The sequence below is a fragment of the Streptomyces sp. NPDC093089 genome, from assembly GCF_044754405.1.
Taxonomy (GTDB): Bacteria; Actinomycetota; Actinomycetes; order Streptomycetales; family Streptomycetaceae; genus Streptomyces.
The window spans coordinates 1-226613 of record NZ_JBIVPA010000002.1 but is presented as its reverse complement, the minus strand read 5'-3'; the positions used below and the strand labels follow the sequence as shown (position 1 = coordinate 226613).

The 226613-nt window shown below is 72.5% G+C and carries 200 protein-coding genes, 1 tRNA gene and 10 pseudogenes (1 of these 211 running past the window's edge); 113 read left to right on the top strand and 98 right to left on the bottom strand.

Translation table 11 applies throughout. The features are described 5' to 3' along the window. The 5 genes from msrA to ACIQFX_RS04570 form a co-directional block, all read right to left on the bottom strand. Positions 1-497: the 5' portion of a peptide-methionine (S)-S-oxide reductase MsrA gene (msrA, locus tag ACIQFX_RS04590; protein WP_402458903.1), read on the bottom strand. It extends 166 nt beyond the left edge of the window; the window shows 497 of its 663 coding nt (coding positions 1-497); the start codon lies at positions 495-497; its stop codon lies beyond the left edge, outside the window. 175 nt (positions 498-672) lie between these two features. Beyond that, on the bottom strand, positions 673-1746 hold the full coding sequence (locus tag ACIQFX_RS04585; RefSeq protein WP_402458902.1) for a hypothetical protein: 1074 nt from the start codon (positions 1744-1746) through the stop codon (positions 673-675). Next, the gene (locus tag ACIQFX_RS04580; RefSeq protein WP_402458900.1) at positions 1743-2861 is read right to left on the bottom strand and encodes a hypothetical protein; all 1119 of its coding nucleotides are present in this window, start codon (positions 2859-2861) and stop codon (positions 1743-1745) included. Before ACIQFX_RS04580 ends, ACIQFX_RS04585 begins: the two co-directional genes overlap by 4 nt. 75 nt (positions 2862-2936) lie before the next feature. Next, a complete protein-coding gene (locus ACIQFX_RS04575) occupies positions 2937-4535 on the bottom strand; it encodes a M48 family metallopeptidase (RefSeq protein WP_402458898.1) in 1599 nt (532 codons plus the stop codon). A gap of 117 nt (positions 4536-4652) precedes the next feature. Then, positions 4653-5762 carry a hypothetical protein gene (locus ACIQFX_RS04570; protein WP_402458896.1) on the bottom strand — a complete coding sequence of 370 codons (1110 nt, stop codon included), beginning with the start codon at positions 5760-5762 and terminating at the stop codon, positions 4653-4655. Between the two features lie 72 nt (positions 5763-5834). On the opposite strand from ACIQFX_RS04570, the gene ACIQFX_RS04565 reads away from it, so the two are divergent. Then, positions 5835-6989: a cystathionine gamma-synthase gene (locus tag ACIQFX_RS04565; RefSeq protein ID WP_402458894.1), complete on the top strand. Its 1155-nt coding sequence runs from the start codon at positions 5835-5837 to the stop codon at positions 6987-6989. Positions 6990-7512: 523 nt separating this feature from the next. Here the strand turns inward: ACIQFX_RS04565 and ACIQFX_RS04560 are convergent. The 3 genes from ACIQFX_RS04560 to ACIQFX_RS04550 all read right to left on the bottom strand — a co-directional run bounded on the left by ACIQFX_RS04560 (position 7513) and on the right by ACIQFX_RS04550 (position 9076). Next, positions 7513-7764, bottom strand: a complete 252-nt coding sequence (locus ACIQFX_RS04560; RefSeq protein ID WP_402458892.1) for a hypothetical protein — start codon at positions 7762-7764, stop codon at positions 7513-7515. Next, positions 7761-8288, bottom strand: a complete 528-nt coding sequence (locus ACIQFX_RS04555) for a sigma factor-like helix-turn-helix DNA-binding protein (RefSeq protein ID WP_402458890.1) — start codon at positions 8286-8288, stop codon at positions 7761-7763. The genes ACIQFX_RS04560 and ACIQFX_RS04555 overlap by 4 nt, the downstream gene beginning before the upstream one ends. Before the next feature lie 188 nt (positions 8289-8476). Next, on the bottom strand, positions 8477-9076 hold the full coding sequence (locus ACIQFX_RS04550; protein WP_402458888.1) for a MarR family winged helix-turn-helix transcriptional regulator: 600 nt from the start codon (positions 9074-9076) through the stop codon (positions 8477-8479). A gap of 148 nt (positions 9077-9224) precedes the next feature. Here ACIQFX_RS04550 and ilvA point away from each other — a divergent pair, with 148 nt between their 5' ends. The 3 genes from ilvA (at position 9225) to ACIQFX_RS04535 (ending at position 12451) form a co-directional block, all read left to right on the top strand. Further along, on the top strand, positions 9225-10454 hold the full coding sequence (ilvA, locus tag ACIQFX_RS04545; protein ID WP_402458886.1) for a threonine ammonia-lyase: 1230 nt from the start codon (positions 9225-9227) through the stop codon (positions 10452-10454). A gap of 123 nt (positions 10455-10577) precedes the next feature. Then, positions 10578-11609 carry an ATP-binding cassette domain-containing protein gene (locus ACIQFX_RS04540; protein WP_402458884.1) on the top strand — a complete coding sequence of 344 codons (1032 nt, stop codon included), beginning with the start codon at positions 10578-10580 and terminating at the stop codon, positions 11607-11609. Then, positions 11606-12451 carry an ABC transporter permease gene (locus ACIQFX_RS04535; RefSeq protein WP_402458882.1) on the top strand — a complete coding sequence of 282 codons (846 nt, stop codon included), beginning with the start codon at positions 11606-11608 and terminating at the stop codon, positions 12449-12451. The genes ACIQFX_RS04540 and ACIQFX_RS04535 overlap by 4 nt, the downstream gene beginning before the upstream one ends. Positions 12452-12479: 28 nt before the next feature. Here the strand turns inward: ACIQFX_RS04535 and ACIQFX_RS04530 are convergent, their stop codons facing one another. The 4 genes from ACIQFX_RS04530 to ACIQFX_RS04515 form a co-directional block, all read right to left on the bottom strand. Continuing rightward, positions 12480-14780 carry a protein kinase gene (locus ACIQFX_RS04530; protein WP_402458880.1) on the bottom strand — a complete coding sequence of 767 codons (2301 nt, stop codon included), beginning with the start codon at positions 14778-14780 and terminating at the stop codon, positions 12480-12482. A gap of 4 nt (positions 14781-14784) precedes the next feature. After that, positions 14785-17340, bottom strand: a complete 2556-nt coding sequence (locus ACIQFX_RS04525) for a PQQ-binding-like beta-propeller repeat protein (protein ID WP_402458878.1) — start codon at positions 17338-17340, stop codon at positions 14785-14787. 121 nt (positions 17341-17461) lie between these two features. Then, positions 17462-17959, bottom strand: a complete 498-nt coding sequence (gene greA / locus ACIQFX_RS04520; RefSeq protein WP_402458876.1) for a transcription elongation factor GreA — start codon at positions 17957-17959, stop codon at positions 17462-17464. Positions 17960-18147: 188 nt separating this feature from the next. Then, positions 18148-18549 (bottom strand): DUF4307 domain-containing protein, encoded by a 402-nt coding sequence (locus ACIQFX_RS04515; RefSeq protein WP_402458874.1) that lies wholly within the window; start codon positions 18547-18549, stop codon positions 18148-18150. Between the two features lie 99 nt (positions 18550-18648). Here ACIQFX_RS04515 and mca point away from each other — a divergent pair, with 99 nt between their 5' ends. After that, positions 18649-19530 carry a mycothiol conjugate amidase Mca gene (mca, locus tag ACIQFX_RS04510; protein WP_402458872.1) on the top strand — a complete coding sequence of 294 codons (882 nt, stop codon included), beginning with the start codon at positions 18649-18651 and terminating at the stop codon, positions 19528-19530. After that, positions 19523-19768, top strand: a complete 246-nt coding sequence (locus ACIQFX_RS04505; protein WP_402458871.1) for a hypothetical protein — start codon at positions 19523-19525, stop codon at positions 19766-19768. The genes mca and ACIQFX_RS04505 overlap by 8 nt, the downstream gene beginning before the upstream one ends. A 238-nt stretch (positions 19769-20006) precedes the next feature. Here ACIQFX_RS04505 and ACIQFX_RS04500 read toward each other — a convergent pair whose 3' ends face one another. Continuing rightward, complete coding sequence (locus ACIQFX_RS04500; RefSeq protein ID WP_402458869.1) at positions 20007-23237, bottom strand: tetratricopeptide repeat protein; 3231 nt, start codon at positions 23235-23237, stop codon at positions 20007-20009. A 116-nt stretch (positions 23238-23353) separates the two neighbouring features. On the opposite strand from ACIQFX_RS04500, the gene ACIQFX_RS04495 reads away from it, so the two are divergent. Further along, positions 23354-23854, top strand: coding sequence for a DUF4365 domain-containing protein (locus ACIQFX_RS04495; protein ID WP_402458867.1), 501 nt, complete (start codon positions 23354-23356; stop codon positions 23852-23854). Here the strand turns inward: ACIQFX_RS04495 and ACIQFX_RS04490 are convergent. Further along, positions 23773-24327 (bottom strand): annotated as a pseudogene (locus tag ACIQFX_RS04490) (Uma2 family endonuclease). The gene ACIQFX_RS04495 and the pseudogene ACIQFX_RS04490 overlap by 82 nt on opposite strands. Positions 24328-24536: 209 nt before the next feature. Here ACIQFX_RS04490 and ACIQFX_RS04485 point away from each other — a divergent pair. From ACIQFX_RS04485 to ACIQFX_RS04475, 3 genes and pseudogenes are all read left to right on the top strand, one after another. Next, positions 24537-24692, top strand: a pseudogene (locus tag ACIQFX_RS04485) (DUF255 domain-containing protein); the annotation flags it as partial. A 244-nt stretch (positions 24693-24936) separates the two neighbouring features. Then, positions 24937-25155: a hypothetical protein gene (locus ACIQFX_RS04480; protein WP_402458866.1), complete on the top strand. Its 219-nt coding sequence runs from the start codon at positions 24937-24939 to the stop codon at positions 25153-25155. Between the two features lie 4 nt (positions 25156-25159). After that, the gene (locus tag ACIQFX_RS04475) at positions 25160-25312 is read left to right on the top strand and encodes a hypothetical protein (RefSeq protein ID WP_402458865.1); all 153 of its coding nucleotides are present in this window, start codon (positions 25160-25162) and stop codon (positions 25310-25312) included. A gap of 501 nt (positions 25313-25813) precedes the next feature. Here ACIQFX_RS04475 and ACIQFX_RS04470 read toward each other — a convergent pair. After that, positions 25814-26086 (bottom strand): hypothetical protein, encoded by a 273-nt coding sequence (locus ACIQFX_RS04470; RefSeq protein ID WP_402458863.1) that lies wholly within the window; start codon positions 26084-26086, stop codon positions 25814-25816. Between the two features lie 872 nt (positions 26087-26958). Further along, entirely contained in the window at positions 26959-28020 is a 1062-nt protein-coding gene (locus tag ACIQFX_RS04465) for an FAD-dependent oxidoreductase (protein WP_402458861.1), read from the bottom strand. 116 nt (positions 28021-28136) lie between these two features. Between ACIQFX_RS04465 and ACIQFX_RS04460 the strand changes: the two genes are divergently transcribed. After that, entirely contained in the window at positions 28137-28718 is a 582-nt protein-coding gene (locus tag ACIQFX_RS04460) for a TetR/AcrR family transcriptional regulator (protein ID WP_402459567.1), read from the top strand. A 30-nt stretch (positions 28719-28748) separates the two neighbouring features. On the opposite strand, the pseudogene ACIQFX_RS04455 reads toward ACIQFX_RS04460, so the two are convergent. Then, positions 28749-29048, bottom strand: a pseudogene (locus tag ACIQFX_RS04455) (Uma2 family endonuclease); the annotation flags it as partial. Between the two features lie 243 nt (positions 29049-29291). Between ACIQFX_RS04455 and ACIQFX_RS04450 the strand changes: the two are divergent. Next, positions 29292-31310 carry a thioredoxin domain-containing protein gene (locus tag ACIQFX_RS04450; protein WP_402458860.1) on the top strand — a complete coding sequence of 673 codons (2019 nt, stop codon included), beginning with the start codon at positions 29292-29294 and terminating at the stop codon, positions 31308-31310. Positions 31311-31389: 79 nt separating this feature from the next. Here the strand turns inward: ACIQFX_RS04450 and ACIQFX_RS04445 are convergent, their stop codons facing one another. Both ACIQFX_RS04445 and ACIQFX_RS04440 read right to left on the bottom strand, forming a co-directional pair. Further along, positions 31390-31797 (bottom strand): rodlin, encoded by a 408-nt coding sequence (locus ACIQFX_RS04445; RefSeq protein WP_376482981.1) that lies wholly within the window; start codon positions 31795-31797, stop codon positions 31390-31392. Positions 31798-31891: 94 nt separating this feature from the next. Next, positions 31892-32935 (bottom strand): LCP family protein, encoded by a 1044-nt coding sequence (locus ACIQFX_RS04440; RefSeq protein ID WP_402458859.1) that lies wholly within the window; start codon positions 32933-32935, stop codon positions 31892-31894. Between the two features lie 118 nt (positions 32936-33053). Here ACIQFX_RS04440 and ACIQFX_RS04435 point away from each other — a divergent pair, with 118 nt between their 5' ends. Next, positions 33054-33260 carry a hypothetical protein gene (locus tag ACIQFX_RS04435; protein ID WP_402458857.1) on the top strand — a complete coding sequence of 69 codons (207 nt, stop codon included), beginning with the start codon at positions 33054-33056 and terminating at the stop codon, positions 33258-33260. Positions 33261-33329: 69 nt separating this feature from the next. On the opposite strand, the gene ACIQFX_RS04430 is transcribed toward ACIQFX_RS04435, so the two are convergent. Next, complete coding sequence (locus ACIQFX_RS04430; RefSeq protein ID WP_376482978.1) at positions 33330-33740, bottom strand: rodlin; 411 nt, start codon at positions 33738-33740, stop codon at positions 33330-33332. Positions 33741-33958: 218 nt separating this feature from the next. Between ACIQFX_RS04430 and ACIQFX_RS04425 the strand changes: the two genes are divergently transcribed. Continuing rightward, complete coding sequence (locus ACIQFX_RS04425; protein ID WP_402458856.1) at positions 33959-34372, top strand: rodlin; 414 nt, start codon at positions 33959-33961, stop codon at positions 34370-34372. Positions 34373-34550: 178 nt separating this feature from the next. Then, positions 34551-34784: a chaplin gene (locus ACIQFX_RS04420; protein ID WP_402458854.1), complete on the top strand. Its 234-nt coding sequence runs from the start codon at positions 34551-34553 to the stop codon at positions 34782-34784. 68 nt (positions 34785-34852) lie between these two features. On the opposite strand, the gene ACIQFX_RS04415 is transcribed toward ACIQFX_RS04420, so the two are convergent. After that, a complete protein-coding gene (locus ACIQFX_RS04415) occupies positions 34853-36157 on the bottom strand; it encodes an ATP-grasp domain-containing protein (protein WP_402458852.1) in 1305 nt (434 codons plus the stop codon). 157 nt (positions 36158-36314) lie between these two features. Here ACIQFX_RS04415 and ACIQFX_RS04410 point away from each other — a divergent pair, with 157 nt between their 5' ends. Then, positions 36315-37874 (top strand): glycoside hydrolase family 26 protein, encoded by a 1560-nt coding sequence (locus tag ACIQFX_RS04410; RefSeq protein ID WP_402458850.1) that lies wholly within the window; start codon positions 36315-36317, stop codon positions 37872-37874. A 25-nt stretch (positions 37875-37899) separates the two neighbouring features. Here ACIQFX_RS04410 and ACIQFX_RS04405 read toward each other — a convergent pair whose 3' ends face one another. The 9 genes from ACIQFX_RS04405 to ACIQFX_RS04365 form a co-directional block, all read right to left on the bottom strand. Then, positions 37900-39045 carry a GNAT family N-acetyltransferase gene (locus tag ACIQFX_RS04405; RefSeq protein WP_402458849.1) on the bottom strand — a complete coding sequence of 382 codons (1146 nt, stop codon included), beginning with the start codon at positions 39043-39045 and terminating at the stop codon, positions 37900-37902. Continuing rightward, positions 39042-39713 (bottom strand): lipopolysaccharide biosynthesis protein, encoded by a 672-nt coding sequence (locus ACIQFX_RS04400; protein WP_402458848.1) that lies wholly within the window; start codon positions 39711-39713, stop codon positions 39042-39044. The genes ACIQFX_RS04405 and ACIQFX_RS04400 overlap by 4 nt, the downstream gene beginning before the upstream one ends. 14 nt (positions 39714-39727) lie before the next feature. After that, positions 39728-40861, bottom strand: coding sequence for a glycosyltransferase (locus ACIQFX_RS04395; protein ID WP_402459565.1), 1134 nt, complete (start codon positions 40859-40861; stop codon positions 39728-39730). Beyond that, positions 40858-41661 (bottom strand): polysaccharide deacetylase family protein, encoded by an 804-nt coding sequence (locus ACIQFX_RS04390; RefSeq protein WP_402458847.1) that lies wholly within the window; start codon positions 41659-41661, stop codon positions 40858-40860. The genes ACIQFX_RS04395 and ACIQFX_RS04390 overlap by 4 nt, the downstream gene beginning before the upstream one ends. Further along, positions 41558-43318: a lipid II flippase MurJ gene (locus ACIQFX_RS04385; RefSeq protein ID WP_402459563.1), complete on the bottom strand. Its 1761-nt coding sequence runs from the start codon at positions 43316-43318 to the stop codon at positions 41558-41560. Before ACIQFX_RS04385 ends, ACIQFX_RS04390 begins: the two co-directional genes overlap by 104 nt. Before the next feature lie 172 nt (positions 43319-43490). Next, positions 43491-44834, bottom strand: coding sequence for an O-antigen ligase family protein (locus tag ACIQFX_RS04380; RefSeq protein WP_402458845.1), 1344 nt, complete (start codon positions 44832-44834; stop codon positions 43491-43493). Positions 44835-44836: 2 nt separating this feature from the next. Beyond that, positions 44837-46288, bottom strand: coding sequence for a sugar transferase (locus ACIQFX_RS04375; RefSeq protein ID WP_402458843.1), 1452 nt, complete (start codon positions 46286-46288; stop codon positions 44837-44839). Continuing rightward, positions 46285-47421 (bottom strand): glycosyltransferase, encoded by a 1137-nt coding sequence (locus ACIQFX_RS04370; RefSeq protein WP_402458841.1) that lies wholly within the window; start codon positions 47419-47421, stop codon positions 46285-46287. The genes ACIQFX_RS04375 and ACIQFX_RS04370 overlap by 4 nt, the downstream gene beginning before the upstream one ends. Before the next feature lies 1 nt (position 47422). Beyond that, entirely contained in the window at positions 47423-47626 is a 204-nt protein-coding gene (locus ACIQFX_RS04365; protein ID WP_402458839.1) for a hypothetical protein, read from the bottom strand. 520 nt (positions 47627-48146) lie between these two features. On the opposite strand from ACIQFX_RS04365, the gene ACIQFX_RS04360 reads away from it, so the two are divergent. The 6 genes from ACIQFX_RS04360 (at position 48147) to ACIQFX_RS04335 (ending at position 52266) form a co-directional block, all read left to right on the top strand. Next, positions 48147-48386: a chaplin gene (locus tag ACIQFX_RS04360; RefSeq protein WP_056551723.1), complete on the top strand. Its 240-nt coding sequence runs from the start codon at positions 48147-48149 to the stop codon at positions 48384-48386. A gap of 276 nt (positions 48387-48662) precedes the next feature. Beyond that, the gene (locus tag ACIQFX_RS04355) at positions 48663-49568 is read left to right on the top strand and encodes a hypothetical protein (RefSeq protein ID WP_402458837.1); all 906 of its coding nucleotides are present in this window, start codon (positions 48663-48665) and stop codon (positions 49566-49568) included. 225 nt (positions 49569-49793) lie between these two features. After that, positions 49794-50075: a hypothetical protein gene (locus ACIQFX_RS04350; RefSeq protein WP_366308516.1), complete on the top strand. Its 282-nt coding sequence runs from the start codon at positions 49794-49796 to the stop codon at positions 50073-50075. Between the two features lie 233 nt (positions 50076-50308). Then, on the top strand, positions 50309-51085 hold the full coding sequence (locus tag ACIQFX_RS04345) for a hypothetical protein (RefSeq protein WP_402458835.1): 777 nt from the start codon (positions 50309-50311) through the stop codon (positions 51083-51085). A gap of 114 nt (positions 51086-51199) precedes the next feature. Next, positions 51200-51712 carry a hypothetical protein gene (locus ACIQFX_RS04340; protein ID WP_402458833.1) on the top strand — a complete coding sequence of 171 codons (513 nt, stop codon included), beginning with the start codon at positions 51200-51202 and terminating at the stop codon, positions 51710-51712. Between the two features lie 275 nt (positions 51713-51987). Further along, positions 51988-52266: a chaplin gene (locus tag ACIQFX_RS04335; RefSeq protein WP_367821431.1), complete on the top strand. Its 279-nt coding sequence runs from the start codon at positions 51988-51990 to the stop codon at positions 52264-52266. A 68-nt stretch (positions 52267-52334) separates the two neighbouring features. On the opposite strand, the gene ACIQFX_RS04330 is transcribed toward ACIQFX_RS04335, so the two are convergent. Both ACIQFX_RS04330 and ACIQFX_RS04325 read right to left on the bottom strand, forming a co-directional pair. Beyond that, positions 52335-53201 carry a tyrosinase family protein gene (locus tag ACIQFX_RS04330; protein ID WP_402458831.1) on the bottom strand — a complete coding sequence of 289 codons (867 nt, stop codon included), beginning with the start codon at positions 53199-53201 and terminating at the stop codon, positions 52335-52337. Next, complete coding sequence (locus ACIQFX_RS04325; RefSeq protein ID WP_402458829.1) at positions 53185-53586, bottom strand: tyrosinase family oxidase copper chaperone; 402 nt, start codon at positions 53584-53586, stop codon at positions 53185-53187. The genes ACIQFX_RS04330 and ACIQFX_RS04325 overlap by 17 nt, the downstream gene beginning before the upstream one ends. A 149-nt stretch (positions 53587-53735) precedes the next feature. Here ACIQFX_RS04325 and ACIQFX_RS04320 point away from each other — a divergent pair, with 149 nt between their 5' ends. The 3 genes from ACIQFX_RS04320 to ACIQFX_RS04310 are packed head-to-tail and all read left to right on the top strand — an operon-like array spanning position 53736 to position 55942. Further along, on the top strand, positions 53736-54239 hold the full coding sequence (locus tag ACIQFX_RS04320; protein WP_402458828.1) for a DUF5949 family protein: 504 nt from the start codon (positions 53736-53738) through the stop codon (positions 54237-54239). A gap of 19 nt (positions 54240-54258) precedes the next feature. Beyond that, complete coding sequence (locus ACIQFX_RS04315) at positions 54259-54909, top strand: vitamin K epoxide reductase family protein (RefSeq protein ID WP_402458826.1); 651 nt, start codon at positions 54259-54261, stop codon at positions 54907-54909. Position 54910: 1 nt separating this feature from the next. Continuing rightward, positions 54911-55942 (top strand): glycoside hydrolase family 26 protein, encoded by a 1032-nt coding sequence (locus ACIQFX_RS04310; RefSeq protein ID WP_402458824.1) that lies wholly within the window; start codon positions 54911-54913, stop codon positions 55940-55942. On the opposite strand, the gene ACIQFX_RS04305 is transcribed toward ACIQFX_RS04310, so the two are convergent. Both ACIQFX_RS04305 and ACIQFX_RS04300 read right to left on the bottom strand, forming a co-directional pair. Then, the gene (locus ACIQFX_RS04305; RefSeq protein WP_402458823.1) at positions 55905-56522 is read right to left on the bottom strand and encodes a TetR family transcriptional regulator; all 618 of its coding nucleotides are present in this window, start codon (positions 56520-56522) and stop codon (positions 55905-55907) included. The genes ACIQFX_RS04310 and ACIQFX_RS04305 overlap by 38 nt on opposite strands. An 18-nt stretch (positions 56523-56540) precedes the next feature. Beyond that, positions 56541-57227: a hemolysin III family protein gene (locus tag ACIQFX_RS04300; protein ID WP_402458822.1), complete on the bottom strand. Its 687-nt coding sequence runs from the start codon at positions 57225-57227 to the stop codon at positions 56541-56543. Between the two features lie 197 nt (positions 57228-57424). Here ACIQFX_RS04300 and ACIQFX_RS04295 point away from each other — a divergent pair, with 197 nt between their 5' ends. Then, positions 57425-59248, top strand: a complete 1824-nt coding sequence (locus ACIQFX_RS04295) for a phosphoenolpyruvate carboxykinase (GTP) (RefSeq protein WP_402458820.1) — start codon at positions 57425-57427, stop codon at positions 59246-59248. A 133-nt stretch (positions 59249-59381) separates the two neighbouring features. Here the strand turns inward: ACIQFX_RS04295 and ACIQFX_RS04290 are convergent, their stop codons facing one another. The 7 genes from ACIQFX_RS04290 to ACIQFX_RS04260 form a co-directional block, all read right to left on the bottom strand. Beyond that, positions 59382-60323, bottom strand: a complete 942-nt coding sequence (locus ACIQFX_RS04290; RefSeq protein WP_402458818.1) for a poly-gamma-glutamate hydrolase family protein — start codon at positions 60321-60323, stop codon at positions 59382-59384. 34 nt (positions 60324-60357) lie between these two features. Continuing rightward, positions 60358-60948, bottom strand: coding sequence for a hypothetical protein (locus ACIQFX_RS04285; protein ID WP_402458816.1), 591 nt, complete (start codon positions 60946-60948; stop codon positions 60358-60360). Beyond that, positions 60935-62608, bottom strand: a complete 1674-nt coding sequence (locus ACIQFX_RS04280; protein WP_402458815.1) for a substrate-binding domain-containing protein — start codon at positions 62606-62608, stop codon at positions 60935-60937. The genes ACIQFX_RS04285 and ACIQFX_RS04280 overlap by 14 nt, the downstream gene beginning before the upstream one ends. After that, entirely contained in the window at positions 62605-63816 is a 1212-nt protein-coding gene (locus tag ACIQFX_RS04275) for a toxic anion resistance protein (RefSeq protein ID WP_402458813.1), read from the bottom strand. Before ACIQFX_RS04275 ends, ACIQFX_RS04280 begins: the two co-directional genes overlap by 4 nt. Further along, complete coding sequence (locus tag ACIQFX_RS04270; protein WP_402458812.1) at positions 63813-64949, bottom strand: hypothetical protein; 1137 nt, start codon at positions 64947-64949, stop codon at positions 63813-63815. The genes ACIQFX_RS04275 and ACIQFX_RS04270 overlap by 4 nt, the downstream gene beginning before the upstream one ends. Positions 64950-65236: 287 nt before the next feature. After that, positions 65237-65626, bottom strand: coding sequence for a hypothetical protein (locus ACIQFX_RS04265; protein WP_402458810.1), 390 nt, complete (start codon positions 65624-65626; stop codon positions 65237-65239). A 98-nt stretch (positions 65627-65724) separates the two neighbouring features. After that, on the bottom strand, positions 65725-66936 hold the full coding sequence (locus tag ACIQFX_RS04260) for a pyridoxal phosphate-dependent aminotransferase (RefSeq protein ID WP_402458808.1): 1212 nt from the start codon (positions 66934-66936) through the stop codon (positions 65725-65727). Positions 66937-67081: 145 nt separating this feature from the next. On the opposite strand from ACIQFX_RS04260, the gene ACIQFX_RS04255 reads away from it, so the two are divergent. From ACIQFX_RS04255 to ACIQFX_RS04240, 4 genes are read left to right on the top strand one after another with little or no spacing between them, the layout of a single operon-like run. Next, positions 67082-67546 (top strand): hypothetical protein, encoded by a 465-nt coding sequence (locus tag ACIQFX_RS04255; protein ID WP_402458807.1) that lies wholly within the window; start codon positions 67082-67084, stop codon positions 67544-67546. Next, positions 67543-70119, top strand: coding sequence for a bifunctional polysaccharide deacetylase/glycosyltransferase family 2 protein (locus tag ACIQFX_RS04250; protein ID WP_402458805.1), 2577 nt, complete (start codon positions 67543-67545; stop codon positions 70117-70119). The genes ACIQFX_RS04255 and ACIQFX_RS04250 overlap by 4 nt, the downstream gene beginning before the upstream one ends. Before the next feature lie 11 nt (positions 70120-70130). Then, positions 70131-71609: a polyprenol phosphomannose-dependent alpha 1,6 mannosyltransferase MptB gene (mptB, locus tag ACIQFX_RS04245; protein WP_402458803.1), complete on the top strand. Its 1479-nt coding sequence runs from the start codon at positions 70131-70133 to the stop codon at positions 71607-71609. 11 nt (positions 71610-71620) lie between these two features. After that, positions 71621-72046 (top strand): glutaredoxin domain-containing protein, encoded by a 426-nt coding sequence (locus tag ACIQFX_RS04240; protein WP_402458801.1) that lies wholly within the window; start codon positions 71621-71623, stop codon positions 72044-72046. A 103-nt stretch (positions 72047-72149) separates the two neighbouring features. On the opposite strand, the gene ACIQFX_RS04235 is transcribed toward ACIQFX_RS04240, so the two are convergent. Further along, positions 72150-73748 (bottom strand): amidohydrolase family protein, encoded by a 1599-nt coding sequence (locus ACIQFX_RS04235; protein ID WP_402458799.1) that lies wholly within the window; start codon positions 73746-73748, stop codon positions 72150-72152. Between the two features lie 17 nt (positions 73749-73765). Next, a complete protein-coding gene (locus ACIQFX_RS04230; protein WP_402458798.1) occupies positions 73766-75139 on the bottom strand; it encodes an amino acid deaminase in 1374 nt (457 codons plus the stop codon). Positions 75140-75259: 120 nt separating this feature from the next. Here ACIQFX_RS04230 and ACIQFX_RS04225 point away from each other — a divergent pair, with 120 nt between their 5' ends. From ACIQFX_RS04225 to ACIQFX_RS04215, 3 genes are read left to right on the top strand one after another with little or no spacing between them, the layout of a single operon-like run. After that, on the top strand, positions 75260-76339 hold the full coding sequence (locus tag ACIQFX_RS04225) for a sugar kinase (protein ID WP_402458796.1): 1080 nt from the start codon (positions 75260-75262) through the stop codon (positions 76337-76339). Then, positions 76336-77109 (top strand): IclR family transcriptional regulator, encoded by a 774-nt coding sequence (locus ACIQFX_RS04220; protein ID WP_402458794.1) that lies wholly within the window; start codon positions 76336-76338, stop codon positions 77107-77109. Before ACIQFX_RS04225 ends, ACIQFX_RS04220 begins: the two co-directional genes overlap by 4 nt. Beyond that, positions 77106-77516: a RidA family protein gene (locus tag ACIQFX_RS04215; RefSeq protein ID WP_402458792.1), complete on the top strand. Its 411-nt coding sequence runs from the start codon at positions 77106-77108 to the stop codon at positions 77514-77516. The genes ACIQFX_RS04220 and ACIQFX_RS04215 overlap by 4 nt, the downstream gene beginning before the upstream one ends. 68 nt (positions 77517-77584) lie before the next feature. Here ACIQFX_RS04215 and ACIQFX_RS04210 read toward each other — a convergent pair whose 3' ends face one another. Beyond that, positions 77585-78940 (bottom strand): M14 family metallopeptidase, encoded by a 1356-nt coding sequence (locus tag ACIQFX_RS04210; RefSeq protein ID WP_402458790.1) that lies wholly within the window; start codon positions 78938-78940, stop codon positions 77585-77587. 117 nt (positions 78941-79057) lie between these two features. Here ACIQFX_RS04210 and ACIQFX_RS04205 point away from each other — a divergent pair, with 117 nt between their 5' ends. After that, positions 79058-80707 (top strand): serine/threonine-protein kinase, encoded by a 1650-nt coding sequence (locus ACIQFX_RS04205; RefSeq protein WP_402458789.1) that lies wholly within the window; start codon positions 79058-79060, stop codon positions 80705-80707. Between the two features lie 84 nt (positions 80708-80791). On the opposite strand, the gene ACIQFX_RS04200 is transcribed toward ACIQFX_RS04205, so the two are convergent. After that, positions 80792-82513, bottom strand: coding sequence for a chitinase (locus ACIQFX_RS04200; RefSeq protein WP_402458787.1), 1722 nt, complete (start codon positions 82511-82513; stop codon positions 80792-80794). A gap of 412 nt (positions 82514-82925) precedes the next feature. Here ACIQFX_RS04200 and ACIQFX_RS04195 point away from each other — a divergent pair, with 412 nt between their 5' ends. The 14 genes from ACIQFX_RS04195 to ACIQFX_RS04130 all read left to right on the top strand — a co-directional run bounded on the left by ACIQFX_RS04195 (position 82926) and on the right by ACIQFX_RS04130 (position 94546). Next, a complete protein-coding gene (locus ACIQFX_RS04195; RefSeq protein WP_402458785.1) occupies positions 82926-83915 on the top strand; it encodes a hypothetical protein in 990 nt (329 codons plus the stop codon). A gap of 91 nt (positions 83916-84006) precedes the next feature. After that, positions 84007-84717: a Flp pilus assembly protein CpaB gene (cpaB, locus tag ACIQFX_RS04190; protein WP_402458784.1), complete on the top strand. Its 711-nt coding sequence runs from the start codon at positions 84007-84009 to the stop codon at positions 84715-84717. Between the two features lie 7 nt (positions 84718-84724). Continuing rightward, positions 84725-85990: a CpaE family protein gene (locus tag ACIQFX_RS04185; RefSeq protein WP_402458782.1), complete on the top strand. Its 1266-nt coding sequence runs from the start codon at positions 84725-84727 to the stop codon at positions 85988-85990. A gap of 3 nt (positions 85991-85993) precedes the next feature. Further along, positions 85994-86377, top strand: a complete 384-nt coding sequence (locus ACIQFX_RS04180; RefSeq protein ID WP_402458780.1) for a TadE/TadG family type IV pilus assembly protein — start codon at positions 85994-85996, stop codon at positions 86375-86377. A gap of 80 nt (positions 86378-86457) precedes the next feature. Next, positions 86458-86841: a TadE/TadG family type IV pilus assembly protein gene (locus ACIQFX_RS04175; protein WP_402458778.1), complete on the top strand. Its 384-nt coding sequence runs from the start codon at positions 86458-86460 to the stop codon at positions 86839-86841. Continuing rightward, the gene (locus ACIQFX_RS04170; protein WP_402458777.1) at positions 86838-88184 is read left to right on the top strand and encodes a CpaF family protein; all 1347 of its coding nucleotides are present in this window, start codon (positions 86838-86840) and stop codon (positions 88182-88184) included. The genes ACIQFX_RS04175 and ACIQFX_RS04170 overlap by 4 nt, the downstream gene beginning before the upstream one ends. Before the next feature lie 154 nt (positions 88185-88338). Beyond that, positions 88339-89280 carry a type II secretion system F family protein gene (locus tag ACIQFX_RS04165; protein ID WP_402458775.1) on the top strand — a complete coding sequence of 314 codons (942 nt, stop codon included), beginning with the start codon at positions 88339-88341 and terminating at the stop codon, positions 89278-89280. Positions 89281-89291: 11 nt separating this feature from the next. Beyond that, complete coding sequence (locus ACIQFX_RS04160; protein WP_402458773.1) at positions 89292-90179, top strand: DUF5936 domain-containing protein; 888 nt, start codon at positions 89292-89294, stop codon at positions 90177-90179. A gap of 196 nt (positions 90180-90375) precedes the next feature. Further along, positions 90376-90582 (top strand): Flp family type IVb pilin, encoded by a 207-nt coding sequence (locus ACIQFX_RS04155; protein WP_402458771.1) that lies wholly within the window; start codon positions 90376-90378, stop codon positions 90580-90582. Then, the gene (locus tag ACIQFX_RS04150) at positions 90570-91241 is read left to right on the top strand and encodes a pilus assembly protein TadG-related protein (RefSeq protein WP_402459562.1); all 672 of its coding nucleotides are present in this window, start codon (positions 90570-90572) and stop codon (positions 91239-91241) included. The genes ACIQFX_RS04155 and ACIQFX_RS04150 overlap by 13 nt, the downstream gene beginning before the upstream one ends. Positions 91242-91255: 14 nt before the next feature. Next, positions 91256-91828 carry a hypothetical protein gene (locus ACIQFX_RS04145; RefSeq protein WP_402458770.1) on the top strand — a complete coding sequence of 191 codons (573 nt, stop codon included), beginning with the start codon at positions 91256-91258 and terminating at the stop codon, positions 91826-91828. A gap of 9 nt (positions 91829-91837) precedes the next feature. Next, entirely contained in the window at positions 91838-92455 is a 618-nt protein-coding gene (locus ACIQFX_RS04140) for an OmpA family protein (protein ID WP_402458768.1), read from the top strand. A gap of 495 nt (positions 92456-92950) precedes the next feature. After that, positions 92951-93361: a hypothetical protein gene (locus ACIQFX_RS04135; RefSeq protein ID WP_402458766.1), complete on the top strand. Its 411-nt coding sequence runs from the start codon at positions 92951-92953 to the stop codon at positions 93359-93361. A gap of 81 nt (positions 93362-93442) precedes the next feature. After that, on the top strand, positions 93443-94546 hold the full coding sequence (locus ACIQFX_RS04130; protein WP_402458764.1) for a glycosyltransferase family 39 protein: 1104 nt from the start codon (positions 93443-93445) through the stop codon (positions 94544-94546). Positions 94547-94741: 195 nt separating this feature from the next. Here the strand turns inward: ACIQFX_RS04130 and ACIQFX_RS04125 are convergent, their stop codons facing one another. Further along, positions 94742-95101 (bottom strand): DUF192 domain-containing protein, encoded by a 360-nt coding sequence (locus tag ACIQFX_RS04125; RefSeq protein ID WP_402458763.1) that lies wholly within the window; start codon positions 95099-95101, stop codon positions 94742-94744. Between the two features lie 40 nt (positions 95102-95141). Between ACIQFX_RS04125 and ACIQFX_RS04120 the strand changes: the two genes are divergently transcribed. After that, entirely contained in the window at positions 95142-95882 is a 741-nt protein-coding gene (locus ACIQFX_RS04120; protein ID WP_402458761.1) for a prepilin peptidase, read from the top strand. Between the two features lie 316 nt (positions 95883-96198). Here the strand turns inward: ACIQFX_RS04120 and mgrA are convergent, their stop codons facing one another. Beyond that, positions 96199-97236, bottom strand: coding sequence for an L-glyceraldehyde 3-phosphate reductase (mgrA, locus tag ACIQFX_RS04115; protein WP_402458760.1), 1038 nt, complete (start codon positions 97234-97236; stop codon positions 96199-96201). A gap of 127 nt (positions 97237-97363) precedes the next feature. On the opposite strand from mgrA, the gene ACIQFX_RS04110 reads away from it, so the two are divergent. The 5 genes from ACIQFX_RS04110 to ACIQFX_RS04090 all read left to right on the top strand — a co-directional run bounded on the left by ACIQFX_RS04110 (position 97364) and on the right by ACIQFX_RS04090 (position 103136). After that, a complete protein-coding gene (locus ACIQFX_RS04110) occupies positions 97364-98125 on the top strand; it encodes an isoprenyl transferase (RefSeq protein WP_367821361.1) in 762 nt (253 codons plus the stop codon). 298 nt (positions 98126-98423) lie between these two features. Beyond that, on the top strand, positions 98424-99749 hold the full coding sequence (locus tag ACIQFX_RS04105) for a PhoH family protein (RefSeq protein ID WP_376487814.1): 1326 nt from the start codon (positions 98424-98426) through the stop codon (positions 99747-99749). A 379-nt stretch (positions 99750-100128) separates the two neighbouring features. Next, positions 100129-100830, top strand: coding sequence for a transglycosylase SLT domain-containing protein (locus tag ACIQFX_RS04100; protein ID WP_402458758.1), 702 nt, complete (start codon positions 100129-100131; stop codon positions 100828-100830). Positions 100831-100983: 153 nt separating this feature from the next. Further along, positions 100984-102468 carry an AI-2E family transporter gene (locus ACIQFX_RS04095; protein ID WP_402458756.1) on the top strand — a complete coding sequence of 495 codons (1485 nt, stop codon included), beginning with the start codon at positions 100984-100986 and terminating at the stop codon, positions 102466-102468. Next, a complete protein-coding gene (locus ACIQFX_RS04090) occupies positions 102465-103136 on the top strand; it encodes a hypothetical protein (protein ID WP_402458755.1) in 672 nt (223 codons plus the stop codon). Before ACIQFX_RS04095 ends, ACIQFX_RS04090 begins: the two co-directional genes overlap by 4 nt. 70 nt (positions 103137-103206) lie before the next feature. Here the strand turns inward: ACIQFX_RS04090 and ACIQFX_RS04085 are convergent, their stop codons facing one another. Together ACIQFX_RS04085 and ACIQFX_RS04080 are read right to left on the bottom strand one after the other, a co-directional pair. Then, a complete protein-coding gene (locus tag ACIQFX_RS04085; protein WP_017239860.1) occupies positions 103207-103740 on the bottom strand; it encodes an alkyl hydroperoxide reductase in 534 nt (177 codons plus the stop codon). A 16-nt stretch (positions 103741-103756) separates the two neighbouring features. Continuing rightward, the gene (locus tag ACIQFX_RS04080) at positions 103757-104311 is read right to left on the bottom strand and encodes a peroxiredoxin (RefSeq protein WP_015035887.1); all 555 of its coding nucleotides are present in this window, start codon (positions 104309-104311) and stop codon (positions 103757-103759) included. A gap of 135 nt (positions 104312-104446) precedes the next feature. Here ACIQFX_RS04080 and ACIQFX_RS04075 point away from each other — a divergent pair, with 135 nt between their 5' ends. Beyond that, the gene (locus tag ACIQFX_RS04075) at positions 104447-105421 is read left to right on the top strand and encodes a hydrogen peroxide-inducible genes activator (protein ID WP_402458753.1); all 975 of its coding nucleotides are present in this window, start codon (positions 104447-104449) and stop codon (positions 105419-105421) included. Positions 105422-105475: 54 nt separating this feature from the next. Here ACIQFX_RS04075 and ACIQFX_RS04070 read toward each other — a convergent pair whose 3' ends face one another. Genes ACIQFX_RS04070 through ACIQFX_RS04060 form a run of 3 tightly spaced genes read right to left on the bottom strand, consistent with a single transcriptional unit; the run spans position 105476 to position 109049 of the window. Continuing rightward, positions 105476-107848: an FtsX-like permease family protein gene (locus ACIQFX_RS04070; RefSeq protein ID WP_402458751.1), complete on the bottom strand. Its 2373-nt coding sequence runs from the start codon at positions 107846-107848 to the stop codon at positions 105476-105478. Then, a complete protein-coding gene (locus ACIQFX_RS04065) occupies positions 107845-108528 on the bottom strand; it encodes an ABC transporter ATP-binding protein (protein WP_402458750.1) in 684 nt (227 codons plus the stop codon). The genes ACIQFX_RS04070 and ACIQFX_RS04065 overlap by 4 nt, the downstream gene beginning before the upstream one ends. Beyond that, positions 108525-109049 carry a PadR family transcriptional regulator gene (locus ACIQFX_RS04060; protein ID WP_402458749.1) on the bottom strand — a complete coding sequence of 175 codons (525 nt, stop codon included), beginning with the start codon at positions 109047-109049 and terminating at the stop codon, positions 108525-108527. The genes ACIQFX_RS04065 and ACIQFX_RS04060 overlap by 4 nt, the downstream gene beginning before the upstream one ends. 277 nt (positions 109050-109326) lie before the next feature. Between ACIQFX_RS04060 and ACIQFX_RS04055 the strand changes: the two genes are divergently transcribed. Continuing rightward, the gene (locus ACIQFX_RS04055; protein ID WP_402458748.1) at positions 109327-111540 is read left to right on the top strand and encodes a transglycosylase domain-containing protein; all 2214 of its coding nucleotides are present in this window, start codon (positions 109327-109329) and stop codon (positions 111538-111540) included. A gap of 78 nt (positions 111541-111618) precedes the next feature. On the opposite strand, the gene ACIQFX_RS04050 is transcribed toward ACIQFX_RS04055, so the two are convergent. The 3 genes from ACIQFX_RS04050 to ACIQFX_RS04040 all read right to left on the bottom strand — a co-directional run bounded on the left by ACIQFX_RS04050 (position 111619) and on the right by ACIQFX_RS04040 (position 116201). Then, a complete protein-coding gene (locus tag ACIQFX_RS04050) occupies positions 111619-113709 on the bottom strand; it encodes a SpoIIE family protein phosphatase (RefSeq protein WP_402458747.1) in 2091 nt (696 codons plus the stop codon). A 311-nt stretch (positions 113710-114020) separates the two neighbouring features. Next, complete coding sequence (locus ACIQFX_RS04045; protein WP_402458746.1) at positions 114021-114686, bottom strand: DUF402 domain-containing protein; 666 nt, start codon at positions 114684-114686, stop codon at positions 114021-114023. A gap of 114 nt (positions 114687-114800) precedes the next feature. Further along, a complete protein-coding gene (locus tag ACIQFX_RS04040) occupies positions 114801-116201 on the bottom strand; it encodes a class II fumarate hydratase (protein WP_402458744.1) in 1401 nt (466 codons plus the stop codon). A gap of 139 nt (positions 116202-116340) precedes the next feature. Between ACIQFX_RS04040 and ACIQFX_RS04035 the strand changes: the two genes are divergently transcribed. Beyond that, positions 116341-117870, top strand: coding sequence for a ricin-type beta-trefoil lectin domain protein (locus tag ACIQFX_RS04035; protein WP_402458742.1), 1530 nt, complete (start codon positions 116341-116343; stop codon positions 117868-117870). 151 nt (positions 117871-118021) lie between these two features. Here ACIQFX_RS04035 and ACIQFX_RS04030 read toward each other — a convergent pair whose 3' ends face one another. Further along, positions 118022-118693, bottom strand: coding sequence for a lipoprotein (locus tag ACIQFX_RS04030; RefSeq protein WP_402458740.1), 672 nt, complete (start codon positions 118691-118693; stop codon positions 118022-118024). Positions 118694-118811: 118 nt separating this feature from the next. Between ACIQFX_RS04030 and ACIQFX_RS04025 the strand changes: the two genes are divergently transcribed. After that, the gene (locus tag ACIQFX_RS04025) at positions 118812-119312 is read left to right on the top strand and encodes a hypothetical protein (protein WP_402458739.1); all 501 of its coding nucleotides are present in this window, start codon (positions 118812-118814) and stop codon (positions 119310-119312) included. 23 nt (positions 119313-119335) lie between these two features. Here the strand turns inward: ACIQFX_RS04025 and ACIQFX_RS04020 are convergent, their stop codons facing one another. Next, positions 119336-119959: an HAD family acid phosphatase gene (locus tag ACIQFX_RS04020; RefSeq protein WP_402458737.1), complete on the bottom strand. Its 624-nt coding sequence runs from the start codon at positions 119957-119959 to the stop codon at positions 119336-119338. 161 nt (positions 119960-120120) lie between these two features. After that, positions 120121-121791 (bottom strand): fumarate hydratase, encoded by a 1671-nt coding sequence (locus ACIQFX_RS04015; RefSeq protein ID WP_376483206.1) that lies wholly within the window; start codon positions 121789-121791, stop codon positions 120121-120123. A gap of 197 nt (positions 121792-121988) precedes the next feature. On the opposite strand from ACIQFX_RS04015, the gene ACIQFX_RS04010 reads away from it, so the two are divergent. Together ACIQFX_RS04010 and ACIQFX_RS04005 are read left to right on the top strand one after the other, a co-directional pair. After that, positions 121989-122708, top strand: coding sequence for a DUF1707 domain-containing protein (locus tag ACIQFX_RS04010; protein WP_402458735.1), 720 nt, complete (start codon positions 121989-121991; stop codon positions 122706-122708). A gap of 161 nt (positions 122709-122869) precedes the next feature. After that, positions 122870-123244 carry a WhiB family transcriptional regulator gene (locus ACIQFX_RS04005; protein ID WP_402458733.1) on the top strand — a complete coding sequence of 125 codons (375 nt, stop codon included), beginning with the start codon at positions 122870-122872 and terminating at the stop codon, positions 123242-123244. Between the two features lie 190 nt (positions 123245-123434). Here the strand turns inward: ACIQFX_RS04005 and glpX are convergent, their stop codons facing one another. Further along, the gene (gene glpX, locus ACIQFX_RS04000) at positions 123435-124469 is read right to left on the bottom strand and encodes a class II fructose-bisphosphatase (RefSeq protein WP_402458731.1); all 1035 of its coding nucleotides are present in this window, start codon (positions 124467-124469) and stop codon (positions 123435-123437) included. Positions 124470-124586: 117 nt separating this feature from the next. Here glpX and ACIQFX_RS03995 point away from each other — a divergent pair, with 117 nt between their 5' ends. Next, the gene (locus tag ACIQFX_RS03995) at positions 124587-125120 is read left to right on the top strand and encodes a DUF4245 domain-containing protein (RefSeq protein ID WP_402458730.1); all 534 of its coding nucleotides are present in this window, start codon (positions 124587-124589) and stop codon (positions 125118-125120) included. A gap of 104 nt (positions 125121-125224) precedes the next feature. On the opposite strand, the gene ACIQFX_RS03990 is transcribed toward ACIQFX_RS03995, so the two are convergent. The 4 genes from ACIQFX_RS03990 to ACIQFX_RS03975 all read right to left on the bottom strand — a co-directional run bounded on the left by ACIQFX_RS03990 (position 125225) and on the right by ACIQFX_RS03975 (position 129119). After that, positions 125225-125815, bottom strand: coding sequence for a malonic semialdehyde reductase (locus tag ACIQFX_RS03990; protein WP_402458728.1), 591 nt, complete (start codon positions 125813-125815; stop codon positions 125225-125227). 252 nt (positions 125816-126067) lie between these two features. Beyond that, on the bottom strand, positions 126068-126322 hold the full coding sequence (locus ACIQFX_RS03985; RefSeq protein ID WP_402458726.1) for an exodeoxyribonuclease VII small subunit: 255 nt from the start codon (positions 126320-126322) through the stop codon (positions 126068-126070). A gap of 160 nt (positions 126323-126482) precedes the next feature. Next, entirely contained in the window at positions 126483-127703 is a 1221-nt protein-coding gene (xseA, locus tag ACIQFX_RS03980) for an exodeoxyribonuclease VII large subunit (RefSeq protein ID WP_402458724.1), read from the bottom strand. A 54-nt stretch (positions 127704-127757) separates the two neighbouring features. Next, positions 127758-129119: an APC family permease gene (locus tag ACIQFX_RS03975; RefSeq protein ID WP_402458722.1), complete on the bottom strand. Its 1362-nt coding sequence runs from the start codon at positions 129117-129119 to the stop codon at positions 127758-127760. Positions 129120-129173: 54 nt separating this feature from the next. Here ACIQFX_RS03975 and ACIQFX_RS03970 point away from each other — a divergent pair, with 54 nt between their 5' ends. Continuing rightward, positions 129174-130193: a 4-hydroxy-3-methylbut-2-enyl diphosphate reductase gene (locus ACIQFX_RS03970; protein WP_376483219.1), complete on the top strand. Its 1020-nt coding sequence runs from the start codon at positions 129174-129176 to the stop codon at positions 130191-130193. Between the two features lie 29 nt (positions 130194-130222). Further along, positions 130223-130966, top strand: a complete 744-nt coding sequence (gene ppgK / locus ACIQFX_RS03965; protein WP_402458721.1) for a polyphosphate--glucose phosphotransferase — start codon at positions 130223-130225, stop codon at positions 130964-130966. 64 nt (positions 130967-131030) lie between these two features. Here the strand turns inward: ppgK and ACIQFX_RS03960 are convergent, their stop codons facing one another. Continuing rightward, positions 131031-131636 carry a DUF6542 domain-containing protein gene (locus ACIQFX_RS03960; protein WP_402458719.1) on the bottom strand — a complete coding sequence of 202 codons (606 nt, stop codon included), beginning with the start codon at positions 131634-131636 and terminating at the stop codon, positions 131031-131033. A 251-nt stretch (positions 131637-131887) separates the two neighbouring features. Here ACIQFX_RS03960 and ychF point away from each other — a divergent pair, with 251 nt between their 5' ends. Further along, a complete protein-coding gene (ychF, locus tag ACIQFX_RS03955; RefSeq protein WP_402458717.1) occupies positions 131888-132976 on the top strand; it encodes a redox-regulated ATPase YchF in 1089 nt (362 codons plus the stop codon). A gap of 117 nt (positions 132977-133093) precedes the next feature. Here the strand turns inward: ychF and ACIQFX_RS03950 are convergent, their stop codons facing one another. From ACIQFX_RS03950 to ACIQFX_RS03925, 6 genes and pseudogenes are all read right to left on the bottom strand, one after another. Continuing rightward, positions 133094-133486 carry a DNA-binding protein gene (locus ACIQFX_RS03950; RefSeq protein WP_402458715.1) on the bottom strand — a complete coding sequence of 131 codons (393 nt, stop codon included), beginning with the start codon at positions 133484-133486 and terminating at the stop codon, positions 133094-133096. Next, positions 133486-133737 carry a hypothetical protein gene (locus ACIQFX_RS03945; RefSeq protein WP_402458713.1) on the bottom strand — a complete coding sequence of 84 codons (252 nt, stop codon included), beginning with the start codon at positions 133735-133737 and terminating at the stop codon, positions 133486-133488. The genes ACIQFX_RS03950 and ACIQFX_RS03945 overlap by 1 nt, the downstream gene beginning before the upstream one ends. A gap of 1472 nt (positions 133738-135209) precedes the next feature. Further along, on the bottom strand, positions 135210-136637 hold the full coding sequence (locus ACIQFX_RS03940) for a hypothetical protein (protein WP_402458712.1): 1428 nt from the start codon (positions 136635-136637) through the stop codon (positions 135210-135212). A 123-nt stretch (positions 136638-136760) separates the two neighbouring features. Then, positions 136761-137305: pseudogene (locus tag ACIQFX_RS03935) on the bottom strand (HAD domain-containing protein). Between the two features lie 36 nt (positions 137306-137341). Next, a pseudogene (locus tag ACIQFX_RS03930) lies at positions 137342-137662 on the bottom strand (SAM-dependent methyltransferase); the annotation flags it as partial. A gap of 28 nt (positions 137663-137690) precedes the next feature. Continuing rightward, positions 137691-138197 (bottom strand): annotated as a pseudogene (locus tag ACIQFX_RS03925) (phosphotransferase); the annotation flags it as partial. 45 nt (positions 138198-138242) lie between these two features. Between ACIQFX_RS03925 and ACIQFX_RS03920 the strand changes: the two are divergent. The 3 genes and pseudogenes from ACIQFX_RS03920 to ACIQFX_RS03910 form a co-directional block, all read left to right on the top strand. Next, a pseudogene (locus ACIQFX_RS03920) lies at positions 138243-138449 on the top strand (helix-turn-helix domain-containing protein); the annotation flags it as partial. A 133-nt stretch (positions 138450-138582) separates the two neighbouring features. Continuing rightward, positions 138583-139218, top strand: coding sequence for a hypothetical protein (locus tag ACIQFX_RS03915; protein ID WP_402458710.1), 636 nt, complete (start codon positions 138583-138585; stop codon positions 139216-139218). 70 nt (positions 139219-139288) lie between these two features. Beyond that, a complete protein-coding gene (locus tag ACIQFX_RS03910; protein WP_402458708.1) occupies positions 139289-142606 on the top strand; it encodes a hypothetical protein in 3318 nt (1105 codons plus the stop codon). Positions 142607-142696: 90 nt separating this feature from the next. On the opposite strand, the gene ACIQFX_RS03905 is transcribed toward ACIQFX_RS03910, so the two are convergent. The 3 genes and pseudogenes from ACIQFX_RS03905 to ACIQFX_RS03895 all read right to left on the bottom strand — a co-directional run. Then, entirely contained in the window at positions 142697-142918 is a 222-nt protein-coding gene (locus tag ACIQFX_RS03905) for a hypothetical protein (protein WP_402458706.1), read from the bottom strand. Between the two features lie 160 nt (positions 142919-143078). Beyond that, positions 143079-143459 carry a CPCC family cysteine-rich protein gene (locus ACIQFX_RS03900; RefSeq protein WP_402458704.1) on the bottom strand — a complete coding sequence of 127 codons (381 nt, stop codon included), beginning with the start codon at positions 143457-143459 and terminating at the stop codon, positions 143079-143081. 61 nt (positions 143460-143520) lie between these two features. Beyond that, a pseudogene (locus tag ACIQFX_RS03895) lies at positions 143521-143670 on the bottom strand (type II toxin-antitoxin system RelE/ParE family toxin); the annotation flags it as partial. 261 nt (positions 143671-143931) lie between these two features. Between ACIQFX_RS03895 and ACIQFX_RS03890 the strand changes: the two are divergent. Next, the gene (locus ACIQFX_RS03890) at positions 143932-144513 is read left to right on the top strand and encodes a hypothetical protein (RefSeq protein ID WP_402458702.1); all 582 of its coding nucleotides are present in this window, start codon (positions 143932-143934) and stop codon (positions 144511-144513) included. 41 nt (positions 144514-144554) lie between these two features. Here the strand turns inward: ACIQFX_RS03890 and ACIQFX_RS03885 are convergent, their stop codons facing one another. Next, complete coding sequence (locus ACIQFX_RS03885) at positions 144555-145316, bottom strand: BTAD domain-containing putative transcriptional regulator (RefSeq protein WP_402458701.1); 762 nt, start codon at positions 145314-145316, stop codon at positions 144555-144557. Between the two features lie 156 nt (positions 145317-145472). Here ACIQFX_RS03885 and ACIQFX_RS03880 point away from each other — a divergent pair, with 156 nt between their 5' ends. Next, positions 145473-148550 carry an AfsR/SARP family transcriptional regulator gene (locus ACIQFX_RS03880; protein WP_402458699.1) on the top strand — a complete coding sequence of 1026 codons (3078 nt, stop codon included), beginning with the start codon at positions 145473-145475 and terminating at the stop codon, positions 148548-148550. 161 nt (positions 148551-148711) lie between these two features. Here ACIQFX_RS03880 and ACIQFX_RS03875 read toward each other — a convergent pair whose 3' ends face one another. The 3 genes from ACIQFX_RS03875 to ACIQFX_RS03865 form a co-directional block, all read right to left on the bottom strand. Continuing rightward, positions 148712-148867, bottom strand: coding sequence for a hypothetical protein (locus ACIQFX_RS03875; protein ID WP_402458697.1), 156 nt, complete (start codon positions 148865-148867; stop codon positions 148712-148714). 271 nt (positions 148868-149138) lie between these two features. After that, the gene (locus ACIQFX_RS03870) at positions 149139-151526 is read right to left on the bottom strand and encodes a proprotein convertase P-domain-containing protein (protein WP_402458695.1); all 2388 of its coding nucleotides are present in this window, start codon (positions 151524-151526) and stop codon (positions 149139-149141) included. 206 nt (positions 151527-151732) lie between these two features. Continuing rightward, positions 151733-153343, bottom strand: a complete 1611-nt coding sequence (locus ACIQFX_RS03865) for a phospholipase A2 (protein ID WP_402458693.1) — start codon at positions 153341-153343, stop codon at positions 151733-151735. A 342-nt stretch (positions 153344-153685) separates the two neighbouring features. Between ACIQFX_RS03865 and ACIQFX_RS03860 the strand changes: the two are divergent. The 3 genes and pseudogenes from ACIQFX_RS03860 to ACIQFX_RS03850 form a co-directional block, all read left to right on the top strand. Then, positions 153686-154198 (top strand): annotated as a pseudogene (locus tag ACIQFX_RS03860) (ATP-dependent helicase); the annotation flags it as partial. A gap of 281 nt (positions 154199-154479) precedes the next feature. Continuing rightward, entirely contained in the window at positions 154480-157125 is a 2646-nt protein-coding gene (locus tag ACIQFX_RS03855; RefSeq protein ID WP_402459560.1) for a BTAD domain-containing putative transcriptional regulator, read from the top strand. 102 nt (positions 157126-157227) lie between these two features. Further along, complete coding sequence (locus ACIQFX_RS03850; RefSeq protein WP_402458691.1) at positions 157228-157968, top strand: DUF4232 domain-containing protein; 741 nt, start codon at positions 157228-157230, stop codon at positions 157966-157968. Between the two features lie 42 nt (positions 157969-158010). Here the strand turns inward: ACIQFX_RS03850 and ACIQFX_RS03845 are convergent, their stop codons facing one another. Further along, positions 158011-159135, bottom strand: coding sequence for a pyridoxal-phosphate dependent enzyme (locus ACIQFX_RS03845; RefSeq protein ID WP_402458690.1), 1125 nt, complete (start codon positions 159133-159135; stop codon positions 158011-158013). 198 nt (positions 159136-159333) lie between these two features. On the opposite strand from ACIQFX_RS03845, the gene ACIQFX_RS03840 reads away from it, so the two are divergent. After that, positions 159334-160908, top strand: coding sequence for a S8 family peptidase (locus ACIQFX_RS03840; protein ID WP_402458689.1), 1575 nt, complete (start codon positions 159334-159336; stop codon positions 160906-160908). Between the two features lie 320 nt (positions 160909-161228). Further along, positions 161229-162302, top strand: a complete 1074-nt coding sequence (locus tag ACIQFX_RS03835; RefSeq protein ID WP_402458687.1) for a DUF4190 domain-containing protein — start codon at positions 161229-161231, stop codon at positions 162300-162302. Between the two features lie 76 nt (positions 162303-162378). On the opposite strand, the gene ACIQFX_RS03830 is transcribed toward ACIQFX_RS03835, so the two are convergent. After that, the gene (locus ACIQFX_RS03830; RefSeq protein ID WP_402458685.1) at positions 162379-163710 is read right to left on the bottom strand and encodes a glycoside hydrolase family 18 protein; all 1332 of its coding nucleotides are present in this window, start codon (positions 163708-163710) and stop codon (positions 162379-162381) included. A gap of 239 nt (positions 163711-163949) precedes the next feature. On the opposite strand from ACIQFX_RS03830, the gene ACIQFX_RS03825 reads away from it, so the two are divergent. The 6 genes from ACIQFX_RS03825 (at position 163950) to ACIQFX_RS03800 (ending at position 170961) form a co-directional block, all read left to right on the top strand. After that, the gene (locus ACIQFX_RS03825) at positions 163950-164702 is read left to right on the top strand and encodes a GntR family transcriptional regulator (protein ID WP_402458683.1); all 753 of its coding nucleotides are present in this window, start codon (positions 163950-163952) and stop codon (positions 164700-164702) included. A 338-nt stretch (positions 164703-165040) separates the two neighbouring features. Next, positions 165041-166753, top strand: coding sequence for a purine-cytosine permease family protein (locus ACIQFX_RS03820; RefSeq protein WP_402458681.1), 1713 nt, complete (start codon positions 165041-165043; stop codon positions 166751-166753). Between the two features lie 169 nt (positions 166754-166922). After that, complete coding sequence (locus ACIQFX_RS03815) at positions 166923-167102, top strand: SPOR domain-containing protein (RefSeq protein ID WP_366308607.1); 180 nt, start codon at positions 166923-166925, stop codon at positions 167100-167102. A 112-nt stretch (positions 167103-167214) separates the two neighbouring features. Continuing rightward, on the top strand, positions 167215-167682 hold the full coding sequence (locus ACIQFX_RS03810; protein WP_402458679.1) for a (deoxy)nucleoside triphosphate pyrophosphohydrolase: 468 nt from the start codon (positions 167215-167217) through the stop codon (positions 167680-167682). 141 nt (positions 167683-167823) lie between these two features. After that, entirely contained in the window at positions 167824-168246 is a 423-nt protein-coding gene (locus ACIQFX_RS03805) for an ATP-binding protein (RefSeq protein ID WP_376483257.1), read from the top strand. A 144-nt stretch (positions 168247-168390) separates the two neighbouring features. Then, positions 168391-170961 carry a SpoIIE family protein phosphatase gene (locus tag ACIQFX_RS03800; RefSeq protein ID WP_402458676.1) on the top strand — a complete coding sequence of 857 codons (2571 nt, stop codon included), beginning with the start codon at positions 168391-168393 and terminating at the stop codon, positions 170959-170961. A 143-nt stretch (positions 170962-171104) separates the two neighbouring features. Here ACIQFX_RS03800 and ACIQFX_RS03795 read toward each other — a convergent pair. Beyond that, positions 171105-171812, bottom strand: a pseudogene (locus tag ACIQFX_RS03795) (PspA/IM30 family protein). A gap of 68 nt (positions 171813-171880) precedes the next feature. Then, positions 171881-174001 (bottom strand): TPM domain-containing protein, encoded by a 2121-nt coding sequence (locus ACIQFX_RS03790; RefSeq protein WP_402458675.1) that lies wholly within the window; start codon positions 173999-174001, stop codon positions 171881-171883. Positions 174002-174106: 105 nt separating this feature from the next. On the opposite strand from ACIQFX_RS03790, the gene ACIQFX_RS03785 reads away from it, so the two are divergent. Then, a complete protein-coding gene (locus ACIQFX_RS03785; RefSeq protein ID WP_402458673.1) occupies positions 174107-175150 on the top strand; it encodes a hypothetical protein in 1044 nt (347 codons plus the stop codon). Between the two features lie 104 nt (positions 175151-175254). Further along, complete coding sequence (locus ACIQFX_RS03780; RefSeq protein WP_402458671.1) at positions 175255-176097, top strand: transglutaminase domain-containing protein; 843 nt, start codon at positions 175255-175257, stop codon at positions 176095-176097. Here the strand turns inward: ACIQFX_RS03780 and ACIQFX_RS03775 are convergent. The 4 genes from ACIQFX_RS03775 to ACIQFX_RS03760 are packed head-to-tail and all read right to left on the bottom strand — an operon-like array spanning position 176078 to position 179814. After that, positions 176078-176848 carry a succinate dehydrogenase/fumarate reductase iron-sulfur subunit gene (locus ACIQFX_RS03775; protein WP_402458669.1) on the bottom strand — a complete coding sequence of 257 codons (771 nt, stop codon included), beginning with the start codon at positions 176846-176848 and terminating at the stop codon, positions 176078-176080. The genes ACIQFX_RS03780 and ACIQFX_RS03775 overlap by 20 nt on opposite strands. Further along, positions 176845-178716, bottom strand: a complete 1872-nt coding sequence (locus tag ACIQFX_RS03770) for a fumarate reductase/succinate dehydrogenase flavoprotein subunit (protein WP_402459559.1) — start codon at positions 178714-178716, stop codon at positions 176845-176847. The genes ACIQFX_RS03775 and ACIQFX_RS03770 overlap by 4 nt, the downstream gene beginning before the upstream one ends. Positions 178717-178726: 10 nt before the next feature. Then, a complete protein-coding gene (locus tag ACIQFX_RS03765; protein ID WP_402458667.1) occupies positions 178727-179557 on the bottom strand; it encodes a hypothetical protein in 831 nt (276 codons plus the stop codon). A gap of 32 nt (positions 179558-179589) precedes the next feature. Continuing rightward, positions 179590-179814 (bottom strand): hypothetical protein, encoded by a 225-nt coding sequence (locus ACIQFX_RS03760; RefSeq protein WP_402458665.1) that lies wholly within the window; start codon positions 179812-179814, stop codon positions 179590-179592. A 247-nt stretch (positions 179815-180061) separates the two neighbouring features. Between ACIQFX_RS03760 and ACIQFX_RS03755 the strand changes: the two genes are divergently transcribed. From ACIQFX_RS03755 to ACIQFX_RS03695, 13 genes are all read left to right on the top strand, one after another. Further along, complete coding sequence (locus tag ACIQFX_RS03755) at positions 180062-182443, top strand: ABC transporter family substrate-binding protein (protein WP_402458663.1); 2382 nt, start codon at positions 180062-180064, stop codon at positions 182441-182443. Between the two features lie 272 nt (positions 182444-182715). Beyond that, positions 182716-184617, top strand: coding sequence for a translational GTPase TypA (typA, locus tag ACIQFX_RS03750; RefSeq protein ID WP_369146313.1), 1902 nt, complete (start codon positions 182716-182718; stop codon positions 184615-184617). Between the two features lie 655 nt (positions 184618-185272). After that, complete coding sequence (locus ACIQFX_RS03745) at positions 185273-186913, top strand: ABC transporter substrate-binding protein (RefSeq protein WP_402458661.1); 1641 nt, start codon at positions 185273-185275, stop codon at positions 186911-186913. Between the two features lie 173 nt (positions 186914-187086). Beyond that, positions 187087-188019: an ABC transporter permease gene (locus ACIQFX_RS03740; protein WP_402459557.1), complete on the top strand. Its 933-nt coding sequence runs from the start codon at positions 187087-187089 to the stop codon at positions 188017-188019. Beyond that, positions 188012-188965: an ABC transporter permease gene (locus ACIQFX_RS03735; protein ID WP_402458660.1), complete on the top strand. Its 954-nt coding sequence runs from the start codon at positions 188012-188014 to the stop codon at positions 188963-188965. Before ACIQFX_RS03740 ends, ACIQFX_RS03735 begins: the two co-directional genes overlap by 8 nt. A gap of 14 nt (positions 188966-188979) precedes the next feature. Next, on the top strand, positions 188980-190038 hold the full coding sequence (locus ACIQFX_RS03730) for an ABC transporter ATP-binding protein (protein ID WP_402458658.1): 1059 nt from the start codon (positions 188980-188982) through the stop codon (positions 190036-190038). Next, positions 190031-191119 (top strand): ABC transporter ATP-binding protein, encoded by a 1089-nt coding sequence (locus tag ACIQFX_RS03725; RefSeq protein ID WP_402458656.1) that lies wholly within the window; start codon positions 190031-190033, stop codon positions 191117-191119. Before ACIQFX_RS03730 ends, ACIQFX_RS03725 begins: the two co-directional genes overlap by 8 nt. 381 nt (positions 191120-191500) lie before the next feature. Beyond that, positions 191501-193129 carry an ABC transporter substrate-binding protein gene (locus ACIQFX_RS03720; RefSeq protein WP_402458654.1) on the top strand — a complete coding sequence of 543 codons (1629 nt, stop codon included), beginning with the start codon at positions 191501-191503 and terminating at the stop codon, positions 193127-193129. 114 nt (positions 193130-193243) lie between these two features. Beyond that, a complete protein-coding gene (locus ACIQFX_RS03715; RefSeq protein WP_402458653.1) occupies positions 193244-194167 on the top strand; it encodes an ABC transporter permease in 924 nt (307 codons plus the stop codon). Next, complete coding sequence (locus ACIQFX_RS03710) at positions 194160-195155, top strand: ABC transporter permease (protein ID WP_402458651.1); 996 nt, start codon at positions 194160-194162, stop codon at positions 195153-195155. The genes ACIQFX_RS03715 and ACIQFX_RS03710 overlap by 8 nt, the downstream gene beginning before the upstream one ends. A 6-nt stretch (positions 195156-195161) precedes the next feature. Continuing rightward, a complete protein-coding gene (locus ACIQFX_RS03705; RefSeq protein ID WP_402458650.1) occupies positions 195162-196145 on the top strand; it encodes an ABC transporter ATP-binding protein in 984 nt (327 codons plus the stop codon). Continuing rightward, a complete protein-coding gene (locus ACIQFX_RS03700) occupies positions 196138-197193 on the top strand; it encodes an ABC transporter ATP-binding protein (protein ID WP_402458648.1) in 1056 nt (351 codons plus the stop codon). The genes ACIQFX_RS03705 and ACIQFX_RS03700 overlap by 8 nt, the downstream gene beginning before the upstream one ends. A 191-nt stretch (positions 197194-197384) precedes the next feature. Further along, positions 197385-198395 (top strand): hypothetical protein, encoded by a 1011-nt coding sequence (locus ACIQFX_RS03695; protein WP_402458646.1) that lies wholly within the window; start codon positions 197385-197387, stop codon positions 198393-198395. 25 nt (positions 198396-198420) lie between these two features. Here the strand turns inward: ACIQFX_RS03695 and ACIQFX_RS03690 are convergent, their stop codons facing one another. Then, positions 198421-200709 carry a prolyl oligopeptidase family serine peptidase gene (locus ACIQFX_RS03690; protein WP_402458645.1) on the bottom strand — a complete coding sequence of 763 codons (2289 nt, stop codon included), beginning with the start codon at positions 200707-200709 and terminating at the stop codon, positions 198421-198423. A 169-nt stretch (positions 200710-200878) separates the two neighbouring features. Here ACIQFX_RS03690 and ACIQFX_RS03685 point away from each other — a divergent pair, with 169 nt between their 5' ends. The 4 genes from ACIQFX_RS03685 (at position 200879) to ACIQFX_RS03670 (ending at position 204941) form a co-directional block, all read left to right on the top strand. Continuing rightward, positions 200879-201073, top strand: a complete 195-nt coding sequence (locus ACIQFX_RS03685) for a hypothetical protein (RefSeq protein WP_367822525.1) — start codon at positions 200879-200881, stop codon at positions 201071-201073. A 72-nt stretch (positions 201074-201145) separates the two neighbouring features. Beyond that, positions 201146-202036 carry an N-acetyl-1-D-myo-inositol-2-amino-2-deoxy-alpha-D-glucopyranoside deacetylase gene (gene mshB, locus ACIQFX_RS03680; protein ID WP_402458643.1) on the top strand — a complete coding sequence of 297 codons (891 nt, stop codon included), beginning with the start codon at positions 201146-201148 and terminating at the stop codon, positions 202034-202036. Then, positions 202033-202560, top strand: coding sequence for a DUF6113 family protein (locus ACIQFX_RS03675; RefSeq protein WP_402458641.1), 528 nt, complete (start codon positions 202033-202035; stop codon positions 202558-202560). Before mshB ends, ACIQFX_RS03675 begins: the two co-directional genes overlap by 4 nt. A gap of 335 nt (positions 202561-202895) precedes the next feature. Beyond that, positions 202896-204941: a hypothetical protein gene (locus tag ACIQFX_RS03670; RefSeq protein WP_402458640.1), complete on the top strand. Its 2046-nt coding sequence runs from the start codon at positions 202896-202898 to the stop codon at positions 204939-204941. A gap of 128 nt (positions 204942-205069) precedes the next feature. On the opposite strand, the gene ACIQFX_RS03665 is transcribed toward ACIQFX_RS03670, so the two are convergent. Then, positions 205070-205294 (bottom strand): hypothetical protein, encoded by a 225-nt coding sequence (locus tag ACIQFX_RS03665; protein WP_402458638.1) that lies wholly within the window; start codon positions 205292-205294, stop codon positions 205070-205072. Continuing rightward, on the bottom strand, positions 205294-205656 hold the full coding sequence (locus tag ACIQFX_RS03660) for a DUF1304 domain-containing protein (RefSeq protein ID WP_402458637.1): 363 nt from the start codon (positions 205654-205656) through the stop codon (positions 205294-205296). Before ACIQFX_RS03660 ends, ACIQFX_RS03665 begins: the two co-directional genes overlap by 1 nt. Positions 205657-205795: 139 nt before the next feature. Between ACIQFX_RS03660 and ACIQFX_RS03655 the strand changes: the two genes are divergently transcribed. Continuing rightward, positions 205796-205870, top strand: a tRNA-Leu gene (locus tag ACIQFX_RS03655). A gap of 18 nt (positions 205871-205888) precedes the next feature. Here ACIQFX_RS03655 and ACIQFX_RS03650 read toward each other — a convergent pair. Then, positions 205889-206770 carry a tetratricopeptide repeat protein gene (locus ACIQFX_RS03650; protein WP_402458635.1) on the bottom strand — a complete coding sequence of 294 codons (882 nt, stop codon included), beginning with the start codon at positions 206768-206770 and terminating at the stop codon, positions 205889-205891. Continuing rightward, the gene (locus tag ACIQFX_RS03645) at positions 206767-207822 is read right to left on the bottom strand and encodes a GNAT family N-acetyltransferase (protein WP_402458633.1); all 1056 of its coding nucleotides are present in this window, start codon (positions 207820-207822) and stop codon (positions 206767-206769) included. Before ACIQFX_RS03645 ends, ACIQFX_RS03650 begins: the two co-directional genes overlap by 4 nt. A gap of 112 nt (positions 207823-207934) precedes the next feature. Here ACIQFX_RS03645 and fdxA point away from each other — a divergent pair, with 112 nt between their 5' ends. Both fdxA and ACIQFX_RS03635 read left to right on the top strand, forming a co-directional pair. Beyond that, positions 207935-208255: a ferredoxin gene (gene fdxA / locus ACIQFX_RS03640; protein ID WP_030207635.1), complete on the top strand. Its 321-nt coding sequence runs from the start codon at positions 207935-207937 to the stop codon at positions 208253-208255. 86 nt (positions 208256-208341) lie between these two features. Beyond that, positions 208342-209436, top strand: coding sequence for a bifunctional succinyldiaminopimelate transaminase/glutamate-prephenate aminotransferase (locus tag ACIQFX_RS03635; protein WP_402458631.1), 1095 nt, complete (start codon positions 208342-208344; stop codon positions 209434-209436). Positions 209437-209554: 118 nt separating this feature from the next. Here ACIQFX_RS03635 and ACIQFX_RS03630 read toward each other — a convergent pair whose 3' ends face one another. Together ACIQFX_RS03630 and ACIQFX_RS03625 are read right to left on the bottom strand one after the other, a co-directional pair. After that, positions 209555-210028: an ATP-binding protein gene (locus ACIQFX_RS03630; RefSeq protein WP_402458630.1), complete on the bottom strand. Its 474-nt coding sequence runs from the start codon at positions 210026-210028 to the stop codon at positions 209555-209557. A 302-nt stretch (positions 210029-210330) separates the two neighbouring features. Further along, complete coding sequence (locus ACIQFX_RS03625; protein WP_402458629.1) at positions 210331-211290, bottom strand: hypothetical protein; 960 nt, start codon at positions 211288-211290, stop codon at positions 210331-210333. A gap of 37 nt (positions 211291-211327) precedes the next feature. Between ACIQFX_RS03625 and dapE the strand changes: the two genes are divergently transcribed. Next, a complete protein-coding gene (gene dapE, locus ACIQFX_RS03620; RefSeq protein WP_402458627.1) occupies positions 211328-212422 on the top strand; it encodes a succinyl-diaminopimelate desuccinylase in 1095 nt (364 codons plus the stop codon). Between the two features lie 109 nt (positions 212423-212531). Further along, a complete protein-coding gene (locus tag ACIQFX_RS03615; RefSeq protein ID WP_362573742.1) occupies positions 212532-213281 on the top strand; it encodes a TIGR00730 family Rossman fold protein in 750 nt (249 codons plus the stop codon). Positions 213282-213323: 42 nt separating this feature from the next. On the opposite strand, the gene folP is transcribed toward ACIQFX_RS03615, so the two are convergent. Continuing rightward, positions 213324-214184 (bottom strand): dihydropteroate synthase, encoded by an 861-nt coding sequence (gene folP, locus ACIQFX_RS03610; protein ID WP_402458625.1) that lies wholly within the window; start codon positions 214182-214184, stop codon positions 213324-213326. Positions 214185-214287: 103 nt separating this feature from the next. Between folP and ACIQFX_RS03605 the strand changes: the two genes are divergently transcribed. Then, on the top strand, positions 214288-214614 hold the full coding sequence (locus ACIQFX_RS03605; protein ID WP_402458623.1) for a hypothetical protein: 327 nt from the start codon (positions 214288-214290) through the stop codon (positions 214612-214614). After that, positions 214611-215219: a DNA-3-methyladenine glycosylase I gene (locus ACIQFX_RS03600; protein WP_402458621.1), complete on the top strand. Its 609-nt coding sequence runs from the start codon at positions 214611-214613 to the stop codon at positions 215217-215219. The genes ACIQFX_RS03605 and ACIQFX_RS03600 overlap by 4 nt, the downstream gene beginning before the upstream one ends. Before the next feature lie 84 nt (positions 215220-215303). On the opposite strand, the gene ACIQFX_RS03595 is transcribed toward ACIQFX_RS03600, so the two are convergent. Beyond that, positions 215304-216107, bottom strand: coding sequence for an enoyl-CoA hydratase/isomerase family protein (locus tag ACIQFX_RS03595; protein WP_402458619.1), 804 nt, complete (start codon positions 216105-216107; stop codon positions 215304-215306). A 312-nt stretch (positions 216108-216419) separates the two neighbouring features. On the opposite strand from ACIQFX_RS03595, the gene ACIQFX_RS03590 reads away from it, so the two are divergent. Then, positions 216420-216587 (top strand): DUF3117 domain-containing protein, encoded by a 168-nt coding sequence (locus tag ACIQFX_RS03590; protein ID WP_017239934.1) that lies wholly within the window; start codon positions 216420-216422, stop codon positions 216585-216587. A gap of 184 nt (positions 216588-216771) precedes the next feature. Here the strand turns inward: ACIQFX_RS03590 and ACIQFX_RS03585 are convergent, their stop codons facing one another. Next, positions 216772-217437, bottom strand: a complete 666-nt coding sequence (locus ACIQFX_RS03585; protein WP_402458617.1) for an O-methyltransferase — start codon at positions 217435-217437, stop codon at positions 216772-216774. A gap of 141 nt (positions 217438-217578) precedes the next feature. On the opposite strand from ACIQFX_RS03585, the gene sigE reads away from it, so the two are divergent. The 5 genes from sigE (at position 217579) to ACIQFX_RS03560 (ending at position 222336) form a co-directional block, all read left to right on the top strand. Then, on the top strand, positions 217579-218337 hold the full coding sequence (sigE, locus tag ACIQFX_RS03580; protein WP_384102658.1) for an RNA polymerase sigma factor SigE: 759 nt from the start codon (positions 217579-217581) through the stop codon (positions 218335-218337). Next, on the top strand, positions 218334-219239 hold the full coding sequence (locus tag ACIQFX_RS03575; RefSeq protein ID WP_402458614.1) for a zf-HC2 domain-containing protein: 906 nt from the start codon (positions 218334-218336) through the stop codon (positions 219237-219239). The genes sigE and ACIQFX_RS03575 overlap by 4 nt, the downstream gene beginning before the upstream one ends. 76 nt (positions 219240-219315) lie before the next feature. Then, a complete protein-coding gene (locus ACIQFX_RS03570; RefSeq protein ID WP_402458612.1) occupies positions 219316-221100 on the top strand; it encodes a trypsin-like peptidase domain-containing protein in 1785 nt (594 codons plus the stop codon). A gap of 91 nt (positions 221101-221191) precedes the next feature. Next, positions 221192-221635: a sec-independent translocase gene (locus ACIQFX_RS03565; protein ID WP_402458611.1), complete on the top strand. Its 444-nt coding sequence runs from the start codon at positions 221192-221194 to the stop codon at positions 221633-221635. A 74-nt stretch (positions 221636-221709) separates the two neighbouring features. Beyond that, positions 221710-222336, top strand: a complete 627-nt coding sequence (locus ACIQFX_RS03560) for a hypothetical protein (RefSeq protein ID WP_402458609.1) — start codon at positions 221710-221712, stop codon at positions 222334-222336. Positions 222337-222432: 96 nt separating this feature from the next. Here ACIQFX_RS03560 and ACIQFX_RS03555 read toward each other — a convergent pair whose 3' ends face one another. The 3 genes from ACIQFX_RS03555 to ACIQFX_RS03545 are packed head-to-tail and all read right to left on the bottom strand — an operon-like array spanning position 222433 to position 225471. Then, entirely contained in the window at positions 222433-223566 is a 1134-nt protein-coding gene (locus ACIQFX_RS03555; protein WP_362573767.1) for an Mrp/NBP35 family ATP-binding protein, read from the bottom strand. Between the two features lie 44 nt (positions 223567-223610). After that, positions 223611-224198: a DUF1003 domain-containing protein gene (locus ACIQFX_RS03550; protein WP_402458608.1), complete on the bottom strand. Its 588-nt coding sequence runs from the start codon at positions 224196-224198 to the stop codon at positions 223611-223613. Next, positions 224188-225471 (bottom strand): magnesium transporter MgtE N-terminal domain-containing protein, encoded by a 1284-nt coding sequence (locus tag ACIQFX_RS03545; RefSeq protein WP_402458606.1) that lies wholly within the window; start codon positions 225469-225471, stop codon positions 224188-224190. The genes ACIQFX_RS03550 and ACIQFX_RS03545 overlap by 11 nt, the downstream gene beginning before the upstream one ends. A gap of 293 nt (positions 225472-225764) precedes the next feature. Here ACIQFX_RS03545 and ACIQFX_RS03540 point away from each other — a divergent pair, with 293 nt between their 5' ends. Beyond that, positions 225765-226523: a hypothetical protein gene (locus ACIQFX_RS03540; RefSeq protein WP_402458604.1), complete on the top strand. Its 759-nt coding sequence runs from the start codon at positions 225765-225767 to the stop codon at positions 226521-226523. Positions 226524-226613: the final 90 nt, after the last annotated feature.

Genomic DNA, 226613 nt, shown 5'->3' with positions numbered 1-226613 from the left:
GAGCCGGTGAGGACGCGCTGGTAGGCGTCGCGGGAGGCGGCGGCCTGCTCGGCCTGGGAGGGGGAGTGGGTGTAGACCGCGGAGCGGTACTGGGTGCCCACGTCGTTGCCCTGGCGGAAGCCCTGGGTGGGGTCGTGGGACTCCCAGAAGAGCTTGAGGAGGCTCTCGTACGAGACCTTCGCGGGGTCGAAGACGACGCGGACGACCTCGGTGTGGCCGGTGAGGCCGGAACAGACCTCCTCGTACACCGGGTTCGGCGTGTGGCCGCCCTGGTAGCCGACGAGCGTCGTCCAGACGCCCTCGGTCTGCCAGAACTTGCGCTCGGCGCCCCAGAAGCAGCCCAGGGCGAAGTCCGCGACCTCCAGGCCCTCCGGGTACGGGCCGAGGAGCGCGTTGCCGAGGACGGTGTGGCGCTCCGGGACGGAGAACTCCGGCTCGGGACGGCCGCGGAGGGCCTGCTCGGGGGTGGGGAGGACGGGGGTGCGGGACAGGAACATGCTGCATCTCTCCTCGACGGTCGGCAGAGGACACAACGCTGCGGACCGAGGAGGGATTCCCTCCCGGCCCGCGACCGGCGCCCGGTGACCGGCCCGCACGCCTCCGTCCGCGTTCGGCCGGCCTGTCCGGTGCGCCTCCGTCCGTGTTCGCCGCGCCCTGTCCCGTACGCCTCCGTCAGCGCCGTCGGCCGCCCCGTACCGCCCTGTCACGCCAGTGGCAGTACACCGCCGCCGGGTCGTCGAAGTACACCCAGGGCGGGGCGCCCACATGGCCGTCGACACGGCGGAACTCGACCGCGGCCTCCGGGTACCGGGCCTGCTGGGTGAGGAAGAACGCCAGGAGGTGGCGGGCGCGGGGGAGGCAGGGGTGGTCGGGGTGGGCGGCGGCGACGTCCGCGAGGGCGGCGTCGACGAGGGCGGTCACCTCGGGCGTGCGGTACCGCGACGGCTTGCCGATGTCGGGCTGGTGCTCGAGCCAGGCGAGCAGCGGCAGCATCGTGAGCAGCGACCCCGCCGGGGCCGCTGCCGCGGCCTCCCGGGCGAAGGACGTCGCCAGCTCCTCGGAGCCGTGCCACTTGGCGCACCAGTACTGGAGGGCGCGGAGGTGCGCCCCGCAGTGGTACGGGTCGAGCGCGGTGATCCGCGCCCACAGGGCCCGCATCTCCTCGTGCGAACGGCCGCGCCCGATTCCCGCCGACACGTCGGCGAGGAGCGGCGTCGGGTCCTCCGGAGCCAGCTCCACGGCGTGCGCGATCACCCCGTGGGAGACGGCGAGCACGCCGTGGAAGTCGCGGAACTGCTCCTGGCTGGTGTCCTCGGCCCAGGCCGAGCCGCGCAGCTTCCAGGCCAGCTCGACCACCGCTGCGGCGCGGACGGCGGCGAGGTCGGGGTCGTCCGGTCCGAGGGCCTGCTCCCAGGCGGTGAGGAAGGCCGCCTCGCCGCCGTCGGGCCGCACGGCGACCGTGGCGAAGGCCCCGACGTACGCGCCGCGGAGCGCCCAGTCCCGCTTCTCGCGGGTGGCGGCGAGCAGCCGCGCGGCCGGTTCCCACCCGCCGCGGGACGCGATGGCCATGGCCGGGTGCAGCGCGGGGTCGGGGCCGGCGAACGTGGTGTTCTGCCGGGGCGGGGGCAGGAACCCGGGCGGCGGCGTGTAGGGCGGGGTGGGGCCGGAGGCGTGGTGCCGGTAGACGGAGAAACAGATGGCGCCGACGGCGATCAGGACGACGACGCGTGCGATGTCCGTGTTCACGAGGCCTCCCGGGCGCCGGGCGTGGCGTACCGCGCGGACTCGTCGCGCATCCGGCAGAACTCCGCCGCCGGGTCCCCCTTGTACCGCCAGGGCACCGCACCGACGTACCCGTCCAGCAGGCGGAACTGCTCCAGCGCCTCGTCCCACCGGTTCTGCAGGTACAGGTAGTACGCGAGCAGGTGCCGTACCTCCGCCAGGCGCGGATGGCCGGGGTCGGCGGCGGCCACGTCGGCGAGGGCCGCGTCGACCGCGGCGAACATCTCGGGGGTGCGGTCCACGTCCGTCGAGTCGGACTCGTCGTGCTCGTAGTGGGCGATCAGCGGGAAGGCCGTCATCAGGCTCCCGGGCGGCGCCCCGGCGGCGGCCCGTACGGCGAAGGCGCGCGCCGACTCGGCCGAACCGCACCACTTGCCGCACCAGTACTGCAGCGCCGAGAACGTGGCCTCGTAGTGGTGCGGGGCCCGGTCGGTGATCTCACGCCAGAGCCGTCGCATCTCGTCGTGCGGCAGCCCGAGGCCGATCGCCGTCCAGATCTCGCCCACATAGGGGGAGGGGTCGTCGACCGGGGCGAGGGCCACGGCTCGCAGGTGCTCCTCGCGGGACCGGGTCAGCGTGCGGTGGAAGCCCTCGAACTGCTCCTCGGTGGTGGCCGCCGCCCGCTTCGCGCCCCGCACCTTCCACGCCAGGAAGACCGTCCCGCGGGCCCGTACCAGCGCCGCGCCGGGGTCGCCCGGCCGTGACTCCTCCCAGGCCCGCAGCCATGTGTCGTCGTCGGCGGCCAGGTCCGCGAGCTGCTCGCAGAGGAACGTGCGGCGCTCCCAGTCGCGGGCCGCCGCGGCCGCGTCGAGCAGGTCGGCGGCCGGCTCCCAGTCACCGGCCGGGGCGGCGGCGAGCGCGACGGCGACCGCGGGCGGCAGCGGGGCGGCCAGCTCGGTGTGCTGTCGTTCGGCGTCGAGCAGGCCGAGCGCGGCGACGGGGGCCGCCGCCCCGGCCGCGTGGGGGTCGGCGCGCGAGCCCTCGATGTAGCCGCGGACGACGGCGTTGAGGAGGAGGAGGCCGAGGGCGAGCAGGCCGAGGGCGAGGGGGGTCAGGACGACCCAGAGCAGGATGATCACGTTGTCTCGTTCGAGGTTCGAGGTTCGAGGTTCGAAGGCGGGGGCGGCCGACGGGTACGGGCCCGGGCCCGGTGGTCAGCCCGCCAGCAGCTTGCGCAGGGGTTCGGTGTCCGGCCGGTCCGTGATCGCCGCGTCCAGGGCGGCGGGGAGCGCGGCGGCATAGCCGTCGGGGAGGTGCAGGGAGGCGGGGTCCGACCAGGAGAGCTGCCAGCGGGCGCGGCCGTCGGCGGCGAGGACGGCCGTCGTGAGGCGGGCGAGTTCGCGCCGGAGGGAGGAGCGGGCGAACTCGCGGGCGGCGCGGCCGGTCGCGGCGGCGGCCTCGTCGGACCGCGGCAGCCGGCCGACGACGTCCCACGCGGTGCCCGCGTCGACGGCGTCGAGGAAGTCGCGGAGGAGGGCGGCCGGTTCGGCGTCCGCGGCCGCCGGTCCCAGCGCCTCGCGCACCGGTTCGGCGTCCTGGACGTACCGCGCGGTCATCGCCTCGTGGACCAGGTCGGGCCAGTCGAGGCGGCGCATCAGCAGCGCCTTCGGGGCCAGGGTGGCCTCCTCGACGTCTATCAGCACCGCCTCGGGCGAGGTGAACAGGCCGAACGCGGGGCGGGCCTCCTCGGCGCCGCGCCCGTCGTCGGTCAGGGCTTCGAGGACGGCGACGCGTTCGGCCGTCGGCGGGTGCGAGTCGTACGGCGAGGCGGGTTCGTCGGGCAACGCCTCCCGCAGCCCGGCCAGTTCCTCGGCGCGGGCGTCGAGGAGCCGGCGCACCCCGCCGAACACCTCCCCGCGCGGCGGCAGCATCCCGAACTCGACGCCGAGCGTCGCGTACGAGCTCAGGTAGAACTCGTGCGCGGAGTCGAGCACGGGGAGCGCGCGGAGGGCCGAGGCGGTCGCGTCGCGGCCGGCGATCCGGGCGGCGCCGAGGTCGGCGGCGAGCTCCTGGCGGCGGGAGCCGCTCTGGGTGGCGCGCATGCAGAAGCGGCCGTAGGCGGTGTAGAGCCGGGCCATCGCGCGGTAGGTGAAGCCGACGCCGGTGGTGTCGACCTCGCGGGCGGACTTGCCCTTGGCGACCCGCTTGGCGGACTTCCGCTCCTGGCGGGCGCGCTCCTTGGCGATCGTCTGCCCGGACTTCTCCTCGAAGCGGTCGACGGTACGGGCGACGTGGGCGCGGCAGCGTTCGGTGATCCCGGTGAGCCGGGTGTCGGAGTTCCCGTAGTGCCCGAGCTCGTGGGCGAGCACGGCCCGCAGCTGGGCGTCGGAGAGGCCGGCGACGAGGGGGAGGCCGAGGTAGAGGCGGCGGGTGCCGCCGATGAGGCCGAGGAGGCGGGCCTCCTCGGTGACGGCCGCGTTCATGTCGGCGGTGAGCCTGATCTCGTCGGGCCCGCGGGTACCGACGCGCTCGGCGAGTTCCCGCACGGCCGCCCAGAGCCTGGGCTCGTCGGCGTCGGTGACGGGGGTGCCGGCGACCTCCTCGTCGCGGGGCGTCCGCAGCAGGAGCATGCCGCGTACGACGGGCACCGCGAGCAGGAAGCTGACGAAATAGATCTTGAGTGCCCAGCCGGCCGGCGCCCACCGGTAGGCGGCCCAGTCCACGGCGCCGAGCGCGCAGAGCAGGACGAGGCCGAGCAGATGGAAGCCGGCGATCAGGACGAGGGCGCGCAGCGCGCGCAGGGTTGCGCCCATCGGGCTGATTCCCCCCACGGGAACGGCGTGATGATCATATGGACGGTGGGCCGGAGTATGACCCACCGCACCGACCACCGTCCACACCGTTCCCGCAGGTGGGCCCCGCCGACAGGGCTACCGCGGCAGCGTCGCCGGGCTCCCGCCGTTCGCCTCGTACCCCGCGACCGCCAGGTTCCGGAAGAGCGTGTACATCTCCGCCGGGTCCGCGCTCAGCGTCCACGGCACCGCGCCCACGTGACCGTCGACCCGGACCAGCTGGTGCATGGCCTCGGCCCAGCGCTCGCCCCGCACCAGGAACCAGACGAGCAGGTGGCGCACGTGCGCGAGCATCGGGTCGTCGTGGCGGGCCGAGTGGACCGCGTACAGCGCGCCGTCGACCGCCTTGGCCACGACCGCCGTACGGAAGAAGTCCTGGACGAGGACGACGTCGGGCACGTGCTCGTGCACCGCGAAGAGTGGCAGCGCGGCGAGCAGCGAGCCGCGCGGGGCGCGGGCGGCGGCCGTCGTCGCGAAGTGGTCGGCCTCCTCGCGGGAGCCGTGCCACTTCTCGCACCAGTAGTGCAGCGCCGCCAGGTGCGCGCCCATGTGCTCCGGCGCCCGGTCGATGACCTTCGCCCACACCTGGTCGAACTGCTCGTGGCTGTCACCGAGTCCGCGGGCCACGGCCAGCTCCACGATGTACGGCACGGGGTCGCCGGGCGCGAGCAGCGCGGCCTCGCCGCACACCTTCCGCGCCTCTTCGAGGATGATCCGGAAGTCGTCGCTCCCGGCCGACGAGGAGCGCCAGGCCTGCTGCACCAGGAACTCGGCGTGCACGGCCGCGCCGCCCGGGTCCTTCGGCGCGTCGGCCCGCCACGCCCGCAGCCACGCGCCGCCGACGCCCGGCTTCTCCTGGAGTTCGAGGGAAGCGGCGCCCGCGAAGGCCTGGACGCGCTGCCAGCGCACCTCGCCCGCCTTGTCGGTGCCGGCGAGCAGCTGCGCCGCCGCCCGCCAGTCCTGGGTGGCCTGGACGACGTGGAGCACGTCGAGCAGGTCGTCGTCCGCGCCCGGGAGCCGGACGTCCTGGTCCTCCTGCCGGATGAACCCGTACGCCGCCGGGTCCGCCGCGTCCGGCGCCCCCGGCGCGACCACCGTGATCCCGCCGCCGCCGCGGCGGCGCAGCACGTAGGGGCCGAGGACGGCGAACAGCAGCCCCAGCGCGATCAGGAACCAGAGAATCTCCATGTGTCCATTGTCCAGGACACCCGATGAGACGATCGCGGCGCAGGGGTGTGCACAGGACTACGCTCCTGACCCATGAGCGACCAGCACACCCATCAGAGCTTCGAGACCCGCGCCATCCACGCGGGCAACACCGCCGACCCGCTGACCGGCGCGGTCGTCCCGCCCATCTACCAGGTGTCCACCTACAAGCAGGACGGCGTGGGCGGGCTGCGCGGCGGATACGAGTACAGCCGCAGCGCCAACCCGACGCGCACCGCGCTGGAGGAGAACCTGGCGGCCCTGGAGGGCGGCCGGCGCGGTCTGGCCTTCGCCTCGGGCCTGGCCGCCGAGGACTGCCTGCTGCGCACGCTCCTCGCGCCCGGCGACCACGTCGTCATCCCGAACGACGCCTACGGCGGCACCTTCCGGCTGTTCGCCAAGGTCGTGCAGCGCTGGGGCGTCGACTTCTCGGTGGCGAACACCTCCGACGTCGAGTCGGTGCGGGACGCCGTCAACGACCGCACGAAGCTGATCTGGGTCGAGACCCCGTCGAACCCGCTCCTCGGCATCACCGACATCGAGGCCGTCGCGGGCGTCGCCCGCCAGGCCGGCGTGAAGCTCGTCGTCGACAACACCTTCGCCTCGCCGTACCTCCAGCAGCCGCTGGCGCTCGGCGCGGACGTCGTCGTGCACTCGCTCACCAAGTACATGGGCGGACACTCCGACGTCGTCGGCGGTGCCCTGGTGACGGCCGACGAGGCCCTCGGCGAGGAGCTCGCGTACCACCAGAACGCGATGGGCGCGGTCGCCGGGCCCTTCGACTCGTGGATCGTGCTCCGCGGCATCAAGACCCTCGCCGTGCGCATGGACCGCCACAGCGAGAACGCGGCGAAGATCGTCGAGATGCTGACCCAGCACCCGAAGGTCACCCAGGTCCTCTACCCGGGCCTCCCGGAGCACCCGGGCCACGAGGTCGCGGCCAAGCAGATGCGCTCCTTCGGCGGCATGATCTCCTTCCGCGTGGAGGGCGGCGAGGAGGCGGCGGTCGAGGTCTGCAACCGTGCCGAGCTCTTCACCCTCGGCGAGTCCCTCGGCGGCGTCGAGTCCCTCATCGAGCACCCGGGCCGCATGACGCACGCGAGCGTCGCCGGCTCCGCCCTCGAGGTCCCGGCCGACCTCGTCCGCCTGTCCGTCGGCATCGAGAACGTCGACGACCTCCTCGCGGACCTCCGCCAGGCACTCGGCTAACCACCCCCGAGGCCCGGGCCCCGAGCGGCGCCCGGGCCTCCGAGCGGCGCCCCTTTCACCGCGCCCCGTCCCTCCGCCGTACCCGGCAGCCCCTGCCCCGCGCCCCCTTCGCCCGTACCCGGCAGCCCTGCGCTGCCCCGCGCCCCCTGCGCCGCGCCCCCTGCGCCCGTACCGGCAGCCCCTGCCCCGCGCCCCCTGCGCCCGTACCCGGCAGCCCTGCGCTGCGCGCCGCCCCCTTCGCCGTACCCGACGCAGCCCCTGCGCCGCCCGCCCCGGACCCGTCGACACCGGGCCCCCCGCGAAGGCGCCCGGGCCGCCGCCCCCGCCCCTCCTCCGTGTGGGCAATCGTCCCGCAGGGCGGGACGGGTGGGCACACGGGACGGCGCCCCTTGCCGGGCCCAGGCTTCCGCGCCCCCACCGTCCGCGCCCCGGGCTTTCGCCCTCAGGTTTCCGCACCCCCACCGGCCCCCTGGCTTCCGCCCCCAGGCTTCCGTCCCCCACCGGCCGCCACCGGCCGGCCGCCTCACCAGCCCTCGACCGCCGGCGTCGTCGACGCGGGCGGGGCCTCCCAGGGCCGGGCCGCCGACGCCCACACCACGAAGGCCAGCGCGGCGACCGCGCACACCGCCCACAGCACCCTGCGCGCGGTACGGGCGCGGCGGCGCATCCGGACGCCGCGCGCGGCGGCCCGCAGCGACAGGTCGCCGGGCACCGGGGGGTGCGGGGTGTCGAGCAGCCGCCGCACGGCCGCCTCCCTGTCCCCGTGGCGGCTCACGCGGCGGCCCCCGCGGACCCGGCCCCGCCCTCGCGGCGAGCGACGGCCCCCGGAGCGCCCGCCGTCCCCGGATCGCGCCGCGCGGCGTCCCGGAGCGTGGTGACGGAGCGGGTGCAGACGGCCCGGACGCGCGCCTCGGAGAGGCCGAGCAGGGCCGCGACCTGCTCCTCGGCCACGCCCTCGTACAGCCGGAGGACGACGACGAGCCGTTCCTGCGGGGTGAGGGCGGAGAGCACCCCGCCGTGCCCGCCGTGGTGGCGCCAGGCGGTGCGCGCGAAGCGGGCGGCGAGGTCGCGGCGGGTGAGGTCGTACGGGTCCTCGTCGCGCAGCCGGCCCCACACCGCGTACGTGTGCGCGAGCGCGGCGGTCAGCAGCCCCTGGGCGTGCGGGTTGCGGGCGCGGGTCTCGGCGGTGAGCAGGGTCGCGGTGTGCAGCAGCCGGCCCGCCGCCCCGGCCACGAACGCGTCGAACTCCCGGGTGCGGTAGGCACGTTCGCGATCACGCCCGCTCGGCTGCTGTCCCACGTCCTCATATGAGGACAGCGGGCGGACGGGGTCAAGGGGTCGGCACCCACTCGGTCCGACCCCCGGGTCCCGCCCGGCGCGGCCGCGGCCTCAGGAGGACGTCGTCCCCCCGCCCCGCCCTGGCCAACGCCTACTCGGCCCGGCCAACGCCTACTCGGCCCGGCCGGCGCCCTCGGCCCGGCCGGCGCCTACTCGGCCCCGCCCTCGGCCTCGGCCTCGTCCTCGCCGCCCGACCCGGCCGCGGTCTCCGCCGTCGGAGCCGTGACCGGCTGACCCGCGGCCCCCGTCTGGCCGGCCGGGCCGTGGACCGTGTGCCCCGACTGCCGTGCGGACAAAGCGGTGTTGAAGCGCGTGAGGAGCGTGCAGAAGGACTCCCGCTCGTCCGGCGTCCAGCCCTCGGTCACCTCGACCATCAGCTGGCGGCGCGAGGAGCGGACCTCCTCCAGGCGGGCGAGGCCGCGCGGCGACAGCTGGAGCACGACCGCGCGCCCGTCCTCCGGGTGCGAGGTGCGCTTGACGAGGCCGGTGTCGACGAGCGGCGCGACCTGCCGGGTGACCGTGGACGAGTCGATCCCCATGCCCGCCGCGAGTGCCTTGACGCCCATCGGGCCTTCCTGGTCCAGCCTGTTGAGCAGCAGGTAGGCGGCCCGGTCCATGGAGTTGCGGAGCTGTCCCGTACCGCCGAGGCGGGTCTGCTCGGCCCGGCGGGCGAAGACGGCCACCTGGTGCTGGAGGGCGTCGAGGAGACCGGGGTCGAACTCAGTCGTCATGTCCTGAGATGTGGGCATGGCTGTGGGTCTCTCTCTGCGGGGGTGGTCGGTCGGTGGGGGACAGAGTACGCGGCCCCGACGGGGTCCGTACCGGGGCTGCGCAAACCCGCTGACGCACCTGTCGCCCGGGCGGCCACCAGGGCCGTGAGCTGCGAGACTTGATGTCATGAGCTTCCGTGCGCGATACCCCTTGCACCATCTGATGCTGGACGACGTGCGCGGTGCGCAGAAGATGCTGTCCGGGGTGTCCCGGGTGACCGCCATGGAGGGCAGCCGCCATCTGACGTCCCTGGTCGGGGCGCCGGTCCAGTTCAAGTGCGAGAACCTCCAGCGGACGGGTTCCTTCAAGCTGCGCGGGGCGTACGTGCGGATCGCCGGCCTGCGCCCGGAGGAGCGGGCGGCCGGGGTCGTCGCCGCCTCGGCGGGCAACCACGCGCAGGGCGTCGCGCTCGCGTCGAAGCTGCTCGGCGTGCACGCGACGGTGTTCATGCCGGTCGGCGCCCCGCTGCCGAAGGTCGCGGCGACCCGGGAGTACGGCGCCGACGTCCGGCTGCACGGCCACGTCGTCGACGAGACGCTCGCGGCGGCGGAGCAGTACGCCCGGGAGACCGGCGCGGTCTTCATCCACCCCTTCGACCACCCCGACGTCATCGCGGGCCAGGGCACCGTCGGCCTGGAGATCCTGGAGCAGTGCCCCGAGGTCAGGACGATCCTGGTGGGCATCGGCGGCGGCGGTCTCGCGGCCGGCATCGGGCTCGCCGTGAAGTCGCTGCGCCCGGACGTGAAGGTGATCGGCGTCCAGGCGGAGGGCGCGGCCGCCTACCCGCCCTCGCTGGCCGCCGGACATCCGGTGGTGATCGAGTCGCCGGTGACGATGGCGGACGGGATCAAGGTGGGGCGGCCGGGCGACGTGCCGTTCTCGCTGGTCCAGGAGTACGTGGACGAGGTCCGCACGGTGTCCGAGGACGCCCTCTCCTCCGCCCTCCTGCTCTGCCTGGAGCGGGCGAAGCTGGTCGTCGAACCGGCCGGCGCCAGCCCGGTGGCGGCCCTGCTCAGCGACCCGAAGGCCTTCCAGGGGCCGGTGGTCGCGGTCCTGTCCGGCGGCAACGTCGACCCGCTGCTCCTCCAGCGCATCCTGCGGCACGGCATGGCCGCCGCCGGCCGCTACCTCAGCCTGCGGCTGCGCGTGACGGACCGGCCGGGCGCGCTCGCGACCCTGCTCGCCGTCCTGAGCGCGGTCGACGCGAACGTCCTGGACGTCAGCCACGTGCGCACCGATCCGCGCCTCGGGCTGACCGAGGCGGAGGTCGACCTGCACCTGGAGACCAAGGGCCCGGAGCACTGCCGGGAGGTCGAGGAGGCGCTCAGGGACGCCGGGTACACGGTCCTCGGCTGACCCGTACCGCTCCCCGCACCCCCCCGGTGATCGTGTGGCGCCGGTCACGAATTCACTGGGCGTGGGGTGCCCCGCCCGCCTAGGATCGGACGGAAACGCCCGAATCTCCCCGGGAGAATTCCTATGCCAGGCGCGATCTACGCCGAGGGTCTGGTGAAGACCTTCGGCGACGTACGAGCACTGGACGGCGTCGACCTCGACGTGCCCGAAGGCACCGTCCTGGGCCTGCTCGGCCCGAACGGCGCGGGAAAGACCACGGCCGTGCGCGTCCTGACGACGCTGCTCCGGCCCGACAGCGGCCGGGCCCTCGTCGCCGGGATCGACGTCCTCAAGCACCCCAACGAGGTCCGCCGCTCGATCGGCCTGTCCGGCCAGTTCGCGGCCGTCGACGAGTACCTCACCGGCCGCGAGAACCTCCAGATGGTCGGTCAGCTCTACCAGATGAGGGCGAAGGCGGCGAAGGAGCGGGCCGGTGAACTCCTGGACCGGTTCCACCTCGCCGACGCCGCCGACCGCCCCGCCAGGACGTACTCCGGCGGCATGCGCCGCCGCCTCGACCTCGCCGCGGCCCTGGTCGTCTCCCCGCCGGTCATGTTCATGGACGAGCCGACCACCGGCCTCGACCCCCGCAACCGGCAGGCCCTCTGGGACGTCATCAAGGAGCTCGTCGCGGGCGGTACGACCCTGCTCCTCACCACCCAGTACCTGGAGGAGGCCGACCACCTCGCCCACGACATCTGCGTCGTCGACCACGGCAAGGTCATCGCGCGCGGCACCGCCGACCAGCTCAAGGCCCAGACGGGCGGCGAGCGCGTCGAGGTCGTCGTCCAGCAGCCCGAGATGATCGGCGGCGCCCGGGAGGTCCTCGCCCGCTACGGCATCGCGGGACCCGGCCACGGCGAGGTGTCCGTGGAGGACCACATCCGCAAGCTCACCGTCCCCGTCGCCGGCGGCGCGAAGCTGCTCGCCGAGGTCATCCGCGACCTGGACGCCGTCGGCGTCGAGATCGACGACATCGGCCTGCGCCGCCCCACCCTCGACGACGTCTTCCTCGCCCTCACCGGCCACGCGGCCGAGCGCGGCGAAGAGGAGGAGGGCGGCGCGGCGGACCCCGCCGGCAGGAGCCGGAAGGACCGGAAGGAGAAGGCCTCGTGACCTCCCTGACCGACACCGCCGCGGCCCCGAAGCCGCGCGGAGGCATCGCCCAGTCGATCAACGACTCGCTGGTCGTCACCAAGCGCAACCTGATCCGGATGACCCGGATCCCGGAGATGGTCATCTTCGGGCTCATCCAGCCCGTGATGTTCGTGGTCCTCTTCAGCTACGTCTTCGGCGGCTCGATGAGCGTCGGCGGCAACACGGACCCCGCGGTCTACCGCGAGTTCCTGATGGCAGGCATCTTCGCCCAGACCGTCACCTTCGCCACCGCCGGAGCGGGCGCCGGGATCGCCGACGACATGCACAAGGGCCTCGTCGACCGCTTCCGCTCCCTGCCGATGGCCCGCGGCGCCGTCCTCACCGGCCGCACCCTCGCCGACCTCGTCCAGACCGCGCTGACCGTCGTGGTCCTCGCGATCGTCGGCCTCCTGGTCGGCTGGCGCATCCACAACGGCATCCCCAAGGCCCTCGGCGCCTTCGCCCTGCTCCTCCTACTCGGCTACGCCTTCTCGTGGATCGGCGCCCTCATCGGGCTCTCGGTCCGCACCCCCGAGGCCGCCACCTCCGGCGGCCTGATCTGGCTCTTCCCGGTCACCTTCGTGTCCAACGCCTTCGTCGACCCCAGCATGATGGCCTCCTGGATCCGCCCGATCGCCGAATGGAACCCCTTCAGCGCCACCGTCCAGGCCTGCCGCGAACTCTTCGGCAACCCGGGCGTCGTCCAGTCCGACGCCTGGCCGATGCAGCACGCGGTCTGGGCGTCGATCATCTGGTCGGTCCTGATCGTCGTGGTCTTCCGCAGCCTGTCGGTGCGGAAGTACCGCTCGGCGACGGTGTGAGCCCCGGCCTCCCCCCGGCCCGAGAGGGTCAGGGGAGGTAGGCGGAGAGGACGAGGCCGTCGGGCAGGGCGAGGAAGACCGCGCCTCCGGCGGCCAGCGCGTCCCCGCCCGACTGCGGAGTGGGGGCGCCGTCCGGGGGGTTGGGGCGGTACTCGCCGATGTCGTCGTCGGTGGCGGGACCGGACACCGGATAGGTCACCACCCGCTCCTCCGACACGGCCACGACCCGGTTCCCGGCGAAGTACACCCGGTCCATCGAGGTCCCCGCCTCCGCCCGCCACCGCTCCCGCCCGGTCCCCAGGTCGTACGTGACCAGGTCCCCGGTGCCGTCGACCAGCGCGACGAGGCCGTCCGCGCGCACGGCCGGCCCGGCCGTGGCCCTGCCCCCGCCGCCGCCCAGGGTGCGCAGCGGCTTCAGCGTGCGGGCGTCGAGGACCGCGACCGACCCGTCCGCGCCGCCCGCGCACAGGACACTGCCGCTCTTCCCGTGCACGGCGAAGGTGTTGCAGTCCGCCCGCACCCGGATCGGGTTCCGTCCCGTGCCGGCGTCGAACGCCACCGACTCGTCCGAGCCGAACGCGACGAGCACCTTCCCCGCGCCCACGACGAGTTCCTCCGGCACCCCGTCGAGCGGCGCGCTCCACAGCCGCGCGCGGTCCTTGAGCCGCACGGCGGTGACGAGCCCGGTGCCCTCCTTCCGGATGCCGAAGTACGTCGAGTACAGGACGCCGTCGACGAGATCGGTGTGCTTGATGCCCCAGTCGCCCTCCGGGCCCGGGATCCGGCCCCTCGCCCTGCCGTCGGCGAGCCCGTAGACGGCGACCCCGTTCATGTCCGTCACGTACACGGCGTCGTCGACGACCGCCGGGTACTTGGGCCCGCTGAGGTCGCTCCCGGCCTGGGCGGGCACCTTCCACACCTCCTTGCCGTCCGCCGCGCCGAGACCGGTCACCGACCCGGCGTTGCCGGGGCACACCAGCACCTTCGGCGAGAGGGCGCAGGCGCCGACCCCCGGATCCACCTCGGCGGTCCAGGGCGCCCAGCCGGCCGGGCGGGAGGCGCGGTCCGTGCCGGCCCCGCCGAAGTCGTTGGTGCGGCCGGCGGAGCCGTACGGCAGGACGAGCCCGCTGAGCGCGGCGGGGGCCGAGGCGCCGGGTCCGGCGCTCGTGCTGCTGCCGGGCGGCGACCCGGCGGCCCCGCCGGTGGTCGTGCCGCCCTCCCCGCCGCCCCGGTTCAGGAGCACCACGCCCACCGTCGCCACCACGGCCACCGCCACCGCGCCCGCCACGACCGCGCCCCAGGGGCGGCGCCGGACCGGAGCGGCCGGTACCACCGGCCGGTCGGTCATGGCCGTGGGGGAGTACGGGACCACCGGGCCGAGCGTCGGCAGGTCCGCCACGCCCGCGCCGGAGGCCGCCGCCTCCCCGACGCTCCGGGCCGCCTCCCCGTACTCGGCGAGCAGCGACAGCACCCCGCCGGGCCAGGGGAAGACCTCGGGCGCCTCCCCGCCGCCGAGGAGCGCGACCAGCTCCGCCGCCGACGGCCGCCCGGCCGGGTCGAGCCGCAGGCAGCGCTCCACCACCGGACGCAACTCGTCGGGCACGCCCGCAAGTTCGGCCTCGGCCCGGCTGATCCGGTAGATCACCGCGGCCATCTCGTCGTCGTGGAACGGCCCTCTGCCGCTCGCCGCGAACGCGAGCACCGCGCCCAGGCAGAACACGTCGGAGGCCGGCACCACCGCCCGGCTCCCCACCAGGTGCTCCGGCGACATGAACCCGGGCGAGCCCACCACCAGACCGGTCGACGTCAGCGCCGTCGCCTCGAAGGCCTGCGCGATGCCGAAGTCGATGAGCTTCGGCCCCGCCGCGCCGAGCAGCACGTTCGCCGGTTTGAGGTCCCGGTGCAGCACCTCCACCCCGTGCACCTCGGCCAGCGCCCCGGCGAGCGCGGCCCCGAGGGCCCGCACGGAGGCCGGGGGCAGCGCCCCGGACCGTACGACGGCCTCCGCGAGCGACGGCCCGGGCACGTACTCCGTCGCCAGCCACGGCGACGGCGCGTCGGCGTCCGCGTCCACGAGCCGCGCCACCCCGGGCCCGTCCACCGTCCGCGCCGCGGCGATCTCCCGCCGGAACCGGGTCCGGAAGTCCGCGTCGACCTCCAGCTCCTCCCGCACGGTCTTCACCGCGACCATCCGGTGCGGGTCGGCCGTCGGCGCGTCCGCCCGGCACGCGAGGTGCACCTCGCCCATGCCGCCCGCGCCGATGCGGGCGAGCAGCCGGTAGGGGCCGACGAGACGCGGGGGCTGCCCGGCGGGCATCGCTTCCAGCACCGGACTACTCCTTCTCGCGGGGGAGTTCGACGGCGGCGACGACGCCCTTGTCGAAGACGACGTACGCGATGCCGCCGACGGGCAGCACCTCCGGCTCCCGGATCTGCTTGGCGACGAACTCGCCGTAGTTCGGGTCGTAGTCCTCCTCCTCGGCCCGCGCACCGGGTGCCCCCGGGACCGGCGTGACCTCGATCCCGCCCGGCTTGCCGTCCGCGCCGAGCCGCACGGTGTAGAGGGACGAGTAGTCGGCGTACACGACCTGATCGCCCGCGAGCAGCGGCGACGACCACGTCTGGGCCAGTCCCGCGGGGGCCGCCTTCAGGGGGAAGGAGGCGAGCGTCTCGCCGGTGCGCGGGTCGAGGATCCGCAGGCCCTTGTCCCAGGCGACGACGGTGTGCGGGCCGATCGCCGTGGGCGCGGCCTTGCCGAGCGGGCCGGGCAGCGTCGCCTTCGACGCGAGGGTGCGGGCGTCGAGCAGGTGCAGCGCGGTGTCCGTGTCGGCGCCGAACCCGTCACCGGCGCAGTAGGCCGAAGCGCCGAGCACCTGCACGGTCTCGCACGCCTTCGTGTCCGGGTCCGCCTGGCCGAGCTGCGTGCCCTTCCTGCCGTCGTAGGCCACGAGCCCGCCCTGGCTGAGGGCGTAGACGACGCCCCGGGCGTAGGCCACGGGTTCGTACGCCTTGCGCTCGGCGTAGGAGATCTGGCCGTTGGTGAGCTCCTTCGACCAGAGCCGTCGCCCGTCGGCCAGGGAGAACGCCGTCAGCGCGGCCCGTACCCAGTCGACGTCCTCCGCCACCTCCGTCGCCGCGAAGACGATCCCGTCCGCGACCACGGGCCGGGTGGCCCAGAACCCCTGCGGGCCCTGGGCCGGCTTCTGCCAGCGCACCGCCCCCGTGCGCGCGTCGCGCACCTGGAGGGTGCGCCCGGCGACCAGGACGACGCTTTCCCCGTGGACGGTGGGGCGGGTGGCGCTGCCGGCCGCGAGGGGGTACCCGTGCGGGCTGACGTACGTCTCGCCCGGCGTGTCCACGGGCCGCCCGACGTCCCACAGCTTCTTCCCGCTCGCCGGGTCCAGCGCCTCGTACCGCCCGTCCGTCGTCCGGCAGACCAGCACCTTCTCGCCGGCCGAGCAGCCGAACGCAGGAGCGGTCAGCTTCGTGTGCCAGGACTTCCAGCCGGCCGGCCGCTGGGCGGCGTTCTGCGGGACGACCCCGGAGGCGTCGGCGAGGCCCCGGTCGTCGACGCCCGGGACGCGGGGTGCGGCGGGCGGGGCGGCCTTGGCGGGGGCCTGCGGCTTCTTCCCCGGCTCCGGCCACAGCAGGTACGTGCCGACGCCGCCGGCCACGACGGCGAGGGCGAGCACGGCGGCGACGACCCGCCCCCGCCGCCGGCGGCGCGGGGGTGCGGCGGGCGGGGCGACGGGCGCCTGGGTCGGTACGGAGTGCAGGCCGGGGAAGGCCGGGGTGACGACGGGCCCGGCCGCGGGCGCCGCCTCCAGGAGCGGCCCGCCCGAGGCCACCAGCTGGGCGAGCTCCCGCCCGTACTCGCCGATGTGCTCGCGTACGCCCTCCGGCCACGGGAAGACCTTCGCCGGGACGCCGGGCGCGAGCAGCTCCGCGAGCCGCTCCGGCGTCGGCCGGGCCTCCGGGTCGCGGGCCAGGCAGGCGGCGACGGTCCCGCGCAGCTCGTCCGGCACCCGGCCCAGGTCGGCCTCGGCCTCCGAGACGCGGTGGAGGACGGCGGCCAGCGGCCCGTCGCCGAACGGGTCCTCGCCGGTCGCCGCGTAGCAGAGGAGCGAGCCGAGGCAGAAGACGTCGGACGCGGCGGTCACGCGCCGGGCCCCGGCCACGTGCTCCGGGGACATGAAGGACGGCGTGCCGACCATCAGCCCGGTGGAGGTCATGGTGGTGGCGGTGCTGCTGCGGGCGATGCCGAAGTCGATGAGGCGGGGGCCGTCGACGGAGAGCATGACGTTGCCCGGCTTCAGGTCCCGGTGCAGGACCCCGGCCCGGTGCAGGTCGGCCAGGGCCCGCGCGACGTCCGCGCCGAGCGCCCGCACGGCGGCGACGGGCAGCCCGCCGCCGCGCCGCACGGCCTGGGCGAGGCTGGGCCCGGGCACGTACGCGGTGGCCAGCCAGGGCACCTCCGCGTCGGCGTCGCCGCCGACGGGCGCGGCCGCGTACGGGCTGTCGACGAGCCCGGCGATCCTGATCTCGCGCCGGAAGCGGTCCCGGAACGCAGGGTCCCCGGCCACGTCGCGCCGGACGGTCTTCACGGCGACGAAGACGCCGGTCACGGGCCGACCGGCACCGGAGCCCCCGGCCCCCGACCCGGCCCCGGCTTCCGACTCGCCCCCGGCCCCCGACCCGGCCCCCGACGCGGACTTCGACCCGGCGTCCGATCCGGCGTCCGGCCCGGTCCCGCCCCCCGTCCCCGCCGGTTCGGCGGCCCGCCCGAGGAACACCTCGCCCATGCCGCCGGCGCCGAGCCGGGCGAGTACCTCGTACGGTCCGATCTGTCGTGGCGCGCCCTCGCGCAGCGGTCCCAGCACCTCGTCCATCCCCCCTGCAGACGTGTGACGTGTGACGTGTGTGACGCGACGTCAGGCGGCATCATTGCATGTGCATGCAGCACGAAGGGCCGGCCCCGGTGGGGCCGGCCCTTCGTGGAAGGAGTGCGGATCAGCCGCTGTACGGCTTGGCGCTGAGGATCTTCACCGTGGCCTTCTTGCCGTTCGGCAGCTCGTACTCCGCGTCGTCGCCGGCCTTCCTGCCGTTGACGCCGACGCCGAGCGGCGACTGCGGCGAGTAGGTCTCGATGTCGCCGCTCGCGTACTCGCGGGAGGCGAGCAGGAAGGTCATCGTGTCGTCCTCGTCGCCGTCGAAGGCGATCGTCACGACCATGCCGGGCTCGACGACACCGTCGTCCGCCGGCGCCTCGCCGACCTTGGCGTGCTGGAGCAGCTGGGTGAGCTGGCGGACCCGGAGCTCCTGCTTGCCCTGCTCCTCCTTGGCCGCGTGGTACCCGCCGTTCTCGCGCAGGTCGCCCTCTTCGCGCGCCGCGGCGATCTTGGTCGCGATCTCGGTACGCGCGGGACCAGACAGGTACTCAAGCTCGTCCTTGAGCTTGTTGTACGCCTCCTGGGTGAGCCAGGTGACGTTGTCGCTGGTCTGGGTCACAGGTGCTCCTCGTAGGTACTGGGAATACAAAGCATCGCCCTACACGGAATGCATGGCGTCCCGGGTGGGCGAAAGCACGAGCCTAACAATGAGTGGCGAAAAGCGGGAGGACATAAAACATCAGGATGGCGTCACCCCAGGTCACGATGGTGACCCGCCGGGACTCGTCACCCGCTCCCTACCCACCGCTACGGCGCCGTACACCCGATCAGCTCGGCGCTGGTCGCGCGGGCGGTGGTGCGGAGCGAGACGACGGTGTCGACGCGGGTGGCGGGATCGTCGATCCGGACGTCCTTGCGGGCCACCTCGGCCCCGTCCTCGGAGCGGGAGCGCAGGGTGCAGACGCCCTCGACGCCCTCGTCCTTGCGGACCTCCAGGTGGACCTGGACCTCGGTGTCGCTCACCACGTCGAACTTGATCATCTCGCCGCTGATCTTGTTGTCGACGACGTAGTGCCAGCCGAACCAGCCCATCAGCGCGAGGAAGAGGACACCGAGCACGGCGCCGACGATCCTGAGCTTGCGGTCGGCCCGCTCGTCCGCGGAGCGCCCGTAGCGCCCCTCGGGCAGCTGCTCTCGCACCGCGCTCATGATCGATCCTCTCGAAGCCGGGGGTGGCGGAATTTTCGCTCCCCCGATTCCGTCACTATAGAGAACCTGGCTCCGCGTCGAATCACTGAGGATCGAGTCTTGACTGAGCAGCTGCGACTGATGGCCGTTCACGCCCACCCCGACGACGAGTCGAGCAAGGGTGCGGCGACGATGGCCAAGTACGTGTCCGAGGGGGTGGACGTCATCGTGGTGACGTGCACGGGCGGCGAGCGCGGCTCGGTCCTGAACCCCCGGCTTCAGGGCGACCCCTACATCGAGGAGAACATCCACGAGGTCCGCCGCAAGGAGATGGACGAGGCCCGCGCGATCCTCGGCGTCTCCCAGGAGTGGCTCGGCTTCGTCGACTCGGGCCTGCCCGAGGGCGACCCGCTGCCCCCGCTGCCGGAGGGCTGCTTCGCCCTGGAGGACGTGGACACCGCCGCCGGCGAGCTGGTCCGCAAGATCCGCTCCTTCCGTCCGCAGGTCGTCACGACCTACGACGAGAACGGCGGCTACCCGCACCCCGACCACATCATGACCCACAAGATCACGATGGTGGCCTTCGACGGCGCGGCCGACGCGGAGAAGTACCCCGAGGACGAGTTCGGCCCGGTCTGGCAGCCCCTGAAGCTCTACTACAACCAGGGCTTCAACCTCCCCCGCACCACCGCCCTCCACGAGGCGCTCATCGGACGCGGCCTGGAGTCCCCCTACGCGGAGTGGATCGACCGCATGAAGGAGTTCGAGCGCAAGCCCCGCACGCTGACCACCTTCGTGCCCTGCGCCGACTTCTTCGAGACCCGCGACAAGGCCCTGCTCGCCCACCGCACCCAGATCGACCCCGACGGCGGCTGGTTCCGGGTCCCGCTGGAGATCCAGAAGGAGGTCTGGCCGACGGAGGAGTACGAGCTCAGCAAGGCGCTGGTCCCGACCTCCCTCCCCGAGGAAGATCTCTTCGCGGGCATCCGCGACAATGCCTGACATGAGCGCACACCTGGCACTGACCCAGCTTGTCCCCTTCGCCGCCGAAGAGCTGGACAAGAACAAGGTGACCCCCGGCGTCCTCGGCTTCGTCGTCTTCGCGGTCCTGGCCCTCGCGGTCTGGATGCTGATGAAGTCGATGAACCGGCACATGGGCAAGGTCTCCTTCGAGGAGGCTCCCGACCCGGACGCCGACGGCACCACCCCGGCCACGCCGACGGGCACCGCCGCCAAGTGACCGCACCGCCCCCGGCCCGTACCCCACCGGTACGGGCCGGGGCGGTTCCGCGCGGACACCCGGGGCACACGCCCCGCCCGACCGGGCCGGGAGCGGCCCGACAAGGCAGCCCTACGCCCCCCGGCACCCGGGGCGAGCCCCCCGACCGGGCCGGGCGCGGCCCTGCAAGGCAGCCCTACGCCCCCCGGCACCCGGCGCACGCCCCCGCCCGACCGGGCACGGCCCGACAAGGCCGGCCCTACGCCCCCGGCACCCCCAGCACCTCGCGGGCGTGCCGGTTCGGCACCATGCCCAGGTCCCAGGCCTGCCACGGCGCCGACGCGGGGACGCCCCGGCCGAGCACGACGGCGTACGCCTCGGCGCAGTCGTCGAGCCGCGGATCACGGGCCGGATGCCGGTCCGCGACCAGCGCGGCCAGCTCCTCGCGCGCCGACGCCGTCCCCGGCTCCGGGGCGCCCGGAGCCGCGTGGGGCAGCAGCGTGCAGCGCAGGAAGCGGGCCCAGTCGGCGCCCCGCAGGTCGCCGTACGTGCCGAACAGGGCGCGCGCCTCGTCGCACAGGCCCAGCGCCTGCGGCACGCGCGCGTTGCCCGCGTCGATGATCGCGAGCTCCAGGCACGTCCAGGCCTCCCCGTGGGCCACCCCGATCCGGTGGAAGTCCGCCCGCGCGTCCACCAGGAGCTGCCGGGCGAACCCCGAGTTGCGCAGCCCGCCCGTGCGGGCCGCGAGCTGGTCCCGGGTGACCCGGCCCGAGTGGTGCCGGGCACTGGCCAGGCCGTACACGTCCCGCATCCGGGAGAACATCGTCCGGGCCCGGCCCAGCTCCCGCACCGCCTCGTCGCGGTCGCCGCGCTCCTCCAGGGCGTGCCCCAGGTGGTAGAGCGTCCACGCCTCGCCCCGCGCGTCCTCCTGCTCGCGGTGCCGGGCGAGCGCCCCGCGCAGCTCCTCGACCGCCGGCTCCGCGTCCCCGGCCGCCAGCCGCGTCCGGGCGAGCTGGGTCAGCGCCCACGCCTCGCCGCGCCCGTCGTGGATGCGCCCGTAGCCGTCGAGGGCACCCCGCAGCTCGCCCTCGGCACCCGCCACGTCGCCCCGCAGCAGCAGCACCTGGCCCCGCTGGAAATGCGCCCAGGCCTCGCCGTGCGGGGACTCGTGCTCCCGGTGCAGGGCCAGCGACCGGTCGAGCAGGACCGCCGCCTCCGCCAGGTTCCCCCGGTCCCGTTCCACGGCGCCGAGCGCGTGCAGCGTCCACCCCCGGTCGGCGGCGAGCGCCGCCGGCTCCTGGAGGACCAGCGCCTCCCGCAGCCGCGCCGCAGCCTCCGCGAGCCGCCCCTGGTGGTGCAGGGTGATGCCGAGCGAGCAGAGCGCGAGCGCCGCCCCCGGGTCCTGCCGGGCCTCCTGGTAGAGCGAGACGACGGACGTGAGCGTCGTCCGCGCCTTGTCGAGCTCGCCGAGCTGCCGGGCCGCGATGCCGGTCCGCCACTGCACGGAGCGGGACAGCTGGCCCTGACCGACGGACTCGGCCAGCTCGTTGATCTCGCCGAGCCGGTAGAGGTCGCCGCGCAGCAGGCAGTAGTCGCACAGCGCGCCCAGCAGCCCGAGGACGGTCTGCTGGTCGACGCCCTCCGCGTGCCGCAGCGCCGCCGTGATGAAACTGGTCTCCTCGTCGAGCCAGCTCAACGCCGCCTCCAGGGACCCGAAACCGTGCCCGTCGAAGCGGTCGGCGCGCGTCGACATCTTGCCGTCGACCATCCGGATCACCGCGTCCGCCAGCTCCGCGTAGTTGCGGACCAGCCGCTCCTGAGCGGCCGCGACCTCCGCCGCGTCCTCCTCGTCCAGGAGCCGGACCGCCGCGAAGGCGCGCACCGCGTCGTGCAGCCGGTACCGCTCGCCCCGCACGTGGTCGAGCAGCCCCGCGTCGGCCAGCTCCCGCAGCAGCCGCGCCCCCTCCGGCCCGTCCGAGCCGAGCAGCGCCCCCGCCGCGGCCGCCCCCAGGGACGCCCGCCCGGCCAGCGCGAGCCGCCGCAGCAGCCGCCGGGCGTCGTCGCCGAGACCTGCGTGGTAGCGGGCGGACAGGGCGCGCCCGACGGGACCGGCCTCCCACCCCGGCCGCGCGAGCAGCTCCGCGAGCTCGTCCATCGCGCGCCGCCCGAGCTGGGAGCCCGTCACCCGCAGCGCCAGCGGAAGCCCGCCGCACAGCTCCCGGATCCGCTCGGCGGCGGCTGCGTCGTACGGGCCCGGGTCGGGCGCCCCCGCCGCCGCCCGCAGCAGCTCCTCCGCCCCGGACGCGTCCAGCGCCGCCACCGGCAGCGCGTGCACCTCGGCCGGCACGTCGGGGCCCAGGTCCAACGGCTCCCGGCAGGTCACCAGGACCAGGCTGTCGGAGCGCTCCGGCAGCAGCGCCCGCACCTGGGCCGCGTCCACGGCGTCGTCCAGGATCACCGCCACCGGCACCCCGGTCAGCTGCCGCTGGTACAACTCGGCGAGCCGGGCCACCTGTTGGTCCGCCGTCGAGCCCTCCCGGAACAGCAGCCGGTCGCGCGGCGCGCCCAGCCGGTTCAGCAGGTGCAGCAGCGCCTCACGGGTCGACACCGGCCGCTCGCCGGTCGCGGCGCCCCGCAGGTCCACCACGCACGCCCCCCGGAACTGGTCCCGCAGCGCGTGCGCCGCCCGCACCGCGAGCGCCGTCCGCCCTGCCCCCGGCTCACCGTGCAGCAGCACCACCGTGGGCCGGGTCACCGCCGAGGCCCGCCCCGCCTGCACCCACCGCGTGATCCGGGCCAGCTCCTCCCGCCGCCCGGCGAACACCCCGCCCGGGTCCGGCAGATGGCCGAACGAACGCTCCAGCACGGCCCGCCGCCGGGCCGCCGCACTCCGGTCGGCCCCCCGCAACCGGTCGCCCCGCACCTGCCGCGGCACCGGCACCGCGACGTCCGGCGCGACGGCCGCCCGCTGCCGCTCCAGGAACGGCCGCACGCCCCGCTTCTCCAGGGCCGTCAACCACTCCGCCCGCAACTCGTCCACAGCCGCGGGCACTTCACCGCCGACGGCCGGCCGGGGCCCGCCCGTCGCCTTCAGCACGGTCGCCGCCGCGCCGGCCACGGCCACCACCGCGCCCGCGCCGAACGCCGTCCCCGCCGCCGTGCCGAGCGCCAGGTCCGCGCCGACGGCCGCGGCCGCCGCGACCCCGGCGACCAGCGCCGGAGCGCCCACCGCCGGCCCGGTGAAACGATCCGCCCACCGCCGCGGCCCGACACCCGGCGTCCCCGTCGGCACCTCCGAGGCCTCCACGGCCGCCAGGAAGGCCGCGTACTCCGCCGCCGCCTCCGCCCCCATCGACTCCAGCGCCGCCCGGCCCCGCACGAGCAGCACCTCGGCGGACGGCAGGGTGCCCCGCCCGCCGGAGCCCCGTACCTCCTCCGCGACGAGCCGCTCCAACAGCCTCTCGGCCACGGCCCGATGACTCTCCCGCATGTGCGTCCCCCTCCGCGCGCGCCGGCGAACCCGGCCCCGAGTCGTCCGGGCCCAGTGTCCTGCGCAGCGCGCGTCGGCGCGAGAGAGCGGAGAAAGGAGGAGACGGCTGCGGCAGGATGGGCACACGCCGAACCGACTGGCCCATGAGGCCTTCCCGTAGTCGGCTTGCCTGTCGGTGCGCTGCCCTAGCCTTGACCGAACAGATCAAGAGGGGGCGAGATGCCCAGGGTTCCCGAGAGCCGGCGTGTCGAACGCATGGCCGTGACGAGGTGCGTTCGTTGCTGGAACGGAACGGCCACATCGTGCAGGAGATCGACGGAGCGAACGATCACGGAGAGGACCTGCACGTCACCTTCGTCCAGGACGGACGGCGAACAGCGGACTCTCTGGCTGTGCAGGTCAAAGGTGGGGTCTCGGCACGCACCCCGCGCGGGTACCGTGTCCGGGTCGGAGACCACGGGGACAATGGGCGCAACGCCGGCCTCCCGGTGCTCTGTGTCGTCCATGACCCTGAGCGGGGCGGCCTCCCTGTTCCTCACACGGCCCCGAGATCGACCGTGAGGGAGAAGGGCACGGTGGCCTTCACCGTGCCGGTGAACATCTCGCCGTCCCTGTAAGCCTCGGTGGCGGGGTCGAGGACGTAGGTGTAGACGATCGGGGCGCCGGTGACTGCCTGCTCGACCCGCCAGTGGAAGGGGATGCCTGCCTTGGCGTACTGGTCCACCTTCACGATCCGGTCGGTGGTCTCCGAACCGGGCGACACGACCTCGACGACCAGGAGTACGTGCTCGGGGCGGGTGGGCGTGAGATCGATGGTCTCCGCCCGGTGGACGGTGACGTCCGGACGGCGGTTGGTGAGCGGCACGTCCTGCAGGCGGACGTCGAAGTCCGTGTCGGCGTTCCAGTCCGGCCCCGCGGCGGCGTCCAGGGCATTGGCCAGGAGCCGAGCCGGCCGGTTGTGCCGCTAGGAGGCGCTCGGGCTCGCGACGACCGTCCCGTCCACGATCTCGACGCCGGCGCACTGCTCCTCGGACCAGGAGTCGTACTGCTCCGCGCTGATCTGCGTGTGCATCCACGCGGGCGCCACCATCTCGGCGGTCCTCGTGTCCCTCCTTCGAGGAGCCTCGGCAGGTCCGGTTCTGCTGCGCCCAGCCTACTGTCCCGAGTTGTCGAACCACCCGACTCGGAGAGGGGCGGAGTCGGGCGCAACGTGACGGCTCACCAGCGCAGTTCAGCCGAGCGAGGCGGGCCCGTGAGGGTTTCGCCGGTCGCGCCGGGCGCTGTGAGAGGTTGGGCCGTATGAACCGGTTGGCTGGTACGACCTCGCCTTATCTGCTTCAGCACGCTGACAATCCGGTCGACTGGTGGCCGTGGGGACCCGAGGCGTTCGAGGAGGCGAAACGGCGCGATGTACCCGTTCTGCTGTCGGTCGGATACTCCGCGTGCCACTGGTGCTAGTGAACTTGCACAACCAGGTAGTCCTGACCTGGGCTGTTGCCAGGGGTAGCCGCGTGAGCACGTATCGCGAGGAGCTGGACACGAGTATCGACGCCTGAGCAAGGGGTCGAATTGGCCGCGTCGCCCGAGTGGGGCCCGAGAGGTAGGCCGCCTCAGCGCTTTGAGGGCGGTGCACCCGCACCCGCTGTCGTGGCTGAGGAGTAGGGGCGGGGCCGTAGGCGGCGATCCACACGACAGAGCCGTGCGCGGTGGACCGGCCGGCCACTGCGCGCGAGAGCGTGCGCAGTGGCAGGGCGAGCGCTACGGCTTCGAGGACGTGCTGCTGATCGCCGAGCTGGTGGCGGTTTCCCCGGCGCGCGAGGAGCGCCACGACTGCACCGCGAAGTACGGCCGCCACGGCATCTCGGGAGGCCCTGCGGCTGCGGGCGGCGGACGTGTTGGTGGCGGGGCGGGACCGTGAGGACGTGGCGGCGCTCGGGGTTTCTCTGAAGGCGGTCGCCGGGTGGTGGGCGAAGTGGCGGGCCGGCGGCCGGGAGACGCTGGTCATGCAGTCGTGGGGCAAGCCGGTCGAGGTGCGCCAAGTGTTCGGGGAGGCCGAGCAGGCCGCGGTGCGATAGGCGGTCCTCGCGCCGGCCCTGTGGCGTGGGGCTGGGCGGGTAGCTGTGGACGCGTCGGCTGGAGGGTGAGCTGATCGCGAAGCTGTATCGGGTACGGCTGGCCGAGTCGGGAGTGGGTAAGTACCTCAATCGGTGGGGCTGGCCTTTCAGCGCCCGGACGAGCGTGCCGTCGAGCAGGACTCCGCGGCGCGAGCAGGGCCTGCCGCGAGGCGGAAGGCATCGCCACTTCGTCCCGGTCTCCCACCGGCTGGCTGTCAGTTGTCCGGCCAGAAACCGCAAGGTGCGGCTGGACAGATCAAGGGGCGACGGGTGGACCGGCACGCGAAGCTCCTGGCGGGCACAGGCGGTTTCGGCAGAGAGCCCGTCCGTCAGGAGCCTTGTCGGTAGGCAGGGCCGTCGAACTCGCCGTCGGCACCGCCAGCTTGGAAGAGGAACGGAAGCTTCTCTTCACCTCGCGGCCGTCTTGCCCCGGATGGCCACCGTAGGCGAGGGCGGGCTCGCTCAGTGAAGCCGGTTCCTGGAGATCGCGGCCAGGGCTTCCTGGATGGTCGTGAAGTCCTCGGTGCCCACCTGCGTCAGGTCGACTAGGGACTCCGATCCGCGGAACGCTTTCACGAACATCAAGCCACGGCCAGGGATGAGCACTCCAGCCCTGTAGTTGCCGGGGGAGTAGTCGCTGGGGATGACCTCACCCACCAACTCGCGGGTCATGGTGTCAGCGGCGAAGTAGCAGCCCATGCCGTCACCGCGGTCCACCGCGATCAGCTGTCCCATTCCGGCCTCCCTCGAGTCGTAACTCCATCTGAGAGCGCGTCGCATCAACGCGCTTTGTGAGTAAGGTGCTTGATGAACCGTGCTGCCGCCCCCGACATCGGTCGATAGCAGTGCCTTCGGCGTAAACTCCCGAAGGATCGCGGCCCCCGGTGCTCCAGTCCCGGATGCCCCCTCGCCGAGGTGCCGGCCACGCCTTGAGGTGCCTGCCGCGACCGGCGGGCGGGTGGCCTTCCTCGACGTCGGCCCCGCGGCCGCTTGGAGGGGGTGTCGGCTTACCCCCGGCTGCACATGGCCAGAAGGAAGAACGCGACGATCAAGATCCCGAACCACGCGCCACACCCCATTCCTCCCTCCCCCGCCGTTCGACGCGACAGCGTGTCCTGCTTGATCCGCTGACCGCCGGCAGGCTCGACACCAGGGTGCCTCGTGCGGTAGTGCTCGATCACGAGCCCCTCCGCTTCGGACTGCCTCCGCCAGCCCGTCCTGTATCCGCACTCACCGCATACGTTCTCGAACAGTGCCATGCTTCCCCTGACTCGACGAGTACTGTCTGGATCCACGCAGGAATTAGAACGAGCTTCTAGTGCTGGGCATGCGTGCGCCGAAGCAAGAACCGGTAGCCGCACCCGAAGGCACCGCGGCGGCGTGTCGAGATCGTTGGTGCCGACGGCGAGGTCCGCTGCCTCGGCGAGCAGATCACGACCCTCAGGGGCTGGCGTCTCCTGGGGGACTCGCCACAGCGCCAACCGAATCACTGATGTCGTGAAGGCGTCCCCGCCCCTCGGCGCCCATCACTGTGAGGTTGGGAAAGGCTCACTGGCCACGCTCAGAACGCTCGGTTGTCGTGGTGGCCGCTTCGTGTGTCGGGCGGTTCAGCCTGGCAGGAGACGGGCCGTCGTGTCGCGGAGCCAGGTGCGTTCGGTGGATGCGAAGCGGTGCAGGCTGCGGGAGGCGAAGGCGACGCGCTGGGCGCTGCGCCGCCGTTCGTGGTCGTATGCGCGCAGGGCGGCCTGGAGGCCGGTACGGCCGTGCCGGGCGACGGCGCGGGCCAGGGCCTCCGCGTCCAGGATGGCTGTTCCGGCACCCTGGCCCAGGTTGGGTGTCATGGCGTGAGCCGCGTCTCCGGTCAGGGCGACCTTCCCGCCGCGTCCGCCGCGTCCGTCCTGCACGAAGGTCGGCAGGGCGGGGAACAGGTGCCGCATCTCGTAACACAGCCAGGAGGCGCGGTCGGTCTCGGTGAGGATGCGGGGGATGGGGGCGTGCCAGTCCTTGAAGAGGTCGGGGAGTTCGGCGGCGGTGGTGCCCTGGGGCACGGCGGCGTACCAGTTGGTGCGACCGGGCTCGACCGGGGTCAGGCCGAAGAAGCGGCCCTTGCCCCAGGTCTCGCCGTGGATGTCGCTCTCGAAGTCCGCGATCCCGATCCAGGCGACCGCACCCACCTTCCGCGGGCCGCTGTCCGCTGCGAAGCAGGCTGCCCGTACGGCGCTGCGCAGGCCGTCGGCGCCGACGAGCAGGTCGTGCTCGGCCGAGAGTGCGGACACGTCGGTGACGTTCTCCCCGAACGCGATGGTGACGCCTCCCAAGGCGTTCAGTTCGGCCGCCAGCGCGTCGATCAGGTGGGGCCTGTAGATCAATAGTTCGGGGCGGCCCGTCTTGCGTTCGACGCGCTCCAGCGGCAGCCGGGCCAAGACTCGCCCGCGGGGCGTGCGCACCTCCGCGCGGCGGTACGGCACAGCGCGGAGGCGTACCGCCGAGCCGACACCGAGACGGTCCAGGGCGTGCTGCGCGGCCGGGTGGAGAGCGAACGCGGCTCCGTACCGCTCCAGTTCGGCGCGACGCTCCAAGACCGACACCTGCCAGCCTGCCCGGCGCAGCCCGATCGCCGTCGCCAGCCCGCCGACTCCGGCCCCCACCACAACAGCCGTTCCCGTCATCACGCGCCCCCTGTCCCCGCGTCCACCGATCCGGACTACCTCACCTGTGGTACCTCATCTGTGGTACCACAGATGAGGTACCCTGGGCAACGGTCGAGGAATGAGGAGAACCGACACTGAGCGAGAACCGCCGGGATCTGCTGGGCGACGCCGCGATCCAGGTACTGGCCGCAGTCGGCGGGCGAGGCCTGACGCATCGGGCAGTCGACGCCGCGGCCGAAGTGCCCCTGGGTACCACGAAGAACTACTTTCCGACCAGGGATGCCCTGCTGTGTGGCGCGGCCGAGCGGTGCGCGGAGCAGTACCACCGGACCGCCGCCGAGCTGGTGGCCGTCGGCGTCGGGCCCGTGGACCGCGAGGGCCTGGCGGCCATGCTTGGCGGACTGCTCAGGAACGTCGCAGGCCCCGGCCGCCCCCGCATGCTCGCCTACCTGGAACTGCAGGCCGAGGCGACCCGCAGGAGCCGGCTCGCCGCCATCCTCGATCCGATCGCGGCCGCCGACTTCGCCGGCTTCGAGCAGGCCCAGCGTGCGGCCGGACTGCCCGTCACCCCTCAGCGGGCCGCCGCCGTCACCCTCGCCCTGCACGCCGCCATCCCCCACCTCCTCACCGGAGGCGGTCGCACGCTGACTCATGCCGGGCTGGACGACCTCGACCGCTTCGTCCGCGACCTCCTGGACACGGTGTACCCGGCGTGACCGACCGGCGCGCACGCCCCTGTACCCCTACGGCGAGTGGGGCGTGAGATCGATGGTCTCCGCCCGGTGGACGGTGACGTCCGGTCGGCGGTTGGTGAGCGGCACGTCCTGCAGGCGGACGTCGAAGTCCGTGTCGGCGTTCCAGTCCGGCCCCGCGGCGGCGTCCAGGGCATTGGCCAGGAGCCGAGCCGGCCGGTTGTGCCGCTAGGAGGCGCTCGGGCTCGCGACGACCGTCCCGTCCACGATCTCGACGCCGGCGCACTGCTCCTCGGACCAGGAGTCGTACTGCTCCGCGCTGATCTGCGTGTGCATCCACGCGGGCGCCACCATCTCGGCGGTCGTGAAGTACCTCCTTCGAGGATGCGGTGCTGCTCGACTCGGCGTACTGCCCGCTTCCAGCCGGGAACCGGCTTCGGGTCGGGGCAGAACCCTCGGCGTCCGCGGGGCGGCCTGGGTGCAAAAGGGGCGATCCGCATTCATCACGTGATGGCGCATGAGTGTAAATCGGCCAAGTGGTGCGGGGGTTTGCGGGCCGAACCGGCAGGGCCGTGTCGGCGTGAGAGGCTGGGCCGTATGAACCGGTTGGCTGGTACGACCTCGCCTTATCTGCTTCAGCACGCTGACAATCCGGTCGACTGGTGGCCGTGGGGACCCGAGGCGTTCGAGGAGGCGAAACGGCGCGATGTACCCGTTCTGCTGTCGGTCGGATACTCCGCGTGCCACTGGTGTCACGTCATGGCGCACGAGTCCTTCGAGGACGACGCCACCGCCGCCCTGGTCAACGAGAACTTCGTCGCCGTCAAGGTCGACCGCGAGGAACGGCCCGACGTCGACGCCGTCTACATGGAGGCCGTCCAGGCAGCCACCGGCCAGGGCGGCTGGCCGATGACCGTCTTCCTCACCCCCGACGCCGCCCCCTTCTACTTCGGTACGTACTTCCCGCCCGAGCCCCGCCACGGCATGCCCTCCTTCCCCGAGGTCCTCGAAGGCGTCCGCGACGCCTGGACCGGCCGCCGCGAGGAGGTCGGCGAGGTCGCCGACCGGATCGTCAAGGACCTCGCGGGCCGCTCCCTCGCCTACGGCGGCGACGGCGTCCCCGGCGAGGAGGAGTTCGCCCAGGCCCTCCTCGGCCTCACCCGCGAGTACGACGCCACCCGCGGCGGCTTCGGCGGCGCCCCCAAGTTCCCGCCGTCGATGGTCCTGGAGTTCCTGCTCCGCCACCACGCCCGTACGGGATCCGCGGGCGCCCTCCAGATGGCCGCCGACACCTGCGAGGCGATGGCCCGCGGCGGCATCTACGACCAGCTCGGCGGCGGCTTCGCCCGCTACGCCGTCGACCGCGCCTGGGTCGTCCCCCACTTCGAGAAGATGCTGTACGACAACGCCCTGCTCTGCCGCGCCTACGCCCACCTGTGGAAGGCCACCGGCAGCGACCTGGCGCGCCGGGTCGCCCTGGAGACCGCCGACTTCCTCGTCCGCGAACTCCGCACCCCCGAGGGCGGCTTCGCCTCGGCACTCGACGCCGACTCCGACGACGGCACCGGCAAGCACGTCGAGGGCGCCTACTACGTGTGGACCCCCGGGCAGCTCGCCGAGGTCCTCGGCGCGGACGACGCCGCCCTTGCCGCCACCCACTACGGCGTCACCGAGGACGGCACCTTCGAACACGGCAGCTCCGTCCTCCAGCTCCCCCAGGAGGCGGGCCCGGCCGACGCCGACCGGATCGCGTCGATCGCGGCCCGGCTCCTCGCCGCCCGCGAGGAGCGACCCCGCCCCGGCCGCGACGACAAGGTCGTCGCCGCCTGGAACGGCCTTGCCGTCGCCGCCCTCGCCGAGACCGGCGCCCTCTTCGACCGCCCCGACCTCGTCGAGCGCGCCACCGAGGCCGCCGACCTGCTCGTCCGGGTCCACATGGACGAGCAGGCCCGGCTCACCCGCACCTCGAAGGACGGCCGGGCCGGCACCAACGCCGGGGTCCTGGAGGACTACGCCGACGTCGCCGAGGGGTTCCTCGCCCTCGCCGCCGTCACCGGCGAAGGCGCCTGGCTGGAGTTCGCCGGCTTCCTCCTGGACCTCGTCCTCGACCTCTTCGTCGCCGAGGGCGGCGCGCTGTACGACACGGCCCACGACGCCGAGGCCCTCATCCGGCGCCCCCAGGACCCCACCGACAACGCCACCCCGTCCGGCTGGACCGCCGCCGCCGGAGCACTGCTCTCCTATGCGGCGCAGACCGGCTCCGAGGCCCACCGCGCCGCCGCCGAAGGAGCGCTCGGCGTCGTCAAGGCCCTCGGCCCGCGCGCGCCCCGCTTCATCGGCTGGGGACTCGCCGTGGCCGAGGCCCTCCTCGACGGGCCCCGCGAGATCGCGGTGGTCGGCGCCCCCGGCGACGAGGCCTTCCAGGAGCTGCGCCGTACCGCGCTCCTGGCCACCGCCCCTGGCGCGGTCCTCGCCACCGGCAGCCCCGACAGCGAGGAGTTCCCGCTCCTGAAGGACCGCCCGCTGGTGGCCGGACGGCCCGCCGCGTACGTCTGCCGCCACTTCACCTGCGAGGCCCCGGTCACCGACCCGGCCGCACTGCGCCGCGCGCTCTGACGCCGGCGCGGAACGGGGACGGCCCCGCCACCCCTCCGAGGAGGGGCGGCGGGGCCGTACCGTCGCCGAGCGGCGTCGCTCAGCTGTTGCCGGCGCCGTTGCCGGACAGCACGGGGATGTCGCTGAGGATGTGCGACAGCGGCTCGTCGCCCTTGGCCTGGGTGGAGTTCTCGGTGCACTGCTGGTTCTGCGGGGAGGACAGGACGTTGACGTCCTGGACCGCGATCGGGATCAGGCCGATCAGCGAACCGGCGTTGACCTTGGCCGGCAGGCCCACGCACGGCTTGTTCAGGGAGCCCTGGACGAGCGCGAACTGCGGGCTCATGTCGCCGTGGGTGCTGGAGTTGCCGAACTCCTGGTGGGCGCCGTTGCCCGACAGCGAGGTGGTGCCGCCGTCGTCGGCGATCGCCAGCGCCTGCCCGGCACCCGCCGCCGTCGCGCCGAGAACGGACGCGGCCACAGCAGCCGTCGCCAAGAGCTTCTTCATTGTTCAGGCCTTTCGGATCCTGGCCCGCTGAGTGGCGAGCCGTGCTGATCAACTGGTCACCGGCCCGGAGGTTCCGGGAAGTCCACCGGACGGACTACGGGCAGATGAGCGAGGAACCCGGCGCGGGCCGGTACGCGGCCACCGGGATCTCGCTCGGCGCCACGGCCCCGGCGGCGGGCAGCGGCCGGTCCTCGCGCAGCCGCCCGAAGACCTCCGCGGCCCCTTCCTCGTCCCACGCGAGCGTCGACCCGACCCCGGCGATGTCAGGGTTGAACCCGCGCACGGGCACGGTCGAGAACTCCGTCCGGTCCGGGGGCAGGTCCTTCAGCCGGGCGGCGAGCGTCAGCAGCTCCGCCGTCGAGACGCCCCGGTCGACGGCGGTGGTGCCGCGCAGGGTCCCGGCGAACGCCTCCAGCGCCGCCGGGTCGTCCAGCACGCCCGCGCGGAGCCGCTCCAGGGTGTTCACCACGAACTGCTGCTGCTTCCGGATCCGCCCGAAGTCCATCTGCCCGTCGGCCCGCCGCGACCGCACGTACTGGAGCGCCTCGCCGCCGGCGACCCGCTTGGTGCCGGGCTGCAGGTCGATGCCGGTGACCGGGTCCTGGAGCGGCTCGACCGTACAGACGGGGACTCCGCCGTCGACGCGGTCGACGGTGTCCATGAAGCGCCGGAAGTCGACCTCCAGGTAGCGGTGGACGGGGAGCCCGGTCATCGACTCGACGGTCTCCACGGTGAAGGCCGGGCCGCCCTCCGCCCAGGCGTTGTTGATCTTCGCGGGATGGGCGGCGTGCAGCTTTCCGGTCCGCCGGTCCCGGTGCTGGTCGGGGAAGGCGGCGAGCGAGTCGCGCGGCAGGCTCACGACGCTGACCCGGTCGTTCGCCGCCGACACGTGCACCAACATGATCACGTCGGTGCAGGCGCACTCCTGCCCGCCCAGGCGGAAGCGTTCCTTCTCCTCCTCGGTGACGCCCTCGCGGCTGTCGACGCCGACGACCAGGAGGTTCAGCCCCTGCTCGGGGGAGGGCAGGTCGGACGACGGGACGACGGCGAGGGCGCCGGGCGCGAGAGCGGCGAGAGCCGTGAGGGCCGCCGAGGAGAGCAGCGCGCGGCGCAGCCCCCGGGAACGCGGGAATTTCATGCCCGCACGCTATTTCGACCCCGCTCGCACACAGGTACGCGACGCGACATGAACAGGTCGAATCACTCTCCTGCGGCGCCTGTGGAATGATGCGGGAATCGCAGCGGAAGGAGCGAAGATGGCGCCGGATCCCGGAAAATGGGAACGGATGGCCTTCATTCCGAAGAGCCGATATGTGAGTGAACCGACCCCTCCCGACCCCACGCCATTCCCGGTGTATTCCGCCCTGGTGGCCCAGTGGACGCAGGCGGGGCGCACGGTCCCCGGCATGCCGGACCGCGAGTGGGAGCGCCTGGTGGCCGCGCCGGTGTGGCCGACCTGGTGACAGCGCGAAAGGGGCCGCCCCGGAGGGCGACCCCTGACGTGTGAACGTCTACGCGCGAGGCGCGGAACGTCAGTTGTTGCCGACGCCGTTGCCCGACAGGACCGGGATGTCGTCCAGGATGTGCGAGAGCGCCTCGTCACCCTTGGCCTGGGTGGAGTTCTCGGTGCACTGCTGGTTCTGCGGGGAGGACAGGACGTTGATGTCCTGGACAGCGATCGGGATGGCACCGATCAGCGAACCGGCGTTGACCTTGGCAGGCAGGCCCACGCACGGCTTGTTCAGGGAGCCCTGGACGAGCGCGAACTGCGGGCTCATGTTGCCGTAGGTGGCGGAGTTGCCGTACTCCTGGTGCGCGCCGTTGCCGCTGAGCGACGTGGTGCCGCCGTCGTTGGCGATGGCGAGCGCAGGGGAGGCCACGGCGGCGGTGGCGCCGACGATGGAGACGGCTGCGGCCGCGGTGGCCATAACCTTCTTGATCACGGGAGTTCCCTTCTAGAACCGGCTCCGTGCAGGGAGCGGCCTGATCAACTGCCTCTGGACGCAAGGGTTCCGCAGTGTCACCCCCTTGGCGGAGCGCACTCGGCAGCGCGAAACGGGGGTCCAGTCGAACGGGTGAAGTGCCGGAACCAAAGCCACCGCACGCAGTTGATCCCGTCGCATCAATCAGGTCGATTGGTGGGAACAGGAACGGAATCACCGTGATCAAGAAGATTATGGCGGCTGCGGCTGTTACGGCCTCTGTTGTCGGCGCTTCTGCTGCGGCGGCCTCCCCGGCGCTCGCCATCGCCGACGACGGCGGCACGACCTCGCTCAGCGGCAACGGCGCGCACCAGTCCTTCGGCAACTCGAAGACCACCGGTGACATGAGCCCGCAGTTCTCGGCCGTCCAGGGTTCGCTGAACAAGCTCTGCCTCGGCGCCCCGGTCAAGGGCAACGTCGGCTCGCTCGTCGGCATCCTCGTCCCGGTCGCGGTCCAGGACGTCAACGTCCTGTCCTCCCCGCAGAACCAGCAGTGCGCCGAGAACTCCACCCAGGCCAAGGGTGACGAGCCGCTGTCGCACATCGTCGAGGACATCCCGGTGCTCTCCGGCAACGGCGCCTACAACGGCTGATCCGCATCGCGCGAAACAGGGTCGGAGGGAACGGTGACGTTCCCCCTCCGGCCCTGTTCTGTGCGGGCAATGGGGTGAAAGAGGAAACTCCCCCGACGTTTCGGTTTCCTTTTCGAGTCGTGTTCGTTGTCTTGTGTGCTGCGGAAATGCATTCCGCCGAGGAAAGGATCCAGACGAAATGAACTGTAAGAAGGCTGCGGCCGTCATCGCCGGAATCGTCATGGCCATGGGTGCGGCGTCGCCGGCCTTCGCGGACGCGGACGCGCACGGTGCGGCGATCGGTTCGCCGGGCGTCCTGTCCGGCAACGTCGTCCAGGTCCCGATCCACGTGCCGATCAACGTCTGCGGCAACAGCGTGAACGTCATCGGCGCGCTGAACCCGGCCGCCGGCAACGTCTGCATCAACGCCTGACCCCACGGCACCGCGCAGTCACGGGGGCCGGTCCCGGAGAGCGTCCGCTCTCCGGGACCGGCCCCCGGTCATGCCGCGACCGGCGCCTTCCCGCCCGTACGCGGCCGGCTCACCGAGCCGCCCGGCGGAGGCGTACGTCTCGCCCCGAGCAGGCCGCGGAGCGAGGTCAGCACCCTGCGCAGCTGGTGGGCGACCCAGGTGCGGCCCATGGAGAGCGCGGGCCCCGGGTCGTCGGCCGCCCACCAGGCGAACTCGGTCCGCTGCCGCACGGCCCCCGGCTCGGCCGCGTACCGGCGGCGCGGCGAGGCCAGGAGCGAGAGCGCCGCGTAGTTCTCGACCAGGAACCGGCGGCCGTACGCGGGGGAATGGGGCGGCACCGGACGCCCGGTGAGGTCGAGGTGCAGCGCCCGGACCACGTCCAGGCCGTCCGGGTCGGCGAACAGCCGGAACTGGGCGCCGGGCCGGGGGTTGAAGTCGAGCAGGTGGTACGCGCCGGTCGCCCGGTCGAGCCGGAAGTCCAGATCGCACACGCCCCGGTAGCCGAGCGCGTCGAGCAGCTCGCGGGCGGTCCGCTCGACGGCCGGGTTCACGGCCCAGCGGCCGACGGCGGTGAGCCCCGCCCCGTCCGGCCAGGACCGCTCCTTGCGGCCCGACGACCCGGTCGTGCAGCGACCCCCGGAGTCCACGTACCCGTGGAAGAACCAGTCCAGGTCCCGGCCCGCCGGGAGGAGTTCCTGGAGCAGCAGCCGGCTGCCCGCCTCCGGGGTGCGGGCGTACAGCTCCCGTACCTCCGCCGGCGACCGCGCGATCGTGGTGCTGCGCAGCCCGCGGCCGGCCGGCAGCAGCCACGGCCTGCTCCACTTGGCGATCACCGGCAGACCGAGCGACCACGCCATGGCGGCGGCCTCGTCGGCGCCGGAGGGCAGTTCGGTCCGCGGGTGCGGCAGCCCCAGGGCCGCGCAGGTCTCGGCGAGCGCCCTCTTGTCCGCGACCCGGAGCAACTGCCGCTCGGTCTGCTCGGGCAGCAGGAAGCGCGGGCCGAGTGCGTCGCGGTGACGGGCCAGCGCGAGGGCGCTGACGTCGTCCAGCGGCACGGGCAGTACGGGATCTGACGAGCTGTCGGTGATCTCGTCGGCCATCCGTGTCAGCAGCCCCGCCAGCTCGTCGGCCGAGGTCGCCACGGGGCGCGCCCGGGCCGAACGGAGATAGCGGGAGCGGGCGACCGGACTGGTGCTCGATTCGATGACGGCGTGCACCGGAATTCCCGCCCGTCCCAGCGAGCGCGTGGCGCCGAGGGTGCCGTGATGAAAGGGATTCCGGTCGAGCCGCACCAGGACGGCGGGTACGCGGGTGTCGAAACTCTGGCTCGGCACGGCATGCCCTTCCTCTCGGGTGCCCCAACTGGGCGATCAAATCCTCTAATGGACTACCGATCAGAGGGAAGCCGAGTTCACGGACGGCTCATTAGGAATACTTTCGGAGCATCGGATTGACGGATCATCAAAAATCGAATGACGCTAAGGAGCGGCCATGGCAGCTGCGTACCGGAGAACATCGAGAGCGTGGCTGGGGGTGTTCACCGCCGGTCTCCTCGCCACGGGCTCAGTCGCCCTCTCGTCCCCCGCCCGCGCCGCCGACCCCGCCACGGCGAAGGACCCCGCGCCGACGCTCGCCGGCGCCATGGGGGCGTTCCTCGACTCGGGCGCGCTCGGGGTCGCCCGCATCGAACAGCTGGAGCGGTGGCTCGGCGGCCGCGAACTCCGCGTCGGCCACACCTACCTTCCCGGCGAGCAGTGGAGCAGCATCGAGGGACCCCCCGGCTTCCTCGAAGCCTGGGCCGACTGGCGCAACGAGAAGGCCGACCGCCTCTTCGTCCTCAACGTGCCCATGCTGGAACGGAACGAGGCCGGCGTCTCCGACCACGAGGTCCGCCGTCAGCTCCAGCTCGGCGCCGCCGGCTACTACGACCACCACTTCAAGACCCTCGCCCAACGGCTCGTCGGACTGAACGCCGCCGACACCGTCCTCGTCCTCGGCTGGGAGATGAACGGCACCACCTACACCCACCGGTGCGCCCCCGACCCCACCGCCTGGAAGAAGTACTGGAACCGGATCGTCACCGCGATGCGGTCCGTACCGGGCCAGGAGTTCCGCTTCGACTTCAACCCGAGCCGCGGCCGCGACGCGATCCCGTGGACCGAGTGCTACCCGGGTGACGACGTCGTCGACATCATCGGCATGGACTCGTACGACCAGCCCCCGGGAATGAGCTTCGACCAGCACGTCAGCGAGCCCTACGGACTCCAGAAGCAGGTCGATTTCGCCGCCGAGCACGGAAAGCAGATCTCCTATCCCGAATGGGGGCTCTTCCGGAACGGCGACAACCCCACGTACATGCGGCGCATGCTGGAATGGATGCGGCAGCACAAACCGCTGTACCACACGATCACCGATTACTGTCCGCACGGCGTCTGGCAATGCGACGACAATCCGCAGTCCTCGCTCGTCTTCCGCCAGATGCTGTACGGAGCGGCCGAACCGGAACTCCCGACCGAGCCGACGGACCCGGTCGACCCGACCGACCCGACCGACCCGACCGATCCGGTGGACCCGACGGATCCGACGGATCCGACGGATCCGACGGATCCCACGGATCCGGTCGACCCGACGGACCCGACGGTGCCTGAGCCGAAGCCGGAACCGAAGCCTGAGCCGAAGCCGGAACCGAAGCCTGAGCCGAAGCCTGAGCCCAAGCCGGAACCGAAGCCTGAGCCGAAGCCCGAGCCGAAGCCTGAGCCCAAGCCGGAACCGAAGCCCGAGCCGAAGCCCGAGCCGAAGCCCGAGCCGAAGCCTGAGCCCAAGCCCGAGCCGAAGCCCGAGCCCAAGCCGGAACCGAAGCCCGAGCCGAAGCCCGAGCCCAAGCCGGAACCGAAGCCCGAGCCGAAGCCCGAGCCCACCTGCTGGACCGTGAACCTCGGTTCGTGGGTGGAGGGTTGGATCGGTGGGCCGGTCTGTGTGTCGACGGACTCGTGGAAGGACGAGGCCGATCTCGACTGGAAGGACGCGCTGAAGGGGGTCTGGCCCTTCTGACCGGAGCGCACGGCGGTGGTGGAACTCATCCGCCGCCGCCGCCGTGCGGCGCACGGCCGGGGAGCCGGTCGAGGGCGCGGCGGATCCAGTCGTGGCGGCGGGCCCGGCCGGCGGCCCAGCGGCGGGCGTCGGCGGCGCCGGCGCGGAGCCAGAGCAGCGGGGCCGTGCCGCGGCCGGTGAGGAGGAGGCGCCGGTTGCGGACCGGCTCGGGGCGCCAGTGCTGCTTGTACGACTCGCTGCCGCGCAGCATGCTGAGGGTCGCGCGGCCGCCGGCGCTCGTCTCGGCGGCCCCGTGCCGGAGGAGCATGGCGGCGACGTCGACCTTGCGGGCGCGCAGGGCAGGGTCGGCGCCGTACAGGTAGCCGCCGGCGAGCCGCGGGGACATGAGGGTCAGGTCGGCGGCGACCACGTCCCCGGCGAGCCGGAACTCGGTGACCATCGCGTCGCCGCGCTCGACCATGGGCCGCACGGCCCGGGTGAGGTGCTGGGCGAACCGGCTGCTGGTGTGCTCGGCGGTCACGCCGCGGCCCTGCCACTGGAGCCGGTGGAGCGCGAGGAGCCGGTCGAGGGCGGCCGGTACCTCCTCCCCGGTGACGATGCGGGTGTCGATGCCGAGCGCGTCCAGCTTGCGGAGCTTGGCGCGGACCCGCTGGGCCTTCCCGGAGGGGATCCGTTCGAGCAGCCCTTCCATGGGGACGGCGGGCAGCTCCAGGCACAGCGAGTCGGGCAGCCGCCGGCGCGGGCCGCGCCAGTGTGCGAAGACGCGTTCGCTGGCCGCCCCGGGCCGCACCTCCCTCAGGTCGATGACCGCGCCGCGGGCGGCCCGGGCGAGCCCGCGGGCCAGGGCCGGCACGGCCTCGGGGCAGTCGTCGTCGAGGAGGACGTCCGTGAAGTCGGTGATGCTGCCGCCGAGCTGGGTGAGGACGGGCAGCGGTCCGCGGGCCCGCATCAGGGGCGCGGCGGCGACGAGTTCGCCGTCGTCCCGTCGTACGAGCACCACCCGCAGCGCGCCGGGACGGCCGTACGAGAGCCACCAGGAGTGCAGCCAGGGGTGGGACTGGAAGGGGGTCGCCGAGGAGCAGCGGCCGTACAGCGCCGTCCACTCGGCCGCGAGGCGGCCGAAGCCCTCCTCGTCGCGGCAGACCTCGGTGCGCAGGGCTCTCGGGGTCACACCGCCTCCGGCTGGTGCGCGGCGACCGCCGGGGCGGGCACCTGGGCGGACGCGACGGGGGCCTGCCGGGAGTGCCGCGCCTCGCCGCGGGCGGCGACCCGCTTCGGGCGGACCAGGAGGACCAGGCCGCCCAGGAGTCCGCCCGCACAGGCGCCGACGAGCGCGGAGAGCGGCGCGGAGGGGGAGACCGGGGCGACGGGCTTGGTGGCGCGGGAGAACTGGACGACCTTCACGCCGGTGCTGCCCGCCACGTGCGTGCTGTTCAGGATCAGCGCCCGGGCCACGCCGTCGGCCATGGACACCGCCTTCGAGGGCTGCTCCGCGCGGGCCGTGATCGAGATCATCGGGGCGTCCGGGGAGGTCGCCGCCTGCACGTTCCTGCGCAGGGTGTCGGCGGTGACCCCCGCCCACACCTGGGCGTCGCCGGTCACCGCGATGTCGGTGGCGACCCGCCCGTACGCCTGGGCGAAGCCGAGCGCCGCCGCCGGGTCCGACTTCTCGGCCGGTACGACGATGACGTAGCTGGTCGCCGCGTACTGCGGGGTCTTCAGGGCCCCGTAACCGCCGCCGAGGGCGGCCCCGGCGAGGACGGCGGCGGGCAGGACCGCCCAGCGGCCGGGGGACCGCAGACCGGCGGCGAGGGAGGAACGGGGTGGGTTGGTCTTCATGGATGCGGGCTCTCTCACTTCGCGGGGGAGGGGGTGCCGTGGACGGACTGGTCGTAGAGGGACATCAACTGCCGGGCGCTGTGCGCGATGTCGTAGTGGCGGGCGGCCGCCGGCGCGGGAAGCCGGGCGAGCCGGGCGTCGCGGATGCCGCGCAGCGCGGAGACCAGCTCGGGCACGGACTCGCCGATCCGGCGCGCGCCCGGTGCCGCGTCCGGCGGCAGGTCGTCGATCGCCGGGCAGGCCACGTACAGCACGGGCAGGCCGGCGGCGAGCGCCTCGACGACGGCGAGCCCGAAGGTCTCGTCGGGGGAGGTCGACACGAAGACGTCCATCGCGGCGAGCAGCCCGGGCAGCGAGGGCCCGGCCGAGGCGGCGGCCGGCGGGTCCGCGCAGGCCCCGGCGAGCAGCACCCGGTCGGCGGCCCCGCACTCGCCCGCCACCCGCAGCAGCTCCGCGCGGTGCTCGCCCTCGCCGACGAGCAGCAGCCGCGCCTCCGGCACCGACGCCACCGCCCGCACCAGCCGGTCGAACCGCTTCCCCGGCGTGAGCCGCCCCACCCCGCCCACCACATGGGCGTCCTCGGGGATGCCGAGGGCGGTCCGGGCGTGTCGGCGGGCGCCCGCGTCGAAGGCGAAGCGGTCCGTCTCGATGCCGTTGGGCACCACCCGGATGCGGTCCCGGGGCACGCCCCAGTCGGTCAGCCGGCGGGCCACGCTCGGCGAGACGGCGACCGTGGACGTGCCGAGCCGCTCCGACGCGAGGTACAGGGCGCGGGTGCCCGCGGAGAGCGGCCGGCCCTCGATCTGCGTCTCGCCGAGCGAGTGCTCGGTGGCGATCACCCTGCGGACCCCGGCGATCCGGGCCGCCGTCCTGCCGTACACGCACGCCCGGTACAGGTGGGTGTGCACGAGGTCGTAGCGGCCCTGGCGGACGATCCGGGCGAGCCGGGGCAGCGCCCCGAGGTCGCGGTTCCCCGCCATGCCCAGATGGGTGACGGGCGTGCCGTCCGCCTCGATGCCCGCGGCGACCGCGCCGGGGTTGGTGAGGGTCACCACCCCGCTGCTGACCGGGAGGTGGCGGAGCAGCAGCCGCAGCTGCTGCTCGGCGCCGCCGATGCCGAGCCCGGTGATGACGTGCAGGACCTTCACCACGCACCGACCGCGGTGGGGTCCTGCCGGGCGGGGGCCAGGTCGGCGGGGTGCCGGCGGCGCAGCGGGTGCAGGGCGCGCTTGGCGGTGAGCCGCCACGAGGTGTCGGCCTCGCCGATGTGGACGCGGGGCAGGGCGTACGTCCCGGTGTGCCGGCCCGGGTCGATCGCGCAGGCGTAGCGGTAACCGGCCTTCCGTACGGCGTGGATCGCGCGCGGGTCGACCTGCCCGTACGGGTAGCAGAAGCCGTCCACCGGCGCGCCGGTCATCTCCTCCAGGAGCTCGCGGCTCCGCCGGGTCTCGGCGGCGAGCACCGCGTCGTCGGCCTCGGTGAGGGAGACGTGCGTCAGGCCGTGCGAGCCGATCTCCATGCCGGCGTCGGCGATCCGCAGGATCTCGTCCTCGGTCAGCAGCGACTTGCGCGGCCCTGCGGTGTCCCAGGCGTTCTCGCCGCCGAGCCGGCCCGGCAGGACGTAGACCGTCGCCGTGAAGCCGTGCCGGCGCAGCAGCGGCAGCGCCGAGTCGAGGAAGTCCGCGTACCCGTCGTCGAAGGTGAGGCCGACGAGGCCCTTGGCGCGCCCGGCGGCGGTGGCGGCGAGCAGCTCCCGCACCGAGACGCCGCGCAGCCCCCGGTCGCCCAGCCAGTGCAGCTGCCGGGCGAAGCGCACGGGGGAGACGGTCACCCGGTACGGGTCGTCACCGGCATCCGTGATCGAGTGGTACATCGCCACCCACAGGGGCGGCTTCACCCACAGGGGCGGCTTCGGCAGCAGACGGCGCAGCGCGGTGGCGGCGGGCATGGGCGGTCCTCCGGGAGGCGGAGCGGGGCAGGGGCGGAATCTCGGGCGCCTTGGCGGCGCAGGCGAGGAAGAGCAGGAGGACGCCGCAGGCGGCCAGGCAGGCGGCGGCGACGGCGAGGGCGGCGGGGCCGATCGCGAGCTGGGCGAGCCAGCCGGCGCCGGTGGCCACCGCGCCCGCGGCGGCCAGCCGCAGGAGGCCCTCGCCGAGCCGGTCGACGCGGACCGGGACGGCCTGCCGGTGGGCGCCGCACAGCAGCAGGACGGCGGTCAGGGTGATCCCGAGGGCGTTGGCGGCGGCGATGCCCACCGCCCCCCAGTAGTGGGCGCCGGGGACGCCCGCGGCGGCGGTCGTGGCGAGGCCCGCGGCCATGGCGGCGGCCGGGTACCAGAGCGGGCGGGCGGCGGAGAAGTAGCAGCGGACGAGGGCGCCGACCATCGTCTGGCCGAGCAGCCCGAGCGCGTAGACCCGCATGACTGCGGCGGTGGAGGTGGTGTCGGCGGCACCGAACTCGCCCCGTTGGAAGAGGAGTTCGACGATCCGGGGGGCGGCGGCGATCACCGTCGAGGCGCCGGCGAGCACCACGACGGCCGCCATCAGCAGATCCCGCTCGACCCGGTGGCGGGCCGCCTCGGTGTCGCCCGCGGCGAGCGCGCGGGCCACCACCGGGAAGCTGACCGTGCACAGCATCAGGGACAGGATCATCGGCATCTGGGCGACCTTCTGCGCGTAGTTCAGGTGCGAGATGGCGCCGGCGGGCAGCGGGGACGCGAGGAAGCGCTCGATCAGGGTCTGGGACTGGCGGCACAGCGAGAACGCGACGACGGGAGCGATCAGGCCGAGGAGCACGATCCGGCCCTCGCCCGAGTCACCGGACGCGGGCGCCTCGGGCTCCCGCACCGGCACCGGACGGGCCCGCAGTTCGCGCAGCAGCGACGGCGCCTGCACGAGCACCATCAGCACGCCGCCGACCGCGACCCCGGCGGCGGCGGAGCGCACCCCCCACGGCTCGCGCAGCAGCAGGATCGTGCCGATGATGCCGACGTTGTACGCCACGTAGACGGTCGCCGGGGGCACGAAGCGGCCGTGCGCGCGCAGCGCGGCCGAGCAGTACCCCACCAGCGCGAACGACAGCACGCACGTCCCGGTGAGCCGCGTGCAGTCGACCGCGAGCCCCGGGTCGGGCAGCCCCGGCGCGAGCGCCGACACCAGCAGCGGCGCGGCCACGACGAGGAGCACGGCGGCCGCCGCCACGGCCAGGGTCAGCCGGGGCAGCGTGCTCCGCACGAGCGCCCGCACCGGGTCGCCGAACGGGCTCCCCGAACGCCGGGCCAGGGCCCGGGAGAACGCCGGCACCAGGATCAGCGCCATCGCGTCCTCGATCAGCAGCGTCGACGCGAACTCCGGCACCGTCCACGCCACCAGGAACGCGTCGGTCGCGGCCCCCGCTCCGAAGTACCCCGCCAGGATCTGGTCCCGTACGAGCCCCAGCAGCGCCCCGAGCGCCGTCAGCGCGGCGGTCACCGCGGCGGCCTTCGCCAGGAACCCGCGTCCCTGCGTCCGGTCGCGGCTCGCGCGGGGCGTCCGCCCCCGGGCGTGCGCCCGCCGTCCCGGAGGGCGGGCCGGCAGCGGTACGAGACCGCGCACGGCCTCGGTCACCGCGCCGGTCGCGGCGCCCGTGGCCCCGGGCAGCAGCGCGGCCTCCGGCCCCCACGGGGAGTCCGTGGGGGCCGGAGGCGCGGTCGGCCAGGGGTCGGTCAGCGGTGCGCCGCAGGGAGGCCGGGGCGCGGGGCGCGGTCCGTCGGGCCACGGCGTGTCCGTGGGTTCCGCTTCACCCGCCCACGGGTCGCGCACGCCCCACCTCCGCCAGTGCCCACCAGGCCGCCAGGCCCAGCACGACCGACATCAGGACGGTCGAGGGGCCGCCGATGTCCGCGTAGAAGAAGTCGATGAGCTGCCAGGCGAGCAGGCCCGTCGCGACCAGCGCGCAGTCCGCGCCGAGCCGCCGCCGGCGCAGCGCGCCCACGAGCAGCGCCAGCCAGCTGCCGGCCAGCGCGAGGAGCCCGACCAGGCCCTGCTCGCTCAGCACCAGGAGGTACATGTTGTGCGGGGACAGCAGCGGCTGGCGGGCGAAGGCGGCGCCCGCGCCGGCCGTGTCGCTGCCGGAGGAGAGCGCCAGCGAGGCGTTCGAGTCGCGGTACGCGGGGAAGCCCTTAAGGCCGACGCCCGTGACCGGCTCCGCCCGCCACATCCGCCCGGCCGCCGCCCACATCGTGTACCGGTCGGTCACCGACTGGTCGGGCGCGGCCGCCACCTGCGTGATGCTGGCGACCCGCTCCTTCACCATCGCCGAGCCGATCCCCAGACCGCCGACGAGGACCACCCCGAGGGCGCCCGCGGCGAGCGCCACCCGGGCCGCCCGCCGCACCCCCGAGAGCAGCAGCTGGATCCCGCAGGCGAGGACGGTCGCGATCCACGCGCCCCGGCTGAACGACAGCACCAGCGGCACGAAGAGGACGCCCGCGCAGACCAGCGCCGCCGTCCGTGTCCGGCCCGGCCCGCTGCCGAGCGCGATCCCCGTGACGACCACCAGCCCGTACGCCACCACCGTCGCCATGCCCATCACGTCGGTCGCCCCGAAGGTGCCGACGGCCCGGACGTCCTCGCCCTGGTACGAGGCGCCCGTCCCCGTCAGGTACTGCACGACCCCGACCGAGCCCTGGAGCAGCGCGAAGGCGACGAGCCCCCAGGCGACCACGGCGAAGTCCCGCCGGTCGCGGATCGTCAGGAGCACGGCCGCCGGGACGAGGACGAAGACCTGCACGTAGCGGGCGACGCCCGGCAGGCTCGCCGCCGGGTCGTTCGAGGTGATCGCCGCCAGGCAGATCCCGAGCACCGGCAGACCGAGGACGACGGCCGCCGCCCGGGTCAGCGGCCGGGCGCCGCCGCGCAGCACCCGGACGAGGCAGATCACGACGAGGAGCCCGGAGGCCGCGTCCGCGACCGTGCCCGTGCCGCCGGTGCCGCCCTGCGCCCCGCCGCCGCCCGGGACGAGCAGCAGCGCGATCACGGCGAGGACCGGGGACATCGCACCGGCCCGGCGCACCCACTCCCGGACGTCCGCCGTCTCCCGCGCCACGGGAACCGCCGGCACCGTCCTCAGGGCCGTGGACATCCTCAGCTCCCCGTGGGTCGGACGAGCCCGGCCGCCGTGCGCAGCAGGATGCAGACGTCCTGCCAGAGCGACCAGTGGTCGATGTAGTGGTTGTCGAAGCGGCAGCGGTCCTCGATCGAGGTGTCGCCGCGCAGACCGTGCACCTGCGCCAGCCCGGTCAGCCCCACCGGCATCCGGTGGCGGGCCGCGTACCCGGCGTGGATCTTGCTGAACTGGGCGACGAAGTAAGGGCGTTCGGGCCGGGGCCCGACCAGGCTCATGTCACCGCGCAGCACGTTCCACAGCTGCGGCAGCTCGTCGAGGGAGCTCTTGCGGAGGAAGCCGCCGGCCGCGCTCATCCGCCGGTCGCCCGCCACGTTCCACCGCGTCGCCGACTCGGTGTCGTCGGAGGGCCGCAGCGTACGGAACTTCAGGAGGGTGAAGTGCCGGCCGTGCTGACCCACCCGCTCCTGCCGGAACAGGACCCCCGGACCGTCCGAGAGGCGCACGGCGAGCGCGCAGAGCAGCAGGACCGGAAGGGCGCACGCGAGCGCCGGAGCGGCGAGCGCGATGTCGAGGGCCCGCTTGGCGGTCGCCCCGCGCCGCTCGGACCGCGGGGCGACCCGGTGCCAGGCGTACCCCCACACGTGCTGGGGCATCGGCCCGTCCTGGTGCCGGCCGCCGACCCGCCAGGTGGCGCAGCCGTAGTGCTGGAACAGCGTCATCAGACCGGGGTCGTCGTCCAGGAACACCGCGTCGCGCACCGCGTTCTGGATGACGGCCCGGTGGATCTCCTCGGTCGTCGTGAGGACCGGCAGCCCGGCCTCCCCGGCCGTCCTGGGAGCGCCGCCCTGCTCCGGCACGCCGACGATCCCCACCGGCCGCACCCCGTACTCGGGATGCTGGGCGACCGCCGCCGCGAACCGCCGCGCGGCCCCCGTGCCGCCGACGACGAGCGCCGACCGCGGATGGGCGCGCGCGATCCGGCGCCGCCGGGCCAGCAGCACGGCGCGGACCAGGCACGCGACGGCGACGTGCGTGCCGTACGCGGCGCAGAGCCGCAGCGGCCCGATCGCGAGGGCCGGGGAGTACGCGGCGGCGCCGGCCGCCGCCAGACACCAGACGAACCCGGCGCGGGAGGCCAGCGCGGGCAGTTCGTCGAGGGCCCGGACGTGCGCGGCCGGCCGGTAGAGCCCCGCGCGGCCGTCGAGGACCAGGACGAGCAGCGCGACCGGCAGCAGCAGCCGGACGTCGCGGTGCGCAGCGCCGAGCAGGGCGGCCGCGGACAGCACGGCCAGGACGTCGACGGCCACGAGCGGCGCCACGCCGGAGCGCGTCCGCACCCTGCGGTGGCGCGGCAGCGAGAGCCGGTCGGTCGTGCCGCGGCGCGGCGCGAGGGAGGCGAGGCCGAAGGCCTGGCCCGCCGTGGGCCAGGGGCCCGGCGAGGAGGGAACGCTGGTACTTTCCGTGGTCACTGCGCAATCGGCTCTCTGTGCTCGGCCCCCCGCACTCCGGCCAGCTCGCGGTAGACGTCCGCGACGGCCGCGCCGGTGCGCCGGACATCGAATCTGCTGAGTACGTGCTCGTGGGCCTCCCGGCCCAGGCGGTGCCGCAGCTCCGGCCGGCCGAGGAGGCGGCCCAGAGCGGTGGCGAGCGCGGCCGGGTCCTCGGGCGGGACCAGGCACTCGGGTGCGTGGGCGGGCGGCAGGCTCTCGCGCGCCCCGTCCACGTCGCTGACGACGACCGGCCGACCGCTCGCCATCGCCTCCAGGGGCGCGAGCGCCATCCCCTCCCAGCGGGACGGCAGGACGACCACGTCCGCCGCCCGGTACCAGGGGACGGTGTCGTCGACGGCCCCGGTGAACCGCACCGAGGGACCGGCCGCGGCGCGCAGCCGCTCGCCGTCCGGGCCGTCGCCGACCAGGACGAGCCGGGCCGTGGGCACCTCCGCGAGGACGGCGGGCCAGGCGGCCAGCAGCACGTCCTGACCCTTCTGGCGGCAGAGCCGGCCCACGCAGACGACCGTGGGGGCGGGATTGCCGGGCGGCCCGTCGGTCGCGAACCTGGCCACGTCCACCCCGTTGTGGACGACCGACCAGTCCGCCCGCACGCCGGCGGCCTCGCCGGTACGCCGCTCGGCCTCGCTCACGCAGACGATCCGGTCCGTCCAGCGCGCGCCGAACCGCTCCCAGCGGCGGGCGAGCGCCGCGGTGGTCCCCTCGACCGCCTCGAACGACCAGGCGTGCGGCTGATACACCGTCGGAACCCGTCCGCGCAGGGCCAGTCGGGCGCAGAGCCCGGCCTTGGCGCTGTGCGCGTGGACGAGTCCGGGCCGGACGGCGCGGATCAGCCGGGCCAAGTCCCTCGTCTCGCGGACCAGTCGGGGACCGGGGTCCCGGCCGGCCCGCCAGTCGTGGGTGTCGGCGCCCTCGGCGCGGACGGCGGCGGACAGGGAGGTGCCGGGCGGGCAGGCGACCGCGACCCGCAGGCCGGCGGCGCGCTGGGCGCGGACCAGGTCGACGACGACCCGGGCGACCCCGCCGTCGCCCGGCTGGACCGCGTGCAGGACGGTGACGGACGCGGGGTCCGTGTCGAATGGTGACAGCACGTCAGCGCCGGACGTCCGCCTGGAGGAAGAGCGCACCGGGCCGGACGGCGTCCTTCTCGCTGCCGAACCGGACCTCGACGCGGTCGCCCCCCTCGCCCGGCGCAGCCCGCAGGCCGAAGACGTCGGAGCCGCACCCCGGGTTGTTCTTACCATCGGGGAAACGGACCGTACGACCGGCGTCGAATTCTGTGGTGCCGGAGTTCATGACGTCTTCCGCGGAATTGGCGGAATAGGAGATCCGGGTGCTCTTCCGGCGGCCCGTGCCCATCAGCACGGCTGCCGGCGCCGCACACGGCCGGGCGTACAACGCGCTGCGACGCACTGCTGGAATCGCAGAATTCCGCATACAGGTTCTCCGCTGTGATGAGAGAAGAGAGGGAAGACCCGAGAAGGCCGGGCGGGAGGAAGGTGTCGTCCGCACGAAATGGGTGAACGCGCGGCCGGCCCGGAAGCAACGCTCGGGAACGTTATAACCCCGACGCGGGGCGATAGTAAGCATTAGATGCCTGGAAACGCTAACTCCCGTATCTCCGTTGCAGGTTCCTCGTTGTGCGTGTTGCGCCATTCCACGCCCAGTCGCTCGAATGGCCCCCCTATGGCCCAAAGATCGGTTGAACGTCACCCGTTCGGGAGAGCAACCGATGAAAACCGGGGCCGTTGTTGTGGGAGCCGGGCCGAACAGTCCGCGCAGTCCGAGTTGAATATCGATCGAGGAGAGCTTCTCCATGTCCCGTATCGCCAAGGCCGTTGTTCTGACCGTGGGTGCCGCCGCCGCCGTCGCCGGTGCCGCCGGTGCCGCCGCCGCCGATGCCGGCGCCGAGGCCGCGGCCGTGAAGTCCCCCGGCGTCGGCTCCGGCAACGTCGTCCAGGTCCCGGTGCACATCCCGGTCAACCTCTGCGGCAACACCGTCAGCGTCATCGGCGCGCTGAACCCGGCCTTCGGCAACACCTGCGTCAACGCCTGATCGGCCACGCCTGATCGGTCCTTCCGAAGCCGGTGTGCCCATCCCTCCGGGGCGGGCACACCGGCTTTTGCCTTGTCGTCACTGGGTCGGTACTCGTTCGGCCGCACGCGGGTGCGCCGTTCGGTGCAACGGCGTACGCCCCTTCGGGGGTCAGGGCGCGGGGGCGGATTCACTCGAACGGAGACGTGGCGCTCAGTAGTTCCGCGGTTGCGTAGCGCTATACCCGCAGGCACGGTGAGAGGGCAGTTGTCCGACGCATAAGGAAAAGGAACACATATGCGTCCCCTCGCTACACCCCGTCTCACCGCCCTGGCGATATCCGCCGTCCTCACCCTCGGCGCGGCGGGACCCGCCGTCGCCGGCGAGCACCACCCGTCCTCCGCGGCCGACCGGGCCGCCCGCGCACCCCTCCCCGAAGCCGCCGCCCTGCTGGCCCAGGCCGAGGCGCTCGGAGGGCTGGGCTCGGTGACGACCCCCGTGATCGAACTCGTCACCGCCGCGCTCAAGGCCGACTCCGGCCAGCTCCCCGCGGCCGACGCCGACGCCCTCAAGGCCAAGATCGCGGCCACCGTCGACCAGGCCAAGGGCACCGCCCCCGCACCGCTGCCGGACACCCCCGCGCCGGACACCCCCGCGCCCGACGTCCCCGCGCCCGACGTCCCCGTCACCCCGCCGGAACTTCCCGTCACCCCGCCGGAGCTCCCCGCCACCCCGCCCGCGGCCGACCTGCCGGTCGCCCCGCCCTCGGTGGACGCTCCCGTGGGTCTGCCCGTGAAGCCGCCGGTGAGCCTGCCCGTCGCGGCCGGTGCGAAGGCCGCTTCCGTGAAGGCCGGGTCCGCGAAGGCCGCTCCGGCGGACGTCGTGGGCGACGCGCTCGCCACGGTCGAGAAGGCGGTCGCGGGGCTGCTCGCCGCCGCCACCTCGGGTGACGCCGCGGGCGTCGTCCCCCAGGTCACCGCCACCCTGACCTCGCTGGTCAACCTGGCCGTCGCCACCGTGCTCGGCAGCGGGCTCCCCGCGCCGGACCTGGCCGGGCTGCCCGCCCTGCCGGCGCTCCCGGCCGGTGTGCCCGAGCTGCCCGTGGACCCGCCGGAGCTGCCCGTCGACCCGCCCGAGCTGCCGGTCGACCCGCCGGTCACCGTGCCCGAGCTGCCGGTCAAGCCCCCGCTGCCGGTCCGCTAGTCACCCGCGCGCCCTGTGCCGGTCCGGCGTCCGCCGGACCGGCACAGGCGTGTGCGATCGGCAAATAGCACCGGTCCGCATCGATCGGGTGCAGTGTCGAGAAATCCTTCCTCCCGGAGTTTCCGGGGAGCGCACTCCTCGTTACAGAAGTGGAACGACGTACAGGATTCGGCCAAGAACCCTGTAAAGAAAGTGACTTGAAAGCACAGAGGAAGGATTCACCCCATGAAGCCCACCAAGGTCGCCGCGGTTGTCGCCGGTTCGCTGATGGCGCTGGGTGCCGCCGCGCCCGCCATGGCCACGGAGGCGCTGACCCCCACCAGCCTGAACGGTGGACTCGAAGCGATCGCCGCCAATGGGCTGAAGACGGACGTGCTGAGCAGCACCACGGACGGCTCCCCGGTCAAGAGCGTCACGGACGCGGCCACCCAGCTGAACGAGACCACCAAGGGCGCCCCGCTGCTCGGCGGCCTCCCGGTCCCCGGTGGCCTCCCGCTCGGCGGCTGACGCCACCTCAGTACCCCTGCCCCCAGGGCGTTTGCGACGGCTCCGGTGCCACGGTCTCCCACGGTCGGCTGATCGAATGATTTTCAGATCAGCTGCCGTGTGGTCCCTGCGGTAGGCCGTATGTCGACCCATACCCTCTGGCCAATCCCACGCGAACGTCGGCGTGGAGCAGGCCGGTCGGAGCGAGGGGGGATCCTCGCCGGTCTCTCCCTTTTCTCCAGAGGAAGAGCGGTATGCGGTCCATCATCAACAGGAAAGTACTCACCGCGGCGGCAGCGACCGGCATCCTGTCGCTGAGCGGCGGATTCGCCCTTGCCGCGGGCTCCCACGCCGGCACGGGCGACGGGTCGGGCCCCGCCGTCGGCCATGCCCAGGCCCCCCTGCCGGCTGACGTCTGCGGCAAGACCATGGAACTCGGCGGCTACGTCGCGGCGGCCGTCGGCGACCTCTGTTCCCACGCGGAGGAACCCGACGGCTACGGCGACGAACCCACCCACCCGCCGACGCATCCGCCGACGACGCCTCCGACGACGCATCCGCCGACGACGCCTCCGACGAAGCCTCCGACGCATCCGCCGACGACGCCTCCGACGACGCATCCGCCGACGACGCCCCCGACGAAGCCTCCGACGCACCCGCCCACGCACCCGCCGACGACGCACCCGCCGACGACGCCCCCGACGAAGCCTCCGACGCATCCGCCGACGACGCCCCCGACGAAGCCTCCGACGCACCCGCCCACGCACCCGCCGACGACGCACCCGCCGACGCATCCGCCGACGAAGCCTCCGACGCACCCGCCCACGCACCCGCCGACGACGCACCCGCCGACGACGCCCCCGACCACTCCGCCCACGACGCCTCCGACGAAGCCGCCCACCGGGCCTCCTGAGCTGCCTGAGACGGGAAGCGGCCCCGCGCTCATGGGTGCGGCCGCGATCAGTGCCGCGCTGATCATCGGGGGCAGCGTCGTCTACCTCCGCGGCGGACGGATCAGCCGGCGCCACTGACCTGACGGCCGGTACGCGTCAACGCGGGCCCTCGCCTTCACCGGTGAGGGCCCGCGCGTTGCTGCACACGGGTTAGTACCGCCACGTTTAGGCCAAGGGGCTCGTTCACCTCACATGACTCTGCGTTCTCACGCGGGCATGGGCCTCCTCATGACCGCACTCGCGTCCGCCGCCCTGGCTTCTCCCGCCGCCGCCGTCGAGGCGCCGGTGATCGTCCCCCTCCAGGGCCTGGAGCCGGTCCTGCCGATGGACGCGCCGACCGTGGCGACCGGTGTTCCCGTCCCGATGCCGGGTGCGCCCACCGGCTTCCAGAAGGGCGTCGGCGCGCTGCCGGACGTCACGCTGCCCAGCGTGCCGCTCGCGGGCACCCTGCCGAACACCGTCGTCGACGCGCCGCTGCCCGAGGTCCTCAAGGACAGCGAGCCCGGTCGGGCGCTGCTCAGCAGCCCGCACTCGGAGATGAGGGCGGCCACCCCCGGCGCCGTCCTCGGCAACCCGCTGGAGGCTCCGCGCGGCAACGGGCTCGGCGGGCTGCCGGACCTGGCGAAGCCTCAGGTCGGTCTCCTCACCCCGGTGCTCAGCGGAGCCCTCGACCCCCAGCTGGGCGTCGCGCCGGCCGGGCACTGACGCCACCGCCCCCCGGGCGGGTGAAGACACGATTCTTCCCCGCCACCCCAGGGGCTCTCGCTCGTTGCAAGAAGAGGCTTGTCGCATGGCCGCGGCCCGCGGACCGAGGCCGTCCCGTCGCATCCGGCGGCGGACGGAATTTCGGCCCGCGGGCCATTCTTTCGATTTTCCTTCCTCCCGTTCGGCCCAATGGCCGTGACCCGGCCCGGATACGGGCGTTGAACGGGAATGACGGCCGTGATTCCTGCGGTCGCTTTCCATCCAAGGAGTTCTTGATGTCTCGCATCGCGAAGGCTGCCGCAGTTCTCGCCGGCACGGGTGCCGTTGCCCTCAGCGGAGCCGGCCTGGCCGTCGCCGACTCGGGCGCCGAGGCCGTCGCCGCCCACTCGCCCGGTGTCGCCTCCGGCAACGTGGTCCAGGTCCCGGTCCACGTCCCCGTGAACCTGTGCGGCAACACGGTCAACGTGATCGGTCTGCTGAACCCGGCGTTCGGCAACACCTGCATCAACGCCGACGGCGGCCACGGCAACGGTGACGGCGGCTACGGCGGCTGATCGCCCGTTCCACGCACGTGTCCCCCCGGCCCCCATCGGGCCGGGGGGACACGTGCGTGCGGAGGGGCTCACGCGTAGCGGTAGATCCTGCTGTGGTCGAACATCTCCGCCGGCGTCACGCCCCAGGGCGCCATCGGCTGGTGGCGGGCCGCGACCTTGCGGTACTGGGCGTCGCCCAGCGGCGGCGGCTCCGCGGGCAGGTAGGCGGCGCCGGGGTTGCGTTGCTGCCAGCGCGACCAGACCAGGTCGACGAAGGAGTGGTGCAGCCAGAAGACCGGGTCGTTCACGGAGCCGCCGCCGAGCATCAGCCCGCCGACCCAGCGGTGCACCCGGTTGTGGATCCGGAACCGCTCGTTGCCCCGGCCCGGCGCCCAGCCCTCCAGGCGGTTGCGGAAGCCGGAGGCGCTCGTCGAGTTCCAGGGCGCCACGTCGTACACCCGCTCCCGCATCACCTCGTCGAGCTGCGCCGCCGTCGGGAGGGCGATCGGGTCGCGGGGGCGGCCGAAGTCCCTGGTCAGGAAGCGGGTCTCGGTCATGGCGTACGTGATGTTCCACCGCCCGCGGGAGTGCGCGAACGGGCCGGTCATCACCTGGAGGTCGGCGCGGCGGCCGTTGCCGCCCATGAAGTCCTCGCCCCAGATCGAGGACGCCGGGCTGTTGTCGCGGGTCCAGTCCCAGTACGGCACGGAGACCGTCGGGTCGACGCGGCGCAGGGCCCGCTCGAACTCCAGCAGGAACCTGCGGTGCCAGGGCAGGAAGCTCGGCGTCATGTGGGCGATCCGGAGCCGGCCCTCCCCGTCGGCCGAGTAGTAGTCGATGTGGGTGCGGACGAAGTCGTCGTACACACCCGTCCGCTTGAGCTCCAGGACGGCGGCGACGAACTTCCGGCGCTCGGCGCCGGTCAGGTCGCGCTGGTTCTTACGCGTGTACACCACGCGGGCTCCCTCCCGTCGGGTCGGTGTGGACGCCGTGGGCGCCGGCGAACCGGGAGAGCCGGGAGGTGCCCAGCTCGTCCACGGCCGCGCGGGTCGCCTCCAGCGGCGTCGGGCAGGACTCGTAGTGGTCGATCGGGGTGACGTAACCGCCGTCGGCGCAGCGCATCAGGTGCAGCGGCCGGCCGTCGACGAGCGCCACGGGTCCGCCGTCCGGGCCGGTGAAGCCGAGCAGGCGGCGGCCGGCGTACATCTCGTCGAAGGCGTGCGGGTCGCGCGTGGCGCCCGACGGCGTGCGGGTCGCGATGCGGCCGAGGGCGCCGCCGGTGAAAGCGGTGACGGCCAGCGTGAAGAGGGACCGCAGTGCGACGCGGCGCGGGACGATCATGAGTGATCTCCTGGTGGTCGGCTAATGCCCTCAGGGCACAACGATGAAAACCCGCGTTCGTTGCGGCGGAAATGCCAGCGGCGTGAATGTCGGCCGTTCGAGTGAAAACGGCGCGGGGAAAGGGTGGTTGGAGCACTAGCATCCGATTCATGACCACTTCCAACGTCGTTTCCTCGGCGCGCAGCGCCTCTCCGCTGGGAACTCTCACGGTGATTCCGTGGTCCAGCGAGCCCTCCGCCGACTCGGCCGGCACGCCGTTCCTCATGGCGTACTCGCTCGGCGACGGCCGGGACGGGCCGGAGGCCGGTCAGCAGGCGATGCGGGCGGCCCTGGAGTCGATGGGCCTGTCCGTCGGCGACCGGCTCTTCGACCTGGAGAAGGACGCCGGGATCCACGCCACGCTGCTCGTCGAGGGCGGCTCGGCCGTCCTCAACATGCCCTTCCTGAAGGTGCAGTGCCCGGTGCCCGCCGAGTGGCAGAAGGCCGCCGGAGAGCGCGGGCAGGTCTACCTCATCTGCTCCGTGCGCCCGTGGCCCGAGGCGGTACCCGGCCGGCCGGTCGACGAGGAGCGGCTGCGGGCCTTCGTCTCCGACGAGGAGATGCTCGCGGACAGCGCCCACGTCCTGATGCCGGTCCGCCGCCTCCAGGGCTGAGCGGGAAGGGGGTCGCGTCATGGCGACGGTCAACGTACGGGGCGGGGTGCCGGGGCAGCGGCAGGACGGGGCCCCGCGGGAGGCGGCGGGGGCGGCGCACGGCGCGGGCCGGGCCTTCGCCTGGATGCTGATGGTCACCGGGGCGGCGGGCGTGCTCGCCGGCTGGGTGATCACGATCGACAAGTTCAAACTCCTGGAGGACCCCGGCTTCCAGCCCGGGTGCAGCCTGAACCCGGTCGTCTCCTGCGGCAACGTCATGAAGAGCGAGCAGGCGGCGGTCTTCGGCTTCCCCAACCCGATGCTCGGGCTCGTCACGTACGCCGTCGTCGTCGCCGTCGGGGCCGGGCTGCTCGCCGGGGCCCGCTACCGGGGCTGGCTGTGGCTCGGCCTGAACGCCGGGATGCTGTTCGGCGTGGGCTTCTGCGGCTGGCTGATGTACCAGTCGCTGTACGAGATCAACGCGCTCTGCCTGTGGTGCTGCCTGGCGTGGGTCGCGACCATCGTCATGTTCTGGTACGTCACCGCGCAGAACGTGCGCAACGGCGTCCTGCCCGCCCCGGCCGGGCTGCGGACCTTCTTCGGCGAGTTCGCCTTCGCCCCGCCCGTCCTGCACATCGGGATCATCGGGATGCTGATCCTGACCCGGTGGTGGGACTTCTGGACGAGCTGACGTGAACCCCTTCCGCTCCTGGCCGCGAGCCGCACCGACCGTGCTGCTCGCGGCCCTTCTCGTGCTCCTGCTCCTGGTCGTGCCCGACCGGCTCGCGCCGGGGGACCGGCACGCCGGCGGCGGGGCCGTGCCGACCCCGGACCCCGGGCCGCTGCCGGGGGTGCCGTCCGGCTTCTTCACCGGCTCCGACGAGGCCGGGGTGCGGCGGATCGCCGGGGTGCAGGCCTGGCTCGGCGGCGACGCGCTGAGCGTCGGGCACACGTACCTGCCGGGCGACCGCTGGTCCAACATCGAGGGACACCCGGCGCTCTTCGGGCCGTGGGCGCGCTGGAAGGCGGAGCGGCCCGGGCGCCTCTTCGTGCTGAACGTGCCGATGCTCGACCGCAACGAGGCGGGGCTGCCGGACGCCGAGGTGCGGGCCGGGCTGCGCCGCGGCGCCGCGGGCGACTTCGACGGGCACTTCCGCGTGCTGGGGGAGCGGCTGGTGGAGCACGGCCTCGGGGACGCGGTCCTGGTCCTGGGCTGGGAGATGAACGGCACCACGTACAGCCATCGCTGCGGGCCCGATCCGACGGCCTGGAAGGCGTACTGGCGGCGGGTGGTGGAGGTGCTGCGGGGGGTGGCGGGGCAGCGGTTCCGGTTCGACTTCACCCCGAGCCGGGGGCTCGACGCCGTGGCGTGGCCGCGCTGCTACCCCGGGGACGACGTCGTCGACATCATCGGCATGGACGCCTACGACCAGCCGGCGGGGCTGTCCTTCGAGGAGCAGGTGACCGAGGAGTACGGGCTGGAGCACCACGTGCGGTTCGCGGCGGCGCACGGGAAGCCGGTCTCCTACCCGGAGTGGGGGCTCTTCCGGAACGGGGACAACCCGGCGTACGTGCGGGGGATGCTCGACTGGTTCGCGGTGCACCGGCCGGTCTACCAGACGGTCACCGACTACTGCCCGCACGGGGTGTGGGGGTGCGCGGACAATCCGGAGTCGGCGCGGATCGTCAGGCGTGCCCTGGGGGCGCCGTCAGACCGCTCCTGAGGGTGTCGACCGTGCGGTTCAGGAGGGCGGGCAGGTCGTCGGCGCGGTCGCGCTCGGCCCAGTAGACGGCCGCCTCGCGCAGCGCTCCGAGGGCCGCCGCCGTGAAGATCCGTACCTCCAGGTCGTCGGCGTCCCGGCCGGTCCGCTCGGCGACGGCGCGGGCGAGGCGCCGGCCGGTCGCGGCGGTGGTCTCGGTGAGCCGGGCGCGTACGGAGGGGATCTCCACCATCAGCCGGGCGCGCAGCCGGGCCGCCTCGGGGTCCTCCGCGAAGGCGGCGCGGACGGCTTCGAGGACGACGGCGCGGAGCGATTCGAGGGGCTCCTCGCCGGCCGGGCGGGCGCGGAGCCGGGCCTCCATGACGGCGTCGTTCTCGTCGGTGAGGACGATGTCCTCGCGGACCGGGAAGTAGCGCACGACGGTGGAGACGGAGACTTCGGCGGCCTCGGCGATCCGTTCGAGGGTGGCGGCGTCCCAGCCCTGCTCGGCGGCGAGCCGGTAGGTGGCCGTCCGGATCGCCGCGCGGGTCTTCGCCTTCTTGCGTTCGCGCAGGCTCGGGAGGGGGCTGGGTTCGGCGGCCATGGATGGCATTGTCCCAGGTCAGGCGTGCTGGTAGGCGACCAGTGAGATGCCGACGTAGTGGACGATGAAGGCCGCGAGGGTCAGCGAGTGGAAGACCTCGTGGAAGCCGAACCAGCGCGGGGACGGGTTCGGGCGCTTCATGCCGTAGATGACGCCGCCCGCGCTGTAGAGCAGTCCGCCGACGACGACGAGGACGAGGACGGCGATGCCGCCCACGCGCATGAAGTCGGGCAGGAAGAAGACCGCGGCCCAGCCCATCGCGATGTAGCAGGGCGTGTACAGCCAGCGGGGCGCGCCGACCCAGAAGACGCGGAAGGCGATGCCGGCGAGGGCCGCCGCCCAGACCGCCCACATGAGCGGCTTCGCCGTGGAGTCGGGGAGCAGCAGCAGGGTGAGCGGGGTGTAGGTGCCCGCGATGATCAGGAAGATGTTGGCGTGGTCGAGGCGTCGGAGGACGGCCTCGCCGCGCGGTCCCCAGTTCCCCCGGTGGTAGAGCGCGCTGATGCCGAAGAGCATGCAGGCGGTGAGGACGTAGATCCCGCAGGCGATCCGGGCGCGGGGCGAGTCGGAGAGGGCGACGAGGACGAGACCCGCGACGATCACGGCGGGGAACATGCCCGCGTGCAGCCATCCCCTGAGCCGGGGCTTCGTCGGGAGCGACGTCGGGCGCTCGGTCGGGGTCACTTCCGGCGTGGCTGCAGTCATGGAAACGAATCGTACCTACGCCCCCGTAGGTGCCGGATGCGAGTGGCGATGCTCACGTGTGCACCCCCCTGGACATATGGGCGGATCCATCGGATGATCAAATGAGTGCGGTCGGCACCGGATGAGCAGCTACGAAGCATCCGGGTCGCGGCCCCCACGGGGCATACATCTAAAAAACCCCTCAACAAGGAGCAATCGTGGCGCGCGACAACGCGGCTCCCACCACCGTCCCCACCCAGCACCAGGAGCTCGTCTCCTGGGTGAACGAGATCGCCGAGATCACCCAGCCGGACGACATCGTCTGGTGCGACGGGTCCGAGGCCGAGTACGAGCGCCTGTGCGAGGAGCTCGTCGCCAAGGGGACCTTCACGAAGCTCGACCCGGTCAAGCGCCCGAACTCGTACTACGCCGCCTCCGACCCGACCGACGTCGCGCGCGTCGAGGACCGGACCTTCATCTGCTCCGAGAAGGAGGAGGACGCGGGCCCGACCAACCACTGGAAGGCCCCGGCCGAGATGAAGGAGCTCTTCGCGGGCTCCGAGGGCATCTTCCGCGGCTCCATGCGCGGCCGCACCATGTACGTCGTGCCCTTCTGCATGGGCCCGGTCGGCTCCCCGCTCTCCGCCATCGGCGTCGAGATCACCGACTCCGCGTACGTCGCCGTCTCGATGCGCACCATGACCCGCATGGGCCAGGCCGTCCTCGACGAGCTGGGCACCGACGGCTTCTTCGTCAAGGCCGTCCACACCCTCGGCGCCCCCCTGGAGGAGGGCCAGGAGGACGTGCCGTGGCCCTGCAACTCCACCAAGTACATCTCGCACTTCCCCGAGACCCGCGAGATCTGGTCGTACGGCTCCGGCTACGGCGGCAACGCCCTGCTCGGCAAGAAGTGCTACGCGCTCCGCATCGCGTCCGTCATGGCGCGTGACGAGGGCTGGCTCGCCGAGCACATGCTGATCCTCAAGCTGACCCCGCCGCAGGGCGAGGCCAAGTACGTCGCCGCCGCGTTCCCGTCGGCCTGCGGCAAGACCAACCTGGCCATGCTGGAGCCGACGATCTCCGGCTGGACCGTCGAGACCATCGGCGACGACATCGCCTGGATGCGCTTCGGCGAGGACGGCCGCCTCTACGCGATCAACCCCGAGGCCGGCTTCTTCGGCGTCGCGCCCGGCACCGGCGAGCACACCAACGCCAACGCCATGAAGACCATGTGGGGCAACTCCGTCTTCACCAACGTCGCCCTCACGGACGACGGCGACGTGTGGTGGGAGGGCATGACCGAAGAGCTGCCCAAGCACCTCACGGACTGGAAGGGCAACGACTGGACGCCGGAGTCCGAGACCCCGGCCGCCCACCCGAACGCCCGCTTCACCGTGCCGGCCGGGCAGTGCCCGATCATCGCGCCGGAGTGGGAGGACCCGAAGGGCGTGCCGATCTCGGCGATCCTCTTCGGCGGCCGCCGCGCCTCCGCCGTCCCGCTGGTCACCGAGTCCTTCGACTGGAACCACGGTGTCTTCCTCGGTGCGAACGTCGCCTCCGAGAAGACCGCCGCCGCCGAGGGCAAGGTCGGCGAGCTGCGCCGCGACCCGTTCGCCATGCTGCCGTTCTGCGGCTACAACATGGGCGACTACATGGCCCACTGGGTCAAGGTGGGTGCGAACGCCGACGCCGCGAAGCTGCCGAAGATCTACTACGTGAACTGGTTCCGCAAGAACGACGCCGGCAAGTTCGTCTGGCCCGGCTTCGGCGAGAACAGCCGCGTCCTGAAGTGGATCGTCGAGCGCCTCGACGGCAAGGCCGAGGGCGTCGAGACCCCGATCGGCATCCTGCCGACCCCGGAGTCCCTCGACACCGAGGGCCTGGACCTGCCGGCCGAGGACCTGGAGTTCCTCCTCAAGGTCGACCGTGACGTGTGGCGCGAAGAGGCCGCCCTCGTCCCCGACCACCTGAACACCTTCGGCGACCACACGCCGAAGGAGCTGTGGGACCAGTACAACGCGCTCGTGGAGCGCCTCGGCTAGTCCCCCCGAGACTCGTGGTGGGTTGCCCCGAAACACCGCCCTGACCAGTGGGGTCACGACGGCCCACCACGACGCAACCGGCCCCCGGAGCCCCCTCAGGCTCCGGGGGCCGGCGCACGTCCGGGGCCGGACGTCACAGGATCCGCTGGTCGCTCCCGGACTCGACGGTGGCGATCGCACGGCGGCAGGCGTCGCGGAAGCCGAGGAAGCGGGGGTTGTTCCAGTTCGCGATGCGGCCGCTCCTCGTCCTGTAGTTCGCCTCGTCGGTGCCGAAGAGGGACACCCGCATGTCCTCGGTGATCTCCAGCTGGGCGCCCTTGCCGAGGAGGGTCCTGTTGCAGATGTTCTTCTCGTACGCGCCGGCGTAGTCGGCCAGCTGGACCTTGTAGTTGTCGGACAGGGCGTCGATCGCGCGGAACCCCGCGGTGTTCAGCTCGTACACCAGGGCGTCCCGGAACACCTTGTTGAGGCCGCCCACGATCACCAGCCTCCGGTCGGCCTGCGCGGGCCAGATCGCCGTCTCGTCCAGGTGCAGGTCGTCGTACGAACAGCCGTGCAGGCTCAGCACGTTGAAGTGGGTCGTGGCGAGCACGTTCGCGACGTGGTCGTTGCAGTTCACCGAGGTGACGTGCAGCTGGCGGTTGTTCTCCGAACGCATCCCCTCGAACATCCAGTAGTCGTGGACCTTGGGAAGCAGCGACGGCTTGAGCGGGTCCGTCACGTCCGAGGGGTCGTATCCCGCGATGGCCAGGCAGAGTTCGGAGGTGCCCCGCTCGATCTGGCCGCCGTGGATGGCCATGACCGCCGTTCTCGCCGTGTACTTGTCCCACTTCGACAGGTAGCCGTCCGACTGGTCGTGGCGACGGTAGCGGCGGCCGTAGTCGACGCCCTCCTCGACGGGGTTGGCCGTGCTCGTGTACAGGTCGATGTAGTCGTCGTACACGTCGTTCTCCCCCGTGGCGAGAGCAGGGGAGGCGGCGGAGAGCTGGCCGAGGAGCGGGGCGCCCGCCGTCGCGGCCGCCGCCAGGGCGGTGAGGACCGTGCGGCGGGACGCGTTGCGCTTCGAGAATGTCATGATCGAAACATAGTTCGCACCCCAACTGCGCACACTAGGAACCCCGCTCCTCCACATACCGGGTGTGGGTCTCCTGGCGGACCGCCTCCGCGTCGCGCAGGGCGGCGGCGATCGCCGCCGCCTCCTCGTGGAGCGCCGCCACCTGGCGTTCCAGGTGGACTTCCGGCGGCTCGGTGCCCGGCGTGAACCGCGACCACCACCGGGTCCGTACGAAGGTGTCGACGGCCTCCGGGAGGTCCTGCCGCACCGCGCGGGCGAGCACGTGCAGGTGCTCCGGATCGCTCACCCAGCCCGGTTCGAGCAAGGCCTCGACCAGGGTGTCGAGCGCGGACACCCGCTCGCGGGTGGACGGCGGCAGCTCCACCTCGACGAGGTACGCCCGGAGGGCGGCGAAGTCGACCCGCAGGGCGTCGAGTTGCTCGTCCGCGTTCGGGAAGTGCGGGGTGTCGGGGCGTTCGGGCGGTGCGATCAGGGCCCCCGCCCCGTACAGGGCCGCGACGACGACCGGCCACAGCGGGCCCGCCGCGCCGGTGAGGGCGAGGGCGAGGCCGGCCAGGCCGCAGGCGCAACCCGTGAGGTTCTTGCGGGACTCGGCGTACCGCAGGAGGCGGTTACTGGTAGCCACGGATCTCCTCGAAGGCGCCGTCGAGCGAGCCCTTGGTGGCGTCGAAGAGCCGTCCGCCGGTCAGGTTCGCGATGTGGTCGAGCTCGCCGCGGTCGGAGTCGCCGAAGAGGATCGGGAAGACCGGGGTGCGCCGCTGCTCGGCCGGGAGGGAGCGGTGGAAGGCGTCGAAGGCGGAGGCCGGGTCGCCGTCGGTGTTCTCGCCGTCCGTCATCAGGACGACGGAGGTGAAGGTGTCGCCCGGGGTCCTGCCGAGGAAGCGGTAGGCCTCCTGGACGCTGGAGTAGATCGCGGTGCCGCCGGAGGCCGTGAGGCCGCGGGCGTCGGACCTGAGGGCGTCGAGCGCGGCCTTCGGCGAGGCCGGGTCGACCGTGTGCGTACGGACCTCGTCCTGCTTCACGGTCGAGCCGAAGGGCATCAGCGTGACCTCCTCCCGGTCCCGGAAGTCACCGGTCAGCTCGGCGAGCGCGGACTTCAGCCGGTCGAGCCGGTCGCCGCTCATGGAACCCGAGGTGTCGAGCACGTACACCGTCCGGGAGGGCCTGCGGAGGGTGTTGTCGTACGCGTCGAGCAGGCCGTCGGCGACCGCCCGGCTGCCGGGGAACGGCAGCTCGCGCCGCTGGTCCCGGGCGAGCGCCGCCGCCGGATCGACCCCGGCGACCACCGGGCGGCGCAGCGTGGACCCGGTGATCCGCTCCTGCACGGCCGGGGTGCGGAGGTGGTCGGTGAGGCGGCGGGCCGCGTCCTTCGCCTCCGGGCGGGCCGAGGCGAGGAGCGTGAACGGGTAGTCCGCGGTGACGACCCCGTCGGTCGGGCGGATCACCGTCAGCCGCTCGGACGGGAACGAGGTCAGGAGCACCGACTCGTAGTTGACGAGCGCGTCGACGTCGGGGCGGCGGCCGTACGCGGTCGCCAGCCAGCCGGAGGAACCCGAGGTCAGCTTCTGCCCGGTGAAGAACTCCTTGAGCTTCGGGGTGGCCCGCCGGACGTCCGCCTGGGTGAGCGCGGACTGCGCGCCGGAAAGACCCGAGGAGACCGAGACGAGCGCGGAGAAACCGGAGTTGGAGCGCTTCGGGTCGGTCATGCCGTACGTCAGCTCGCCGTCGGTGACGGCCTCGTGCAGCTGCGACCAGGTCACCTTCGCCGGGTCCCAGCCGAGCCGGGTCACGGTGGCGGGCCGCACCCCGAGGGCCACCGGGGACGTCATGATCGACGTCTCGCCGGCGATCTTCTTCGCGGTGTCGGGGCGCAGCCGCAGGTAGTCGTTGGAGGAGAGCCAGACGGCGTCGTACGCCTTGTCGGCCTCGCCGGACGCGATCCGCTCGGCGGCGTCGAGCGTGCCCGCGTAGGTCAGGCGGACGGCGACGCCGGTCGACCGGCGGGCCGAGTCCAGGATCGGCTCCATGTCGGCCAGTTCGGACGAGGCGAGGACCCGGAGGGTGCCCGGGGCGAACTCCGTGCCGTGCTCGTCGGGCCGGTCGGTCCCGTCGACGCCGGAGCAGGCGCCGGCGAGGAGCGCGAGCGCGAGGGCGGCGGTCGCGCCGCGGGCGGCACGCGAGGTTCCGGAGCGCCCCCGCCCGCCCGCGATGCGGGCGACGGTGCCGGCCGCGGTGCGGCGCAGGCGGGCGGTGACGCGGCGGGCGGGGCGGGCGGGACGGGTCATCCGAGGCCGCCTTCGAGGGAGCCGGTGCGACGGCTGCGGTCCAAGTGGGCGCTCGCCTCCTTGAGTTCGCCGGTGAGCGATTCGACCGTCGCCGCCATGGACTCCGTCGCCCGGACCTTGTACGTGTCGATGGCGTCGAGCGTCCGGTAGATCTGCTGGAACGCGGTGCGCAGCGTCTCCGCGCCCACCGCCGGGTCGGCGGCGATCCGCTGGATCTCGCCGGCCTGGGTGGCCAGCATCTCGGCGTTGCCCCGGATCAGGTCCTCGGTCGTCGACCGCAGCACGTTCACCTGCTCGGTCACCTTGCGCTGGTTCTCCAGCGCGGAGGCGAGCATCACCGCGATCCGCAGCGCCGACAGGGTGGTCGTCGCCGCCCGGTCCACGCCCTTGATCAGCTCGTCGTTGTTGCGGCGCACCACGTCCATCGCCAGGTATCCCTGGGCGCAGACGGCGAGTTGGGTGAGCAGGTCCTGGTGCTTCTGCCGGACGGGGAAGAGGACGTCGGCGCGGAGCGCGTCCGCCTGGGCCGGGTCCGGGGTGAGGGCGATGCGCTCCTCCACCGCGCCGTCGAGGGCCTCGGTGAGCACCGCGTACTCCTGGAGCTTGCCCATGGTCTCCCACAGCCGGCCCCGCTCGGTCTGCAACGCGGCGTTGTCACGGCGCAGTTCGTCCTGGCCGCCGCGGAGCGACCCGACGATCCGGTTCAGGGTGGCCTGCGAGGAGGCGTACTTGGCGACGTGGTCGCGGAACCTGTTCCCGCCGGGCAGCTTGGCGAGGAGGCGGCGGGCGCCCTTGCCGGGAGCGTCCCGGGGGTCCAGGTCCTCCACCGTGCGGCGGAGTTCGACGAGCGAGGTGCCGACCCTGGCCTGGGCGTCCCCGCCGCCCTGACCGAGCGAGCGGACCGTGCGGTCCAGCATCCGGTTCGACTGCTGGGCGGCGGAGCGCATCTCACCGGCGCCGAGCGCCGCGATCTCGCCGATGCGGCCCGCGAACTCGGGGGAACGCGGGTCGAGTCCGGACAGCGAGCCGACGTACTCGGCGGCCCGGCGGGACATCTCCGTACGGACGGAATCGTCGAGCGGCACGAGGCCGGAGGCCTGCTCGGCGCGGACGACCGGCACGGGCTCGGGCGGCGTGAGGACGAGCGGGACGTCCTGCTCGGGCGGCGTCAGGGCCATCGTTCTTCTCGGGTCCTCGGGCGTGGTCATGCGGTGTCCCCCTGGTCGCGGGCCCGCAGCGCCATCTCGTGCAGCACCACGCTGGTGGGCACGGGCGCCTGGCGGACTCCGCTCAATGTCTGGTTGAGGTAGGTGGAGTGGCTGTTCGTGGCGGTGGTGAACTCGCTCGCCGCGCCCTGCGGCCGGAAGCCGTGACGGACCGCGAGCCTGCGCAACTCGGGGTCGTTGGAGAGGAGTTCGCCGAGCGCCCGGCCGTTCTCGGTGAGCGGGACGAGCGTGTGGTCGCTGTTGACCGTGGTGTCCGGGTAGAGGACGACGAGGTCGCCCATGGGGCGGCCCGCGAGCAGCTGGGCGGCGACCTGGGACTCGTACACGAGGACGAGCGGGTTGCCGACGCCGCTGACGAAGTCCCGGAAGGGCCCGTCCGACGAGGTCTGCTGGGCGCCCTGCACCTGGACCAGCTTGCGCAGCAGGGGCGCGGTGCGGGTGACGGCGGCCTTGTCGCCCGCGACCCGCCCGCCGTCCGCGACGTAGCTCGCGGCGGCGAGGTAGAGGGCGCCGGAGTTGGAGGCGACCGGGTCGGTGGAGGCGATGAAGAGGGTGCCGCTCAGCTCGGCGTGGCCGGCCGAGCCCTTGAGCTGCTGCCAGGTCCGGTCGGCCCGGGCCGCGTCCAGGTAGGCGTTCATCTTCAGGGTGCCGCTCGTCCCGCGCGGGCCGAGGGTCGCCAGGCCGTTGTCGGCGAGGACCCGGGCGGCGGCGCTGTGCGCGACGACGACGAGCGGCGAGTAGAAGGGCCGCAGCGGGGTCGTGGCCGCCTTGTCCTTGGTCTTGGCCGCCGCCTTGGCGCGCAGCTCGTCGGCCGGCCCCTTGGAGGAGGGGAAGGCGAAGTCGTAGCCGTCGAGGGGCAGTTCCTCCATGTCCCAGGACCCGGAGGTCTCGGTGCCCACGGTGAAGCCCTTGTCGGCCAGGGCCTTCACCACGTGGGGGTCGGCGAAGAACTCGGCCTTCTCCGACCCGATGACTCCTCGCACGGTCTTCGTTGCCGTGCCTGTGTCCTTGTCGCCGCCCGTCACGAGGACGGCGGCCACGCCGCCGAGGAGCAGGACGGCCAGGACGATTCCCAGGATGCGTCTCACGCGGGCAGAGTGCTCGCGGAAACCCACATTCCAGGGGGAGTCGGGTGTACGGCGGGTGAAGTGCCGATCCCGGTACCGAACCGGAGCGAGGCGTGCCGTATCCCGGGGGTTCCGGTGGCTCCCGGTGGGGTGGGTGCGCGATGGGGTGGCCGCACGGCCGGGTGGGCGCGCGGCCGGTCGGTCGGACGGCGGCCGGTCGGGTGTGCGGCCGGTCGGTCGGGTGGGCGCCCGGTCGGATGGCGCTCGGTCGGACGGCTCCCCGTCGGGTGGGTGGCTCCCGGTCCGCGCGGTTCGTGCCGCGCGGACCGGGGCCGTCAGGGGGCGGCGACCGGGGTGTCCCCGGTCAGTGCCGCGGTGTGCGCGTCCATGCGCCCGGCGGCGAGGATCGCGGCGGCCGTGTCGGCCCGGGAGGCGGCGACGACCAGTGCGCGGCCCGCGAGGGCGTGCGCCTTGCGGTGCATGTCCGGCGCGGACGAGCCGCTCAGGCCCGCGTGCCGCGCGGGCGGTGCGCCGCGCAGCCGCGCCACCTGCCGGGCGATGAGCTCGCCGGCCTCCGTGTCGCCGAGCTCATCGGTGACGGCGAGCAGGGCGGCGAGGTGTCCGGCGAGCTGGATGTCCAGCTCCTCCTCGCGGGAGCGGTGCGGATACGCGTGGTCGTCGTCGGCCATCCGGTGGACCGACTTGGTGCGGATCGGTTCGTACATGGATGGCCTCCTGATTGCTCGAAAGCCATCCTAGCTTAGATTCGGTCTAAAGTTGAGTGCTGTCCGATTGCTGTCCGGGTGTCGGTCGAGTGTCGGCCCTACGGCTGGCTGTAGCCGTCCAGGAACCGGCCGATGCGTGTCACCGCGTCCGCCAGGTCGGCCGCCGCCGGCAGTGTGACGATCCGGAAGTGGTCCGGCTCGTGCCAGTTGAAGCCCGTCCCGTGCACGACCATGATCTTCTCGGCCCGCAGCAGGTCGAGGACCATCTGCCGGTCGTCCTTGATCTTGTAGACGTTCGGGTCGAGACGCGGGAACAGGTACAGCGCGCCCTTCGGCTTCACGCACGTCACGCCCGGGATCTGCGTCAGCAGCTCGTACGCCGTGTCCCGCTGCTCCAGGAGCCGCCCGCCGGGCTGCACCAGGTCCTCGATCGACTGCCGGCCCTGCAGCGCGGCGGCCACCGCGTGCTGCGCCGGCATGTTCGCGCAGAGGCGCATGTTCGCGAGGATCGTGAGGCCCTCGATGTACGAGGACGCGTGGTGCTTCGGGCCGCAGACCGCGAGCCAGCCGGAGCGGAAGCCCGCCACCCGGTAGTTCTTGCTCATCCCGTTGAAGGTGAGGCAGAGGAGGTCGGGGGCGATCGCGGCGGTCGGGGTGTGCGTGGCGCCGTCGTAGAGGATCTTGTCGTAGATCTCGTCCGAGCAGACCACCAGGCCGTGGCGCCGGGCGATCTCCGTCAGACCGCGCAGCATCTCGTCGTCGTAGACCGCGCCCGTCGGGTTGTTCGGGTTGATGATCACGATCGCCTTGGTGCGGTCGGTGATCTTCCGCTCGATGTCCGCCAGGTCCGGCATCCAGTCCGCCTGCTCGTCGCAGCGGTAGTGCACGGCCGTGCCGCCCGCGAGTGACACCGAGGCCGTCCACAGCGGATAGTCCGGAGCCGGGACGAGGACCTCGTCGCCGTCGTCGAGGAGCGCCTGCATCGCCATCTGGATCAGCTCGGAGACGCCGTTGCCCAGGTAGATGTCCTCGACCGAGAGGGGGATGCCCTTGGTCTCGTAGTGGCTCATGATCGCCCGGCGGGCCGACAGCAGGCCCTTCGCGTCGCCGTAGCCGTGTGCCTCGGAGAGGTTGCGCAGCACGTCCTCGAGGATGGCCGGCGGGCACTCGAAGCCGAAGGCGGCCGGGTTGCCCGTGTTGAGCTTGAGGATGCGATGACCCGCGGCCTCAAGCCGCATCGCCTCTTCGAGCACCGGGCCCCGGATTTCGTAACAGACGTTGGCGAGCTTCGTGGACTGGATCACCTGCATGTCGAGAGCTTACGGCGGGGTGGGCGGGGACGCCTCGTGTTTTGGGACACGTCGGACACCCCGGCATGTCGCCACGACGCCGGAAGCTTGTCCGGAATGTGTGTGGACTCGCACTACGGTGTCGTGCTCCCTACAATGCGCGCACATGAGCCACCAGGACAACAGCGTCTTCGTCGATGCTTCGGGGCGACGTGGCCGCACGGTGCGGTGGGCGACTGCCGGAGTGGGCGTCGCGTGCCTCGGCTTCCTCGCCGTCGTCGTCGCCGGATCCTTCGGTGCCGGCCCCACGGGAGGCCCCCTCCCCTGGGCGGACGACGAGAAGCGGGACGCCCCGGCGCTCATCCAGCCGGAGTCCACGGAGTCCGGGGACCCGGACGGCACGCCGCAGCGCACGGCCACCCCGGGCCCCACCGCCCGGGCCTCCGACGCTCCGGCCGAGGCGACGCCCTCGGCCGAGACGACGACCACGCGCCCGACTCCGACGAGCGGCACCTCCACCACCACGGTGGCCCCCGGGCCGACGGCCACGTCCGGCACGGGCGGGGGCAACTCCGGCGACGGCCCCGGCAAGGCCGACGAGGCGCCCGGCGCCACGAAGCGACCCAAGTGACCGGCGGCGCACACGACGGTCACGGGTACGACGACCACGGACACCACGGACACCACGGCCGCGGACACGGAGGACCGGGTTTCGAAGGGCCCGGGTACACAGGGTCCGGCTACGGCGGCCACGGACAACAGGGCCCCGGGTATCCGGCTCCCCAGGACGGAGAGCAGGCGTACGGGTACGGCGGCCACGGACAACAGGGCCCCGGGCATCCGGCTCCCCAGGACGGAGAGCAGGCGTACGGGTACGGCGACGGCTACGCCTACGCCTACGAGCAGCCGGTTCAGCCGGTCCGCCCCCTCCAGCCCGGACACCTCGTCCACCCGGGGGAGCCCGGCCCGGCGTACACGTACGAGCGGGGTGACGCGTTCGCGGCCCCGGAGCCGTATCCCGCCCCTCACGACGACCCGTACACGGCGCATCCGGTGACGGGCGGACACGAGGCCCACGAGGGCCCCGCCCCGCGGGTCCGTCCCGCCGCGGCGGCCCCCTCCGGCCCGTCCGGCGGCCCCCGCACGCGGCACGCGCTGCGCAAGGACCCCCGCGCCCACTGGGCGATGCTCTGCCTGATCCTGCTCGTGGCCGCCACGGCCCTCGTCTTCGCCGGCTACGGGCGCCACGACATAGCCGCCACCGGCGCGCCGCAGGCGCACTGCCCGACCGCACCCGAGACGCGGGGCGAAGGGCCCGTCGTCCAGGTGGACCGGAACGGCATCGTGCGAAGTGCCACCCCGCCCGACGGCACCGTGGCACTCACCTACGACGGCGGGCCGAGCCCGGAGTGGACCCCGCGCCTCCTCGACGTCCTCGCGGCCGGGCACGCGAAGGCGACGTTCTTCCTGACCGGCTCCGAGGCCGCGGCCCACCCCGACCTCGTCCGGCGCATCGTCACCGAAGGCCACGAGCTCGGCTCGCACACGTACACCGACATCGACCTCGCCCAGGTCTCGGCCACCCGTGCCGACCTGGAGCTGTCCTTCGCCCAGAACGCGCTCGCCGCGAGCACCGGCCTCGGCACCCGTCTGCTGCGGCTGCCCCACACCACCGGGCTCGCCACGCTCTGCGAGGGCCAGTGGGAGGCCGGGCAGCGCGCCGCGCGGGCCGGCTACGTCCTCGTGGCCTCAGACGGGAAGTCCGTCCTCCAGCTCACCGGCTCCCCGCAGGCCGTCGACGAGACCGGGGAACTCCTCGCGCGCGCCGGCGGCACCACCCGCCACACCTCGGTCGGCGAGGCCCTCGGCCTCACCGACACCACGTACCACGTCTCGACGCTCGCCGAATGGAAGGGCGCCGCCTTCGTCCAGGCGCAGAACGGCTCCCGCGCCTTCGCCGACGCCATGAACTGGCTGCTCGTCGTGGCCGGCGTCATCACCGCGGTCCGGCTCGTGCTCCTCCTCGGCGTCGCCCGCGTCCACGTCCGCCGCACCCGCTCCCGGCGCCGCCGCGGCGCACCCCGGCTGCCTCCCGTCACCGAGCCGGTCTCGATCCTCGTGCCCGCGTACAACGAGGAGGCGGGGATCGAGGCGACGGTCCGCTCCCTGCTCGCATCGACGTACGAGGAGATCCAGGTCGTCGTCATCGACGACGGTTCGTCCGACCGCACGTTCGAGATCGCCGAGTCCATCGACGATCCGCGGGTGATGGTGGTGCGACAGCCCAACGCGGGCAAGGCCGCCGCCCTCAACACCGGCCTCGCCTGGGCCCACCACGACGTCATCGTGATGATCGACGGCGACACCGTCTTCGAGCCCGACGCCGTCCGCCGCCTGGTCCAGCCGCTCGCGGACCCCCGCGTCGGCGCCGTCAGCGGCAACACCAAGGTCGGCAACCGGCAGGGCGTCCTGGGCCGGTGGCAGCACCTCGAGTACGTGATCGGCTTCAACCTCGACCGGCGCATGTACGACGTCCTGGAGTGCATGCCCACCGTCCCGGGTGCCATCGGCGCCTTCCGCAGGGACGCGCTGGCCGGTGTCGGCGGGGTCAGCGAGGACACGCTCGCCGAGGACACGGACCTCACGATGGCGCTGTGCCGGGCCGGCTGGCGCGTCGTCTACGAGGAGTCCGCCATCGCCTGGACCGAGGCCCCCGCCACGGTCCGGCAGCTGTGGAAGCAGCGCTACCGGTGGTGCTACGGCACCCTCCAGGCGATGTGGAAGCACCGCAGGGCGGTCGTCGAGGGCGGCCAGTCCGGCAAGCTCGGCCGCCGCGGCCTCCTCTACCTGCTGCTCTTCCAGACCGTGCTGCCCCTGCTCGCCCCGCTGGTCGACGTCTTCGCCGTCTACGGGCTGCTCTTCCAGGAGCCCGGACAGGCCCTGGGCGTGTGGCTCGGCTTCACGGCGGTACAGGTCGGCACGGCCGTGTACGCGCTCCGCCTGGATCGCGAACGGTTCGAGCCGATCTGGACCCTGCCCTTGCAGATCGTGGTCTACCGCCAGCTGATGTACCTGGTCGTCGTCCAGTCCGTGGTCACGGCGCTCCTCGGCAGCCGGCTTCGCTGGCACCGGATGCAGCGCACGGGCACCGCGACCGAGACGCTCGACCGTACGGCCGCCGTGGAGCACTCCACGGCGGGATAGGTTGGCACGTCATGTGGGTTCTCAGTGCCTCCGGATGCCGGTGGCTGGGTGCGGCCGGGTCGCTCGCCGTCGCCGTCGGCGGATACGCGGCCGGCGCGCTTCCCGTGCTCGGCGGCGGCCCGCTGTGGCAGTCGCGCGACACCGCCCTCGCCACGGCCGGCGCCGTCCTCGCCTACCTCGGCCTGACCCTGCTGGTCGCCGCCTGGTGGCGGTACGGGGTGCTGCTCGCCCGGGGCGCACGGGACCGGGTGCTCGCCACCCTCTGCTGCTGGGCCGCACCGCTGCTCCTCGCCCCGCCGCTGCACAGCGCGGACGTGTACAGCTACATCGCCCAGGGCGGGATGGTCCTCGAAGGACACGACGTCTACGGCGCCGGGCCGTCCGTCCTCGCCCCCGGCGACCTCGGCGCCGACGCCGCGGCGAGCGTCGGCGGGAACTGGACCGACACCCCCGCGCCGTACGGGCCCGTCTTCCTCCTCCTCGCCGAGGCCGTGGTCGAGTTGACCGGCGGGGCGATCGTGCCCGCCGTCCTCGGGACGCGGCTCGTCGCGCTCGGCGCGCTCGCGCTGATCGTCTGGGCGGTACGGGGGCTGGCGGACAGGGCTGGTGGGGGCGGCGGGGCTGGTGCGGCTGGCGGTTCCGGTGGGGCCGACGGTTCCGGTGGGGCGTTGTGGCTGGCCGTGCTCAACCCGCTGCTGCTCGTGCACGTCGTCGGTGGCGTGCACAACGACGGCCTGATGATCGGGCTCATGCTGAGCGGAGTGCTGCTCGCCGTGCGCGGGCGGTGGGTGTTCGGCTGCGTCCTGGTCGGCCTCGCGATGATGGTCAAGTCGCCGGCGGCGGTCGCGCTGCTCTTCATCGGCGTCATGATCGCGCGCCGGGACGGGGGCGTACGCGGTGTCGTGAAGGGCCTCGTCCTGCCGGGGCTCGTCGCGGGCGGCGTGGCCGCCGGGGCGACCCTCGCGGCCGGGACCGGGTTCGGCTGGCTCCGCACCCAGAGCGTCGCCGGGGCCATTCACACCCCGCTCTCCCTCACCAGCGACCTCGGCCTCGCCCTCGGCACGCTCCTCGCCGACGACCCCGACCCCGTCAAGGCCGTCGTGCAGAAGCTCGGCCTGCTCGCGGCCCTCGCGATCATCGCCGCGCTCGCCTGGCGGGCCCGGTGCGGCCGGATCGACCCCGTCCTCGGGCTCGGTCTCTCCCTCGTCGCCCTGGTCGCGCTCTCGCCCATGGTCCAGCCCTGGTACCTGCTGTGGGGCACCGTCGTCGTCGCCGCGGTCGCCTGGCACAGCCGGGCGGGGCAGGTCCTCGCCGTCCTCTCCGCGGCGCTCGCGTACGAGACGGCGCCGTCGGGCCACACGCCCTGGTACGGGTTCGTGATCGCCGCCGGCGTGCTCGTGCTCGGGCTGGCGTGGATGCGGCGGGAGCCGTGGCCGGCGGGCGGGGCGGTGGGTGCGGGGGCGTGTCCCGAGGGCGTGCGGTCCCGGTAGCGTCCGGCGGCATGACGCGTGTGTGGATCCTCCCGGTGCTGCTGGTGGTCTGTGGTGTGCTCGTCGCGACCGGGAAGGCCCTCGACGGGAGCCCCGGTGGGGCCGCCGGCTTCTTCCTGCTGTTCGCGCTGCTCGCGTGCGTGGCCTCGCCACTGGTGTTTCCCCGGTCCGTCGGGGCGGCGGAGGCGGCGCTGCGGGCGGCGGTCGACGGGCGGCCGGTCGTCTACTGGCGGCCGGGCTGCGCGTACTGCCTGCGGCTGCGGGTGAGGCTCGGGGTGCGGGGGCGGAGGGCGTACTGGGTGAACATCTGGCGGGATGCGGAGGGGGCGGCGGTGGTGCGGGGGGTCACTGGTGGGGATGAGACGGTGCCGACGGTGGTGGTCGGGTCGGAGGTCCGGGTGAATCCGGATCCTGCTTGGGTGCGGGCGCGGCTTTAGGGGCCGGGGCGCGGACGCCGTTCCGTTGTGACCACCCGTTCCGCCTGGGGGTCCCCCCCCGGACGGAGTCTGGGGGAGGAGCGGTTGCCCGCTACGGGAGGGATCAGGGCGCTGGGGTTCGGCGGATGGCGCGGCCGGCGAGGGTGCTGGTGCGGGTGTGGTCCTCGATGACGAACTGGCCGTCGATGAGGACGTGGGGGATGCCGGTGGGGAGGGTGCGGGGGGAGGCGTAGGTGGCGCGGGAGGCGATGGTGGCGGGGTCGAAGAGGACGAGGTCGGCGCGGTAGTGCTCGCGGACGAGGCCGCGGTCGGGGAGGCGGAGGCGGGCGGCGGGGCGGGAGGTGAGGTGGGCGACGCATTCCTCCAGGGAGAGGACGCCGAGGTCGCGGACGTAGCGGCCGAGGTACTCGGGGAAGGTGCCGTAGGCGCGGGGGTGGGGCTTGAGGCCCTGGAGGATGCCGTCGGAGCCGCCGGTGTGGACGCGGTGGCGCATGATCGCCCGGACGTTCTCCTCGTGGCCGACGTGCTGGAGGATCGTGGTGCCGAGCCGGTCGTCGATCAGGAGGCGGCGGGCGGTGGCCCAGGAGTCGACGCGGCGGCCGACGTGGTCCGCGAGGGCGGGGTCGGCGACGCCGGAGATCTCGACGGTGTCCCAGTCGACCGGCACGCCGTGGCAGCCGTCCGAGCCGAGTTCCTCCAGGTGGTGGCGGATGCGTTCCGCGGCCGTGTCGTCCCCGAGGCGGGCGAGGACGGCCTCGGGGCCGCCTTCGCTCGCCCAGCCGGGGAGGAGGGCGACGAGGGTCGTGCAACCGGGGGTGTACGGGTACGTGTCGAGGCTGATGTCCGCGCCGGCGTCGAGGGCCTCGTCGAGGAGGGCCAGCAGTTCGGGCGCCCGGCCCTCGTTGACGCCGAAGTTCATGGTGGCGTGGGCGAGGTGGAGGGGGCAGCCCGCCTCCCGGGTGAGGGCGACCATCTCCTCGTACGCCCGGAGCGCGCCGGCGCCGTACGAGCGGTGGTGCGGGCAGTAGTAGCCGCCGTACCGGGCCACGACGCGGCAGAGTTCGGTGAGCTCGGAGTCCGGCGCGTACATGCCGGGGGTGTAGGTGAGGCCGGAGGACATGCCGACCGCGCCCTGTTCGAGGCCCTCCGCGACGAGCCCGCGCATCCGGTCGAGCTCGGCCTCGGTCGCGGGGCGGTCCTCCCAGCCCATCGCGTACATCCGGACCGTGCCCTGGGGGACGAGGTACGCGGCGTTGACCGCGATCCCCCGACCCCCGTGGGCCCCGTCGAGGCGGTCCAGGTACTCGCCGACCGTGCGCCAGTCGAGTTCGAGGTCGGACCCGTCGCCGTTCCAGCCGGTGATGGCCCGCCGTACCTCCGCGAGCGTCCGGTCGTCGACGGGGGCGTACGACAGGCCGTCCTGGCCCAGGACCTCGAGGGTGACGCCCTGCGCGGCCTTCGCGCTGTGGTCCGGGTCGCGGAGCAGCGCGAGGTCGCTGTGGGCGTGCATGTCGACGAAGCCGGGGGAGAGGACGAGGCCCTCGGCGTCCAGGACGCGGCGGCCGGTGGGGCGCTGGCAGCCGGCGGCCGCGCCCTCCTTGACGATCGCGGCGATGCGGCCGCGGTCGATCGCCACGTCGGCCCGGTAGGAGGGGCCGCCGCTGCCGTCGACGACCTCCGCGTCGCGGATGACGAGTTCCATGGCTGGGCTCCCGGCTCCTAGAAGTAGGTGCGGACGTAGTCGACGACCGTGCCGTCCGCCTCGACGAGCGGGATGAGCTGCCACTTGTCGAAGGAGGTGCAGGGGTGCGACAGGCCCATGCCCACCCAGTCGCCGACCTCGACGTCCGCCCCGGGTTCGGTGCGGAGCCAGGCGTGCTGGTCGGAGAGCTTCGTGACGGTGATGCCCTCGGCGGGGCGGATCTCGCCCGTGCGGGCGTCGCGGACCACCTGCGCCTCGGGAAGGTGCAGGTCGTGGGCGGCGTCGCGCTTGCCCGCGTTGGTGAAGGCCTGCTCGTCGGTGGGACGGGACACGACCTGCGACCACAGCCGGAACGCGGGCTGGAGCGCGCCCTCCTCGGGGACCCGGTTGAAGGGGGTCAGGTTGCGGTACTGGCCGTCGTCGTGCGAGACGTACGCGCCCGAGCGGAGCAGCTTCAGGGTGGGCAGGGACAGTTCGGGGAGCTCGGCGAAGACGTCGGCGACCGTGTCGAACCAGGCGCTGCCGCCCGCGCTCACGATGATCTCCTCGACGCCGCCGCCGTCCGGTCCGCGGAACCGGCCCGCCTTGTCGAACTCGACGGCGAGCGCGGTCAGCCGGCGCAGCCAGGCGTCGACCCGCTCGGGCGTGGCGTCCGGGACCTCACCCTCGTACCCGGCGACGCCGACCAGGCGGAGCGTGGTGGTGGCGCCGACCGCGTCGGCGACGGCGGCGCACTCGGCCTCCGTGCGGACGCCGGTACGGGCCCCCTCGCCGGCGCCCAGTTCGACGACGACGTCCACCGGGCGGCCGGCGCCGGCGGCGCGCAGGGCCTCGTCCATCAGCTCGACGCCGCGCACGGAGTCGACGTAGCAGACGAAGCGGAGGTCGGGGTCGGCGTCGAGTTCGGCGGCGAGCCAGCGCAGGGCGACGGCGTCCACGAGCTCGTTGGCGAGGAAGATCCGGGAGATGCCGTGGGCGCGGTAGACGCGGGCCTGGTGGGGCACGGCGGCGGTGATGCCCCAGGCGCCGTACTCCATCTGCCGGTCGAAGAGCTGCGGGGCCATGGACGTCTTGCCGTGCGGCGCGAAGGCGAGGCCGTGCCGTTCCGCGTACAGCTCCAGGAGGCGCAGGTTGTGCTCGACGGACTCCGCGGAGAGGGCGAGGACGGGTGTGGTGAAGCCGCCGGTGAACAGGTCGCGCCGCTGGGCGGCGAGCTCGCCCACGGTCAGGCCCTCGGCGTCCGGGGGAAGGCCCTTGAAGCGGTCGTCGACGCGCTCGGCGGACGGGTCGGGCTTCGCCGTCGACTTCGCAGTCGACTTTCCAGCAGTCGCCGCAGTCGCCGCAGTCGCCGTCGCCGGGTCGGGCTTCGTCTCGTTCGCCGCGTCGGGCATGAGGCCTCCTCGTGGTCGTTGCGCAGAATGCAACGCTCATTGCGCACTGTGCTCAAGGCTGTCTAACATCCGGGCCAAGGCCGGGTCAATGGACCCGTAGGAGTCCCAGGGAGCCCGAGAGTGAGCGGACACGCGCCCCCCGAGGTCGTCTGCCTCGGCGAGTCCATGGTCACCTTCCTCCCCTCCAGGCCGGGCCGCCTCGCCGACGTCCCCTCCTTCACCCGCGCGATCGGCGGCGCCGAGTCCAACGTCGCCTGCGCCCTCGCCGCCGCCGGACACCGCACCCGATGGGTCGGCCGGGTCGGCCGCGACGGCTTCGGCGACCACCTCGTCGAGACCATCGCCCGCCACGGCGTCGACGTCACCGCCGTCGGCCGCGACCCGCACCGGCCGACCGGCGTCTACTTCCGCACCGACGCGGACCGCGCCACCGACGCCCACGAGGTCGTCTACTACCGGGCCGGATCGGCCGCCTCGGCCATGTCACCCGCCACCGTCCCGTACGACTCCGTCGCCGGCGCCCACGTCCTCCACCTCACCGGCATCACCGCCGCCCTCTCCGCGGACTGCCTCGCCCTCCTCCGGGACCTCACCGCCCCCCGCCCCGGCCGCCCGCTCGTCTCCTTCGACGTCAACCACCGGCCGGCCCTGTGGCGCGACGGCAGCGCCCCCGAGGTCCTCCTCGAACTCGCCCGCCGCGCCGACCTGGTCTTCGTGGGCGCCGACGAGGCCGAGGCGCTGTGGGGCCTCAAAGGCATCCGGGCCGTCACCGAGCTCATCGACGGACCCGGGACGGTCGTCCTCAAACTCGGCAAGGGCGGCGCCCACGTCTCCGACCGCCGCCCCGGCGCCTGCCCGGACGACGAGGACGCCGACGGCACGGGACACCTCCAGCGCCCGCCCCGCGTCGACGTCGTCTCCACCGTCGGCGCCGGCGACGCCTTCGCCGCCGGCTTCCTCTCCGCCACCCTCCGCGGCCTCGACCTGCCGACCCGGCTCCGGCACGGCCACCTCATGGCCGCCGCCGCCCTCACCGCCCCCGGCGACCTGGCCCCGCCGCCCCGCCGCGCCCACGCCGACCGGCTGGCCGCGCTCGACACCGCCGCCTGGGAGACACTTCACCTCGGCCCCGGCTGGACCGGGGCCGACCAGCAGGGCCCCGGCCGGACGGGGGACGACCAGGAGGTACGCACGCCATGAGCCAGACCGTCGACCGGGCGCTCAGCATCCTGCCGCTGCTCGCCCAGGGCCCCGCCGACCTCGGGCAGGTCGCCGAACGGCTCGGCGTCCACAAGTCCACGGCCCTGCGCCTGCTGCGCACCCTCCACGAGCACGGCCTCGTCCACCGGCAGCAGGACCAGCGCTACCGCCTCGGCGCCCGCCTCTTCGCCCTCGCGCAGGAGGCCGTCGAGAACCTCGACATCCGCGACATCGCCCACCCCTACCTCGCCGCCCTCAACGAGCGCATCGGGCACACCGTCCACCTCGCCGTGTACGAGGAGGGGGAGGTCCTCTACATCGACAAGGTCGAGAGCCGCTACCCGGTCCGCATGTACTCGCGCATCGGCAAGCCCGTCGCGATCACCGTCGCCGCCGTCGCGAAACTGCTCCTCGCCGACCTGCCCGAGGCGGAGCGCCGTGCCGTCGCCGCCAAGCTCGACTACCCCCCGTACACCCCCCGTTCGACCCCGAACGCCGCCGCCTTCCTCAAGGAGCTGGCGACCGTGCGCGAACAGGGCTGGGCCACCGACCTCGGCGGCCACGAGGAGTCCATCAACTGCGTCGGCGCGCCCATCCGCGGCGCCGACGGCCGGGTCGTCGCCGCCATGTCGGTCTCGGCGCCCAACGTGGTCGTCACGGCCGAGGAACTCCTCGCACTCCTCCCGCAGGTGCGCCGCACCGCGGACGCCATCAGCCGCGAGTACTCCGGCACCGCCCCGACGAAGGAAACAGAGGAACCGACCGCATGACCGAGAAGACCGCCCTCACCCCCGCCACCCACACCGCCCCGCCCGCCCGCTTCTCGCACGGCGTCAGGAAGGGGAACATCCTCCAGGTCGCCGGCCAGGTCGGCTTCCTCCCCGCCGTCGAGGGCCAGGCGCCCACCGTCGCCGGCCCGACCCTCCGCGAGCAGACCCTCCAGACCTTCGCCAACGTCAAGGCCATCCTGGAGGAGGGCGGCGCCACCTGGGACGACGTCATGATGATGCGCGTCTACCTCACCGACGTCGACCACTTCGCCGAGATGAACGCGATCTACAACCAGTACTTCGAGGACCAGGCCCTCAAGGCCCCCGCCTCCGCCCGCACCACCGTCTACGTCGGCCTCCCCGCCGGCCTCCTCATCGAGATCGACGCCCTGGCCGTCCTCGGCTGAGGGCTGGGCCCGGCGCGACGGGGCGCCCCGGCGGTGGGTCCGCCGGGGCGCCCGTCGCGCACGGAGTGTCAGGCGGTGCAGTACTGGGACTGCTTGCCGATGGAGCGGTACATGCAATCTGCGTTCTCCAGGAGTTGGAGGACGGCGTCGCGGTTGCGGGAGGTCTCGCGCTCGATGACCTCGTCGGGGGGGTAGAAGCCGCCGCCGGAGGAGGAGGCCGGGTACATCTCGAAGGTGTAGCCGAAGATGCGGTGGACGCCCCAGAGGTAGTCGTCGATCGAGCCGTCGGTGATGTAGAGGTCGCTGGACTGCTCGGGGGTGTAGCCGTTGCTCGCGGCCATCTTGCCGCCGACGGTGGCGAAGGCGTCGCGGTCGTCCTGGGTCATGCCGGTGGTGGTGTTGGCGGTGGTCCAGCCGAAGGGCCAGAGGACCAGTTCGCTGTAGGTGTGGAAGTCGATGGCCGCGGTGATCTGCTGCTTGCCGCCGACCACCCGGGAGCGGACGAAGTCGGCGACGACCTTGACCTCGGGGGCGGACTCGGGGGCGGTTCCGCGGTAGGTCTCGGAGCTCTTGGAACCGGAGGAGCCGCCGCAGCAGCCCCACTTGTAGTTCCAGTTCCGGTTCATGTCCGTACCGATGTACGAGGAGCCGGAGTTGGGCTGGCGGTTCTTGCGCCAGCTGCGGTAGGAGCCGGAGGCGATGTCGTACTCGCCGCCGTCGGGGTTGAGGTCCGGGACGATCCAGATCTCGCGCCCGTTCACCGCGTTGGTGATCCGGGAGTCGGTGCCGTAGCCCGCGCCGAGCTCGCGCAGCAGGTACAGCGCCATCTCGACGGTGAGGTGCTCGCGGGCGTGCTGGTGGTGGGTGAAGAGGACCTCGGGCTCGTTCTCGTCGGTGGCGACGTTGTCGCTGATCTTGATGGCGACGATGTCCCGGCCCTGGTACGACTTCCCGATCACCTGCTTGCGCATGATCGACGGGTAGGCGGCGAGGCGCTGGTCGATCTCCGCGTTCATCTCCGCGAAGTTGTGGTACTTCGCGTCGGCGGAGGGGAAGTCGAGCGGGCCGATCCGCTGGTCCTCGGCGGTCTTCCGGTTCGGCGGCCCGGGCAGGGCGACCGGCTTGTGGCCGAGCGCCTTGAGCCGGGCGAGCTGCTCGGTGTTCGCGCTGACGACGACCGCGCGGGCGTCGACCTCGTCGATCGAGACCCCGGTGGCGGTCAGCGCGGTGCGGGCGGCGACGGTGGAGGGTCCGGCGATCTCGTACTGCCGGATCACCTCCTCGGCGCCCGAGGCGATGCGGGCGGCGGTCGGTGCCGGGTCGGCCCCGGCGGGCGTGGAGAGGGCGGAGAGGGGCGCCGCGAGGGCGAGCGCCACGAGGGCCGCGAGGGTGGCGGACCTTCTGCCGCGGGTGGGACGTCGCATGCTGTCTCCTGGGTGGGGAGTGTGGGGGAGTGCGACAAACTCGTGCGGGTGTCCGGGCACATGGTGAGGCCGTGTCATGGACCGGTCAAGGTGGTGAGTTCGGCCATACTGTCCCGAGTGGGGACCCTCATCGGTAGATACGTCATCGAGCACAAGCTAGGCGAAGGCGGCATGGGCACCGTCTATCTCGCCCGATCGCGCGGCGGGCGCGCCGTCGCCGTCAAGGTCGCGCGGCCGGAACTCGCCTCCGACCCTTCCTTCCGCGCCCGCTTCCGCGCCGAGGTCGCCGCCGCCCGGCAGGTCGGCGGCTTCCACACGGCGCAGGTCGTCGACGCCGACCCGGACGCCGAGGCGCCCTGGCTCGCCACCGCCTACATCCCCGGCCCCACTCTCTCCGGACTCCTCACCGCCGAGGGCCCGATGGGCGAGGACCGGCTGCGCGCGCTCGGCGCCGCGCTCGCCGAGGCCCTGGAGGCCATCCACGCCTGCGGGCTCGTCCACCGCGACCTCAAGCCCGGCAACATCGTGATGGCCCCCGACGGCCCCCGCGTCCTCGACTTCGGCATCGCCCGCGCCCTGGAGTCCACCCGGCTCACCGCCACCGGCAACGCCTTCGGCACCCCCGGCTACCTCGCCCCCGAACAGGCCCTCGGCGAGGAGGTGACGGGCGCCGCCGACGTGTTCGCCCTCGGCGCCGTCCTCGTCGCCGCGACCGGCGGGCGCCCCTTCGGCGACGGCACCCCGATGGGGCTCATGTACCGGTCCGTGCACGAGGCCCCCGACCTCGCCACCGTCCCCGAGGCCCTCCGCGACCTCGTCGGCCGCTGCCTCGCCAAGAACCCGTACGAACGTCCCACCCCGGACGAGATCCTGGACGCGCTCGGAGACGGCGGCCGGGGGACGGGGATGGGGATGGGGACGGACCTTGCGTCGCAGGCGGCGTCGCAGGCCGCGGCGGTTCCGGTGCCGGGGCAGGACTCGGTGCCGGTCCAGGTGCCGGGTCGGACGTCGGGTCGGACGCCGGGGCAGGGTCAGACGCCGGTCCAGGCTCAGGCTCAGCCCCCGGTCCAGGTGGCGCCGGTGCAGGCCCAGGTGCAGGCCCCGGCCCAGGTGCAGGCCCCGGCCCCGGTCCAGGCCCCGGCCCCCGTCCCGGCCCCGGCCCCGGTCCAGGCCCAGGCCCCCGTCCAGGCCCCGGCGCCGGGTTGGGGACCGCCGCCCGGGTCCGTACCGCTGCCCGGGTCCCTGGCGCCGTCCGGGCCGGGGACACCGCCCGGAGCTGTGACCCCCGGACCCGTGACCCCCGGACCCGTGACCCCCGCACCCGTGACCCCCGGACCCGTGACCCCCGGACCCGTGACCCCCGCACCCGTACCGCCCCCCGGTTTCGGGCCCGCGCAGCCGCTGGATCCCGGGGTGTTGGGCGTACAGCACGGGCAGGGGTTCGCCGCGCCGCCTCCGCCGGCCGGGCCGCCGCAGGCCGGGCCCGATTTCGTGGCGGCGGACCGGGCGTCCGGGATCGTGGTGGACGGCGGTGGGGTGCACCTCCAGTTGTACGGCGAGGAGGCGGCGTTCACCTGGGCGGAGATCGTGGGGGTGGAGTACTGGCCGACCCGGCGCGGCCGGGGGCTGCGGGTCGCCGTGTCCCTGGCCCCGCACCTGGGCGGCGGCGTGTACGCCTGCGAGCTCGACGGGCGCCGTGCCGTCAGGGTCGACGAGTGGGCCGCCCGGCTCGCCGCGGTCCTGGCCCATTACCTGCCGCCCCGCTGATCCGCGTACGGGGGAGTGGCGGGGCGGGAAACGGCGACAGCGCCGCCGGGGGAGCGGCGGCGCTGCGCGTGCGGGGCCCTGTCGTTACGGCAGGTTGTGGACGTGCGGGCCGACCGCGTTCGACCAGGCGTTGCCGGCCGTCGCGTCCCAGTTGGTCGACCAGGTCATGGCGCCGCGGAGGGTGGGCCAGGCCTGGGCGGGCTTGAAGGTGCCGCAGCCGGTGAGCTTGGTGAGGCAGTCGAGCGCGTTCTTCACGACCTGCGGGTCGACGTAGCCGCTGCCCGCGCCGCGGGTGGAGGCGGGGACGCCGAGGCCGACCTGCGAGGGGGCGAGGCCGCCCTGGATCTGGATGCAGGCGAGCGCGGTGAGGAAGTCCACCGAACCCTGGCTGTAGACCTTGCCGTCGCAGCCGAGCATCGAACCGCTGTTGTAGTACTGGGTGTTGACGACCGTGAGGATGTCCTTCACGGCGAGCGCGGTCTTGAAGTACTCCGTGCCGGTGGACTGCATGTCGATGGTCTGCGGGGCCATCGTGATCACCAGGCTCGACCCCGCCTTGGCGGAGAGCTGGCGCAGCGCCTTGGTGAGGTACGTGGAGTTGATGCCGTGTTCGAGGTCGATGTCGACGCCGTTGAAGCCGTACTCCTGCATCAGGGCGTACGTGCTGTCGGCGAAGGCGGTGGCGCTGGCGTCGCTGTTGATCGTGACGTTGCCCTTCTCGCCGCCGACCGAGATGATCACGGACTTGCCGGCCGCCTTCTTGGCCGCGATGTCGGCCTTGAAGTCGGCGACCGAGGTGTAGCCGACGGCCGGGTCGAGGTTGAAGGTGATCTGGCCGGGCGTGGTGGTCGAGTCGGCGAACGAGACGGCGATGATGTCGTAGGCCGCCTGGACGTCCCGCAGCTTCTGCTTGGCGGCGCCGTTGTCGAAGTTCTGCCAGTAGCCGGTGACGGCGTGCTTCGGGACGGCCGGGCCGGGGCCCGGGTCCGTGGGCTTGAGGGTGCGCGCGGTCACGGCCGCGGACTTGGCGGACTCGCCCGCCGCGTTGGCCGCGGAGACCTGGAACTGGTACGCGGTGTCGGCGGTGAGTCCGGTGACGGTGGTCGACGTGCCGGTGACCGTCTGCGGGTTGGACCCGTCCCGGTAGACCTTGTAGCTCGTGGCGCCGGAGACCGCGCCCCAGCTCAGGGCGACGGAGGACGTGGTGACCGAACCGGCGGCGAGGCCGGCCGGGGTGGCCGGGACGACCGGGTCGGGGTCCTGACCGCCGCCGCCGTCGGGGCCGAAGACGCTCACGTCGTCGACGAAGTAGGGGGAGGTGCCGTACCAGCCGTGGGTGTAGATCTCCACGGACGTGGTGCTCGCGCCGGTGGTGAAGGTGGTGGTGAGCTGCTTCCAGGAGGGGCTGTCGGGCGTCCAGGTGGAGACGGAGCCGCTGCCCGTCCCGGTGTTGTTCGCACCGAGGTACGCGTAGCCGCCCTGGACCCAGGCGCTCAGCGTGTAGGTCGAGTTGGGCTTGACGGCCACGGTCTGCACGCACTTGGCGTTGTCGAGGCCGGCGGGGGTGGCCTTGAGGGCGCCGGCACCGGTGCGGACCGGGGAGGAGACGGCGGTGCCGCTTCCGGCGGAACAGGCCCAGTTGGTCAGGCCGTTCTCGAATCCGGCGTTCTTGGCGACGTTGACGTCCGCCGCCTGCGCGGTGCCGGCTCCGCCGACGAGGACGAGCCCGGAGCCGACGGCGAGCGCGAGGGCTCCGCCGAGCCAGCGGCGTCCGTGCGGGCGGGTGGTGGTGCGGTCCACGTGCATCCTCCGGTGGGGGAGTTGGGGATGTGGAGGTGCCGTACGTCGTCGTACGGAGGATCCGTCAGCGATTCGTACGGGGGTACGAGGCTGTGCGGGAGGTTCGACGGTGGCCACCGCTGTCGGAACAAGCTGGTCCAGACCAATCGCGTTGTCAAGACCTCTGGCAGGAGACGGCGTCGGCGACCCCCGCCCCTCCACCGCCCGCGCCACGGGAAACGCCGGGGTGGGAAGGGGCGGCGGGGTCCGTGCCCCCACCCCAAATTGATGGGGACAGCTTGGCGGATTGTGTGTTCACCACCCCGGGGGGCGCGGATAGGGTGCAGACACGGTCGCACCCTGCGGTGACGCCGTGAACGCGGTAAGTGATCCGCGGCCCCCGGGGCGCCGGAGGTCGGAGGGGACGGGGGAGCCTGACGTGCCGACAGCGATCGCGGTCACCGGCGCCGACCTGGTGCTGCCACCGACCGACCCGGGGACCCCGGACGCCGCCGTCCTCCCGCCCCCCGACAACCGCCCGCTCGACGCCTCCGTCGCCGACATGCAGCACCTCCTCACCCGGTACGGACACGTCGTCGTCGTCTGCCCCGCCGCCGCCCCCGCCGCCGTCGAGCAACGCCTCCGCGCCGTCCGCGGCCTCCTCGAAAGCGACCGGATCGCCCTGGTCAGGACCGACCTGCCGCCCCTCGGCACGGCCGTCCTCGTCCGCCAGCTCCGGCAACTGGCCGGCTGCGACTTCAGCCCCGGCGTCCTCGCCTCCGCCGCCCGGCTCCTCGCCCACTACATCTACGCCGGCGCCGTCCTCGGCTCCGTCGCCCGGCTCGACCGCGTCCCCGTCAGCCTCGGCTCCCACCTCAAGAGCTGGCTCCCCGGCGCCCACTTCGCCGTCCTCGCCGGACCCACCCCCCAGATCGTGCGCCTCGGCAGCGGCGAAACCCCGCTCGCCGGACCCGAGTTCACCACCGAACTCCTCCTCGCCCGCGGCCACCTCCAGACCGACTGGCCCACCACCACCCTCGTACCCCAGTGGCGCATCGGCGGACCCGTCCACGAAACCCCCCTGCCCGACAGCTCACCCGGCTGGTGGGGAACCCCCAAACTCGTCGAGTTCGCCGCCTACCTCCCCGACCTCCCCGTCCTCTACCAACTCGTCTCCTCCGTCCGCCGCGAGACCTGCCACTGGTGCGGCATGGACCTCATCGGAGACCGCTGCGGCTTCTGCGCCGCCCCCCTCGCCCCACCCGACCAGGCCCCCCGCGCAGTCGCCCCCGCAAACCGGACCCCCGGCGCCCTCACCGGCGGCCCGCCCGTCCGCGTTCTGGGCTCCGGCGCCCACGCCGCCCCGGCCCTCGGCCCCGCCGCACACCCCACCCTCGGCCCCGCGCACCCCACCCGCGCCCTGCCGTGAACCCCGCCCGCCGCGACGCCCCCGCACGCCCCGCCACCCACCAGCCGCCCCGTCCGTCCGGACCCACGTCTCCGATCGAGGTAGTACGGCCATGAACTCCCGCCAGCGCCGCGGCGTCATCCTGCTGCTGCTGTCCGTCCTGTGCGCGCTCGGCGCCTTCGCCGGCGTCCTCGCGGTCATCAGCGACGTGAACTCGAAGGTCGGCCCGGAGGTCACCGCGTACCGGATCGCCAAGGACGTGAAGCCCTACACGGCCCTGAGCAACGGCCAGTTCGAGAAGATCGCGATGCCGAAGCGCTGGCTCCCCGAGACCGCCGTCACCGACCTCCGGCGCATCCAGGGCAAGATCGCCGTCACCGAGCTGCGGGAGGGCTCGCTCCTCCAGGAGGACATGATCGTCGACCGGCCGGCCCTCCAGGAAGGGCAGCAGGAGATCGCCATCATGATCGACGCGGCCACCGGGGTCGCCGGCAAGATCACCGCGGGCGCCACCGTCAACATCTACGCCACCTTCGCCGGAGAGAAGAAGGGCGACCCCTCCCAGTCCCGGATGATCGTCGCCGGCGCCCGCGTCCTCGACGTCGGCAAGCTCACCCCCATCCGCGACCAGTCCGGCAGCACCGGACGCACCGGCACCGAAGCCGTCCCCATCAGCTTCGCCCTCTCCACCCTCGACGCCCAGCGCGTCGCCTACGCCGAGTCGTTCGCCGAGCACGTACGCCTCGCCCTCGTCGCGCCCACCACCGGCGGCGCCCCCGCCGACCAGCGCGACCGCACCTACACGCTCGAAAAGGACAAGTGAGGCCGGTATGACCACCAGGATCCTGCCGGCCGTCGGAGACCCCGACGCGGCCCGGTCCGTCATGACGCTGCTCAGCCAGCTCCCCGACGCCGAACCCGCCCCGCCCGTCGCCGACTCCACCCAACTCGTCGACGCCCTCGCCCGCCTCGCCGCCGTCTCCGTCGACGAACTCCCCGAAGTCGTCCTCGTCCACGAGCGGATCGGCCCCGTCCCCGCCCTCGAACTCGTCCGCGAGGTCGCCCTCCGCTTCCCCGCCGTCGGCACCGTCCTCATCAGCGCCGACGCCAGCCCCGTCCTCTTCTCCGCCGCCATGGACTCCGGCGCCCGCGGCCTCGTCACCCTCCCCCTCGGCTACGAGGAACTCGCCAGCCGCGTCCAGGCCGCCGCCCAGTGGTCCACCGGCGTCCGCCGCCACCTCGGCGCCGGCGCCGACCGCCCCACCGGACCCGGCGGCACCGTCGTCACCGTCAGCGGCGCCAAGGGCGGCGTCGGCACCACCGTCACCGCCGTCCACCTCGCCCTCGCCGCCCGCGCCTCCGGCCGCACCGTCGCCCTCGTCGACATGGACCTCCAGAGCGGCGACATCGCCTCCTACCTCGACGTCCAGTTCCGCCGCTCCGTCGCCGACCTCGCCACCATCACCGACATCTCCCCCCGCGTCCTCCAGGACGCCGTCTACGTCCACGAGACCGGCCTCTCCCTCCTCCTCGCCCCCGCCGAGGGCGAACGCGGCGAAGAGGTCACCGACCGCGCCGCCCGCCAGGTCGTCAGCGCCCTCCGCGGCCGCCACGACGTCGTCGTCCTCGACTGCGGCTCCCGCCTCGACAGCGCCAACGCCGCCGCGATCGAAATGGCCGACACCGCGCTCCTCGTCACCACCCCGGACGTCGTCGCCGTCCGCGCCGCCAAGCGGACCGTACGCATGTGGGAACGCCTCCAGGTCCGCAAGGCCGAGGAGACCGTCACCCTCGTCAACCGCCACCACCGCTCCACCGAGATCCAGCCGCCCCTCGTCCAGAAGATCACCGGCACCCGCGTCTCCGGCATCTCCGTCCCCGCCCACTTCAAGGAACTCTCCGCCGTCGTCGACGCCGGCCGCCTCCACGAACTCGACGCCAAATCCACCGTCAAGCAGGCCCTGTGGGCCCTCGCCGGCGAACTCGGCCTGGTCGGCACCCCCGCCGCCGACACCACCGGCACCCCCGGCAAGCAACTCGCCCGCGCCGGCGACCGCGGCTCCCTCGGCCTGCGCCGCCGCACCGGAGGCCGCTGACCCATGCGGACGTTCCGGGACGACGACAGGAGGCGGGGCGACCGCGGCCAAGTGGCCGTGGAGTTCCTGGGCATGGTGCCGCTGATCCTGCTCACCCTCGCCCTGCTGTGGCAGGTCGTCCTGGTCGGATACACGTACACGCTGGCGGGGAACGCGGCGGACGAGGCCGCCCGCGCCGAGGCCGTCGGCGACGACTGCTCCGAGGCCGCCCTGCGCCACCTCGACGGGGCGTGGAAGAGCGGCGCGAGGCCCGTCTGCTCCAGCGGCGGAGGCGTGTCCACCGCGATCGTCGAGATCCGGGTCCCCGTGCTCTTCCCCGGCATCGGCGGACTCTTCAGGGTGGAGGCGAAGGCCGCCGCGGTGGACGAGAAGGGCATACGGCCATGACGGGCGACCGGCGCGGAACGGGATGCCACAGCCACGGAACGGGACGCGACCGACGCGGAACGCGGTGGGGCCTTCGGCGCATGCCGTGGGACCGTCGGCGAACGCGACGCGACCGGGGCCAGGCGGCCGTCGAGTACCTCGGCTTCCTGCCCGTGCTCCTGCTCGTCGGCCTCGCCGGGCTCCAGCTCGGCGTCGCCGCGTACGCCGCCCAGCAGGCGGGCACGGCCGCCCGCGCGGCCGCGAGGGCCGCGAGCAGCGACGCCGAGGACGCCCCCGACCCGGAGACCGTCGGCCGCGCCGCGGCCAGCTGGGCCACCTCCGTTTCGGTCACCGAGGGCGGCGGCGAGGCCGTCGCCACGGTCACCGTCCGCATCCCCTCCGTCGTGCCCTTCTGGGACTTCGGTGACGTGACCAAGACCGCCACCATGCCCCTGACCGAGACGCCCCAGGAGGACCTGCCATGAGCCTGCGCGCCCGGATCAACGCCCCCGAGGACAAGGGCGGCGGCGCGGCTGCCAGGGAGGACGGCCACCTGGTCGCCGCCTTCCGCGCCAAGCTCCTGGAGGAGATCGACCTCACCGAGATGTCCGCGCTCGCGGCCGCCGAGCGGCGCGCCCGCCTGGAGCGCGTCCTCGGACACATCATCAGCCGCGAGGGGCCGGTCCTCTCCACCGCCGAACGCGCCCAGCTGATCCGCCGGGTCGTCGACGAGGCCCTCGGGCTCGGCGTACTCGAACCGCTCCTCGAAGACGCCTCCATCACCGAGATCATGGTCAACGGCCCCGACCAGATCTTCATCGAACGCGGCGGACGCGTCGAACTCCTCCCGCTCCGCTTCGCCTCCCACGACCAGCTGATGCAGACCATCGAACGGATCGTGTCGACCGTCAACCGGCGCGTCGACGAGTCCAACCCGATGGTCGACGCCCGGCTCCCCTCCGGGGAACGCGTCAACGTCATCATCCCGCCGCTCTCCCTCACCGGCGCGACCCTCACCATCCGCCGCTTCCCCCGCGCCTACACGCTGCACGAGATGATCGGCCTCGGCTCCCTCGACGAGCAGATGCTGCTCCTGCTGTCCGGCCTCGTCCAGGCCAAGTTCAACCTGATCGTCTCCGGCGCCACCGGCACCGGCAAGACCACCCTCCTCAACGCCCTCTCCGGCCTCGTCCCGGACGGCGAACGGATCATCACCATCGAGGACTCGGCCGAACTCCAGCTCCAGCAGTCCCACGTCATCCGCCTGGAAGCCCGCCCCCCGAACATCGAGGGCCGCGGCGCCATCTCCATCCGCGACCTCGTCCGCAACTCCCTCCGCATGCGCCCCGACCGGATCATCGTCGGAGAGGTCCGCGGCGGCGAGACCCTCGACATGCTCCAGGCGATGTCCACCGGCCACGACGGCTCCCTCGCCACCGTCCACGCCAACTCCGCCGAGGACGCCCTCATGCGGCTCCAGACCCTGGCCTCCATGTCCGAGGTCAAGGTCCCCTTCGAAGCCCTGCGCGACCAGATCAACAGCGCCGTCGACGTCCTCGTCCAGCTCACCCGGCACCCCGACGGCACCCGCCGGATCACCGAGATCTCCGTCCTCGCCTCCCACGGACGCGAACGCTTCCTCCTCGCCACCATCTGCCGCTTCCAGGCCCAGCCGCTCGCCGCCGACGGGCGCGTGTACGGGCGCTTCACCTACCACCCGCTGCCCCGCCGCGTCGCCGAACGCCTCTACATGGCCGGACAGCCCATCCCCCAGGCGTTCGGCGTCGCCGCCACCGACGCCCACCTGGCCACCCGAGAGGCGGAATGATGACCGACGCGGACCTCGTCACCGGGGAGGCGGGAGCCCTGACACGTACCGGCCCCGTCACGGGAGTGCCCGGAGTGAGCCCGCACACCGGCCTCGTCACGGGAGTACCCGGAACGAGCCCGCACATCGCCCCCGTCACCGGGGAGGCGCGGCGATGACCGACCCCTTCTGGCTGACCACGGGCGTGACCCTGATCGCCTGCGTCCTGGGCGTCGTCGGCGTCCAGCTGTACGCGAGCGGGGCGCGCCGGCACGCGGCCCTCGTCGCCCGGCTCGACGAGACGGGCGAGCCCGAGAGCACGGGGCGCCGCCGGCGACGCTTCCGCGGCCTCGACCGACGCGTCCGCGGGACCACGCTCGGACGCAAGCTGGAACTGCGCATCGCGGCCACCGGACTCGACGTCACACCGGGGGAGTTCACCGTCGCGCTCGCCGTGACCGTCGCCGTCCTCTGGATCGTCGGACAGGCCGCGCTCTCCCCGTTCTTCGGCCCCATCTGCGGACTCCTCGGCGTCTGGGTCGCCATGGGATTCCTCAACTGGCAGCGCCAGAAGCGCATCGAGAAGTTCATCAACCAACTCCCCGAACTCTCCCGCATCCTGGCCAACGCCACCCAGGCCGGCCTCGCCCTGCGCATGGCCCTCAGCCTCGCCGCCGACGAGCTCGAAGCCCCGGCCGGGGACGAACTGGAGAAGGTCGCCCAGCAGTTGGCCGTCGGCACCTCCCTCGACGACGCCCTCGGCGAACTCGCCGAACGCCTCCCCTCCCGCGAACTCGTCGTCCTCGTCACCACCCTCGTCCTCGCCAACCGGGCCGGCGGCACCGTCGTCTCCTCCCTCCGCAACCTCACCGAGACCCTGGAGGAACGCAAGGAGACCCGGCGCGAGGTCCGCACCCAGCTCTCCCAGGTCAGCATGACCGCGTACGCCGTACCCGTCATCGGCGTCGGCTCCCTCCTCCTCATCGACAACATGCAGCCCGGCGCCCTCGACCGCATGACCGGCTCCGGCATCGGGCAGGCCGCCGTCATCGCCGCCTTCGCCCTGTACGTCGTCGGCTTCGCCGTCATCCGCCGCTTCTCGAAGATCGACGTATAGGAACGGCCGCCGTGGACCTCCTCCTCGCCCTCCTCGCCGGCCTCGCCGTCGCCGGCGCCTCCTACGGCCTGCGCCTCTACCGCGCCGACGCCCGCCTCCCCGACGACCTCAAACTCGCCCTGGAGGTCGGCGCCACCCGCACCGGCGCCGTCGACTCCGCCGTCGACCGCCTCGGCATGCGCTGGTCACCCGCCGTCCTCCGCGCCATGGGCCCCAAGCGCGTCAACTCCGTCCGCCGCCGCATCGACCTCGCCGGCAACCCCGGCGGCCTCACCATCGACCGGTACGGTGCCCGCCGGGCCGTGTACGGCTTCCTCGGTGCCCTCGGCGGCCTCCTCATGCTGAGCAAGGGGTCCTACCTCGTCGCCCTCCTCCTCTTCGCCTTCGGCGCCTTCTGGACCGAAGTCGGCATCTGGTCCGCCGTCCGCATCCGCAAGGACCAGATCGAACGCACCCTCCCCGACTTCCTCGACGTCCTCGCCGTCGTGGTCTCGGCGGGCCTGGGATTCCGTCAGGCCCTGGAGAGGGTCGCGGAGAAGTACGAGGGCCCCTGGTCCGACGAACTCCGCATCACCCTCCGCCAGATGGACATGGGCGTCAGCCGCCGCCAGGCCTTCGACGAACTCCGCCGCCGCAACGACTCCGAACAGGTCGCCCAGTTCGTCACCGCCCTCCAACAGGGCGAGGAACTCGGCGCCCCCATCGTCGACACCCTCATCCAGATCGCCAACGACATGCGCCGCACCGACGCCCAGAACGCCCGCCGCAAAGCCGCCAAAGCCGTCCCCAAGGCCACCATGGTCATCACCACCCTCATGGTCCCCGCCACCATGATCCTCCTCGGCGCCGGCCTCTTCCTCGGCACCGGCACCGACTTCGGCTCCGTCACGGGCAAGTGATCCGTCCGCCCTCTGACATATTCCGCCGAAACCTCTTCGCCCGTGCAACACGATGTGCCACAGTGCCAACTGAGTGTGAGGGAGGCGCCCGTGCACCAGGCCCACCCAGCGACCCGGCCCCCCGGGTCCTGCCCGCCGACCCACCCATCGGCGAACCACGCCCACACGCAAGCGTCTCAACGCGGAGGGGACCACGATGAACGACGCGCTGCTCAAGACCCTGACGAGGGCCAAGGTACGAGCCACCACCCGACTCCTCCGGGGCGACCGCGGCCAGACCGCGGTCGAGTACCTGGGGATCATCGTCGTGGTGGTGGCGATCGTGGTGGCGATCACCGGTACGGACATCGGGACCACGATCATGACGGCTATCACGAACAAGATCGCGGAATTGGCCGACTAGCCGCGCTCGGTAGCGGAGGCAGGGACGCGGGTCAGGCGTTCCCCGTTTACATCGCGACCATCGCGGGACTGCTGTTCCTTGCCTTCGTCTACTTCGCCGTAGGCCAGGCGGCGTCCACTCGTAACGGTGCTCAAACCGCGGCTGATGCTGCGGCCTTGGCGGCGGCTCAGGACGCGCGCGAGCAGCTGCGTACGGGATGGTTGGAGGTGCTTGCTGATCCCGAGCAATGGGACGCATTCCTAGGGGGAAGGAAGTATGACGACGCTCCCGCGTGCCAAGCCGCTGCCGTGTTCGCCGGAAGGAATGGTGCGGAACTCTCGGGGGCCGGTTGTAGCCGTCTGCCTCTGGGCGACGAGGGCTTTGCTGTCACGGTGCGTACGACGGGAACGGTGGGCGACTCCATCGTCCCCGGCACGGAGTCGCAACACGTCTCGGCATCTGCGAAGGCCGTGATTGAGCCGAAGTGCAGCTTCGACCCATTGGAGGAGCCCACTTCGGATCCCAGCCCGACGGAGCCTGACGAAGAACAGGGTGAGGAGGACGAGCCGATTCTCGGGCTGACCTGCGACGGCGAACCATGGGAGATCGATCCCGATTCCCCGACGCTACCCAGTGCCGTTGACCTCTTCGCTGTCCGACTGATCGGCGACAACGAGTAAAGGAATCCTGCTTCATGAACGTTCGGTACGCACGAAAGGGGCTAGCTTCCCTCGCGGTCGTGTCGGTCGCCCTCCTTGCGGTCGGCTGCGGAGCCGAGGAGAAGCCGACCGCAGACAAGGCAGCGGCGACGACTCCCGCACCCCAGGGAAGCAAGACCACCACGGAGTCACAGCCGGCTGAGGAGCCGACCTCGACGCTAGCCGTACTCAGAGGTGAGGACGGTTTCGAGCTCACGCTGACCTCGGTCGAGCGAGACGCCGGTGGCTTCCTGACCGTGAAGGGGTCGCTGAAGAACTCCTCCGACAAGAGTCGGGCTGTCCCTCCCCGTATCAGGGGGGATGAGACTGAAGTGCTGGAGCACGGCAACTCGCTGGGTGGTGCCACGCTGCTCGACTCGGTAGGGAAGAAGCGCTACTACGTTCTGCGGGACACGGACGGGCGGCCACTGACCACGACCGGTCTGGGGATTCTCGGTGGAGGGAAGTCGGTCCCGGTCTTCATGCAATTCCCCGCACCCCCCGCCTCCACGACCGAAGTCTCCTTCCAGCTCCCCACCTTCGAACCCGCCACCCTCAAACTCTCCTGAGGCGACGCCATGACGACGACGAATCGCCGCATCGCGGCCCTGGTTATCGCCTCGGTGGCGGTGTGGCCGATCACTGTTCCGATCGCGCAGGCGGATGATCCGCCGGGGTCGGCGGGTGTCGCGCAGGCGCCGCCCGTGATCGACGCGAGGTCGCCGAATCTGATGTTGCCGGACGGGGCGACGTTGGCGCCGGCGAAGGTGTTGGACATCAAGCAGATCGTGGAGGAGGAGGGCGGGGAGCAGCGGAGGCAGGACACGAACGTGGACGTGACGTTCGCGTTGCAGGCCGAGGTGTTGTTCCCGAAGAACAGCGCGAAGTTGTCGGGGGCGGCGACGGCGCGGATCGGGGCGATCGCGGCGGAGATCAACAGGATGGGGTCGGGGAGGGTGCGGGTCTTCGGGTTCACGGACAACCTGGGGACGTACGAGCACGGGTTGAAGCTGTCGAAGGAGCGGGCGGTCGCCGTGCAGCAGGTGCTGGCGCGGGTGTTGGATCCGGGGACGACGTTCGACATCCGGGGGTACAGCGAGGACTTCCCGATCGCGGACAACGGGACGGAGGAGGGGCGAAAGAAGAACCGGCGGGTGGAGGTGTCGTTCCCGAGGACGACGTCGACGGCGCCGTGAGGGGTGGGGTCAGAGGTTCAGCGCGGACAGGATCGTGGCCGTCATGCAGGCCGGGGTGGCGTGCGGAGCGGGTCGGGGGCGGGGCCGTGAAGTCGAGGAGTTCGGGCGGGCCGGGGGCGTCGAGGCGTTCGATGCGGTGGAGGTGTGCGGCCGTTCCGTGGCTGCAGACGAGTTCCGGGCGGAGGAGTTGGAGGGCGGTCGCTCTGACGCGCCAGTCGACGTCCTTGCCGGGGGCGGCCCACGCGCCGCGGTGGATCCGCTGCCAGCCGTCCCGGCGTAGGCGGCCGGCCAGCCGGCCCGGGGGCCAGCCCGCCGCGACCGCCCGGGCCGTCAGGAGGATCCCGCCTCGGGCGAGGATCGCCAACTCGTACATACGCGCAACGATCCACGGAAGGGGGACACTTCGCACCCCCTGTGGAAAACCCGTCGAAAGACGTCGTCAGGAAAGCGCAAAAGTGGCGGGACGTACCCGCCGCGCAGGAGCATTCTGGACAGATGACGACGACTCCGAGCGAGACGCCGAGTGCGGGGCCGGGCGGGAAGCCGGGCGCGACTCCGAGCGTGCAGTTGGTCAGTGACCTCGTCACCCGGATCCCCGAGTTCCGGGGTGTGTACGAGACCCATGTCTTCCATCAGGGAGGTGTGTTGCCGCATGTCTTCTTCTGGGACGTGGTGCAGGACACCGTCCGTTCCTTCCTCGGCGAGGCCCCGACGGCGGCCGACTGGCGCCGCACGCTCGACTTCCTGGAGGAGCAGAGCTGTCGGGGCGTCGTCGGCATCGACGAGGTCATCGTCACCTCCTTCCTCGGCGACCTGCCCTCGCCGCAGGAGCCGGGGCACGCCATCGTCGAGCAGCTCGGCCCCGTCATGGCCGCCAAGTTCGGGCGCATGAGGCCTCTCGGCTGAGCCGGTCCCCACACCACCCGCCCCCGCACCACCCGCCCCGGCCCCATCAGTGGCGCCACCCGCCCCGGGATAATCGGCCCCATGGCCAGGCCCGTTCTCCCCCGTACCCCGCTCGCCGCCGCCCTCGGCGGCTACGTCGCGACCCGGTCGATCGGGCTCGTGGTGCTCGCGATCGTCGCGGCCGTGACGGGAAAGGACGGGCTGCACCGGCTCAAGGGGCGGTGGGACTCGGTCTGGTACGTGCGGATCGCCGAGCACGGGTACGGGTACGAGGTGGTGCTGCCGAACGGGGACGTGCACGCGGACCTGGCGTTCTTTCCGCTGTTCCCGGCGTTGGAGCGGGGGCTGTCGGCGGTGCTCGCGGTGGACGCGGGGACGGCGGGGCTCGTCGTGTCGTGGAGTGCGGGGGTCGCGGCGGCGTGGGGGATCTACCGGTGCGGTGCCGAGGTCGGCGGCGAGCGGGTGGGGGTGCTGCTCGCGGTGCTGTGGGGGGTGTACCCGACGGCGTTCGTGCAGTCGATGGCGTACACGGAGACGCTGTTCACGGCGCTGGCCGCCTGGTCGCTGTACGCGGTGCTGCGGGGGAGGTGGGTCCTGGCGGGGGTGCTGTGCGCGGCGGCCGGGCTGACCCGGCCGACGGCGGCGGCGCTGGTCGCGGCCGTCGGGATCACGGCGGTGGTGACGGTGGTGCGGGAGCGGAGGGTGTCCCCGCGGTTGGCGGCGGGGGTGGTGATCGCCCCGCTGGGGTGGCTCGGGTACATCGTGTACGTCGGGGTGCGGGAGGGGAGCGCGACGGCGTACTTCGGCGTGCAGGCCGCGTGGGGGAACTCGATCGACGGGGGCGTCGCGCTGGCGCGGTTCGTCGCGGGCCTGCCGTGGCCCGCGGCCCTGGGGCTGTGTGCGGCGCTGGCGCTCCTCGGCTGGCTGGTCGTGCTGTGCGTGCGGCAGGGGCAGCCGCTGCCGCTGCTCGTCTACACGATCGGCGTCGTGTTCGTCTCCCTGGTCGGCGCCGCGTACTTCGGTTCCCGGCCGCGGCTGATGATGCCCGCCTTCGGGCTGCTCCTGCCGCCGGCGGCGGCACTCGCGCGCGTGCGGACCCGTACCGCCGTGCCCGTCCTCGGCGGGCTCGCGGTCGCCTCCGCCGTGTACGGCGCCTTCACTCTGCTGGGCTCGGGCCCGCCCTGACGCCTAGCCCGGTCGTTCGGCTCGCGGCTGCCCGCCGGCCGTCTCCACGCGGACGGGCACGCGTACGCGTACGCCCTGACGTCTGAGCCCGGTCGTCCCGGCTCGCGGCCGCCCGTCGACCGTCTCCACGCGCACGCGTACGCCCTGACGCACGCGTACGCCCTGGCGTCCGAGCCCTGCCCGTCCGGCTCGCGGCTACTCGTCGGCCGTCTCCACGCGCACGCGTGCGCCGCGCCGCAGGCCCCAGCCGGCCATGGTGCCCGCCTCCGCCTCCAGGACGTGCCGGCCGCGGGGGCGGATCATGCCGAGGCGGCCGGGGGGCATGGTGACGACGGAGAGGACGGTGAAGGAGCGGTCGAGGTGGGCGACGTCGATCGGGAACCGCATGCCGAAGGTGTGCACGCTGTTCGTCCGGACGATGAGCAGGGCGCCCGGGATGCCGTCCCGGCCGAGGAGGCCGCGGCGCCGGGCCCGGTAGGAGGCGGCTATCTCCAGCGGCACGGCGAGCGCGTGCGGAGCCGTCAGCGTTCCCGTTCCGTCCACCCATTTCCCCATGCGCCAGACCGTAGCGGTACCGGGCCCTAGGGTCGGGTCCGTGGACGTCACGATGATCGCCGTCGCCGCCGTGTGGGGTGCCGTGGCCGGGCTGTGCGTGCCGCGGGCGGCGTACCGGCTCGCCGTGGAGCCGGACGAGCCGTGGCGGGACCGGTGCCCCGCCGGGCATCCGCTCGTCGGGCCGGCCCGGGGGTGGCTCGGCGGGCCGGGGCGGCGGGAGTGCGCGACGACCGCGGGGCCGTCGGTCGCGCCGCTGCTGACCACGGCGGTGTGTGCCGCGCTCGCCGCCGCGGCGGGCGGGCAGCCGCGGCCGGAGCTGGTGGTGTGGTTGCTCGCGGCGCCCTTCGGCGTCCTCCTGGCGTGCGTGGACGCGCGGGTGCACCGGCTGCCGGACGGGGTGACGCTGCCGCTGGCCGCCGCGGTCCCGCTGCTGCTCGGCGGGGCCGAGCTCCTGCCGTACGAGGCCGGGTCCTGGGTGCACGCGGTGCTCGGTGCGGCGGTGCTCGGCGGGGCCTATCTGGTGCTGTTCCTGATCAATCCGAGCGGGCTCGGCTTCGGTGACGTGAAGCTGGCGGTGCCGCTGGGGGCCGCGCTCGGCTGGTACGGCTGGGGGGTCCTCTTCAGCGGGGCCTTCGCGGGCTTCCTGCTCGGCGCGGTGTACGGCCTCGGGCTCGTCGTGCTGCGGCGGGCCGGGCGCTCCTCGGCGATCCCGTTCGGCCCGTTCATGCTGGCGGGCGCGCTCCTCGGGCTGCTGCTCGGCGGTTTCACCGCCCTGCCCTGATCTCGCCCCGTGTCCGTCCGGCTGCGCCGCGTCAACGCGGCGCGTCCTGCGGTGGTTCCCCCGTGGGAGGGACGGAAGTCCGCCGCCACGCCGGGGCGCAAACCCGCCACGGGGCCTCGGAGCCCTTGTCCCGCTTGGGATCCGGCGAATTCGCGACGGTTGGTTGGCCGCACGTGGCGCGCAAGACGACTATCGAAGGGTTATGGTGGAAACCCCCCCTCGGGCCGGTCCGTATCCCCCCCACGGACCGGCCCGTTTTCTTTTCCCGGGTCTTTCCCGGGTCCCGGGTGAGATGCCCCGGGACCCTCGGGGAGCGTCAGCCCCGGCCGGCCCAGATGTTCGTGCCGGCGGTGTCGACCGCGAACGAGTCGATCTCCTCGAGCTCCTCGGCGGTCAGCGCGGGGGCGGCGAGCGCGGCCACGTTCTCCTCCAGCTGGGCGACGCTGGACGCGCCGATCAGCGCCGAGGTCATCCGCTCGTCGCGCAGCACCCACGAGAGCGCAAGCTGCGCCAGGGACTGCCCGCGCCGCTCCGCGATGCCCGCGAGGCCGTGGAGGCGGCGCAGCACCTCGTCGGAGAGGAGGTTCGGGTCGAGGGACTTGCCCTGGGTGGCCCGCGAGCCCTCCGGGATGCCCTTCAGGTACTTGTTGGTGAGCAGGCCCTGGGCGAGCGGCACGAAGGAGATGCAGCCCATGCCGGCCGCCTCCAGGGTGTCGAGGAGGCCGTCGTCCTCGGTCCAGCGGTTGATCATCGAGTACGACGGCTGGTGGATGAGCGGCCGGACGCCCATGTCCTGGAGGATCCGGGCGGCCTCGGCGGTCTGCTCGCTGTTGTACGAGGAGACGCCGACGTACAGCGCCTTGCCCTGCTGGACGGCGGAGGCCAGGGCCCCCATCGTCTCCTCCAGCGGGGTGTGCGGGTCGAAGCGGTGCGAGTAGAAGATGTCGACGTGGTCGAGGCCCATCCGGTTCAGGGAGGCGTCGAGCGAGGACAGCAGGTACTTGCGGGAGCCCCACTCGCCGTACGGGCCGGGGTGCATCTCGTAGCCGGCCTTGGTCGAGATGATCAGCTCGTCGCGGTAGGGCGCGAAGTCCTGGGCGAAGAGCTTGCCGAAGTTGAGCTCGGCGGAGCCGGGCGGCGGCCCGTAGTTGTTCGCGAGGTCGAAGTGGGTGACGCCGAGGTCGAAGGCGCGGCGCAGGATCGCGCGCTGGGTGTCGAGCGCCTTGTCGTCGCCGAAGTTGTGCCAGAGGCCGAGCGAGACGGCCGGGAGCTTGAGGCCGCTGCGGCCCGAGCGGCGGTACTCCATGGTCTCGTAGCGGTCCGCGGAGGCGCGGTACAGGGGGGAATCAGTCACGTATCTCTGCTTATCACGGACTTGTGACAGTCCCGGGCTGGGAGCCTGTAGCCCGTCCGCAGTAGTGTGGCCGCTTGCGGACCGCCGCTGCCTGGCGGACCGCCGGTGCATGGAGGGGTAAAGAACAGTGAACCTGCGCGACCTGGTGTACGGGCTCTACGCACGCCGGGTGGAAGGCCGCCTCGACCACGCCCAGGTGCCCAAGCACATCGGGGTCATCCTCGACGGGAACCGGCGCTGGGCCAAGGCGTCCGGCGGGACCCCGGAGCAGGGGCACAAGGCGGGCGCCGACAAGATCCAGGAGCTGCTCGGCTGGTGCGCCGAGACGGACGTCGAGGTCGTGACGCTCTGGATGCTCTCGACGGACAACCTGAACCGGCCCGAGGAGCAGCTCGTCCCGCTGCTCGGGATCATCGAGAACGCCGTGCGGTCGCTGGCCGCCGACGGCCGCTGGCGGGTCAACCACGTCGGCACGATGGACCTGCTGCCCGCGCGGACCCAGTCGGTGCTGAAGGAGGCCGAGCAGGCCACCCACGCCAACACGGGGATACTCGTCAACGTCGCCGTGGGCTACGGCGGCCGGCAGGAGATCGCGGACGCGGTCCGCTCGCTGCTCCTGGAGCACGCGGAGCGGGGGACGAGCTTCGAGGAGCTCGCCGAGATCGTCGACGTCGAGCACATCTCGGAGCACCTGTACACGCGCGGCCAGCCCGACCCGGACCTGGTGATCAGGACGAGCGGCGAGCAGCGTCTGTCCGGATTCATGCTCTGGCAGAGCGCGCACTCGGAGTACTACTTCTGTGAGGTGCACTGGCCGGCCTTCCGCAAGGTCGACTTCCTCCGGGCGCTGCGGGACTACGCGGCCCGCCACCGGCGCTACGGAACCTGACCTCCTCCGGGGGGCATTCCCGGTCGGAACCGATCATCTCGTGTTCACGAACACGTCGTCATATGCCCTTGCATGGCGGTGCCTGTTCGAGGGCATATCCCTGGTGAAGTGAGCGGCACGGAGACCGCCACCCGGGAGGCCCCTTGCACCAGGACGACCGTGCGGGACACGTACGGGAGAAGCGGAGGGCCGTGGTTCGGCCCGCGCATGGCGGCCTGAGCCCGGTCCCATTCCGCAGCGACACCGGTTCCGTCGCACCCCGACCTCACAGGGGTCTTCCGAGGGGGTCTGTCCTTCCGTGGTGACCAGCACGAAGCGCCGCCTTTCCGACCGGCGCACCTATGTTCTCGACACCAGCGTCCTGCTGGCCGACCCCAACGCCGTCTCGCGGTTCGAGGAGCACGAGGTCGTGCTCCCGATCGTCGTGGTGACGGAGCTGGAGGCCAAGCGGCACCATCCCGAACTCGGCTACTTCGCCCGGCAGGCGCTGCGCCTGCTCGACGACTTCCGGGTCCGGTACGGACGCCTCGACGCCCCCCTCCCCGTCGGGGAGCTGGGCGGCACCCTGCGTGTCGAACTCAACCATTCCGACCCCGGTGTCCTGCCCGCCGGCTACAGGTTGGGGGACAACGACTCACGGATCCTCGCGGTCGCGCGGAACCTCCAGGCCGAGGGGTACGACGTCACGGTCGTCTCCAAGGACCTGCCGCTGCGCATCAAGGCCTCCTCGGTGGGCCTCCTCGCCGAGGAGTACCGCGCCGAGCTCGCCATCACGGACACCAACGGCTGGACCGGGATGTCCGAGCTCGCGCTCTCCGGCGAGCAGGTCGACCTGCTCTTCGAGCAGAACACGCTGTACGTCCCCGAGGCCGCCGAGCTCCCGGTCCACACGGGCCTGGTGCTCCAGTCGGAGCGCGGCAAGGCGCTCGGCCGGGTCACCGCCGACGGGAACGTGCGGCTGGTCAGGGGCGACCGGGAGGCCTTCGGGCTGCACGGCCGCAGCGCCGAGCAGCGGATCGCGCTCGATCTGCTGCTCGACCCGGACGTCGGCATCATCTCCATGGGCGGCCGGGCCGGCACCGGCAAGTCCGCCCTGGCCCTCTGCGCGGGCCTGGAGGCGGTCCTGGAGCGCCGGCAGCACCAGAAGGTGATGGTCTTCCGCCCGCTGTACGCGGTCGGCGGCCAGGAGCTCGGGTACCTGCCGGGCAGCGAGTCCGAGAAGATGAGCCCGTGGGCCCAGGCGGTGTTCGACACGCTGTCCTCGGTCGCGAGCCGCGAGGTCATCGAGGAGGTGCTCGGGCGCGGCATGCTGGAGGTCCTGCCGCTCACCCACATCCGGGGCCGCTCCCTCCACGACGCGTTCGTCATCGTGGACGAGGCCCAGTCCCTGGAGCGGAACGTCCTGTTGACCGTTCTGTCCCGTATCGGGGCGAATTCGCGGGTCGTCCTGACCCATGACGTCGCCCAGCGGGACAACCTCCGGGTCGGCCGGTACGACGGAGTCGTCGCCGTGGTCGAGAAGCTGAAGGGGCATCCGCTCTTCGCCCACGTCACCCTCACCCGTTCCGAGCGCTCCCAGATCGCCGCGCTCGTGACGGAGATGCTGGAGGACGGTCAGATCTGACCTGATTCGTACGCTTCTGTACGCGTACGGCAGTTGGCGCCGCCCGGCAAAGCGCAGGAGCTTAGCCGGGCGGCGCCGCGCTGTCGCCCGTAACTCCGAAAACTCGTGCCCCTGCCGAGGTGTGAGCTTTCACACGCAACACGGAATTGCCTTGCGGTGTCGCCGTCCGGCAGAGTCTTGCTTCCGTCAGGCCCCGCATACGGCACACGTGCACCCTCAGGGGTGCGCACAGCACCGCACAACTCAACAGCCGTCCGCCGTATGCCGCCCACAGCACCACGGGCCCGTGTCTTCTGTGACCCCGTACGTCGGAGACCAGCGCCAGGGGCACGATTTCGCCCGCGTGGTCACCTGTGCGGGCGTGCTGGAAGGAAACCGTGTGAGCCGGATCTCGGTCCGGGGATTCGCGGTGGCTTCGGCCACTGCGGTCACCACCGTCGGCGCCGTCGTGGGCGTCGCCTCGGGCAACGCCGTTCAGCCCTCGGACGACAACTTCGAGGCCGCAGCCGCCGATGCCACGCTGCTCGCGGACATTCCCGCGGGCGAGCAGGCCCAGGTGCAGGTCTCGTCCCTGTCGGAGCAGGCCGACGTCCAGGCCGCCGCCGCGGACTCGATCGCGAAGAAGTCCGCGGAGGAAGCGGCGCGCGTCCGCGCCGCCAAGGACGCCGAGGCGAAGAAGGAAGCGGCCGACAAGGCCGCCAAGGCCGAGCAGGAGCGCAAGGAGGCCGCCGAGCGCGCCAGCCGCGACTCCGTCCGCGACGCCTCGACCTTCTCCGCGCAGGGCTCGTACACCATCGCCGAGGTCAAGGCGATCGCCCGCCAGATGATCCCGGCCTCGCAGTTCCAGTGCTTCAGCAACATCGTGGACCACGAGTCCGGCTGGAACTACCGCGCGACCAACCCGTCTTCGGGCGCCTACGGCCTCGTGCAGGCCCTGCCGGGCTACAAGATGCAGTCCGCCGGCGCCGACTGGCAGACCAACCCGGCCACCCAGATCAAGTGGGGCCTCAGCTACATGGACGGCCGCTACGGCAGCCCGTGCGGTGCCTGGTCGTTCTGGCAGGCCAACCGCTGGTACTAGTACCGGCGAGCTCAACCTCGGGGAGCCCCTCACCGTCCTACGGTGGGGGGCTTCTTCCGTGTAGGTTTCGAAGCCCCGTGCCCCCGCGGGGGGAACGAGCGGGGGCGAGCGGGAAGCGACTACGGGAAGACCCGGCGGGGGAAGAGGAAAGAGATGTCGAGAGTGCCAGGGTGGCTGGGCCGGCTGGGCGCGAGCCTGAGCCGCATGGGTGAACGCCTCGACGAGCGCAGGGCCGAGGCCGAGCGCGAGGATCCGCTCGGCCCGCCGTACGAGGACGTCCGGGAGGCGCTGCGCGTCACACCGGCCGCGGTTCCGGGCGGCGCGGCCGTCGTCGTGCGGTCCGGCCCGGAGGCCGACCCGGACACCGCCCCGCCGCTCCCGGACACCGCGGCGGAGGGAGCCGCGGAACCGGGCCGCTCCGTGCCCGCGCCCCCCTCGTACGCGCCGGCCGTGGCCGCCCGCCCCGACCCCGTCGCCGCGATCCCCTGGGGCATGCGCGTGGCGGCCGAGGCCAGCTGGCGGCTGCTCGTCTTCGCCGGCACCGTCTGGGTGCTGATGAAGGTGATCAGCTCCGTGCAGCTGGTCGTCCTCGCCTTCGTCGCCGCGCTGCTCGTCACCGCCCTGCTCCAGCCCACCGTGGCCATGCTGCGCAGGAAGGGCCTGCCGCGCGGGCTCGCCACGGCCGTCACGGCCGTCTCCGGCTTCGTCGTGATGGGCCTGGTCGGCTGGTTCGTGGTCTGGCAGGTCATGGACAACATCGACAACCTGTCCGACCAGGTCAAGAACGGCATCGAGGAGCTCAAGCGAGGACTCCTCAACAGCCCCTTCCACGTCACCGAGCAGCAGATCAACGGCATCGCGAAGAACCTCAGCGACTCCGTCGGCGCCAACGCCGAACAGATCACCCAGGTCGGCCTCCAGGGCGTCACCGTCGTCGTCGAGACGATGACCGGCATCCTGCTCGCCATGTTCTCGACGCTCTTCCTGCTCTACGACGGGAAGAAGGTGTGGGAGTGGACGCTCAAGCTGGTCCCCGCCCAGGCCCGGCCGGGCGTCGCCGGCGCCGGCCCGCGCGCCTGGCGCACCCTCACCGCCTACGTGCGGGGCACGGTCATCGTCGCCCTCATCGACGCCGTCTTCATCGGCCTCGGCCTCTGGTTCCTCGAAGTGCCGATGGCGGTGCCGCTCGCCGTCTTCATCTTCCTCTTCGCGTTCATCCCGCTGGTCGGCGCCGTCATCTCCGGCGCCCTCGCGGTCGTCGTCGCCCTCGTCACCAACGGGCTCTTCACCGCCCTGATGGTGCTCGTGGTCGTCCTCGCCGTCCAGCAGATCGAGGGCCACGTCCTGCAGCCCTTCATCCTGGGCCGCGCCGTCCGGGTCCACCCGCTCGCCGTCGTCCTCGCGGTCGCGGCCGGCGGCCTGACCGCCGGCATCGGCGGCGCGGTCGTCGCCGTCCCGCTGGTCGCCGTCTCCAACACGGTCGTCGGCTACCTCCGCGCGTACAGCCACGAACAGGCGCTGCGCAGCACGCCGGAGCCGCGCGGGGCGACCGCCTTCGAGGTGGCCCCGACGCCGGCGCCGGGCACGCTCGCCGTCCGGGGGAACGGCAGCAGGACCGGAAAGGGGGACGCGCAGTGATCTCGGAACCCGAACTCGTGGGCGGAGTGGAGTTCGACGAGCCGGAGGTGCTCACCGAGACACCGCCGCCCCGCCCGCCCCGCGCCGGCCGGCCCTGGCTGTGGGCGCTCGGCGGCGCGGTGCTCGCGTCGGCGCTGTGGGGCGGCGGGCTCTACGCGTACGGGCAGCAGAAGGACCCGGGGCCCGACCTCGGCGGGTACAAGCCGATGGGGCCGCTCTGCGAGGTCGCGGAGCTCAAGGGGCTCGGCGGCGCCCTCGGGAAGCGGATCCAGGAGGGGGCCGGTCCCGTGCTGGACGAACCTGAGATCAGCGAGTCGTACTGCTACGTCACCTACGGTCAGGTGGACACCGGGCCGACCGTCTCGGTCACGTACACCCTCCACAAGGCGATCGACCCCGGGCCGGAGTTCGAGACGCGGGCACGGCAGCTCGGCATCCTCCAGAAGGTCGAGGGAGTCGGCGAGCAGGCCTTCTACGAGGACGGCGGCGACCAGGGGGGAAGGCTCCGGATTCTCGACGGTCAGGCCGAGATCGAGCTCCAGGTCTCCACCCAGACGACCATGGAGGTGGACGGGAAGCTCATCGAGGTTCCGCCGGTCGACCTCTCCGGCATCGACGTGCCGTTGACGCAGGATGCGCTGGCGCTGATGAAGGCGCTCAAGAGATGACGGAAGGGCCCCGGGGTGCGAGACCCCGGGGCCCTTCTCGTACGGCTCGTGCCGTGCGGGCGGCGTCGCCCTACTCGGCGAGCACCGCTTCCGCGTCCAGCGTGACGCCGACCGCCTGGATCACCGCGGCGATCTTGACGGCCTCCTGGATGGTGGCGCGGTCGACGCCGGCCTGGCGCAGGACCTGCTCGTGCGAGTCGAGGCACTGGCCGCAGCCGTTGATCGCGGAGACGGCCAGCGACCACAGCTCGAAGTCGACCTTCTCGACGCCCGGGTTGCCGATGACGTTCATCCGCAGACCGGCGCGCAGCGTCCCGTACTCGGGGTCCGACAGGAGGTGCCGGGTCCGGTAGAAGACGTTGTTCATCGCCATGATCGCGGCGGCGGACTTGGCGGCCTGGTACGCCTCGGGCTTCAGGTTGGCCTGGGCCTCGGGCTCCAGCTCCTTGAGGACCTTCGGCGAGCGCGAGGCGATCGCGCAGGCCAGGACGGTGCCCCACAGCTGCTGCTGCGGAAGGTCGCTGTTGCCGATGACCGAGCCGAGGTTCAGCTTCAGGTCCTTGGCGAAGTCCGGTATGGCGGACTTGAGTTCGTCGAGAGCCATCTCAGATCACTCGCCCTTACTCGCCGGAGAGGAGCGCGGCGGCGTCGAGGGTGCCCTCGCCCTTGTTCCAGTTGCAGGGGCAGAGCTCGTCGGTCTGCAGGGCGTCGAGGACCCGCAGGACCTCCTTGGGGTTACGGCCGACGGAGCCGGCGGTGACCATGGTGAACTGGATCTCGTTGTTCGGGTCCACGATGAAGACGGCACGCTGGGCGAAGCCGTCCGCGCCCTCGACGCCGCAGTCGCGCATGAGCTCGTGCTTCGAGTCGGCGAGCATCGGGAAGGGCAGGTCACGCAGGTCGGCGTGGTCCTTGCGCCAGGCGTGGTGGACGAACTCGGAGTCGCCGGAGACGCCGAGGATCTGTGCGTCGCGGTCGGCGAACTCGTCGTTCAGCTTGCCGAAGGCGGCGATCTCGGTGGGGCAGACGAAGGTGAAGTCCTTCGGCCAGAAGAACACCACGCGCCACTTGCCCTCGTAGGCCTTGTGGTCGATCTGCTCGAACTCCTTGCCGCTCTCCAGCGACACGCAGGCGGTCAGGTCGTAGGTGGGGAACTTGTCACCGACAGTGAGCACGCGCTCTCCTTGCGAGGGACAGGAAGGGTCCCTTTTGGGGGCTTCCATGGGGGTTGGACGACCCACAGCATGGCACGGGGTGCATTGATCAGTGAAATAGCTAGAGTGGTTCGCGTTGATCGAAGGTGGTTATCAGTGGCATCCCCGTACAGTCCCCCGCACAGCCCCCACCGCGGCAAGCAGCCGAGCCTTTCCCAGCTCAGAGCCTTTGCGGCGGTGGCCGAGCATCTGCATTTCCGCGACGCGGCGGCAGCCATCGGCATGAGCCAGCCCGCCCTCTCGGGCGCGGTTTCGGCACTCGAAGAGGCACTCGGTGTCCAGCTCCTGGAGCGTACGACGAGAAAGGTGCTGCTCTCGCCCGCGGGGGAGCGGCTCGCGGTGCGCGCGCGGGCCGTCCTCGACGCGGTGGCGGAGCTCATGGAGGAGGCCGAGGCGGCCCAGGCCCCGTTCACCGGGGTGCTGCGGCTCGGGGTGATCCCCACCGTGGCGCCGTACCTGCTGCCGACGGTCCTGCGGCTCGTCCACCGCCGCTACCCCGAACTCGACCTCCAGGTCCACGAGGAGCAGACCGCCACCCTCCTGGAGGGCCTCGCGGCCGGGCGCCTCGACCTGCTGCTGCTCGCCGTGCCCCTCGGCGTGCCGGGCGTCACCGAACTCCCCCTCTTCGACGAGGACTTCGTGCTGGTCACCCCGGAGGGGCACCCGCTGGCCGGGCGGGACGACATCCCGCGCGCGGCCCTCAAGGAGCTCAGGCTGCTCCTGCTCGACGAGGGCCACTGCCTGCGCGACCAGGCCCTCGACATCTGCCGGGAGGCCGGACGCACCGACGGCGCCGAGGTCACCACCACCGCCGCCGGGCTCTCCACCCTGGTCCAGCTGGTGGCCGGCGGACTCGGCGTGACCCTGCTGCCGCGCACCGCCGTCACCGTCGAGACGGCCCGCAACACCGCCCTGTGGACCGGTCGCTTCGCCGAACCGGCGCCCACCCGGCGGATCGCCCTCGCGATGCGTGCGGGCGCGGCCCGGCACGCCGAGTTCGAGGAGCTGGCGGAGGCGCTCAGGGAGGACCTGCGGGGGCTTCCCGTACGGGTGGTGGGCGGCGGTTCCTGAGACCCCCCGGCACCAGGAACCGCCGCCCCCCTCCTCGTACATCCGCCCGGAGGGTCACTCCGTGCGCAGGCCGTCAGCCCGCATCAGCCGCCACAGCACCGGCATGCTCAGCAGCGTCACGGCCGCGATCAGCCCGAGGCCGATCCCGGTGACGGGCAGGAAGACCCACCAGTCCTGGACGCGCTGACCGCCCGCCTTCAGGAGGACGACCCCGAGGCCGAGGCCGCCCGCCACCGCCAGGGCGAGGCCGACGGCGATCGGCACCGCCGTCTGCCACAGCACCGACCAGGCGAGGGTGGAGCGCCGGGTGCCGAACGCGACCAGCGAGGACAGCAGCCGCTTGCGGTCCCTGAGCTGCTCCAGGGTCGTGACCAGGAGCGAGGCCGCCACCAGCAGCATCGTGAGGGTGGAGCCGACGAGGATGCCGGTGCGGACGCTGGAGAACGCCGCGTCCCGCTCGGTGTCCTTCAGGGTGCGTATCCAGGCCGTCGGGTCGATGGCCGCCGCCGTGTTCCACACGTACTCGGCGGCGTCGGGCACCGCCGGGTCGAGCCGGACCATCACCTGCGCGTCGGGATCGTCGAGCCGGGCGGTGTCGATCGCCTTCGGGGTGGCGAGGACGCCGAACTGGAACATGCCCGTCGGGTCCGGACGGGAGTCCACGACCTTGGCGGTGGCGGGGATGCGCCACTGCGGCATCGGCGTGCCCGCCGGGGGCTTCGGGGCGCTCGGGTGCGGATGCGGGTCGCGCAGGGCGACCGTCGCGCCCGGCCGCGCGGCCCGGGTGACGAAGGAGTCGGGCGGGTTGCCCTGCGCGCCGTGCGCGAGGAACACGAAGACGTCGCCGTCCGTGCAGGAGGGCAGCGTGGCGAACTCCCCGAGCGAGGCGCAGTCGCCGACCCTCAGCGAGGCGGAGGGCGCGAACTCCTCGCCGTTCGCCAGCGGTCCCGGCCGCCACACGTGCGACTCGACGACTCCGATGACGCCGGCGACCCCCTCGGTCCGCTCGAAGCGGTCGATCATCCCGCGGGCCGCGGCGGCGTTCGCCGCGTCGGCGCCGAACGCGATCTGGGCGCGGGACGAGTCCTCGCCCGTGGCGCTCGTGAAGTCGGTCTCCATCGCCTGGAAGAGCATCTGGAGCGCGATCGCCCCGGTCGCCGCGACGACGATGCCGCTGACCGCGCGGGCCGCCGTGCCGCTGCTCAACTGCAGCCTGCGGACGGCGAGCTGCCAGGCCACCGGCCCGGAGCGGAGCCGCTTCACCACGGACTCGACGAGCCACGGCAGGAGCGTGGTGAGGCCGATCAGGGTGAGGGCGGTGCCGGCCGCGACGCTCAGGGTGTCGATGCTGGTGTCGGCCGGCTGGACGTCTCCGATGATCGGGACGAGCAGGCCGAGGCCCGCCGCGAGGATCAGCAGCCGCCACCAGAGCCGGCGCCGGCGCGGCAGCGAGGTCCTGACGACCCCGAGCGGCTCGATCGCCACCCCGCGCAGCGCGAAGAGGGTGACGACGACCGAGGCGACCGGGACGGCGGCGAGGGCGAGCACCGTAAGCACGGTCATCGGCACGACGTCGGAGGGGTAGGCGTTGACGTCCCAGATCGTGAAGACCCCGGCGAACTGCCGTGCCACCGCGAACAGTCCGACGCCCACCAGGAGGCCGAGCAGTGCGCCCGCGAGGGATTCGCCGGCCGCGATCCGCCGGGTCGTGGCGGTGTCGGCGCCGACGAGCCGGAGCGCGGCGAGGCGCCGGTCGCGCTGCTCGCCGCCGAAGCGGACGGCGGTCGCGATGAAGACGAGCACCGGGAGGAGCAGGACGACGCAGGCGACGACGACGAGGAGGATGAGGAACGCGTTCATCGGTTCCTCGGGCACCGACCAGCCGTAGCGGGCGCCGCGTCCGTCGAAGTTGTCGCCGTCGAGGAAGTCGACGTGGGCGACGTACCGGAGCTCGGCCGGTCCGATGAGGCCGTCCTGCCCGATCGTCCCGGCCACCTCGTAGGGGAGCCGCTCCTTGAGGAGGGCGCCCTCGGGGGAGTCGAGCAGGTCGCCGAGCGCGGGGGAGACCAGCATCTCGCCGAGCCGGGGGAACGCGGCCGCGCCCGGCGGGACCGGGGGCGCGTCGCCCTCGGGGCGCAGCAGCAGTCCGCTGACGACGTCGCCCCGGTAGGCGGTGTTCCGCGTGAGGTGGAGAAAGGTGTCGGCCCGCGGCGAGGTGACCTGTTCGCTGCCGTCGACGGCGCGGACCGACTCGCGCACCTCCCGCTGGAAGAGCATGTTCGGGAAGGAGGCGGCGAGCAGCAGGAGGGCCACGCCGAAGCCGACGCCGGTCGCGGTCAGCAGGGTGCGGAGCAGGCCGGGGCGGCCGCCGGTGACCGCGAACCGCGCGCCGAGCGCCAGGTCGCGGGCCCAGGTGCGGAGCGTCATGCCGCCCACTCCGCGTCCCGGACGGCCCCGTCCCGTACGACGATCTCGCGGTCGGAGTAGGCGGCGACGCGGGCCTCGTGGGTGACGAGGACGACGGCGGCGCCGGTGTCCCGCGAGGCGTCGGTGAGCAGCCGCATGACCCGCTCGCCGTTGAGGGAGTCGAGGGCGCCGGTCGGTTCGTCGGCGAAGATCACCCGCGGGGCGCTGACGAGCGCGCGGGCGACGGCGACGCGCTGGCCCTGGCCGCCGGATATCTCGCCGGGGCGCTTGGCGGCGGTGTCGTCGACCTCCAGGCGGGCCAGCCATTCGACGGCCCTGGCCTCGGCGGCCTTGCGCTTCTCCCCGTTGAGGCGGAGCGGGAGGGCGACGTTCTCGACGCAGGTCAGTTCGGGGACGAGCTGGCCGAACTGGAAGACGAACCCGAAGTCGGTGCGGCGCAGGGAGCTGCGCGCGTTGTCGGTGAGGGCGGTGAGCTCGCGCCCGTCGTAGGTGATGGTGCCCGCGTCGGGGCGCACGATGCCGGCCAGGCAGTGCAGGAGCGTGGACTTGCCGGATCCCGAGGGGCCCATGACGGCGACGACCTCGCCGGCCCGGAGGGAGAAGTCGGCGTTCGCGAGCGCGGGGGTCGGCCCGTAGGCCTTGGCGAGGCCGGTCGCGCGCAGCAGGGGGAGTGCGGTCATCGGCGGATCTCCTCGGCGAGCCGGTCGAGGCGGGCGGCGGTCAGTTCCAGCCAGCGCAGGTCCGCTTCCAGGTGGAAGAGGGCGTGGTCGCAGATCAGCTGGTCGGCGAGGTCGCCGTCCTTCTTGCGGCGGGTGAGCTCGCGCATCAGGCGCAGGTGCTCGGCCCGCTGGGTGTCGAGGATCTCCGCGGCCCCGCGGCCGGTGAGGAGGGCCAGGACGACCTTGGTGTAGAGCGTCGACTGGAGGTACGGCTCCGGCTTCTCGGGGGCGGCGAGCCACTGGGCGACGTCGGTGATGCCGGCGTCGGTGATCGCGTACCGCTTCCGCTCGGGGCCGCCGCCGGTCTCGATGCCGTCGACGACGACGAGGCCGTTCTTCAGGAGCCTGGACATGGTCGAGTAGACCTGGCCGTAGTGGAGCGGCCGGTCGTGGCCGAACTTCTCGTCGAAGGCGCGCTTGAGGTCGTAGCCGTGGCGCGGGCCGGACTCCAGGAGTCCCAGGAGGGTGTGACCGATGGACATGGCGTCACTGTACACGGGGTGTATACGCACGATGTATAGCTGAGCGGCCGGTTCACCGGAGGCGGTTCCTCCGCTTTTGGTGTGGACGGAAGGGGCAACCATCCCGCTCGCACGAGCGTCGGTTCCCCTGGGGACAGGTGCTGATTGTCACGTCATGAAAAGACGTGATCGGTTGTCCTTTGTCCACCTCGTCGGTGTTAGCTTGCTGAGCTGATCCGGCGTGGACGACCAGAGCGCCGAGGCGCCGAGACACACGACGAGCGGAGCGACAGGACCCATGGGCCGACCCGACCAGAGCAAGGCGAGGAAGCGCGGCCTCCGCCGCTTCCTCACCTGGAAGAAGCTCCTGGGCACCTTCTTCGTGTGCTGCCTGCTCGCCATGGGCGCCCTGTACGTCGTCTACCTCCTGGTCCCCGTGCCCTCGGCCAACGCCGAGGCGACGATGCAGAGCAACATCTACAAGTACTCCAACGGCAAGATCCTCGCCCGCACCGGCGAGATCAACCGCGAGATCGTCGGCCTGGAGAAGATCCCCGAGAAGGTCCAGAAGGCGTTCGTCGCCGCCGAGAACAAGTCCTTCTACCGGGACAACGGCGTCGACATCAAGGGCACCACCCGCGCCGCCTGGTCCACCCTCACCGGCAAGGGCAAGCAGGGCGGCTCGACGATCACCCAGCAGTACGTCAAGAACTTCTACCTGAGCCAGGACCAGACGGCGACCCGCAAGCTCAAGGAAATGGTCATCGCCATCAAGGTCGACGACGAGATGAACAAGAGCGACATCCTCGCCGGCTACATGAACACGAGCTACTACGGACGCAGCGCCTACGGCATCCAGGCCGCCGCCCGCTCGTACTACGGCGTCGACGCCACCGAGCTCACCACCGCCCAGGGCGCCTACCTCGCCTCGCTGCTCCAGGCGCCCAACCAGTACGACTGGAACTCCGCGAGCCCCACCGGCCGCAAGCTCGTCGAGGAGCGCTGGAACTACGTCCTCGACAACATGGTCGGCGAGGGCTGGCTCCCCGCCGCCGAGCGCGCCGGGATGAAGTTCCCCGTGCCGCAGAAGCCCAAGCCCGCCCCCGGCATGGAGGGCCAGACCGGCTACATCGTCGAGGCCGCCAACCAGGAGCTGATGCGCCAGGGCGTCAGCGAGGAGGACATCAAGGCCGGCGGCTGGACGATCACCCTCAACATCGACGAGAAGAGGCAGAAGGACCTCGTCAAGGCCGTCGACGAGCAGCTGGAGGCCAAGCTCGACCGCAAGGGCGACAAGAAGCAGGCCACCGTCCAGGCCGGCGCCACCTCCGTCGACCCCGAGACCGGCGCGGTCGTCGCGATGTACGGCGGCGTCGGCGCCACCGAGCACTGGATGTCCAACGCGACCCGCCGCGACTACCAGCCCGCCTCCACCTTCAAGCCGCTCGTCCTCGCCTCCGCCATCGACAACCACTCGGTCACCCAGGACGGACGGCAGATCGGCCTCGGCACGGTCTACGACGGCAACAGCCGCCGCCCGGTCGTCGGCAGCGACATCCCCTTCGCCCCGGAGAACGAGGACGACGAAAGCTACGGCCCCGTCACCGTCCAGAAGGCCACCAACAGCTCGATCAACTCGGTCTACGCCCAGATGATCGTCGACGTCACCCCGGCCAAGACCAAGCGGACGGCCCTCGCCCTCGGCATGAAGGACGGCACGGACTTCCCCGAGACCCCCGCCATCTCCCTCGGCACCATGGGCGCCTCGACCATGGACATGGCCGGCGTCTACGCCACGCTCGACAACCACGGCAGGAAGGTCACCCCGACCCTGGTGAAGGCGGCCACCCACCGGGACCGCACCGTCGACCCGCTGAAGGGCATCGGCGACCAGGTCATCACCCGCGAGGCCGCCGACACCGCCACCAAGGCCATGATGGGCGTCGTCCGGAGCGGCTCCGGCACCCGCGCCGCCGGCGACTACGAGGCCGCCGGCAAGACCGGCACCTCCGAGAACAACCGGTCCGCGTGGTTCGTCGGCTACACCCCCGAACTCGTCACCGCCGTCGGCCTCTTCGGCGAGGACGCCAAGGGCAACCAGGTCACCCTCACCGACACCATCAACCCGGGCCGCGCCAACGGAGGCCGCACGCCCGCCCTGATCTGGGGCGACTACACCGAGCGCGCCCTCAACGGCGGTTCGGACGCCTCCTTCGACCTGGAGACCGACGGTTCGGACTCGGACGGCACGCTGCCGGAGCCCACCGACACCACCGAGCCGCCGGAGGACGAGCCCACCGACGAGCCGACCACCGAGTCCCCGGACCCGACGGCCCCGCCGACCACGACGGCCCCGCCGACGGAGCCCACCCGGCCGACCACCACCCCGCCGACGCAGCCCACCCAGGAGCCGACGACCGAGGAGCCGTCCCCGCCGACGTCGATCGAGCCGCCGGACACCGGCCTCGACCCCGCGGGACCGGGCAGGGAAGCCAACCGCCCCGCCCAGTAGCCCACCGCCGTACGACGAAGGCCGGACCCCCCTGAGGGGGTCCGGCCTTCGTCATAAGGGCTTGCAGTCCGGCGCGCCTCAGCTCCGGGTGGCCAGCTCGAACCAGACCACCTTGCCACCGGAGAGCCGGGTCGCCCCCCACCGCCGGGCCAGCCGGTTCACCAGGAAGAGGCCGCGACCGCCCTCGTCCGTGTCCCGCGCCCGCCGCTGCCGGGGCAGCTGCGGGGAGTCGTCGCCCACCTCGCAGCGCAGCACGTCGGTACGGAGCAGCCGCAGCGTCACCGGCCGCTCCGCGTACCGCACGGCGTTGGTCACGACCTCGCTGATCAGCAGCTCGACCGAGTCCGTCAGCTCCTCCAGGTCCCAGCGGGCCAGCGCCCGCCGGGCGAGCCGCCGGGCCCGCCCCGGGGCCGCGTCCTCCGGCTCCAGGAACCAGTACGCCACGTCGCTCGGCGCGATCCCGTCGAAACGGGCCGCGAGCAGCGCGATGTCGTCGTCCCGGTCGCCCGGACCCAGCATGTCGAGGACGTCGTCGCAGAGCGCCTCCAGGGGCGGCGAGTGGTCCGGGCCCGTCAGCTGCGCGGTCGCCGCCAGGCGCTCCCGCAGCTGCTCGATCCCGGTCCACACGTCCCGCAGCCGGGACTCGACCAGACCGTCCGTGTACAGGAGCAGCGTGGCGCCCGCCGGGGCGTCGAGCTCCACCGCCTCGAAGTCGACCCCGCCCACCCCGATCGGGGCGCCGGGCGGCACCCGCAGCACCTCGGCCCGCCCGCCCAGGTGGAGCAGTATCGGCGGCGGATGGCCGGCGTTGGCCACCGTGATCCGGTGCGAGACCGGGTCGTACACCGCGTACATGCAGGTCGCCATCCGGTCCTGGCCGAGGCGCTGCGCCTGCTCGTCGAGGTGGTGCAGGACCTCCTGCGGCGGCAGGTCGAGGCCGGCCAGGGTCTGCGCGGTGGTGCGCAGCTGGCCCATGATCGCCGCCGAGGTCATGGAGTGGCCCATGACGTCGCCGACGACCAGGGCGACCCGGCTGCCGGGCAGCGGGATCGCGTCGTACCAGTCGCCGCCCACCCGGGCCGTCTCTGCCGCCGGCAGGTAGCGGGAGGCCAGCTTCACGCCGGTCGGCTGCGGCAGCGAGTCCGGCAGCATCGTCCGCTGGAGCTCGTCCGCGATGTACGCCTCGCGGCCGTACAGCACGGCCTTGTCGATGCCGAGCGCGGTGTGGGTGGCGAGCTGCGCCGCGACGAGCAGGTCGTTCGGCTCGAAGCCGGCCCGCTCGGGGCGGCGCAGGAACACGGCCGCGCCGATCACCCGGCGGCGGCCGCGCAGCGGCGCGAGGACCGCCCGCAGCCCGCCGGGCAGCGGATGGTCGGGACCGAGCAGCTCGCCGAGCGCGGCCTTCGCGGCGGCGGAGTCGCCGAAGACCGGCCGCACCCCGCGCAGCACCTCGGCCAGCGCACCGCCGGACCGCACCTCGCAGAGTTCGGCCGCGGGGGTCGGATCCGGGTCGGGTACGAGGACCAGCTCCTCGCCCTCCAGTTCGCTTAACCGCAGCCGGTCCGTGCGGCGCAGCCGCAGCACGAACGGCGCCACCGGCCGCTCGTCGCCGACCGGCAGGGGGTCGCGGAGGTAGACCAGGATCTCGTCCGAGAAGGTCGGCACGGTGGCCCGGCACAGGCCCAGCACGATCTCGTCCAGGTCGATGCCGCGCGCGATGCGCCGGGTCGCGGCGCCGACGAACCGCAGCCGGTCGCCCTCGCGCCGCCCTGCGGTGTCCCCGCCCCGGGCGCCGCCGGGCGGCTGCGGGGCCACGGCGACGGCCACGGCTCCGGGACCGCCGGAGCCGCCCGCGGGGCCGGTGGGATGCGGGGAGCCGGGGGAGTGCGGGGAGCCCGGGGTGCCGGTGCCGGCTCCCGTAGGGCCGCCGTCGCCGACGGGCGCGGTCGTCGGGCCCGGGGGCGCGGCCTGGCCGGGCGTCGCCGTCCGGCCGGGTGCCGCGGGCGTGTCCGTACCGGGGGCGGGGGCCGTCCGGCCCGCCGGTCCGCCCGGCTGCGCGGGCAGGTCGGAGGGCAGGCCGGCCGCCGCCTCCTGGCGAGGGCGCGCGCGTTCCTGCGGCCGGGCAGCCAGGGGCTGCCGGCCTTCGTGGGAGGTGGGATGCTCCGTCACGCGTGGGGTTCCGTCCGTCCGGGCCGGTGGTGCGATGCACTCGCTCTTCTCGCCGATGCCGCGCCTTCGGCGGGGATAAACCCCTCGTTCGCAGCGGATGCGGACGCTCCGCGAGTCGCGGCAACGGCAGGGGCCGGAACACCCGGGCACACGTCCGGCACTGTTCTCCCCCTCGTGGATGACTTGTGGTCAGGTCCTGCGCCGTGCTGAGTCGTTGACGTGCTGTTCGGTCGGTGCGACGGGCTGTGCGATGCGCTTGTGCCGTGCGGAGGACGATCCTACGTTTGAACCCCGGGGGCGCATCAAGGGTCTCACGGTGCCGTGTGCGCCGGAGTGCGGTCCCAGTCGGTCGGCAGCTCCGGAACCTTCCACCCGGGATCGGGCCGCCAGTCCTCCCAGCCGTCCGCGAACGGCGTGCCCCACGCCCGGATCCGCTCCACCGCCCGCTGCCCGGCGGCCCGTACCCGCGCCGCCTGCTCGGGGCCCATCAGGCCGGACCGCTGGGCCTGCGCGAACTCGTCCTCGTCCCGCCACAGCCAGCTGCGGTCGGGGTAGACGGAGATGTCGAGGAAGTGGTCCTCGGAGTCGAAGCCGCCGGACCAGCGGACCCGCGGCTCCTCCAGGTTCACGTACCAGCTGCGGAAGCGCCAGCCGCGCTCCCAGAACAGCCAGACGGACCACGGCTCGCCGGGCCGCGCCAGCTTCAGCACCCCGCTGCCGAACCAGCGCGCCCGTTCCGTGGTGCGCGGGGCCGTGTAGCGGGTGGCGAGCGGCTCCTCGTGCACCGCGGTGCCGTCGGCGAGCACGGGCCGCACGCATTCGGTGCCGGGCGCCATCCAGACCGCGAGCAGCTCGGGCGTGTCCTGGACGACGGTCACCGGCCGGCAGATGTGCACCTCGCCGGTGCCGTTGCCGCGGTAGCGCCAGAGGATGTGATCCCCCGGCGCCCAGTGCTGAGGGCCGCCCGATCCTGTCATGCGCAGATCTTAGGGGCGCGCTCCCACGACCGCTGCGGTACAGGTCACGGATGAGTCGGCCACCCGCCGGTCGCTCACGGCGCGCCGGCGGGGCGCGGGGGTTCCGGGCAGGACCTACGGGCGGGTCATCCGCAGGACGTCGAGCGCCTCGTCCAGCTGCTCGACCGTGAGGTCGCCCCGCTCGACGTAGCCGGACTCGATGACGACCTCGCGGATGGTCTTCCGCTCGGCGAGGGACTTCTTGGCGACCTTGGCGGCTTCTTCGTACCCGATGTACTTGTTCAGCGGGGTGACCACGGAGGGCGAGGACTCGGCGTACTCGCGGGCGCGCTCGGCGTTGGCGGTGATGCCGTCGACCGTGCGGTCGGCGAGCAGCCGGGAGGCGTTGGCGAGCAGCCGTACGGACTCCAGGAGGTTCTTGGCCATGACCGGCAGCATCACGTTGAGCTCGAAGTTCCCGGCGGCGCCGGCCACCGCGACCGTGGTGTCGTTTCCGGTCACCTGCGCGGCGACCATGAGGACCGCCTCGGGGATCACCGGGTTCACCTTGCCCGGCATGATCGACGAACCGGGCTGGAGGTCGGGGAGGTTGATCTCCGCGAGGCCGGTGCGCGGGCCGCTGGACATCCAGCGCAGATCGTTGGCGATCTTGGTGAGGGAGACGGCGAGGGTGCGGAGCTGCCCGGACGTCTCGACCAGGCCGTCCCGGGCGCCCTGCGCCTCGAAGTGGTCGCGGGCCTCGGTCAGCGGCAGTCCGGTCGCGCGGGCGACCTCGGTGATGACGGCGGCGGAGAAGCCGGCCGGGGTGTTGATGCCGGTGCCCACCGCGGTGCCGCCGAGGGGGAGTTCGGCGAGCCGGGGGAGCGCGGTGCGCAGCCGCTCGGCGCCGTACCTGACCTGGGCCGCGTACCCGCCGAACTCCTGGCCGAGGGTGACCGGGGTGGCGTCCATCAGATGGGTGCGACCGGACTTCACGACCGTCGCGAACTCGGCCGATTTTCGCTCCAGGGCGGTGGCCAGGTGGTCGAGGGCGGGGATCAGGTCGCGGGTGACGGCGGCGGTGGCCGCGATGTGGATGGAGGACGGGAAGACGTCGTTGGACGACTGCGAGGCGTTGACGTGGTCGTTGGGGTGGACCTCGCGGCCCGCGGGAAGCCGCTCGGTGGCGAGGGTGGCGATGACCTCGTTGGTGTTCATGTTGGAGGAGGTGCCCGAGCCGGTCTGGAAGACGTCCACGGGGAAGTGCTCGTCCCAGCGGCCTTCGGCGACCTCGTCGGCGGCCGAGGCGATGGCCTCGGCGCGGTCCTCGTCGATGACGCCCAGCGCGGCGTTGACCTTGGCCGCGGCGGCCTTGATCCGGGCCAGGGCCTTGATGTGGGTGCGCTCCAGGCGCTGGCCCGAGATCGGGAAGTTCTCCACCGCGCGCTGGGTCTGGGCCCGCCACTTGGCGTGCGCGGGGACCCGTACCTCGCCCATGGAGTCGTGCTCGATCCGGTAGTGCTCGGTGTCGTTCATTTTCCCAACCTCCTGCTGTGCTGTTCGGGCGGTGACTCCCAACCCCCCGAAAAAGATGAGCACTTGTCTTGTTCGATGTATTCCCAAGGCGCGTACCGGCCAGTAAAAACCGTGGGTAACCCCACTTCCAGGAGGCGCAATGAAGCGCACCAGGTACAGACTCCGCTGGCCCGTAGCAGCCGTCGCCGCCGCCGCGGCGGCCCTCGGCAGCATGACCGCCGCGGCCCCCGCCGGCGCGGTCGACACGGCCACCACGGCCGGAATCACCTCCACGCCGCTCTCCCCCGAGCTGGAGGCGATCCGCGCCGCCGAGGCCGTGAAGATCTACGGCGACGCCGCCGAGCGCCCGCTCGCCCAGCGCAGGACCGGCCTGATCTCGCTCGGCGACAGCGAGATCTCCGGCGAGGGCGTCGGCACCTACGAGTCACCCACCAACGGCCCCACCAACTGGTGCCACCGCTCGCCCGACGCCGCCATCCACCGCACCGGGATCCCCGCGGACCTCACCTTCAACGTGGCCTGTTCCGGCGCCTACACCGGCAACATCCGGATCGGCGGCTCCAAGCAGTACGCCGACGAGCTGGTCCAGAGCGACAACCTCGCGATCAAGGCCCGCAACACCCGCATCAAGATGGTCCTGCTCGTCGCCGGAGCCAACGACGACCTGCAGTTCGGGCCCGTCATGACCGACTGCGTCCAGCGCTACGTGCTCAGCCAGGGCACCTGCGAGCCCAAGTACGCCCCCGGCTGGCAGGCCCGCGTCGACGCGCTCGTCCCCAAGGTCGAGCAGACCGTGCGCGACCTGAAGACCGTCATGCGCGACGCCGGATACGCCGACGGCGACTACAAGCTCGTCCTCATGGGCTACCCCAGCCCGATCGGCCCCGACTTCAACGACAACCCGAACTTCCCCGGCAAGCTGATCTGCGGCGGCATGGGCTACGACTCCGACACCAAGTGGGGCCGCAACACCGCCGTCCCGGCCTTCGAGCGCGGCATGCGCAAGGCCGCCGCCTCCACCGGGGCCGTCTACCTCGACAACTCGCGGCTCTTCCACGGCCACGAGGTCTGCATGGAGGACACCTGGGCCCGGGGCCTCTACATCGACCTCTCCAAGCCCGGCGGCATCGACGAGAACTCCGTCCGGCAGTCCTTCCACCCCAACAAGAGCGGCCACGCCGCCTTCGCCTCCTGCCTGACGCAGATCTACAACTCCGGTCGGAACGAGGCGAGCTGCGCCGACGTCAACTCCTCCGGCACCCCCACGCTCTTCCCGCTCGCCTGGGACGACGCCTACCGGCCGCTCACGAACCAGGCGACCGGCAACTGCCTGGACGTCAACGCGTCCGAGTCCGCCAACGGGACCGCCGTCCTCGGCTGGGACTGCCACGGTGGCCGCAACCAGGGCTGGTGGTACGACTCCGCCCGGCAGACCCTCCACACCCAGCTCACCCAGGACCGCTGCCTGGACGTGCCGGGCGCCGCCTACCAGGCCGGCAAGGCGCTCATCGTGTGGAACTGCAGCGGCGCCGCCAACCAGAAGTTCGTCCGCGACGGCGCCACCGTGCGCCCCGCCGCCGCGACCGGCCTCTGCCTCACCCAGGGCGCGGCGAAGGAGCCGATCAGGCTCCAGAGCTGCAACGGCTCCGCGAACCAGCGGTTCGCGTAGGGCCCCGGAGACGCCGTGGCCCCCGTCCGGTGCGGGGCGGGGGCCACGGTCCTGTCCGGAGACCCCGGGATCCCCTGGGTCCTGTCCGGAGATCCGGGGACCTCCTCGGGGCTGTCCGGAAAGTCCCGCCCGACTCGCGGTCAGAGCGCCTTCAGAGCGCCTTCAGCGTGGACTTCGCCAGCTCGTACGCCGGGATCATCGCCCGGTGCTCGTCGGTGTCGAGCCCGCCGAGGTGGACGATGACGACCCCCTTCGGGGTGGAGACGGCGAAGGCCCGCTCCTCCTTCGACTCCTCCATCAGCTCGTTCGTCACGGTGTACGTGACCTCGGTGGCCGGCAGCTGACCGGCCCCGGTCTCCCGGTAGGCGACCTTCGAGGTCTTCCGCTCGGCCTTCACGAAGCCTTCGAGCGCGGCCCGCGCGGGGCCCTTGCCCGCCGTCCAGATCCGCAGGTAGCCCACGTGCCCGGCGCCCTTGGCGTCCACCTCGCAGCGGACGACCGCGGGACCCTGCCGCGTCAGCGCCGCGAACTCCGGGTTCTCCGGATCGTCGATCGCCTCCGGCTCCCACTGCTCCGCCAGCGCGAACGAGACGGGCAGCGCGCAGGCCGTCCCCGGCCCGCCCAGGGTGGCGGCGGCCTTCGGGACCCCGGCCGTCGGGGTCGCGGCCTGCGACTCCCCGGCCTTCGACCCCCCGGCCTTCGGCGCGGCGGTGCCCGCCGGGCCCACGGGCGCCGGAGTCGTACCGCAGCCGGTCAGCAGCAGCCCGGCCGCCGCCAGGGCGACGGGGACCGCCGCGCGTATCGGAAGTGCTCTCTCTCGCATGCCGCCATGATCGCCGACCCGGGGAGCGGCGATTCGCCCGGACGGGCGAACGCGCGGGGGGCGCCGCACAATGTGAAGCATGCCGAGGGGGGACCCCCACCCCACCGGGAGGCAGGACATGACCCGCACCTTCAGGAGGATCGGCGCGCTCGGCGCCTGTACGGTCGCCGCCGTCGCCTTCGGCGCCGCCGCTCCGGTCCACGCCGACAACGGCGAAGGGTTCGAGTTCACGGTCTACGCCAAGGAGGTCCCGGGCGAGGGAACCGGCACGAGCGGCCCGCCGCCCAAGGCCGGCGACGTCTTCACCGTCGCCGACGACCTGTACAAGACCAAGGGCGGCACCAAGGCCGGCCGCGACGGCGTCACCTGCGCCGTCGTACGCGTCTCGGGCACCCAGGTCGACGCGAACTGCGTCGGCACCTTCGTCCTGAACGGAGGACCGGGCGGACAGATCACCGCCCAGGCCCTCGTCACCTTCGACACCTCGGCCGAGGCGCCCTCCGCCTACGACGTCGCCATCACCGGCGGCACCGGTGACTTCAAGAACGCCCACGGCTACGTGCGGAGCACCCCGGACGGCGACTACCAGCAGATGGAGTTCCACATCACCGTCCGCTAGGACCGGCCTTCCGGAGGCCCCGGTCAGGACAGCTTGCCGCCGTAGTCCGGGAGCTTGAAGGTGCGCTCGGCGTGGCCGCCGACGAGGTCGGTGGTGTTGTTGCCGATGTTCGCGATGATCGTGTAGCCCTTGGCCTCGATCTCCGCGCGCTTCGCGGTCTTGTACGCGCCGACCTCGGCGAACAGGTCGGGCAGGCTCCGCACGTACAGGCCGTCGACCGGGTACCCGGACTTCCGCAGGTTCCAGTCCGTCAGCGGCTGGATGATGCCGGGCCTCGCGGTCACGAAGAAGACCGCCACCCCGCGCGCGTGGGCGTCGTCGACGAGGGCGCGGACGTCTGCGATGGCCGGGGTCGGCAGCTCCCAGAACGGGTGGAAGTCCGTCTCCAGGGAGCTGTTGTCGATGTCGAGGACGATCGCCTGCTTCTCCCGCCCGGCGTTCTCGGAGCGCTTCTCGATGTACGGGCGGGCCTCGGCGACGACGGCCGCCACGTCGCGGCGCCAGGTCCCGTAGTCGACGTCCGCGAGGGCCGCGGCCGACGTCACGTGGGTGTCGGGGTCGGCCGCCGAGGCCGCGGGCGCGGGCCCGACGACGAGGACGGCGGCCAGGCCGAGGGTGGCGGCTGCGGTGGCTTTGGCGGAGGGCATGGGGGGCTCCCGAGGGTCGACCGGCTCAGTGGTTGACATGCTCGCGACCCATACTGACCAGTAGGCGACGAGAGGGCTACCGGTCGGTAGCGACTTTCTGAGCGGGAGACGGCGAAGCCCCCGCCTCCCGGAGGGGCGAGGGCTTCGCGACGGAGCCGGGATCAGCCGAGGCCGGGACCCCGCACCGGGATGTGCGTGAACGTCGGCTCGGGCGCCGGGTTCTGGAAGAAGTCGTTGCCCTTGTCGTCCACCACGATGAACGCCGGGAAGTCCTCGACCTCGATCTTCCAGACCGCCTCCATGCCGAGCTCCTCGTACTCGACGACCTCGACCTTCTTGATGCAGTCCTGCGCGAGACGGGCCGCCGGGCCGCCGATCGACCCCAGGTAGAAGCCGCCGTGCGCGCCGCACGCGGCGGTGACCTGACCGGAGCGGTTGCCCTTGGCCAGCATCACCTTCGAGCCGCCCGCGGCCTGGAACTGCTCCACGTACGAGTCCATGCGGCCGGCCGTCGTCGGGCCGAAGGAACCGGAGGCGTAGCCCTCGGGGGTCTTCGCCGGACCCGCGTAGTAGACCGGGTGGTCCTTCAGGTACTGCGGCATCTCCTCGCCCGCGTCCAGGCGCTCCTTGATCTTGGCGTGCGCGATGTCGCGCGCCACGACCAGCGGGCCGTTGAGGGAGAGGCGGGTCTTGACCGGGTACTTGGTCAGCTCGGCGAGGATGTCGTCCATCGGCTGGTTCAGGTCGATGGTGACGACGTCGCTCTCCTCGGAGAGGTGCTCGTCGGTCGTCTCCGGCAGGAAGCGCGCCGGGTCGGTCTCCAGCTGCTCCAGGAAGACGCCCTCGGCGGTGATCTTCGCGACGGCCTGGCGGTCGGCCGAGCAGGACACGGCGATGGCGACGGGCAGCGAGGCGCCGTGGCGGGGGAGGCGGACCACGCGGACGTCGTGGCAGAAGTACTTGCCGCCGAACTGCGCGCCGATGCCGATCTTCTGCGTCAGCTCGAAGACCTTCTCCTCCAGCTCCTTGTCGCGGAAGCCGTGGCCGGTCTCGGCCGAGCCCTCGGTGGGCAGCTCGTCCAGGTAGTGCGCGGAGGCGTACTTCGCGGTCTTGAGCGCGAACTCGGCCGACGTGCCGCCGACGACGATCGCCAGGTGGTACGGCGGGCAGGCGGCCGTACCGAGCGAGCGGATCTTCTCCTCCAGGAACTTCATCATGCTCGCCTCGTTGAGGACGGCCTTCGTCTCCTGGTAGAGGAAGGACTTGTTGGCCGAGCCGCCGCCCTTGGCCATGAAGAGGAACTTGTACGCGCCGCCGTCGGTCGCGTACAGCTCGATCTGCGCGGGCAGGTTCGAGCCGGTGTTCTTCTCCTCCCACATGGTCACCGGAGCCATCTGCGAGTACCGCAGGTTCAGCTTGGTGTACGCGTCGTAGATGCCCTTGGACAGGGCCTCCTCGTCGCGGCCGGAGGTCAGCACGTTCTGCCCGCGCTTGCCCATCACGATCGCGGTGCCCGTGTCCTGGCACATCGGCAGGACGCCCGCGGCGGCGATGTTCGCGTTCTTCAGCAGGTCCAGCGCGACGAACTTGTCGTTCGACGAGGCCTCGGGGTCGTCGATGATCCGGCGCAGCTGCGCCAGGTGGGCCGGGCGCAGGAAGTGCTGGATGTCGTGGATCGCCTCGGCGGCCAGCTGCCGCAGGGCCTCGGGCTCGACCTTGAGGAACGTACGGCCGTCGGCCTCGAAGGTGGAGACACCTTCGGAGGTCACCAGGCGGTAGGGCGTGGTGTCCTCTCCCAGCGGGAGCAGATCGGAGTACGCAAACTCTGGCATGACGGCGGCCATTCCTCACTCGGCAGACAGCAGCGCCGCCTCCGTTGGCGGCGCGCCCTCAAGCGTAGAACGCGGGCGGCGCGCCGATCCTGTGAGGTAAGGCTCACTTGGGGGTGTTCGGGCGCTCGGAGTCTTTCGTCCACAGGTCCGGCCCCGCCCCCTGGTCGCGATCTATCGCGTTTCGCTAGGCTGGCACCGTGGACCTCGAAAAGCAGCCCGAACCCGAGAAGCAGCCGCAGCCGCAGCGGTCGGCCGCCCCCGCCGAGACCGCCCCCGCGGAGACCGCCTACGCCGACCCGCAGGGCTCGCTGCGGGCCTCGGACGCGGACCGGGACCGGATCGCGGACATCCTCGGGGACGCCCTAGCCGAGGGGCGGCTCGACCCCGAGGAGCACTCGGACCGGATCGACGCGGTCTACCGGGCCAAGACGGTCGGGGAGCTGGAGCCGATCGTCCGCGACCTGCCGTCCGCCCGGACGCGCAAGGAGCCCGAGCCGGCCTACGCCTGGTCCGCCGACGACTCCGAGGGCCCCGCGGACAACCTCATCGCGATCTTCTCCAGCACCACCCGCAAGGGGCGCTGGCGGGTGAGCCGCCGGACGAACGCCTTCGCGCTCTTCGGGAACATCGAGGTCGACCTCACCGAGGCGATCTTCGCCCAGCGGCTCACCACCATCAACGCCACCTCGATCTTCGGCAACGTCGAGGTCCGCGTCCCGGAGAACATCAGCCTGCGCGGCAGCGGCAGCGGAGTCTTCGGCAACTTCGAGGTCGTGACCCTGGAGGGCGTGGACCCGCAGGCCCCCGTCGTCGTCATCAACGGCTACTCGGTCTTCGGGAACGTGGAGGCCAGACCCAAGCGCGGCAAGTGGATCACCGACCTCCAGGGCAAGCTGCGCAAACACCTCGGCCACTGACGCCGGCCCCGGCGGGCGCCGCGACCGCCGCGCGGTGACCGGAATCCGTCCACGGGTATCCGCAGTGCGGAACGGCGCGGCACGCAGTGCATAGGCACGCGCACAGCGGGTAGGGCTGGTGCATCGCCGCTCGCTCGCGAAGCCGTCGTCAGGAGTAGACCGTGCTGCAACTGCCGCATCAGCCCCTCCAGGTCGCCGCCGTCCCCCCTCCGCGCACCACGCCCACCCGGGAGGACGAGGCAGGCCCTTGGCACGCGGAGGCGGTGTGCCGCCGGGACGAAGCCGGGCTGTTCTTCGCTCCGTCGAAGGAGCCGACCGCCGCGCGGCTGGCCCGCGAGGAGGCGGCCAAGCGGGTCTGCGCCCGGTGTCCCGTCATGGTCGAGTGCCGTGAGCACGCGCTGATCCAGCCCGAGCCGTACGGAGTGTGGGGCGGACTCACCGCGGCGGAGCGCCGTGTCGTCCTGGCCCGGCGCCGGCGGCGCGAGGTGGAGCTGCGGAAGGCCGCCGCGACCGAGCGGATCGCCCAGGCCGGCTGACGGGAACCGCGGACGCGCCTCCGCGGGCCCGTACGGGAAGGGGCGCCCCCACCGCACATGGGGGCGCCCCTCTTCGTACCGTCGTCGCGCGCGTCCGCCGCGCCCCACGCGCCACGTCCGTGCCGCGTCGCGTCGTGTGCCGCGCGTCGGCGTTCCCTCGGGTGCTGCCTCGCGCGTCGCTTCGGCCGCGTTACTTCGCGCGGTCGAAGTCGATCTTGCTGTACGCGCGCAGCTTCGAGAGCCGGTGCGTGGAGTCGATCTGGCGGATCGTGCCGGACTTCGAGCGCATGACCAGCGACTGCGTGGTCGCCGTCTCGGCGCGGTAGCGCACGCCGCGGAGCAGCTCGCCGTCGGTGATGCCGGTCGCGACGAAGAAGACGTTGTCGCCGCGGACCAGGTCGTCGGTGGAGAGCACCCGGTCGAGGTCGTGGCCCGCGTCGAGGGCCTTCTGCCGCTCGGCGTCGTCCTTCGGCCAGAGCTTGCCCTGGATGACACCGCCGAGGCACTTGATGGCGCAGGCGGAGATGATGCCCTCGGGCGTGCCGCCGATGCCCATGAGCATGTCGACGCCGGTGCCCTCGCGGACGGCCATGATCGAACCGGCGACGTCGCCGTCCGAGATGAACTTGATCCGGGCCCCGGTCTCGCGGATCTCCTTGACGATGCCCTCGTGGCGGGGGCGGTCCAGGATGACGACCGTGATGTCCTCGGGCGAGGAGTTCTTCGCCTTGGCGACCCGGCGGATGTTGACCGAGACGGGGGCGTTGATGTCGACGAAGTCGGCGGCCTCGGGGCCGGTGACCAGCTTGTCCATGTAGAAGACCGCGGACGGGTCGAACATGGCGCCGCGGTCGGCGGCGGCCAGGACGGCGATGGCGTTCGGCATGCCCTTGGCGTTGAGTGTGGTGCCGTCGATCGGGTCCACGGCGATGTCGACCTCGGCGCCGGTGCCGTCGCCGACCCGCTCGCCGTTGAAGAGCATGGGGGCCTCGTCCTTCTCCCCCTCGCCGATGACGACGACGCCGTTCATCGAGACGGTGGAGATCAGGGTCCGCATGGCGTTGACCGCGGCGCCGTCAGCGCCGATCTTGTCGCCGCGGCCGACCCAGCGGCCGGCGGCCATGGCGGCGGCCTCGGTGACCCGGACCAGCTCCAGGGCCAGGTTGCGGTCGGGGGCCTCGGGAGAGACGACAAGCTCGGGCGGCAGATGATGCTGCTCGGTCATCGGAACGCACCTTTCTGTACGGCGACGGCCGGAAATAAGAGGGTGATGCGACTCTATCGGTACGTCGACAAAATGAGCAGAGGGGCCCACGTATGAGCACGAGACCCTGATGCGACCATGGTGGGCGTGGCAGGTATGCGAGGCAGGCAGACGGTACGCGGGATGTTCCAGTCCCTCGGGGTGATCTTGATCGCCGCGGGCGTGATGTATCTCTTCATTCCGCATGACGAGGAACCCGAACCGGTCAAGGCGAAGGACTACCGGGTCGAGCTCATCACGGCCCAGCGGGCGGCTCCCTATCCGGTGCTGGCCCCCGAGGGCCTCGGCGACGGGTGGAAGGCGACGGTCGTCTCGTACAAGCGCGAGAAGGCCAACGCCTGGCAGCTCGGCTTCCTCTCCCCGGACACGCAGTACGTGGCGATCCACCAGTCGACGGCGGCGGCGAAGACCTATGTGCCGGACGTCACCCAGCGCGCCAAGAACACCGGCCGCACGGAGACGGTGGCCGGCCAGGTCTGGCAGCGCTGGGAGGGCCCCAAGTACGACGCGCTCGTCCGCACCGACGGCGACGCGACGACCGTGGTCACCGGCACCGCCTCCTTCGAGCGGCTGGCCGAGATGGCCGGCGCGCTCCGCTCGAACAAGGTCTGACCCTCCGACCGTCCACCCCACCCGGGCGTACGGGAAGGGCCCCGCACTCGTCGAGTGCGGGGCCCTTCCCCTTGTGCCCGTTCGGCCTGCCGGTGCGGCGTGGCTCAGACGGTGGTGATGACCTCGTCGTAGGCCAGACGCGGGGAGCGCGGGAACCAGGCGTCCTCGCCCGGCTTGCCGATGTTGACGACCATCAGCGGGGTGTGGTCGTCGTCCAGGAACTCCTTCTGGACGCCGGCGAAGTCCAGGCCGGTCATCGGGCCGGCGGCCAGGCCGGCGGCGCGGACGCCCACGATGAAGTACGCGGCCTGCAGGGCGGCGTTCAGCGTGGCCGAGCCCTCGCGGACCGGGCGCTCGGCGAAGAACATGTCCTTGGCCTGCGGGAAGTGCGGGAACAGGGCCGGGAGCTCCTCGTGGAACTCGTTGTCGGCCGACAGGATCGCGACGAGCGGGGCCGTGGCGGTCTTGGCCTGGTTGCCCTCGGCCATGTGCTTGACCAGGCGCTCGCGGGCCTCGGGGGAGCGGACCAGCGTGATGCGCAGCGGGGACTGGTTGAAGGCGGTCGGGCCGAACTTCACCAGCTCGTAGATCGCCTGGACCTGCTCGTCGGTGACCGGCTCGTCGGTGAACGTGTTGGCGGTGCGGGCCTCACGGAAGAGGAGGTCCTGGGCGGCGGGGTCAAGGGCGAGAGACATGCTGCGTACCTTCCGGACTGCAAGGGGAGTCGCTCGTACAAGGTTCAAGCGATGTCTCGACAGTACGCCCAGGATTGGTGAAACTTCAACTAATCCATCCGGATAGTGATCCGTTTCACTTCGCCGAGTCTACGGCAGATCCGCCGCCGAACCACGGCGAAGCCCGAAACGAGGCCGGAATCGACGCCCGGAGCGAAGCCCCGGGCGCTTCCCCGGAGTCCGAACCGGAGACGCCGGGGGGGGGGGCAGGCGCTACTCGTCGCCCCCGTCCCCTTCCGCCGCCTCCCCGGCCTCGGCCGCGCGCTCCGCCGCCAGCGAGGCGTCGAGCCGGGCCCGCGCCCCCTCCAGGCGCCGCCGGCACACCTTGGCCAGTTCCTCGCCGCGCTCCCAGAGCGCGAGGGACTCCTCCAGGGTCGTCCCGCCCGCCTCCAGGCGGCGGACGACCTCGATCAGCTCGTCCCGCGCCTGCTCGTACCCGAGCGCCGCCTCTTCCGTACCGGCTGCCATGAACTCCACCCTCCGTGTCCGCTTCCTCTGAATCCCTGTGTCCCTGTGTCCCTGTGTCCCCGCGCCAGGATCCGAGCCGGGATCTCTCCGCCAGGATCTCCGCGTACGGATCTCCGCGTACGGATCTCCGCGTACGGATCTCCGCGTACGGATCTCCCCGTCAGGACGGGTCGGCCGCCACGCGGCGCACCGCGAACTCGCCCTCGGCGACCCGGGCCCGCAGGTCCTCGCCGTCCGCGACCTCCTCGGGGGAGCGGACCACCGTGCCGTCCGCCCGCTGGAGCACCGCGTACCCCCGCTCCATCGTCGCGGCAGGCGACAGCGCCCGGACCCGCGCCCGGGTGTGCGACAGCTCGGAGTCCGCCCGGTCGAGGAGGTGCCCGAGCACCCGCCGGCTGCGGGCGAGCAGCGCGGAGATCTCGTCCTCGCGGACCTCGACCATGCGCTGCGGATGCTCCATGACGGGCCGGGCGAGCGCCTGCGCCAGGCCGCGCTCCTCCCGGTCCAGGAGTCCCCGCACGGTCCGCAGCGCGCGGTCCCGCAGGCCGCGCACCCGGTCCAGCTCCTCCCCGACGTCCGGCACGACCTTCTTGGCCGCGTCCGTCGGCGTCGAGGCGCGCAGGTCCGCCACCAGGTCGAGCAGCGGCGAGTCGGGCTCGTGGCCGATCGCGGAGACCACCGGCGTACGGCAGTCGGCCACCGCGCGGACGAGCTGCTCGTCCGAGAACGGCAGGAGGTCCTCGACGCTGCCGCCGCCCCGGGCGACGACGATCACGTCCACCTCGTCGTCCGCGTCGAGCTCCCGCAGCGCCTGGACGACCTGAGGGACGGCCTTCACGCCCTGCACCGCGACGTTCCGCACCTCGAAGCTGACGGCCGGCCAGCGGCGCCGCGCGTTCTCCAGGACGTCCCGCTCCGCCGCCGAGGCGCGGCCGCAGACCAGGCCGATCCGGTGCGGCAGGAACGGCAGCGGCTTCTTCCGGTCGGGCGCGAAGAGGCCCTCGGCCGCCAGGCTCCGCTTCAGCTGCTCCAGACGGGCGAGCAGCTCGCCGATCCCGACCGGCTTGATCTCCACGGCCCGCAGCGACAGCTGCCCGCGCGGCGCGTACCACTCGGGCTTCGCGTGCAGGACGACCCGGGCGCCCTCCGACACGACGTCCGCGACCGCGTCGAATACCTTGCGGTAGCAGGTGACCCCGATGGAGATGTCGTGCGAGGGATCCCGCAGCGTCAGGAACACGACCCCGGCGCCGGGCCGCCGCGACAGCTGCGTGATCTGCCCCTCGACCCAGATCGCCCCGAGCCGGTCGATCCACCCCCCGATCAGCCGGGAGACCTCACCGACGGGAAGCGGTGCTTCGGCGGACGTAGTCAGACCCATGGACCGAGCGTAACCGCGCGGTACGACAACGTCAGGACCGCGCGGAGGGCCGGGTCACGCGGGCGGGGAGGTCCGGGCCGCGCCCTGGACGGCCAGGACGACCAGCCCGACGCCCAGCCACACCACCCCCACCACCTGGGCGGCGACGGAGGCCTCCACGATCACCGCGACGAGGATCGCCGCGCCGACCACGGGCAGGACGATGTGCCGGAGCACGTTCGGCGGCCCCTCCGCCCGGCGGACGGCGAACCACCCCACCACGCTCGCGTGCAGCAGCACGAACGCCGTCAGCGCGCCGACGTCGACCACCGACACGAGGTGGTCGAGGCCGTCGTCCCGCCGGGCCGCCCACACCGCCGCGACCATCGTCACCGACGCCGCCACCAGCAGCGCCACCCGCGGCACGCCCCCGTCCGTACGGGCGAGCAGGTGCGGCAGCCGCCGGTCACGGCCCATCGCGAAGAGCAGCCGCCCGCCGGCCGCCTGCCCGGCGAGCGCCGCGAAGGCCGCGCCGATCGCCTTCGAGACGGCCACCAGGTCGTGCAGCCAGCCGCCGACGGACGCGTCCACCGCGTCGTAGAACGCCGAGCCCTGCTTCCCCGGGTCGGCCGCGAGCTCCGCCGACGAGACCGGCTCCAGGAGCGCCACCAGCCAGGACTGGGCGATGAAGAGCACGCCCGCCAGGGCCAGGCAGAACAGCACCGCCCGCGCCACCTTCGCCGAGCCGCCGGTGACCTCCTCCGCGAACGACGCGATCGCGTCGAAGCCCAGGTAGGACAGGACGGCCACCGACACCGCGCCCAGGACGGCCGCCAGGGAGAAGCCGGTGTCCCCGGTGAGCGGCGACCACCAGTCGCGCCGCGCCCCGTCCCGTACGAGCACCACCACCGCCGACCCGACGAACACCAGCAGGACGACGATCTCCAGGGCGAGCACCGCGAAGCCGACCCGGGCCGCCGCCCGTACGCCCCACAAATTGAGCAGCGTGGTGACGACCACGGCGATCCCCGTCCACACCCACCGGTGGACCTCCGGGACCAGCGCCTCCATCGCGATGCCCGCGAAGAGGTAGGCCACCGCCGGGATCAGCAGGTAGTCGAGCATCGCCATCCACCCGGCGACGAATCCCGGCCCTTCCCCCAGGCCCTTGCGGGCGTACGTGAACACCGAACCGGCCTGCGGCGCGACCCGCACCATCTGCGCGTAGCTGAACGCAGTGAACGCCATGGCGACCGTCGCCACGAGGTACACCAGTGCGACTGCCCCGCCCGACTTGGCGTCGAGCGTGCCGAAGACGCCCACCGGGGCCATCGGCGCGATGAACAGCAGCCCGTAGACGACCAGGTCGCGGAACCCGAGGTTCCGTCGTAGACCGGTGTGCTCCCCGTCCGCCGCCACCTGCGTTTCCTCGGCCATGGCGACAGTTTCTGCCACCCTGCCGACCAAAGCGCCCACCGACGCGGCCTTACGATGGGACGCATGACTGCAACGCCCGCGACGAACCGCCCGAAGCGTGTCCTGCTCGCCGCACCCCGTGGCTACTGCGCGGGCGTCGACCGTGCCGTGATCGCCGTGGAGAAGGCCCTGGAGCAGTACGGGGCCCCGATCTACGTGCGCCACGAGATCGTCCACAACAAGTACGTCGTCCAGACCCTGGAGCGGAAGGGCGCGATCTTCGTCGACCAGGCGACCGAGGTCCCGCCGGGCAACATCGTGATGTTCTCCGCGCACGGCGTCGCCCCGACCGTCCACGAGGAGGCCCGCCAGGGCCGCCTCGCGACCATCGACGCGACCTGCCCCCTGGTCACCAAGGTCCACAAGGAAGCCGTCCGCTTCGCCAACGACGACTTCGACATCCTCCTCATCGGCCACGAGGGCCACGAGGAGGTCATCGGCACCTCCGGCGAGGCCCCCGACCACATCCAGCTGGTCGACGGCCCCGGCGACGTCGCCAAGATCGAGGTCCGCGACCCCTCCCGGGTCGTCTGGCTCTCCCAGACCACGCTCTCGGTCGACGAGACGATGGAGACGGTCGACGCCCTCAAGGAGAAGTTCCCGCAGCTGATCTCCCCGCCGTCCGACGACATCTGCTACGCCACCCAGAACCGCCAGATCGCCATCAAGGAGCTCGCCGGCCAGGCCGAGCTGGTGATCGTCGTCGGCTCGAAGAACTCCTCGAACTCGATCCGCATGGTCGAGGTCGCCAAGCAGGCCGGCGTCCCCGCCGCGTACCTCGTCGACTTCGCCACCGAGATCGACGAGGCCTGGCTGGAAGGCGTCACCAGCGTCGGCCTCTCCTCCGGCGCCTCCGTCCCGGACGTCCTCGTCCAGGAGGTCCTGGAGTGGCTCGCCGAGCGCGGCTACGCGGACGTCGAGATCGTCAAGACCGCCGACGAGTCCCTGACCTTCTCGCTGCCCAAGGAGCTCCGCAACAAGGACCTCCGCGCCGAGGCCGAGAAGCTCGCCGCGGCCGCGCCCGTCAAGGAGTAGCTCCGCGCCGAAGCCCTTACCGTGGGTCCATGAACGTCTTCGGAGTGGACATCGGCGGCTCGGGCATCAAGGGCGCCCCCGTGGACCTGGAGCGCGGCGCGCTCACCGAGGAGCGCCACAAGGTCCTGACCCCGCAGCCCGCCACACCCGACGGTGTGGCGGGCTGCGTCGCGGAGGTCGTGGCGCACTTCGGATGGACCGGCCCGGTGGGCGTCACCTTCCCCGGGGTCGTGACCGGCTCCACCATCCGCACCGCCGCCAACGTCGACAAGTCCTGGATCGGCGTCGACGCCGGCACCCTCATCGGCGACCGCCTCGGCGGCCTCCCCGTGACCGTCCTCAACGACGCCGACGCCGCCGGCGTCGCCGAGATGACCTTCGGCGCGGGCCGCGGCCGCAAGGGCACCGTCATCCTCCTCACCCTCGGCACCGGCATCGGCTCCGCCGTCTTCACCGACGGCCGCCTCGTCCCCAACACCGAACTGGGCCACCTCGAACTCAAGGGCCACGACGCCGAGACCCGCGCCTCCACCAAGGCCAAGGAGGACGAGGACCTCAGCTGGGAGCACTGGGCCACCCGCCGGCTCCGCAAGTACCTCGCCCACGTGGAGATGCTCTTCTCACCCGAGCTCTTCATCATCGGCGGCGGCGTCAGCCGCAAGGCCGACAAGTTCCTCCCCCTCGTCGAGGGCATCCGCGCCGAGATCCTCCCCGCCGAACTCCAGAACAACGCCGGCATCGTCGGCGCGGCGATGGCGGCCCGAGGAGCCTGACACGGGCGGCCGACGCCGACGGCCCCGGCACACGGGCGGGCAGGAGCCCCCTGCCCCGCCCCGGCTACACCACGGGGCGGCGGCGGGGGCCGCGGGGCGGTTCCGCGGGGGCGGGGGAGGCCGCGGCGATCCGGGCGGCCGCGGCGGAACGCTGATGGCGGCGGCCCATCTCCCGTACCTTCCGGAGACTCGCGACGAGCCCGGCGACCAGAGTGCCGCCGTAGAGCCAGCCCGCGTGGACGGCGAGGGCCGTGACGACCGCCATGGCCTGGCCGCCGAGCCCGCCCGTACCACCCGCGATCGGGACGACGCCGACGGCGAAGGCGATGGGGACGCAGATCGGGGCCGTCACGAGGTCGGCGGTGCGGACCCAGAGCGCGGTCAGCGCGCTGACCGGCAGGAACAGCAGCCCGTAGACGACGGGGGAGCCGTCGAGGAGCAGCAGGTCGAGGAAGCCGACCGTCAGCATCACGGCGGAGGCGAACAACCCGGCGCCCAGCCCGGTCAGCCGGGGCGAGGGCAGGCGGCGGAGGGCCTGGACGACGGGCGGCACGGGCCTGGACCCGGCCGGCCTGCCGGCCCCGCGGGCGGCGGCGCCCGCCACCCCGGCGGCCCGCTGCACCCGGGCGTCGCCCGGGGCCCGCCCGGACCGGCCGGTCACGCGGTACACGGCCGCGCCCTCCACGAGCGCCGGGGGCGGCGTGACGGGGGTTTGCGGCCGTCGGCGACCTTGCGGCTGACTTGTCCTTTGCTGCTCCACACGACCAACGTAGGTCGGATGGGGCCGGGAACCGGGTCCGGGACACGCCCTTTGGGTGACGTTGCGCCGGAGATCGACCGAAGGTGGGCGTCACTGGCCGGTTCTCCCCGCCCGTAAACTGGGGGATCGGCCCCCCGTCCACACTTCAGGAAGTCGCCACCGTGTCGCTCACGATCGGAATCGTCGGTCTGCCGAATGTCGGCAAGTCGACCCTGTTCAACGCCCTGACCAAGAACGACGTGCTGGCGGCCAACTACCCGTTCGCCACGATCGAGCCCAACGTCGGCGTCGTCGGTGTCCCCGACGTCCGCCTGACCAAGCTCGCGGAGATCTTCGGATCCCAGCGCATCCTCCCGGCGACCGTCGACTTCGTCGACATCGCGGGCATCGTGCGCGGCGCGAGCGAGGGCGAGGGCCTCGGCAACAAGTTCCTCGCGAACATCCGCGAGTCGGACGCGATCTGCCAGGTCATCCGCGCCTTCAAGGACGAGAACGTCGTCCACGTCGACGGCAAGGTCTCGCCGAAGGACGACATCGAGACGATCAACACGGAGCTGATCCTCGCGGACCTCCAGACGATCGAGAAGGTCCTGCCGCGCCTCCAGAAGGAGATGCGGATCAAGAAGGACACGGCGCCCAAGGTCGCCGCCGTGGAGGCCGCCCAGGCGATCCTGGAGAAGGGCGACACCCTCTTCTCGCAGGGCATCGTCCAGGGCTCGGAGAAGGCGGAGCTCCTCCACGACCTCCACCTCCTCACCACCAAGCCGTTCCTCTACGTCTTCAACGTCGACGAGGACGAGCTGACCGACGACGCCTTCAAGGCCGAGCAGAGCGCCCTCGTCGCCCCCGCCGAGGCCATCTTCCTCAACGCCAAGCTGGAGCAGGACCTCGCCGAGCTCGACGAGGAGGACGCCATGGAGCTCCTCCAGTCCGTCGGCGCCGAGGAGCCCGGCCTCGCCATCCTCGCCCGCGTCGGCTTCGCCACCCTCGGCCTCCAGACCTACCTGACGGCCGGCCCCAAGGAATCCCGCGCCTGGACCATCAAGCAGGGCGCCACCGCCCCCGAGGCCGCCGGTGTCATCCACACCGACTTCCAGAAGGGCTTCATCAAGGCCGAGGTCATCTCCTTCGACGACCTCGTCGCCACCGGCTCCGTCGCCGACGCCCGCTCCGCCGGCAAGGCCCGCATGGAGGGCAAGGAGTACGTCATGCAGGACGGCGACGTGGTGGAGTTCCGCTTCAACGTGTGACGCCTCGTCAAGAACTGTGCCCGACCTGCTTGTTGGTGGGTCGGGCACAAGTTTTTGTTCGCGGGGAGTCCTCGCCCCGTGATGGGGCGGTGGCAGGTCCGGTCGGCGTGAGATGCCTCAGACCTTCACGACTTCCACGGAAGGGCCGCACAGGAGTGTCAGGTCCTCGGGGTCGGACGTGAGGACGGTGACCGGCCGGGGTGCGTTGCGGGCGATGACGGCGAAGGCGGCATCGATGGCGTACTTGTGGCCGTGGAGGTGATGGGTGCGCAGAAGCGCGGCCGCCTGGTCGGTGATCTCCTTGGTGACGTCGTGAACGTCGACGCGGGAGAGGACCCACATGATGCGTGCCGGGTGGATGCGCTCGTAGTCCGCCTCGAGGGTGGTCATGGCACTGGTGGCGACGCGGATGCCCTCTTCCGACGCCGCTTGGACCAGAGTCACGACGGTGCGGTCCTTGCGGTAGAGCTTCGAGAGGCCTTCGCTGTCGAGCAGGAGGGTGCCGGACATCAGGCGGCGGCCCCGCCGGCCTGTCGGTGGTCGTGGCGCAGCAGCGCCCGTGCGGCCTCGACCTCCTCGCGGGTGAGGGCCTCGTTGTCGGTCTCGAAGTCGGCGACGATCTCCCGGAGCCTGTCCATGGCGACCCGCTGTTCTAGGGCCTCGGCGACGTAGGCGGAGAAGCCGCCCGGGCCCACGTGGGCGCGTACGGCCTCGGCGAGGTCCTCGGGCAGGCTGATCGAATACTTCCTGCTACCGCTCATGGTGCCGATCCTACCGGCGGTCGTATTTCTTCGTGAGGCGAATGGACCCAAGGGCAGACCGGTCGCAGTGGACTCGGCGGGGAGGCGCGATCAACGTTCCCGGTCCGTGGCGAAGCCCAATCCGCTCAGCGAGAAGCCATCCCCTTCAGGGGATGGAGGAGTCGTCAGGGATCGCAGGCGCCGCCGAGTCCGGCGGAGCACACTGAAGTGAGTGCGATCCGCTCCGCGAGGTGATCCGATGCGCCGCATCCTCTCTACCGGTTGCGCCTCTCTCCTGGCACTGGCACTCGCAGGGGTGAGCGGCTGTGGCTCCTCCGGTGAGGAGGAGAAGGTGGAAACGGGTCCGACAGTCACGAGGACCCAGACCGTCACAGCGGAGCCGAAGCCCACTCCCACGCCGCCTTCCACCCCGCCGAAGCCGACTGCGACCCCGCCGAAGGCGACTGCGACCCCGCCGAAGCCGACTGCGACCCCCACTGCTGACGCGGCCTCCACTGTCGAGGCGTACTTCGCTGCCATCAATGCGCGCGACCACTGACGAGCGTGGGACCTCGGGGGCAAGAATCTCGGGGGCTCTTACGAGTCCTTCCAGGCAGGTTTTGCCGACACGGTCCAGGACACCGTCCGCATCGTCGATGTCCAGGACGGCGCGGTCACGGTCACGCTCGACGCCCTGCAGACGGATGGGACCGTGCGTTCCTTCGAGGGCACGTACGCGGTCAGGAACGGGGTGATTGTCGATGCCGACGTACGGCCGGTAGCGAGCCCGACACCGGAGAGCGCAGCACCGACAGTGCCGGAGGACACCAACCGCTCGTATCCCCCGGGTCCTCCTGCGGGCGTTCCCGACGTCGACTGCTCAGAGCTTCCTGGTCCCGTTTCGGTCGGCCCCTCCGACCCCCACCGCCTCGACCCCGACGGTGATGGCATCGGCTGCGAACTCGACTGAAGCCCCGTACACCCGGCAGCGTCTGGTGCAGGGGGACCTCACGGCCCAGTACCTCGAGCCACGGACGTGACCAGCTGCCGGCGAAGGCGCACTGGAGGTCGGTCCAGCGCGCGTTCTCGGCCTCGGGATACCCGGCCAGTCCGCAGCCAGTCCGCAGGACACCCGTAAACGGCCGTCGTGAGCTAACGCATGCCAACCGGGAAGTCCCAGGTCAGGGCTCTGGAGGGGGCTCCGCCGCAGGTCAGGATCGGGCAGCAGGCATTCCGCTTCAACGTGTGATCGATTCGTCACTGCGCATGAGGTGATTCGTCGAATGTGCAGGTCGGAAGGGGTCGGGCTCAAGCGAGCCCGACCCCTTCCGCATTCCCGGGCTGACGTGGTGCTGACTTTTCAGGTGCTGCGCGGCGGTGCGGGCTTGCCGGCCACAGAGCTGCTCACGTTGGTTCCCCGCCCGCTCCGGCGGACAGGTGTGCCGCTTCCGTCACTCCCGCACTCGGGTGAGGCCGGCCGGCGGACCACCGCTTCAGGAGCAGTTCCACTCCTCGCTGGGCAGTGCGTGCCACAGGTCGAGCCAGTCGTGGAGCAGGAAGAGGGGGCGGGTCAGGACGACGTCGCCGGCCCGCTGGGAGCGGATCGCCAGGCCGAGGTCGGCGAAGACCGGATCGCCGGCGACGCTGTACGCCAGACTGCCGGGCCGTGTGGTGCGGTGGACGAGCCAGTCCTCCACACGGGAAGGTGCGCAGCCGGTCAGCGGGGCTGCGTCCAGTCTCACCTGGGGGCCGGTGAGGGCGTCTGCGGCGACGCACCCCAGGCGGTCGTCATGGAAGAGGGTCCTGACGCCGCTCTCGGTGAAGTCGGCGTAGTCGAGCTGTCGGTCTTCGCCGTGGTGGGAGTAGGACGAGACGGCCGGTCCTTCGCCGAGGACGAGGGTGATCTCCTCCAAGGTCATCCCGAAGTGCAGCGGGCCGACTCCTACGTACGGCGTGAACGTCCACTCGGCACGCTCCTCCTCGGGCGCGACCCGCCACGGGCCGCGGTACCCCGTCCCGCTCCCCGGGGCTGCCACGGGCGGCTCGGGTGTCGGCTCGCGCGGGGCGGCCGGTAGGGCCGCGATCCGGTCCTCACGCCGGCGGCCGAATCGTTCCGGAGCCGCGGTGTCCTCGGGTTGCTCTTCCAGCCGACGGATCGCCTGCTTCTGCTCCCGGCCGCTGAACGGGTCCTCCGCCAACTCGCCCGCCCGGTCCAGGGCCGCACGGCGCTCCTCCTCCGCAGCGACGAGACCGGTGACGTCCTCACCCCAGGCAGCCAGCCGTTCCCGGGCGATCCACCGGTGGTACGAGTCCGCGCTCACGGCAAGGACCTCGCGGACGGCGGGCGCGTACCGGGGTACGGACGAGGCGAGGGCGGGGGCGGCCAGGAGCAGGGCGGTGGCTGCGAGCGCGGCCTCCCTCACCAGCGGATCGTCGGCGTCGCAGAAATCCGCGATGCGGTCGTGGAGCACCGGCCTCGCCGCACGAGCGGCAGCCAGATCCTGCGCCGTGCCGGCGCCGTCCTCGACGTCCAGGCGGGCGATGTCGGCGAACGAAGCCAGCCAGTTCAGCAGTTCGGCGCGAAGCGGCCGCCGACCGGCCCTGCCCCCCCACCGGTCTTCGGCGAGGGTGCGCGGATCGTCGAGAAGACGAGCGAGGACCAAGGCCGCCGGAGCGGTCGCCGGAAACACCCGCTCCCGATTGAGGAGCAGCCGATACAGATCCCCCACCGCCCGGGCCCGGCGCGCCGGGTCGGTGGCGAGCACGGCGCCGAGGATGTCCGGTGTGTCAGGCACACCGTGCCGGCCCGTGCAGACGTGCGGCAGCTCTTCCCAGGCGGTGCCGGCGAGCTCTTCCTGTGCTCTGGGCGGCAGGGCGCCGGCGGGAAAAACCGGAAGGTCTGGGGTCGTCTCGTTGATCACGGCCGCAGTGTTCCAGCCGACTCGGACATCAGCGGCGCCGATACGTGCCACGGACTGCGGACGGCTCACGCTCGAGCAATACTCTGATGCCCTCGCTGCTCGTGGCAGCGAGGGCATCAGTCGTCAGGCGGCGCGGGTTGTGGGTAACTGCGCGACCCACTTCGTGACCTCGGTCAGGTGCTCGGGGTGTAGACCGAGGTGAGGGTCGGGCTGAATGAGGAGGGTCGCTGTTCCCTTCGCAGTGCGCTCCGCCGCCCATTCATGGTCGAGGCCGGTGAAGTCGTCGTCGATCCAGACGGCGGGGGCGTCGCCGAGCCAGGCGTCGACGTGGTCGCGCTTCCACAGGTAGCCGTTGGGGTGGCTGGTGGTGATCTGCGGGCGTGGGAGGTCGACGTACGGCAGGTCCGGGAGGCCGAGGAGCGGGCCGATGAGGGTGGTGGCGTCCTGGCGCCAGCTGGTGCACCAGATCGGGGTGATCAGGCCGGTGCGGATCACGTCCATGAGCATGGGGCCGTGGGCAGGGTCGAGCCAGACGGTGATTGGGTGTCGGCGCTGCGGCCGGTGGGGACGACGTCGTGACGGGCGTGGGTGGCCGGGGTCGAGCCGTCCGCGTTGGGGGAGGGTATGAGGACGCCGTCGATGTCGAGAAGCAGGTAGGGCGGGCGCATCGGTTCCTCCAGGGGGAAGCCGGGGCGAATGGTTGGTCAGAGCTTGCGGGCGCGGATCAGCAGGGTGGTGGGCCAGTGGCCTATGCGGGGGTCGTGGAACTCCTGGGCCGAAGTGAGCCAGAAGCCCGCCTGGCTGAGGCGCTTCTCCCACCGGTCCGTGGAGAACTCCCAGCGGGCGATGGGGAGTCGGGTGCGGTCGGGAAGGGTGACGTGGTCGCGGCGAGGACGGTCGTCACCCGAAGGGCTTCGGCCGCCACGCTGCGGGTGCGGGTGCGGGTGCGGGTGCGGGACGGAGAAGGGGAGCACCCGGCCGGGCGTGAGGCGCTGGGCGATGGCCGGGAGCAGGAGCTCGGGGGCGTGCCAGGGGGATGCCTGAGCGAGCACGTCAGATCTCCAGGAGGTGGAGGACGTCGGTGAGGTGGCGGCGGACGGCCTTGAGGTAGGCGGGGTCGGTGGCCGGGTCGTTGATCCAGCGGATGGACTGCTCCATGAACCACTCGACGGCCCACATGCGGTGCCAGCCCAGGGCCCAGTTCTCGGCGGTGAGCCCGCCGCGTGGGGCGAGGGCGTCGGGGGTGCCGCCGGCGGTGACGTACTGCTCCAGGAAGACGCGCAGGCGGACGGGGTGTGGGGACTCGATGGTGCCGTGCCAGTTGGCGAGGTCGAGCAGGCCGGGGCCGGTGAAGGCGCGGGCGAAGTCGAGGAGCCGCCAGCCGCGCTCGCAGATGTGGAGGCTGGTGGGGTGGAACTCGGAGTGCACCCATACGCGAGGCACGTAGTCTGGGGCCGTGCGCGCGGCCACAGCCAGCAGACGAGTGGCAGCCTGCTCCTCGGAGAGGGAGGTAAGCCCGAGGGCGTGCAGAAGGCGGTCGCGCTCGGCGTCGAAGCCCGGATGGTCGGCCCGAAGGTGCGAGTGCCCTTCGCCAGGTCGCGCCGCCAGCACCTCTCCTTCACCGCACGCGAGGAGATCGCGCTGTTCAACGCCCAGTGCGAAGGCGTGCGTGAGATCGCACGCTGGCTGGGCAGAGACTTGTCGACCGTCTTGAGGAAGCTGCGGCGCAACGGGGCCACGCGTGGCGGACAGCTCAGCTACCGGGCTTCGATCGCTCAGTGGAAGGCGGAGCTGATGGCGCGGGGTCCGAAGACGCCGAACGCCGGCGCAGTGCGCTGATAGATTGTTACGCTCCATGCCAAGATCCATGGGGGAGGTTCGGTTGGGAGGCGCTCAGGCGCAAACGGCGGACTATGAACGCGTACTTGACGCAGTAACAGCCCCGGTGACCGAGGCCTATTATGCGCAGCGGGTTCAGTCGGGCTTCAACGCACGACTCAGGGCGCAGGCGGCACAGTCCACCATCACCCTGTTCGCCGGAGGCCTCTTTGCCGCCCTGACGTTCACGACCCTGGCGGATCGGGGCAAGCCGACCCAGGTTGCTGCGGTCATCGCAGTCGCGTTGTGGCTGATCGCGGCTCTGCTCTACATGAGCGCGGTCGCGTTGCCCGTGGTGGACGCCCCAGGGCCCGGTTTCGTCAAGACCCGTGAGGCACTGGTCAAAAGGGTCCTGGACAAGGCCAACCATGAAGCCCGGGAGATCGACAAACGTCAGGCGCGGGCCAACTGGGTCGCCGCGGCGGCGGTTTTCATGAGCGTTGTCACGTTCGCCCTCGGGGTGCTGTTGGGGCCTGAGGAAGAGTCCGTCTCGGGGACCGTCGTCGTCGACCCGTCCTATCGGACGACGCTGACCGCTCTGTGTGGCTCGGGGCTCGACCGTATTTCGGGCAAGGTCGTCAAGGGGTCACTGACCGCACAGTTCATCGAGGTGAAGCCCAAGAAGGGCACGTGTGAGGGGCAGGGTGATTCCCTACGGATCCCCCGGTCTGCGGTCAAGGGAGTGAGGTTAGGCGATGGCTGAGCGGGAAGCCTCGGCACACATTCTTTGTGTGGGTCCTGTGCCCGGACCCACGGAGGCGTTCGATCGCGCCGTGGAGGCTGTCGTCCAGGATCTGCGAAGCCTTCATGACTCGGGGAAGCATCTTGATGGATTGTTCGTCCTCGGCACCCGCGGGGAGCTGCCCGGGGGCGGATATCAGGCCGCCCGGGACCTGGTCGACACACTGATGCTGGAGTGCATGGGCCATGCACCGAAAGTCATGCCGGTGGTTCTCGCGGCCCCCGGATTGGGTGACCGCCGTACGGACGGGACTGGGCGTCGGCCCCTGGTCCGCCGCGCTCTGACGGACATGTGGGACGGTTACGCCGACGACTTCTGGCGCGGTGACCTCGATGAGGAGGTGGCGCAGCCGCTGAGGACCGATGTCTTCGGCGGGTTCGAAGAATGGCAGAGTCGCATTCGCCAGCCCGGTTCCTGGTTGCACACCGGCGTGCTGGCCGGTGATGCGGCATCGAGCATCGACCTGGAGAGCAAGCGCATCGGCCTGGTCACGGTCAACACGGTCTTCCGCATGGTCGCCGAGGACGCTCCGGTGGCCTTGGCGGGTTGCTACGACGAACAGCTGAACCGTGCGGTCGGCGCGGACTTCTCGGCTTGGTCCGGGGACAAGGCGCTGACAGTCCTTCTCTCCGGCCACACGTGCATTCCCCCCGATGTCTCTGGTATTTCCGCGCCCGTGCTCGCCCTGGCCGGAGAGGGGGAGGCAGGCAGCGGCTGGCAGGTCGTGTCCCGGGCTCCTGGGCAGGTGCACCGGCTGCTGCGGGTGGACTTCCGCGACCAGGGCCTCGAAGTGGTGGATGTCGAAGCGGGTCGCCCCGTTCCCCTGCTGTCACGAGGTTCTTCCGCATCAGTGACCGCGCCCGCGCCGACGAACCGGGACCGCGCACCGGAGGAAACCGACGAAGCGGCGCTGATTGAGGACTTCTACCAGCAGGCTTCCACCGGGCGCATGGTGCTGGTGTTGGTTTCCGGGCCCGAAGCCGACGGCGCGGTTCTGGGGACGGACGAGCTGAACGAACGGCTCGCCCGGCTGGTGTACGGCTCCACCCCTTCGCCTCTGCCGTCACTCGCGGAAACCTGGGACGCCGCCCGCGAGGAGCTGTCCGCAGGTCAGCTCGAGCAGCAGGCCAAAGCGCTGCTATGCCCACCCGGCGCGAATCCTCGAGCGGCACACCGTGTGCTGAAGTCTCCCTGGTGGCGGATCTACGATTTCACGGGGTCCGACACCTTTGCCGTCGCTGTCGGTCGAGATCCGCAACTTGCCGACACCGTCGCCCTTGTCAACGGGGCTCAGGAGGTGCCCGGGAAGAAGAAGAACGCCATCGAAGTCGTGTCCATGAACGGAACGGTGGGCGAGGCGGGGGGATACGACTTCGGGACGGTGTCGACGCAGGACAGCGATCCCCGCAACTTGTGGCGCCGGCAGTTCCAGACCGAACTGCTCAATCGTCCGGTGCTGTTCATGGCACTGTCTCCCGACAGCCCGGCGCTGTGGGACACGATCGCGCTGACCGACAGACTGTCCGGATCCGGTGGCGGTTACCCGGGTTTCATCGTCACTCCCGCGGGCTCCGATGCCAACCGTCCCAGGCTACGGCGCGCAGGGCTGAGGCACATCCAGGAGGCCCCTTTCGATTTCGCGACCCGGAGACTGAACCCCGGTCACGGAGATCTGATTGAGGGAATGCGGTCGCTCTCGCAGTCGCACGCGGGCGAACGCAGAGGCACCGGAGCCGTGCAGGTGGCGTCTTTGATCGCGGACGTGCCGAAGGGAGGCCGTGCCTTTCTGGAGGGCAGTGAGCCCACGTGGGGTGACATCGTCCACAACGTCGCCGCCGACCTGTCGATGGTGGACGCGCTGGAGAAGGCGGCGCAGCGTGATCAGAGTGATCGGGCACCCATTGTCCTGCTCAAGGGAAGCGCTGGCTCGGGCAAGACGACGGCACTGATGCAGTGTGCGTACCGCTTCCATGTGCGGGGCGAGAAGGTGTATTGGGTGGACCGTGACGCCTCGGTGCCGCGCCGGACCATCGAGGACCAGGTCCTGGAACAGCACGTCGGGGCCGTCTTCGTTGATGACGTCGACATGTTCGGCGGCCAGGCGGCGTCGATGCTCAAGACCCTGAACAAAAACGGCGAGACTGCAGTGGTCGCCGCCATCCGCACGACCCGTCACTCCGTCCTGGACGCCACGTTCGATCCCACCACCTTGCGATCCGACGAGCCTCTCACCGATGCGGATCTGAAGAACCTCATCAAGGCACTGAAGAAGCAGGGACTGCTGGGTGAGCTGAAGAAGCATCGCCTGCCGCATCAGCGTCTCAACGCGATGCGCACCATCTGCGAGCGGGGTCTGCTTGCAGCGATGATCAAGGTGGTGACCGGCAAGGACTTCGAGGAGAAGGTCCGCAGTGAGTTCCAACAGTTGGGCAGCGATGAGCGGGCGGCGTACGCGACCGTCTGCCTCTTCGAATCCGCGCTCGTCTACAAGCAGCGCGGCATTGACGAAGAAGATCTGCTGTTGATCATCGCCGGCGGCAAGGCGCCCACCCGCAGCCTCCGCGAAGCCGTCTCGAGGCTTGTCGGGATGGGGATACTCATGCGGTCCGGTGACGGCCGAGTCCGGTGCCGGCAGCGCGCCATCGCGGACAGCGTGGTCGATTCGGTGCTCAGGAACAACGTTGAGCAACTGTCCTCGGTGGTGGAGTTTTTGCTCGTCTTCTATGCGGCGAGGGCATGCAACATCCAGGACAACGACCATCCCTTGCGCAGAGCGATGATCAAGCTGCTTAGTCATTCGCTGATGAACGACCTGAAGCTCCCGGTCCAATCTGTGCGGAATATCTACGACAGGGTGCTCCCCTCGCTGCAGGACGATCGGCACTACTGGCTGCAGCGGGGGCAGTTCGAGCTGGAGAGCGGAGACCTCGGTGTCGCCCGCAACCACTTGCTGAGTGCCAAGGGATGTGACGGAGGAGAGCAGGACACCTTCGTGCGAACCACCAGTAGCGCGATCGACCTGAAGGCGGCGGCCAAGGCGCCACGCAAACCCGATCTCGAAAGGGCAGCCGTCAACGCTGTCCAGGAGCTCTATGCCGTCACTCGCGAACGAGGCGGAGACGCACCGCACAGTTACACGATCCTGGCCCGTGAAGGCAGCAGATGGCTGGAGGCATGTGCCGAGACCCTCGATTCCCAGACGTTTCTGGACAATCAGACTTTGATTCTCCAGATCATCGCGGAAGGCAAGAGGTTCTGCCGCGGCAACCACCAGTTCATGTCTGTCGCTGATACCTACGAGCCGTTCCTCAAGAAGCTTCAGCCACGAGGCCCCGGAATTCCGGTTTAAGTCGTTCGCCGTCACGGCTGTCAGTTGTCACCCTGAGCCCTCGACTATGTGGCCGTAGCTGATCTCCTCGGGGTGCTGGGACGGCGTCGGTCACCTCTCCGGGCGCAGGTCGGTGCGGTCGATCCAGGTGGGGGTGACGAAGATGTTGCTGCCGGTGGGGGCTTCGGAGGCTTCCAGCAGGGACCAGGTGCGGGACTCTTCGACCAGGTGCTCCCAGGGCGCGGTGCAGTCGAGTGCCCGGTCCAGGTCGGGGCCGGAGACGCCGTACGTGCGGCCGGCGTTCGCCTCCCGGAACTGGGAGTAGAGGATCACCTGGGCGTGGTCGGCGAGGTCGTTGACGATCTCGGTGAAGTGGGTCGAGGGCCAGCCGTGGGCGTCGTCCGTAGCGGTGGGCCGTAGGCGTGCGGTGAGCGGTGGGACGACGGGCCGGTCGAGTCGTCGAGCTGCTGGACGAGTCTCTCGATGCGCGTGGTCATGGGTGGTCCCGGCGCCAGAAAGTGGGCAGCCACCAGCAGAGCACCGAGAGGTCCTCGGGCCATGGGGCGCGGTTCTCGGCCGCCCGGTCCTCGAAGGAGTCGCGTGTCGGGTCGATGGGGCGCCAGGCGGGGTCGAGCGGCTCGTCCTCGGCCGGCGGGCGGACGTACCGGCGGCCGTGCTGGTCGCAGGCGCCGAAGTCCTGGTAGTTGCGCTGGGCCTCGATCAGGGAGACCTTGTTCGCCCCGCCGGCCATGGTCGGCCAGCGGAACTGGACCCCGTCGTCCTCCCAGAAGCAGACGGGGCAGATCTCGTACGAGCCGGGCATCGTGCCGAGTACGCGGTGCCCGCAGCACGGGCAGGGGTGGGAGTCGCTCACCTGCGCAGTCTCGTTGCAGGTCCCGCCGGTGTGCCACGGATTTCTCTGCCTCGGGCCCCCGACCAGTCCGCAGCCGGTCCCCTTCGTCCATTCCGTGAGGGTCGCTCTCCAGTTCGGTCAACTTGACCAGAACGCGGAGGACCATCTCTCGCGGGATCTTGCGGAGTTCGGCCTGGGCCTTGGGCCGGAAGACGGTGCGGTACTCACTCACTACGCGCCAGCGTCTCCCTCATGACGTCCTCGATCGGGATGCCGGGCGCCGGATTGGCCATGCGCTCGTCGACGATCCGGTTGATCTCGCACTCTTCCCACTCCCGGTACTACGGGGCCGGGCTGAGTTCTGGAGAGGGGTGGGTGTCCGGATTGTGTCCTTGGTGTGGGGGGTGCGGGGAAAATACAGAAGTTGTGCAGGGGCGTCCGCGATGTTGGTCTTCCGAACCCGTACGGCGGGGGGCTGGTGGGAGGAGCGGGTATGGGGGCGGTGCGGGGAGCCGTGCTGGAGTACGCGGAGGGCACGTTACGGCTGTTGCCCGGGCAGGCGGCGGTGACTGCTGCGGTGTTCGGGGGGGCGCCGGAGGCGCTTCTGGAGCGGGTGCCGGAGTTGGTGCGCGGGTTCGCGGGGGAACGGACCGACGGTGGGGCGCTGTTCCGTGCGGCGGCCGGATTCGTGGGGGAGACGGCGGACGTGGGTTTGGCCGTCGGGGGGGACGACGGGAGGGGCTGCGCGGTGGTGCAGTCGCTGCCCGGGTTGAGCCGGGAGTCGGCGGGGAGTGCAATGGCCGCGCGGGCGGACCGGCTCGCGGAGGCTGCGGACCGGCTGCACTGGGAGCTGGCCGAGGGCGGGGATGTCGTCGAGGGGGGCGCCGCGGGGAGGCTCGCCGCCCGGTACGCGCTCTGCTACGTCGGGGCCGCCCTGCTCTGGCTGTGGCGGGCGGGTGACGAGAGGCGCTCGGGGTGGGCGTGCGAGGGTGTGGACGCCGTGTTGGCGGTGTTGGAGGATTCCGCCGCCTGTGTGCCGGACGTGCCGGCCGCGCTCGCGCTGCTTCCCGCCTGAGGATCGCCTGAGGGTCGGCGGAGGGTCGGCGGAGGGCCGGTTCAGCCGGCGAGGTCGCCGGCGAGGGCCAGTTGGAAGGTGCGGGTGAGCAGCGGGCCGGGGCCGACGCCCAGGCGGTCGGCGAGGAGCTGCCGGCCGGAGTGGAACTGGAGCAGGGCCGCCGCGGGCTGGCCCGCGCGGCACTGGGCGGTCATCAGCAGGGAGCGGTAGCGCTCGCGCAGGGGATACCGGGCCACCAGCCGGGTCAGTTCGGCGACCAGGCCGTGCGGGAGGCCGGTGGCGAGTTCTGCCTCGGCCCGGTCCTCCAGGGCCGTGAGCCGGGCCTCCTCCAGCCAGGGGCGCTCCTCCTGGGCCAGGTGCTCGGTGGCGTCGGCGAGGGCCTCGCCCTGCCAGAGGTCGAGCGCCGAACGCAGGACGGCGGCGGCCTGCCGGGCGTCCCCCTGCCGCAGCAGCGTGCCGCCGAGCGCGGCGCGCTCCGCGAACAGGCGGTGGTCGCAGACGAGTCGTCCCGGGACGGCCGAGAGGCGGTAGCCGCGTCCCACCCGTTCCAGCCGGGCGGCCCCGTCGAGCGGGGCGCGCAGCCGGGAGGCGTAGGTGTGCAGCTGGGCGACGGCGCGGGCCGGGGGGCGCTCGCCCCACAGGGCGCGGATGAGGCGTCCGTCGGGGACGACCCGCCCCTCGGCGAGCAGCAGTACGGCGAGGACCGTACGGGGCTTCGCGCCGCCCAGGGCGTTCTCCGCGCCCCCGGACGCGGCCCGGATGCGGACCGGTCCGAGCAGTGCGGTCTCCAGGAAGGGCGTCATGGGCAGCGACCGTAGGCGGGCGGCCCATCCCCCCGGTATCGGCCGCTTATCGGCCGTCCGGCCCGCCGACGCGGACGGGGCTCGTCCCCTCTGTCGAACCCGTGCCCCAGCTATTATGATCATGACAACTTTCAGGGGGGGCCTGGATTGGCGTCGATGCGGTTTTGCCTGCTCGGGACACTCCGACTGGCCTGTGAGGACCGGGAGATCCGGCTCGGCGGGGCCCGCCAGCGCGCGGTGCTGGCCCTGCTTCTGCTGCGGCGCGGCCGTACGGTCTCCGTGGACGAACTCGCCGAGACCGTCTGGGACGGCTCGCCGCCGCCCACCGCCCGGACCCAGATCTCCATCTGCGTCGCCCAACTGCGCAAGCTGTTCCGGGAGGCGGGCGTCGACGGCGAGGTCATCGTCACCTCCCACCCCGGGTACCGGCTCGACACCGACGGCCACGGCGTCGACCTCGTGGACTTCCTCTCGCTGGCCGGGCAGGCCTCCGGGCTCGCCGGCTCCGGCCGCCCGGCGGAGGCCGCCGAGGCCTACCGGCGGGCCCTCGTCCTGTGGCGCGGCCCCGCCCTGGACGGCCTGACCGGCTACGCGCTGGAGCAGGAAGCCTGCTGGCTGGAGGAGCAGCGGCTGACCGCGCTCGACGACCACGCCGAACTGCGGCTCGCCCTGGGCCGCCACCAGGAGCTCACCGCCGAACTGGCCGCGCTCGTCAGGGAGCACCCGCTGCGCGAACGCACCCGGCACTCGCTGATGCTCGCCCAGTACCGGTCCGGCCTCCGGGCCGAAGCCCTGGAGACCTTCCGCACCGGGCACCAGCTGTGCGTCGACGAGCTGGGGCTCGAACCCGGCACCGCACTGCGGGAGCTGCACCACGCGGTCCTCTGCGAGGACCCGGCGATCGCGGCCCCGCCGACCGTCCCCGAGCCCGTCGCGGCTGTCCTACCTGTTGCGCCTGTTGCGCCTGCCGTGACCGTGGCACCCGTGGCACCCCTCGCGCCCGCCGTACCCGCCGGGACCGTCGTGCCCGCCACGGCCGAGGCATCGGAAGCCGACCGGTCGGGGACCTCGCTCGCGAACTTCCCGAGCGAGGCCCCCGCCCCCGTTCCGACCCCCGTCCACGCCCCCGCCCCCGGCGACCGCCGTCCCGCCCCGCCCGTCGTGTCGCCCGTCGCATCGCCCCTCGCTCCGTCCGACCTCCCCCCGAACATCCCCTCGTTCACCGGCCGTACCGCCGAGACCGAGGTCCTCGACGCCCTCCTCGACGGCCGCCCCGACGGCGAGCCGCCCCGGGTGGCGCTGGTCACCGGGGTGGCCGGGATCGGCAAGACCGCGCTGGCGGTGCACTGGTCGCACCGCGCGGCCGCCTCCTTCCCGGACGGCTGCCTCCACGTGGACCTGGGCTCGGCCCCGGCCGCCCCCGGCGAGGTCCTCGGCCGCCTGCTGCGCTCGCTCGGCGCGCCCGGCGACCGGCTGCCCGACGACGAGGCGTCCCGGATCTCGCTCTACCGCAGGCTGCTGCGCGGCCGCCGGGTCCTCGTCGTCCTGGACGACGCCTCCTCGTTCTCGCAGGTCGCCCCGCTGCTGCCGGCCAACGGCGGCTGCTGTGTGGTCGTCACCAGCCGGGAGAGCATGGAGGAGCTGGTGCTGCGGCACGGCGCCGTCCGGGTGCCGCTCGGGGTCCTCGATCGGGCAGACTCCACCGCGCTGCTCGACCGGATCGTCACCGGCGGCCGTACCGCCGCCTTCCCCGCGCAGACGGCCCGGCTGGCCGAACTCTGCGACGGGCTGCCGCTCGCCCTCTGCATCGCCGCCGCCCGGCTGGCCACCCGCCCGCACTGGACGGTGCGCCGCCTCGCCGACCGGCTCGACGACGAGCACCGGCGCCTGGACGAGCTCAGCCTCGGCGGGAGCCGGGTCCGGGCCAGCTTCGAGCTGAGCCACGGCTGCCTGTCACCGGGCCTCGCCTCCGTGTACCGGCGGCTCTCCCTCCTCGACGTCCCCGACGTGCCGGCCTGGGCCGTCGCCGCCCTCCTGGACTGCCCGGTGGAGACCGCCGAGCAGTACCTGGACGAACTCACCGACGCCCACCTCCTGGAGGTCTCCGGCCCGGACGCCACCGGCCAGTACCGCTACCGCTTCCAGAGCCTGCTCCGCCTCTACGCGCGCGAACGCGCCCAGGAGGACCCCGATCGCCCGGCCGCCGAGGCGGCCCGGGACCGGGCGCTGCACAGCTGGCTGACCGTCGCCGAGGCCGCCCACCGCCGCGAGTACGGCGGCGACCACTCGGTGGTGCACGGCCCGGCGCCCCGCCCGCACGTCGACCGGGACCTCCTCGACGACCTGCTGACCCGCCCGCTGGACTGGTTCGACTCCGAACGCCACTGCCTGGTGGCGGCCGTCACCCAGGCCGCCCGGCTGGGACTCGCCGCGCTCGCCTGGGACCTGGCCTCGTCCACCGTCGGCTTCTGCGAGATCCGCAGCAACACCGACGACTGGCGCCGCCTCTGCGAGGAGGGCCTGGCCGCCTCCCGGGCCGCCGGGGACCGGCAGGGCGAGGGCGTGATGCTCGGCGAGCTGGGTGCCGCCCGGCTCTACCGGGGCGAGTCGCAGGCCGCCGTCCGGCTCCTCGAAGAGGCGGACGGTGTGCTCCGGGCCGGCGGTGAGGTCTACGGGGCCGCGCTGAACGCCTGCAAGCTGGCCGTCGTGGTCCGCCAGCGGGGCGACGCGGGCGCGGCACGCGCACTCCTGGACGGCGCCTTGCCCGCGCTGCGGGCCGCCGGGGACCTCTCCGCGCAGGCCCACGCGCTCAACAACCTCGCCCAGATCGCCCTGGACGCGGGGGACCCGGACGAGGCCGTACGCCTCGGCGGGGAGGCGGTCGCGCTGGCCCGCGGGCTGGGCGCGACCCGTGGCGCGGCCCAGGCCTTCCACCGGCTGGGGCGTGCCCTGCTCGTGGCCGGGCGGCTGCCGGAGGCCGAGGAGGCCCTGACCGAGGCGGCCGGAATCGTCCGCGCCAAGCACGACCGGCTCGGCATGGCCTACGTCCTGCTGGGTCTCGCCGAGGCCCGCCTGCGCGCCGGCCGCGCCGACCGGGCCGAAGAGGACCTCGCCGCCGCCCTCGCCCTGGCCGAGGAGACCGGCAGCACCGTCCTGCTGGACCGCCTGCAGCTGCTCCGCGTCGAACTCGCGGAGGCGCGGGCACCGGGCGCGCACCTCCCGCAGGAGGCGTGACCAAGCCTCCGGCTCGGTCTCAAGTCTCGGTCCGTACGGCGATCCCGGGCCACGCCTCCCGTAGGAGGTGTGCGCCCGGGCGCCGGCTCGGTCTCAGGCCTCGGCCTGTACGGCGATCCCGGGCGCGCACCTCCCGCAGGAGGCGTGGCCCTGGCTGCGGGTCAGTCCCAGGGCTCGGTCTGGACGATCGGCGTGGTGTCGCCGGTCGCGGTCGTCACCGTCGTCCCGCCGGCCACGGCGGTACCGGTGGCGAGCACGACGCCCGTGATGACTGCCGCGATCGCCGCAACGGCCTTGACCAGACGCTCGTTCCCCATGTCCCCGCTCCTTCTCGCTTGTCGCCCACCGGATTCCGGCCTGGTGCCGGTCCGTTCCCCGGGCGACTCGGTCTGACATCGACAGACGTTAGGGGGAGGGGGCTTCGATTGCTTATCGGCCCGCTATCCGTTCCCCTTCCCGGCGCCTCCCACCTGCGGAAACGGGGCGCGGCCCCCGGCGGGGGAAGCCGGGGGCCGCGTGTGCGGGAGTGGTGCGGAGGGGGTGGAGCGGAGGAGGTGGAGTGGTGCGGAGCGGTTCCGAGGGGACCGGTCAGAACTTCAGGGTCCAGTGGTCGAGGGTGCCGGAGGAGCCGGCGGAGATGTCCTCGACCCGGAGCTTCCACACGCCGCTCGCCGGGGAGGCGGAGGCGTCGACCGCGTAGACCTGCTGGATCACGCCGTTGCCCTCGTTCTCCACGGACTCCTTGACCAGGTACACCTTGCCGTCCGGGGCGACCAGGTGGACGTCGAGGTCACCGCGCCAGGTGTGGGTGGCGTGCAGGTACACCTGGAGGTTCTTCGGCGCGTTGCCCGCGATGCCGGTGACGGTGACCGGGACCTCGATGGTGCCCGGGTCCGGGACCGAGTGCGGGGTCTGGACCTCGTACGAGGGGAACGTCATCGACCAGGCGTTGAGGGTGCCGACGGAGCCGGTGTACGGGTCGGAGACCTTCAGGGTCCACTTGCCGTCGGCGGGGGAGGCGGAGGCGTCCACCCGGTAGGTCTCGCGGAGCACCCCGCCGTTCTCGGTGGCGGCGGTGGAGGTCGAACGCAGCGGGTAGGTGCGGCCGTCGGGGGAGAGCAGGTCGATCCGGACGTCACCGCGCCACTCGTGGGTGACGTCCACGGCGACCTGGAGGGCGGCCGGGGCCTTGCCGCCGATGCCGTCCACGGTGAGGTCGGAGGTGACCGATCCGCCGTCCGGGACGCTGAGGTTGCCGGTCATGGCGAAGGGGGTGGGGAAGTCCAGCGACCAGCCGAGGAGGGTGCCCTTGCCGCCGGCGGAGGCGTCCGTGACCTGCAGCTTCCAGGTGCCGGAGGCGGGGGAGGCGGAGGCGTCGACGGTGAAGCCGCCGAGCGCGCCGCCCGTCTCGGTGGCGGAGGTGGACTTCAGGCGGTACAGCCGCCCGTCGGGGGCCACCAGGTCGATCTTGAGGTCGCCGCGCCAGTCGTGCCGGCCCTCCAGCTCGACGCGGAGCGCCTTGGGGGCGTTGCCCGGGATCCCGGTGACGGTCAGCGGGGCCTCCACGGTGCCCGGGTCCGGGATGGTCCGGTCGGTGTCGTCGAAGACCTGGGAGGGACGCGGCCGGGCGGCCGGTGCCGGCTCCGGGGCGACCGTGCCGACGACGGCCTTGCCGACGTCGATCCGGGGGGTGACGGCGCCGGTGTACGTGATCGGGGTGCCGGTGGTGCCCAGCTTGGCCACCAGGTTCGCGATGCTCTCCGCCGGGTACTTCTGGCGCAGCAGCGCCAGGGAGCCGGCCACGTGCGGGGCCGCCATCGAGGTGCCGTTCTTCGCGGCGTAGCCGCCGCCGGGGACCGAGGACACCACGGACGTGCCGGGGGCCATCAGGTCCAGCAGCGGGCCGCGGTTGCTGAACGAGGCCACCTGGTCGTCGTCGGTCGTCGCGCCGACCGTCACCGCGGACGGGACGCAGCCGGGGGCGTTGACCGCGTCGCCGTACCCGTTGTTGCCGGCGGCGACGACGGTCGCCACGCCCACCGAGTACAGGCTGTCGATCACGGACTTGCGGGGGTCGGTGTCGCAGGCCGTGGTCCAACGGCCCGCGCCCAGCGACATGTTGGCCGCGATGATGTCCATGCCGGACTGCTTCAGCGCGTACACCTTCTCCAGCGCCTTGATCTGCGAGCTGGTGAAGCTCAGTACGCAGGGGCTGTTGTCCGTGCCGCAGTAGTCGTCGGAGTCGAAGCGGGAGAACACCTGCATCGCCACGATGTTCGCGCCCGGGGCCACGCCGCGCTTGGGGGCACCGCTCAGGCCGGTTCCGTCGCCGGCGGCTATGCCCGCCACGTGGGTGCCGTGCGAGCAGGCCGCGCCCAGCTCCGCGCAGCTGCCGGTGTCGGCGTCGGCGCTGCCGACGCCCTCCTGCGAGGCCTCGCCGTTCGGGCAGAGGCTGGTCGCGCCGTAGCTCTCGTCGTTCACCGAGAAGCACGCCTCGGCCGTCACCCGGCCGCCCAGGAAGGGGTGGTTCTTCGCGACACCTGTGTCGATCACCGCGACGGCGGTGCCGGCCCCGGTGGCGCCGGCGGCGAAGGCCTTGTCCGCGCCTATCCTGACCGTCGACTCGTCCAGCATCGGGGCGACCGGGATGTCCTCCGTCACGCTGACCACGTCCGGGTTGGAGCGGAGCGCGGTGAGTCCTGCCTGGTCCACCGTGAGGGTGACCATGGGCAGTTGCTCGTACGCCACCTCCGTCTCGCCCGCCGTGGCGGCCGTGGCCACGTCGGAGCGGGTCTGGGTCACCACGTTGACCCGGACCGTGCCGCCGCCCTGGGTTCCGGTCTCCAGCGCCGGGTCCACCGGGACCTCGTCGGCTGCCGCCGCGGGGGTCACGCCGACCAGGGGCGCCAGGCCCGCCGGCAGTGCGCCGAGCAGCAGGCCCGAGGCCATCGCGACGGCCACAGCAGATCTCTTCACGACAGGCTCCAGGGAGTAGGCACCGAGCGGGCGGTGCCGCGGCGGTAGAGAAAGAAGAAGGGGGGAGGGGTAACTCGCTGATGAAGCCCGCGGGTTCAGGGCTGGAAGTTCAAGGGGGCGGGGCCGTGTGGTCAGGCCCCGGGGCGGGGACCGGGCAGCAGCGTCGGTTGTTCAGCTGCCCGGTTCCCCTGCGGTCGCGCGGCCCGTCAGGTGGCGTTGGCGCCGTTCTTCGGGCTGCCGAAGTAGAAGACACCGAGGTAGTACGAGTACGCGGTGGAGCGGCAGGCGCTCTTCCAGAAGTACGCCGGGCAGGTGTTGTAGTAGAGCATGTTGTAGAACGCGACGTCGGTCGCGATGCCCTTGTTGCGGTCCAGGTAGTACCGGTAGCCCTTGTAGCTGTTGCCGATGGTGCCGTAGCCGTAGTCGTGCGAGTCACAGGCGGCACGGAAGTCCCAGCCGCCGGGCTTGTCGGAGGAGTCGGTGCAGTGGTCCTCGTAGATGCCCATGACCCAGGCGCCGGTCGGGGTCTTCTTCCAGCTCGGGTTGTGCCAGCCGTAGTGGGCGACCTTGGTCGCGCAGCCGCTGTACTGGTACCACATCCACGTCTCGGGGCGGGAGCAGTAGCTCGGGTAGGCCTGCGCGGAGGTGATCTCGCCGGGGCCGAAGTCCTCGGCGGCCGGGGCGATGCCCTCCTCCTGGGCCAGGCTGGGGGCGCCCTGGACGGCGCTGCCGGCCTCCGGGCGGATGGCGGTGGTCTCCACCGACTGCGGGGCGGCCGCGTCACCGGAGTAGGTCAGCTGCCAGGACGCGCCGTCCTCGGCGGAGGCGGCGACGACGCGGTCCGAGGTGTCGTAGCTGTAGGTGTTGAGGTCGCCGCCGGACGCCGGGTCGGCGACCTTGCGGAGCAGGCCGGAGCCGTCGTACGAGTAGCGGGCCAGGGTCTGCACGGTCTGGCCGACGGTGACGGTGATGTCCTTGACCTGGCCCGCGACGTCGCCGAGGGTCTGGCCGGAGGCCGTGGTGGCGGTCGCGTAGTTGACCTTCACGGTCTGCGCGGGGACGTCGGCGCGCGCCGGGTCCTTGACGGTGGAGACGCGGCCGGTGCTGTCGTAGGTGACCGTCGTCGGCTTGTAGGCGGCGTTGCCGACCGACGTCACGCGCCAGTTGTCGCCGCTGCCGCCGACCTGCTTCCAGGTGTAGGACGGCTTGAGGGAGGCGGCCGGGATCGGGGCTCCGGTGGAGTCCACCGGCACGTCGTCACCGGAGGCGACCTGGGTGAGGTCGATGTTGAGCGTCTCGGTGACCGTGGTCTTCAGCACACCCGCGAGGTCGTCCCACTGCACGTTCTCCACCAGGGTGGAGCCGTCGGACGCCTTGTAGGTGTTGATGCTGCCGCCGTTGGCGCCGGCGACCGAGTCGGTCAGGTCGTAGCGGACGGACTCGGCGGTGTCCAGGTCGGTCGTGGTGATCGAACCGGAGCCGGGGACCAGCTTGCGGTTCAGCTGACCGCCGACGAACTCGGCCTCCCAGCTCGGGCCGAAGACCCCGAGGTCGGCGCGGGTGGTCGGGGCGTCCTGGGCCTGGGCGACGCCCGCCCCGGTGCCGTCCACCGTGTGGGTGCGGCTCATCAGGCCGTACGTCACGTCGTTCTCGGATATCTGGAAGGTGTCGTCGGCCGACTGGTACATGCCCGGGCCGATCAGCTGGGTCTCCCCGGTCTCCAGCGCCGGGGAGGGGAGCTCCTCGGCGACGGCCGACTGGGGGAGCAGCAGGGCCAGTGACACTGCCGCGACTGCGGGAAGCGCGGTTCTGCGCACGTTCGGTTCCTTCGGGTGACCGGCGACATGCGGTCCGACCTCGCGGCCGGCCCCTGTCTCGCCTGTTCGAACCGGTCGTTCTCGGCCGGCAACGAGGAACTTAGGAATCCGCTCCTTCGATCCGGTATGCCTCCGCCATCGCCCGCCCCGATACCTCTCCGATGGCCCCCGGTTGCCCGCACGGTGACGCCCCTCCCCTTCCGGCCGGCGCCGTCGACGTGGTCGGCGCGGCGGGGTCCGGGGGAGGTGGCGAACGCCCTCCGGGAGACTGCTCCCCCAGGGAGACGGCACCGTGCGCTCCGATGGTTCGGGCCGGGTGCGGGAGAAGAAGGGGTGGGGCGCGTGGGGCGTGACGAGCGGGAGGTGGTGGCCAGAGGGGCACGGCTGTACGCGGCGGCCCGGGGGGTGTGCGGCGATCACGGCAGGGCCGTCGAGGCGGTACGGGAGGCGTTGAAGCCGCTGCAGGACGAGGCGGTGGCGCGGGAGCTCGATGCCACGCCTGTCGCCCGGCTCCAGGAGGCCACCGGGGGGCGGGTGCAGTGGGAGGGCGTCGAGCGGAGCGGACTGCGGACGGTCGGTCGGGTGCTGGAGGCGGGGCCCTACCGCTTGAGGCAGGTTCCCGGGGTCGGCCGGCGGACCGCGGACCAGATCCTCGCGGCCGCCCAGCGGCTGTCCGAGGCCGCGCACGAGAACGTCGCGGTGCGCATCGACGTGGACCGGCCGGAACCGCGGACCTCGGCTCTCGTCATCGCCCTGAACCTCCTGGTGGAGGCAGGGCCGGACGGGCGCCGCGCGGTGGACATGGCCGAAGGCCTGGCGCTGCGGCTCGGTCCGCTGCTGGCCGAGGCCACCCCGGACGCGGTCGACGTGTCGGACGTCGGCATCGTCCGGAGGATCGTGGAGGAGGAGCAGGCGCGACTGGGCCTGGCGGGCGAGGGGCCGCCGGCGGCCGGGCAGGAGGAGTCACCCTGACGCACGCCCCCGCGCCCCCGCCGTGTCGCGGACCGGAGTGTCCGGATCGCGGCGATAGGGGCGGGGACGGGGTGGCGGTGGGGGTGAGGGGGGGTGTCGGGGGCGACGTATCCTCGGGGGCTGGGGATCGGGGGCGTGGGGGAGAGGGATCGCGGAGGTACATGGTGGAGTTCAGGCTGCTCGGCTCCGTTGCGTTGGTGGCGGAGGACAGGGACGTAGCCTTGGGGCCCGCCAAGCGGACGAGCCTGCTCGCGATGTTGCTGCTTCGGCCCAACAGTGCGGTGAACACGGGGCAGTTGATCGACGCGCTGTGGGAGGAGGAGCCGCCCACGCATGCGAAGACGGTGCTGCAGGGGCACGTGTCGCGGCTGAGGGCGCTGCTGGCGGAGCACGGGGCCGAGGCGTACGGGGTGGAGCTCGCGACGCAGGGGTCGGCGTACGTGCTGCGGATGCCGGAGTCGCTGGTGGACGCGCACCGGTTCGAGGAGCTCGTCGGTCTCGCGGGGGTGCAGCGGCAGCCGGCCGACGCGGTGCGGATGCTGCGGGAAGCGCTGTCGTACTGGCAGGGGCCGGCGCTCACCGGGACCGTCCACAGCAGGCCGCTGGAGGCGGCGGCCGGCGGCCTGGAGGAACTGCGGCTTGCGTCGGTGGAGGCGCTGGCGGAGGCGTACGGGAAGCTGGGCGAGCACGCCAGGGCCGCCGCCGTCCTCCGCACCGAGGCCGTCGCGCATCCGCTGCGGGAGTCGCTGGCGGCGGCGCTGATGCTGGCGCTCGGCCGCTCGGGGCGGCAGTCGGACGCCATCGACTGGTACCACAGGACCCGGCGGCTGCTCGCCGAGGAGCTGGGCGTCGACCCGGGCGAGACGCTCGCCGAGGCGTACGCGACGCTGCTCCGCTCGGCCGAGCCCGTCACCGTGTCGCGCCCGGCCGCCCCGGCCGACGTCCAGGTGCCGGAGGGGCTGCCGCGGGCGCCGCGCGGTTTCACCGGGCGGGGCGAGGAGCTGGTCGCGCTCGACCGGGCGGTGTCCTGCGAGGAGGCGCCGGTGTGCCTCGTCACCGGGCCCGCCGGCGTGGGCAAGACCGCGTTCGCCGTGCACTGGGCCTACCGGCGGCGCGCCGACTTCCCCGACGGGCGGCTCTTCGCCGACCTGCGCGGCTTCAGCGACACCCAGGAGCCCGAGACCGCCGCCGTACTGCGGGAGTTCCTGCTCGCGCTGGGCGTCCCGCCGCAGCGCATACCGGAGGCGGTCGAGGCGCGGGGCGCGCTGTTCCGCTCGCTCACCGCGGGGCGGCGGCTCCTCGTCGTCCTCGACAACGCGCGCTCCTCCGAGCAGGTCAGGCCGCTGCTGCCGGGCGGCGACCACTGCACGACCCTGATCACCAGCCGGGACCGGCTCGGCGGCCTCATCGCCTCCGACGCCGCCCGCCCGGTGCCGCTGCGGCACCTGCCGACGGCCGACTCGACGGCGCTGCTCACCACCGTGCTCGGCGCGGAGCGGGTCGCCTCCGAGCCCGACGCCGCCGCGCGGCTCGCCGGGCTCTGCGACGGCCTGCCGCTGGCGCTGCGGGTGACGGCGGCCCGCCTGGCCGAACGGCCGCAGTGGACGCTGAGCGCGATGGTCGGTGAACTCGCCGACGAGCAGAGTCGGTTGATCCTGCTCGACGTGGAGGACCGGGGGGTGTCGGCGGCACTGCGCCTCACCGTGCAGCAGCTGCCGGAGTCCGCCGCCCGGCTGTTCCGCGCGATCGGCCTGCACACCGGCTCCGACCTGGACCGCTTCGCGGCGGGGGCGCTCGCCGGCACGTCCCCCGCGCAGGCCTCCGTCGACCTGGACCGGCTGGCCGCCGCGCACCTGCTCACCGAGGCCGTCCCGGGCCGCTGGACACCGCACGACCTGGTGCGGCTGTACGCCCGCCACCTCGCCCCGCAGGCCGACCCCGAGGGGCTGCTCCGCCTCCTCGACCACTACCTGTACACCGGCCTCGCGGCCGACGCCGCCGCCGAACCGGGCTCCCAGCCCTGCTACTCGCTGCCCGCCGACGCCCGCCGGCCCGCCGCCATGCGGGAGTTCGAGGACCGCACGGCGGCCCTCGACTGGTACGCGGCCGAGCGCCCCGCCCTGGAGGGCGCGGTGGCCGTCGCCGCGTCCCTCGGACTGCACGATCGAGCCTGGCGGATCGCCCTCGTGCAGTGGCCGCTGATGCTCATGCGGATCGGCGACGGCTGGACCCCGCTCCTGGAGGCGGGACTCGCCTCGGCCGTGCACGTCGGCGACCTCGACGCGCAGTCGCGGGCGCGGGCGCTGCTCGGCTGGATCCTGCACGAGGAGGGCCGGGACGCCGAGGCGCTCGTCCACCTGGAGAAGGCGCCGGGTCTCGCGGCCCGGGCGGGCGACGCCATCAGCGAGGCCATCGCCTACGTCAACTACGCGGCCGTCCTGGACGCGACCGGGGAGCACGAGCGGGCCGGGCTGCTCATGGTGCACGCGGTCTCGCTCGCCGACCGCACGGGCCACCCCTCCACCCAGGTGCTGACCCTCCAGCACCTGGCGGGGCACTGCCTGAAGGCGGAGGACTACGAGGCGGCCCTCGCCCACACCGTTCGCGCCGGGGAACTGGTCGCACCCGACGCGGTGGTCGTCCGGGCACAGCTGCAGATCGCCCGGGGTGAGGCGCTGGCCGGCATCGGCCGCCTCGACGAGGCGGCTGACCAGCTGGAACGTGCGATCGCCGCGGCGGACAAGGCCGGTTTCCGCGAAGGTTCGGCGCGGGCGACGGAGCGTCTTTCGCGGCTGTCAGCGGATCGTTAGCGGTACGCAAGCGGGACGGCAGCGCCGGGCCGGAAGCTGGATGCAGCACCGAGCACGACGTCACGTGCGCCGACCGAACCGCTTCAACGGGGGAACACCACCATGCGCAACCACCGCAAGAACACCGTCCTGGCCGTCGCCGCCGTCGCCGTCCTCTCGCTGGGCCTGACCGCGTGCGGCGGCGACGACGCCGCCGGCGCCAAGGACGCGGGCGCCGCCTCGCAGGCGGCCGGCGGTACGGGCGAGGGCGGCACGGCCACCGGCGGCACGGCGGACCAGAGCGCCTCCAAGAACGGCTCGGGCTCGGGCTCGGCCGGCGGCTCCACCGCCACGTCCACCTCCTCCGGCGGGTCCTCGTCCGGATCCACCGGTTCGACCGGCTCCACCGGCGGCTCGAAGACCTCCGCCAAGGCCCCGGCCTGCGCCTTCGGCGACGTCAAGATCACGGCGAAGAAGGCCGACGAGGTCCCGACCGAGCACGTCGTGCTCACCGCGACGAACACGTCCGGCCGCTCCTGCACCCTGCTCCAGTACCCGCTGATCGCCTTCGGCCCGATCCAGACGGCCAAGGACGTCCCGGCCGTCGCCAAGAGCAAGCCGTCGGCCCCGATCGTCCTCAAGGCCGGCGAGCCCGCCTACGCCAACGTGCGGATCGCCCTCGGCGGCGCCCACGAGGACAACAAGGTCGTCAACGAGTTCAACGTGAACCTCTTCGCCGCCGACGGCCCCGCCGAGGGCAGCGTCGTCGTCAAGGCCCCGGCCGGCGGCCTGGCCGTCGACGAGGCCGCCGCGAAGACGGGCTACTGGACGTACGAGCTCCGCAACGGCGCCGACGAGTTCTGAGCCGGACCCGTGTGACCCCGGAGGGGAGGGCGGGACGGGGACTCAGGCCGCGAGGCCGGTCTTCGCGCCCGCCCCGCACAGGGGCACCACGGTGAGGCCCGGGCGGGGCGGGGCGGCCCGCACCGCCGCCCAGCAGGCGACACCGGTGGGTTCGACGAACAGGCCGCGACGGGCCAGGTCCCGTTGGGCGGCACGGATCTGGTCCTCGGTCACGGTCAGGAACGTGCCGCCCGTCTCGCGTACCGCCCGGAGGATCCGGCGGGCGCGGGGCGGAGCCGTGATGGCGATGCCCTCGGCGAGGGTGGGGCGGGCGGCGGCCGGTGCGGCCAGGTCGTCCGCGCCGGCGTGGAAGGCGTCTGCCAGGGGGGAGACGGCCCGCGCCTGGACGGCGACGAGCGCGGGCCGGGTCGCGGTGAGGCCGTGGCGGTGGAGTTCGTCGAGGGCGAGGGCGGCACCGAGGAGGAGGGTGCCGTTGCCGACGGGGACGACGATCGTGTCGGGGAGGCGGCCGCCGAGCTCCTCCCAGAGCTCGTAGACGTAGGTCTTGGTGCCGTGCGTGAAGTACGGGTTGTGGACGTGCGAGGCGTAGAAGGTGCCGGGCTCGTCGGCGGCGGCCCGGGCGGCCCGGGCCGCCGCCTCGCGGTCGCCGGGCACCTCGACGACCCGGGCCCCGTGCGCCCGGATCTGGTCCAGCTTCTTGGGGGACGTGCCCTCGGGGACGTACACCAGGCAGTCGAGTCCGGCCCGCGCCCCGTACGCGGCGACGGCCGTGCCGGCGTTGCCGCTGCTGTCGGCGACGATCCGGTCGAGGGTTCCGGAGCGGGCGAGCCGCAGCGCGTGCGCGGCGAGCAGGACGGCGCCGCGGTCCTTGAACGACAGGGTCGGCATGAGGAAGTCGAGTTTGGCCGAAACCGAGTCGGTGAGGGGGACGAGGGGCGTGCGGCCCTCTCCGAGGGTCACCTCGGGTGCGCACGGCATCGGAGGCAGCGCCTCCGTGTAACGCCACAATGAATTCACACGTGACGCGAGTGAGGGGAGGGGCACCGGTTCACTCGCGAAGTCGAGGTCCCAGGGGCCGCGGCACTTCGGACAACACCAGGTGAGCGCGGACGTGGGCACGTGGACCTGGCAGCGGGGGCACACGTAGGCGGTCATGGGGCCCAGCATGGCAGCCGCGTGACGCGGATGTGACGGACCGTCGGGAACCCTTGTGGGATTCCTATGGATCCGCCAATCTTTCGCTCGGCAGCCGGCGTTCGGAACGGCGAGGGCATCCTGACGTACCTTGTCATGTCCTTGTCATATTTGGACGGCGGTGCCGTACCCCCACGGCAGCACACACCCCCCACGAGGAGGAACCCCCTCATGTCAGTGATGCGCGACTCCCGCCGCAGGATCGCCACCGCCGCGGCCATCGCCGTCGCCGCGCTCGCGCTCGGCTCCGCCTCCACCCTCCCGGCCACCGCCGCACCCGCCGCCCCGGAGGGCGTCATCGAGAACGCCGGAGCCGAAGGCACCGTCGCGGGCAGCTACATCGTCACCCTCGACGAGTCCGCGCCGGCGGAGACCGCCGCGGGCAGAGCGGTCGCCGCGCGGTTCGGCGCGAAGATCAAGCGGACGTACACCTCGGCGATCAACGGCTACTCCGTCGAGCTCTCCGAGGCACAGGCACGGAAGCTCGCGGCCGACCCCGCCGTGAAGTCCGTCGTGCAGAACCGCGTCTTCCACGTCGACGCCACCCAGCCCTCCCCGCCGTCCTGGGGCCTCGACCGGATCGACCAGAAGGCCCTCCCGCTGAACCAGAGCTACACCTACCCCGACACCGCGGGCCAGGGCGTCACGGCGTACGTCATCGACACCGGCGTCCGCATCACCCACACCGACTTCGGCGGCCGCGCCACCTACGGCTACGACGCCATCGACAACGACAACACCGCCCAGGACGGCCACGGCCACGGCACCCACGTCGCCGGCACCGTCGCGGGCTCGTCGTACGGCGTCGCCAAGAAGGCGAAGATCGTCGGCGTCCGCGTCCTCGACAACTCCGGCTCGGGCACGACCGAGCAGGTCGTCGCGGGCATCGACTGGGTGACGCAGAACGCCGTCAAGCCGGCCGTCGCGAACATGAGCCTCGGCGGCGGCGTCGACTCCGTCCTCGACCAGGCCGTCCGCAACTCGATCGCCTCCGGCGTCACCTACGCGGTCGCCGCCGGCAACGAGACCGACAACGCCGCCAACCACTCACCCGCGCGCGTGGCCGAGGCCATCACCGTCGGCGCCACCACGTCCAGCGACGCCAAGGCCAGCTACTCCAACTACGGCAGCGGCCTGGACCTCTTCGCCCCCGGCTCCTCCATCAAGTCGTCCTGGAACACCGGCGACACCGCCACCAACACCATCTCCGGTACGTCGATGGCGGCCCCGCACGTCGCGGGCGCCGCCGCCCTCCACCTCGCCGCCAACCCGACGGCGACCCCGGCGCAGGTCGCCACGGCCCTGACGACCGCGGCCACCCCGAACGTCGTCACCAGTCCCGGCACCGGCTCCCCGAACAGGCTGCTCTACGTCGGCGGCGGCACCACCCCGCCGCCCACCGGCCCGAAGTTCGAGAACACCGCGGACTACGCGATCAACGACAACGCGACCGTCGAGTCCCCGGTCACCGTCAGCGGCGTCACGGGCAACGCCCCCGCCGCCCTCCAGGTGCCGGTGAACATCGTCCACACGTACATCGGCGACCTCCAGGTCCAGCTGATCGCCCCGGACGGCACGGCGTACACCCTGAAGGGCTTCGGCACCGGCGGCAGCGCGGACAACATCAACACCACGTACACCGTGAACGCCTCCTCCGAGGTCGCCAACGGCACGTGGAAGCTGCGGGTCACGGACAACGCGGCCATAGACACCGGGAGGATCGACTCCTGGGCCCTGCAGTTCTGATCCGCACCCTGACCGACTCCGCACCCTGATCGACCGAGGGGCGGTCGCCTTCGGGCGGCCGCCCCTCGGCCGTCGCCGCGTGTTCACCCCGGCCGACCTTCCGGTTCCTCCGGCCACGTACGATGCGCGCTCGATCGTTTGTTCGCGCCGCCCCGCCCCGAAACAGGAGCACCGTACCCGTGGAGCCGATCCAGCCGACCCCGCCGCCCTCGTCCCCGGAGGGATCCCCGCAGCAGGGACCTCCGCAGCAGGGGGCGCCGCAGTCAGGGGCGCCGCAGTCGGGAGGATGGCCCGCCCCCGGGCCGTACACCTCCCCGGGGATGCCGTACGGGCCGTACGGCACGCCCGGCATGCCCGGCGCCGCGCCCTACGGGCAGCCGCGGCGCACCACCAACGGCCTCGCCATCGGCTCCCTCGTCTCCGGCATCGTCTGCTGCCTCCCGCCGCTCGGCCTGGTGCTCGGGCTCGCCGCCCTGCCGCGGATCAGGAAGCGGGGCCAGGCGGGCAAGGGGCTCGCGATCGCCGGCATCGTCCTCTCCGCGCTCAGCTGCCTGCTGCTCGTCCTCGGCCTCGCGACCGGCGGCTTCGGCACGGCGTGGGACGGCTTCAAGGAGGGCGTGGACGAGGCGGCCCGCTCGAAGTCCCCGGCCTCGCTGCGGACCGGGGAGTGCTTCGAGGACGAGGACAAGCTGAAGGAGTTCGCGACGGACGTCCAGGTCGTCGACTGCGCGCTCCCGCACGACGGCGAGGCGACCGGCCGCTTCAAGATCACCGGCTTCTCCGAGTGGCCCGGCGACGACGCGCTCGACGAGGTGGCGGAGAAGCGCTGCGACACGATCAACACGGCCTACGCGATGGACACCTGGGCCGTCCCCGCGGACGTCTGGACCTACTACTACCTGCCCAGCAGCCAGACGTGGCGCCGCGGCGACCGCACCGTGATCTGCGCGTACGCCACCGAGAAGGAACCCTTCAAGGGCTCCGTGCGGTCCGACGCCACCACCCTGAACGCGGACCAGATGTCCTACCTGCGGAGCGTCAACCCGATCGAGACGACGGCGTACGCCGAGCCGGAGGAGGACCCGGACGAGGACTTCGCGGCCAACAGGGCGTGGGCCGGCGACCTGCTGAAGGAGATCGACCGGGCCCGCGCCGGCCTCAAGGGCCGCCACTGGCCCGCCGCCGCCAACGGCCCGATCGCCGAGCTCGGCACCACGCTCGACGCCGCCTCGAAGAAGTGGGCGAAGCTGGCCTCGGCGGCCGACGCCGAGGAGTACTGGGCGGAGTACGAAACGGCCTGGAAGCTCCTGCCCGCGGAGCTCGGCGCGGACGTGCGGACCGCGCTCGGCCTCACGGGCACGCCGCCGGAGAGTCCGGGCGGCGCCTCGGTCTGAGGGCGGGGCCCGGGCCGGGGCGCCGACGGGACGAGTGGCTCCGTCGGCGCCCCGGGTTCCGTGCCGTGCCGTTCGGTCAGCGGCGGGTCAGGCCGCGGTCGATCGCGGTGATCAGTTCGCCGTCCGGGGTGTCGGCGTCGAGGGACCAGACCATGGCGCCGCCGAGCCCGTGCCGCCGGACGTAGGACGCCTTGGTGCGCAGGACGGTGGGGTCGTCGTACGTCCACAGGGTGGTGCCGTCGAAGAGCCAGGCGTGTCCGTTCTTCGGTCCCCGGTAGAGCTTGTACGTGCCCGAGTCGGCCAGCTTCTTCAGGTGCTTGTAGTCCTCGGAGCCGGCGGTCCAGGTCGCCGGCGCGGGGCCGGTGGCGGGCTGGCCGAGGCCGTCGCCGCCGCCGGTGACGCCGGTCCAGCCCTGGCCGTAGAACGGCATGCCGACGACGAGCTTGCGGGCGGGGGCGCCGCGGCGCAGCCAGGCCTTGACGGTCCCGTCGACGCTGAAGTCGTTCTTGGCGAAGAGCGCGGACTGCTGGGCGGTGGTCTTCTCGCCGGAGACGTGGAAGTCGTAGCCCTGGAGGTTGACGAAGTCGAAGTCCCGCATGATCTTGGCGACTTCGAAGCCCGCGTCGATCTTGGCGGGGGCGGTGGGCACGTACGCGCTGAGGTCGTAGTGCCTGCGCTGCGGCAGCGAGCGGCCGTAGGCGTCGAGCTGGGTGCGGAACTCCCGTACGAGCTTGGTGAAGTTGGGCTTGTCCTCCGGGCGGATCACGTTCCCGGGGGCGCCGTCCGAACCCGGCCACTCCCAGTCCAGGTCGATGCCGTCGAAGACGCCCGCCGCCGCTCCGGCGCCGCCGCGGGCGCCGTCGGCCGGGAGGTCGCCCTTGATGTAGGTGTCGATGCAGGACGCGACGAGGGCCTTGCGGCCGGCGTCGGTGCGCACCGCGTCGGAGAAGTGGGCCGAGCCGCTCCAGCCGCCCAGCGAGATCATGACCTTGAGGCCGGGGTGCTTCGCCTTGAGCTCGCGCAGTTCGTTGAAGTTGCCGGCGAGGCGCTGGTCGGCGGTGTCGGCCGTGCCGTCCACGGAGTTGGCGGCGTCGACCGGGCGCACGTAGTCGGCCCAGGGGTCGGAACCGGGGGCGTTGCCCATGAGGCACTTGCCGTCCGGGCCGATCACGCCGAAGGCGTAGTTGACGTGGCTGAGCTTGGCGGCTGTGCCGCTGGTCTCCAGGTCCTTGACCTGGAAGTTCCTTCCGTAGATGCCCCATTGGGTGAAGTAGCCGACGCGCTTCAGCGCGGGCGCGGGAGAGGAGGGCTGGTGCGCGTCGGCGGTCGGGGCCAGGGTGGCGAGGAGGCCGAGGGTGGCGGCGGCGGCCGCGCCGAAGGTCAGCTTGGTCATGGCTCTGGGACGCATGGGCTCGTTCCTGTGCGAGGCGGGATGGAGCGTGCGGTGGTTCCGGAGGGTTCAGGCAGGAACGTATTGGTCTGGACCAATGGGGTCAAGGGGTCGGCGCCGCCTATCCGGGGTGACCGCGGGTAGCAAGCCCTATCGCCACGCTGTCATCACATCGGGTGAAACTTTGGCCCATGCTTGCGGATCGCCACCGTCGGTTGTCAGTCTGTAGCTGTCAGTCAACCTGAGGGGAGTGTCCAGTGACGTTCGGTGAGCAGCCCGCCTATCTGCGCGTGGCGAGCGATCTGCGGGAGAAGATCGCCAACGGCTCGCTTCCCCCGCATGCCCGCCTCCCCTCGCAGGCACGCATCCGCGAGGAGTACGGGGTGTCGGACACCGTCGCGCTGGAGGCCCGCAAGGTGCTCATGGCCGAGGGGCTCGTGGAGGGGCGCTCCGGCTCCGGCACGTACGTGCGGGAGCGCCCCGTGCCGCGCCGCATCGCCCGCTCCGGCTATCGGCCCGCGACCGGCGCCACCCCGTTCCGGCAGGAGCAGGCCGCCGAAGGGGCCCGCGGCACATGGGAGTCGAGCAGCGAGCAGGAGTCGGCGAGCGCCGAGGTCGCCGAGCGGCTGGGCATCGACCCGGGGGAGCGGGTCATGCGCACGCGGTACGTGTACCGCGACGGGGGCGAGCCCATGATGGTCTCCACCTCCTGGGAGCCGCTCGCCGTCACCGGCCGGACGCCCGTCATGCTGCCCGAGGAGGGGCCGCTGGGCGGCTGCGGCGTCGTCGAGCGGATGGCGGCCATCGACGTCGTCGTGGACAACGTGGTGGAGCAGGTCGGCGCCCGGCCCGGACTCGCCGAGGAACTCCTCGCGCTCGGCGGCGTCCCCGGGCACGTCGTGATGGTCGTCGAGCGCACCTACTACGCCTCCGGCAGAGCCGTCGAGACGGCGGACGTCGTCGTCCCCGCCGACCGCTACCGCATCGCCTACCACCTGCCGGTCCGCTGACCGGCGGCCGACCGGTGGGGGCCCGGCCGCGGGGAGTCCGGCCCGCAGCGGGCCTGCCCGTGGGGGCCAGGGGTGATCCGGGGGCGGCCTACCCGGTGGGCGGCCTGCCCGTGGGGGCGAGGGGGCTCCGGGGGCCTGCTCCAGGGGCGGCCCGCCCGTGGGGGCCGTTCCGGTCGGCGGGTCGCTGAGCGGGGTCGGGTGTCCGGGGCGTGCGACCAAAAGTTAACGGGGTGTCAGGTCGCGTAACCGCGTGGCAACTCCTCGCCTACGACGGACGTCATTCCGGGGTCCTAGCTTCCTGGCCGTACCCGCGATCCGGCCGGACGACAGGAACCCCCATGACGGAAACGGTCACCACGCCCACCCCGGAGCCGGGGGCGGCCGCGCCGCCGCCCGGCCCTCGCCGCAGCTATGCCGAACTGGCGGCGGACGAGAGCCGCGAGGACTACTCGCTGCGCTACGCGCCGCACTCGTTCCGGCGCTGGTCGCCCGCGACCGTGGCCGGCACCGCCCTCGGGGGCATCGCCTACCTCGCCGACTTCGCCATCGGCGCGTCGATCGTCTTCACCTACGGCTTCGGCAGCGGCCTGGCCTCGATCCTCACCGCCGCCACCCTCATCTTCCTCACCGGCGTCCCCATCGCCCGGGCCTGCGCGACGTACGGCCTGGACATGGACCTCATCACCCGCGGCGCCGGATTCGGCTACTTCGGCTCCACCCTCACCTCGCTCATCTACGCCTCGTTCACCTTCATCTTCTTCGCCCTCGAAGGCTCGATCATGGCCCAGGCCATGCACCAGGCCGTCGGTCTGCCGGTCGAGATCGGCTACCTGGTCACCACGCTGATCGTCATCCCGATCGTCTTCCGCGGCATGGGCGCCCTCGCCAAGGTCCAGGCGTGGACCCAGCCGATCTGGCTCGTCGGCCTGGTGCTGCCCTTCGCGGTCCTGGCCGTCGAAGCCCCCGAGGCCTGGGGCGCCTTCACGTCCTTCGGTGGTACGGAGGGCGCCGGCGCGGGCTTCTCGTGGATCGGCTTCGGCCTCGGCACGGGCGTCGCCCTCTCGCTGATCGCGCAGATCGGCGAACAGGCCGACTACCTGCGCTTCATGCCCGCGAAGACCGAGAAGAACAGGCGGCGGTGGAACCTCGCCGTGCTGGCCGCCGGCCCCGGCTGGGTGGTCATCGGCGCCGCCAAGCAGCTCGGCGGCGCGTTCCTCGCCTTCGTCGCCCTGGAGGCCGTCGGCACGACCCACGCGCTGGAGCCGATCGCCCCGCAGATCGAGGCGCTGAAGCCCTGGCTCGGCTCCTTCGCCCTGCCCGCCGCCGCGCTGTTCGTGATCGTCTCCCAGATCAAGATCAACGTCACCAACGCCTACAGCGGCTCGCTGTCCTGGTCGAACTTCTTCTCCCGCGTGACCCACCGGCACCCGGGACGCGTCTGGTACATCTTCCTCAACCTCGCCATCGCGCTGACGCTGATGGAGATGAACATGTTCGCGGCGCTGAACAAGCTGCTCGGGTTCTACTCCAACGTCGGCATCGCCTGGATCGCGGCCGTCGCCGCCGACCTCGCCGTGAACAAGCGGGCCGGCTGGAGCCCCCCGTACATCGAGTTCAAGCGCGCCTACCTGTACGCCGTGAACCCGGCGGGCTTCGGCGCCATGGTCGTCGCCTCCACCGTGTCGATCCTCGCCTTCTTCGGTCTCTTCGGCACGTACGCGCAGGCGTTCTCCACCTTCATCGCCGCCGGGCTCGCCGTCCTCCTCTGCCCGCTGATCGCCTGGGCGACCAAGGGGCGTTACTACCTGGCCCGCCCCAACACCGTGAACGGCCCGTCGGTCGAGGTCGCCGACGAGCGGGCGACCCACGCCTGCGCGGTCTGCGAGACGGCCTACGAACTGCCCGACATCGCCGACTGCCCGGTGCAGGCCGGACCGATCTGCTCCCTGTGCTGCTCGCTCGACGCCGCCTGCGGGGACGTCTGCCGCAAGGATCCGCAGGGGGCGGGCGGTCCCGTCCTGATGCCGGTCCCGGTCGTCCCGCGCGCGTGACGCCCGGGGTGTGAGCTTCGGCCTCCTTCCGTCGGTTCCCGGCCGATCCGTATCTCTTTGTGAAAACGCATAACCGCTGTGTGAAGGTCAGGCGTAAGCTCCGGCATATGCGGATTGCGGTTTCCCGGAGATCCTCGACGGCGCCCGGACCGGCGGAAGGAGCGGCCTGATGACCGACAGCGGCCCCCTCCTGCCCTGGCTGGTCATAAGGCAGGACGACAACGGCAATCGCTACCGGGTGGGGAGGTACGCGACCAGGGACGAGGCCCAGAAGATCGCGGACAGCCTCGACGACCGCGGTCACAAGCAGCTCTACTGGGTCGAGCGCATCGGCACCCCCGCCCTCTGAGGACGGCGGCACCCCGCCCTCCGAGCGCGCCGGCGTCCCGGCCTCCGTGCGCATCGGCACCCCCGCTCTCCGGACGCGTCGGCCGCCGGCGGGGCGGACTACGCTCGCGCCCATGACCGAACGCGCCACCGACCCTGCCGCCGACCCCGCCCCGACCCGCGAACCCGACGCCGTGGTCGTCGTCGCGGGAGCCCTGTACGACGAGGGGCGGCTGCTCGCCGCCCGCCGCAGCGCCCCCGCCGAGCTCGCCGGCCGTTGGGAACTGCCCGGAGGCAAGCTCGAACCGGGCGAGACCGGTGAGCAGGCCCTGGTCCGCGAGCTCCGCGAGGAGCTCGGCGTGGAGGTCGAGCCGGGTGAACGCATCCCCGGTGAATGGCCGCTGAAGCCCGGTTACGTCCTGCGGGTGTGGACCGCCCGGCTGCTCTCCGGCACGCCCCGCCCGCTGGAGGACCACGACGAACTGCGCTGGCTCACCCGGCACGAACTCGACGCTGTCGACTGGCTCGACCAGGACCGCCCCGCCGTCGCCGAGGCCGCGCTGCGGATGCCGGAGGCGCCCGCCGACGGAGCGCGGGGCTGAGTCTCTACGCCGTTCGTGCCACCGTGCGCCCGCTCCTGCGACCCGTACGATATCCCGCCCGTAATTCCGGGTATGTCCAGATTGATCCCTGTAAGGGGACGTGGCCCTTCCGCTGACGCACGGCTGGGGAAGTGATCGGGTGTGATCGACACCGACGGCGACCGCGCCGAGTGGAACTTCCCCGCGGAGGCGAACGCCGTGCGTACGGCCCGCCACGCGGTGCGCGAGACCCTGCGCGCCTGGGAGCTCGACGCGGCCCTCGGGGATGTGACCGTCCTGCTGGTCAGCGAGCTGGTGACCAACTCCCTGCGGTACGCGTCCGGCCCCATCGGGGTCCGGCTCGTCCGGCCCCGCCCCGCCGACGCCGACCCCTCCCACCCGCCGGCGCTGCTCGTGGAGGTTTCCGATCCGCTTCCGGATCCGCCGACCGCGCGCGCCCCGGGACCCGAGGACGAAGGGGGTCGCGGCCTCGGCCTCGTGGCCTGTTCCGCCCGCCGCTGGGGGACCCGTAAAGGAAGGACGGGCAAAACCGTATGGTTCGAGCTGGCTCTCCCTGGTGAGTAAACAGGGAGGGACAACGATCACCGGTACTCGGCACGGGACGACCGAGACCACCCTGTGATCGGGAACGTCGTGCCGTCGGGGCCTGCCGTATTGAATACTGCGGGCATGGCCGATCCGGTGCGGTGAGCTGGAGGGGACGGTCGCGTGAGCGAGATATTCGAGACGGCGAGCGGCGGCGTCGTGTGGCAGAGCAGCCCGCCCGGCTCCATCTATGACTACATCCGGGTCGCCTCCTTCTCGATCGGGCCCGACGGCCTCGTCGAGCAGTGGAGCCGGCGGGCCGTGGACCTCTTCGGAGTCACCGCCGAGGAGGCCAGGGGCAAGGATCCCGTCGAGGCCTTCATTCCCGCCGACCTGCGCGAGCGAGGCCACCGACGGGTCAGGGAGATCCTCGACGGCAAGGAGTGGACGGGACTCGTCCCCTTCCGTCTGCCCGGCGAGGACCAGCCCCACGGCATCGCCGAGATGTACGTGATGCCGAGCGAGACCCAGACCGGCGAACGGGCCGCGCTGTGCATCGTCGTCGACGTGCGCGCCCTCCGCCGCATCGAGACCGACCTCGCCGCCTCCCAGGCGATATTCGGCCAATCCCCCTTCGGCTTCCTCCTCTTCGGCACCGACCTCACGGTCAAGCGGGCCAACCGGCGCTTCGCCACCGTCTTCGGCGGCTCCGCCGACGACCACCGGGGCCGCACCGTCCACGACTACCTCACCCGGCCCGAGGCCGACCGGATGACCACCGCCCTCCAGCGGGTCCTCGACACCGGGGAGTCCGTCACCGACTTCCGGATCGTCGGCGCCGCGCCCGGCGCCCGGGACCGCCGCCACTGGTCCATCAACCTCTACCGGGTCCACAGCGGTTCCGGGCGGCCGGTCGGCGTCGCCGGCCTCGGCATCGACGTCACCCGCCGTCACAACGCGGCGAGGGAAGCCGCCAGTGCCCGCCGCAACCTCGCCCTCCTCAACGAGGCGGGGGCCCGCATCGGCAACTCCCTCGACCTGGAGGCCACCGCCCGGGAGCTGCTCGACGTCGCCGTCCCCGGCTTCTGCGACCTCGCCTCCGTCGACCTCTACCAGGGCCTGCTCACCGGCGACGAGGCCCCGCCCGGCCGCTGGGGCAGCTCCCACGACGTCGGCTACGGGGCGGGCAGCGCCGAACTCCGCAGGGTCGCCTTCGCCAGCGCCGTCTCGGACACCCCCCTCAGAACCGACGAGGGCCACGCCGCCGACAGCGGCTGTTGCGGACCCGTGCCCATCGAGGTCGGGGCCGTCCACCGCTACCCCTTCAACTCGCCGTGCGCCGGGGCCCTGCGCACCGGCCGCGTCCGGACGGTGCCCGGCGCCGACGGCGAACTCGTCCAGTCCACCCTGGTCGTCCCGATGGTCGCCCACGACATCGTCGTCGGCCTCGTCCAGTTCTCCCGCACCAAGGGCAGCGAACCCTTCGGGGAGCGCGACCGGGCCCTCGCCGTCGAACTCGCCGCCCGCGCCGCCGTCTGCATCGACAACGCGCGCCTCTACCGCCGCGAGCACGAACGGGCGCTCATCCTCCAGCGCAGCCTGCTCCCACCCGGCGACCCCGAGGCGGCCGGCCTCGACATCGCCTGCCGCTACCTCCCGGGCACCACCGCCACCGAGGTCGGCGGCGACTGGTTCGACGTCATCGAACTCCCCGGCCACCGCACCGCCCTCGTCATCGGCGACGTCATGGGCCGCGGCCTGCGCGCGGCCGTCGCCATGGGCGAGCTGCGCACCGCCGTCCGCACCCTCGCCCAGCTCGACCTGGAGCCGGCCGAGGTCCTCTCCCACCTCGACGAGATCGCCCGCGGCCTCGGTGCCCCCATCGGCACGCAGCAGTCCCGCAGCCAGAAGTCCCGGGGCCCCGAACTCTCCGAGGTCTACCTCGCCACCTGCGTCTACGCCGTCTACGACGCGGTCACCCGCCGCTGCACCTTCGCCAACGCCGGACACCTCCCGCCGGTGCTCGTCGAACCCGGCGAGGAGGCCCTGCTGCTCGACGTGCCCCCGGGGATGCCGCTCGGGGTCGGCGGCGAACCCTTCGAGGAGGTCGAGGTCGAACTCCCGGAGGGCGCGCTGCTCGCGCTCTACACCGACGGCCTCGTCGAGTCCCGCGACCATCCCCTGGACGAGGGCCTCAACGCCTTCCGGCGCGCCCTCACCGACCCGGCCCGCCCGCTCGAGGACGTCTGCGACCGCGTCCTGAACAGCCTGAACACCGGCCACGGCGAGGACGACATCGCCCTCCTGATGGCCAGGATCCAAGGGCTCCCCAGCGAGGCCGTCGGCGACTGGCAGCTGCCCAGGGAACCCCGCTCGGTCGGCCGGGCCCGCGAACTCGCCCGCGCCCAGCTCGCGGCCTGGGACCTCGAACCGCTCGTCGACACCGTCGAACTCCTCGTCAGCGAACTCGTCACCAACGCGCTGCGGTACGGCGAGGGCGAGATCAGGCTGCGGCTGCTGCGCGACCGCACCCTCGTCTGCGAGGTCTGGGACGCGGGCCTGGTCCAGCCGCGGCGCCGCCGGGCCCGGGACACCGACGAGGGCGGCCGCGGCCTCCAGCTCGTCGGCCTGCTGTCCTCCTCCTGGGGCTCGCGCCGCACCCCGCGCGGCAAGACCGTCTGGTTCGAACTGGCCCTGCCGGACGGCGAGGGGGCGGCCGAGCCCACGGTGGAGCAACTCCTCAGCATGTTCTGAGGCATGGTCCGACGGACGTACCGACGGACGTACCGACGGACGTACCGACGGATGCTCTGAGGCCTGCCCAGGGGTCCGCTCCGGGGCGCGGCCCGAGGCGCGTCCTGCGGCGTGCTTCCGTACGGCCGCGAGGAGCCGGCGGATCAGCCCTTGAGCGCGGCCAGCCGGGCCTCGATCTCGGCGCTGTCGCCGAGCGCGTCCAGCTGCTCGAACTGGGCGTCCAGGGAGGAGGCGGCGAGCTCCTGCTTGCCCATCGCCCGCGCCTCCTCCCGGCGCACCTTGTCCTCGAAGCGGCTCAGTTCGCTCGTCGGGTCGAGCACGTCGATGCTCTTCACCGCGTCCATCATCCGGTTCTGCGCCCGCGCCGACGTGGCGCGGGCGACCAGCTCGTCGCGCTTCGCCCGGAGTTCGCCGAGCTTGGCCTTCATCTAATCGAGGCCGCTCCTGAGCTTCGCCACCACCTCGGTCTGCGCGGCGATCGTCGGCTCCGCCGTCCGCGCCTCCTTCTCGGACTGGAGCTGGCGGCCCAGCGCCACCTTCGCCAGGTTGTCGAAGCGGTCCGCCTCCGCCGTCTGCCCGCCGCTCCGCAGCTCGTCCGCCTTCCGGCTCGCGGCGAGGGCCTTGCCGCCCCACTCCTTCGCGGCCTCCACGTCCTCCTCGTGGTCCTGCTCCATCAGCCGGAGGTTGCCGATGGTCGAGGCCACCGCCTCCTCGGCCTCCGCGATGTTGTCCGCGTAGTCGCGGATCAGCTGGTCCAGCATCTTCTGCGGGTCCTCCGCCTGGTCGAGGAGCGCGTTGATGTTGGCCTTCGCCAGCTGGGTGACACGGCCGAGGACGGTCTGCTTGCTCATGGCTCTCCTTGAGCTCCTTGAGAGGGACGGGAAAAGGGAGGGCGGGGAGGACGCGGAGCGGTCCGCCCTCAGAAACGACCGCCGCCGCCCAGCCGGCCGCGCGTGCCGCTGCCGCCGAAGCTGCCGGGCCCGCCGCCGAAGCCACCACCCCCGAACCCCCCACCGGAACCCCCGCCCGAACGTCCACCGAACCCCCCGTGCCCGCTTCCCCGTCCCCCGCCGAACAGCCCACCGAGGATGATGCCGCCGAGGACCGCGCCGCCGAGCCCGCCGCCGCCGCTTCCTCCCACTCCTGATACACCGCCCAGGCCGTTCGGGTTCCCGTACGTGCGGACGTCCTGCTCGGCGAGGTCCTGGGCGCGCCGGGCGAGCGCGTCCGCCTGCCGGGCCTCCGCGAGCGCGGCCTGCGGGTCCTCGGCGGCGGCCAGCGAGTGGGCCTCGTTCCAGTGCCGCTGGGCCTCGGCCAGGCGCGTACGGGCCTCGCTGCCCACCGCGCCCCGGTGGGTGGTGACGTAGTCCGAGGCCGCGCCGATCGCCGAGCGGGCGGTCAGCATCGCCTGATCCAGGAGCGCGCGGGCGCGCCGGGTGCCCGACTCACGCTCCCGTGCGCCCTCCAGGGCCTCGTCGAGCGCCGTGTCGGCCTCCTCGACCCGGCGCAGGGCGTCGATCGGGTCGTACCGCCCGGCCTCCGTGCCGCGCCGCACCTCGGCGACCACGGACTCGGCCCGGGCGATCCGGCCCCGGAGGTCGGCCGTGGACACCCCGGCGGCGGTACCGCCGAGCAGGCCGCGGGCGTCCGCGAGGTCCGCGTCCGTCTCCGAGAGCGCACCCGGCAGCTTGCCCACCGCCTCGGCCAGTTCCTGCGCCCTGCGGTCCACCGCCTCGATCAGCCGGGCCGCCTGGTCCACGGCGCCCTCGGCCGCCCGGATGTGCACGGCGGCGCCGCCGTTGTCCCCGGCGTCGATCTGCTGGCGGGCCTGGTTGACGTGGGTCGTCGCGAACACGAGCCGGTCCTTCGCCTGCTCGACGTCGCCGGCGACGGGGGAGGCGGCCGTCTCGGCGTACCGCTCGCGCATGGCGGTCAGCGCCGCCTCGGCCGTGCCCACCCGTCCGGTCTGCTCCCGGAACGCGGCCTCGACCGTGGCCAGCGCCTCGGGGGCGGTCCGCTCCAGGGCCCGGAGCCGGTCGAAGTCCTCGGTCTCGGCGTCGAGCCGGGCGTCCGCCTCCGCGCAGCGGCGGAGGATCTCCTCCAGCATCGCCCGGCGGGTGGAGTCGTCCTCGGGGAAGGAGTCGTCGAGCTTCTGCCGCAGTCGGAAGGACGCCGTCAGCTGCTCCTTGGCGAACGCGACGGCCTCGGTGAAGGGGCGTACCGCGTCCTCGCCGAACTGGGCGGAGGCGAAGCCGAGTTCCTCCTGGCTGGTGCGGACGGCGTCGTCGGTGGCGACCAGCACGTGCCGGGCTTGGCCGTCGAGTTCGTCCAGGGACGGGGGTGCGGGTTCCGGCGGCGGGCCCCAGCCCTGCCCGCCCCGGGGGGTGGTGCGGGTCTCGGTGCGCCGGCGCCGTTTGGCGTACGCGTAGGCCGCCACGGCTCCCGCGCCGCCGACGAGGACCACCGGCAGGACGAGGTCGGAGGCGGAGGTGCCGTCGTCGGCCGCGCCGCCGGGGTCGGCGGGTCCGGGGGTGATCGCGGGGACGGGGACGGGCCGCCCGGCGAGGACGGCGTCGTAGCCGTTCGCCGCGCCGATGGCGGCGCCGGCCCAGTCGTTCTGCCGCAGCGCCGGTTCGACGGCGGTCCTGGCCACGTCGTCGAGCTGGTCCTGGGTGAGGCGCGAGGCCGGGTCGGCGGAGTAGCCGTACTGCCGGTCGTGGGTGGCGACCGCGAGGAGGACGTCCTCGGCGCCGAGGCCGTTGCGCTCGGCGGTGGCGTCGGCCCAGCTCTGCCCCGTGCGCCCGGAGAAGTCCCGTACGTAGACGACGAAGAGCTGGATCCGCTGGTCCTCGTAGAGCCGGTCGAGGGCCTCGACCACCGCGGGGCGGCGGTCGCCGAGGGCGTCCACCCGGTCGGTGATCTGCCCGTCGCGGGACAGGGCGACGGGCTCGTCGGCGTGGGCACCGTGCACGGCGGGCGCGAGGAGCCACCACGCCGCCACCAGTGCTGCGAGAAGGGCTCGGGTGGCTATGCGCGTCACAAAGGGGAGGTTATGTCCGGGTTTCGCGTGCCGCGACCGGACCGAAACCGTTCCCGGCCCCCGGGCGTCACTGTCGGTGGCCGCCTCTACGGTGGTTCCAGTGGCGTGACGACCTTCGGGGGGCTCGGGTTGAACGGACGGCTGCGGCGGTGGTGGCGGCGGGGGCGCTGGTGGGCCTTGGGCCTCGTGCTCGTCCTGGTCGTGCCCCCGCTCTTCGGGGCCCTCGCCCTCCGCGTCAGCTACGCCGGCGACCTCAGGGACGACGCCAGGACGCGCGGCAAGGACGCCTTCTGGATCGGCCACGCCTGGGTCGACGGACGCAAGAAGGACGCCGACCTGACGGCGCTCGCCGCCCGGCTCAAGGGCACGGGCATACGCGACCTGTACGTGCACGCCGGGCCCCTGGAGCACGACGGGACCCTGCCGGCCGCCAGGTACCCCCGGGCGAAGTGGCTGATCGACGGGGTGCACCGGACCATGCCGGGGATACGGGTCCAGGCCTGGCTGGGCGACGTCCTGGCCACCGAGGGCCCCACGGGGCTGCGCCTGGAGGACGCCGGGTCCCGGCGGGCCGTGGTGGGCTCGGCCCGGCAGGTCCTCGACGCCGGGTTCGACGGGGTCCACTTCGACCTGGAACCGCTGCACTCCGACGACCGGGACTACCTCTCCCTCCTCGACGACCTCGGGAAGGTGACCCGCGCCCGCAAGGCCCCGCTCTCGGTCGCCGCCCACCAGATCGACCCGCTGCCGGGCGCCCACACGGCGCTCGGCGCGGTCAGCGGCAGCGAGAAGTGGTGGTCGCAGGAGTTCTTCGGCGAGGTCGCCCGGCGCGTCGACCAGATAGCCGTCATGTCGTACGACACGTGGATGCCGCTGGAGAGCCTCTACGGCGGGTACGTCGCCCAGCAGACGAGCCTCGCCCTGGAGGTCACCCCGGAGTCGACCGACCTGCTGATGGGGCTCCCCTTCTTCCACGAGGACGACCTCGGCCACCACGAGAACGCGGAGACCGTCGCCGCGGCCGTCAGGGGCGCGCGGCTGGGCCTCGGCCGCACGGACCCGGGCCGCGAGCGCTTCGGCCTCGCCCTCTACGTCGACTTCGCCGCGCGCGAGGGGGACTGGGCGGCCTACCGCGCGGGCTGGCACTGAGCGGGCCCGCACGGAGCGGGGACCCCGGCCGCCGGGGCGGGAACGGGCGGAGGAGGATGGGTGCCGCACGGCCCGCGCGGGCCGTGGACCAGGGGGAGTACGCCATGACCAGCCGCATGCTGATGCCCGTCCGCACCGTCCGTGCCACTCGTGCCGCCCCCGCCGGTGACGGGGGAACCCCCGCGGGGGAGGTCCCCGGCTCGACCCTGCCCACCCCGATCCTCGACCTGGAGCACCCGCTCGTGACCGCCCTCGTGGCGCGGGTGCTGCGCGGCTCCGAGGCGCGGGGAGCCGTCACGGACCGCGCCAGGCTCCAGGTGGCGCACGGCATCCTCGTCTCCGCCGTACGGCCGGTGTACTCGGTCGAGGACCGCCGCCGGGTGTCGCGCACGCTGCGGCTCGGCCGCGGTTCGTGCAGCCAGCGGATGGCCGCCCTGGAGGCGGTGGCCCGGTCGCTCGGCGTGGCGACCCGGGTGCGGGGCCTGCTGGTCGACGGCTCCTTCTGGTACCCGCGGTTCCCGAAGCTGCGCCCGTTCGTGCCCGAGGAGGTCCTGCTGGCCTGGCCCGAGTTCCGGCTCGACGGCGCCTGGGTGCCGATCGCGGAGCTGTTCGGCGCGGCGGCGGACCGGCCGGCCGGCGAGGCGGGACCCGGCGCGACCGGGCACGGCGGCGTGTTCACCAACGCCGGCGCGGAGACGCTCTTCGAGGCCGTCGCCCGCACCGCCGTCGACTGGGACGCCCCGGCCGCCTGCGCCGGCACCGCCCCCTGCGACCTCTCCGCCCACCTCCGCACGGACCTGGGCCGCTTCTCCTCCCGCGACGAGCTGTTCGACCGGCACGGCCAGACCCTGTGCCGCCCCGCCCGCACCCTCGCCGAGCCGGTCCTCGGCCGCTGGAGCGCGGGCGCGGGCGCGCCTGCCGCCGGGACTAGTCCTTCCGCCGCCTGATCGTCTTCCCGAGCCAGACGAGCGGGTCGTACTTCCGGTCCACGACCCGCTCCTTCATCGGGATGAGGGCGTTGTCGGTGATCCGGATGGACTCCGGGCACACCTCCGTACAGCACTTCGTGATGTTGCAGTAGCCGAGGCCGTGCTCCTCCTGGGCGGTCCGCCGCCGGTCGAGTCCGGCCTCGTCCGCTGCGTCCAGGGGGTGCATGTCGAGCTCCGCGATCCGCATGAGGAAGCGGGGACCGGCGAAGGCCTCCTTGTTCTCCTCGTGGTCGCGCACCACGTGGCAGGTGTCCTGGCACAGGAAGCACTCGATGCACTTCCGGAACTCCTGCGAGCGGTCGACGTCCTCCTGCCGCATCCGGTACTCGCCGGGAGCGACGCCGGCGGGCGGGACGAACGCCGGGATCTCCCGGGCCTTGGCGTAGTTGAACGAGACGTCGGTGACGAGGTCGCGGACGATCGGGAAGGCCCGCAGGGGCGTCACGGTGATCACCTCGTCCCGCCCGAAGACCGACATCCGGGTCATGCACATCAGCCGCGGCCGCCCGTTGACCTCGGCCGAGCACGAACCGCACTTGCCGGCCTTGCAGTTCCAGCGCACGGCCAGGTCGGGCGTCTGGGTGGCCTGGAGCCGGTGGACGATGTCGAGGACCACCTCGCCGTCGTGCACCTCGACGGTGTAGTCGGTCAGCTCCCCGCCCCCGGCGTCGCCGCGCCAGATCCGGAAGTGGGCCTGATAGGTGCTCATGCCTCCAGTTCCTCCTCCGCCAGGTACTTCGCGAGCTCCTCCCTCTCGAAGAGGGCGAGCAGGTCGGGCCGTACGGGTTCGGTGCGCACCCGCTCCAGGACGACGCCGCCGCCGGCGACCCGGCACAGCAGGTTCACCGGGCGCCACGACCGCTCCATCGCCGGGCGGTCCTCGCGGGTGTGCCCGCCCCGGGACTCGGTGCGCTCCAGGGCCGCCCGGGCCACGCACTCGCTCACGAGCAGCATGTTCCGCAGGTCGAGGGCGAGGTGCCAGCCGGGGTTGAACTGCCGGTGCCCCTCGACCGCGACCCGCCCGGCCCGCTCCCGCAGGGCGTCGATCCGCTCCAGGGCCTCGGCCATCTCGCCCTCCCGCCGGATGATCCCGACGAGGTCGTTCATCGTCTGCTGGAGCTCCTGGTGCAGGGTGTACGGGTTCTCCCCGCCGCCGTCGAACGGGGCCAGGGCCTCGGCCCGCGCGGCGTCCACGTCGTCCGCCACGACCCCGCGGCCGACTCCCGACACCGCGTACTGCGCCGCGTACAGCCCGGCCCGCCGGCCGAAGACCAGCAGGTCGGAGAGGGAGTTGCCGCCGAGCCGGTTGGAGCCGTGCATGCCGCCGGCGACCTCGCCGCAGGCGAAGAGCCCCGGGACGCCGACCGCGGCGGCGGTCTCCGAGTCGACGGCGACACCGCCCATCACGTAGTGGCAGGTCGGCCCGACCTCCATCGGCTCGGCGGTGATGTCGACGTCGGCCAGCTCCTTGAACTGGTGGTACATCGAGGGCAGCCGGCGCCGGATGGCGTCCGCCGGCAGCCGGGTCGACACGTCGAGGAACACCCCGCCGTGCGGGGAGCCGCGTCCGGCCTTGACCTCGGCGTTGATGGCCCGCGCCACCTCGTCGCGCGGGAGCAGTTCGGGCGGGCGCCGGTTGTGCTCGGGGTCCTCGTACCAGCGGTCGCCCTCCTCCTCCGTCTCCGCGTACTTCTCCTTGAAGACGTCGGGGACGTAGTCGAACATGAACCGCCTGCCGTCGGAGTTCCGCAGTACGCCGCCGTCGCCGCGCACGGACTCGGTGACCAGGATGCCCTTCACGGACGGCGGCCAGACCATGCCGGTCGGGTGGAACTGCACGAACTCCATGTTCACCAGCGGAGCCCCGGCGAGCAGCGCGAGCGCGTGCCCGTCGCCCGTGTACTCCCACGAGTTCGAGGTCACCTTGAAGGACTTGCCGATGCCGCCGGTGGCGAGGACGACGGCGGGCGCCTCCAGGACGAGGAAGCGCCCGGTCTCCCGCTCGTAGCAGAAGACGCCGGCGACCCGCCCGTCGGCGTCCTTGAGGATCCGGGTGACGGTGTACTCCTGGAAGACTTTCAGGCGCGACTCGTGGTCGCCGGTCTCGCGGTGGTCCTCCTGCTGGAGTCCGACGGCCTTCTGCTGGAGGGTCCTGAGCAGTTCGAGGCCGGTGCGGTCGCCGACGTGCGCGAGCCGGGGGTACTCGTGGCCGCCGAAGTTGCGCTGGGCGATCCGGCCGTCCGCGGTCCGGTCGAAGAGCGCGCCCCAGGTCTCCAGCTCCCATACCCGCTCGGGGGCCTCCTGGGCGTGCAGCTCGGCCATCCGCCACTGGTTGAGGAACTTCCCGCCGCGCATGGTGTCGCGGAAGTGGACCTTCCAGTCGTCATGCTCGTTGGCGTTCGCCATGGACGCGGCGATGCCGCCCTCGGCCATCACGGTGTGCGCCTTGCCGAAGAGGGACTTGCAGACGACGGCGGTGCGCGCGCCGGCCCGGCGCGCCTCGATCGCGGCCCGCAGTCCGGCGCCGCCCGCGCCGACCACGACCACGTCCCACCGCTGCCGTTCCACGGAGCTCACAGGACTCATGTCAGAAGAACCTCGGGTCGTCGAAGGCGCCGGTGGCGAGCAGGTAGACGTACAGGTCGCAGACGGCGACGCTGATCAGCGACGCCCAGGCGAGCCGCATGTGGTGCCGGTTGAGCCGTCCGACCCAGGTCCACAACCGGTAGCGGACGGGATGCTTCGAGAAGTGCCGCAGCCGGCCGCCGACGATGTGCCGGCAGGAGTGGCAGGACACGGTGTACGCCCAGATGAGGGCGATGTTGAGGAGGAACAGCAGCGTCCCGAGCCCCGCGTGCCCCCAGGCGTAGGAGGAGTCGCGGAAGGTGAGGACGGTGTCGTACGTGAGGATCGCGGCGACCGGCACGGCCGCGTAGAAGAAGTACCGGTGGAGGTTCTGCAGGATCAGCGGGAACCGGGTCTCGCCCGTGTAGGCGCGGTGGGGTTCGGCGACCGCGCAGGCCGGGGGAGACGCCCAGAAGCTCCGGTAGTACGCCTTGCGGTAGTAGTAGCAGGTCAGCCGGAAGCCCAGCGGGAAGACCAGGATGAGCAGGGCGGGGGAGAGCACCCACCAGCTGCCGAAGATCTCCGCGTTCGGTCCGCCGTGCATGGGGACGCAGTTCTCCGCCAGGCAGGGCGAGTAGAACGGGGAGACGTAGGGGGCGGCGTAGTAGTCGGCGTTGGCGAAGGCCCGCCAGGTCGAGTACGCGATGAACGCGAGCAGCCCCGCCGCGGTGGCGGCGGGGGCGAGCCACCAGCGGTCGGTGCGCAGATGGCGGGCGGTGAGGGCGGCGCGCCCGGGGGCGCGGACCCCCGTGGCGGCTCCGCGGCTCGTCGGGGGCTGCGTACCTGCGGCCAACAGGGCCTCCTACGGTCGGTTGCCGGTCCGTCCTACGGGGCGTGGCGGTCGCGTGCTCCCAGTCCCTCGTCGTCGGTGTCCGTCCAGAGCCCGCTGTCGTACGGGGTGTCGGGGATGGTCACCACGCTCTCGGCGCGTCCCGTCGTCGGTGCCGGGTGCGTGCCCTCGGCACCGACGGAGCGCTCCAGCTGTCCGACGGTGCGGACCAGGTCTTCGAGGCAGCGCTTGACGGCCGCCAGATCGTCCTGAACGGACATGGGTTGCCCTCACTTCCGCGAGCGGCTTCGGCAGGAGTGTCGCGCGTCACATCCCGCTTGGGAAGCCATGTGCACGGGATTCCACTCGTCCGGAGCGCCCGGTCCGGCGGCGTTGAGCCGCACGAGTGGCGTTTTCCGGACGTGTCGCCGTGTCGCCGTGGCCGAAACCGCTCCGTCCTTTTCAGTGTATGAGCAATAGGTCTGATCATCTCCAAATGGCATGAATATGGACGAAGGGGTACAAGTCATGTCCCAGATCGGCGCCCCTCGCGGGAGGACATGCTCAAGGAGCCCCCGCTCCCGCACGCTCCGCTCCGTCGCCACCCTCACCAGTGCGGTGCTCGCCGTCACCGTGCTCGCCGGCTGCAGCTCCGACGACGAGGCCGACGCGTCCCCGGCCGCGGCCCAGGACAACGCGCCCACCGCCCGCGACGAGGTCGCCGACGGCGGCACCGTGCGCTGGGCGATCGACGCGCTGCCCACCACCCTCAACAGTTTCCAGGCCGACGCCGACGGCGCCACCTCCCGCATCGCGGCCGCCGTGCTCCCCTCGCTCTACACCATCGACAAGCGGGGCCGGCCGCAGCGCAACGCCGACTACGTGGAGTCGGCGCAGGTCGTCGAGACCGAGCCCAAGCAGGTCGTCCTCTACAAGCTCAACCAGCAGGCGGTGTGGAGCGACGGCCGCGAGATCGGGGCGCCCGACTTCGTGGCGCAGTGGCGGGCCCTCAGCGGCCGCGACACCGCGTACTGGACCGCCCGCAACTCCGGGTACGAGCGGATCGAGAAGATCGAGCGGGGCAAGGACGACCTGGAGGTGCGGGTCACCTTCGCCAAGCCGTACGCCGACTGGCAGTCCCTCTTCACCCCGCTGTACCCGAAGCAGGTGATGGGGTCCCCGAACACCTTCAACGACGGGGCCCGCACCACCCTCAAGGTCACTGCAGGACCGTTCCTGCTGAAGTCGATCGACCGCAAGGGCGGCGGCGTCACCCTCACCCGCAACCCCCGCTGGTGGGGCCAGTCGGCCAAGCTCGACAGCATCGTCCTCTCCGCCGTCCCCCGCTCCGAGCGGACCGCCGCACTCGCCGCCGGCAAGCTCGACCTGGCCGAGATCGACCGCTCCACGGCCGAACGGATCGCCCTCGCACTCCGCGACGCCCGCGCCGGCCGGAACGGGGCGCAGGCCGCCCTCGCCCACGGCCCCGGCTCCGGGACCACCCCCTCCAAGGCCCTGAAGTCGTGGGCCCTCGCCCACGGCTCCGACGAGAAGGCGAACGAGGTCCGCGCCGCCCGCACCGAGAACCAGCGGGCCATCGCCCAGTACGCGGCCGCCCAGGACACCCTCGCCGGATACGTGGTCCGCAAGTCCCTCGAACCCGCCTACACCCAGCTCTCGCTGAACGGCGAGTCCGGACCGCTCGCCGACGAGCGGGTCCGGCGCGCGGTCGCCCGTGCCATCAACCGCCAGGAGCTGGCCGAATCCGTCCTCAAGCCGCTCGGCCTCCCCGCCCGGCCCCCCGGCAGCCACCTGGCCCTCGCCGGCCAGGCCGCGTACGCCGACAGCAGCGACGCGCTCGGCGACCAGGACACCCAGGAGGCGCGGGCCCTCCTCGCCGACGCGGGCTGGGTCCCGGGCGGCGCGGCCCGGAAGCCCGCCGGCACCAAGGCGGGCAGCGAGGCCGAGCAGAAGGCGAAGGCCGAGAAGGGCGCGGGCGGCTCCACCGACTCCACCGATTCCAAGAAGAAGGCCCCCGACACCGCCTCCGACGAGGGCCTCTACATCGTCGGCGACGACAAGCCCGGAGACCGGCGGGCGGTCCCCGCCCCCGTCATCGGTGCGAACGGCCCCGAGAGCGGCACCGGCATCCTCGCCCCGGCTCCCGCAGCCGCCCGCCAGAGCGCCGCGCTCCTCGCCCGCGCCGAGGCCCTCGACACCGGCACCGGCTCCGGGGCCCGGGCCGGCGGCGCCCACTCGGTCGTCAAGCCCGACCAGGGCATGGCCGGGGCCTACGCCCCGCGCGGCACCGCCGCCCCGGTCACCGCGCCCGATGCCGCGCGGGCCCTCGGCAAGGACGGCAAGGCCCTCAGCCTCCGCTTCGTCCTGCCCTCCGGGCCCGGCTCCGAGTCGCTGCGGGCGGTCGGCGACCGGATCGTGCGGATGCTCGACGCCGTGGGCATCCGGACCGAGGTGACCAAGGTCTCGGACGAGAGCTTCTTCAAGGACCACGTGGCCTCCGGCGACTACGACCTCGCCCTCTACTCCTGGCCGGCCTCCGCCTTCCCGGCGACCGACGCCCGGCCGATCTTCGCCAAGCCCGAGCCCGCCTCGGACGGATCGCTGCTGGTCGAGCAGAACTACTCGCGGGTCGGCACCGACCGCATCGACCAGCTGTTCGACCAGGCGGCGGGTACGCTCGACGAGGAGGAGGCACGCGAGCTCGTCCGCCAGGCCGACGCCCGGATCTGGGCCGCCGCCGGCTCCATCCCCCTCTACCAGCGCCCCCAGCTCGTCGCCGCCAAGGCCGATCTGGTGAACGCCGGGGCCTGGGGTATGGCCGGCCCCCGCTTCCAGGACATCGGCTTCAAGAAGCCCGAAACCTCCAAGGGCGCCGAACGAAACCGCTGAAACCTCCGAAACCGCAGGTCACAACCTCAGAAGCAGCTCAAGTTCCTTGCCCGCCGGCGAACCCGGCGGGCAGGATCGCGTCGGCCCTTTGACCCGGTCGCACGACGCTCCCCACACCCTTGAAAACTCCCAGTAGACCCTCTCGGATCCCGGGCGGGGAAGCCCCTTGCGCGGCAGCCCCGTACCATAGGACATAGCCGTGGCGCGTCCGCCCGGCGGGCGTACGAGGAACTGACGCCGCATCCCACGATCCGAGAGAAGCGCAAGCACCCATGCCCACGCGCCACGACATCCGTAACGTCGCCATCGTCGCCCACGTCGACCATGGCAAGACGACCATCGTCGACGCCATGCTCAAGCAGGCCGGTGCCTTCGCCGCCCACCAGCAGCTCGACGACCGCATGATGGACTCGAACGACCTGGAGCGTGAGAAGGGCATTACGATCCTCGCCAAGAACACGGCGGTGAAGTATCACCCCAAGGACGGCGGGGCCCCGATCACGATCAACATCATCGACACCCCCGGCCACGCCGACTTCGGCGGCGAGGTCGAGCGCGGTCTCTCGATGGTGGACGCGGTCGTCCTCCTCGTGGACGCCTCCGAGGGTCCGCTCCCGCAGACCCGCTTCGTGCTGCGCAAGGCGCTCCAGCAGCGCAAGCCCGTCATCCTCTGCATCAACAAGACGGACCGCCCGGACTCCCGCATCGACGAGGTCGTCAACGAGACCTACGACCTCTTCCTCGACCTGGACGCGGACGAGGACCAGATCGAGTTCCCGATCGTCTACGCCTGCGGCCGTGACGGCATCGCCTCGCTGACCAAGCCGGAGAACGGCACCGTTCCCGCGGACAGCGACAACCTGGAGCCGTTCTTCAGCGCCATCCTGGAGCACGTCCCGGCCCCGGTCTACGACGAGGAGGCCCCGCTCCAGGCCCACGTCACCAACCTGGACGCCGACAACTTCCTCGGCCGCATCGCGCTGCTCCGCGTCGAGCAGGGCGAGCTGCGCAAGGGCCAGACGGTCGCGTGGATCAAGCGGGACGGCACGATCTCCAACGTCCGCATCACCGAGCTGATGATGACCGAGGCGCTCACCCGCAAGCCCGCCGAGGTCGCCGGCCCCGGTGACATCTGCGCCGTCGCCGGTATCCCCGACATCATGATCGGCGAGACCCTGGCCGACCCGGAGAACCCGATCGCGCTCCCGCTGATCACGGTCGACCAGCCGGCCATCTCCATGACCATCGGCACCAACACCTCGCCGCTCGTCGGCCGCGGTGGCACCGGCAAGGGCGCGGACGCCAAGGCCGCCGTCAAGAACCGCAAGGTCACCGCCCGCCAGGTCAAGGACCGCCTGGACCGCGAGCTGATCGGCAACGTCTCGCTCCGCGTCCTCGACACCGAGCGCCCCGACGCCTGGGAGGTCCAGGGCCGCGGTGAGCTCGCGCTCGCCATCCTGGTCGAGCAGATGCGCCGCGAGGGCTTCGAGCTCACCATCGGCAAGCCGCAGGTCGTCACCAAGGAGGTCGACGGCAAGGTCCACGAGCCCGTCGAGCGCCTCACGGTCGACGTCCCCGAGGAGCACATGGGCGCCGTCACGCAGCTCATGGGCGTCCGCAAGGGCCGCATGGACAACATGTCGAACCACGGCTCCGGCTGGGTCCGCATGGAGTTCGTCGTTCCGTCCCGCGGCCTCATCGGCTTCCGTACGGAGTTCCTGACCAACACCCGCGGCACGGGCATCGCCCACTCCATCCACGAGGGCCACGAGCCGTGGTTCGGCACGCTGACGACCCGTAACAACGGTTCGCTGGTCGCCGACCGCGCCGGTGCCGTCACCGCCTTCGCGATGACCAACCTCCAGGAGCGCGGCGTCCTGTTCACCGACCCCGGCACCGAGGTGTACGAGGGCATGATCGTCGGCGAGAACTCCCGCTCCGACGACATGGACGTGAACATCACCAAGGAGAAGAAGCTCACCAACATGCGCTCCTCCTCCGCTGACTCCTTCGAGGCGATCGTCCCGCCGCGGAAGCTGTCCCTGGAGCAGTCCCTGGAGTTCTGCCGCGACGACGAGTGCGTCGAGGTCACCCCGGAGGCCGTGCGCATCCGCAAGGTCATCCTCGACCAGAACGCGCGTGGTCGCGCCTCCTCCCGCGCCAAGAACGGCTGACACCGGCCGCAACAAGGGCAGTTGAGGACCAGGATCCTCAGTCGCCCCTGAAGCGGTACCACGGTGCTTGGTAGCGCTCGCTCATGTGACTGGGCCCCGGCGGTTGCGCCGGGGCCCAGTCGTCGTACCGCCGCGACCGGGAACCCGATGGGTGGCGACGGGGCGGTACGGGAAGGCTGTCGGCCGGACCGAGCTCGGCGAGGGCGGCATCCGCCGCACCGTCAGGAAGCCCGGCGCCCCTCACGGGGTGTCGGGCTTCCGGCGGATGTGACGTCGGACACCCCGTCCGGGAGTCGCGAGCACGGTTCCTGACGTCAAGTCGAATACGACGACCGGATGTCCGGATAGCGGGCGTCGCTCTCCGGAACGTGTATTAACAGTCCGTTTCGGGGGTGTCTGTCTGGACTCACTTTGTCCGGATTTCGGTATCCCGAGCCCCGGTGATGTTGTCAAAACGAGACCGCTTAAGTGTGGTTTACGGCCCGGACGTACTTAATAGTTGGCTCCATTGAGCTCGGGTCAATGGGTCACGCACTGTGGGGAGTGCCGACTCACGAGCACACTCGGGGTACATGAGTGCAACGCCGTCAGGGGTGTCGGCAAGCCTCGAAGTACCCCCCATGTAGCGACATAGTGGACTCATGAGGAGGAACCCATGCGCGGTGCCAAGAGTGCCAAGTGGGTAACGGGCGCGATCATCGTCGCCCTGGCTGCTACCGCCTGTGGCGGGGGCAAGAGTGAAGGCGGCTCGGACGCCAAGGGCGCTGTGGACCCGAACGGGATCTTCACCACCGACCTTGGTGAGCCGGAGAAGCTGCTGTACACCGGCGACACGATGGAGTCGAACGGCGCCGGCGTCATGAAGGCGATCTACTCGAACCTCGTCGCCTACAAGGCCGATGGTTCGCTGGAGATGGTCAACGCCGAGTCGCTCACCACGACCGACTCGAAGAAGTGGACCGTCAAGCTCAAGCCGGGCTGGACCTTCCACGACGGCACCCCGGTGACCTCCAAGTCCTACGTGGACGCGTGGAACTGGAACGCCCACATCGACAACGCCATGGGCCTCTCCTCGTGGTTCTCCGACATCGTCGGTTACGACAAGGTCCACCCGGAGGCGGAGGGCGCCAAGGCGACCGCCAAGACCCTGGCCGGCCTGAAGGTCATCGACGACACGTCGTTCACCATCGAGCTGACCAAGGCCGTCCCGTACTTCGGCCACAAGCTCGCGTACACGCCGTTCGCGCCGCTCGCCGCGTCCTTCTACGCGAACCCGAAGGCCGCCGCCGAGAAGCCGGTCGGCAACGGTCCCTACAAGTTCAAGAGCTGGGACCACAAGAAGCAGATCGAGATCGTTCGCTTCGACGGCTACAAGGGCCCGAACAAGGCGAAGAACGGTGGTGTGATCTTCAAGAACTACACCACCCTCGAGACCGCGTACGAGGACCTGAAGGCGGGCAACCTCGACGTCATCCGCCAGATCGGTCCGAAGGACCTCCCGGTCTACCACCAGGACCTGGGCGACCGCGCGGTCGACGCCGACCACGCCGCCATCCAGTCCATCGCGGTCGCGTTCTACGCCGACCAGTGGAAGAAGCCGAAGCCGGTCGACGTCCGCGTCATCCAGGGCCTCTCGATGGCGATCGACCGCGCCACCATCACGAAGACGGTGCTCCAGGGCACCCGTGAGCCGGCGACGGGCTGGGTCCCGAAGGGCATCCTGGGCTACCAGGAGAACGCCGCGGGCGACGTCACCAAGTTCGACGCGACCAAGGCCAAGGAGCTCATCAAGGCCGGCGGCGGCGTCCCGGGCAACAAGATCTTCATCCAGTTCAACGCGGATGGCGGTCACAAGGAGTGGGTCGACGCTGTCTGCAACAGCATCACCCAGGCCACCAGCGTCGCGTGCGTCGGCGACAGCAAGACGGACTTCCAGGCCGACCTCACCGCCCGCAAGTCGAAGCAGGTCAAGTCCCTGTACCGCTCCGCCTGGTCGCTCGACTACCCGGTGAACGCGAACTTCATCAAGGACCTGTTCCACACCAGCGCGGCCGGCAACCAGGGCGACTTCTCCGTCAAGGAGCTGGACGCGAAGATCGAGGCCGCCGACTCGGCCGCCAGCCTCGAGCAGTCGGTGAAGCAGTACCAGGAGGTGGAGAAGGAGCTGGTGAAGTACATGCCCTCCATCCCGCTCTGGTACTACAAGGTCAACGCGGGCTACTCGGAGAAGGTCTCCGGCGTGACGTACGGCCAGGACGGCGACCCGATCCTGGACACCGTCATCGTCAAGAAGTAACCACCCAAGCGTAGTCCGCACGCCGTCACGGGGCTGATGGATCGTCAGCCCCGTTGCGGTGCCTTACGCAGCGGCCGGGGGGCCCTTCCACGACATGCCGTGCCCGATTCCAGGGCATGTGGTGTCGGGGGAGGGCCCGTTGGTTGCCGCTGTCACATCTCAACGGAGGCATGATGGGGCGTTATGTCGCACGACGACTGCTCCAGATGATCCCGGTATTCCTCGGGACGACCCTGCTGATCTTCCTCATGGTGCACAGCCTGCCCGGTGACCCCGTGCTGGCGATGTTCGGCGACAAGGGCGCCGACCCGGCGACACTCGCCGCCAAGCGCCACGAGCTGGGTCTCGACAAGCCGACATGGCAGCAGTACATCTTCTACATGCGGGACATGGTCCTGCACCTGGACTTCGGTACCCAGATCCGCAACGGTCTGCCGGTCACCGATGTGCTGGGAGACGCGTTCCCCATCACCCTCCAGCTGGCCACCCTGGCGTTCGCCGTCGAGCTGATCTTCGGCATCGGCCTGGGCGTCATCGGCGGCCTGCGTGCCGGCCGCCTCGCGGACAACCTGATCCTGATCTTCACCCTGCTGATCATCTCGATCCCGGTCTTCGTCCTCGGCTACATCATCAAGATGGTCTTCGCCTTCAACCTGGGCTGGATGGAACCGGTCGTCAGCACCGAGCCTCAGTGGAGCGAGCTGATCGCGCCGGCCATCGTGCTCGGCTGCCTCTCCCTGGCGTACGTGGCGCGACTCACCCGTACGTCCATGGCGGAGAACCTGCGCGCCGACTACATGCGCACGGCCGTCGCCAAGGGCCTGCCGCGCCGCCGCGTCATCGGCGTCCACCTGATGCGCAACTCGATGATCCCCGTGGTCACCTTCCTCGGCACCGACATCGGCGCCCTCATGGGCGGCGCGATCGTCACCGAGTCGATCTTCAACATCAAGGGTGTCGGCGGTGTCATCGCCGAGGCGATCTCCCGTCGTGAAGGCGCCACCCTGGTCGGCCTGGTCACCATCCTGGTGATCGTCTACCTCGTCACCAGCCTGCTCATCGACCTGCTGTACGCGGTCCTGGACCCGAGGATCCGGTATGCCTGACGTGACCAAGACCGCCACCACAGTCGAGGACGCCGTCGCCACCCCCTCGGTGGACGCGTCCGCGCCGGCGGAGAAGCCGGAGAAGGCCCGCAGCCTCTGGGGCGACGCCTGGGCCGACCTCCGCCGCAACCCTTACTTCATCGTCTCGTCCGTGCTGATCGCGCTGCTGCTGCTGATCTCGGCGTGGCCGACCCTCTTCACCAGCGCGTCCCCGACCGCCGGTGACCTGGTCCACCACTTCCTGAGCAAGCCCGAGCTGGGCAAGATCGGTTCGCCGGAGTGGCTGGGCTACGACCAGCAGGGCCGTTCCGTCTACGCCCGACTGATCCACGGCACCAGCGCCTCGGTCACGGTCGGCATCGCGGTCACCGCGATCGTCACCGTCGTCGGCGGCATCATGGGCATGATCTCGGGTTACTTCGGCGGCATGATCGACGCCGTCCTCTCCCGGCTCACCGACGTCTTCTTCGGCATCCCGTTCCTGCTCGGCGCCATGGTCGTCCTGCAGTCGTTCGTGGAGCGGACCGTCTGGGTCGTCGTCTTCGCCCTCGCGTTCCTCGGCTGGACCTCGATCACCCGCGTCATGCGCGGTGCCGTGATCACCATCAAGCAGGCCGACTACGTCCACGCGGCGAAGGCCCTCGGCGCCGGCACGACCCGGATCCTCTTCCGGCACATCCTGCCGAACGCCATGGCCCCCGTCATCGTCGTCGCGACCATCGCGCTCGGCGGTTACATCTCGGCCGAGGCGACCCTGTCCTTCCTGGGTCTCGGCCTCGCCGCCCCGACCGTCTCGTGGGGCGTCGACATCTCCGCCGGTGTCGCCCAGATCCGAGTGGCCCCGCACGTCCTGCTCTGGCCCTCGATCATGCTGAGCATCACCGTTCTGGCGTTCATCATGCTCGGCGAAGCCGTCCGCAACGCCCTCGACCCCAAGCTGCGCTGAGGAGGGCGTAAAAGATGAGCATCATCGACAAGACCGCGGCCGTCCCCGCGCCGCGCGGCGGAGCCGACTCCAACGGCCCGCTGCTCGAAGTCCGCGACCTGCACGTCGAGTTCCACACCCGTGACGGTGTGGCCAAGGCGGTCAACGGCGTCAACTACTCGGTGAACGCCGGCGAGACCCTCGCCGTCCTCGGCGAGTCCGGTTCCGGCAAGTCCGTCACCGCGCAGGCCATCATGGGCATCCTCGACATGCCGCCCGGCAAGATCCCGCAGGGCGAGATCCTGTTCCGCGGCGAGGACATGCTCAAGATGTCCGAGGAGGAGCGCCGGAAGATCCGCGGCCGGAAGATCGCGATGATCTTCCAGGACGCGCTGTCCTCCCTCAACCCGGTCCTCACCGTCGGCTACCAGCTCGGCGAGATGTTCCGGGTGCACCACGGAATGTCCAAGAAGGACGCCAAGGCCAAGGCCATCGAGCTGATGGACAAGGTCAAGATCCCCGCCGCCAAGGCGCGGGTCTCCGACTACCCCCACCAGTTCTCCGGCGGTATGCGCCAGCGCATCATGATCGCCATGGCGCTCGCCCTGGAGCCGGACCTGATCATCGCCGACGAGCCCACCACGGCTCTCGACGTGACCGTCCAGGCCCAGGTCATGGACCTCCTCGCGGAGCTCCAGCAGGAATACAACATGGGTCTGATCCTGATCACCCACGACCTCGGCGTCGTCGCCGACGTCGCGGACAAGATCGCCGTGATGTACGCCGGCCGGATCGTCGAGCAGGCTCCGGTGCACGAGCTGTACGCTCGCCCGGCGCACCCGTACACCCGCGGTCTCCTTGACTCGATCCCGCGCCTGGACCAGAAGGGCCAGGAGCTCTACGCGATCAAGGGCCTGCCGCCCAACCTGCTCAAGGTTCCCACCGGCTGCGCCTTCAACCCGCGCTGCCCCAAGGCCGACGACATCTGCCGCACGGAGATCCCGGCCCTGGTGCCGGTCACCGAGCAGAACGGCGCGGACCTCCCGGGCCGCAAGAGCGCCTGCCACTTCTGGAAGGAGACGATCCATGGCTGACCTCAGCAAGAACGACGAGGCCGTGGCCGCCGCTCTCGACGCCCCCGTGGGCCGCGGCGAGCCGATCCTCCAGGTGCGCAACCTGCAGAAGCACTTCCCGCTGACGCAGGGCATCCTCTTCAAGAAGCAGGTCGGCGCGGTCAAGGCCGTGGACGGGGTCTCCTTCGACCTCTACCAGGGCGAGACCCTCGGCATCGTGGGCGAGTCCGGCTGTGGCAAGTCCACGGTCGCCAAGCTCCTGATGAACCTGGAGCGGGCCACCGCCGGCGAGGTCTTCTACAAGGGCCAGGACATCACCAAGCTGTCCGGGCGCGCGCTGAAGGCCGTCCGCCGCAACATCCAGATGGTGTTCCAGGACCCGTACACCTCGCTGAACCCGCGCATGACGGTCGGCGACATCATCGGCGAGCCCTTCGACATCCACCCCGAGGTGGCCCCGAAGGGCGACCGGCGCCGCAAGGTGCAGGAGCTGCTCGACGTCGTCGGTCTGAACCCGGAGTACATCAACCGGTACCCGCACCAGTTCTCCGGCGGTCAGCGCCAGCGCATCGGCATCGCCCGCGGCCTCGCGCTCAACCCGGAGATCATCATCTGCGACGAGCCGGTCTCGGCCCTGGACGTCTCCGTCCAGGCGCAGGTCATCAACCTGATGGGGAAGCTCCAGGACGAGTTCAACCTCTCCTACCTCTTCATCGCGCACGACCTGTCGATCGTCCGGCACATCTCCGACCGCGTCGGCGTCATGTACCTCGGCAAGATGGCCGAGATCGGTACGGACGAGGAGATCTACGAGCACCCGACGCACCCGTACACCCAGGCGCTGCTCTCCGCGGTGCCGGTGCCGGACCCGGAGGCCCGTGCCCACCGCGAGCGGATCATCCTCACCGGTGACGTCCCCTCGCCGGCCAACCCGCCGTCGGGCTGCAGCTTCCGCACCCGCTGCTGGAAGGCGCAGGAGCGCTGCTCCCAGGAGGCTCCGGTCCTCGCGGTCCCGGCGCACTTCAAGGGGCTCGACACCCCGGCCGCGCACTTCTCCGCGTGCCACTTCGCCGAGGAGAAGAACGTCGTCGCCGCGCACTGACGCATCGCGCGCATGACAGAGGGGCGCCCCCGGTCCGCACGGACCGGGGGCGCCCCTTCGTCGTGGGGCCGTCCGTACCCACGGACCGGGGCGCGCTTCGTCGTGTCAGCGGCTGGTGGGGACGTACGGGAAGCAGGCGGTGCACCAGCCGAACTCGTACCGCATGATCAGGTCGCCCGTCTTCGGCCCGACGAGGCCGGCGCGGGCGGCGAGTCTCTGAGGCATGGCGGGAACTCTAGGACCGCGAAGGGGGTCCGAGGGGGCGGTGGGACGTCCCGGTCGTCCCGGGGACGTCCGTCCGGGCGCCGTAAAAGTGCACCTCCGTCAATATCAGGTGATATTGGGGCCTAAGTGAGACTCAGGACATACGGGAGGCACTCCATGCGCGGAGCCACGCACGCCAAGTGGGCCGCACTGGCCACCGCCGTCGCCCTCGCGGCGACTGCCTGCGGCGGCGGAGACGACAGCGGCGGCGGCGGAGGTGCCGACGGCATCGTGAGTTCCTCGTGGGGCGACCCGCAGAACCCGCTCGAGCCGGCCAATACGAACGAGGTCCAGGGCGGCAAGGTCCTCTCCATGATCTTCCGGGGTCTCAAGCAGTACGACCCCAAGACCGGCGAGGCCAAGGACATGCTCGCCCAGAGCATCGAGACCACCGACTCGACCAACTTCACCATCACGGTCAAGGACGGCTGGACCTTCTCCAACGGCGAGAAGGTCACCGCCAAGTCCTTCGTCGACGCCTGGAACTACGGCGCCCACCTGAAGAACAACCAGAAGAACGCCTACTTCTTCGGCCAGATCGAGGGCTACGACCAGGTCCACCCCGAGAAGGGCGAGCCGACCGCCGAGACGATGTCCGGCCTCAAGGTGACCGGTCCCCAGACCTTCACGGTCAAGCTCACCCAGAAGTTCTCCACCTGGCCGATCACCCTCGGCTACGCGGCCTTCTCGCCGCTGCCCCAGGCCTTCTACGACGACCACGCCGCCTGGCTCTCGAAGCCCGTCGGCAACGGTCCGTACACCGTCGACTCGTACTCCAAGGGCTCCCAGATGGCCCTCAAGCGCTGGGACGCCTACCCCGGCACCGACAAGGCCCAGAACGGCGGCATCACCCTCAAGGTCTACACGGACAACAACACCGCCTACACGGACCTGACGGCCGGCAACCTCGACCTCGTCGACGACGTCCCCGCCTCGCAGCTCAAGAACGTCCAGGCCGACCTCGGCGACCGGTACATCAACGTCCCCGCCGGCATCATCCAGACCCTGTCGTTCCCGTTCTACGACCCGGACTGGAACAAGCCCGGACAGGAGAAGCTCCGCCAGGGCCTCTCCATGGCGATCGACCGCAACCAGATCACCGAGACCATCTTCCAGAAGACCCGCACCCCCGCCGTCGACTGGACCTCCCCGGTCCTCGGCGAGGAGGGCGGCTTCAAGGACGTCTGCGGCGACTTCTGCAAGTACGACGCGGCCGAGGCCAAGAAGCTCGTCGCCGAGGGCGGCGGCATCCCCGGCGGCACGATGAAGATCTCGTACAACGCCGACACCGGCTCCCACAAGGAGTGGGTGGACGCCGTCTGCAACTCCATCAACCGGGCCCTCGGCAACAACAACGCCTGCGTCGGCAACCCGATCGGCACCTTCGCCGACTACCGCAACCAGGTCACCCAGTCGAAGATGGAGGGCCCGTTCCGGGCCGGCTGGCAGATGGACTACCCGCTCATCCAGAACTTCCTCCAGCCGCTCTACTACACCAACGCCTCGTCCAACGACGGCAAGTACTCCGACCCCGAGTTCGACAAGCTGGTGAACGAGGCCAACGCCGAGGCCGACACCACGAAGGCGATCGGGCTCTTCCAGCAGGCCGAGGGCGTCCTCCGCGACGACATGGGCGCCATCCCGCTCTGGTACCAGAACGGCAGTGCCGGCTACTCGGAGAACGTCTCCAACGTGTCCCTGAACCCCTTCAGCGTCCCGGTCTACGACCAGATCAAGGTCAAGTGACGCCGTAGCAGGCCGTACAGGTCGGCGGCGTACGGCCCGGCCCGCGGACCACCGCGCCGCCGGGCCGTACGCCTTCCACAGTCCTCTCCCCGGAGCCAACCCCCGGAGCCCCCCATGGGTCGATATGTGATCCGGCGGCTGCTGCAGATGATCCCGGTCTTCTTCGGCGCCACGCTGTTGATCTTCCTGATGGTGAACGTGATGGGCGACCCCATCGCCGGCCTGTGCGGTGACCGCCAGTGCGACCCGGCGACCGCCGCCCAGCTGGAGAAGGAGTTCGGCCTCGACAAGCCCGTCTGGCAGCAGTACCTGACCTACATGGGCAACGTCTTCACCGGAGACTTCGGCACCGCCTTCAACGGCCAGCCCGTCACCGAACTGATGGCCAGCGCCTTCCCCGTCACCATCCGGCTCACCATCGTCGCGATCCTCTTCGAGATCGTCATCGGCATCAGCCTCGGCGTCGTCACCGGCCTCAAGCGCGGCCGCCCCGTCGACACCACCGTCCTGCTGCTGACCCTGGTCGTCCTCTCCGTCCCGACCTTCGTCACCGGTCTGCTCGTCCAGCTCCTCCTCGGCGTCAAATGGGGCTGGATCAAGCCGGCCGTCTCGCCCGACGCGACCTTCGACGAGCTCATCGTGCCCGGCCTGGTGCTCGCCTCCGTCTCGCTCGCGTACGTCACCCGGCTCACCCGGACCTCGATCGCCGAGAACAAGCGCGCCGACTACGTCCGCACCGCCGTCGCCAAGGGCCTGCCCCGCCACCGCGTCATCAGCCGCCACCTGCTGCGCAACAGCCTCATCCCCGTGGTGACGTTCATCGGCGCAGACGTCGGCGCCCTCATGGGCGGAGCCATCGTCACCGAACGGATCTTCAACATCCACGGCGTCGGCTACCAGCTCTACCAGGGCATCGTCCGCCAGAACACCCAGACCGTGGTGGGCTTCGTGACCATCCTCGTCCTGGTGTTCCTCCTGGCCAACCTCCTGGTCGACCTCCTGTACGCCGTCCTTGACCCGAGGATTCGCTATGCCTGACCAGCCCGAGCCGCTCGAGTCGTTCGAAGAGGGCCAGGCCATCGCCCCCATGGGCGCCGGCGGCGCCTCCGATCTCGCGACGGCCGAAGGCGAGACCCTGGAGAAGACGCCCGGCGGCCCCCTGGGCACCGGCGCCGACAAGAAGCCCCGCTCCCTGTGGTCCGACGCCTGGCGCGACCTGCGCCGCAACCCGATCTTCATCATCTCCTCGCTGGTGATCCTCTTCCTGGTCGTCATCTCCATCTGGCCCCAGCTGATCGCCTCCGGGGACCCCCTCGACTGCGACCTGTCCAAGGCCCAGGAAGGCTCCCAGCCCGGCCACCCCTTCGGCTTCAACGGCCAGGGCTGCGACGTCTACACCCGCACCGTCTACGGCGCCCGGACGTCCGTGTCCGTCGGCGTCCTCGCCACCCTCGGCGTCGCGATCCTCGGCAGCATCCTCGGCGGGCTCGCCGGCTTCTTCGGCGGCGCCTGGGACGGCGTCCTGTCCCGGATCACCGACGTCTTCTTCGCCATCCCCGTCGTCCTCGGCGGCCTGGTGCTGCTGTCCGTCGTGACCAGCTCCACCGTCTGGCCCGTCATCGGCTTCATGGTGCTGCTCGGCTGGCCGCAACTCTCCCGCATCGCCCGCGGCTCCGTCATCACCGCCAAACAGAACGACTACGTCCAGGCGGCCCGGGCCCTCGGAGCGTCCAACTCCCGGATGATGCTGCGCCACATCGCGCCCAACGCCATCGCCCCGGTGATCGTCGTCGCCACCATCGCCCTCGGCACGTACATCGCGTTGGAAGCGACCCTGTCCTACCTCGGCGTCGGCCTGAAGCCGCCGACCGTCTCCTGGGGCATCGACATCTCCTCGGCGTCGCAGTACATCCGCAACGCGCCCCACATGCTGCTCTGGCCGGCCGGCGCGCTCGCCATCACCGTGCTCGCCTTCATCATGCTCGGCGACGCCGTCCGCGACGCCCTCGACCCGAAGCTGAGGTAGGGACCCATGCTGCTCGAAGTGCGCGACCTGCACGTGGAGTTCCACACCAGGGACGGGGTCGCCAAGGCCGTCAACGGCGTCGACTACTCCGTCGACGCCGGCGAGACCCTCGCCGTCCTCGGCGAGTCCGGCTCCGGCAAGTCGGTCACCGCCCAGGCCGTCATGGGCATCCTCGACATCCCGCCGGGGAAGATCACCCAGGGCGAGATCCTCTTCCAGGGCCAGGACCTCCTCAAGCTCAAGGAGGACGAGCGGCGCAAGATCCGCGGCGCCAAGATGGCGATGGTCTTCCAGGACGCGCTGTCCTCCCTCAACCCCGTCGTCAGCGTCGGCGACCAGCTCGGCGAGATGTTCCAGGTCCACCGGGGCATGTCGCGCAAGGACTCCCGGACCAAGGCCGTCGAGCTGATGGACCGGGTCCGCATCCCCGCCGCCAAGGAACGCGTCGGCCAGTACCCGCACCAGTTCTCCGGCGGCATGCGCCAGCGCATCATGATCGCCATGGCGCTCGCCCTCGAACCCGAGCTGATCATCGCCGACGAGCCCACCACCGCCCTCGACGTCACCGTCCAGGCGCAGGTCATGGACCTCCTCGCCGAGCTCCAGCGCGAGCTGAACATGGGCCTCATCCTGATCACCCACGACCTCGGCGTCGTCGCCGACGTCGCCGACAAGATCGCCGTCATGTACGCGGGCCGGATCGTCGAGCGGGCCCCCGTCCACGAGATCTACAAGGCCCCCGCCCACCCCTACACCCGGGGGCTGCTCGACTCGATCCCGCGCCTGGACCAGAAGGGTCAGGAGCTCTACGCGATCAAGGGCCTCCCGCCCAACCTGCTCGCCATCCCGCCCGGCTGCGCCTTCAACCCGCGCTGCCCCATGGCCCAGGACGTCTGCCGCACCGACGTGCCCCCGCTCTACGACGTGACCGAGTCCCCGGTGCCGCGCGCCAGCGCCTGCCACTTCTGGAAGGAGTGCCTCCATGGCTGAGGCGATTCTCGAAGTCCGGGACCTCCACAAGCACTACCCGCTCACCCAGGGCGTCGTCTTCAAGAAGCAGGTCGGCGCGGTGAAGGCGGTCGACGGGGTCGACTTCGACCTCGTCGCCGGCGAGACCCTCGGCATCGTCGGCGAATCCGGCTGCGGCAAGTCGACCGTCGCGAAGATGCTGGTCAACCTGGAGCGGCCCACGTCGGGCGAGATCCGCTACAAGGGCGAGGACATCAGCAAGCTCTCCCCGCGCGCGCTGAAGGCCGTCCGCCGCAACATCCAGATGGTGTTCCAGGACCCGTACACCTCGCTGAACCCGCGCATGACGGTCGGCGACATCATCGGCGAGCCGTACGAGATCCACCCCGAGGTGGCCCCGAAGGGAGACCGGCGCCGCAAGGTGCAGGAGCTGCTCGACGTCGTCGGTCTGAACCCGGAGTACATCAACCGCTACCCGCACCAGTTCTCCGGCGGCCAGCGCCAGCGCATCGGCATCGCCCGCGGCCTCGCGCTCCAGCCCGAGATCATCGTGGCCGACGAACCGGTCTCCGCGCTCGACGTCTCCGTCCAGGCGCAGGTCGTCAACCTCCTGGGGAGCCTCCAGAGCGAGTTCTCCCTGTCGTACGTGTTCATCGCCCACGACCTCTCGATCGTGCGGCACATCTCCGACCGGGTCGGCGTCATGTACCTCGGCCGGATCGTCGAGATCGGCACCGACGCCCAGATCTACGACCACCCCACGCACCCCTACACGCAGGCGCTGCTCTCCGCGGTGCCCGTGCCCGACCCGGAGGCCCGCGCCCACCGCGAGCGGATCATCCTCACCGGCGACGTCCCCTCCCCGGCCAACGTCCCCTCCGGCTGCCGCTTCCGCACCCGCTGCTGGAAGGCCCAGGAGCGCTGCACCCTGGAAGTCCCCGAACTCGCCGTCCCGGCCGTCTTCCGCCTCACCGACAGCCCGGCCAAGCACGACTCGGCCTGCCACTTCGCGGAGGAGAAGCAGGTGGTCCCGCCGGAGGACGGCGACGAGGAGCCCAAGTCCCTTTAACCTGCGGGCAACTCGGCGGAATCCCCTCCGATATACGGACGCGGCAGGCTCGGTGACGTACGGCCGTGCGGGTGCCGTAGGCCAGCCGGGGCGCACCACGCGCCCCGGCCGGCCGCCCGTATCCCGCCCGACTTCCCCCGTACATGCGGAACCGCTTGTTTCGCACGGTCGCGACCGTGAGTATCGGGTCCGTGACTGTGACACGCCCGGCACGTCTCACGGGCGCCGCGCTCTGCGCCGCGCTCGCCCTCATCGCCGCCGTGTGGATCCTCAAGGACCTCGCCGCGCTCGGGTCGCCCGTCGACCTCGCGTGGTACTGGGCCGGGGACCGCTCCTTCCTCCTGCGGGGGAGGTCCGCCACCTCGCTCACCGACCCGGTGCTGCTCGTCGCCTCCGCGGTCGCCGCCTTCGCCGCGCTGCGCTCCCGCCACGCGGCCTCCGTGCTCGCCGCCGTCGGCACGGTCACCCTCGCCCTGCGGCTGCCCGGGCTCTGGGCGGCGGACACCGGGGCGCTCGTCACCGCGCTCGGTGAACTGGCCCTCGCCGCCGCCCTGGTCGTCACTGCGGCGGCGGGCCGGCGGCCGCCGACCGCCGCGTACGAACAGATCCCCAGCCGGCCCCGTAAGGGCCGTGCCGTCGCCGCCGGGGTCCTCCTCGGGGCCGCCGCCGCCGTCGTGGCCCTGTGGGAGCTGCACTGGGCGACCGAACTGCCCGTCGAGGTCACCGTCGACCGGCTCACCGGCGGCCGGTCCGTCGTCAAACCCGACCTCGCGCCCCCGCCCGGCTGGCTGTCCTTGATGCTCGTCGGCCTGTACGGCACGGCCGCCGGCTCCGCCTTCGCCCGCGCCCCCCACAGCCGGGCGTTCGGCCTCCTCGCCGGCGGGTTCCTCGCTGCGGGCGGCCTCGCCGAGGTCGCACGGGCCGTCCGCCACGAGCTGGCCGCCCACTTCGGCGACCTCCCCTCCACCGAGCAGCTGAGCCTCCTCAGCGCCGTCTTCGGCCTCCTCGGCGGCATCGCGGTGCTCGTCCTCCTGGCCGGGCGCGGCGACCCGCCCCCCACTCCCGCCCCGCACGGCCCCTACGGGCGGTCCCGGCAGTACGGGGTCCCCGGGCAGCCCGGCCCGTACGGGTCCTACGAGCCCTACGGGTCGGCCCGGGCGACGCCCCCGTCCCCGCCGTCCCCGCCGCCGCCCGGCTGGTGACCCACCCGGGCGCCGGCCGGCCCGGTCACCCGCCCACGGCCAGCGACCGCTTCAGGAAGTCCACCTGGAGCAGGAGCAGGTTCTCCGCCACCTGCTCCTGCGGGGTCATGTGCGTGACCCCGGACAGCGGCAGCACCTCGTGCGGCCGGCCCGCCGCGAGGAGCGCGGACGAGAGCCGCAGCGCGTGCGCGACCACCACGTTGTCGTCGGCGAGCCCGTGCACGACCATCATCGGCCGGGCCGGCCCCTCGGGTGCCGTGAGCCCGCCGTCGGTCAGCAGCGACTGCGCCGCGTACACGTCCGGATCGTCCTGCGGGGTGCCCAGGTACCGCTCCGTGTAGTGGGTGTCGTACAGCCGCCAGTCCGTCACCGGCGCCCCCACCACCGCCGCGTGGAAGACGTCGGGCCGCTGGAGCACCGCACGGGCCGCCAGGTACCCGCCGTACGACCAGCCGCGCACCGCCACCCGCCCCAGGTCGAGCGGGAACCGCCCGGCCAGCGCGAGGAGCGCCTCCACCTGGTCGTCGAGCGTCGGCGTCAGATCACGCAGGATCGCCTTCTCCCAGGCGGGGGAGCGGCCCGGCGTCCCCCGCCCGTCCGCCACGACCACCGCGAAGCCCTGGTCGGCGAACCACCGGGACGTCAGATGCGGGTCGTGCGCGGCGAGCACCCGCTGCCCGTGCGGACCGCCGTACGGATCCATCAGGACCGGCAGCGGCCCGTCCCCCTCCGCGTACCCCGAGGGCAGCAGCACCGCGCACGGGATCCGCCGCGCGCCCGCCTCCGTGAGCCGCACCCGGGCGGAGAGCGCCGGCCGCTGCGCGTACGAGGCCACCACCGCGACCCGCTCGCCGTCCCGCAGCACCCGCGCCACGCTCCCCGGCTCCCCGGGACCCGCCGACACCAGGACCGAGACCGCCCCGGAGCGCACCGCCCCGTGCACCCCGACGCCCTCGGAGATCCGCTCGGCCCCCCGCGCCGCCGACACCCGGTACACGTGGATCTCCCCGGTCTCCGGCCCCGCGGACACCGCTCGGCCGTCGCCCGCCGAAGCGGCCTCACCCGCGGCCGCCTCACCCGCGGCCGTCCCATCCGCGGCCGTCCCATCCGACGTCGCCGTCCCGCCCGATGCCGCCGTCTCGCCCGATGCCGCCGTCTCGCCCGCCGACGCCGACACGAGCACGTCCTCCGCGCCCACGTCGAGCACCGCGCGCACGTGCAGGTCCGCCCCCGTCCACGCCTCGTCCCCCACGGCCAGGACGCGCGCCCCGCTCTCGTCCGTGATCCGCACGAGACCGCCGCCGGGCCCCCACGCCGGCACGCCCCGGTGCGCCTCCAGCCACGCCGGGTCCGCCTCCGTGCGGACGACGGAGGTGCCGCCCGCCTCCACGTCCACCGCCAGGACCAGCTGCTCCCGCTGGTCCCGGGACTGCACGAGCAGCAGCGGCGGCCCGGCCGCCGACCAGTGCACCCGCGCCAGGTACGGGTACCGCTCCCGGTCCCACCCGACCTCCGTGCGCGCCCCGTCGAGGCCCACGAGGAAGAGCCGGACCTCCGCGTTCGGCGTCCCCGCCGCCGGATAGCCCACCCGCCGCGGCTCCCGCTCCGGATGCGCCGGGTCGGCGATCCACCAGCGCCGCACCGCCCGGTCGTCCACCCGCGCCACGAGCAGTCGATCCGCACTCGGGGACCACCAGTAGCCGCGGTCGCGCCCCATCTCCTCCGAGGCGATGAATTCGGCCAATCCGTAGGAGACGTGCCCGTCCTCCGGAGCGGCCAGCTCCCGGTCGTCCGAACCGTCCGCGCCCACCACCCGCAGCGCCCCCTCCGCCACGTACGCGACGAGCCGTCCGTCCGGCGAGGGCCGGGGGTCGACCACCGGGCCCGGCACCGGCAGCTCCCGCGCCGTCCCCGCCCGCAGCTCCGCCGCGAACAGCCGCCCCGACAGGGAGAACGCCGCCAGCTCCACCGCCCCGTCCACCGCGTACGTCACGATGCCGCCGGAGCCCTCCCTGCTCCGCTCCCGGCGCGCCAGCTCCTCCGGCGACGGCTCCTCCGCCGCCCCGGCGAGCAGCGCCCCGGGGTCGGCGGCCACCCGCTCCGCGGGAACACCGCCCGGCGGCAGGTCGAGCACCCACAGCCGGTGCGAGCGGTCCGTGCCCGAACCTGACCGGACGAACACCACCCGCTCACCGTCCGGGGACACCGAGAACCCCCGCGGAACCCCCAGCGTGAAGTGCTGGGTTCGGGCGAGCCGACGCGGGAAGGAGAGCGGGACCGAGGGTGCGGCCGACTGCCGTCGAGTCGAGGTCATGCGGCTGAAAGTAGCGCCGTGCGCCCCCCTCGTGCCTCCGTCCGCCGATCGATGCGATGGCACGGATAGTTATGATCCGTAGCGCTAGGTGGGTATGCACCCGACTGGCACATGCTCGCTGCCCTGTCCGCTCGAATATCCGACCGAAGAAGTGTGGAGGTGAACCGCCGTGGCACTCTCGATTTCGGCGGTGGTGCTGCTGGCGATCGTCGTCTTCCTGCTGATCCGGAAATCCGGGTTGAAGGCCGGCCATGCGGCGGTCTGCGCGCTCCTGGGCTTCTACCTGGCGAGCTCGTCCATGGCCTCGTCGATCAGCACCCTCACGACGAACGTGGCGAGCATGATCGGCGGCCTCAAGTTCTGACCCGGCCGGGCACCCCGCAGGGGGTGCCACGGGATCGGCGCCCCCGTGGGAGGGGTCTCGTAGGGTAGGGCCATGACCGATCTCCCCGCCCGTCGTCTGCTCCTCGTGCACGCGCACCCGGACGACGAGTCGATCAACAACGGCGCCACCATGGCCAGGTACGCGGCCGAGGGCGCCCTTGTCACCCTGGTCACCTGCACGCTCGGCGAGGAGGGCGAGGTCATCCCGCCCGGCCTCGCCCACCTGGCCCCCGACCGGGAGGACCGGCTCGGCCCGCACCGCGTCGGCGAACTCGCCGCCGCGATGCGCGAGCTGGGCGTCACCGACCACCGCTTCCTCGGCGGCCCCGGGCGCTTCCGCGACTCCGGAATGATGGGCGTCGAGCAGAACGGGCGCGACAACGCCTTCTGGAACACCGACGTCGACACGGCCGCCCCGTACCTCGTCGAGGTGATCCGCGAGACCCGCCCGCAGGTCCTGGTCACCTACGACCCCGACGGCGGCTACGGGCACCCCGACCACATCCAGGCCCACCGGGTCGCCACCCGTGCCGCCGAACTCGCCGCCGACCCCGGCTACCGGCCCGACCTCGGCGCCGCCCACACGATCGCCAAGATCTACTGGAACCGCGTCCCCCGCCCCGTCGTCGAGGCCGGATTCGCCCGACTCCGGGCCGAGGGCTCCGCCTTCCCCGCCGTCGCCGCCGTCGGCGACGTCCCCGGTGTCGTCGACGAGGACCGGATCACCGCCGAGATCGAGGCCGGCCCCGAGCACGCGGCCCGCAAGAGCGCCGCGATGGCCGCGCACGTCACCCAGGTCGCCGTCGACGGCCCCTTCTTCGCCCTCTCCAACGACCTGGGCCAGCCCATCTTCACCACCGAGTACTACGAGTTGGTCCAGGGCACCCCCGGCACCCCCGCAGGCGTCCGCGAGACCGACCTCTTCGCGGGGGTGACCGCGTGAGCACCCCCTCCTCCGACGCCGAGCCGAACCCGAAGCCGAAGCCGGGCTCCAAGCCGGGCTCCGAGCCGAACCCGAAGGCGCACGCGAAGGCGCGCTCGAACGCGGCCCCGGCGACGGCCGGCAAGGCGACCGCCGAGAAGGCCGCGAAGCCCTCCCGGACGCCCGACCCGATGCCCTCCAAGGCCGCCCGATACGTCTGGTACGGGGTCCTCTTCGTCCTCGGCGCCCTCGTCGGGACCGCCGGCGCCCTCGTCCAAGCCGCCTGGCTCCCCTTGGGCTTGGTCCTCGCCCTCCTGGCCACCGCCGCGCTCTTCTACGGAGGCCTGCGCGCCACCGGCACCCAGGTCGCCGTCGCCGCGGCCGGCGGCGGCTGGCTCGTCGCCATCGTCCTGCTCAGTTTCGGACGCCCCGAGGGTGACGGGGCGTTCGGCGGCGGCGTCGGTGAGCTGCTCTTCCTCTTCGGGGGAATGGCGGCCGCTGTGATGTGCACCACGCTCTCCCGGCTGCCCCGACCGACCCCGTGAACAGCACGACTTGAGACCGGGGACGTCCCGACTTCGGCCGGAATGCCCGTCGTGCGTCACCCGGGGGTCGGGTACAAGACGGCGGCGGCCAGTATGGTGGTGCGCGCCGCCGAACCGCCCGGGTCATCACGAGCATCTGCAAGAGCGGGCGGTGGAGCCAACCGGGAGATCCTGCTTTGAGTCGTGAATCTGGTCGAGAGACTGACAGTTCGTCCTCCGGCGCCCAGGGGCGCGGTGGAGCCGCGTACCCCTCGGGTACCCCGCCGTACGGATCCCGCCAGTATCCGTCGCTCCACCCCACGCAGGACGCGCCGGAGGAGACCCCCGTCGCGCCCGTGCTGCCGGAGGAGCCCAAGACCGAGACGACCCTGACGACCCGGATCCGGATCAACATCCCGGGTTCGCGGCCGATCCCGCCGGTCGTGGTCCGCCAGACGGTCAACGAGGCGCCCGCTCCGGACCCCGAGCCCGAGCCGGCCCCCGTCGCGGAACCGGAGCCCGCGCCCGCGGCCGCCCCCGAGGCGCCGCAGGCCGAGGAGGCCCCGAAGGCGAAGGAGACCAGCGACTGGTTCGCGCCGCGCAAGGCGGCCCCGCCCGCCGCCCCGGCCGCCCCCGCGCTTCCCGTCGCCCCGGCGCCCACCCTCAAGCCCGGCCCGCAGGCCACCGGCCCGGACACCCAGGGCACCGGCTTCGCCGGCTCGGCGACCTCCGGCGTACCGACGGTCGGCAACACCCCGTCGAGCCGCCCGGTCACCGCGCCCCAGTCCGGCAACCCCCTCTACGAGAGCGGGACCCCGGCGGCCGGCACCCCGATGTACGACGGCACCCCCGCGGGCGGTACGCCGATGTACGACGGGACGCCCTCGGGCGGTACCCCGATGATGTACGACGGCACTCCGGCCGGCGGTACGCCGATGTACGACGGCACCCCCGCGGGCGGCACCCCGATGTACGACGGGACCCCCGCCGGCGGCACCCCCGCCTACCGGGGTCCGGGAGCGGCGGCCCCGACCGGCCCCACCACCGGCCCGGTCACCGGCACCGCCGACCTCGGCGGCCCCGGCCCCTTCCAGGGGCCCGGCCAGGGCCAGGGTCAGGGACCTGGTCAGGCCCCCGGGCAGCCCCAGGGCCGGCCCGGAGCGCGGGGCGCGGGCTCGCCGTTCCCCGGCGGCCAGGCACCCCGCATGTCGGACGACACCGCGATCCTGACCCCGCAGGCACCCGCCCCGACGGCCGGACGCGCACCCGCGGCCGGCCAGGGCGCGGCGGCCGACGGCGGCGCGGGCCACGTCTCCGGTGACACGCTCACCAGCGGCATCCCCGTGGTCCCGCCGGGCGCGGTCCGACCGAACCTCGCCCCGCGCGTCGACGAGCAGCGCACCCCCGCGCCCGCCCCGGCACCGCGCCCGGCGCCCGCGCCCGCCCCGGCGAAGAAGAGCCGCTCGAAGCGGGTCCTCGTCGCCGCCGGAGTCGTCGGCCTGGCCGGCGTCGCCTACGGCGCCGGACTGCTCCTCAACCACTCCGACGTCCCGAAGGGCACCACCGTGCTCGGCGTGGACATCGGCGGCGGTACGAAGGAGGAGGCCGTCAACAAGCTGGAGAAGGCCCTCGGCGCGCGCGCCCACGCGCCGCTCCAGCTCAGCGTCGGCGGCACGAAGGTCCAGCTCGCCCCCGACAAGGCGGGTCTGGCGCTCGACAGCCAGGAGACCGTCCGCGCGGCCGCCGGCAGCGACTACAACCCCGTCTCCGTCATCGGCTCGCTCTTCGGCGGCGAGCGGGTCGCCAAGCCGGTCTTCCCGGTCGACCGCGAGAAGCTCGCCGTCGCCCTCACCGACCTGGCCGGCAGCTCGGCCTCGGCGACCGAGGGCACGATCCTCTTCGCGCCGAACAAGGTGACCCCGGTCCCGGGCAAGCCCGGCAAGGGCCTGGACGTCCAGCGCTCGATGATCTCCGTCCAGGACGCCTTCCGCGCCCAGGTCGAGACGGGTCAGGGCAAGCTCGTCGAACTGCCCGTGACCACCCGCCAGCCGTCGGTCACCCAGGCCGAGCTGGACCGGGCGATGAAGGAGTTCGCCACGCCCGCGATGTCCGGCCTCATCCGGATCCAGGCGGGTGGCAAGAAGATCGACTTCGGTCCGGCGCGTTCGCTGCCGCAGATCCTCTCCATGAAGGCCGTGGACGGCCGACTGGTCGAGGTCTACGACAAGAAGGCGATCGACCGGCTCCTCGACGGCGCCTTCGACGGCATCATGATCACCAAGGGCGACGGCGCCAAGCACCAGGTCTCCGCCGACGACGTCGCCTTCGTCATGCGCGACGCCCTGCGCGGCAAGACCCTCGCCGAGCGCACCAAGACCATCGACCTCAGCGGCGAAGGCTGATCCCACCCGCGCCCGGCCCCGAGCCCCCGTCCCACCCGGGACGGGGGCTCACCGCGTCCCGCCCGCGTACGCTCACGGCGCCGCTCCCACGCGGGCTCGCCGCGTCGCGCCCCCACCCGCGTACGCGCTCACCACTCGCCCCCGTACCGCTCCTTCCTCGCCCTCAGCCACGCCTCGACCTCCCGGCGCTCGCGCGGTGACGCGGCCCGCAGGTCGTCCGCCCGGATCGTCGCCACGAACCGCGTGAACCGCACCCGCCGCTGCACCCCGTCGACCCCGATCACCTTCCCCGGCCCGTAGACGTCCGTCCCCGTGTGCGCGACGAAACTGCCCGTGCCGTGCGCGGTGCCCATCAGTGCGCCACCACGACCGCCGAGAGCGCGAGCGCGCCCGGCAGCGCCTGCGCGAACAGGATCCGCCGGTTCGCCGTCGCGGCGCCGAAGATCCCCGCTACCACGACGCAGCTCAGGAAGAACACCCGCGCCTGGAAGCCCGTCGGGTCGTCGGCGATCAGGCCCCACACGAGCCCGGCGGCCAGGAACCCGTTGTACAGGCCCTGGTTCGCCGCCATCGGCGCCGTCGCCCGCGCCATCCCCGCGTCGAAGCCCGAGAACCCCCGCCCCGTCTCCCGCTCCCACAGGAACATCTCCATCACCAGGATGTACACGTGCAACAAAGCAACGAGGGCCACAAGAATGTCCGCGGTCAAAGGCATGGCCGCATTCTGCCCCCGCCCGCCCCTCCACCGGCGCGTGACGCGGGCGAGCCGCGGACACGTGTCGGTGCCGCCCGCCGTTCACGCTCGAAAACGAGTCGTCAGCGCGACGGGTGTTCGCGTAGGGTCACGGGCAAGGGCGGGGCCGTAGCACAGAGGTAGTGCGCCGCGACAGCATCTCGGAGGACACCGGTTCGAATCCGGTCGCCCCGCCCCCTTGGGACTCTCGGCGCTAGTTCAGGAGCGCTCTGGCGGCCTGGGCGCGCCGGCGGATGGCGGTGGCCGATTCGGGATCGACCGCGTCCATGACTTCCGCGTAGGCCTCCATCTCGACGGCTCCCCTGAGGAACTCCCCTCGTTGCACGAAGAGTTCGGCGCGCTCGTAGCGGAGTCGGGCCGGGTGGGAGGGGAGGAGCAGGGAGAGCTCCACCGCCCAGAGGGCCACGTCGGAGCGTTCGGGGCGGGAGGCGGCCCAGGCGCGGATGTTGTTGAGGATGCGCAGCACGATGGCGCCGGGTTCGGCCGGGCGGAGCATCGAGCGGTCCAGCGCCTCGCCCGTCGCACTGGCCACGAGCAGCTCGGCGTCCGCGCCGGTCATGGTGCGCCCGCCCGCGAAGGGGTCGGCGAGGTTCAGGTCGGCGGGGTCGCCGAAGCCCACGACGAAGTGGCCGGGCAGCCCGAGCCCGTACACCGGGGCGCCGGCCCGGCGGGCGACCTCCATCCACACGACGGAGAGCAGGATCGGCAGGCCGCGGCGGCGCCGGAGCACCTCGTGCAGGAGCGAGGACTCCAGGCGCTGGTAGTCCGCGGGCACGCCTTCGAAGCCCTCGTGGACACCGAGGAGCGCGGCGAGTTCGGTCGCCCAGTCGCCGGTGATCCGGGTGGCGTACGGGACGAGCCCGGCGAGGCGGTCGAGCTCGATCTCCGCCTCGTCGAGGGTGTGCCGGGTGACCGTGGGGTCGGCGACCGCCCCCACGAGCAGGCAGAGCCGTGCGAGGTCCGGCCGTTCGGCCCGCGCCTCCTCGGCGAACTCCCGCCGCCAGTCGGTCACCTCGTCCGGGCCGAGGTCGCCGGCGCCCTCGGCTCCGGCGTCCGGCGGTCCTTCCTCCGTCACGCCTCCGCCCATCGGTAGTGGTGGTAGTGGTGATGGGCCGCGAAGCCCATCCCGTCGTACAAGGCCAGGGCGGCGTCGTTGTCCGCCTCCACCTGGAGCCAGGCCGCCGACGCGCCCTCGTCCAGCGCCCGCCGGGCGAGCGCCGTCATGACGGACGTCGCCAGGCCGCGGCGCCGGTGGGCCGGGTCGACCTCGACGGCCATGAAGCCGGCCCAGCGTCCGTCGACGACGCAGCGGCCGATCGCCGCCGGTACCCCTCCCGTGCCCGCCACGGAAGCGAACCACACACTCGGGCCGGAGGCGAGGACGGTGCGGACCGCGGGGCTCGCCTCCCCGGAGCGCTGGTACCTGCCGAGCCAGGCGTCGTCGACCGTCCGGGACAGGCGGACGGCGGAGACGTCGGCGTCGAGGTCGCCGATCGGGGCGAGGGCCGCGATCCGCACCTCGGCGGACACCTCGCGCCGCCAGCCGTGGCGGTCGAGTTCGGCGCACAGGAGCTCCTGGGTCCCCTCGGCGCCGGTCGCGGTCTGGACGTACGCGGGAAGGCCCCGGGCCGCGTACCAGTCCCGTACGCGGTGCAGCGCCTCGGTCACCGGGAGCCCGGGGTCACCGAGCGGCAGCGCGGAGTTGGCCCGCCGGGTGAACCCGACCCGCGGACCGGCCGCCGCCCCTCCCGGGCGCGCTCCGCGCGGCGCGTCCCGGTAGGAGGCGCGCAGGGTCCACTCGCCGAGGGGTTCGCTCTCGACGGGCTGCCACGCGCGCGCGGTGGCCCTGGCCAGCTCGGGGAAGGTGGCGGAGGGCCCGCGGCGGCGGGCCGGGGCGGCGGGGACGACCTTCCCCGCGACCAGCGAGGACTCCTCGACCCGGACGGTCGCGCCGTCCTTCCGTGTGATCAGGAGCACACCGGCGTCCCATGATGTGAGAACTCCGACCGCATCGGTGTATTTTCCGCCCGCTTCCGGTGCGTCCGTCACGCACCGAACGGAGACACGTTTCCCCACGTCAGCGCTGGTGATTCGGACTTCCAGGCGTCCTCCGCCGGTGAATTCCACAGCTTCTCCGCCCCTCCTGTTCGGATCGCCCCCAAGAACGGAGATACTAGGGGCGGGCATCGACGACGCCGCGCTCCCGCGCAGACCAGCCCTATCGAGGAGGAACGACAGCGTGACTTACGTCATCGCGCAGCCTTGTGTCGACGTGAAGGACAAGGCGTGCATCGAGGAGTGCCCCGTCGACTGCATCTACGAGGGCAAGCGGTCCTTGTACATCCACCCGGACGAATGCGTCGACTGCGGGGCCTGTGAGCCGGTGTGCCCGGTCGAGGCGATCTTCTACGAGGACGACACCCCGGAGGAGTGGAAGGACTACTACAAGGCGAACGTCGAGTTCTTCGACGACCTCGGTTCGCCCGGTGGCGCCTCCAAGCTCGGCGAGATCGAGCGTGACCACCCCTTCATCGCCGCCCTGCCGCCGCAGAACGGCTGATCGACCGCATCCGGTCCCGTACGGCCTCGGTCGCCGTACGGGACCGAGGCGTTTTCCCGTACGTAAGAGGAAGTGAGAGCCAACCCGTGAGCGCAGTCTCTTCGCGCCTGCCCGTCTTCCCCTGGGACAGGCTGGAGCCGTACAAGAAGACGGCCCTGGCGCACCCGGACGGAATCGTGGACCTCTCCGTCGGCACCCCCGTCGACCCGGTCCCCGCGCTGATCCAGGAGGCCCTGGTCGCGGCGGCGGACTCGCCGGGCTATCCCACGGTGTGGGGGACGAAGGAGCTGCGGGACGCGCTCACCGGCTGGTGCGAGCGGCGGCTGGGCGCGGTGGGCTTCGCCCACGAGAACGTGCTGCCCGTGGTGGGCTCCAAGGAGCTGGTGGCCTGGCTGCCGACGCAGCTGGGGCTCGGTGCCGGCGACAAGGTGGCGTACCCGCGCCTCGCCTACCCGACGTACGAGGTCGGCGCGCGGCTCTGCGGCGCCGAGCCCGTCGTCTACGACGACCCCACGGAGCTCGACCCGGCGGGCCTGAAGCTGCTCTGGCTCAACTCCCCGTCCAACCCGACCGGCAAGGTCCTCGGCAAGGACGAGCTGACCCGGATCGTGGCCTGGGCGCGCGAGCACGGGATCCTGGTCTTCTCCGACGAGTGCTACCTGGAGCTGGGCTGGGAGGCCGACCCGGTCTCGGTCCTGCACCCGGACGTCTGCGGCGGCTCGTACGAGGGCGTCGTCGCCGTCCACTCGCTGTCCAAGCGCTCCAACCTGGCCGGTTACCGGGCCGCCTTCATCGCGGGCGACGCGGCCGTCCTCGGCGAGCTGCTGCTGATCCGCAAGCACGGCGGCATGATGACCGCGGCGCCGGTGCAGGCGGCGACGGTCGCGGCGCTCGGCGACGACGCGCACGTGGCCGAGCAGCGCGGGCGGTACACGGCCCGGCGCGCGGCGCTGCGGGCGGCCCTGGAGGCGCACGGCTTCCGGATCGAGCACAGCGAGGCGAGCCTGTACCTGTGGGCGACCCGGGACGAGCCGTGCTGGGACACCGTGGCGTACCTGGCGGAGAAGGGCGTCCTGGTGGCGCCCGGCGACTTCTACGGCGAGGCCGGGGAGCGGTTCGTGCGGGTGGCGTTCACGGCGACGGACGAGCGGGTCGAGGCGGCCGTCAAGCGCCTGGCCTGAGCCGGTGGGACGCCGGAGGGCCCGGAGAGCTTTCGCTCTCCGGGCCCTCCGTGCGTGGTGGCGCGGGTCGGCCGACGGTGCGGGGCGCCGGTCGGCCGACGGTGCGTCGTGGCGCGGGTCAGCCGAGGGGCAGGCCGCCGAGCGGCGCGGCGCCGAGGGCCTGGCCGGTGGGCAGGCCGCCGAGGCCGCCGCCGAGGGCGCCCCCGGTCGGCCCCTCGGCGCTCTCGGCGGCGGCGCCGGCGGTCTTGCCGACGACCTCGCCCGCGCTGCCGGCGGTGTCGCCGGCCACCTTCTGGGCGGCCGGGGTGGCGGTCCTGCCCGCCGCGCCGACGGCCTTGCCCGCGGCGGGGACGGCCGTGCCGACGGCCTGGCCGCCGGTGGCGCCGACGACGCCGGTGGTGGTCTGGGAGGCGCTGTCGACGGCGCCTCCCGCACCGGCGGCGTCCAGGGCGGTGACCCCGCCGAGGGCGCCGGTCGGGACGATGCCGTGGTCCAGGGCGCTCGCGGAGCCGGCCGCACCGACCACGGGGGCTGCTCCGGCCGCGATGAGGAGGGCGGCGCGGGCGATCCGACGGGTCAGGGGGAGGGACATGGTGCTCCTTCGACGAGGTGCGACGTGTTCGTTCGGACGCAGTGACAACCGGCCCTGGGGCGGGAGAGGTTGCGGAGGTCGAAGGTAAAGAATTGGCAATGCGTCGTATTGTCGGGTGGGGAGGAAAACGGACGAACGCGTCATTGCGAAAGCGTCTGCCGAACCGTCACTTCCCTTGCCCAGTAAGGGACTTGAGGGGTTCGAAAGGCGCACGGGAATTCCCGCGCGAACGCGTCTCGAATTTCCCGCACCCCGGACCGGGGGCATGCCACCGCCGAGTGAACGGTCGTACGCGTGACCGCCTACTGCGCGAGCCGGACGCGGACCGATTCCCCGCCGGAACCCCCGCCGGCCTTCCCGTCCACCGCTCCGTCCGCGAGCGGCCCCGAGGACTTCGACCAGCCGCCGTCGGCCTCGCCCGCGCGCCACACCCGGCCCCGGTAGACGACCTCCGCGACGCGCAGCTCGTCCGCCCGCGCCACCGCCCACTGCGCCAGCTCCCAGCCGCGCCGCTCGTCCGCCCCGGGAGCCGCCCCCGACCCCGCCCGCACCGGCAGCGAGAGCACCACGGGCTCCGCCGCCGACCGGCCCGCGCTCGGACCGCCCGTCACCGCCTTCGGCGCCGCCTTCTCGCCGAAGGCGCGCACCAGCTCCGCGCGGAACCGCTCGGGATCCCCCGGAGCCCCCTCCACCTTGCTCGTCGAGCAGATCAGCGCCGCCGCCGACCGGCCCGTCAGCGCCGCCGACAGCAGCGTCGCGTCCGGCTCGTGCTTCGCGTACGCCTGCGGGAAACCGCTCCGCTGCACCTTCTGCGCCGCCACCGTCAGCGGCAGCCGCGAGTACCCGGGGACCTTCTCCAGGCCCTCGTAGAACTTCCCCGCCGAGTACACCGGGTCCATGATCTGCGCCGGCGTCCCCCAGCCCATCGAGGGCCGCTGCTGGAACAGGCCCAGCGAGTCCCGGTCGCCGTGCTCGATGTTCCGCAGCGCCGACTCCTGCAGCGCGGTCGCCAGCGCGATCGTCACCGCCCGCTCCGGCAGCCCGCGGGTCGTGCCCACGGCCGAGATCGTCGCCGCGTTGGACGCCTGCTCCAAGGTGAACTCGTACTTGTTCGCGCCGCTGCCCACCGTGCAGCGTGGCGCGCCCTTGCTCCCCGTCACCTGGTGGACGGCCACGTAGGAGGCGAGGCCGAGGAGCACGGCGAAGGCGGCCGCGGAACGGGCGAGGCGGCCGCGACGGCGGGGGCGGGTGGGCTCGGACACGGGCCCACCGTACTGGAGGGCGGGTTAGGGTCGGCACATGGCAGACATCACCCCGCTCGACGGCCCCCTCGACCTGTTCCAGGACGGGGCCGCGCTCACCGCCGCCCTCGTCGACTTCCCGTCCGTCAGCGGGACCGAGCAGCCGCTCGCGGACGCGATCGAGCAGGCCCTCCGCCTCCTGCCCCACCTCACCGTCGACCGGTACGGCAACAACGTCGTCGCCCGCACCCGGCTCGGCCGCGGCGAGCGGGTCGTCCTCGCCGGCCACATCGACACCGTGCCGATCGCCGGCAACGTGCCCTCGCGGCTCGACGAGGACGGCATCCTGTGGGGCTGCGGCACCACCGACATGAAGTCCGGCGTCGCCGTCCAGCTCCGGATCGCCGCGACCGTCCCCGAGCCCAACCGCGACCTCACGTTCGTCTTCTACGACAACGAGGAGGTCGCCGCCGACCTCAACGGCCTCGGCAAGATCGCCGCCGCGCACCCCGACTGGCTCGAAGGCGACTTCGCCGTCCTCCTGGAGCCCTCCGACGCCCAGGTCGAGGGCGGCTGCCAGGGCACCCTCCGCGTCATCCTCCACACCGCCGGCGAGCGCGCCCACTCCGCGCGCGCCTGGATGGGCTCCAACGCCATCCACGCCGCCGCCCCGATCCTCGCCCGCCTCGCAGCCTACGAGCCGCGCAAGCCGGTCATCGACGGCCTCCAGTACCACGAGGGCCTCAACGCCGTCGCGATCCAGGGCGGCGTCGCCACCAACGTCATCCCCGACGCCTGCACGGTCACCGTCAACTTCCGCTACGCCCCCGACCGCTCCCCGGCCGAGGCCCTGGCGTACGTCCGCGACTTCTTCGACGGCTGCGACATCGCCGAGTTCGTGGTCGACGACGAGAGCCCCGGCGCCCTGCCCGGCCTCTCCCACCCGGCCGCCGAGGCCTTCATGAAGGCCGTCGGCGGCAGCGCGCAGCCCAAGTTCGGCTGGACCGACGTCGCCCGCTTCAGCGCCCTCGGCGTGCCCGCAGTCAACTACGGGCCCGGCGACGCGATCTACGCGCACAAGGTCAACGAGCACGTCGTCGTCGACCGGATCCACCACTGCGAGGCACGACTCCGCGACTGGCTGACTGCCTGACTTCCGTAATTTCGCGTTTCGTCACCTCTGTCGGCCTACTCTGACCGGACCAGAAGATCAGTTGGCGGTCTAACGACGACTGATCGCCGATCGGCGGAGGGAGCAGGCCATGGGCATTCCCGAGGGAATGGCGAAGCCCGAGGAGCAGCGTCTCGGTCCGGTGCTGCGGCGCAGGGACCAGGTCCAGCCGGGGACGACGGACCAGCGGCTGCTCGACACCGAGGGCGACTCGGAGTGGGTGCACACCGACCCCTGGCGCGTCATGCGCATCCAGTCCGAGTTCGTCGAGGGCTTCGGAGCCCTCGCCGAACTGCCGAGCGCCATCAGCGTCTTCGGCTCCGCCCGCACGAAGCCGGACTCACCCGAGTACGAGGCGGGCGTACGGATCGGCCGGGCGCTCGTCGAGGCCGGCTTCGCGGTCATCACGGGCGGTGGCCCCGGCGCCATGGAGGCGGCCAACAAGGGCGCCAGGGAGGCCAAGGGCGTCTCCGTCGGCCTCGGCATCGAGCTCCCCTTCGAACAGGGGCTCAACCAGCACGTCGACATCGGCGTGAACTTCCGCTACTTCTTCGTCCGCAAGACGATGTTCGTGAAGTACGCGCAGGGCTTCGTCGTCCTCCCCGGCGGCCTCGGCACCCTCGACGAGCTCTTCGAGGCCCTCACGCTCGTCCAGACCCGCAAGGTCACCCGCTTCCCGATCGTGCTCTTCGGCACGGAGTACTGGAAGGGCCTCGTCGACTGGCTCCGCGACTCCGTCGTCGCCGGCGGCAAGGCCTCCGAACACGACCTGCTCCTCTTCCACGTCACGGACGACGTGGACGAGGCGGTCGCGCTGGTGACGAAGGAGACCGGCAAGTAGGTCCGCTCCCGGGGGCGCCGGATCCCGGCGCCCCCTCCCGCCCTATGCCAGCCCGCGCCGGGCCGCGGCCGGCGGACGGTGCCCGGCGATGGACGCCACCATGTCGAGGACCTGACGGGTCTCCGCGACCTCGTGCACCCGGTACACCCGCGCGCCCAGCCAGGCGGAGACGGCCGTCGTCGCCAGCGTCCCGAGGACCCGCTCCTTCACCGGCCGGTCCAGCGTCTCGCCCACGAAGTCCTTGTTCGACAGGGACACGAGCACCGGCCAGCCCGTCTCCGCCATCTCGCCGAGCCGCCGCGTCGCCTCCAGGCTGTGCCGGGTGTTCTTCCCGAAGTCGTGACCCGGATCGATCATGATCGCGTCCCGGCGGACGCCCAGCGACGCCGCCCGCTCCGCCAGGCCGACCGTCACGCGCAGGATGTCGGCCATCACGTCGTCGTACTCCACCCGGTGCGGCCGGGTCCGCGGCTCCGCGCCGCCCGCGTGCGTGCAGACGAGGCCGGCGCCGTACTTGGCGGCCACCTCCGCGAGGCCCGGGTCGACCCCGCCCCACGCGTCGTTGAGGACGTCCGCGCCCGCCTCGCAGACCGCCGCGCCGACATCGGCCCGCCAGGTGTCCACGCTGATCACCACGTCGGGGTGGCGCCTGCGGACCTCGGCGACGAACCCGACGGTGCGCCGCGCCTCCTCCTCGGCCGTCACCTCCTCGCCGGGGCCCGCCTTCACCCCGCCGATGTCGATGATCGCCGCCCCCTCGGCGACCGCCTGCTCGACCCGGGCGAGCGCCGGCTCGTCCCGGAACGTCGCGCCCTGGTCGTAGAACGAGTCCGGGGTCCGGTTCACGATCGCCATGATCACCGGCTCGTGCGGCCCGAATTCACGCCGTCCCAAGCGCAGCATCCCTTTTGTCCTCCCTCGCGTCCGTTCGCCTGTGACCCTAACCGCCGGTGGCGCATGGCACGATCGGCACGGGACGAATTCCACTCCGGGGAGAGGCGCGCAGGTGTTCTGGTTTCTGCTCATCACGATGGTCGTGGTCGTGGCCGCGGTGACCCTGGCCGTGGTCGGCGGCGGCGAGGGCGAGGTGCTGCCCGAGGTGGCGCCCGAGCAGCTCGTCGACCCCCTCCCGGCGGCCCGCCCGGTGGACCGCGCCGACGTCGAGGCGCTCCGCCTCCCCGTCGCCGTCCGCGGCTACCGGATGGCCGACGTCGACGACGTCCTCGTCCGGCTCGGGGCGGAGCTCGCCGAACGCGACGCGCGGATCGCCGAGCTGGAGGAGGCGCTCGCCGGCGCCGCCTCCGGCGGGGACCGCGAAGGCGACCAGCCGTGACCGGCGAGGCGGTCCCCGGCCCCGACGGCCTGCTCCGCTGCCCCTGGGGCCTGTCCACCGAGGACTACGTCGCCTACCACGACGAGGAGTGGGGCCGCCCGGTCCACGGCGACGACGCCCTCTTCGAACGGCTCTGCCTGGAGGCCTTCCAGTCGGGCCTCTCCTGGATCACCATCCTGCGCCGCCGCGAGGGCTTCCGGCGCGCCTTCGCCGACTTCGAGATCGCCTCCGTCGCCGACTTCGGCGAGGCCGACCGCGAGCGCCTCCTCGCCGACGAGGGCATCATCCGCAACCGCGCCAAGATCGACGCCACCCTCGCCAACGCGAAGCTCCTCGCCGGCTGGACCCCGGGCGAACTCGACACCCTCATCTGGTCGTACGCCCCCGACCCGGCGACCCGCCCCGCCCCCCGCACGGTCGCCGACGTCCCCGCCGTCACCGACGAGTCCACCGCCCTCTCCAAGGCCCTGAAGAAGCGCGGCCTCCGCTTCATCGGCCCGACCACCGCCTACGCCCTGATGCAGGCGTGCGGCCTGGTCGACGACCACGTGACGGGGTGCGTGGCCCGGGGCGGCAGCCGACCCGGGCCGGTCGCCCCCGCCTGACCGTACGACGCGGACGGAGGGGGCGGTGGCGTCGTGCCCGGCCCCGAACGCCGGGGCGTCGTACGAACCGGTTCCGCGGCTACGTCACCTGCCCAGGTACCGCGGCTTCTCCTTGGCGATGAAGGCGCGGACCGCGATGGTGTGGTCCTCGGAGGCGCCCGCGAGGGTCTGGAGCTCGTCCTCCTTCTCCAGGGCCTCGGCGAGCGAGTGGTCGGCGCCGTACGCGAGGGACTCCTTGAGCGCCGCGTAGGCCACCGTCGGGCCCTCCGCGAGGGTGCGGGCCACCTTCACGGCCTCGGCGGCGAGGTCGGCGGCGGGGACCAGGCGGTTCACGATGCCGAGCTCGTACGCCTCCTGTGCGCTGATCGAGCGCGGGAAGAGCAGCAGGTCGGAGGCGCGGCTCGGGCCGATCAGCCGGGGCAGCGTCCAGGACATGCCGGAGTCGGCGGTGAGCGCGACGCCCGCGAAGGAGGTGTTGAAGGCGGCCGTCTCGGCGACGATCCGGTAGTCCGCCGCCAGCGCGAAGCCGAAGCCGGCGCCCGCCGCGACACCGTTCACGGCGGCCACGACGGGCTTCCGCATGCCGGTGAGCGCCTTGACGATCGGGTTGTAGTGGTCGCGGACCGTGTTCATGGTCTGGCTCGTGCCGGACTCCTTGTCCGCGAGGAGCAGGCCCACGTGCTCCTTCAGGTCCTGGCCCACGCAGAACGCCCGGTCGCCCGCCGCGGTGAGCAGCACCGCCCGAACGGCGGGGTCGGCCGCGGCCGTCTCCGCGGCGTCCCGGAGGGCGACTTTCGCGGCCACGTTCATCGCGTTCATGGCCTCGGGCCGGTTGAGAGTGATGGTGGCGAGACCCTCGCTCACCTCGTACAGCACCGTGTCGGCCATCGGGATCCCTTCGCCTCATTGCGTGGTTGACCAGCCCAGCATGGCGGAGATCACCCGCGCCGCACATGTGAGCTGCGTCAAAGAACGGGGGTTCCCGACCGGACGCCGAGCGGCGAAGTATCGCAGGCCGGTCGCCGAATTGTGGGGTTTTGCGAGAGCGCGTTGCGCAAGCGATGCAGATCGATGTTGGTCATCGGGTCCTGTGATGCGGGATAATGACCTGGAAGCAATGTGTTCGAAGCCGGTGACGCGTGCTCCGCATCAAGGAGCTGCCCGGCTGACGATGAGCTGGTTTCAGGAAGGGGAACAAGCATGGCGGCCATGAAGCCGCGGACGGGTGACGGCCCGCTCGAGGTGACCAAGGAGGGGCGGGGCATCGTCATGCGCGTACCGCTCGAAGGCGGCGGTCGGCTTGTCGTCGAGCTGACCCCGGGTGAGGCCGAGGCGCTGGGCGACGCCCTGAAGAAGGTCGTCGGCTGACCCGACCCTCCACGCATTCCATCCGCTGCCCCGGTACGGTCCGCCGTGCCGGGGCAGCGGTGCGTCCGGCCGGGGAGGGGGCCCGGGAGGGGCCGGGGGGCGAGGGGTTCCCGGGCCGAGGGCCGGGGGCGCGGCCGGGGCCGGCGGGGATCCGGCCCGGCGTGCGGGCCCGGCGTGCGGGGCGTCAGCCGCGTCGGACCGCGCAGAGCAGGCCGTCGCCGACCGGGAGGATCGAGGCGATGAGGTCCTGGCTCTCGCGTGCGGCCCGCAGCAGCTCGCGGATCCGCTGGACCTCGGGCGGCTGGGCCGCGGAATCGACCGTGCGGCCGTCCGCGAAGACGCCCTCGAAGCAGACGAGACCCCCAGGTCGCAGCAGGCGCAACGATTCAGCGAGATAGTCCAGGTACTCCAGCCGGTCGCCGTCGCAGAACACCAGGTCGTACCCGCCGTCCGCGAGCCGCGGCAGGACGTCCAGGGCGCGGCCGGGGATGAACCGGGCCCGGTTGCCCGCGAAGCCCGCCGCCCGGAACGCCGTCTTGGCCAGCTGCTGCCGCTCCGGCTGGAGGTCCACCGTCGTCAGCACCCCGTCCGGCCGCATCCCGTGCAGCAGGTAGATGCCCGACACGCCCGTACCGGTGCCGATCTCCGCCACCGCCTTGGCGTCCGCCGTCGCGGCGAGCACCCGCAGCGCGCCACCGGTGGCGGGGGACACCGAGGGCAGCCCTGCCTCCCGGGCCCGCTCCCGGGCCCAGCGCAGAGCCTCGTCCTCGGCGACGAAGGCGTCGGCGAACGACCAGCTCGTCTGCCGGTTGGCGGTAATGGCCCTCTCCTGTCCCCTTAGTTGGCGCAACGGTGACTGTATCCGCTGACAGCGGGAACCCGCTGATGGGACCGGGCGTTCACCAGGGGAGAGACGCGGTGGGAGAAAGCCGGGGAGCCGGTTCCAAATTCGCGTAAAGATTCTTATCCGGAGCTAACGGGCGAGGTGGCTATGGTAGGGGCTCCACTGGACACCACCAGAGCCGACAGGGGAGGTGCGGCTGCGCCTGTGGATCGGGGAGGAGTGCTTCGGCGTCTTCTCAGGTCGGCGGGTGAGCCGAAATCCGTGACCGACACCGCTGAGCGTTTCCGCACCACCGACTCCGCTCCCACCACCGCGACCTTCGCATCGGATGCGGAATCGCAGGCGTGGACCCCTCCCACCTGGGAGGAGATCGTCAGCACGCACAGCGGCCGGGTCTACCGCCTCGCCTACCGCCTGACGGGCAACCAGCACGACGCCGAGGACCTGACCCAGGAGGTCTTCGTCCGCGTCTTCCGCTCGCTGTCGACGTACACGCCGGGCACCTTCGAGGGCTGGCTCCACCGCATCACCACCAACCTCTTCCTCGACATGGTGCGCCGCAAGCAGCGCATCCGCTTCGACGCGCTCGCCGACGACGCCGCCGAAAGGCTGCCCAGCCGCGAGCCCTCGCCGCAGCAGGTGTTCAACGACACGCACTTCGACGCCGACGTGCAGCAGGCCCTGGACACCCTCGCGCCCGAGTTCCGCGCCGCGGTCGTCCTCTGCGACATCGAAGGACTGTCGTACGAGGAGATCGCCGCGACCCTCGGCGTGAAGCTCGGCACCGTCCGCAGCCGGATCCACCGCGGACGCTCCCACCTGCGCAAGGCGCTCAAGCACCGCTCGCCCGAGGCCCGGGCGGAGCGTGCCCTGGCCTCCGTCGGATGGGAGGCAGGGACAGCGTGAGCGGCACACGTCCCTCGTCGCCGACCCCCGCGGAACACCACCTGGGGGACCGGCTGGCCGCGCTCGTCGACGGCGAACTCGGCCACGACGCCCGTGAGCGGGTCCTCGCACACCTCGCGACCTGCCCCCGCTGCAAGGCGGAGGCCGACGCCCAGCGCACCCTCAAGAGCGTCTTCGCCTCCGCGGCGCCCCCGCCGCTCTCGGAGGGCTTCCTCGCCCGGCTCCAGGGCCTCCCCGGCGAGCCGCCGGGTGGTTCCGGCGGCTCGGGCGGCCCCAGAGGGCCCCTCGAAGAGCTGCTCGCCGGCGGAGTGAAGTCCGACGGCTTCGCCACCGCGGCGGTCGTCACCCCGGGCCGGGGCGCGGCCGACGGCACCGGCTTCCGCATCCACGACGTCGGCGACCGCGCCGGGACGTCCGGACGGGGCCGCCGCTTCGCCTTCGCCGCGGCCAGCGCGGTCTCGTTCGCCGCCATCGCCCTCGGCGGCACCCTGCCGATGGACACCTCGGTGAGCGCGGGCGCACGAGGCGGCCAGGGCACCGGCAGCGCGGTCACCCCGCTGCGCGCCTCCGGCACCACGGGCGGCGGCGGGAGCGCGAACCCCTCGTCACGCGGTACGCGCTCCGGCGAGCGCTACGGCGCCCAGTCCGTGGACACCGGCCCGCTGACCCCGGCGCCCCCCGCGGGCGTGCCCCACGGGCCCGTCGCGACGGTGCCCCCGGGCGCGGTGCGCGTCGAGGCCGCACCTCTGGTGGCCGTGGGGGTCCGGAACCCGGACACGCAGTCGCTCCTCGCCCTGTCGCCGTTCGTACGGCCGACCGCTCCGGCCCTCCGGCTGGCCTTCGCGCCCGACTCCGCCAAGGGGCCGACGTCGACGGCCGTACCGCTCGTCGCCCGGCGCTGACCCGAGACCTGGTTGAATCCAGGGACACGGGCGCCCGACCCAGGGGCGCGGACGGGTCAGCGGTTGCGGGGAGAGCATGGACAACGGGAAGCCGAACTGGTGGAGCCGGCCGTCGAACGATCCGGAGGCGGCGCGGATATCCACGCCGCCGCCGGCCGAGGACGGCGACGGTGACTTTCCCCTGCCCGCACCCCAGCCGTCCGCGGCGCCCGACCCGGCCGTCCCGGCCGAGCCCCCGGCGGCCGCCGACCTGACGGAGACGGCGCCGGCGGCCGGGTTCGCGGTGCAGGAGCCGCAGCCCCTCAGGGCCGAGCCCCTCCCGGCGGGGACTCCCGCTGCGCAGGCCCCGTCGCCCGGGTCGGAGCCCGCGCCGGCCGTCGAGCTGACGAAGTCCGCACCGGCGGCCGACGCCGACGCGGCGCCGACCGCGCCCGCCGCCGTACCCGCGGCGGACGAGGACCGGCCCGCGGCGCCGCAGCCGCTGCACGCCCCCGACGAGTACCGCACGCCGCCCTACGGGGAGCCGGGGCCGTGGGCGCCCGCACCGCCCGTACAGCGCCCGCCGGCCCCCGTACCGCCGCAGCAGCAGGCGGCCGTGCCGCCGACGGCGCCGCACCCGCACCCGCAGCCGCACCCGCAGGGGCCCGTGCCGCCGCAGGGCGGCGGTTCGCCCTGGGTGCAGTACGACCCGTGGGGGGCCGGCGGCCCCGGGTTCGCCTTCGAGCCGGCGCCCGCGAAGAAGTCCCGCAAGGGCCTCGCGGTCGCGGGCGCCCTCGTCTTCGCCCTGATCACCGGTGTCGTCGGCGGCGGGATCGGCGCGTACGTCGAGCGCAACGGCGGCCTCACCACCGTCGAGCTGCCGCAGGCCGAGGCCGGCGACACCGACCGCGCTCCGGACAGCGTCGCCGGGATCGCCGCGAGCGCCCTGCCCGGCGTGGTCACCCTGCACGTCCGGGGCAACGGCTCCTCCGGCACCGGCACCGGCTTCGTCCTGGACACCAAGGGCCACATCCTCACCAACAACCACGTCGTCGACGGGGCCGAGTCCTCCGAGGACATCTCGGTCACCTTCTCCAGCGGCGAGACGGCCCGCGCCAAGCTCATCGGCAAGGACGCCGGCTACGACCTGGCCGTCGTCCAGGTCACCGGCGTCTCCGGCCTCAAGCCCCTGCCGCTCGGCAACTCCGACAACGTCCGGGTCGGCGACCCCGTCGTCGCCATCGGCGCCCCCTTCGACCTCTCCAACACGGTCACCTCCGGCATCATCAGCGCCAAGGAGCGCCCGATCACCGCCGGCGGCGAGAAGGGCGACGGCAGCGACGTCAGCTACGTCGACGCGCTCCAGACCGACGCGCCCATCAACCCCGGCAACTCCGGCGGCCCGCTCCTCGACTCCAAGGCCCGGGTCATCGGCATCAACAGCGCGATCCGCGCCGCCGGCGGCGGCTCCGGCGAGGGCGAGGGCGCCGGCGCGAGCCAGCCCGGCTCCATCGGCCTCGGCTTCGCCATACCGGTCAACCAGGGCAAGCGCGTCGCCGAGGAGCTCATCAACACGGGCAAGGCGACCCACCCCGTCATCGGTGTGAGCCTCGACATGCAGTTCAACGGCGACGGCGCCCGCGTCGGCGAGAAGGGCAAGGACGGCTCCGCCTCCGTCACCGCGGGCGGTCCGGCCGCCAAGGCGGGGCTGCGACCGGGAGACGTCATCACCAAGGTCGACGGCCAGCGGGTGCACAACGGCGAGGAGCTCATCGTGAAGATCCGCGCCCACCGCCCCGGCGACGAGCTGGAACTCACCCTGACCCGCAACGGCAAAGAGCTGACAAAGACGTTGACCCTGGGCTCGTCGCAGGGCACCTGAGGGCCATGTGATGGACGCCGCAAGGTACCCGTGGGGTGGTTTCGGCGGGTACCGTGGACCGGGCCCTGGACCGGCGTGAAGGAGCTACTAGGTGTTCAGCGACATAGGCGCACTCGAGCTGGTGGCCCTTGTGGTGCTCGCCGTGCTCGTCTTCGGGCCGGAGAAGCTCCCGAAGGTGATCCAGGACGTCTCGCGTTTCATCCGGAAGGTCCGTGACTTCTCGGACAGCGCGAAGGAGGACATCCGCAGCGAGCTGGGGCCGGAGTTCAAGGACTTCGAGTTCGAGGACCTCAACCCCAAGACGTTCCTCCGCAAGCAGATCGAGCAGAACGACGACCTGCGCGAGCTCAAGGAGCTGCGGGGCAGCTTCGACCTCAAGAAGGAGATGAACGAGGTCGCCGACGCCGTCCACGGCCGCGCGAGCGCGCCCGCAGCGGTCAACGGCTCCTCGGTCAACGGCACTCCGGACCTCCTCAAGAAGCAGGACAAGCCGGACACCGGCGAGCGTCCGCCGTACGACTCCGACGCGACCTGACGACGGGCTGTCACCGCCCCGACGCGTCCTGGTGGCTATCCTCCCTCTGTTGACGGAACGAGGAGGCGGCCGAGATGGAGACCACGAGTCGGGCGGAGGGCGTGCCCACGGCCCGTCGGACCGCCGAGGCCTACCTGAGCGCGTCCTTCGCCTGGTACGGCCTCGACGAGGCGTTCACCGGCCCCCGCCGGCTGATGCAGGTCGGCACGGCGGCGGACGGCAGCGTGCAGCACGGATCGACCGGGCACGGTGACACGCCGTCCGTGAAGTCGGACGCGAGCGGTGTGGAGAAGGAGCGCTTCGCCGTCGTCGTGACGGTCGCGGCGAGCCCGGTGCGGCGCACCGGCGACGGCACGGGCGTCCTCGACGCCACCACGGTCTCGTCCGCCGCCTGGCTGGCCGGGGCCGGACTGCTCGTCCACACCTGGCCCGCGTCGCTCGACCACGCGACGCGCGACAACTGGCTGGACCAGCAGACCGAGACGGCCTTCGAACTCGCCGACGACCTCACCGGTCCCGCCTGGTCGACGCTGTCGCTGCCGGTGGACGGCGTGCCGGTGCCGTTCCACTACCGGGAGTCGGAGTTCGGCTGGGTCCTCGCGGGGTCCGCCCCCGGGGTCCACATCGGGGCGTACGGGCGGGGGATGAGCGCGTACGGGCTCGGGTTCTCGCAGATCAAGGACCTCGACGCCTACGCGTGACGGGCATGACGCCCGACGCCTGACGGCATGACGAAGGGGGCGCCCCGGAACCGGGGCGCCCCCTTCGTCGTACGGCCGGAAGCCGGCCGACGGGACCTAGAACTTGTTGCGGGGCGTGATGCCCAGGCTCATGCCCGAGAGGCCGCGCTGACGGCCGCCCAGCTTGCCGGCGATGGCGCGCAGGGCGGCGCCCGCCGGGGAGTCGGGGTCGGAGAGGACGACCGGCTTGCCGTCGTCGCCGCCCTCGCGGAGCCGCACGTCGATCGGGATCGAGCCGAGGACCGGGACCGTCGCGCCCGTGGTCTGCGTCAGGCCGTCCGCGACCTTCTGGCCACCGCCGGTGCCGAACACGTCGACCATCTCGTCGCAGTGCGGACAGGGCAGGCCCGCCATGTTCTCGACGACGCCGACGATCTTCTGGTGGGTCTGCACGGCGATCGAGCCGGCCCGCTCGGCGACCTCGGCGGCGGCCTGCTGCGGGGTGGTGACGACGAGGATCTCCGCGTTCGGCACCAGCTGCGCGACCGAGATCGCGATGTCGCCGGTGCCCGGCGGCAGGTCGAGCAGCAGGACGTCCAGGTCGCCCCAGTACACGTCCGCGAGGAACTGCTGGAGCGCGCGGTGCAGCATCGGGCCGCGCCACACGACCGGGGCGTTGCCCGGGGTGAACATGCCGATGGAGATGACCTTCACGCCGTTCGCGGACGGCGGCATGATCATGTTCTCGACCTGGGTCGGACGGCCGTCCGCACCCAGCATCCGCGGCACGCTGTGGCCGTAGATGTCGGCGTCGACGACACCGACCTTGAGACCGTCGGCGGCCATCGCCGCGGCCAGGTTCACGGTGACGGACGACTTGCCGACGCCGCCCTTGCCGGAGGCCACCGCGTACACCCGGGTCAGCGAGCCGGGCTTCGCGAACGGCACCTCGCGCTCGGCGCCCGTGCCGCGCAGCGCCGCCGCCAGCTCCTTGCGCTGCTCGTCGCTCATCACGTCCAGCGAGACGTCGACGCCCGTGACGCCCTCGACCCGGGAGACGGCCTCGGTCACGCGCTGCGTGATGGTGTCGCGCATCGGGCAGCCGGAGACCGTCAGGTACACCGTGACGGCGACCCTGCCGTCCGGTTCGATCTCCACCGACTTGACCATGCCGAGTTCAGTGATCGGCTTGTTGATCTCAGGGTCGTTCACCGTCGCCAGTGCTTCGAGCACCGCGTCTTCCGTAGCCATACCGACGATGGTACGGCGCCGACCACCGGCCCATGAAAGCCCTGTCAACGGTCGGGTACGTCACTTCCCCTACCGTCGCCCGACGGGAATAGATCCCGGTGCTCCTCGAGCTCCTTGATCAGGTCCTGGAGCTCCGACCGGATCCAGTCACGGGTCGCGACCTCGCCGAGGCCCATCCGCAGCGCCGCGATCTCCCGCGTCAGGTACTCGGTGTCCGCGATCGACCGCTCGTTCTGCTTCCGGTCCTGCTCCAGATTGACCCGGTCCCGGTCGTCCTGGCGGTTCTGGGCGAGCAGGATCAGCGGTGCCGCGTACGAGGCCTGCAGGGACAGCGCGAGCGTCAGGAAGATGAACGGGTACTCGTCGAACCGCAGCGACGCCGGCGCGAAGACGTTCCACCCGATCCAGACGACGACCGTCAGGGTCATCCAGACCAGGAAGCGCCCCGTCCCCAGGAACCGGGCGATCCGCTCCGACAGCCGCCCGAACGCCTCGGGGTCGTACTCCGGCAGCAGCCTGGCCCGCCGCTCGCGCGGCAGGTCGAGCCGGATGCGGGGCGACGGCCGCTCACGGTCCCGCTCCCGCTCCCGCTCCCGCTCGCGGTCCCGGTCCTGCGTCCGCTCAGCGGCCATGCGGGGCCCCCTCCTCGTGGAACTCGGTCTCCCGCCAGTCCTCCGGCAGCAGGTGGTCGAGCACGTCGTCGACGGTGACCGCGCCGAGCAGCGAGCCGCTCTCGTCGACCACCGGCGCCGCCACCATGTTGTACGCGGCGAGGTAGCTGGTCACGGCCGGCAGCGGGGTGTCCGGGCCGAGCGGCGGCAGATCGCTGTCCACCAGCGAGCTGACCAGGGTGAACGGCGGGTCGCGCAGCAGCCGCTGGAAGTGCACCGTGCCCAGGTACTTGCCGGTCGGCGTCTCGTCCGGCGGCCGGCACACGTACACCTGCGCCGCGAGCGCCGGCGACAGGTCCTGCTGCCGGACCCGGGCCAGCGCGTCCGCCACGGTCGCGTCGGGGCGCAGCACGATCGGCTCGGTCGTCATCAGGCCGCCCGCCGTGCGCTCCTCGTACGCCAGGAGCCGGCGCACGTCGGCGGCGTCGTCCGGCTGCATCAGGGTGAGCAGCCGCTCCTGGTCCTCCTCCGGCAGCTCGGACAGCAGGTCGGCCGCGTCGTCCGGGTCCATCGCCTCCAGGACGTCGGCCGCGCGCTCCTCCTTCAGCTTGCCGATGATCTCGACCTGGTCGTCCTCGGGCAGCTCTTCGAGGACGTCGGCGAGCCGGTCGTCGTCGAGGGCCGCCGCGACCTCGGCGCGCCGCTTGGGGGAGAGGTGGTGCAGCGCGTTGGCCAGGTCGGCGGGGCGCAGCTTCTCGAAGGTGGCGACCAGGTTCTCGGCGCCCTGCCCGTGCTCCTCCAGGGAGAAGCCGGTGACGGCCGACCACTCGACGGTCAGCGTCTCGCCCTTGCGGCTCAGCACCCCGCCCTTGCCCTTGCGGACGAAGACCTTGTCGATCTCCCAGTCGCGGCGGGCGGGCAGCTGCTGGATGGCGACGTCGAGGACGGTGACCTCCTCGCCCTCCTGCCCGTCGCTCCCGACGAGCCGGACGCGCCGGTCGAGGAGCTCGCCCAGGACGAGCCGCTCGGTGGGGCGCCGCTCGAAGCGGCGCATGTTGACCACGCCGGTGGTGATGACCTGACCCGACTGGACGCCCGTGATCCGGGTCATCGGCACGAAGACCCGGCGGCGGCTCAGCACCTCCACGACCATGCCGAGCAGCCGGGGCGGCCTGCGGCCCACCCGCAGCATGGCCACCAGGTCGCTGACGCGGCCGACCTGGTCGCCGACGGGGTCGAAGACGGGGACCCCCGCGAGGTGGGAGACGAAGATCCGGGGGGCGCCTGCCGCCATGCCACGCGCCTCCTCGGTGCCGCACGATTCGAGTCGTCGCAGAGCTTTGCCGGTGATTGCAGAGCTTTGCCGGGTTCAGGCTAGCCCGTGCCGTTCCGGCCCGCCCTGGCAGTGCCTCCGTACGGCTGCCTGCGGGGTCCGTCACCTGGCCCGGGTACGCTGCGGTCTGCCGTCCCCCCCATCGGCCCCCGCACCGGACCCGGCCGTTCCGCCCGGTCGGGAGCGCGGCCGCCCGCCGGCACCCCGTACGGGCCAGGGCCCGTCGCCCCCCCACGAAACGAGAGGCAGCGCAGATGACCGTCCGCACCCCGTCATCGCGTATCCGCAGGGCGGTCACGCCCCTGGCGCTCTGCGCCGGACTGACGGTGGGGCTCACGGCCTGCGCGGCCGACCCGGACGAGGGGACGAACGGGGTCGGGAAGCTCGCCGCGCCCGAGATCGAGCGCAAGGCGCAGACGGCGGCGGACAAGGCCACGGCGGTACGCCTGTCCGGCACGCTGGTCAGCAAGGGCGGCACCTTCAAGCTGAACATGCGCCTGAAACAGGGCGGCGCGACCGGCTCGGTGACCACCAAGAACAGCACCTTCGAGCTGCTGCGCGTCGGCGACGCCCTCTACCTGAAGGCCGACGCGGGCTTCTGGGCCCACGACGACAAGGCGGACGAGGCGCCCACGGAGGCGGACACCGAGGCCGCCGACAAGCTCGACGACATGTACGTGAAGGTGCCCCAGGGCGACCCCTCGTACAAGCAGCTGCGCGGCTTCACCGACATGGGCCCGCTCCTCGACGGCCTGATCACCCTCCACGGCGGGGCCGTCAAGGGCGACCGCGACCAGATCGGCGGCGTTCGCACGGTCAAGGTCAAGGGCGGCGAGGACGGCGACGGCGGCACCCTCGACGTGGCCCTCGAAGGCGACCCCTACCCCCTCCAGTTCGCCCGCGGCGGCGGCGGGGGCGTCGTCGTGCTCTCCGAATGGAACCGCGACTTCCCCCTCGCCGAGCCCTCGACGGAGGAGACCCTCGACTACGGCAAGCAGCTGCCCCGGACCTAGTGCTTTGACCGGTAAGGTTCGCCGGGTCGGCGGCCTGTTGGGTGACATGCGGTGACATGGTGGCGGCGATTCGCGCTATAGGATCTTGAG

Bases quoted from the DNA above. Each gene is read 5' to 3' on its own strand.
- ACIQFX_RS04240 (WP_402458801.1), top strand. From the start codon at position 71,621: ATGACGCGTGTGTGGATCCTCCCGGTGCTGCTGGTGGTCTGTGGTGTG.
- ACIQFX_RS03875 (WP_402458697.1), bottom strand. From the start codon at position 148,867: ATGGGGAACGAGCGTCTGGTCAAGGCCGTTGCGGCGATCGCGGCAGTC.
- mptB (WP_402458803.1), top strand. From the start codon at position 70,131: ATGTGGGTTCTCAGTGCCTCCGGATGCCGGTGGCTGGGTGCGGCCGGG.
- ACIQFX_RS03815 (WP_366308607.1), top strand. From the start codon at position 166,923: ATGACCGACAGCGGCCCCCTCCTGCCCTGGCTGGTCATAAGGCAGGAC.
- ACIQFX_RS04040 (WP_402458744.1), bottom strand. From the start codon at position 116,201: ATGAACGACACCGAGCACTACCGGATCGAGCACGACTCCATGGGCGAG.
- ACIQFX_RS04155 (WP_402458771.1), top strand. From the start codon at position 90,376: ATGAACGACGCGCTGCTCAAGACCCTGACGAGGGCCAAGGTACGAGCC.
- ACIQFX_RS03845 (WP_402458690.1), bottom strand. From the start codon at position 159,135: ATGCTGGGCCCCATGACCGCCTACGTGTGCCCCCGCTGCCAGGTCCAC.
- ACIQFX_RS04315 (WP_402458826.1), top strand. From the start codon at position 54,259: ATGGCGACGGTCAACGTACGGGGCGGGGTGCCGGGGCAGCGGCAGGAC.
- ACIQFX_RS04180 (WP_402458780.1), top strand. From the start codon at position 85,994: ATGCGGACGTTCCGGGACGACGACAGGAGGCGGGGCGACCGCGGCCAA.
- ACIQFX_RS04220 (WP_402458794.1), top strand. From the start codon at position 76,336: ATGAGCCAGACCGTCGACCGGGCGCTCAGCATCCTGCCGCTGCTCGCC.
- ACIQFX_RS03745 (WP_402458661.1), top strand. From the start codon at position 185,273: ATGCGCGGTGCCAAGAGTGCCAAGTGGGTAACGGGCGCGATCATCGTC.
- ACIQFX_RS04020 (WP_402458737.1), bottom strand. From the start codon at position 119,959: ATGCCCTCCGCCAAAGCCACCGCAGCCGCCACCCTCGGCCTGGCCGCC.
- typA (WP_369146313.1), top strand. From the start codon at position 182,716: ATGCCCACGCGCCACGACATCCGTAACGTCGCCATCGTCGCCCACGTC.
- ACIQFX_RS04085 (WP_017239860.1), bottom strand. From the start codon at position 103,740: ATGGCTCTCGACGAACTCAAGTCCGCCATACCGGACTTCGCCAAGGAC.
- ACIQFX_RS04185 (WP_402458782.1), top strand. From the start codon at position 84,725: ATGACCACCAGGATCCTGCCGGCCGTCGGAGACCCCGACGCGGCCCGG.
- ACIQFX_RS03890 (WP_402458702.1), top strand. From the start codon at position 143,932: ATGGGGGCGGTGCGGGGAGCCGTGCTGGAGTACGCGGAGGGCACGTTA.
- ACIQFX_RS04380 (WP_402458845.1), bottom strand. From the start codon at position 44,834: ATGTCCACGGCCCTGAGGACGGTGCCGGCGGTTCCCGTGGCGCGGGAG.
- ACIQFX_RS04140 (WP_402458768.1), top strand. From the start codon at position 91,838: ATGACGACGACGAATCGCCGCATCGCGGCCCTGGTTATCGCCTCGGTG.
- ACIQFX_RS04500 (WP_402458869.1), bottom strand. From the start codon at position 23,237: ATGCGGGAGAGTCATCGGGCCGTGGCCGAGAGGCTGTTGGAGCGGCTC.
- ACIQFX_RS04170 (WP_402458777.1), top strand. From the start codon at position 86,838: ATGAGCCTGCGCGCCCGGATCAACGCCCCCGAGGACAAGGGCGGCGGC.
- ACIQFX_RS03810 (WP_402458679.1), top strand. From the start codon at position 167,215: ATGACCGAACGCGCCACCGACCCTGCCGCCGACCCCGCCCCGACCCGC.
- ACIQFX_RS04440 (WP_402458859.1), bottom strand. From the start codon at position 32,935: ATGAAATTCCCGCGTTCCCGGGGGCTGCGCCGCGCGCTGCTCTCCTCG.
- ACIQFX_RS04055 (WP_402458748.1), top strand. From the start codon at position 109,327: ATGGGCCGACCCGACCAGAGCAAGGCGAGGAAGCGCGGCCTCCGCCGC.
- ACIQFX_RS03830 (WP_402458685.1), bottom strand. From the start codon at position 163,710: ATGCGTCCCAGAGCCATGACCAAGCTGACCTTCGGCGCGGCCGCCGCC.
- ACIQFX_RS04450 (WP_402458860.1), top strand. From the start codon at position 29,292: ATGAACCGGTTGGCTGGTACGACCTCGCCTTATCTGCTTCAGCACGCT.
- ACIQFX_RS03700 (WP_402458648.1), top strand. From the start codon at position 196,138: ATGGCTGAGGCGATTCTCGAAGTCCGGGACCTCCACAAGCACTACCCG.
- ACIQFX_RS04200 (WP_402458787.1), bottom strand. From the start codon at position 82,513: ATGCACGTGGACCGCACCACCACCCGCCCGCACGGACGCCGCTGGCTC.
- ACIQFX_RS03660 (WP_402458637.1), bottom strand. From the start codon at position 205,656: ATGCCTTTGACCGCGGACATTCTTGTGGCCCTCGTTGCTTTGTTGCAC.
- ACIQFX_RS03945 (WP_402458713.1), bottom strand. From the start codon at position 133,737: ATGAGCGGTAGCAGGAAGTATTCGATCAGCCTGCCCGAGGACCTCGCC.
- ACIQFX_RS04300 (WP_402458822.1), bottom strand. From the start codon at position 57,227: ATGACTGCAGCCACGCCGGAAGTGACCCCGACCGAGCGCCCGACGTCG.
- ACIQFX_RS03950 (WP_402458715.1), bottom strand. From the start codon at position 133,486: ATGTCCGGCACCCTCCTGCTCGACAGCGAAGGCCTCTCGAAGCTCTAC.
- ACIQFX_RS03690 (WP_402458645.1), bottom strand. From the start codon at position 200,709: ATGACCTCGACTCGACGGCAGTCGGCCGCACCCTCGGTCCCGCTCTCC.
- ACIQFX_RS04435 (WP_402458857.1), top strand. From the start codon at position 33,054: ATGGCGCCGGATCCCGGAAAATGGGAACGGATGGCCTTCATTCCGAAG.
- ACIQFX_RS04035 (WP_402458742.1), top strand. From the start codon at position 116,341: ATGAAGCGCACCAGGTACAGACTCCGCTGGCCCGTAGCAGCCGTCGCC.
- ACIQFX_RS03710 (WP_402458651.1), top strand. From the start codon at position 194,160: ATGCCTGACCAGCCCGAGCCGCTCGAGTCGTTCGAAGAGGGCCAGGCC.
- ACIQFX_RS04470 (WP_402458863.1), bottom strand. From the start codon at position 26,086: ATGGGACAGCTGATCGCGGTGGACCGCGGTGACGGCATGGGCTGCTAC.
- ACIQFX_RS03975 (WP_402458722.1), bottom strand. From the start codon at position 129,119: ATGGCCGAGGAAACGCAGGTGGCGGCGGACGGGGAGCACACCGGTCTA.
- ACIQFX_RS03720 (WP_402458654.1), top strand. From the start codon at position 191,501: ATGCGCGGAGCCACGCACGCCAAGTGGGCCGCACTGGCCACCGCCGTC.
- ACIQFX_RS04515 (WP_402458874.1), bottom strand. From the start codon at position 18,549: ATGAGCGCGGTGCGAGAGCAGCTGCCCGAGGGGCGCTACGGGCGCTCC.
- ACIQFX_RS04025 (WP_402458739.1), top strand. From the start codon at position 118,812: ATGACCCGCACCTTCAGGAGGATCGGCGCGCTCGGCGCCTGTACGGTC.
- ACIQFX_RS03985 (WP_402458726.1), bottom strand. From the start codon at position 126,322: ATGGCAGCCGGTACGGAAGAGGCGGCGCTCGGGTACGAGCAGGCGCGG.
- ACIQFX_RS03550 (WP_402458608.1), bottom strand. From the start codon at position 224,198: ATGGCCGCTGAGCGGACGCAGGACCGGGACCGCGAGCGGGAGCGGGAG.
- ACIQFX_RS03555 (WP_362573767.1), bottom strand. From the start codon at position 223,566: ATGGCTACGGAAGACGCGGTGCTCGAAGCACTGGCGACGGTGAACGAC.
- ACIQFX_RS04210 (WP_402458790.1), bottom strand. From the start codon at position 78,940: ATGCGACGTCCCACCCGCGGCAGAAGGTCCGCCACCCTCGCGGCCCTC.
- ACIQFX_RS04215 (WP_402458792.1), top strand. From the start codon at position 77,106: ATGACCGAGAAGACCGCCCTCACCCCCGCCACCCACACCGCCCCGCCC.
- ACIQFX_RS04135 (WP_402458766.1), top strand. From the start codon at position 92,951: ATGACGACGACTCCGAGCGAGACGCCGAGTGCGGGGCCGGGCGGGAAG.
- ACIQFX_RS04015 (WP_376483206.1), bottom strand. From the start codon at position 121,791: ATGCCAGAGTTTGCGTACTCCGATCTGCTCCCGCTGGGAGAGGACACC.
- ACIQFX_RS03630 (WP_402458630.1), bottom strand. From the start codon at position 210,028: ATGTCCCTCCCCCTGACCCGTCGGATCGCCCGCGCCGCCCTCCTCATC.
- mshB (WP_402458643.1), top strand. From the start codon at position 201,146: ATGACCGATCTCCCCGCCCGTCGTCTGCTCCTCGTGCACGCGCACCCG.
- ACIQFX_RS04165 (WP_402458775.1), top strand. From the start codon at position 88,339: ATGACCGACCCCTTCTGGCTGACCACGGGCGTGACCCTGATCGCCTGC.
- ACIQFX_RS04340 (WP_402458833.1), top strand. From the start codon at position 51,200: ATGACTCTGCGTTCTCACGCGGGCATGGGCCTCCTCATGACCGCACTC.
- ACIQFX_RS03740 (WP_402459557.1), top strand. From the start codon at position 187,087: ATGGGGCGTTATGTCGCACGACGACTGCTCCAGATGATCCCGGTATTC.
- ACIQFX_RS04410 (WP_402458850.1), top strand. From the start codon at position 36,315: ATGGCAGCTGCGTACCGGAGAACATCGAGAGCGTGGCTGGGGGTGTTC.
- ACIQFX_RS04255 (WP_402458807.1), top strand. From the start codon at position 67,082: ATGAGCCACCAGGACAACAGCGTCTTCGTCGATGCTTCGGGGCGACGT.
- ACIQFX_RS04350 (WP_366308516.1), top strand. From the start codon at position 49,794: ATGAAGCCCACCAAGGTCGCCGCGGTTGTCGCCGGTTCGCTGATGGCG.
- ACIQFX_RS03820 (WP_402458681.1), top strand. From the start codon at position 165,041: ATGACGGAAACGGTCACCACGCCCACCCCGGAGCCGGGGGCGGCCGCG.
- ACIQFX_RS03715 (WP_402458653.1), top strand. From the start codon at position 193,244: ATGGGTCGATATGTGATCCGGCGGCTGCTGCAGATGATCCCGGTCTTC.
- ACIQFX_RS04575 (WP_402458898.1), bottom strand. From the start codon at position 4,535: ATGGGCGCAACCCTGCGCGCGCTGCGCGCCCTCGTCCTGATCGCCGGC.
- xseA (WP_402458724.1), bottom strand. From the start codon at position 127,703: ATGGGTCTGACTACGTCCGCCGAAGCACCGCTTCCCGTCGGTGAGGTC.
- sigE (WP_384102658.1), top strand. From the start codon at position 217,579: ATGGTAGGGGCTCCACTGGACACCACCAGAGCCGACAGGGGAGGTGCG.
- ACIQFX_RS04260 (WP_402458808.1), bottom strand. From the start codon at position 66,936: ATGCAGGTGATCCAGTCCACGAAGCTCGCCAACGTCTGTTACGAAATC.
- ACIQFX_RS04465 (WP_402458861.1), bottom strand. From the start codon at position 28,020: ATGACGGGAACGGCTGTTGTGGTGGGGGCCGGAGTCGGCGGGCTGGCG.
- ACIQFX_RS04360 (WP_056551723.1), top strand. From the start codon at position 48,147: ATGTCCCGTATCGCCAAGGCCGTTGTTCTGACCGTGGGTGCCGCCGCC.
- ACIQFX_RS04495 (WP_402458867.1), top strand. From the start codon at position 23,354: ATGGGCACACGCCGAACCGACTGGCCCATGAGGCCTTCCCGTAGTCGG.
- ACIQFX_RS04420 (WP_402458854.1), top strand. From the start codon at position 34,551: ATGAACTGTAAGAAGGCTGCGGCCGTCATCGCCGGAATCGTCATGGCC.
- ACIQFX_RS04335 (WP_367821431.1), top strand. From the start codon at position 51,988: ATGTCTCGCATCGCGAAGGCTGCCGCAGTTCTCGCCGGCACGGGTGCC.
- ACIQFX_RS03595 (WP_402458619.1), bottom strand. From the start codon at position 216,107: ATGGCCGACACGGTGCTGTACGAGGTGAGCGAGGGTCTCGCCACCATC.
- ACIQFX_RS04070 (WP_402458751.1), bottom strand. From the start codon at position 107,848: ATGACGCTCCGCACCTGGGCCCGCGACCTGGCGCTCGGCGCGCGGTTC.
- ACIQFX_RS04275 (WP_402458813.1), bottom strand. From the start codon at position 63,816: ATGACCACGCCCGAGGACCCGAGAAGAACGATGGCCCTGACGCCGCCC.
- ACIQFX_RS03880 (WP_402458699.1), top strand. From the start codon at position 145,473: ATGCGGTTTTGCCTGCTCGGGACACTCCGACTGGCCTGTGAGGACCGG.
- ACIQFX_RS03725 (WP_402458656.1), top strand. From the start codon at position 190,031: ATGGCTGACCTCAGCAAGAACGACGAGGCCGTGGCCGCCGCTCTCGAC.
- ACIQFX_RS03570 (WP_402458612.1), top strand. From the start codon at position 219,316: ATGGACAACGGGAAGCCGAACTGGTGGAGCCGGCCGTCGAACGATCCG.
- ACIQFX_RS03735 (WP_402458660.1), top strand. From the start codon at position 188,012: ATGCCTGACGTGACCAAGACCGCCACCACAGTCGAGGACGCCGTCGCC.
- ACIQFX_RS04095 (WP_402458756.1), top strand. From the start codon at position 100,984: ATGTCGAGAGTGCCAGGGTGGCTGGGCCGGCTGGGCGCGAGCCTGAGC.
- ACIQFX_RS04290 (WP_402458818.1), bottom strand. From the start codon at position 60,323: ATGACATTCTCGAAGCGCAACGCGTCCCGCCGCACGGTCCTCACCGCC.
- ACIQFX_RS04230 (WP_402458798.1), bottom strand. From the start codon at position 75,139: ATGCCCGACGCGGCGAACGAGACGAAGCCCGACCCGGCGACGGCGACT.
- ACIQFX_RS04045 (WP_402458746.1), bottom strand. From the start codon at position 114,686: ATGACAGGATCGGGCGGCCCTCAGCACTGGGCGCCGGGGGATCACATC.
- folP (WP_402458625.1), bottom strand. From the start codon at position 214,184: ATGCTGCGCTTGGGACGGCGTGAATTCGGGCCGCACGAGCCGGTGATC.
- ACIQFX_RS03775 (WP_402458669.1), bottom strand. From the start codon at position 176,848: ATGAGCACCTATCAGGCCCACTTCCGGATCTGGCGCGGCGACGCCGGG.
- glpX (WP_402458731.1), bottom strand. From the start codon at position 124,469: ATGACCGAGCAGCATCATCTGCCGCCCGAGCTTGTCGTCTCTCCCGAG.
- ACIQFX_RS04235 (WP_402458799.1), bottom strand. From the start codon at position 73,748: ATGGAACTCGTCATCCGCGACGCGGAGGTCGTCGACGGCAGCGGCGGC.
- ACIQFX_RS04365 (WP_402458839.1), bottom strand. From the start codon at position 47,626: ATGAACTCCGGCACCACAGAATTCGACGCCGGTCGTACGGTCCGTTTC.
- ilvA (WP_402458886.1), top strand. From the start codon at position 9,225: ATGAGCTTCCGTGCGCGATACCCCTTGCACCATCTGATGCTGGACGAC.
- ACIQFX_RS04060 (WP_402458749.1), bottom strand. From the start codon at position 109,049: ATGTCCATCGGTCACACCCTCCTGGGACTCCTGGAGTCCGGCCCGCGC.
- ACIQFX_RS03755 (WP_402458663.1), top strand. From the start codon at position 180,062: ATGTCCCAGATCGGCGCCCCTCGCGGGAGGACATGCTCAAGGAGCCCC.
- ACIQFX_RS04145 (WP_402458770.1), top strand. From the start codon at position 91,256: ATGAACGTTCGGTACGCACGAAAGGGGCTAGCTTCCCTCGCGGTCGTG.
- ACIQFX_RS03560 (WP_402458609.1), top strand. From the start codon at position 221,710: ATGGAGACCACGAGTCGGGCGGAGGGCGTGCCCACGGCCCGTCGGACC.
- ACIQFX_RS04125 (WP_402458763.1), bottom strand. From the start codon at position 95,101: ATGGGGAAATGGGTGGACGGAACGGGAACGCTGACGGCTCCGCACGCG.
- ACIQFX_RS03760 (WP_402458665.1), bottom strand. From the start codon at position 179,814: ATGTCCGTTCAGGACGATCTGGCGGCCGTCAAGCGCTGCCTCGAAGAC.
- ACIQFX_RS03850 (WP_402458691.1), top strand. From the start codon at position 157,228: ATGCGCAACCACCGCAAGAACACCGTCCTGGCCGTCGCCGCCGTCGCC.
- ACIQFX_RS03545 (WP_402458606.1), bottom strand. From the start codon at position 225,471: ATGGCGGCAGGCGCCCCCCGGATCTTCGTCTCCCACCTCGCGGGGGTC.
- ACIQFX_RS03995 (WP_402458730.1), top strand. From the start codon at position 124,587: ATGGTGGGCGTGGCAGGTATGCGAGGCAGGCAGACGGTACGCGGGATG.
- ACIQFX_RS04445 (WP_376482981.1), bottom strand. From the start codon at position 31,797: ATGAAGAAGCTCTTGGCGACGGCTGCTGTGGCCGCGTCCGTTCTCGGC.
- ACIQFX_RS04280 (WP_402458815.1), bottom strand. From the start codon at position 62,608: ATGACCCGTCCCGCCCGCCCCGCCCGCCGCGTCACCGCCCGCCTGCGC.
- cpaB (WP_402458784.1), top strand. From the start codon at position 84,007: ATGAACTCCCGCCAGCGCCGCGGCGTCATCCTGCTGCTGCTGTCCGTC.
- ACIQFX_RS03970 (WP_376483219.1), top strand. From the start codon at position 129,174: ATGGGACGCATGACTGCAACGCCCGCGACGAACCGCCCGAAGCGTGTC.
- ACIQFX_RS03540 (WP_402458604.1), top strand. From the start codon at position 225,765: ATGACCGTCCGCACCCCGTCATCGCGTATCCGCAGGGCGGTCACGCCC.
- ACIQFX_RS04505 (WP_402458871.1), top strand. From the start codon at position 19,523: ATGCCTGACATGAGCGCACACCTGGCACTGACCCAGCTTGTCCCCTTC.
- ACIQFX_RS04550 (WP_402458888.1), bottom strand. From the start codon at position 9,076: ATGCCCACATCTCAGGACATGACGACTGAGTTCGACCCCGGTCTCCTC.
- ACIQFX_RS04570 (WP_402458896.1), bottom strand. From the start codon at position 5,762: ATGGAGATTCTCTGGTTCCTGATCGCGCTGGGGCTGCTGTTCGCCGTC.
- ACIQFX_RS03885 (WP_402458701.1), bottom strand. From the start codon at position 145,316: ATGACGCCCTTCCTGGAGACCGCACTGCTCGGACCGGTCCGCATCCGG.
- ACIQFX_RS04175 (WP_402458778.1), top strand. From the start codon at position 86,458: ATGCCGTGGGACCGTCGGCGAACGCGACGCGACCGGGGCCAGGCGGCC.
- ACIQFX_RS03990 (WP_402458728.1), bottom strand. From the start codon at position 125,815: ATGTCTCTCGCCCTTGACCCCGCCGCCCAGGACCTCCTCTTCCGTGAG.
- ACIQFX_RS03840 (WP_402458689.1), top strand. From the start codon at position 159,334: ATGTCAGTGATGCGCGACTCCCGCCGCAGGATCGCCACCGCCGCGGCC.
- ACIQFX_RS04525 (WP_402458878.1), bottom strand. From the start codon at position 17,340: ATGGACGAGGTGCTGGGACCGCTGCGCGAGGGCGCGCCACGACAGATC.
- ACIQFX_RS04540 (WP_402458884.1), top strand. From the start codon at position 10,578: ATGCCAGGCGCGATCTACGCCGAGGGTCTGGTGAAGACCTTCGGCGAC.
- ACIQFX_RS04305 (WP_402458823.1), bottom strand. From the start codon at position 56,522: ATGGCCGCCGAACCCAGCCCCCTCCCGAGCCTGCGCGAACGCAAGAAG.
- ACIQFX_RS03730 (WP_402458658.1), top strand. From the start codon at position 188,980: ATGAGCATCATCGACAAGACCGCGGCCGTCCCCGCGCCGCGCGGCGGA.
- ACIQFX_RS03665 (WP_402458638.1), bottom strand. From the start codon at position 205,294: ATGGGCACCGCGCACGGCACGGGCAGTTTCGTCGCGCACACGGGGACG.
- ACIQFX_RS04390 (WP_402458847.1), bottom strand. From the start codon at position 41,661: ATGCCCGCCGCCACCGCGCTGCGCCGTCTGCTGCCGAAGCCGCCCCTG.
- ACIQFX_RS04400 (WP_402458848.1), bottom strand. From the start codon at position 39,713: ATGAAGACCAACCCACCCCGTTCCTCCCTCGCCGCCGGTCTGCGGTCC.
- ACIQFX_RS04325 (WP_402458829.1), bottom strand. From the start codon at position 53,586: ATGATCGTCCCGCGCCGCGTCGCACTGCGGTCCCTCTTCACGCTGGCC.
- ACIQFX_RS04065 (WP_402458750.1), bottom strand. From the start codon at position 108,528: ATGACCGCACTCCCCCTGCTGCGCGCGACCGGCCTCGCCAAGGCCTAC.
- ACIQFX_RS04345 (WP_402458835.1), top strand. From the start codon at position 50,309: ATGCGGTCCATCATCAACAGGAAAGTACTCACCGCGGCGGCAGCGACC.
- ACIQFX_RS03590 (WP_017239934.1), top strand. From the start codon at position 216,420: ATGGCGGCCATGAAGCCGCGGACGGGTGACGGCCCGCTCGAGGTGACC.
- ppgK (WP_402458721.1), top strand. From the start codon at position 130,223: ATGAACGTCTTCGGAGTGGACATCGGCGGCTCGGGCATCAAGGGCGCC.
- ACIQFX_RS03615 (WP_362573742.1), top strand. From the start codon at position 212,532: ATGGGCATTCCCGAGGGAATGGCGAAGCCCGAGGAGCAGCGTCTCGGT.
- ACIQFX_RS04320 (WP_402458828.1), top strand. From the start codon at position 53,736: ATGACCACTTCCAACGTCGTTTCCTCGGCGCGCAGCGCCTCTCCGCTG.
- ACIQFX_RS03835 (WP_402458687.1), top strand. From the start codon at position 161,229: ATGCCGTACGGGCCGTACGGCACGCCCGGCATGCCCGGCGCCGCGCCC.
- ACIQFX_RS04130 (WP_402458764.1), top strand. From the start codon at position 93,443: ATGGCCAGGCCCGTTCTCCCCCGTACCCCGCTCGCCGCCGCCCTCGGC.
- ACIQFX_RS04355 (WP_402458837.1), top strand. From the start codon at position 48,663: ATGCGTCCCCTCGCTACACCCCGTCTCACCGCCCTGGCGATATCCGCC.
- ACIQFX_RS04265 (WP_402458810.1), bottom strand. From the start codon at position 65,626: ATGTACGAACCGATCCGCACCAAGTCGGTCCACCGGATGGCCGACGAC.
- ACIQFX_RS04030 (WP_402458740.1), bottom strand. From the start codon at position 118,693: ATGCGAGAGAGAGCACTTCCGATACGCGCGGCGGTCCCCGTCGCCCTG.
- ACIQFX_RS03780 (WP_402458671.1), top strand. From the start codon at position 175,255: ATGACCAGCCGCATGCTGATGCCCGTCCGCACCGTCCGTGCCACTCGT.
- ACIQFX_RS03705 (WP_402458650.1), top strand. From the start codon at position 195,162: ATGCTGCTCGAAGTGCGCGACCTGCACGTGGAGTTCCACACCAGGGAC.
- dapE (WP_402458627.1), top strand. From the start codon at position 211,328: ATGGCAGACATCACCCCGCTCGACGGCCCCCTCGACCTGTTCCAGGAC.
- ACIQFX_RS04565 (WP_402458894.1), top strand. From the start codon at position 5,835: ATGAGCGACCAGCACACCCATCAGAGCTTCGAGACCCGCGCCATCCAC.